At 69.0% G+C, this 230,686-nt stretch carries 193 protein-coding genes, 3 tRNA genes and 6 pseudogenes (2 of these 202 running past the window's edge); 102 read left to right on the top strand and 100 right to left on the bottom strand.

All coding sequences use genetic code 11. The annotated features are described in order from the left end of the window. The 3 genes in view from A3862_RS21505 to A3862_RS21495 are tightly spaced (at most 42 nt apart) and all read right to left on the bottom strand, a layout consistent with a single transcriptional unit that may run on beyond the window. Positions 1-323, bottom strand: the 5' portion of a protein-coding gene (locus A3862_RS21505; RefSeq protein WP_043355854.1) for a rhodanese-like domain-containing protein. 274 nt of this gene lie to the left of the window's left edge; only the first 323 of its 597 coding nucleotides appear in the window; the start codon lies at positions 321-323; its stop codon lies off the left edge, out of view. A 2-nt stretch (positions 324-325) separates the two neighbouring features. Beyond that, a complete protein-coding gene (locus A3862_RS21500) occupies positions 326-1,165 on the bottom strand; it encodes a quinoprotein dehydrogenase-associated SoxYZ-like carrier (RefSeq protein WP_051045068.1) in 840 nt (279 codons plus the stop codon). 42 nt (positions 1,166-1,207) lie between these two features. After that, on the bottom strand, positions 1,208-2,176 hold the full coding sequence (locus A3862_RS21495) for a quinoprotein relay system zinc metallohydrolase 2 (protein WP_052083604.1): 969 nt from the start codon (positions 2,174-2,176) through the stop codon (positions 1,208-1,210). A 126-nt stretch (positions 2,177-2,302) separates the two neighbouring features. Here A3862_RS21495 and A3862_RS21490 point away from each other — a divergent pair, with 126 nt between their 5' ends. After that, complete coding sequence (locus A3862_RS21490; RefSeq protein ID WP_043381993.1) at positions 2,303-2,869, top strand: TetR/AcrR family transcriptional regulator; 567 nt, start codon at positions 2,303-2,305, stop codon at positions 2,867-2,869. On the opposite strand, the gene queC is transcribed toward A3862_RS21490, so the two are convergent. From queC to A3862_RS21470, 4 genes are all read right to left on the bottom strand, one after another. Next, positions 2,856-3,575 (bottom strand): 7-cyano-7-deazaguanine synthase QueC, encoded by a 720-nt coding sequence (gene queC, locus A3862_RS21485; protein ID WP_043355856.1) that lies wholly within the window; start codon positions 3,573-3,575, stop codon positions 2,856-2,858. The two genes, A3862_RS21490 and queC, sit on opposite strands and share 14 nt — an antisense overlap. Beyond that, positions 3,565-3,921, bottom strand: coding sequence for a 6-carboxytetrahydropterin synthase QueD (gene queD, locus A3862_RS21480; protein WP_043381990.1), 357 nt, complete (start codon positions 3,919-3,921; stop codon positions 3,565-3,567). The genes queC and queD overlap by 11 nt, the downstream gene beginning before the upstream one ends. 135 nt (positions 3,922-4,056) lie before the next feature. Then, positions 4,057-5,022, bottom strand: coding sequence for a dihydrodipicolinate synthase family protein (locus tag A3862_RS21475; RefSeq protein ID WP_043355863.1), 966 nt, complete (start codon positions 5,020-5,022; stop codon positions 4,057-4,059). Between the two features lie 103 nt (positions 5,023-5,125). After that, entirely contained in the window at positions 5,126-5,803 is a 678-nt protein-coding gene (locus tag A3862_RS21470) for a GntR family transcriptional regulator (protein ID WP_043381987.1), read from the bottom strand. A gap of 117 nt (positions 5,804-5,920) precedes the next feature. On the opposite strand from A3862_RS21470, the gene A3862_RS21465 reads away from it, so the two are divergent. Then, positions 5,921-7,513, top strand: coding sequence for an ABC transporter substrate-binding protein (locus A3862_RS21465; protein WP_111473984.1), 1,593 nt, complete (start codon positions 5,921-5,923; stop codon positions 7,511-7,513). 32 nt (positions 7,514-7,545) lie between these two features. Here A3862_RS21465 and cobT read toward each other — a convergent pair whose 3' ends face one another. Then, complete coding sequence (cobT, locus tag A3862_RS21460) at positions 7,546-8,586, bottom strand: nicotinate-nucleotide--dimethylbenzimidazole phosphoribosyltransferase (protein ID WP_170861808.1); 1,041 nt, start codon at positions 8,584-8,586, stop codon at positions 7,546-7,548. Positions 8,587-8,672: 86 nt separating this feature from the next. On the opposite strand from cobT, the gene cobS reads away from it, so the two are divergent. Genes cobS through A3862_RS21445 form a run of 3 tightly spaced genes read left to right on the top strand, consistent with a single transcriptional unit; the run spans position 8,673 to position 10,450 of the window. Then, the gene (gene cobS, locus A3862_RS21455) at positions 8,673-9,497 is read left to right on the top strand and encodes an adenosylcobinamide-GDP ribazoletransferase (RefSeq protein WP_043757185.1); all 825 of its coding nucleotides are present in this window, start codon (positions 8,673-8,675) and stop codon (positions 9,495-9,497) included. 51 nt (positions 9,498-9,548) lie between these two features. Continuing rightward, positions 9,549-9,761 (top strand): DUF1289 domain-containing protein, encoded by a 213-nt coding sequence (locus tag A3862_RS21450; RefSeq protein WP_043381978.1) that lies wholly within the window; start codon positions 9,549-9,551, stop codon positions 9,759-9,761. Then, positions 9,758-10,450, top strand: coding sequence for a retropepsin-like aspartic protease family protein (locus A3862_RS21445; protein WP_043355874.1), 693 nt, complete (start codon positions 9,758-9,760; stop codon positions 10,448-10,450). Before A3862_RS21450 ends, A3862_RS21445 begins: the two co-directional genes overlap by 4 nt. Positions 10,451-10,462: 12 nt before the next feature. On the opposite strand, the gene dusA is transcribed toward A3862_RS21445, so the two are convergent. Then, complete coding sequence (gene dusA / locus A3862_RS21440) at positions 10,463-11,425, bottom strand: tRNA dihydrouridine(20/20a) synthase DusA (RefSeq protein WP_043381972.1); 963 nt, start codon at positions 11,423-11,425, stop codon at positions 10,463-10,465. A 499-nt stretch (positions 11,426-11,924) separates the two neighbouring features. Here dusA and A3862_RS21435 point away from each other — a divergent pair, with 499 nt between their 5' ends. Next, positions 11,925-13,556 carry a methyl-accepting chemotaxis protein gene (locus tag A3862_RS21435; protein ID WP_083683417.1) on the top strand — a complete coding sequence of 544 codons (1,632 nt, stop codon included), beginning with the start codon at positions 11,925-11,927 and terminating at the stop codon, positions 13,554-13,556. A gap of 57 nt (positions 13,557-13,613) precedes the next feature. On the opposite strand, the gene A3862_RS21430 is transcribed toward A3862_RS21435, so the two are convergent. Next, the gene (locus A3862_RS21430) at positions 13,614-14,489 is read right to left on the bottom strand and encodes an SDR family oxidoreductase (protein WP_043757189.1); all 876 of its coding nucleotides are present in this window, start codon (positions 14,487-14,489) and stop codon (positions 13,614-13,616) included. A 295-nt stretch (positions 14,490-14,784) separates the two neighbouring features. Between A3862_RS21430 and A3862_RS31610 the strand changes: the two genes are divergently transcribed. The 3 genes from A3862_RS31610 to A3862_RS21420 all read left to right on the top strand — a co-directional run bounded on the left by A3862_RS31610 (position 14,785) and on the right by A3862_RS21420 (position 15,774). Then, complete coding sequence (locus A3862_RS31610; RefSeq protein ID WP_158498450.1) at positions 14,785-14,955, top strand: hypothetical protein; 171 nt, start codon at positions 14,785-14,787, stop codon at positions 14,953-14,955. Between the two features lie 13 nt (positions 14,956-14,968). Beyond that, positions 14,969-15,184 carry a hypothetical protein gene (locus tag A3862_RS21425; RefSeq protein ID WP_043757194.1) on the top strand — a complete coding sequence of 72 codons (216 nt, stop codon included), beginning with the start codon at positions 14,969-14,971 and terminating at the stop codon, positions 15,182-15,184. A 164-nt stretch (positions 15,185-15,348) separates the two neighbouring features. After that, a complete protein-coding gene (locus A3862_RS21420) occupies positions 15,349-15,774 on the top strand; it encodes a GFA family protein (RefSeq protein ID WP_043757197.1) in 426 nt (141 codons plus the stop codon). Positions 15,775-15,880: 106 nt separating this feature from the next. Here A3862_RS21420 and A3862_RS21415 read toward each other — a convergent pair whose 3' ends face one another. Continuing rightward, on the bottom strand, positions 15,881-16,540 hold the full coding sequence (locus A3862_RS21415) for an urease accessory protein UreE (protein WP_043757200.1): 660 nt from the start codon (positions 16,538-16,540) through the stop codon (positions 15,881-15,883). Between the two features lie 244 nt (positions 16,541-16,784). On the opposite strand from A3862_RS21415, the gene A3862_RS21410 reads away from it, so the two are divergent. The 3 genes from A3862_RS21410 (at position 16,785) to A3862_RS21400 (ending at position 18,703) form a co-directional block, all read left to right on the top strand. Next, a complete protein-coding gene (locus A3862_RS21410) occupies positions 16,785-17,054 on the top strand; it encodes a hypothetical protein (RefSeq protein WP_043347377.1) in 270 nt (89 codons plus the stop codon). 156 nt (positions 17,055-17,210) lie between these two features. Then, on the top strand, positions 17,211-17,951 hold the full coding sequence (locus A3862_RS21405; RefSeq protein WP_111473983.1) for a TerB family tellurite resistance protein: 741 nt from the start codon (positions 17,211-17,213) through the stop codon (positions 17,949-17,951). Next, on the top strand, positions 17,948-18,703 hold the full coding sequence (locus tag A3862_RS21400) for an N-acetylmuramoyl-L-alanine amidase (RefSeq protein WP_043757206.1): 756 nt from the start codon (positions 17,948-17,950) through the stop codon (positions 18,701-18,703). The genes A3862_RS21405 and A3862_RS21400 overlap by 4 nt, the downstream gene beginning before the upstream one ends. Positions 18,704-18,720: 17 nt before the next feature. On the opposite strand, the gene A3862_RS21395 is transcribed toward A3862_RS21400, so the two are convergent. Beyond that, positions 18,721-19,755 (bottom strand): TerC family protein, encoded by a 1,035-nt coding sequence (locus A3862_RS21395; protein ID WP_043761125.1) that lies wholly within the window; start codon positions 19,753-19,755, stop codon positions 18,721-18,723. A gap of 555 nt (positions 19,756-20,310) precedes the next feature. Next, entirely contained in the window at positions 20,311-21,858 is a 1,548-nt protein-coding gene (locus tag A3862_RS21390) for an MDR family MFS transporter (RefSeq protein ID WP_043757209.1), read from the bottom strand. Positions 21,859-22,109: 251 nt separating this feature from the next. Between A3862_RS21390 and A3862_RS21385 the strand changes: the two genes are divergently transcribed. Next, on the top strand, positions 22,110-23,327 hold the full coding sequence (locus A3862_RS21385; protein ID WP_043382052.1) for a TIGR03862 family flavoprotein: 1,218 nt from the start codon (positions 22,110-22,112) through the stop codon (positions 23,325-23,327). Positions 23,328-23,337: 10 nt separating this feature from the next. On the opposite strand, the gene A3862_RS21380 is transcribed toward A3862_RS21385, so the two are convergent. Then, positions 23,338-24,228 (bottom strand): collagen-like protein, encoded by an 891-nt coding sequence (locus A3862_RS21380; RefSeq protein WP_111473982.1) that lies wholly within the window; start codon positions 24,226-24,228, stop codon positions 23,338-23,340. Between the two features lie 231 nt (positions 24,229-24,459). Here A3862_RS21380 and A3862_RS21375 point away from each other — a divergent pair, with 231 nt between their 5' ends. The 4 genes from A3862_RS21375 to A3862_RS21360 are packed head-to-tail and all read left to right on the top strand — an operon-like array spanning position 24,460 to position 30,767. After that, on the top strand, positions 24,460-25,251 hold the full coding sequence (locus A3862_RS21375) for an ImuA family protein (RefSeq protein WP_051976036.1): 792 nt from the start codon (positions 24,460-24,462) through the stop codon (positions 25,249-25,251). Next, on the top strand, positions 25,178-26,971 hold the full coding sequence (locus A3862_RS21370; RefSeq protein ID WP_043757213.1) for a Y-family DNA polymerase: 1,794 nt from the start codon (positions 25,178-25,180) through the stop codon (positions 26,969-26,971). The genes A3862_RS21375 and A3862_RS21370 overlap by 74 nt, the downstream gene beginning before the upstream one ends. Continuing rightward, the gene (locus A3862_RS21365) at positions 26,968-30,258 is read left to right on the top strand and encodes an error-prone DNA polymerase (RefSeq protein WP_043757215.1); all 3,291 of its coding nucleotides are present in this window, start codon (positions 26,968-26,970) and stop codon (positions 30,256-30,258) included. Before A3862_RS21370 ends, A3862_RS21365 begins: the two co-directional genes overlap by 4 nt. A gap of 44 nt (positions 30,259-30,302) precedes the next feature. Further along, on the top strand, positions 30,303-30,767 hold the full coding sequence (locus tag A3862_RS21360; protein ID WP_043757218.1) for a hypothetical protein: 465 nt from the start codon (positions 30,303-30,305) through the stop codon (positions 30,765-30,767). Between the two features lie 40 nt (positions 30,768-30,807). On the opposite strand, the gene fae is transcribed toward A3862_RS21360, so the two are convergent. Both fae and A3862_RS21350 read right to left on the bottom strand, forming a co-directional pair. Next, positions 30,808-31,347: a formaldehyde-activating enzyme gene (gene fae, locus A3862_RS21355; protein ID WP_020092273.1), complete on the bottom strand. Its 540-nt coding sequence runs from the start codon at positions 31,345-31,347 to the stop codon at positions 30,808-30,810. Positions 31,348-31,409: 62 nt separating this feature from the next. Further along, positions 31,410-32,651 carry an NRAMP family divalent metal transporter gene (locus A3862_RS21350; protein WP_043757220.1) on the bottom strand — a complete coding sequence of 414 codons (1,242 nt, stop codon included), beginning with the start codon at positions 32,649-32,651 and terminating at the stop codon, positions 31,410-31,412. A gap of 80 nt (positions 32,652-32,731) precedes the next feature. Between A3862_RS21350 and A3862_RS21345 the strand changes: the two genes are divergently transcribed. Then, positions 32,732-32,947: a hypothetical protein gene (locus A3862_RS21345; protein WP_043349581.1), complete on the top strand. Its 216-nt coding sequence runs from the start codon at positions 32,732-32,734 to the stop codon at positions 32,945-32,947. 18 nt (positions 32,948-32,965) lie between these two features. Here the strand turns inward: A3862_RS21345 and A3862_RS21340 are convergent, their stop codons facing one another. Then, the gene (locus A3862_RS21340; protein ID WP_043757221.1) at positions 32,966-33,412 is read right to left on the bottom strand and encodes a hypothetical protein; all 447 of its coding nucleotides are present in this window, start codon (positions 33,410-33,412) and stop codon (positions 32,966-32,968) included. A 250-nt stretch (positions 33,413-33,662) separates the two neighbouring features. Here A3862_RS21340 and lexA point away from each other — a divergent pair, with 250 nt between their 5' ends. After that, entirely contained in the window at positions 33,663-34,400 is a 738-nt protein-coding gene (gene lexA, locus A3862_RS21335) for a transcriptional repressor LexA (RefSeq protein WP_043757222.1), read from the top strand. On the opposite strand, the pseudogene A3862_RS21330 reads toward lexA, so the two are convergent. Further along, positions 34,394-35,827: pseudogene (locus A3862_RS21330) on the bottom strand (ComEC/Rec2 family competence protein); the annotation flags it as partial. The gene lexA and the pseudogene A3862_RS21330 overlap by 7 nt on opposite strands. Before the next feature lie 252 nt (positions 35,828-36,079). Here A3862_RS21330 and A3862_RS21325 point away from each other — a divergent pair. The 3 genes from A3862_RS21325 to A3862_RS21315 are packed head-to-tail and all read left to right on the top strand — an operon-like array spanning position 36,080 to position 39,469. Next, the gene (locus A3862_RS21325; RefSeq protein WP_111473981.1) at positions 36,080-36,745 is read left to right on the top strand and encodes a vWA domain-containing protein; all 666 of its coding nucleotides are present in this window, start codon (positions 36,080-36,082) and stop codon (positions 36,743-36,745) included. Continuing rightward, complete coding sequence (locus A3862_RS21320) at positions 36,742-37,536, top strand: PP2C family serine/threonine-protein phosphatase (protein WP_164706389.1); 795 nt, start codon at positions 36,742-36,744, stop codon at positions 37,534-37,536. The genes A3862_RS21325 and A3862_RS21320 overlap by 4 nt, the downstream gene beginning before the upstream one ends. Positions 37,537-37,558: 22 nt before the next feature. After that, positions 37,559-39,469, top strand: a complete 1,911-nt coding sequence (locus tag A3862_RS21315; protein ID WP_111473979.1) for a helix-hairpin-helix domain-containing protein — start codon at positions 37,559-37,561, stop codon at positions 39,467-39,469. A 7-nt stretch (positions 39,470-39,476) separates the two neighbouring features. On the opposite strand, the gene A3862_RS21310 is transcribed toward A3862_RS21315, so the two are convergent. Together A3862_RS21310 and A3862_RS21305 are read right to left on the bottom strand one after the other, a co-directional pair. Further along, the gene (locus A3862_RS21310; RefSeq protein ID WP_205782299.1) at positions 39,477-39,797 is read right to left on the bottom strand and encodes a hypothetical protein; all 321 of its coding nucleotides are present in this window, start codon (positions 39,795-39,797) and stop codon (positions 39,477-39,479) included. Between the two features lie 190 nt (positions 39,798-39,987). Beyond that, the gene (locus tag A3862_RS21305) at positions 39,988-40,749 is read right to left on the bottom strand and encodes a DNA-binding protein (RefSeq protein ID WP_164706387.1); all 762 of its coding nucleotides are present in this window, start codon (positions 40,747-40,749) and stop codon (positions 39,988-39,990) included. A 1,346-nt stretch (positions 40,750-42,095) separates the two neighbouring features. On the opposite strand from A3862_RS21305, the gene A3862_RS21300 reads away from it, so the two are divergent. Genes A3862_RS21300 through A3862_RS21285 form a run of 4 tightly spaced genes read left to right on the top strand, consistent with a single transcriptional unit; the run spans position 42,096 to position 48,380 of the window. Further along, entirely contained in the window at positions 42,096-43,136 is a 1,041-nt protein-coding gene (locus tag A3862_RS21300) for a DNA cytosine methyltransferase (RefSeq protein ID WP_111473977.1), read from the top strand. Next, positions 43,133-43,576: a very short patch repair endonuclease gene (locus A3862_RS21295; RefSeq protein ID WP_111473976.1), complete on the top strand. Its 444-nt coding sequence runs from the start codon at positions 43,133-43,135 to the stop codon at positions 43,574-43,576. Before A3862_RS21300 ends, A3862_RS21295 begins: the two co-directional genes overlap by 4 nt. Continuing rightward, the gene (locus A3862_RS21290) at positions 43,573-46,569 is read left to right on the top strand and encodes an ATP-binding protein (RefSeq protein WP_111473975.1); all 2,997 of its coding nucleotides are present in this window, start codon (positions 43,573-43,575) and stop codon (positions 46,567-46,569) included. The genes A3862_RS21295 and A3862_RS21290 overlap by 4 nt, the downstream gene beginning before the upstream one ends. Further along, complete coding sequence (locus tag A3862_RS21285) at positions 46,566-48,380, top strand: response regulator receiver domain (protein WP_111473974.1); 1,815 nt, start codon at positions 46,566-46,568, stop codon at positions 48,378-48,380. The genes A3862_RS21290 and A3862_RS21285 overlap by 4 nt, the downstream gene beginning before the upstream one ends. A 33-nt stretch (positions 48,381-48,413) precedes the next feature. Here the strand turns inward: A3862_RS21285 and A3862_RS21280 are convergent, their stop codons facing one another. Both A3862_RS21280 and A3862_RS21275 read right to left on the bottom strand, forming a co-directional pair. Next, complete coding sequence (locus A3862_RS21280) at positions 48,414-49,961, bottom strand: tyrosine-type recombinase/integrase (protein ID WP_124263008.1); 1,548 nt, start codon at positions 49,959-49,961, stop codon at positions 48,414-48,416. 105 nt (positions 49,962-50,066) lie between these two features. Then, positions 50,067-50,450 (bottom strand): hypothetical protein, encoded by a 384-nt coding sequence (locus tag A3862_RS21275; RefSeq protein ID WP_111473972.1) that lies wholly within the window; start codon positions 50,448-50,450, stop codon positions 50,067-50,069. A gap of 1,178 nt (positions 50,451-51,628) precedes the next feature. Between A3862_RS21275 and A3862_RS21270 the strand changes: the two genes are divergently transcribed. Genes A3862_RS21270 through A3862_RS21260 form a run of 3 tightly spaced genes read left to right on the top strand, consistent with a single transcriptional unit; the run spans position 51,629 to position 53,919 of the window. Beyond that, entirely contained in the window at positions 51,629-52,228 is a 600-nt protein-coding gene (locus tag A3862_RS21270; RefSeq protein ID WP_111473971.1) for a hypothetical protein, read from the top strand. Positions 52,229-52,270: 42 nt separating this feature from the next. Then, the gene (locus tag A3862_RS21265) at positions 52,271-52,678 is read left to right on the top strand and encodes a hypothetical protein (RefSeq protein ID WP_111473970.1); all 408 of its coding nucleotides are present in this window, start codon (positions 52,271-52,273) and stop codon (positions 52,676-52,678) included. Then, positions 52,675-53,919: a relaxase/mobilization nuclease domain-containing protein gene (locus tag A3862_RS21260; protein WP_111473969.1), complete on the top strand. Its 1,245-nt coding sequence runs from the start codon at positions 52,675-52,677 to the stop codon at positions 53,917-53,919. The genes A3862_RS21265 and A3862_RS21260 overlap by 4 nt, the downstream gene beginning before the upstream one ends. A gap of 120 nt (positions 53,920-54,039) precedes the next feature. Here A3862_RS21260 and A3862_RS21255 read toward each other — a convergent pair whose 3' ends face one another. From A3862_RS21255 to A3862_RS21245, 3 genes are all read right to left on the bottom strand, one after another. Then, a complete protein-coding gene (locus tag A3862_RS21255; RefSeq protein WP_111473968.1) occupies positions 54,040-54,252 on the bottom strand; it encodes a DUF3892 domain-containing protein in 213 nt (70 codons plus the stop codon). A gap of 99 nt (positions 54,253-54,351) precedes the next feature. Continuing rightward, entirely contained in the window at positions 54,352-55,356 is a 1,005-nt protein-coding gene (locus tag A3862_RS21250) for an AraC family transcriptional regulator (protein WP_164706386.1), read from the bottom strand. Positions 55,357-55,364: 8 nt separating this feature from the next. After that, a complete protein-coding gene (locus A3862_RS21245; protein WP_111473966.1) occupies positions 55,365-56,357 on the bottom strand; it encodes a helix-turn-helix domain-containing protein in 993 nt (330 codons plus the stop codon). Between the two features lie 239 nt (positions 56,358-56,596). On the opposite strand from A3862_RS21245, the gene A3862_RS21240 reads away from it, so the two are divergent. The 4 genes from A3862_RS21240 to A3862_RS21225 all read left to right on the top strand — a co-directional run bounded on the left by A3862_RS21240 (position 56,597) and on the right by A3862_RS21225 (position 60,589). Further along, positions 56,597-57,889, top strand: a complete 1,293-nt coding sequence (locus A3862_RS21240; protein ID WP_111473965.1) for a flagellin N-terminal helical domain-containing protein — start codon at positions 56,597-56,599, stop codon at positions 57,887-57,889. A 94-nt stretch (positions 57,890-57,983) separates the two neighbouring features. Then, entirely contained in the window at positions 57,984-58,790 is an 807-nt protein-coding gene (locus tag A3862_RS21235; RefSeq protein WP_124263007.1) for a hypothetical protein, read from the top strand. Positions 58,791-58,804: 14 nt separating this feature from the next. Next, complete coding sequence (locus A3862_RS21230; protein WP_111473963.1) at positions 58,805-59,305, top strand: hypothetical protein; 501 nt, start codon at positions 58,805-58,807, stop codon at positions 59,303-59,305. Between the two features lie 516 nt (positions 59,306-59,821). Further along, the gene (locus A3862_RS21225) at positions 59,822-60,589 is read left to right on the top strand and encodes a hypothetical protein (RefSeq protein ID WP_111473962.1); all 768 of its coding nucleotides are present in this window, start codon (positions 59,822-59,824) and stop codon (positions 60,587-60,589) included. A gap of 379 nt (positions 60,590-60,968) precedes the next feature. Here A3862_RS21225 and A3862_RS31175 read toward each other — a convergent pair whose 3' ends face one another. The 3 genes from A3862_RS31175 to A3862_RS31165 form a co-directional block, all read right to left on the bottom strand. Beyond that, entirely contained in the window at positions 60,969-61,481 is a 513-nt protein-coding gene (locus A3862_RS31175; protein WP_124263006.1) for a hypothetical protein, read from the bottom strand. Between the two features lie 371 nt (positions 61,482-61,852). Next, positions 61,853-62,203, bottom strand: coding sequence for a hypothetical protein (locus A3862_RS31170; RefSeq protein ID WP_124263005.1), 351 nt, complete (start codon positions 62,201-62,203; stop codon positions 61,853-61,855). Further along, complete coding sequence (locus A3862_RS31165; protein WP_124263004.1) at positions 62,203-62,688, bottom strand: hypothetical protein; 486 nt, start codon at positions 62,686-62,688, stop codon at positions 62,203-62,205. The genes A3862_RS31170 and A3862_RS31165 overlap by 1 nt, the downstream gene beginning before the upstream one ends. 360 nt (positions 62,689-63,048) lie before the next feature. On the opposite strand from A3862_RS31165, the gene A3862_RS21220 reads away from it, so the two are divergent. Both A3862_RS21220 and A3862_RS21215 read left to right on the top strand, forming a co-directional pair. Beyond that, positions 63,049-63,672: a recombinase family protein gene (locus tag A3862_RS21220; RefSeq protein ID WP_111473961.1), complete on the top strand. Its 624-nt coding sequence runs from the start codon at positions 63,049-63,051 to the stop codon at positions 63,670-63,672. Between the two features lie 256 nt (positions 63,673-63,928). Further along, positions 63,929-66,145 (top strand): hypothetical protein, encoded by a 2,217-nt coding sequence (locus A3862_RS21215; protein WP_124263003.1) that lies wholly within the window; start codon positions 63,929-63,931, stop codon positions 66,143-66,145. Positions 66,146-66,352: 207 nt separating this feature from the next. Here the strand turns inward: A3862_RS21215 and A3862_RS21210 are convergent, their stop codons facing one another. Together A3862_RS21210 and A3862_RS21205 are read right to left on the bottom strand one after the other, a co-directional pair. Next, a complete protein-coding gene (locus A3862_RS21210; protein ID WP_111473959.1) occupies positions 66,353-68,005 on the bottom strand; it encodes a recombinase family protein in 1,653 nt (550 codons plus the stop codon). A 45-nt stretch (positions 68,006-68,050) separates the two neighbouring features. Next, positions 68,051-68,917, bottom strand: a pseudogene (locus tag A3862_RS21205) (DUF4131 domain-containing protein); the annotation flags it as partial. A 192-nt stretch (positions 68,918-69,109) separates the two neighbouring features. Here A3862_RS21205 and gltX point away from each other — a divergent pair. From gltX to A3862_RS21190, 3 genes are all read left to right on the top strand, one after another. Next, positions 69,110-70,537, top strand: coding sequence for a glutamate--tRNA ligase (gltX, locus tag A3862_RS21200; RefSeq protein ID WP_043757228.1), 1,428 nt, complete (start codon positions 69,110-69,112; stop codon positions 70,535-70,537). Positions 70,538-70,767: 230 nt separating this feature from the next. Further along, positions 70,768-72,057, top strand: a complete 1,290-nt coding sequence (gltA, locus tag A3862_RS21195; protein ID WP_012319002.1) for a citrate synthase — start codon at positions 70,768-70,770, stop codon at positions 72,055-72,057. A 56-nt stretch (positions 72,058-72,113) separates the two neighbouring features. Next, the gene (locus A3862_RS21190; protein ID WP_043757231.1) at positions 72,114-73,007 is read left to right on the top strand and encodes a DNA-3-methyladenine glycosylase family protein; all 894 of its coding nucleotides are present in this window, start codon (positions 72,114-72,116) and stop codon (positions 73,005-73,007) included. A gap of 415 nt (positions 73,008-73,422) precedes the next feature. Here A3862_RS21190 and parC read toward each other — a convergent pair whose 3' ends face one another. Further along, positions 73,423-75,669 carry a DNA topoisomerase IV subunit A gene (gene parC, locus A3862_RS21185; protein WP_043381925.1) on the bottom strand — a complete coding sequence of 749 codons (2,247 nt, stop codon included), beginning with the start codon at positions 75,667-75,669 and terminating at the stop codon, positions 73,423-73,425. A 248-nt stretch (positions 75,670-75,917) separates the two neighbouring features. Next, positions 75,918-76,637, bottom strand: a complete 720-nt coding sequence (gene recO / locus A3862_RS21180; RefSeq protein WP_043757234.1) for a DNA repair protein RecO — start codon at positions 76,635-76,637, stop codon at positions 75,918-75,920. A gap of 131 nt (positions 76,638-76,768) precedes the next feature. On the opposite strand from recO, the gene A3862_RS21175 reads away from it, so the two are divergent. Next, positions 76,769-77,170 (top strand): hypothetical protein, encoded by a 402-nt coding sequence (locus tag A3862_RS21175; RefSeq protein WP_043757237.1) that lies wholly within the window; start codon positions 76,769-76,771, stop codon positions 77,168-77,170. Positions 77,171-77,189: 19 nt separating this feature from the next. Continuing rightward, positions 77,190-77,885, top strand: coding sequence for a gamma-glutamylcyclotransferase (locus tag A3862_RS21170; protein WP_043757238.1), 696 nt, complete (start codon positions 77,190-77,192; stop codon positions 77,883-77,885). 3 nt (positions 77,886-77,888) lie between these two features. Here the strand turns inward: A3862_RS21170 and A3862_RS31605 are convergent, their stop codons facing one another. Next, positions 77,889-78,032 carry a hypothetical protein gene (locus A3862_RS31605; protein WP_164706385.1) on the bottom strand — a complete coding sequence of 48 codons (144 nt, stop codon included), beginning with the start codon at positions 78,030-78,032 and terminating at the stop codon, positions 77,889-77,891. A gap of 175 nt (positions 78,033-78,207) precedes the next feature. Here A3862_RS31605 and A3862_RS21165 point away from each other — a divergent pair, with 175 nt between their 5' ends. Next, positions 78,208-78,831, top strand: coding sequence for a hypothetical protein (locus A3862_RS21165; protein ID WP_043761129.1), 624 nt, complete (start codon positions 78,208-78,210; stop codon positions 78,829-78,831). Here A3862_RS21165 and dnaE read toward each other — a convergent pair. Further along, positions 78,828-82,346, bottom strand: a complete 3,519-nt coding sequence (dnaE, locus tag A3862_RS21160; RefSeq protein ID WP_043757240.1) for a DNA polymerase III subunit alpha — start codon at positions 82,344-82,346, stop codon at positions 78,828-78,830. The genes A3862_RS21165 and dnaE overlap by 4 nt on opposite strands. Positions 82,347-82,884: 538 nt before the next feature. Here dnaE and A3862_RS21155 point away from each other — a divergent pair. After that, positions 82,885-84,153 (top strand): glycosyltransferase, encoded by a 1,269-nt coding sequence (locus A3862_RS21155; RefSeq protein ID WP_043354256.1) that lies wholly within the window; start codon positions 82,885-82,887, stop codon positions 84,151-84,153. A 183-nt stretch (positions 84,154-84,336) separates the two neighbouring features. Here A3862_RS21155 and A3862_RS21150 read toward each other — a convergent pair whose 3' ends face one another. The 22 genes from A3862_RS21150 to A3862_RS21045 all read right to left on the bottom strand — a co-directional run bounded on the left by A3862_RS21150 (position 84,337) and on the right by A3862_RS21045 (position 108,170). Then, on the bottom strand, positions 84,337-84,597 hold the full coding sequence (locus A3862_RS21150) for a hypothetical protein (RefSeq protein ID WP_043757242.1): 261 nt from the start codon (positions 84,595-84,597) through the stop codon (positions 84,337-84,339). A gap of 370 nt (positions 84,598-84,967) precedes the next feature. After that, positions 84,968-85,681, bottom strand: a complete 714-nt coding sequence (locus A3862_RS21145; protein ID WP_043354253.1) for an ABC transporter ATP-binding protein — start codon at positions 85,679-85,681, stop codon at positions 84,968-84,970. Between the two features lie 13 nt (positions 85,682-85,694). After that, complete coding sequence (locus tag A3862_RS21140) at positions 85,695-86,996, bottom strand: lipoprotein-releasing ABC transporter permease subunit (protein WP_043381918.1); 1,302 nt, start codon at positions 86,994-86,996, stop codon at positions 85,695-85,697. 9 nt (positions 86,997-87,005) lie between these two features. After that, a complete protein-coding gene (gene proS / locus A3862_RS21135; RefSeq protein WP_043381915.1) occupies positions 87,006-88,331 on the bottom strand; it encodes a proline--tRNA ligase in 1,326 nt (441 codons plus the stop codon). 657 nt (positions 88,332-88,988) lie between these two features. Then, positions 88,989-89,315, bottom strand: a complete 327-nt coding sequence (locus tag A3862_RS21130; protein WP_043381913.1) for a DUF1467 family protein — start codon at positions 89,313-89,315, stop codon at positions 88,989-88,991. A 5-nt stretch (positions 89,316-89,320) separates the two neighbouring features. Then, positions 89,321-89,725 carry a methylmalonyl-CoA epimerase gene (gene mce / locus A3862_RS21125; RefSeq protein WP_043381911.1) on the bottom strand — a complete coding sequence of 135 codons (405 nt, stop codon included), beginning with the start codon at positions 89,723-89,725 and terminating at the stop codon, positions 89,321-89,323. Positions 89,726-89,954: 229 nt separating this feature from the next. Beyond that, positions 89,955-91,628, bottom strand: coding sequence for a ribonuclease J (locus A3862_RS21120; RefSeq protein WP_043354241.1), 1,674 nt, complete (start codon positions 91,626-91,628; stop codon positions 89,955-89,957). Between the two features lie 16 nt (positions 91,629-91,644). After that, on the bottom strand, positions 91,645-92,448 hold the full coding sequence (locus A3862_RS21115) for a biotin--[acetyl-CoA-carboxylase] ligase (RefSeq protein WP_043381909.1): 804 nt from the start codon (positions 92,446-92,448) through the stop codon (positions 91,645-91,647). A gap of 7 nt (positions 92,449-92,455) precedes the next feature. Further along, positions 92,456-93,901, bottom strand: coding sequence for an NADH-quinone oxidoreductase subunit NuoN (gene nuoN, locus A3862_RS21110; RefSeq protein ID WP_043354226.1), 1,446 nt, complete (start codon positions 93,899-93,901; stop codon positions 92,456-92,458). Positions 93,902-93,911: 10 nt separating this feature from the next. Next, positions 93,912-95,432, bottom strand: a complete 1,521-nt coding sequence (locus A3862_RS21105; RefSeq protein ID WP_043354224.1) for an NADH-quinone oxidoreductase subunit M — start codon at positions 95,430-95,432, stop codon at positions 93,912-93,914. A 1-nt stretch (position 95,433) separates the two neighbouring features. Then, positions 95,434-97,542, bottom strand: a complete 2,109-nt coding sequence (gene nuoL, locus A3862_RS21100) for an NADH-quinone oxidoreductase subunit L (protein ID WP_043757252.1) — start codon at positions 97,540-97,542, stop codon at positions 95,434-95,436. A gap of 82 nt (positions 97,543-97,624) precedes the next feature. Beyond that, on the bottom strand, positions 97,625-97,930 hold the full coding sequence (gene nuoK / locus A3862_RS21095) for an NADH-quinone oxidoreductase subunit NuoK (RefSeq protein WP_043351891.1): 306 nt from the start codon (positions 97,928-97,930) through the stop codon (positions 97,625-97,627). 22 nt (positions 97,931-97,952) lie between these two features. Continuing rightward, the gene (locus tag A3862_RS21090) at positions 97,953-98,573 is read right to left on the bottom strand and encodes an NADH-quinone oxidoreductase subunit J (protein ID WP_043354219.1); all 621 of its coding nucleotides are present in this window, start codon (positions 98,571-98,573) and stop codon (positions 97,953-97,955) included. A gap of 219 nt (positions 98,574-98,792) precedes the next feature. Then, positions 98,793-99,281, bottom strand: a complete 489-nt coding sequence (nuoI, locus tag A3862_RS21085) for an NADH-quinone oxidoreductase subunit NuoI (RefSeq protein WP_043354217.1) — start codon at positions 99,279-99,281, stop codon at positions 98,793-98,795. Positions 99,282-99,309: 28 nt separating this feature from the next. After that, positions 99,310-100,332 (bottom strand): NADH-quinone oxidoreductase subunit NuoH, encoded by a 1,023-nt coding sequence (gene nuoH, locus A3862_RS21080; protein ID WP_043354215.1) that lies wholly within the window; start codon positions 100,330-100,332, stop codon positions 99,310-99,312. Between the two features lie 10 nt (positions 100,333-100,342). Then, positions 100,343-102,424, bottom strand: a complete 2,082-nt coding sequence (nuoG, locus tag A3862_RS21075; RefSeq protein ID WP_043757255.1) for an NADH-quinone oxidoreductase subunit NuoG — start codon at positions 102,422-102,424, stop codon at positions 100,343-100,345. 192 nt (positions 102,425-102,616) lie between these two features. Then, on the bottom strand, positions 102,617-103,918 hold the full coding sequence (gene nuoF, locus A3862_RS21070; protein WP_043353978.1) for an NADH-quinone oxidoreductase subunit NuoF: 1,302 nt from the start codon (positions 103,916-103,918) through the stop codon (positions 102,617-102,619). 9 nt (positions 103,919-103,927) lie between these two features. After that, complete coding sequence (nuoE, locus tag A3862_RS21065; protein ID WP_043757258.1) at positions 103,928-105,289, bottom strand: NADH-quinone oxidoreductase subunit NuoE; 1,362 nt, start codon at positions 105,287-105,289, stop codon at positions 103,928-103,930. A 9-nt stretch (positions 105,290-105,298) separates the two neighbouring features. Continuing rightward, entirely contained in the window at positions 105,299-106,489 is a 1,191-nt protein-coding gene (locus tag A3862_RS21060) for an NADH-quinone oxidoreductase subunit D (protein ID WP_043353981.1), read from the bottom strand. Between the two features lie 16 nt (positions 106,490-106,505). Continuing rightward, positions 106,506-107,153, bottom strand: coding sequence for an NADH-quinone oxidoreductase subunit C (locus A3862_RS21055; protein WP_043381896.1), 648 nt, complete (start codon positions 107,151-107,153; stop codon positions 106,506-106,508). 9 nt (positions 107,154-107,162) lie between these two features. Beyond that, a complete protein-coding gene (locus tag A3862_RS21050) occupies positions 107,163-107,762 on the bottom strand; it encodes a NuoB/complex I 20 kDa subunit family protein (RefSeq protein WP_043353985.1) in 600 nt (199 codons plus the stop codon). A 42-nt stretch (positions 107,763-107,804) separates the two neighbouring features. Beyond that, positions 107,805-108,170: an NADH-quinone oxidoreductase subunit A gene (locus A3862_RS21045; RefSeq protein ID WP_007560754.1), complete on the bottom strand. Its 366-nt coding sequence runs from the start codon at positions 108,168-108,170 to the stop codon at positions 107,805-107,807. 363 nt (positions 108,171-108,533) lie between these two features. Here A3862_RS21045 and A3862_RS21040 point away from each other — a divergent pair. Next, a tRNA-Asp gene (locus A3862_RS21040) sits at positions 108,534-108,610 on the top strand. A 97-nt stretch (positions 108,611-108,707) separates the two neighbouring features. On the opposite strand, the gene A3862_RS21035 is transcribed toward A3862_RS21040, so the two are convergent. Both A3862_RS21035 and A3862_RS21030 read right to left on the bottom strand, forming a co-directional pair. Beyond that, complete coding sequence (locus A3862_RS21035) at positions 108,708-109,619, bottom strand: EamA family transporter (protein ID WP_043757262.1); 912 nt, start codon at positions 109,617-109,619, stop codon at positions 108,708-108,710. 29 nt (positions 109,620-109,648) lie between these two features. After that, positions 109,649-109,936: a DUF1127 domain-containing protein gene (locus A3862_RS21030; RefSeq protein WP_335645384.1), complete on the bottom strand. Its 288-nt coding sequence runs from the start codon at positions 109,934-109,936 to the stop codon at positions 109,649-109,651. A 126-nt stretch (positions 109,937-110,062) separates the two neighbouring features. On the opposite strand from A3862_RS21030, the gene A3862_RS21025 reads away from it, so the two are divergent. After that, positions 110,063-111,454 (top strand): aminotransferase-like domain-containing protein, encoded by a 1,392-nt coding sequence (locus tag A3862_RS21025; RefSeq protein ID WP_043381887.1) that lies wholly within the window; start codon positions 110,063-110,065, stop codon positions 111,452-111,454. A 10-nt stretch (positions 111,455-111,464) separates the two neighbouring features. Here the strand turns inward: A3862_RS21025 and A3862_RS21020 are convergent, their stop codons facing one another. Both A3862_RS21020 and A3862_RS21015 read right to left on the bottom strand, forming a co-directional pair. Then, a complete protein-coding gene (locus tag A3862_RS21020; protein WP_043757269.1) occupies positions 111,465-112,790 on the bottom strand; it encodes a sensor histidine kinase in 1,326 nt (441 codons plus the stop codon). Next, positions 112,790-113,455, bottom strand: coding sequence for a response regulator transcription factor (locus A3862_RS21015; protein WP_043381882.1), 666 nt, complete (start codon positions 113,453-113,455; stop codon positions 112,790-112,792). The genes A3862_RS21020 and A3862_RS21015 overlap by 1 nt, the downstream gene beginning before the upstream one ends. Before the next feature lie 350 nt (positions 113,456-113,805). On the opposite strand from A3862_RS21015, the gene A3862_RS21010 reads away from it, so the two are divergent. From A3862_RS21010 to A3862_RS20990, 5 genes are all read left to right on the top strand, one after another. Next, positions 113,806-114,492, top strand: a complete 687-nt coding sequence (locus tag A3862_RS21010) for a DNA-binding protein (RefSeq protein ID WP_111473958.1) — start codon at positions 113,806-113,808, stop codon at positions 114,490-114,492. Between the two features lie 24 nt (positions 114,493-114,516). Then, complete coding sequence (locus tag A3862_RS21005; protein ID WP_236961426.1) at positions 114,517-114,894, top strand: hypothetical protein; 378 nt, start codon at positions 114,517-114,519, stop codon at positions 114,892-114,894. A 79-nt stretch (positions 114,895-114,973) separates the two neighbouring features. Continuing rightward, on the top strand, positions 114,974-116,725 hold the full coding sequence (locus tag A3862_RS21000) for an ABC transporter ATP-binding protein (protein ID WP_043757274.1): 1,752 nt from the start codon (positions 114,974-114,976) through the stop codon (positions 116,723-116,725). A gap of 76 nt (positions 116,726-116,801) precedes the next feature. Further along, entirely contained in the window at positions 116,802-117,677 is an 876-nt protein-coding gene (locus A3862_RS20995; protein WP_043757276.1) for an aldose 1-epimerase family protein, read from the top strand. A 3-nt stretch (positions 117,678-117,680) separates the two neighbouring features. Further along, a complete protein-coding gene (locus tag A3862_RS20990; RefSeq protein ID WP_043757278.1) occupies positions 117,681-118,388 on the top strand; it encodes a uroporphyrinogen-III synthase in 708 nt (235 codons plus the stop codon). On the opposite strand, the gene A3862_RS32145 is transcribed toward A3862_RS20990, so the two are convergent. Next, positions 118,385-119,119, bottom strand: coding sequence for a hypothetical protein (locus tag A3862_RS32145; protein WP_236961424.1), 735 nt, complete (start codon positions 119,117-119,119; stop codon positions 118,385-118,387). The two genes, A3862_RS20990 and A3862_RS32145, sit on opposite strands and share 4 nt — an antisense overlap. Here A3862_RS32145 and A3862_RS20985 point away from each other — a divergent pair. The 6 genes from A3862_RS20985 (at position 119,100) to A3862_RS20960 (ending at position 124,859) form a co-directional block, all read left to right on the top strand. Beyond that, positions 119,100-120,665 carry a translation initiation factor 2 gene (locus tag A3862_RS20985; RefSeq protein ID WP_236961423.1) on the top strand — a complete coding sequence of 522 codons (1,566 nt, stop codon included), beginning with the start codon at positions 119,100-119,102 and terminating at the stop codon, positions 120,663-120,665. The genes A3862_RS32145 and A3862_RS20985 overlap by 20 nt on opposite strands. Before the next feature lie 125 nt (positions 120,666-120,790). Beyond that, a complete protein-coding gene (locus A3862_RS20980; RefSeq protein WP_043381868.1) occupies positions 120,791-122,377 on the top strand; it encodes a heme biosynthesis protein HemY in 1,587 nt (528 codons plus the stop codon). Positions 122,378-122,605: 228 nt separating this feature from the next. Further along, positions 122,606-123,040, top strand: coding sequence for an NUDIX hydrolase (locus A3862_RS20975; RefSeq protein ID WP_043353036.1), 435 nt, complete (start codon positions 122,606-122,608; stop codon positions 123,038-123,040). 102 nt (positions 123,041-123,142) lie between these two features. Next, positions 123,143-123,217 (top strand) — tRNA-Thr (locus A3862_RS20970). 123 nt (positions 123,218-123,340) lie between these two features. Continuing rightward, positions 123,341-123,622 (top strand): hypothetical protein, encoded by a 282-nt coding sequence (locus A3862_RS20965; RefSeq protein WP_043353034.1) that lies wholly within the window; start codon positions 123,341-123,343, stop codon positions 123,620-123,622. A gap of 379 nt (positions 123,623-124,001) precedes the next feature. Further along, positions 124,002-124,859, top strand: a complete 858-nt coding sequence (locus tag A3862_RS20960) for a manganese catalase family protein (RefSeq protein ID WP_043353032.1) — start codon at positions 124,002-124,004, stop codon at positions 124,857-124,859. Between the two features lie 344 nt (positions 124,860-125,203). Here the strand turns inward: A3862_RS20960 and A3862_RS20955 are convergent, their stop codons facing one another. Then, on the bottom strand, positions 125,204-125,449 hold the full coding sequence (locus A3862_RS20955) for a hypothetical protein (RefSeq protein ID WP_043353031.1): 246 nt from the start codon (positions 125,447-125,449) through the stop codon (positions 125,204-125,206). Between the two features lie 298 nt (positions 125,450-125,747). Between A3862_RS20955 and A3862_RS20950 the strand changes: the two genes are divergently transcribed. After that, entirely contained in the window at positions 125,748-126,497 is a 750-nt protein-coding gene (locus A3862_RS20950; protein ID WP_051044873.1) for a sigma-70 family RNA polymerase sigma factor, read from the top strand. Positions 126,498-126,583: 86 nt separating this feature from the next. Further along, positions 126,584-126,955 (top strand): energy transducer TonB family protein, encoded by a 372-nt coding sequence (locus A3862_RS20945; protein WP_043353029.1) that lies wholly within the window; start codon positions 126,584-126,586, stop codon positions 126,953-126,955. A gap of 149 nt (positions 126,956-127,104) precedes the next feature. On the opposite strand, the gene A3862_RS20940 is transcribed toward A3862_RS20945, so the two are convergent. Then, positions 127,105-127,341, bottom strand: a complete 237-nt coding sequence (locus A3862_RS20940) for a hypothetical protein (RefSeq protein WP_043353028.1) — start codon at positions 127,339-127,341, stop codon at positions 127,105-127,107. Between the two features lie 373 nt (positions 127,342-127,714). On the opposite strand from A3862_RS20940, the gene A3862_RS20935 reads away from it, so the two are divergent. Then, positions 127,715-127,936, top strand: coding sequence for a hypothetical protein (locus A3862_RS20935; RefSeq protein WP_078946968.1), 222 nt, complete (start codon positions 127,715-127,717; stop codon positions 127,934-127,936). A gap of 202 nt (positions 127,937-128,138) precedes the next feature. Here A3862_RS20935 and A3862_RS20930 read toward each other — a convergent pair whose 3' ends face one another. Further along, the gene (locus A3862_RS20930) at positions 128,139-128,726 is read right to left on the bottom strand and encodes a TadE/TadG family type IV pilus assembly protein (RefSeq protein WP_043353026.1); all 588 of its coding nucleotides are present in this window, start codon (positions 128,724-128,726) and stop codon (positions 128,139-128,141) included. Then, complete coding sequence (locus A3862_RS20925) at positions 128,720-129,331, bottom strand: TadE/TadG family type IV pilus assembly protein (RefSeq protein WP_051044870.1); 612 nt, start codon at positions 129,329-129,331, stop codon at positions 128,720-128,722. Before A3862_RS20925 ends, A3862_RS20930 begins: the two co-directional genes overlap by 7 nt. A 479-nt stretch (positions 129,332-129,810) precedes the next feature. Here A3862_RS20925 and A3862_RS20920 point away from each other — a divergent pair, with 479 nt between their 5' ends. The 3 genes from A3862_RS20920 (at position 129,811) to A3862_RS20910 (ending at position 135,010) form a co-directional block, all read left to right on the top strand. Continuing rightward, positions 129,811-131,121 carry a TadE/TadG family type IV pilus assembly protein gene (locus A3862_RS20920; protein ID WP_053608540.1) on the top strand — a complete coding sequence of 437 codons (1,311 nt, stop codon included), beginning with the start codon at positions 129,811-129,813 and terminating at the stop codon, positions 131,119-131,121. 54 nt (positions 131,122-131,175) lie between these two features. Further along, the gene (locus tag A3862_RS20915; RefSeq protein ID WP_043381861.1) at positions 131,176-132,213 is read left to right on the top strand and encodes an HD-GYP domain-containing protein; all 1,038 of its coding nucleotides are present in this window, start codon (positions 131,176-131,178) and stop codon (positions 132,211-132,213) included. A gap of 64 nt (positions 132,214-132,277) precedes the next feature. Further along, complete coding sequence (locus A3862_RS20910; protein ID WP_111473957.1) at positions 132,278-135,010, top strand: ATP-binding protein; 2,733 nt, start codon at positions 132,278-132,280, stop codon at positions 135,008-135,010. A 407-nt stretch (positions 135,011-135,417) separates the two neighbouring features. Here A3862_RS20910 and A3862_RS20905 read toward each other — a convergent pair whose 3' ends face one another. The 3 genes from A3862_RS20905 to A3862_RS20890 form a co-directional block, all read right to left on the bottom strand. Next, positions 135,418-136,662 carry a capsule biosynthesis protein gene (locus tag A3862_RS20905; protein ID WP_043381856.1) on the bottom strand — a complete coding sequence of 415 codons (1,245 nt, stop codon included), beginning with the start codon at positions 136,660-136,662 and terminating at the stop codon, positions 135,418-135,420. A 773-nt stretch (positions 136,663-137,435) separates the two neighbouring features. Continuing rightward, a complete protein-coding gene (locus tag A3862_RS20895) occupies positions 137,436-138,683 on the bottom strand; it encodes a DUF2254 domain-containing protein (protein ID WP_111473956.1) in 1,248 nt (415 codons plus the stop codon). Positions 138,684-138,765: 82 nt separating this feature from the next. Then, positions 138,766-141,930: an efflux RND transporter permease subunit gene (locus tag A3862_RS20890; protein WP_043757287.1), complete on the bottom strand. Its 3,165-nt coding sequence runs from the start codon at positions 141,928-141,930 to the stop codon at positions 138,766-138,768. 112 nt (positions 141,931-142,042) lie between these two features. Here A3862_RS20890 and A3862_RS20885 point away from each other — a divergent pair, with 112 nt between their 5' ends. The 3 genes from A3862_RS20885 to A3862_RS20875 all read left to right on the top strand — a co-directional run bounded on the left by A3862_RS20885 (position 142,043) and on the right by A3862_RS20875 (position 146,022). Then, a complete protein-coding gene (locus A3862_RS20885) occupies positions 142,043-143,260 on the top strand; it encodes an efflux RND transporter periplasmic adaptor subunit (protein WP_043757289.1) in 1,218 nt (405 codons plus the stop codon). Continuing rightward, entirely contained in the window at positions 143,241-143,597 is a 357-nt protein-coding gene (locus tag A3862_RS20880; protein WP_236961419.1) for a hypothetical protein, read from the top strand. The genes A3862_RS20885 and A3862_RS20880 overlap by 20 nt, the downstream gene beginning before the upstream one ends. A gap of 472 nt (positions 143,598-144,069) precedes the next feature. Continuing rightward, on the top strand, positions 144,070-146,022 hold the full coding sequence (locus tag A3862_RS20875) for a YgiQ family radical SAM protein (RefSeq protein WP_043757291.1): 1,953 nt from the start codon (positions 144,070-144,072) through the stop codon (positions 146,020-146,022). Between the two features lie 540 nt (positions 146,023-146,562). Here A3862_RS20875 and A3862_RS20870 read toward each other — a convergent pair. Then, the gene (locus A3862_RS20870) at positions 146,563-146,883 is read right to left on the bottom strand and encodes a hypothetical protein (protein WP_124263002.1); all 321 of its coding nucleotides are present in this window, start codon (positions 146,881-146,883) and stop codon (positions 146,563-146,565) included. Positions 146,884-147,094: 211 nt separating this feature from the next. Here A3862_RS20870 and A3862_RS32640 point away from each other — a divergent pair. From A3862_RS32640 to A3862_RS20830, 9 genes and pseudogenes are all read left to right on the top strand, one after another. After that, positions 147,095-147,301 (top strand): annotated as a pseudogene (locus A3862_RS32640) (helix-turn-helix transcriptional regulator); the annotation flags it as partial. 75 nt (positions 147,302-147,376) lie between these two features. Beyond that, positions 147,377-147,565, top strand: coding sequence for a LuxR C-terminal-related transcriptional regulator (locus A3862_RS32635; protein ID WP_374701288.1), 189 nt, complete (start codon positions 147,377-147,379; stop codon positions 147,563-147,565). A 93-nt stretch (positions 147,566-147,658) separates the two neighbouring features. Further along, entirely contained in the window at positions 147,659-147,832 is a 174-nt protein-coding gene (locus tag A3862_RS20860; protein WP_075380195.1) for a CsbD family protein, read from the top strand. A 67-nt stretch (positions 147,833-147,899) separates the two neighbouring features. Continuing rightward, on the top strand, positions 147,900-148,406 hold the full coding sequence (locus A3862_RS20855; RefSeq protein ID WP_043346042.1) for a CsbD family protein: 507 nt from the start codon (positions 147,900-147,902) through the stop codon (positions 148,404-148,406). Between the two features lie 46 nt (positions 148,407-148,452). Further along, positions 148,453-149,376 (top strand): hypothetical protein, encoded by a 924-nt coding sequence (locus tag A3862_RS20850; protein WP_043346041.1) that lies wholly within the window; start codon positions 148,453-148,455, stop codon positions 149,374-149,376. Between the two features lie 82 nt (positions 149,377-149,458). After that, positions 149,459-149,662, top strand: coding sequence for a CsbD family protein (locus A3862_RS20845; RefSeq protein WP_043346039.1), 204 nt, complete (start codon positions 149,459-149,461; stop codon positions 149,660-149,662). A gap of 73 nt (positions 149,663-149,735) precedes the next feature. Continuing rightward, positions 149,736-150,119: a CsbD family protein gene (locus A3862_RS20840; RefSeq protein ID WP_043757297.1), complete on the top strand. Its 384-nt coding sequence runs from the start codon at positions 149,736-149,738 to the stop codon at positions 150,117-150,119. Positions 150,120-150,296: 177 nt separating this feature from the next. After that, positions 150,297-150,776: a YidB family protein gene (locus A3862_RS20835; RefSeq protein ID WP_043346035.1), complete on the top strand. Its 480-nt coding sequence runs from the start codon at positions 150,297-150,299 to the stop codon at positions 150,774-150,776. A gap of 102 nt (positions 150,777-150,878) precedes the next feature. Continuing rightward, complete coding sequence (locus A3862_RS20830; protein WP_052083608.1) at positions 150,879-152,522, top strand: LysM peptidoglycan-binding domain-containing protein; 1,644 nt, start codon at positions 150,879-150,881, stop codon at positions 152,520-152,522. A gap of 336 nt (positions 152,523-152,858) precedes the next feature. On the opposite strand, the gene A3862_RS20825 is transcribed toward A3862_RS20830, so the two are convergent. Beyond that, positions 152,859-153,128 (bottom strand): hypothetical protein, encoded by a 270-nt coding sequence (locus A3862_RS20825; protein ID WP_111474375.1) that lies wholly within the window; start codon positions 153,126-153,128, stop codon positions 152,859-152,861. A gap of 801 nt (positions 153,129-153,929) precedes the next feature. Next, on the bottom strand, positions 153,930-155,393 hold the full coding sequence (locus tag A3862_RS20820) for a methyl-accepting chemotaxis protein (RefSeq protein ID WP_053608518.1): 1,464 nt from the start codon (positions 155,391-155,393) through the stop codon (positions 153,930-153,932). A 1,204-nt stretch (positions 155,394-156,597) separates the two neighbouring features. Here A3862_RS20820 and A3862_RS20815 point away from each other — a divergent pair. The 6 genes from A3862_RS20815 to A3862_RS20790 all read left to right on the top strand — a co-directional run bounded on the left by A3862_RS20815 (position 156,598) and on the right by A3862_RS20790 (position 168,748). Next, positions 156,598-158,760: a putative bifunctional diguanylate cyclase/phosphodiesterase gene (locus tag A3862_RS20815; RefSeq protein WP_205782298.1), complete on the top strand. Its 2,163-nt coding sequence runs from the start codon at positions 156,598-156,600 to the stop codon at positions 158,758-158,760. A 724-nt stretch (positions 158,761-159,484) separates the two neighbouring features. After that, positions 159,485-161,176 (top strand): methyl-accepting chemotaxis protein, encoded by a 1,692-nt coding sequence (locus A3862_RS20810; RefSeq protein WP_053608520.1) that lies wholly within the window; start codon positions 159,485-159,487, stop codon positions 161,174-161,176. A 773-nt stretch (positions 161,177-161,949) separates the two neighbouring features. Then, a complete protein-coding gene (locus A3862_RS20805; protein WP_043757309.1) occupies positions 161,950-162,546 on the top strand; it encodes a TetR/AcrR family transcriptional regulator in 597 nt (198 codons plus the stop codon). A gap of 18 nt (positions 162,547-162,564) precedes the next feature. Beyond that, positions 162,565-164,373, top strand: coding sequence for an ABC transporter ATP-binding protein (locus A3862_RS20800; RefSeq protein WP_043757312.1), 1,809 nt, complete (start codon positions 162,565-162,567; stop codon positions 164,371-164,373). Positions 164,374-164,398: 25 nt separating this feature from the next. Then, positions 164,399-165,565, top strand: a complete 1,167-nt coding sequence (locus tag A3862_RS20795; protein WP_193376723.1) for an efflux RND transporter periplasmic adaptor subunit — start codon at positions 164,399-164,401, stop codon at positions 165,563-165,565. Positions 165,566-165,586: 21 nt separating this feature from the next. Then, positions 165,587-168,748, top strand: coding sequence for an efflux RND transporter permease subunit (locus tag A3862_RS20790; protein ID WP_043757319.1), 3,162 nt, complete (start codon positions 165,587-165,589; stop codon positions 168,746-168,748). 229 nt (positions 168,749-168,977) lie between these two features. On the opposite strand, the gene A3862_RS20785 is transcribed toward A3862_RS20790, so the two are convergent. Both A3862_RS20785 and A3862_RS20780 read right to left on the bottom strand, forming a co-directional pair. Beyond that, positions 168,978-170,774 carry a glycosyltransferase gene (locus A3862_RS20785; protein ID WP_052083610.1) on the bottom strand — a complete coding sequence of 599 codons (1,797 nt, stop codon included), beginning with the start codon at positions 170,772-170,774 and terminating at the stop codon, positions 168,978-168,980. Next, positions 170,774-172,396, bottom strand: a complete 1,623-nt coding sequence (locus A3862_RS20780; protein WP_236961417.1) for a hypothetical protein — start codon at positions 172,394-172,396, stop codon at positions 170,774-170,776. The genes A3862_RS20785 and A3862_RS20780 overlap by 1 nt, the downstream gene beginning before the upstream one ends. A 242-nt stretch (positions 172,397-172,638) precedes the next feature. On the opposite strand from A3862_RS20780, the gene A3862_RS20775 reads away from it, so the two are divergent. Together A3862_RS20775 and A3862_RS20770 are read left to right on the top strand one after the other, a co-directional pair. Continuing rightward, positions 172,639-173,634 carry a glycosyltransferase family protein gene (locus A3862_RS20775; RefSeq protein WP_043757326.1) on the top strand — a complete coding sequence of 332 codons (996 nt, stop codon included), beginning with the start codon at positions 172,639-172,641 and terminating at the stop codon, positions 173,632-173,634. 32 nt (positions 173,635-173,666) lie between these two features. Beyond that, positions 173,667-176,867 (top strand): glycosyltransferase family protein, encoded by a 3,201-nt coding sequence (locus A3862_RS20770; RefSeq protein ID WP_043757329.1) that lies wholly within the window; start codon positions 173,667-173,669, stop codon positions 176,865-176,867. A 1,427-nt stretch (positions 176,868-178,294) separates the two neighbouring features. Here A3862_RS20770 and A3862_RS31160 read toward each other — a convergent pair. The 7 genes from A3862_RS31160 to A3862_RS31150 all read right to left on the bottom strand — a co-directional run bounded on the left by A3862_RS31160 (position 178,295) and on the right by A3862_RS31150 (position 186,997). Next, positions 178,295-179,335 carry a hypothetical protein gene (locus A3862_RS31160; RefSeq protein ID WP_124263000.1) on the bottom strand — a complete coding sequence of 347 codons (1,041 nt, stop codon included), beginning with the start codon at positions 179,333-179,335 and terminating at the stop codon, positions 178,295-178,297. Positions 179,336-179,642: 307 nt separating this feature from the next. After that, a complete protein-coding gene (locus A3862_RS20755; RefSeq protein ID WP_111473953.1) occupies positions 179,643-180,263 on the bottom strand; it encodes a tyrosine-type recombinase/integrase in 621 nt (206 codons plus the stop codon). A gap of 142 nt (positions 180,264-180,405) precedes the next feature. Continuing rightward, on the bottom strand, positions 180,406-184,086 hold the full coding sequence (locus A3862_RS20750; RefSeq protein WP_164706384.1) for an SIR2 family protein: 3,681 nt from the start codon (positions 184,084-184,086) through the stop codon (positions 180,406-180,408). A gap of 358 nt (positions 184,087-184,444) precedes the next feature. Further along, positions 184,445-184,888, bottom strand: a complete 444-nt coding sequence (locus A3862_RS31155; RefSeq protein ID WP_124262999.1) for a hypothetical protein — start codon at positions 184,886-184,888, stop codon at positions 184,445-184,447. A 149-nt stretch (positions 184,889-185,037) separates the two neighbouring features. Further along, a complete protein-coding gene (locus A3862_RS20740) occupies positions 185,038-185,496 on the bottom strand; it encodes a hypothetical protein (protein ID WP_111473950.1) in 459 nt (152 codons plus the stop codon). Next, a complete protein-coding gene (locus A3862_RS20735) occupies positions 185,483-186,322 on the bottom strand; it encodes a hypothetical protein (protein ID WP_111473949.1) in 840 nt (279 codons plus the stop codon). The genes A3862_RS20740 and A3862_RS20735 overlap by 14 nt, the downstream gene beginning before the upstream one ends. Before the next feature lie 105 nt (positions 186,323-186,427). Beyond that, positions 186,428-186,997 (bottom strand): hypothetical protein, encoded by a 570-nt coding sequence (locus A3862_RS31150; RefSeq protein WP_124262998.1) that lies wholly within the window; start codon positions 186,995-186,997, stop codon positions 186,428-186,430. Positions 186,998-187,619: 622 nt separating this feature from the next. Here A3862_RS31150 and A3862_RS20725 point away from each other — a divergent pair. The 4 genes and pseudogenes from A3862_RS20725 (at position 187,620) to A3862_RS32135 (ending at position 190,738) form a co-directional block, all read left to right on the top strand. Then, the gene (locus A3862_RS20725) at positions 187,620-187,928 is read left to right on the top strand and encodes a plasmid mobilization protein (RefSeq protein ID WP_111473947.1); all 309 of its coding nucleotides are present in this window, start codon (positions 187,620-187,622) and stop codon (positions 187,926-187,928) included. Then, positions 187,925-188,341, top strand: a pseudogene (locus A3862_RS32630) (relaxase/mobilization nuclease domain-containing protein); the annotation flags it as partial. The gene A3862_RS20725 and the pseudogene A3862_RS32630, both read left to right, overlap by 4 nt. 118 nt (positions 188,342-188,459) lie before the next feature. Beyond that, positions 188,460-188,774: a hypothetical protein gene (locus A3862_RS32140; RefSeq protein WP_236961415.1), complete on the top strand. Its 315-nt coding sequence runs from the start codon at positions 188,460-188,462 to the stop codon at positions 188,772-188,774. 194 nt (positions 188,775-188,968) lie between these two features. Further along, positions 188,969-190,738, top strand: a complete 1,770-nt coding sequence (locus A3862_RS32135) for a hypothetical protein (RefSeq protein ID WP_236961413.1) — start codon at positions 188,969-188,971, stop codon at positions 190,736-190,738. A 76-nt stretch (positions 190,739-190,814) separates the two neighbouring features. On the opposite strand, the gene A3862_RS20715 is transcribed toward A3862_RS32135, so the two are convergent. Further along, complete coding sequence (locus A3862_RS20715; RefSeq protein WP_111473945.1) at positions 190,815-191,414, bottom strand: TetR/AcrR family transcriptional regulator; 600 nt, start codon at positions 191,412-191,414, stop codon at positions 190,815-190,817. 323 nt (positions 191,415-191,737) lie between these two features. Between A3862_RS20715 and A3862_RS20710 the strand changes: the two genes are divergently transcribed. The 6 genes from A3862_RS20710 to A3862_RS31135 all read left to right on the top strand — a co-directional run bounded on the left by A3862_RS20710 (position 191,738) and on the right by A3862_RS31135 (position 197,962). After that, positions 191,738-192,676 carry a hypothetical protein gene (locus A3862_RS20710; RefSeq protein ID WP_124262997.1) on the top strand — a complete coding sequence of 313 codons (939 nt, stop codon included), beginning with the start codon at positions 191,738-191,740 and terminating at the stop codon, positions 192,674-192,676. A gap of 165 nt (positions 192,677-192,841) precedes the next feature. Then, positions 192,842-194,179 (top strand): exodeoxyribonuclease VII large subunit, encoded by a 1,338-nt coding sequence (locus tag A3862_RS20705; protein ID WP_236961411.1) that lies wholly within the window; start codon positions 192,842-192,844, stop codon positions 194,177-194,179. A gap of 21 nt (positions 194,180-194,200) precedes the next feature. Continuing rightward, positions 194,201-194,392 carry a hypothetical protein gene (locus A3862_RS20700; protein ID WP_111473942.1) on the top strand — a complete coding sequence of 64 codons (192 nt, stop codon included), beginning with the start codon at positions 194,201-194,203 and terminating at the stop codon, positions 194,390-194,392. A gap of 704 nt (positions 194,393-195,096) precedes the next feature. Continuing rightward, positions 195,097-196,143, top strand: coding sequence for a hypothetical protein (locus A3862_RS31145; protein WP_124262996.1), 1,047 nt, complete (start codon positions 195,097-195,099; stop codon positions 196,141-196,143). A 290-nt stretch (positions 196,144-196,433) separates the two neighbouring features. After that, positions 196,434-197,063 (top strand): hypothetical protein, encoded by a 630-nt coding sequence (locus A3862_RS31140; protein WP_124262995.1) that lies wholly within the window; start codon positions 196,434-196,436, stop codon positions 197,061-197,063. Beyond that, positions 197,060-197,962, top strand: a complete 903-nt coding sequence (locus A3862_RS31135) for a hypothetical protein (protein ID WP_124262994.1) — start codon at positions 197,060-197,062, stop codon at positions 197,960-197,962. The genes A3862_RS31140 and A3862_RS31135 overlap by 4 nt, the downstream gene beginning before the upstream one ends. 150 nt (positions 197,963-198,112) lie before the next feature. Here the strand turns inward: A3862_RS31135 and A3862_RS20695 are convergent. Further along, a pseudogene (locus A3862_RS20695) lies at positions 198,113-198,270 on the bottom strand (IS6 family transposase); the annotation flags it as partial. A 661-nt stretch (positions 198,271-198,931) separates the two neighbouring features. On the opposite strand from A3862_RS20695, the gene A3862_RS20690 reads away from it, so the two are divergent. After that, positions 198,932-200,014, top strand: coding sequence for a YeiH family protein (locus A3862_RS20690; protein ID WP_111473941.1), 1,083 nt, complete (start codon positions 198,932-198,934; stop codon positions 200,012-200,014). A gap of 65 nt (positions 200,015-200,079) precedes the next feature. Further along, the gene (locus tag A3862_RS20685) at positions 200,080-201,159 is read left to right on the top strand and encodes a molybdopterin-dependent oxidoreductase (protein WP_111473940.1); all 1,080 of its coding nucleotides are present in this window, start codon (positions 200,080-200,082) and stop codon (positions 201,157-201,159) included. A 13-nt stretch (positions 201,160-201,172) separates the two neighbouring features. Here the strand turns inward: A3862_RS20685 and A3862_RS20680 are convergent, their stop codons facing one another. From A3862_RS20680 to A3862_RS20670, 3 genes are all read right to left on the bottom strand, one after another. Then, positions 201,173-202,057 (bottom strand): LysR family transcriptional regulator, encoded by an 885-nt coding sequence (locus A3862_RS20680; protein ID WP_111473939.1) that lies wholly within the window; start codon positions 202,055-202,057, stop codon positions 201,173-201,175. A gap of 84 nt (positions 202,058-202,141) precedes the next feature. Continuing rightward, entirely contained in the window at positions 202,142-202,939 is a 798-nt protein-coding gene (locus A3862_RS20675; RefSeq protein WP_111473938.1) for an anti-sigma factor family protein, read from the bottom strand. Beyond that, the gene (locus A3862_RS20670) at positions 202,936-203,445 is read right to left on the bottom strand and encodes an RNA polymerase sigma factor (protein WP_111473937.1); all 510 of its coding nucleotides are present in this window, start codon (positions 203,443-203,445) and stop codon (positions 202,936-202,938) included. The genes A3862_RS20675 and A3862_RS20670 overlap by 4 nt, the downstream gene beginning before the upstream one ends. A 197-nt stretch (positions 203,446-203,642) precedes the next feature. On the opposite strand from A3862_RS20670, the gene copM reads away from it, so the two are divergent. Both copM and A3862_RS20660 read left to right on the top strand, forming a co-directional pair. Further along, entirely contained in the window at positions 203,643-204,041 is a 399-nt protein-coding gene (gene copM / locus A3862_RS20665; protein WP_111473936.1) for a CopM family metallochaperone, read from the top strand. A gap of 48 nt (positions 204,042-204,089) precedes the next feature. After that, positions 204,090-205,528 (top strand): annotated as a pseudogene (locus tag A3862_RS20660) (YncE family protein). A 45-nt stretch (positions 205,529-205,573) separates the two neighbouring features. Here A3862_RS20660 and sorB read toward each other — a convergent pair. The 9 genes from sorB to A3862_RS20615 form a co-directional block, all read right to left on the bottom strand. Then, positions 205,574-205,894, bottom strand: coding sequence for a SorB family sulfite dehydrogenase c-type cytochrome subunit (sorB, locus tag A3862_RS20655; RefSeq protein WP_111473935.1), 321 nt, complete (start codon positions 205,892-205,894; stop codon positions 205,574-205,576). Positions 205,895-205,907: 13 nt separating this feature from the next. Further along, the gene (gene sorA, locus A3862_RS20650; protein WP_111473934.1) at positions 205,908-207,119 is read right to left on the bottom strand and encodes a SorA family sulfite dehydrogenase catalytic subunit; all 1,212 of its coding nucleotides are present in this window, start codon (positions 207,117-207,119) and stop codon (positions 205,908-205,910) included. Positions 207,120-207,239: 120 nt separating this feature from the next. Further along, on the bottom strand, positions 207,240-207,944 hold the full coding sequence (locus A3862_RS20645) for an anti-sigma factor family protein (protein ID WP_111473933.1): 705 nt from the start codon (positions 207,942-207,944) through the stop codon (positions 207,240-207,242). Then, complete coding sequence (locus tag A3862_RS20640) at positions 207,944-208,432, bottom strand: RNA polymerase sigma factor (protein WP_111473932.1); 489 nt, start codon at positions 208,430-208,432, stop codon at positions 207,944-207,946. Before A3862_RS20640 ends, A3862_RS20645 begins: the two co-directional genes overlap by 1 nt. Before the next feature lie 384 nt (positions 208,433-208,816). Further along, positions 208,817-211,042 (bottom strand): tyrosine-type recombinase/integrase, encoded by a 2,226-nt coding sequence (locus tag A3862_RS20635; protein ID WP_111473931.1) that lies wholly within the window; start codon positions 211,040-211,042, stop codon positions 208,817-208,819. Between the two features lie 321 nt (positions 211,043-211,363). Further along, positions 211,364-211,438: transfer RNA gene (locus A3862_RS20630), tRNA-Gln, on the bottom strand. 83 nt (positions 211,439-211,521) lie between these two features. Further along, complete coding sequence (locus A3862_RS20625; RefSeq protein WP_111473930.1) at positions 211,522-213,099, bottom strand: aldehyde dehydrogenase (NADP(+)); 1,578 nt, start codon at positions 213,097-213,099, stop codon at positions 211,522-211,524. A gap of 61 nt (positions 213,100-213,160) precedes the next feature. Next, the gene (locus tag A3862_RS20620; protein ID WP_111473929.1) at positions 213,161-214,831 is read right to left on the bottom strand and encodes a thiamine pyrophosphate-binding protein; all 1,671 of its coding nucleotides are present in this window, start codon (positions 214,829-214,831) and stop codon (positions 213,161-213,163) included. 129 nt (positions 214,832-214,960) lie between these two features. Beyond that, positions 214,961-215,662 (bottom strand): GntR family transcriptional regulator, encoded by a 702-nt coding sequence (locus tag A3862_RS20615; protein WP_043346233.1) that lies wholly within the window; start codon positions 215,660-215,662, stop codon positions 214,961-214,963. Between the two features lie 192 nt (positions 215,663-215,854). On the opposite strand from A3862_RS20615, the gene A3862_RS20610 reads away from it, so the two are divergent. From A3862_RS20610 to A3862_RS20585, 6 genes are all read left to right on the top strand, one after another. Continuing rightward, the gene (locus A3862_RS20610) at positions 215,855-216,574 is read left to right on the top strand and encodes a ribonuclease activity regulator RraA (RefSeq protein WP_043384349.1); all 720 of its coding nucleotides are present in this window, start codon (positions 215,855-215,857) and stop codon (positions 216,572-216,574) included. 81 nt (positions 216,575-216,655) lie between these two features. After that, positions 216,656-218,014, top strand: coding sequence for an MFS transporter (locus tag A3862_RS20605; protein WP_111473928.1), 1,359 nt, complete (start codon positions 216,656-216,658; stop codon positions 218,012-218,014). 16 nt (positions 218,015-218,030) lie between these two features. Beyond that, a complete protein-coding gene (araD, locus tag A3862_RS20600; protein WP_111473927.1) occupies positions 218,031-219,761 on the top strand; it encodes an L-arabinonate dehydratase in 1,731 nt (576 codons plus the stop codon). Between the two features lie 51 nt (positions 219,762-219,812). Further along, positions 219,813-220,817 (top strand): SMP-30/gluconolactonase/LRE family protein, encoded by a 1,005-nt coding sequence (locus tag A3862_RS20595; protein ID WP_236961409.1) that lies wholly within the window; start codon positions 219,813-219,815, stop codon positions 220,815-220,817. A gap of 202 nt (positions 220,818-221,019) precedes the next feature. Continuing rightward, positions 221,020-221,307, top strand: a complete 288-nt coding sequence (locus tag A3862_RS20590; RefSeq protein WP_043761143.1) for a toxin-antitoxin system TumE family protein — start codon at positions 221,020-221,022, stop codon at positions 221,305-221,307. Beyond that, positions 221,304-221,648 carry an HVO_A0114 family putative DNA-binding protein gene (locus tag A3862_RS20585; RefSeq protein ID WP_043384355.1) on the top strand — a complete coding sequence of 115 codons (345 nt, stop codon included), beginning with the start codon at positions 221,304-221,306 and terminating at the stop codon, positions 221,646-221,648. Before A3862_RS20590 ends, A3862_RS20585 begins: the two co-directional genes overlap by 4 nt. Positions 221,649-221,871: 223 nt before the next feature. Here the strand turns inward: A3862_RS20585 and metH are convergent, their stop codons facing one another. The 3 genes from metH to A3862_RS20565 all read right to left on the bottom strand — a co-directional run bounded on the left by metH (position 221,872) and on the right by A3862_RS20565 (position 227,912). Continuing rightward, positions 221,872-225,624: a methionine synthase gene (gene metH / locus A3862_RS20580; RefSeq protein ID WP_043761145.1), complete on the bottom strand. Its 3,753-nt coding sequence runs from the start codon at positions 225,622-225,624 to the stop codon at positions 221,872-221,874. Positions 225,625-225,926: 302 nt separating this feature from the next. Next, the gene (gene metF, locus A3862_RS20570; protein WP_111473926.1) at positions 225,927-226,847 is read right to left on the bottom strand and encodes a methylenetetrahydrofolate reductase [NAD(P)H]; all 921 of its coding nucleotides are present in this window, start codon (positions 226,845-226,847) and stop codon (positions 225,927-225,929) included. A gap of 57 nt (positions 226,848-226,904) precedes the next feature. Further along, positions 226,905-227,912 (bottom strand): ArsR/SmtB family transcription factor, encoded by a 1,008-nt coding sequence (locus A3862_RS20565; protein WP_043384360.1) that lies wholly within the window; start codon positions 227,910-227,912, stop codon positions 226,905-226,907. 131 nt (positions 227,913-228,043) lie between these two features. Here A3862_RS20565 and A3862_RS20560 point away from each other — a divergent pair, with 131 nt between their 5' ends. Further along, positions 228,044-228,625 carry a histidine phosphatase family protein gene (locus A3862_RS20560; protein WP_111473925.1) on the top strand — a complete coding sequence of 194 codons (582 nt, stop codon included), beginning with the start codon at positions 228,044-228,046 and terminating at the stop codon, positions 228,623-228,625. 9 nt (positions 228,626-228,634) lie between these two features. Here A3862_RS20560 and A3862_RS20555 read toward each other — a convergent pair whose 3' ends face one another. From A3862_RS20555 to A3862_RS20545, 3 genes are all read right to left on the bottom strand, one after another. Beyond that, a complete protein-coding gene (locus A3862_RS20555) occupies positions 228,635-229,531 on the bottom strand; it encodes a bestrophin family protein (protein WP_043384367.1) in 897 nt (298 codons plus the stop codon). Between the two features lie 214 nt (positions 229,532-229,745). Then, positions 229,746-230,684, bottom strand: a complete 939-nt coding sequence (locus A3862_RS20550; protein WP_053609806.1) for an ROK family protein — start codon at positions 230,682-230,684, stop codon at positions 229,746-229,748. Continuing rightward, positions 230,684-230,686 carry the 3' portion of a dicarboxylate/amino acid:cation symporter gene (locus A3862_RS20545; RefSeq protein ID WP_043354440.1) on the bottom strand. 1,371 nt of this gene lie beyond the right edge of the window, so 3 of the gene's 1,374 nt are visible here — the last part of the coding sequence; the start codon falls outside the window, past its right edge; its stop codon occupies positions 230,684-230,686. Before A3862_RS20545 ends, A3862_RS20550 begins: the two co-directional genes overlap by 1 nt.

Raw genomic sequence — 230,686 nt, 5'->3', positions numbered from 1 at the left:
GCCTCCGGCATCCAGACGGCCCCCGGAATCGAGGGATGCACCGGAAGCCACAACCGTCCCTCCGGGAAGTTCGACGGTTTGCGGTCCGGGGCAGCCACGTCGATCAGCACCGGCTTGTCGGGGCCCGCCATCAGGGCCGCGACGGCGTCGGCATCGACCACCGTCGCCCCTTTCAGGGTCTGTGGCGTGTAGCCCTTCGGCGGGCCGGCATAGAGCCCCTCCGGCTCGGGGACGTTGACCGGCGAATCGGCCGGCGCGGCGGCGAGGCAGAGGAGTGCGGCACAGGCCGCCGCGGCCCGGCCGGTCAGGAGGAGGCGCCGCATGGTCAGTTCGTCGGGCCCGGCGGGGTGAAGCTGTGCTGCCAGCGCCCGCCCTGGTTGTCGGAAGCCGCCACCTGGATCGGCTTGCCGTCCGGCTTGAAGGCGAAGTTGATCACCGGGTTCGAGGCGATGGAGATGTCGCCCGTCATGGTGAAGACCGTCCGGTCGCCCGCCGAGACGGTGAGCTTGTCGATGTAGCGCGCCGGCGTGTAGTCGCGGGTCACCTGGTTCATCTGCATGCCCGAGAAATTCGGGTGGCGGATCATCAGCGTCGCCTCCACGGGCTTGCCGGGCTGGGTCTCGGCGAACTTCATGCGCATGTCGCCCATGCCCTTCATGGCCTCCTCGTCGCTCATGCCCATCGGGGCCGAACAGCCGCCGGACGCCTTCACGAACTGCTTGGCCTCGTAGAGCTTGCCGTCCTGCGTCTCCACCACGGCGTGCATGTCGGTGTAGTTGTTGACCCGAACGCGCAGCTTCAACTCGGCCGGGTCGGCGGCCGGTCCGAACTCGAACTTGGCCGCGTAGGGCGCCGGGTTGTCGTCGATGATCAGCGAGACCGCCTTGATCTGCCCGTCGTTGGGCATGGTCAGGGTGATCGGCACCAGGGCGGCGTCGAGCGCCCGGGCGGGGGCGTCGATCTTCACGAGGCTGTCGGTCTGGGCGATCTGGCGGTCGCCGAAGATCGACTTGGCGATCTCCTGCCAGCGGGCCGCCCGCTCCTGATCGGTATCGGAGGCGCCCGCCGCCTGCGCAGCGTGGACGAGGGGGCCGGACAGGGCGGTCGCCGCCAAGGCGGCGCCGAGGGCGAGGGTGGAGAGGGTCTTTCCGATCCGGTGGGTCATGGCGTGCCTCCCGTTGTCATCCGATATGGGGATCCGAAAATCCTATTCCCACTCGAGTTCCTGATAGGCCACGGTGACGTTGCGGCCGTTGTAGGTCTCGAACAGCGCCCACTTGTCCCGCTGGTCCGCGGCGACGCGCGTCACCGCCTTCTCGATGGGGACGTCCTTGGCGATCGCAGCCCGGGTCCCGTCGCGGAGGGCGGTCAGGTAGCCGGTAAGGTCGGACAGCGCCGGGGCGAGATCCACCGCGACGGGGCCGTGGCCCGGCACCGCCCGTGAGGCGCCCATGGCCTTCAGGCGCTCGATCTCGCTCAGCCAGCCCTTGAGGCTGCCGTCGAGGGACGGGATCCGGTTCACGAACAGCAGGTCGGCGGGGAACAGCAGGCCGCTGCCGGAATCGATCATCGACAGGTCCGAGGTGGTGTGCGCCGGCCCGTGCGCCGTGAAGGTCAGGCGCCGGTCGCCGAGGTCGATCTCGGCCGTCTCGGCCACGCTCATCGTCGGGTAGACCACCGGCCCGGTCCGGTCCTCGCCCAGGAGATCGATCAGGCGCTTGCGGTAGAACTCGCCCCGGGCCGAGAGCGCCTCGGTGAGCTTGGCGTGGCCGATGAAGACCGGCTTGTCCTGGACGAACGCCCCCGCGCCGAAGACGTGGTCGGGATGGACATGGGTCAGCACGACGTGGGTGATCGGCTTCTGCGTGCGCTTGACGATCTCGGCGCGCAGCCACTGGCCGTCCGCGAGGCTGCCGCCGGATTCCGTCACCAGCACGCCGCTCTTGCCGACGAGGAAGCCGATATTGGCGATGGCGTCCGCATTGTCGGAGGTTGCGTCGGCGATCAGGCCCTTGCGCACGAACACGCCCGGGCCGACCTCCTCCATCGTGAAGCTCTCGGCGGCGCGGCCCAGCGTCGGCAGGCAGCACAGGCAGAGCCCCGCGAAGAGCGCGTGCCGCCGCGTCAGCCCGGCGCCGGCGGCAAACGTCCTCGGATGGACGGCGGATGCCGTCATGCCGAAACCTCCCGATCTTGATTGTCTACCATTAAGTAGGTAGATTGCTCCTCCGTCAAGGGGTGGGCCGGGATCGGGATCGCGGCCGGCCCCACATTCGCGTGAGCCGGAGCGACGATCGCCGCGATGAGGGATACCCGCGCCGAGCTGCTGATGCAGGCCGAGACCCTGGTGCGGGGACGCGGCTATGCCGGCTTCAGCTACGCCGACCTCGCGGCGGCGGTGGGCATCCGCAAGGCGAGCATCCACCACCACTTCCCCACCAAGATCGATCTCGGCGCCGCCCTGGTGGCGGCCTATGCGGCGCGCTACGCCGCCGCCCTGGAGGCGATCCGCCGGGACGTCCCGGACGGGCCGGGCCGGGTCGAGGCCTATGGCCGGCTCTATCTCGGCGGTGTCGAGCAGGGGCTCGGCTGCCTATGCGCGGCGCTCGCCATCGAGGGCGAGGCCCTGCCCGAGCGCCTGCGCCGGGACATTGCGGCCTTCTTTGCGGATCACCTCGCGTGGCTGGAAGCGATCCTGCGGGAGGGGCAGGCGGACGGGAGCGTCCGCGGCGGCGCGGATCCGGCGGCGCTCGCCCGCTACGTCGTCGCCACCCTGGAGGGGGCGCTGCTGATGGAGCGCCTGTTCGCGAGCCCGGCGGCCTTCCGGGGGACGCTGGCGGTCCTGGTGGACGGGCTCAGGCCGCAGTGAACCGCGCGTAGCCGTCCGCCCGGAGGCGGCAGGCCGGGCAGGTCCCGCAGCCGTAGCCCCAGGGATGCCGCTGCCCGCGCTCGCCGAGGTAGCAGGTGTGGCTCTCCTCGACGATCAGGTCGACCAACGCTCGGCCCCCCAACGTCTCGGCCAGTTCCCAGGTCTGCGCCTTGTCGAGCCACATCAGCGGCGTGTGCAGGACGAAGCGTCGCTCCATGCCGAGATTGAGCGCCACCTGCAGGGCCTTGATCGTGTCGTCGCGGCAGTCCGGGTAGCCGGAATAGTCGGTCTCGCACATCCCGCCGACCACGTGCCGGAGGCCCCGCCGGTAGGCGAGCGCCGCCGCGAAGGTCAGGAAGACGAGGTTGCGGCCGGGCACGAAGGTGTTGGGCAGGCCCGACGCCTCGTAGCCGATCGCGGCCTCCCGGGTGAGTGCCGTCTCGGACACCTGCCCGAGGGCGTCGAGGGCGAGCGTGTGGTCCGCCCCGAGGCGGGGCGCCCAGTCGGGATTGAGGTCCGTCGTGCCCGCCCGCAGGGCGGCGCGGCGGTCGAGCTCGACCCGGTGGCGCTGTCCGTAATCGAAGCCGAGGGTCTCGACATGGTCGAACCGGTCCAGCGCCCAGGCGAGGCAGGTGGCCGAATCCTGGCCGCCGGAGAACAGCACCAGCGCGGCGCGGTCCCCCGAAGGCGCGGCCTCACTCGCCATCGTACTCGGCCCAGGACATCGGGGTCTCGGCGACCCGCACCAGCGCGAGGCCCGGCAGGTCCGGCCGGAGGCGCTGCCAGATCCAGGCCGCGATGTTCTCGGCGGTCGGGTTCTCCAGCCCCTCGATCTCGTTGAGGCAATGGTGGTCGAGCCGGGCGAGCAGCGGCCCGAAGATCGACTCGATGTCGTAGAAGTCGATCACCCAGCCGGTGTGGGCATCGACCGGACCGGCCACCGTCAGCTCGACCCGGTAGGAATGCCCGTGCATCCGGTGGCAGCGGTGGGTCTCGGGCACGTTCGGCAGCCGGTGGGCCGCCTCGAAGGTGAAGGCTTGGGTGATCTTCATGGGCGGGGTTCGCGGGCTGGGACCGATCTCGCACCCGCAATAGCGCCGACGGACCGTTTCGCGCAAAGGCTGGCTGTTCCGGGGCGTGCCGCCCGCCCCCCCCCGATGGCCGAGGAGGGCCGCCCCGGTGCAGGGTCAGGCCCGGGGGCGGTCCTCCGCGGCCTCTTCCGACCACCGGGCGTACCAGGCCTTGAACAGGCGCAGCTGCGTCTCCGCGTAGTGGCGCTGGCCGGCGCTCAGCGCGTCGGTGGCGTTGAAGTGGAGGGCGTATTCCGGGTTTCCTTCCAGCACCATGAGGTGCTTGTAGTACAGGACGAGGTCCGGCCCCTCGTCGAAGCTCGACAGGATCGCCAGTGCGGCGTCGAGCTCCTCCGCCCGGCGGCGGGCCTGGACGTCGCCCGCGGCGGCCTTCTCGCACAGGGCGACGAGGTGGAGGACCTCCCGCGGCAGGACGTTGCCGATGCCCGTGATGGCGCCCCGGGCGCCGCAATTGACGTAGCCGTGCACCACCTGCGTATCCACCCCGACCATCAGGGTGATGTCGGGCGACTGGCCGGTGATGTGCTCGGCCGCGTAGGTGAGCGAGGCCGCGCCGCCGAACTCCTTGAAGCCGACGAGGTGCGGATACCGGGTGCGCAGGCGGAAGAACAGGTCCGCCCGGGTCTCGAACCCATAATAGGGGCTGTTGTAGATCACCGACGGCAGGTCGACCGCCGCCTCGAGGATGCCGGAGAAATGGGCTTCCTGCGCCGCGGCCGCGCTCCCCCGCGACAGGACCCGCGGGATGATCATCAGGCCCTGGGCGCCGGCCGCCTTGGCGTGGGCGGCGAGCGCCGCCGCCCGCTTCGGGTTCTGGGCCCCGGTCCCGACGATGACCGGGACGCCGGCCGCCAGCAGCCGCTCGACGCCCGCCATCCGCTCCTCGTCGGTGAGCAGCGGCCAGTCACCCATCGAGCCGCAATAGACCACCGCCGACATCCCCGCGGCGACGAGGTCCTTCCCCTTCCGCGCCAGGGCGTCGAGATCGGGTGTCCGGTCCGGCCGGCAGGGGGTCATCAGGGCCGGGATCGTGCCGGAGAAGATGTGTCGGTCGAAGGCCATCGCCGGCTCGTCTGCTGGGAGGAGAATCGCCCCGGCCGGCCTGTCGGGCCTCGCGGGGTGGCGCCCCTCTTCATGGCAGCGACGCGCGATTCTGGCAAGGATTTTATACAATCTCGCGCTTGGTGGGGGTCGCCGAGGCGTCGCCCAGGAAGGCCATCAGCGCGGACGCGACGTGGTCGATATGGTCGGTCAGGAGGGCGCAGGCCGCCGAGACGTGGCCGTTGCGGCAGAGCCGGACGATCTCGCGGTGCTCGCGGTCGGCCCGTTCCAGCTCGGCATTGTCCGTCGAGAGCTGCAGGCGCGTGTAGCGGTCGCACTCGGCCAGGAGGGAGCCGACGAGAGCGAGGGCGCGGGGCCGCTCGGCCCGGCTGTAGAGGAGGAGGTGCAGCTCCGTGTTGAGGGCGCCCCAGAGCGCCGTCGCGCCGTCGCGCAACGCCGCGGCGTAATCCTCCAGCAGGGCGTCGGCCCGGGCGTAATCGTCGGCGGTCAGGTTGGGCGCCGACAGGGACAGGAGGCGGGGCTCGAGGGCGCCCCGGAGTTCCAGGGCCTCGGCCGCGTCCGCCGGCGAGAGCGGCGCCACCATGGCGCCGCGATGGGGCAGGATCCGCACGAGGCCCTCGGCCTCGAGCTGGAACAGGGCTTCCCGCACCGGGATCCGGCTGGCCCCGAACTCCGCCGCGAGCCCGTCCTGGCGGAGCTGCGAGCCGGCCGGATAGCGCCCGTCGAGGATGCGTCGCCGGATCTCGGTCCCGATCGAACCCGCGATGGTCCGGTTCTTCATCGTCTCGCTCCCGGTCGCCCCCGGGAGCTCCGCAGGACCCTTGACGGCGGAGCTCCGGTGTTGAAATTGTATAAAATCAATCGGGCAACGGGCTCGATCAGGACAAGGGTGCCCGCGATGAAGCTCTCCCGTCGCCAGCTTCTGGCCGGAACCGCAGGCGCGGCCGCCGGCCTCGGCCTCCCGCACCTGGTCCGGGCCCAGCCCGGCGGCGGCAGCGTGCTGCGCTTCATCCCGTCGACGCCCCTGCCGTCCCTCGATCCGATCGTCGCCACGAGCTACGTCATCCGCAACCACGGCTATCTCGTCTACGACACGCTGTTCGCCACCGACGAGAATTTCCGGATCCAGCCGCAGATGGTCCGCGAGTGGCAGACCGCGCCCGACGGCCTGCGCTGGACCTTCCATCTCCGCGACGGTCTCACCTTCCATGACGGCTCCCCCGTCGAGGCCAAGGACTGCATCGCGTCCATCGCGCGCTGGTCCAAGCGCGACGCCTTCGGTCAGACCCTGGCGGGATTCGTGGCGGAATACGGCCAGGAGGACGCCCGGACCTTCACGATCAGCCTGAAGCAGCCCTTCCCCCTGCTCCCGGCGGCGTTGGGCAAGCTGTCCTCCAACGTGCCCTTCATCATGCCGGAGCGCATCGCCCTTCAGGACGCGTCCAAGCCGATCGCCGACGCCATGGGGTCCGGGTCCTGGCGGTTCGAGGCGCGGGAATGGATTCCCGGCCAGAACGCGATCTACACCCGCCACGCCGGCTACCGGCCCCGCGAGGAGGCGCCCTCCTGGGCGGCCGGCGGCAAGGTCGCCAAGGTCGACCGGATCGAGTGGCTGGCCATCACCGAGGCCTCGGCGGCGGTGGGCGCGATGATCCAGGGGGCGGTGGACTGGTACGAGCAGCCGGCGATCGATCTGATCCCCGTCCTGAAGGGCAAGCCCGGGATCGAGATCCGCAACGTGCCGCTCGGGCTGATCCTGCTGATGCGGTTCAACCACACGCAGCCGCCGTTCAACAATCCCGAGATCCGCCGGGCCGTGATGATGGCCATGCAGCAGGACGACTACATGCAGGCGGTGGTCGGCAGCCCAGAATACTACCGGGAGGCCAAGACCTTCTTCACGCCGGGCTCGCCGATGTCGACCGGTGCCGGCGGGGCCGCCGCCATGCAGGGGGACCTCGCCAAGGCCAAGGCGATGCTGGCCAAGGCCGGCTACAAGGGCGAGCGCGTGGTGCTGCTGGCCCCGGCCGACCAGCCGATCGCCTACAACCAGTCGCTCGTGACCCAGGATCTGCTCAAGCAGCTCGGGATGACTGTCGATCTGGTCTCCACCGACTGGGGCAGCTTCATCGCCCGCCGCGGCAACCGCGGGCCGGTCGATACCGGCGGCTGGTCGTTGTTCCACACGCTCTGGTCGGGGGCCGACGTCCTGAACCCGGCGCTCCACCCGCTGATCCGGGCCAACGGTCAGGCCGCGTGGTTCGGCTGGCCGGACGACCCGACGCTCGAGACCCTGCGCAGCGAGTGGATCGCCACGAGCGACGAGGCGCAGCAGAAGGCGCTGGCCGCCCGCATCGAGGAGCGCGCCTTCGCGGTCGTGCCCTACGCCCCTGCGGGCCTCGTGCAGCAGCCGATGGCCGTGAGTTCGAAGCTCAAGGGCATGGTGATGGCGCCCGTGCAGTTCTTCTGGAACATCGAGAAGACCGCCTGAGCCTGGAGGGTCGAAGCGCCCGCGGGGCGGTCCTAGCCCGCCCCTTTCTCGGACACACCGGCCTGCGCGAAGGTCGCCATGCCGGTGTGGCAGGCGAGCGCGCCCTTCAGCAGGCCCATCGCCATGCCGGCGCCCGAGGCCTCGCCGAGGCGCATGCCGAGCGCCAGCAGCGGCACCAGACCGAGCCGCTCCAGCACCTCCGCGTGGACGCCCTCCGCCGAGACGTGGCCGGCGAGGCAATGGTCGAGGGCGCTCGGATCGGCGGCGTGGAGCACGGCCGCGGCGGCGGTGGCCACGTAGCCGTCGATCACCACCGGGATGCGCTGGAGCCTGGCGGCCAGGATCGCCCCCGCCATGGCGGCGATCTCCCGGCCGCCGAGGCGCGCCAGGACCTGGAGCGGGTCGTCGAGATGGCCGGCATGGTGGGCGAGCGCCGCCTCCACGGCCGCGACCTTCCGGGACAGGCCGTCCCGGTCGACGCCGGTGCCGCGCCCGACCCAGTGGGCGGGATCGCCGCCGAACAGGGCGGCGTAGAGGGCGGCCGCCACGGTGGTGTTGCCGATGCCCATCTCGCCGATGCCGAGGCAGTCGGTACCGGCGGCCACCGCCTCCATGCCGAACGCCATGGTGGCCACTGTGGCGCGCTCGTCGAGGGCCGGCGCTTCCGTGATGTCGCCGGTGGGCATGTCGAGGGCGAGGTCGAACACCTTGAAGCCGAGGCCGTAGGCCGCGCAGATCTGGTTGATCGCCCCGCCCCCGGCGGCGAAATTGTCGAGCATCTGCCGGTTGACCGCGTCCGGGAAGGCCGAGACGCCGCGGCGCGTGACCCCGTGGCTGCCGGCGAAGACGCAGACCAGCGGCCGGTCGAAGCTCGGGGGCGCCTTACCCTGCCATGCCGCCAGCCACGTCACGAGGCTCTCCAGCCGCCCCAGCGAGCCCGCGGGCTTCGTCAGGGTCGCGTCCCGGGCGGCGACCGCGGCCTTCGCCTCCGCGTCGGGGCCCGGCATCGCCTTCAGCAGGTTGCGGATGTCGTCGAAGGGACCGGGTTCGGGAGCGGTCATCGGGTCGGTCATGGCGGCGATGATTTCCTGTGGGCGCCCCCGGACGGGGAGACTATAATGGACCGGCGCGCGGTGGCGGGCGGATGCGAGAGACCGCGATGAACAGGCAGACCGGCGGGGAGGCCGACTGGCCCGGGCGCGGCGCCCTCTACGACCTCGCCGGGTGCCTGCGCTTCTACTCCCGCCTGCCGGTGCCGCAACTGCCCGGCGAGCCGGACCCGCATCGCAGCCCCGACTTCACCACCCTGCCCCGGATGCTGCCGCTGGCCGGCCTGATCCTGGCCCTGCCCGCGGCCCTGGTCCTGGCCGGCGGCTGGTGGATCGGGCTCGGGCCGTTCCTGGCCGCGACGCTCGCCATCGCCATACTGGTGGTGGCCACGGGCGCCCTGCACGAGGACGGGCTCGCCGACGTCGCCGACGGGTTCGGCGGCGGCACCACCCGGGAGCGCCGCCTGGAGATCATGCGCGACAGCCGGATCGGCGCCTACGGGGGCGCGGCCCTGGTCCTGGCCCTGGCCCTGCGGATCGGCGCCCTGGCCACGCTCCTCGACCGGACCGGGTACGCCGCCGTCACCGGCCTGATCCTGGCCGCCGCCCTGTCGCGGGTCGCCGCCCTCGCCCCGATGGTGCTGCTGGAGCCGGCCCGGCCCGGCGGGCTCGCCGCCGCAGTGGGGCGCCCGGACCGGGCGAGCCTCGCCACCGCCCTCGGCCTCGGTGCGATGCTGGCCCTCGGCGCCGTGCCGCTCGGCCTGCCGTTCGGCGGCGTCGTGTCGATGATCCTGTGCGCCGGCCTCGCGGCTTTGGCCCTGACCCGGCTCGCCCGCGCCAGGATCGGGGGGCAGACCGGGGACGTGATCGGCGCCTGCCAGCAGGTCGCGGAGATCGCCGCGCTGCTGGCCCTGGTGGCGGCTTGGGCGGAGTGAGGACGCCAACGCGTCTTGACCCGGCCACGATCCCCCGCCCAAGGTTTCCCGATGCCGCCCGCGCCAAAACCCTCCTCGCCCTGCACCAAGGTCTGCGTGCTCGACGCCCCGACCGGATTGTGCTGCGGCTGCGGGCGGACCCGCGACGAGATCGCCGCCTGGGGGGCGCTGTCGGAGATGCAGCGCCGCACCGTCATGGCGGGGCTCGAAGCCCGGATGCGGGCCGCCGGCCTCACGCCTCTGGAAGCGCCGCTGCCGTCATGATCTATCTCGGCCTCGCCGCCCTCGCCCTGGTGGCCGTCGCCCTGGTCCTCAGCGACGGCAGCGACAGCGTCGGCGGCGTGATCGGGCCCGATCAGCTCGCCAACCTCGCCTGGACCGGCACGATCCTGCTCCTGGTGGTGGCCGGATTCTGGCGGCAATTCACGGCGCGGCTCGGCGCGAACCTGCAGGCGCTCCTGGCCTGGGGGCTGATCGGCCTCGCCCTCGTGATCGGCTACAGCTACCGCGACCGGATCCAGGATGTCGGCGCCCGGGTGCTCGGCGATCTCCGGCCGGGGAGTGCGACCCCGGGCGCCGACGGGTCCGTCACCGTCACCCGGCGGGCGGACGGCGATTTCCGCGTCGATGCCGAGGTGAACGGCCGGGTGCAGCCCTTCCTGTTCGACACCGGGGCGAGCAGCGTCGTGCTCACCGCCGAGAACGCCGCCGCCCTCGGCCTCACCCCCGCGCCCGCCGATTTCACCGCCCGCGTCTCCACCGCCAACGGCATCACCTACGCGGCGCCGACCCAGCTCGACTCGCTCAGCGTCGGCACGATCACCGAGCGGCGGGTCAACGCCATGGTGGCCAAGCCCGGCGCGCTCTCCGCGAACCTCCTCGGCCAGACCTTCCTGTCGCGGCTGTCCGGCTACGAGGTGCGGGGCGACCGCCTGATCCTGCGGCGTCCCTGACCGGGCCGCCGCTCAGGCCGCGCGGGCTTCTTCGGGCGCCGCGCGGGAGACCAGCGCCACCGCCTCCCGCAGGGTCGCGAGGTCCGCCTCCGGGCGCATGCCGTGGGTCGAGAGATGGCGTCGGTAGGCCCGCGCCCCCGGCCGGCCGTTGAACAGACCGAGCATGTGCCGCGTCACCGCGTGCAGCCGCTCGCCCCGGGCCAGGGTCGCTGCGATATAGGGCTCGAATGTCGCGATCGCCGCGAAAGCGTCGGGGGCCGGTGCCGGCACGCCGAAGAGGTCGGGATCGACACCGAGCAGCAGCGCCGGCTCGGTATAGGCGGCGCGGCCGACCATCACGCCGTCGACCTCGGCGAGCCGCGCCCGCGCGGCGTCCAGGTCGCGCAGGCCGCCATTGACCGCGATCGGCAGGCCGGGCAGCCGCTGCTTCAGCCGGGCCGCGCGTCCGTAATCGAGAGGCGGCACGTCCCGGTTCTCCTTGGGCGAGAGCCCCTGGAGCCAAGCCTTGCGCGCATGGACGATCAGCCCGTCGACGCCCGCCGCCATCACGGCGTCGGCCAGGGTGTCGAGCGCGGCCTCGGGATCCTGGTCGTCGACGCCGATCCGGCACTTCACCGTGACCGGCACGGAGACCGCCGCCTTCAGGGCGGCGACGCAGTCGCCCACAAGGGCCGGCTCGCGCATCAGGCAGGCGCCGAAGCGGCCCTCCTGCACCCGGTCCGAGGGGCAGCCGACATTGAGATTGACCTCGTCGTAGCCGAAATCCGCGGCGATCCGCGCGGCCTGCGCCAAGTCCGCCGGATCCGAGCCGCCGAGCTGGACCGCCACCGGGTGCTCGACATCCGCGAAGCCGAGCAGGCGCTCCCGCGGCCCGTGCAGCACTGCGCCGGTGGTCACCATCTCGGTGTAGAGCCGGGCGCGCGCCGAGAGGGACCGGTGGAAGGCCCGGCAATGCCGGTCCGTCCAGTCCATCATCGGGGCGACGGAAAACCGCCATCCCGCCAGTGCGCCGCGTTCGTCAGCCGCCGTCACGTTCCCTGATCCGTGCTGTGACCCGTATCCCGCCCGCCATGCGTCCCGCCGGAGGCCGCGCGTCCGGGGTCCGGCCGATGGCGCGGGAGGGCGCCGGATACCACGGGAGGCCGCCCGGCGAAACGCCGTGCGGTGCCGGTCAGTCCGTCGCCGGCGTCGCGGCTGGCCTTTGGCTCGGTGAGGCGCGGGCTCGGTCAGGCGCGTGGTCCGGCCGGCCAGTAAATCCCTCGGCGATCGCACCATGTCGGTGAAAACCGGGCCGCAGCATGGCTCCCATGTGCGGCCGGCATGGAATCATTCCAATGTAAAGAAGATGATGGGCCGGTGCGGTGCCGTGGAGCATTTGATTCTGTCTCGCGCAGGTGCGTATTTTACCAATTTATATTGGGAATTAACAGAAATGACTATCGGGAAAAAGGTCTTCTATATTATAGGCGGGATAATGTTGGCATTCATATCGATCGTGGGTGTGCAGGTCTCCTCCATCGGCGGAGTGATGATGGACGGCCGCAAGGCCGCCATCCGCGCCCAGGTCGAGTCGGCCCACAGCATCGTGGCGACGTTTGCCAAGCAGGCGGAGGCCGGCGCGATGACGGCCGACGAGGCGCGGCGGCGCGCTGCCGACGCGCTGCGGGCGATGCGCTACAACGGTGGCGACTACGTCTTCGTCTATAGCTCGACCCCGGGCGATATCGGCCGCAACGTCGTGCATCCCGATCCCAAGATCGAGGGCACGCGGTCCCGCGACGACGCGGCGATGAAGAAGACCTTCGTCTGGACGATGATCCGGCACGCTCAGGAGGGCGGCGGCTTCACCGAGTACCGTTGGGCCCGCCTCGGTGAGACCGAGCCCGCGCCGAAGGTCGCCTACTCGCTCGCCTACGAGCCCTGGCAATGGGTCATCAACTCCGCCCTGTACGTGGACGACATCCACGCCTTGGACCGGGCACGGATCGTCACCACCCTGCTCTGGCTGGTCCCGCTCGCCATCGGGGTCGGGGTGGTCGGGTTTCTGCTGGCACGCAGCATCACGCGCCCCCTGAGCGCGTTCACGGCCGCCCTGCGGCGGCTCGCAGGCGGCGAGATGGATGTCGCCATCCCGGGGCGCGGCCGGCGCGATGAGATCGGCCAGATGGCCGAGGCCGCCGGCGTGTTCCGGGACAGCATGATCCAGGCCCAGACTCTATCGGCCGAGCAGCGGGCCGAGCAGGAGCGGCGGCAGGAGCGCGCCCACTGGGTGGAGGCGGTGACCCGCAGCTTCGATGCCGAGGCGAGCCAGTTGCTGGCGCGGGTCGACACCGCGGCGGCCGGGATGCGGGAAGCCTGCCGGGCGATGTCGGAGACCGCCGCGGAGGCGGCGCAGCAGGCCGGCTCGGCGGCCGGGTCTGCGCAGCAGGCGGCGGCCAACGTGCAGACGGTGGCGGCCGCCACCGAGGAGCTGTCCGCCTCGATCGGGGAGATCAGCGGCCAGGTCGCCAAGTCGGCCGAGATCGCCGGTCAGGCGGTGACGGAGGCGGAGCGGACCGACCGGCAGATCCGCGGGCTCGCCGGGGCCGCGGAGAAGATCGGGGAGGTCGTGCGGATCATCTCGGCGATCGCCGAGCAGACGAACCTCCTGGCGCTCAACGCGACCATCGAGGCGGCGCGGGCCGGCGAGTCGGGGCGGGGTTTCGCGGTGGTCGCCGCCGAGGTGAAGGGGCTGGCCGGACAGACCGCGAAGGCCACCGAGGAGATCACCGCGCAGATCGCCGCGATCCAGGGCGAGACCATGGAGGCCGTCAACGCGGTGCACGCCATCGGCGGCACGGTCGACACGATGAACGCCATCGCCAGCGCGATCGCGGCGGCGGTCGAGCAGCAGCGGGTCGCCACGGGGCACATCTCGCAGAACATCGACCAGGCCGCCCAGGGCACCGATTCGGTGAGCCAGAACGTGGTCTCGGCCTCATCGGCCGCGGAGGCGACGCAACGCGTGGCCGGGGAGGTCGGCGCGGCGGCCGGCGACGTCTGCCGCAGCGCCGAGGCCCTGCGGTCCGAGGTCATGCGCTTCCTCGCCGAGATGCGGGCCGCCTGAGTGCGCGGTCGCGTCGGATGGGCACCACCGTGGCGGATGCCCGTCCGACGCGGCGCGTCAGAGCACCGGCATGGCTCCCGCCACCGTGACGAGCGCACCCGACGTGTAGCTGCTCTCCTCCGAGGCCAGCATCACGTAGGCCGAGGCGAGTTCGGCCGGTTGTCCGGGGCGGCCGAACGGCACTTGGCTGCCGAAGGATTTCACCGAATCCTGGCTCATCCCGGAGGGAATGAACGGCGTCCAGATCGGCCCGGGCAGCACGCCGTTCACGCGCACGCCCGTTTCGGCGAGCAGCTGGGCGAGGCTCAGCACCATGTTGCTCAGCGCACCCTTGGTGGCGCTGTAGGCGAGGAGCGACGGCATCGGATGCTTGGAATTCACCGAGGAGGTGAAGATCACCGAGGCGCCGGGTTTCAGATGGGCGAGGGCCGCCTTGGTCACGTAGAACGCCCCGAACACGTTGGTGCGGAAATGATCCTCGAACACGGCGTCGTCGATTCCGGCGAGGTCCGCGTTCGGCTGCTGGAACGCGCCGTTGTTGACCAGCACGTCGAGGCGCCCGAACGTCTCCACCGTGCGGGCGACGATCTGGCGCCCGTAGGCGGCGTCCTTGAGGTCGCCCGGCAGGAGCAGCGCGCGCCGTCCCGCCTTCTCGATCCACTGGGCGACCGCCTCCGCGTCGGCCTGCTCGTCCGGCAGGTAGGAGATGGCGACGTCCGCACCCTCCCGGGCGAAGGCGATGGCGACCGCGCGGCCGATGCCGGAATCGCCGCCGGTGATCAGCGCCGCCTGGCCGGTCAGCTTGCCCGAGCCCTTGTAGCTCGTCTCGCCATGGTCGGGTTCCGGCTCCATGCGCCCGGTCTTGCCGGGGAAGCTCTGGGGCTGCGCCGCGAAGGGCGGGCGGGGATACTTGTGCAGCGGATTCGTGGTCACGCGTCGTCTCCGGTGGGGGTGCCGGTCCAACCGCACGGCCTCCCGGGTGTTCCGGCGCCGCGGCGCCGCGCCCCCGTCCGGCCCCGCCCCGCCGGTGCAACACGAGTCCGTCTGCCCGCGATGGGCCGACACAGGTCAGCAACAGGCGTTCGTCAATCTCGCTCCGAGGAGGTCCCGCCATGATCGAGGTTCAGCCGGAGGATCGGGTCGCCCGCGTGATCGATCGCGTCCTGCTCTACGCAGCGATGCTCTCGCTCACCTTCGGCTTGGCCACGGGCCTGTGGGGCCTGCTGCAGTGAGCCCGCCCCGGGATGGGGACCCGGGACAGGGATCCAAGGGGCGGATCACGGTCCGGCCCGGCCGCACATCCCTGCGGCGGTCCGGACGCGACTACACCGCCGTGGCGCTGATCGGGGCGGGGCTGACGGTGCTCGTGCTCGCGCTGCTTCTGGTCGGGATCCCGTGAGCGGACGCCGGCGATGCTGCTGAACCGCGCCGTCGTCGCGGCGCTGATCGTCGCGGTCGCGGCCTTCCTGCTGTACCTCGCGGCGCTCGCCCGCGCGGCGCTGTCGCCCAACGAGTCCTATGCGGCCAGCATCGGCCTCACCCTCGACCAGTGCGTGGCCGCCCAGGACGGCCTGTCCGCCGAGGCGGCGCGCCTGTACTGCCGCAGGCCCGTGCCGAAACGCCTGTGACCGGCAGGGCTCCCGGCCTCCCAGAGGCACAGCGTGAGTTTTCCTGATACGCCGCGTGACGACTTGGCGATTGTTCGCATGGCGCCCGAAACCTAGACTTCGGGGCGCCGACCGGATCTGTCGCCGAGCCGGATCGCAGGAAATCGCACGGAAGGCCCAGCACCATGGCGGACGATGCGACGATCCGGTCCGGCCGCTGCCATTGCGGGGCCGTGCGCTTCGAGGCGGCCCTCGGCGACGATCTCGCGTCGATCCGCCGGTGCACCTGCTCCTACTGCCGCATGCGCGGCGCCGTCGTCGCCATGGCGCGGCCGGGCGGGGTGAGGATCCTGCAGGGTGCGGAGGCGCTGACGACCTACCGGTTCCATACCGGGGCGGCGCAGCATTTCTTCTGTTCCCGCTGCGGCGTCTGCACGCATCATCAGCGGCGGTCGGACCCGAACGTCCACGCGGTCAACGTGGCCTGCCTGGACGGGGTCAGCCCCTTCGACTTTCCGGAGGTCCCGGTGATGGACGGCGTCAATCACACGAACGACACCGGCCAGCCCACGCGGCGCGCCGGCACGCTGCGCTTCGTCCCGGCGGAGTGACGGCGGCGGGCCGTCCGCGTTCCGGCGCCGGCGCAGGATTCCTGACCGGTCCTGCCTGACCGCCCCGGTCCCCGAGCGCCGCTCCGGGCCGGGCCGGGCTCAAACGCTAGTGATCGTGGCCGCAGCCGCAGCCCGGACCATGCACGTGGCCGTGATCGTGGGCATGATCATGGCCGTGCTTCTGGTGCCCGTGCTCGTGATCGTGGCTGTGATCGTGGCTGTGGCCATGGTCGTGCGCGTGATCGTGATCATGCCCGTGACCGTGACCGTGATGATCATGGTCGTGATGAGCGTGGGCATGATGATCGTGCCCGTGATCGTGCCCGCAGGTGCTGTGATCGTGGGCGGCGTGCTCGGGCCGGAAGGCGCGGGAGACCGGGGTCGCGACGCAGCCCTGCCCGCGGACCAGCTCGGCCGCAGCGGGTGTCGCCGGCACGTAGAGCACGTCCGCGCCGATCTCGGCATCCACGTGGCTGCCGCCGAGCTGCCAGGCCAGGCGCAGCAGGCGGGCCGGATTCTCGGCGCGCACCTCCAAGAGATCCTCGGCGGCCGCCCGCACCGCGACGAGCCGGCCGTCGTCGAGGCGCAAGGCGTCGCCGTCCTCGAGCGCCGCCGCCTTGGTGAGCGCGACGTCGAAGCCGAGACCGCCCTCGGCGACCAGGGGTCCCGTGACGGCATCCCGGGCCGCGCGGTCGAGGGTCACCGTGTCGGCGACGCGGTCGGCGCGCACCGCGGCCCGGCGGACGATCGTGGTGGCTGTCGGCATGGGACCCTCGGACATGGTGCCGGACTGATGCCGGACGTGGTGCCGGATAGGGGGCTACGGCATCCCGGCCGGAGCACCGCCTCGGAACCGTGGCATAGGGCGAGACGGGAACCCGACGCAACTCGTCTCGCGGCCGATGGAACCTTAGCCGTATGGCCGGCATTCCTTTCCTGCTAAGCTCGACGCGATCCGCAACGATCACGGCCACCGGCCGGACCGGATTCACAAGGGAGTTCTGGGGACCATGAAGAAGCTGACGGCAGCCGCCCTCGCCACCATCGCCGCCCTCTCGCTCGCCGGCTGCAACACCCCGGAAGACCGGGCTCTGGGCGGTGCGGGCCTCGGCGCCCTGACCGGTGCGGCGATCGGTGCGGCGGCCACCGGCCGCGCGGGCGGTGCCCTGGCGGGTGCCGCGATCGGCGGCGCCGGCGGTGCCATCGTGGGCGCCTCGACCGCGCCGCGCTGCCCCTACGGCACCTATCGCGACGCCTACGGCAACGTCTACTGCCGCTAAGCGAGACTGAGCTGGGCGGGCCGGGCGCGTCCCGGCCCTTCCTCGCGGCGTGCGGAGGGTCTATCCCGTCGCTCGGCCGGGCCTGTCCCGGTGCCGGAACCCCGCCGCCCCGATGACAGAGCCGAGCCGAGGATCAGCGCCGAGACCGGGCCGCCCATGAGCCAGGCGACCAAGTCTCAGGGCGTCTGGGGGAAGCTCGGCGGTGCCGGCATCGGCCTCGCGATCGGCGGTCCGCTCGGGGCCCTGATCGGAGGGGTCGCGGGCCATTTCCTGCTGGACCGGCTCGGCGCACCCTTCGGGCGGACGCCGCGCGACGTCGTGTTCACCACCGGACTCGTGGCGCTCGCCGCCAAGATGGCGAAATCCGACGGCGTCGTGCTGCCGTCTGAGGTCGAAGCCTTCGGCCGGGTGATTCAGGTTGAACCGTCCGCGCGGGCGGGCGTGGAGCGCCTGTTCGATCTCGCCAAGAAGACCACGAACGGCTTCGAGGCCTACGCGCACCAGCTGGCGACCACCTTCGGCGACGAGCCGGCGCTGCTGGAGGACGTGCTCGACGGCCTGTTCCAGATCGCCGGCGCCGACGGGGCCCTCCACGAGGCCGAGGAGCGCTACCTGCGCGCGGTATCGGGGATCTTCGGCTTCGATGAGGTGGCGTTCCGGCGCATCGCCGCCCGGCACGTGCGGCTCCCGGACGATCCCTACGGCGTCCTCGGGCTCGACCGGGAGGCGGACGATGCCGCCGTGAAGGCGCGCCACCGCGCGCTGGTCGCCGAGCACCACCCGGATCGGGCGCTCGCCCGCGGCCTGCCGACGGAGGCGGTGGCCATCGCCACGCGGCGCCTCGCCGCGATCAACGCGGCCTACGACCGGATCGGGCAGGAGCGCGGGCTGCGGTGAGCCTCATCCCCGATACGCCCCTCGCCCGCCGCGTCGCGCCCTCGCCGAACCACGGAGCCCGGCGCGCGGGGCCGCTCGACATGCTGGTCCTGCATTACACCGGCATGGACAGCGGGGCCGCCGCGCTGGCGCGGCTGCGCGACCCGCTGAGCGAGGTCTCGGCCCACTATCTCGTGTTCGAAGATGGCGGCATCGTCCAGATGGTGCCGGAGGCCCGCCGGGCCTGGCATGCCGGCGCCGGGGCCTGGAAGGGCGAGACCGATATCAATTCCCGCTCCATCGGGATCGAGATCGTCCATCCGGGCCATGCCGGCGGCCTGCCGTCCTACCCGGACGCGCAGATCGAAGCGGTGATCGCCCTGGCCCGGGACATCATCGGCCGCTGGCCGATCCCGCCGGAGCGGGTGCTCGGCCATTCCGACATCGCACCCGAACGCAAGGAGGATCCGGGCGAGACCTTCCCCTGGAGCCGGCTCGCGGCGGCGGGGGTGGGCCATTACGTGCCCCCGGCCCGCCTCCAGGACGGCCGGTTCTTCGCGCGGGGCGATGCCGGCCAGCCCGTCGAGGCGCTGCAGGCGATGGTCGCACTCTACGGCTACGACCAGCCGGTGACCGGCCTGTTCGACGCGCGCACCCAGGCGGTGATCACCGCGTTCCAGCGTCATTTCCGTCCGGCGCGGGTGGATGGCGTAGCCGACGCCTCCACCATCACCACCCTGCGCGACCTGATCGCGGCCCTGCCGGCGGCCTGAGGACCGCCGGTCCCGCCTCAGGCGCGGTGGGCCCGGGCCTCGTGCGGAGGGACGGGATCCGCGTCCGCTTGATCCGGCGCGTCGGTCCGGGTCCGCCAGAGGCTGTAGGCGACGCCGGCCGCCAGCAGCGTCAGGGTGACCACCAGCGAGACCCATGGCGGAACCGTCACGAGCCCGAACGTGTCGGCCACCACGATCTTGGCGCCGATGAAGATCAGGATGAAGGCGAGCGCGGTCTTGAGATAAGCGAACCGGTCGACCATCGCGGCCAGGGCGAAGTAGAGGGCGCGCAGGCCCAGGATCGCGAAGATGTTGGAGGTGTAGACCACGAACGTGTCGGTGGTGATTGCGAAGATCGCCGGCACGCTGTCGACCGCGAAGATCACGTCGGCGCCGTTCACCAGCACCAGGGCGAGGGCCAGCGGCGTGAAGTACAGGGCGACCCGGCCGGTCTTCGGATCGGTCTTGCGGACCGTGAAACGCTGGCCGTGCAGCTCCGGCGTCACCCGGAAGGTGGTCTTGAACCAGCGCACGACGGCGCTGTTCTGGAAGTCGCCCTCCTCCTCGTCGCCCGAGACGAGGATCTTCAGGCCGGCATAGATCAGGAAGGCGGCGAACAGGGACAGAACCCAGTGCACCTCGTGCACCAGCGCGGCGCCCAGTCCGATCATCAGACCGCGCAGCAGCACCGCCGCCAGGATACCCCAGAGGAGGACCCGGTGCTGGGCAGCCCGGGGGACGCCGAGCGCCGTGAGGATCATGGCGATGACGAAGACGTTGTCCATCGACAGCGACTTCTCGACCACGAGTCCGGTGACGTATTCCTCGCCGGACTGGGGACCCAGATACCACCAGATCCAGCCGCCGAAGGCCAGGCCCAGCGCGAGGTAGAAGCCGGTGAGAGCCAAGCTCTCCCGGACGCCGATCTCGTGCTCCTTGTCGCGGTGGAGGAGTCCGAGGTCGAAGGCGAGCAGGCCGGCGATCAGGAGGTGGAACCCGAGCCACATCCACAATGGCTTGCCGAGCCATTCGATGGTGAGGACGTCCATCATGCGCGGGACCTGATGCTGATTCCGGAAGGAAAGCATCGGCTCCGACATCACGGGCGCTGGGAAGCGCCCGCCAGAGGGGCCCGCAGCCGATAGGGGCGAGGTAAGCGGTGATCGGGGCGAATCAAGGGCAGGGCTGGGGATGCGGGCCTGCATCCCCCGGATGGTTCCATCGGGAATGTGCCGGTGGGCGGCGCCTGGATCGGATGTGCGGCCCGGCCGGGCCGGCTCAGTCGGCTCGGCCGCTCTCGCGGTGCGTTCGGGACGGCGTGCACCCGTACTGGAGGGGTTGAGCGGACAAGCCGCGCAGATCGGCTAGGTCGTAACCCTGATCCAGGGGATCGCCGGACAGACCAATCTGCTGGCGCTCAACGCCCCCATCGAAAAGCCGCGCGTGCGGTGTGTTGACGGGGTGGACGAGGGATCCGTTTGCCGGGCGGCACGGTCCGGATCTGCGAGAGCGTCGTCGATCGCAGCGCCACGTGCCCCGAGACGGTCTTCGCTCCGCACCGGCCAAGCACACCGGCCGAGCGACGCCGCAGCCGAGGTTCCGAACCCTCAGCCCGGGTCGCCGGTAGCCGGTTCCCCGCCCATCCGCGGCGATGCGCGTTCGCGCAGGGGTCGCTCCTCCATCAGCGCCAGGAACGTGAAGGCGCCCAGCAGGCCGAGGCAGGCGGCCAGGAAGACGAAACGGAAGGTCAGGGCGAGCTGCGCCGGGTCCGCGCCGCGGATCAGGCTCTCCACGTCGTGGCCTCCTGTCCCGCTCCCTGCCCCGCCTGCGACGCCGCCGAGTACGATCGTGCCGAAAGCCGCCACGATCAGCGCCCCGCCGAGCGACCGGAAGAAGTTCATCGCGGCGGTGGCGATCCCGAGCTGGTGCGGTTCCACCGCGTTCTGGATGGCGATGGTGGAGAGGGGCAGGATTGTCCCGATGCCCATGGAGAGCAGCGCGAACAGCACCTCCATGAGCCAGAAGGGCAGCGCCCGGCCTTCCCAGGCGATGGTGGCGCAGCAGGCGAGGCTGAGGCTCATCATCGCCAGGGGCACGCGCTTGTAGTGCCGGAAATGCAGCATCGATCGGCCCGACAGCGTCGCGCCCGTGACGGTGCCGATCATCAGCGGCACCAGCGCCACGCCGGACTCGCTCGCCGAGAGCCCGATCACCCCTTCGAGGAAGATCGGCACATAGATGGTGAGGCCGATGAAGGTGCCCATGGCGAAGCAGGCGGCCAGCGTCGCGCTGTAGACCACCCGGTCCTTGAGCACCTCCGTGGGGATCAGCGGCTCTGACGCCGTGGCGAGCCGCGCCGCGAAACCGCCGGCCAGTACGGCCGCCCCGGCGAGGAGGGCGAGGATCGTGGGCGAGCCCCAGGGATAGCGCACGCCGCCCCAGCTCAGGGCCAGCAGGAGGGTGACAGACCCCGCGACCATCAGGGCGGCCCCGGGCCAGTCCAGCCGGTGCTGGCGGTCGTGGCGCGGCAGGCGCTTCAGGTTGGCGTTGGTCAGCGCGAAGGCGAGGATGCCGATCGGCAGGTTGATCCAGAAGATCAGCGACCAGTGCAGGTGCTGGGCGAAGAGGCCCCCGAGCAGCGGCCCCGCCACCGAGGCGGCCACGAACACGCCCGCGATCACCACCTGATAGCGGGCGCGCTCCTTGGGCGACATGATGTCGGCCAGGATGGTCTGGGAAAGCGCGATCAGCCCGCCACCGCCGATCCCCTGGAGGCCCCGGGCCAGCGCCAGCGTCACCATCGTGGGGGCGAGCGCGCAGGCCAGCGACCCGAGCCCGAAGGTCGCGATGGCGATCAGCAGCATGATCCGCCGGCCGTGGATGTCGCTGAGCTTGCCATAGAGCGGGGTCACCGCCGTGGAGGCCAGCAGGTAGGCGGTGACGATCCAGGGGAGGTTGGCGGCGTCCCCGAGGTCGAGCCCGATGGTCGGCATGGCGGTCGCCACGATGGTCTGGTCGAGGGCCGCGAGCAGCATCGCGGTCATCAGGCCGTAGACGATCGCGCGGATCTCGCTCTGGTTGAGGCGATCTTGAGGGGCGCCGGTCTGCGCCTGTGTCTGCGCCGGGGTTCCGGTGACGGCAGCGGGGCTGGCCACGTGTCTGAGCCTCTGATCCGAGCCGTGCCGGCCGACCATCCGGTGCGAATGGGGACAGGGCGGCGAAAGGGGATGGCGGACGGCCCGCGGCCGCGGCTCGGGCCGCCGCTATCCGCGAGGCCCGGGACCAAGAAGAGCTTCCGCTCGGCCGTATCGATCCTTAGCGCAGCGCCGGAGGGCAGCCCATGCCGTCCGGCACCGATCCGGTCTTCGCCCTTGACAGGACTGGCGGCCTGTCGCTCTCCCGGCGGATGCCGGATGACAGGGATGCAATCGCCATCGTGGGCGGCGGGCCGGCCGGGCTCGCCGCCGCCGAGGTGCTGGGAGGCGCAGGCCGCGCGGTCGCGGTCTACGAGCGCATGCCCTCGGTCGCCCGCAAGCTGCTGATCGCCGGGCGCGGCGGCCTCAACATCACCCACAGCGAGGCGCGGGCGGACTTCCTCGCCCGCTACCATCCGCATGGCTGTCTCGATGCCGCCATCGCGGCCTTCCCGCCCGACGCGCTGCGGGCGTGGTGCGCGGAACTCGGCGAGCCGACCTTCGTCGGGTCGAGCGGGCGCGTCTTCCCGCGCAGCTTCAAGGCCTCGCCCCTGCTCCGGGCATGGCTGGCGCGGCTCGACCGCCTCGGGGTCCGGATCCACACCCGCCACCGGCTCACGGCCCTGGGCGGGACGCTGCATTTCGACACCCCGGACGGGCCGCGCGCGATCCGGCCCCGCGCCACCCTGCTGGCGCTCGGCGGTGCGAGCTGGCCGCGCCTCGGCTCGGACGGGCGCTGGGTGCCCCTCCTCGAAGGGCTCGGGGTGGCGGTGGCGCCCCTGCGTCCGGCCAATGCCGGCTTCGCGGTGGCGTGGTCCGACCTGTTCCGGGAGCGGTTCTCCGGAGCACCGCTGAAGCGGGTGGCGCTCGCCTGCGAAGGCACCGTGGTGCGGGGCGAGGCCGTGATCACGCAGACCGGCATCGAGGGCGGAGCGATCTACGCCCTCTCGCGCCTCTTACGCGAAGCGATCGCGGCCGGGGGCAGCGCGCGGCTCGTCGTGGATCTCCGCCCCGACCTCACCCGGGAAGCCCTCGCCCGCCGTCTGTCCGGCGCCCGGCCGGGCGACTCGGCCGCGACCCGGCTGCGCAAAGCCGCGGGCCTCGCGCCCGTTGCGGCGGGATTGCTGCGCGAGGCGACCGGCGCCGCCCTCCCGGCGGATCCCGGGGCGCTGGCCGGGTTGATCAAGGCCGCGCCCATCACCCTCACCGCCTCCGCGCCGATCGAGCGGGCGATCTCGACGGCGGGCGGCGTCCGGCTCGACGCCCTCGACGAACGGTCGATGCTGCGGGCCCATCCCGGCCTGTTCCTGGCCGGGGAGATGCTCGACTGGGAGGCGCCGACCGGCGGCTACCTGCTCCAGGGCGCCCTCGCGGGCGGAAGGGCGGCCGCTGCCGGTATGCTCGACTGGCTGCGCGAGACCGGCGGCTGACGCGCCCGCCTCACGGCCGCGTGCAGAACCCGACGATGCCGGACGCGTCCGCGGGGCAGCTGGCGCCCTCCCCGTCATAGACCGCCACGCCACCCTTGAGGCAATGGGCCGTGACCAGCATCTCGCCGGTCCCGCAGGTGATCGTGCAGCCCCCCGGGCAATCGGATTTGCGCACGGGTCGCAAGCTGGCGGCTGTGGCCTCGCCCTTCGGGCCCGGGCCGCCCTGCGGTCCGACCGGACCCCGCGGGCCCGGAGGACCCTGCAGGCCCGCGGCCCCGGCATCGCCCTTCGGGCCCGGTGCGCCCTGCGGGCCGACCGCGCCCTGGGGGCCGGTCTCCCCTTTCGGACCGGTCTCGCCCTGAGGACCCGTATCGCCCTTGAGACCCTGCTCGCCCTTGGCTCCTTGGTCTCCCTTGGCCCCCTGATCGCCCTTGAGACCGGCCTCGCCCTTGGCCCCCGTCTCCCCGGACGGTCCTGCGACACCCTGAGGGCCGGGCGGTCCGGGCGGACCCTCCGGCGCGCAGTTCGCCACAACCGCCTCCCGCTCGTCCGGCTCCGCCTTCAGCGTCACCACGCAGGTCGAAGGCCGGTAGGGCAGCCGGAAGGTGAACCGTCCGCGCCGGTCGGCCTGGATCGAGATGTCGTCGTCCAGCACCACGATCGCCCCGGGCTTGCGCACCGAGCCCGAGATCCGGAGGTCGCCGGCCTCGATGCGCGCGTCGTAGACCATGATCGGCTGGCTCGGGGTCTGCGCGTGCCGGACCCGCGGGCGGGCCGGGCGCGATCGCCCTGCGGCGGCCGCGGCCGGATCCGGACCTGCGCCACCCGGCGGATCCGCCTGCTGGCCGAGCGCCGCCCCCGACAGGGCGAGCAGGATCGTCAGAGTGAGGGCTGAGCGCATGCGCGGTCCGGTTCGGCCGCGTCACGCACGCGGCGGCCCGACATTGGTCTCGCCCTGCGAGGGAGGTCAACCGGGGCGGCGGAACCGGCGGTGGCGGTCGATTCCACAGGCGTCCACAGCCATCCACAGGCCAAGCCGCTGCTTCCGTGCGCGATTCCGGGACGCCGTGGAAACCGTTTGTGTGCGTTCCTGTTATGTTCCTATCGTCCGGCATGACCGGAGCCGACGGAGATGGGGCTGGACCCTGCGGACGAGACCGAGGGGGCGATCGCGCGGGGCGATCCCCGGGCCCGGCTTGCGGCCCTGCGGATGCGCCTCGCGCCGCCGGCCGGCGAGCGGGACCTGCCGCCGGTCCTGCCGCCGGTCCTGCCGCTGGGCGTACCGGAGCTCGACGGGCATCTGCCGGGCGGCGGCCTCGTCCTCGGGCCGCCCCACGAGATCGCGCCGGCCGAGCCCGTGGACGGGGTCGCGGCCCTCGGCTTCGCCCTGGCGCTCTGCGCCCGCCACCTCGCTGGCCGGCCTGGTCCGGCGCTGATCGCCGCCGCGCCGGGGCAGCCCCTGCCCTACGGCCATGGCCTCGCGGGACTCGGCCTCGATCCCGCCCGGCTGCTGCTGCTGGAGGCCGGCAGCGATGCGGAGGTGTTCCGCGCGCTGGAGGCGGCCCTGCACGCCCGGGCGCTCACGGCCCTCGTCGGCCTCGTCCGGGACGGCCTGCCGCTGAAGCCGGGCCGGCGCCTGCAGCTCGCCGCGGAAGGGTCTGCTCCGCCGCTGCTGCTGATCCTGCGGCCGGCGCCTGCCGGCCTGCCCAACGGGGCCGCCACCCGCTGGCGGATCGCCGCGGCGCCCGCGGCGCGGGACCGGTTCGGCACCCTCGACAGGCCGCGCTGGCGGGCGCGGCTCGAACGCTGTCGCAACGGGCGGGGCGGCGACTGGCTTCTGGAGTGGGACCATGCCGCGCATCGTCTGCATCTGCCTGAGCCACTGGCCGGTGACGCGGCTGCGGCGGGCCGGTCTCGCGCCTGAGCGCGGCCCCCTCGCGGTGGCCGCCGAGGGCCCCGGCGGCCTGCGGCTCGTGGCCCTCGACCCGGAGGCCCGCGCCCTGGGCCTCCAGCCCGGCGAGCCCCTGGGCCGGGTCCGGGCGCGGATCGGCGTGCCGCTCCAGGTCTATCCCGCCGACCCGACCGCCGACCGGGACGCTCTGCTGCGGCTCTGCCGCTGGGCGGGCGGCTACGCGCCCCTCGTGGCGCCGTTCGGGCCGGCCGAGGCGGGGGACGGGCTCTACATCGACGTCGCCGGGGCCAGTCACCTGCGCGGCGGCGAGGCGAGTCTCGTCGACGATCTGACAGACCGTCTCGCGCGGGGACATATCCCCGCCCGGATCGCCCTTGCCGACACACCCGGGGCCGCCTTCGCGCTGGCCAGCCACGGCGGGGTCGACCGGATCGTCGTGCCGCCGGGCGGGGCGGCCGAGGCTCTGCGGGGTCTGCCCGTGGAGGCCCTGCGGCTGGATCCCGGCACGGTCTCGGGGCTGAAGCGGCTCGGCCTGCGCCGGATGGGCGAACTCGATGCCCTCCCCCGGGGGCCCCTCGCCCGTCGCTTCGGCGAGGCGTTGCTGTTGCGCCTCGATCAGGCCCTGGCACGCCGTCCCGAGCCGCTGGCGCCCCTGTCGGAGGCCGCCGAATACGCCGCCGCCCGCGGCTTCCTCGACCCGATCGGGCGGCAGTCGGACATCGTCCGGACCGCCCGCGACCTGATGGCCGAGATCGCCCCCCGTCTGGAGCGGGACGGGCTCGGTGCCTGTGCCCTGCGCCTCGCCCTGCACCGGGTCGACGGGGTGGTGCGGGCCATCGATCTCGGTCTGTCGCGCCCCGAGCGTTACCCCGAGCGGGTCGCGGCCCTGGTTTCCCTGCGCCTCGACCGGTTGGGCTCCGCCCTCGAGGCCGGGTTCGGCTTCGAGACCGTGGCGCTCGCCGTGACGGTGACCGGCGCCATGCCGGCCCGCCAGACCGATCTCGGGGCGGACGCCTCCGGCGATGGGGTCGCCGTCCTGGCCGATGCCCTGGCGCAGCGCCTCGGGCGGGCGTTGCTGCGCCTGGAGCCACGGGCGAGTCACCTGCCGGAACGGGCTGATCGGAGCGGTCCCTGGGTTGCCGGAGAGGGGCACGGATCGTCAGCGGACAAGGACATCGGCCGGACGCGCGCGCATCGCCCTCTCCCCTCTGCGGAGGAGGATGCCCCCCGAAGGGGGACGAGTCGGCACGAAGTCCCGCACGGGGGGAGCGAGGGTGCAGGGTCCGGCCGTGGCCTTCATGAAGCGCGCGATCCCTCCGGAAGCGGCTTTCCCTTCTCCCGGCCCCTTCTGAAGCAGGAGCCAACCTCCCCCGCAGAGGGGGGCGTGAGGGCGCGGGCCTTTCCCATCTCCGTCCCCTGCTCCATCCCCTGGCCCGATCACCTCCCGCCCCGCCCCCTGGTGCTGTTCCCCCGGGGCGAAGCCGCTTGCGACGTGCTCTCCGCCGTCCCGGAGGGGCCGCCCCGGCGCTTCCGCTGGCGCGCGCAGGTTCACCGCGTCGCCCATGCCGAGGGGCCGGAGCGGATTTCCGCGGAATGGTGGTGCGCGCCCGGCGCGGAGCGCGACTATTACCGCATCGAATGCGAGGCCGGTCACCGGCTCTGGCTCTACCGCGACGGGCCGCACGCCCCCGGGCAGCCGGCCGCGTGGTACGTCCACGGGCTGTTCGCGTGAGCCGCCCTGAGATCCCTTTCGCCGAACTCGCCGTCACCACGAACTTCTCGTTCCTCCACGGCGCCGCGCACCCGCAGGACTACGTCGTGCAGGCGGCGGCCTACGGCCTCTCGGCGATCGGCATCGCCGACCGCAACACCGTGGCCGGCGTGGTCCGGGCGCATGCGGCGGCGCGGGCGCTCGAAGCGGAGGGCACGAAGATCCGGATCCTGCCCGGCGTGCGCCTCGTCACCGAGGAGGGGTTCGAGGCCGTCACCTACCCGATGGACCGGGCGGCCTGGGGGCGCCTCTGCCGGCTGCTCACCCTGGGCAACCGGCGCGTCCGCAAGGGGGAATGCCGCTTCGCCTTCGCCGAGATGCTGGAGGCCGCGAAGGGGCAGATGTTCATCGCCATGCCGCCGGCCCGGCGCCTGCCGGAGGGCTTCCGGTCGCGTCTGGAGGCGCTCGCCGCCGCGGCCCCGGGCCGGACCTTCCTCGGGGCGAGCCATACGCGCCGGGGCGACGAGCGGCGCCGCCTCGGTCTGCTCGCCGAGCTGGGCGCGGCCGCCCGCGCGCCGATGGTCGCGGTCTCGGACGCGCTCTACCACCATCCCGAGCGGCGCCCGCTCCAGGACGTGGTGACGTGCATCCGCGCGGGCTGCCGGATCGGCGAGGCGGGCTACCGGCTGGAGGCCAATGCCGAGCGCCACCTGAAGCCCCCCGCCGAGATGGCGCGGCTGTTCGCCGACCACCCGGAGGCGGTGGCCCGCACCGTCGAGATCGCCGAGGCCTGCGGCTTCTGCCTGTCCCAGCTGCGCTACGAATATCCCGACGAGCCGGTGCCCCCCGGGCGCACGCCGCAGGAATACCTGGAGGAGAAGACCTTCGAGCGGGCGCACTGGCGCTACGGCGGCGATATTCCCTCCGCCGTCGCGGGGACGCTCCGCGAGGAGCTGCGGCTCATCGCCAAGATGGACTATGCCCGTTACTTCCTGACCCTGTTCGACGTGGTCGAGTTCGCCCGCGGCAAGGGGATCCTCTGCCAGGGCCGCGGCTCGGCGGCCAATTCCGCCGTGTGCTTCTGCCTGGGCATCACCGCGGTGGACCCGTCCAAGCACCGGCTGCTCTTCGCCCGCTTCATCTCGGAGAACCGGGGCGAGCCCCCCGACATCGACGTCGATTTCGAGCACGAGCGCCGCGAGGAGGTGATCCAGCACCTCTATGCCCGCTACGGCCGGGAGCGGGCCGCCCTCTGCGCCACGGTGATCCACTACCGTCCGCGCATGGCGATCCGCGAGGTCGGCAAGGTCCTCGGGCTCACCGAGGACGTGACCGCGGCGATCGCCGACACGGTCTGGGGCTCCTGGGGCACCGGGATGCCGGACCAGCATGTGCGCGAGGCCGGCCTCGATCCGGGGAACCCGGCGATCCGGCAGGCGCTGGACCTCGCCCACCAGTTGATCGGTTTCCCCCGCCACCTGTCCCAGCATGTCGGCGGCTTCGTGCTGACCCGCGGGCGCCTCGACGAGACCGTGCCGGTGGGCAACGGCGCCATGGCGGACCGCACCTTCATCGAGTGGGACAAGGACGACATCGACGCGATCGGCCTGATGAAGGTCGACGTGCTGGCGCTCGGCATGCTGACCTGCCTCAAGCGCGGCCTCGCGTTTCTGGAGAAGGACCACAATACCTTCTACGAGACGCTGGCCGACCTGCCCCAGGAGGATCCCGCCACCTACGCGATGCTGGCGAAGGCCGATTCCGTCGGCGTGTTCCAGGTCGAGAGCCGGGCGCAGATGTCGATGCTGCCGCGCCTGAAGCCCAAGGAATTCTACGACCTCGTCGTGCAGGTGGCGATCGTGCGCCCCGGTCCCATCCAGGGCGACATGGTCCATCCCTACCTGCGGCGCCGCTCCGGGATCGACCCGGTGGAGTACCCCGCCCCGCACCCGGACCACGGGCCGGCGGACGAACTGAAGGAGGTCCTGCAGAAGACCTACGGGGTGCCGCTGTTCCAGGAGCATGCCATGCAGATCGCCATCACGGCGGCGGGCTTCACCCCGGCCGAGGCCGACGGCCTGCGCCGGGCGATGGCGACCTTCCGCCATGTCGGCTCGATCGGCGGCTTCGCGGACAAGTTCGTGGGCGGCATGACCCGCCGGGGCTACCCGCAGGACTTCGCCGAGCGCTGCTTCGCGCAGATCCGCGGCTTCTCCACCTACGGATTCCCGGAGAGCCACGCGGCGAGCTTCGCGCTCCTCGTCTACGCCTCGGCCTGGATGAAGTGCCGGCACCCCGACGTCTTCCTGGCCGCGATCCTCAACGCCCAGCCCATGGGCTTCTACCAGCCGGCCCAGCTGGTGCGCGACGCCCGCGCCCACGGGGTCGAGGTGCGGGGCGTCTGCGTCAACGCCAGCGACTGGGACTGCACCCTGGAGCCGGCCGGAAATCCCGCGCTGCACGCCGTGCGGATCGGCCTGCGGGTGGTGCGCGGCCTGCCCGAGGCCGCCATGCGCCGGCTCGTGCGGCTGCGGGCCAACGGCTATGCCAGCATCGAGGGCCTGCAGGCCGCCCTCGCCCTGCCCCGCAACACCCTGGAGCGGCTGGCCGAGGCGGACGCGTTCCGCTCGCTGGGCCTCGACCGGCGCGCCGCCCTCTGGATGGTCCGCACCCTGGAGGGGACCTCGGCGCGCAAGGCCGCCAAGGCCGACCCGAGCGCGCGCCGGGCCCATCTCCTCGACGCGCCCCTGCCGCTCTTCGCCTGGCACGCCGATGACGGCCTGTTCCGGCACGAGCCGGCCGTGGACCTGCCGTCCCTGGCCCCGTCCGAGGCGGTGGCCGAGGATTATGCCGCCACCGGCCTGTCGCTGCAGGGGCACCCGGTCGCCTTCTTCCGGGGGCGGCTCGCCCGGATCGGCGCGATCCCGGCCCGGGCGCATCTCGATCCCGCCCTGCCCCAGGGGGCGCGGGTCACGGTGGCGGGCCTCGTGCTGATCCGCCAGCGGCCCGGCACCGCCAAGGGCGTGGTGTTCCTGACCCTGGAGGACGAGACCGGTATCGCCAACGTGATCGTCTGGAAGACGGTGTTCGAGGCCAACCGCCGGATCGCCATGCAGGCCCGGTTCCTCGCCGTGCGCGGCCGGATCCAGCGGGCGGACGGGGTGGTCCATCTCGTGGCCGAAGGGTTTCGCGATCTCACCGCGTCCCTGCGCGACCTGCGCGAGGCCGGGATGAAGCTGCCCCCCGAGAACACGGATTTCGGCGTGCCCCCGGATCGGCGCGTGTATCGCAGCCGGGATTTCCACTGAGGAACGCCCCTCGACAGGCCCCGCGCCGCGCGTAGAGTGCGGCCATGTCGAGCTTCGCCGTTCCGCGCCTCCTCCTCGCCGCCTGCGCGGCCCTCCCCCTCTGGGCGGAGGCCGCCCGGGCCGACAGCTGCGACGACCTCACCCGCCAGATCGCCGGCGCCATCGGCGGCAAGGTCGGCAAGCGGGCGGGCCCCAGCATCGACATCCGCATGGCCGGCCCGATCAAGTTCGACGTGACCTGCCGGGCCGAGCCGATCGTGCAGGCGACCTCGGCCGAGCCCGCCCCCTCGGCGACCTTCTTCCGCGACCTGTCGGTGGCCTCCGAGATCCTGGTCGGCGAACCGGCCGCGACCGTCGAGCCGATCATCGCCAGCGCCTACCGGACCGCGCTGTCGGAGCGGCGCAAGTCGTTCATCCAGCAGAACGGCTGGTCGGCCTCCTGCTACACCGACCCGGGCAGCACCGCGATGCGGACCCTGTGCTCGGTGGGGCGCATCCCGCCGGGGTGATGCGATATCGACCCCGGCAGGATGCGCGCGAAGGGGCCGATCAGTACTCGATCACGCCGTCCAGGGCGTAGTGCTTCACGGTCTTCCGGTTGGCGATCAGCTCGTCCACCGTCGGCTCGCCCTTGAGGGCGCGGGCGATGGCGAGCTTCGTCGCCTCGTAGTTGGTCCGGTAGAGGTCCTTCTGGTCGAGGTTGTCGTCCTCGGCGCAGCGCTGATCGAGCCAGATCATGATGATCATGCACAGCTCGTCGAGCCCGTCCTTGGGCAGGATGCCCTCGATGATGCAGTCCACGATCGCGTCGCCGGTGGCGGCCTGGACCACGCCGCCGAGGAGCTCGGCATACTCGGCCGTGTGGATCGTGACCTTGGTGGTCATCATCGTGGCAGGGCGCACGAGCTGGTTGAGGTCGCGGACCACGAACATCCGCGTGTGGCCCTGGACCTGCCCCATCATCGACGCGAAGGCCTGGCCGACCGGACCGCGCACCGAGCCGATCAGCACCTCCGGCATGGCGTCGGTGTACTGGCCCTCGGCCGCCAGCACCGTGGCCTCGCCCGTGCGGAACCAGATCTCTTGCATGTTCGAACTCCACCTGATCGGAGCCCGCGGGAGACATCATCGGAGGCCCCGCGTCAATCGCGTCAGAGCAGGCCCACCCCGTCCAGGACGCCGACCATCGCGAACGCGATCGTGATCCCCGACACCGCGTAGACCACCCCCTTGTAGACGCCCGCCACGCGCTGCCCCTCTGGCAGGGCCCGGGTGGCGAGGAGGATCAGCAGGCCGAGCGCCAGGGGCAGGAGCAGCGCGTTCATCACCTCCACGGCGATGTTGAGCGCCACGAGATCCGGCACGAGCTGCACGGCGACCGCGCCGGCCGCGACCGCGAGCGCGAAGGCGCCGTAGAAGGCCGGAGCCTCCCGGGGCGACTGCTCCAGGGAGTGCGGCCGGCCGGTCACGTCGCCGAACCCCCAGGCCAGCGCCAGGGCCACGACGTTGAGCGCCACGAAGGCCGCCGCGATGATGCCCACCCCGAACACCACCTGCCCGAGCCACGGCCCCAGGGCCGGCGTGAAGGCGCCCGCGAGATCGCCGACGGTCTCCAGCCCCTTCGCGCTGCCCTGCCCGGCCTTGCCGATCGTGGCGGCGGCGGCGACGAGGATCGCGCCCATCACGCATTGCGAGACCACCGCACCCACGAGTGTGTCGAGCCGCGAGCGCCGCGCGTGCTCCCAGCCCAGGCCCTTATCGACGATCGCCGACTGCTGGTAGAAGATCATCCACGGCATGATCACCGCGCCGATATTGGCCGCGATCAGCACCCGGAACTGGCCGTCGCCCAGCGGCATGTGCCCGAAGGAGGCGACGATCTCGGGCAGGTTCGGCCGCGCCGCGACGGCGAGCCCGACGAAGACCAGCTCGAACAGGCCGACCACGATCGCCACGACCTCGACGCGCCGGTAGCTCCCGGTGAAGACGAGCCCCAGGAGCAGGCAGGCCGGCAGGCCGAGGCTCACGAGCCGCGGCACCCCGAACAGGTCCCCGATGCCGGCGATGCCGGAGAATTCCGTGACGATGGCGCCGATGCCGGCGACCACGAGGCCGCCGTACGAGATCCAGGCCCAGGCCGGCCCGTAGCGCTCCCGGATCAGCGCGCCGTGGCCGCGTCCGGTGGCGGTCCCGAGTCGCACCGTCAGCTCCTGGACGACGTACAGGATTGGCACCAGCAGGATCTGGAGGAGCAGGAGCGAATAGCCCCAGCGCGCCCCGCTCTGGGCCGCCGTGATGAGGCTTCCGACATCCGTATCGGCCAGCATCACCACGAGTCCGGGGCCTGCGGCCTTGAGGTAAGCGGACAGGCGAGGCAGGGAAGCGCTGGGCACGGCTCGGGAACAGTCCCGCGCACGGCCGGTTCCGGCGGGCGCCTGCGGCGTTTTCCCGGGGCAGGCGGGAGGGACATGTGATGGCGGAGAGCACGGATCGGGGCTCCGGCTGGAGCCTGCAGGCGACCGCCGTGCCCGACGGGGTGCGCCTGGAACTCGCCCTGGCCGACCTCGGCGGCGCGCCGGTCACCGCCGCGATCGTTCTCGACCGGGCGGAAGCCCGGGCCTTCGCCCGCGCCCTGCTCGCCGCCGCCGGCGACGCGGCGGAACGGACCTTCCCGAAGCCGGGCGCCTGACGGCGCGCCGCCGGTCGGTCAGCGGGCGAGACCGGGATTGCGGCCCGGCAGGCGGGGGACCACGGTGCCGCGCTTCTCGATCGGCGTGTCGCAGGCGTAGGCGAACTCGGTCTTCAGCGGATCGAACACGGTCTCGCCGGTGATCCGGCAATCCTCGCGCACGGTCTCGTCGAGATAGGCCCGGGCGGCGGTGCGGAAGCGCTTCACCCGGGTGGCGTTCGGCTCCGGATCGATCCGGGCCTCGCTCAGGTTGCAGCCGGTATATTCGCGCAGGGCGTTCGAGACGATCAGCATCCGGCGCATCTGCCGGTTGTCGTAGACCTCGTAGGGCTCCTTGCAGCCGATCGTCACCACCTGGGGGGTGAGCGCCACGTAGTTCCGCGAGATGTAGGAGAACCCGGTGGTGCAGCCGGCGAGGCCGAGGGCGGCGAGGCCGAGGGGCAGCAGAGCTGCGGGTCGTCGCATCCTCGTCATCCCAAGAGGGTCCCAGCCCGCGGCCCGGATCCGCCGCCTTCCCGGCGGGGCGCCGCGGTGCATTGAAACGGCTCCGCTTGCGCCGTCAATGCGTTTCTCGACCTTGCTCCCGCGAGCGCGGAGCGACGCGCCAAGCGTAGCGGTGCCGCCCTTGCGGAACACTTGCGGAACGTTTAACCTGTTCGTGATTTGTTTCAGAGACCGTCACGGGGCGGTCTGCCAAGCCGCGAGTCCCCCTTCGATGCTCACGCGCAAGCAGCTGGACCTCCTGCGTTTCATCCAGAGCCGGATGCAGGAATGCGGCGTCCCGCCGTCCTTCGACGAGATGAAGGACGCCCTCGACCTCAAGTCGAAATCCGGCATCCACCGGCTGATCACGGCCCTGGAGGAGCGCGGCTTCCTCCGGCGCCTGCCGAATCGGGCGCGCGCCATCGAGGTGATCCGCATTCCCGAGAGCCTGAGCCAGACGGTCCCATCTTCGGCCCCATCTTCGGCCCCGGCCGAGCCGCGCCGTTTCACCCCGAGCGTGGTCGAGGGCGGCAAGTCCAAGCAGCCGCCGGCCCCGGCCAGCACGCGGATGATCGATGACGCCGGTCGTGCCATTTCGATCCCGGTGATGGGCCGGATCGCCGCCGGTACGCCGGTCTCGGCGATCCAGAACCAAAGCCATGCCATCACCCTGTCGCCGGATTTCGTGGCCGGCGGCGAGCACTACGCCCTGGAGGTGCGCGGCGACTCGATGGTCGAGGCCGGCATCCTCGACGGCGACCTCGTGGTGATCCGCAAGCAGGACACGGCCAATACCGGCGACATCATCGTGGCGCTGATCGACGACGAGGAGGCGACGCTCAAGCGTCTGCGCCGCCGCGGCTCCTCGATCGCCCTGGAGGCCGCCAACCCGGCCTACGAGACGCGCGTCCTCGGGCCCGACCGGGTCCGGATCCAGGGCCGCCTCGTCAGCCTCGTCCGCCGCTACTGAAGCGGCTCGGCCGGCGCGTCGCCGGGGGCGAAGTCCCCGCCCGACGCATCGGTTTCCGGAGGCGTTGTCGCCCCGTCGTCAGAGGCGCGGGCCTCCGCGGAGGGCGCGGTGACCAATTGTGGCGGTCCCGGCCCGTGTCCCGAGCGTGGTCGCCAGGGCACGGCGCGGCCATCGGCCCGGGCGTGATGGGCGACGAAGCTCTCGCCATCGGACCTGAGGGCGACGGCGCCCTGGGCGGCCAGGACGCGCCGGTCGATCACCAGGGGGCCGGTGCAGGTCGGTGGGGCCACGAGGCCCGTGATCAGCACCGCGGCGCGGGCGCAATCCTCCGGGAAGGCCCGCCGGTCCCGGACCAGGGCGACCGCCCGTCCGTCCGGCAGGCGCGCGGTGCATCCGAGCCGATCACAGCGGCCGCTGCCCGATCGGACGATCAGTGCCCCGGCTCCCCGTCCGTCGCCGTCCGCCTTCAGCCATTGTTCGAGGACGAAGCCGGACGGGCTGCCGAGGGCCGCGAGCCGTCCGTCCGGCCCCCGCACCGCGGCCCCCGCACCCTGCCGATCGACATAGAGGTCGTAGCGGTCGGGTCGGGCCGCGACGACGAGTCCGAGCAGGATCGGCGGCACGGCGAGCCAGCGCAGGCGGGAGGCCGGTAACGTCGCGAGCAGCAGGCCCGCGGTCAGCAGGAACAGCGCCGCGGTGCCGAAGGCCGGTACGACCACGATGGCCCGCTCGAACCCGGCGATCCAATGGGAGACGGCGAGCATGCCCCCCACCGCCTGACCCATCAGCCACCAGATCGGGCGGTCGAGGGCGAAGGGATAGGCGAGGATCCCGATCACCGCGGAGGGCATCACCACGAGGGAGACGAGCGGCAGGGTCAGGGCGTTGCCGACGAGGCCGAAGGGCTGGATCGTCTGGAAATGGTAGGTGGCGAAGGGCGCGGTCGCGACCTGCGCCACCAGGGTCGTGGCCAGGGTCCCGGTGACCGCCGAGAGGCCGCTGCCGACGAGCCGACCGAGCCGGCCCGCCCCGGGGCGCACGAACAGCCGCCCGTCGATCAGCCGTGCGCAGGCGATCAGCCCGGCCACGGCGCCGAAGGACATCTGGAAGCTCGGGCCGAGCAGGCCCTCCGGCTCCCGGGCCAGGGCGATCAGCGCCGCGAGGGCGAGGTTGCGCATCGACAGGGCGGGCCGGTCCACCAGGATCGCGCCCAGCATGATCAGGGTCATGATCAGCGAGCGTTCGGCGGCGATGTCCCAGCCCGAAAAGGCGCAGTAGGCGGTGACGCCGACCATGGCGAAGCCGGCCGCGATCTTCTTGATCGGCCAGAGGAGCGCGCAATGGGGGACCAGCGCGAGGAGCGCCCGCACCAGCCAGAACACCACGCCGGCGGCCAGCACCATGTGGAGGCCCGAGATCGACACCCTGTTGGGAAGGTTGGCCGGCGGGTAAGCGACCGCTCCGTCGACATCCGCTGGGCGCCACCGCTTCAGCCAACCGGCCTTCAGGTTGTCCGGCAGTGCTCCTGCCAGCGTGGACGTTACGCCTTGGACGGCAGAGCTAAGTGGGTGTCGGAGTTCCGCCGCGGCCGTCGCCAGTCAAGTCACCCCTTGCATGGCCGCGAGGATTGCGTACCACCTAGGATTATGCCGCTTGCTCTGTTGCGGCGGAGGATTGGCATGTCCGAGTTCGACCAAGTCCCATTCGGTGCGGAGGAGTTCGCCGACAACCCCGAGCCGCGTTGCCCATGCCTACTCCTGCTGGACACGTCTCATTCGATGCGCGGCCGGCCCATCGCTGAGCTTAACAACGGTCTCGTGGCGTTCAAGGATGAGCTGGCCGCCGACACACTGGCGATGAAGCGGGTCGAGATCGCGGTGGTGACCTTCGGGCCCGTCTCGGTCCTGAGCGAATTCCAGACGCCGGACATGTTCACCCCGCCCAACCTGGAAACGACCGGCGACACGCCGATGGGCGCGGCCATCGAACGCGGCGTCGAGATGATCCGTCGGCGCAAGGACGCATACCGGGCCAACGGCATCTCCTACTATCGCCCCTGGGTGTTCCTGTTCACCGATGGCGGGCCGACCGACAGTTACTCCCGCGCCGCGCAACTCGTTCGCGAGGGCGAGGAGACGAAGGCCTTCTCGTTCTTCGCCGTTGGCTTGGAGGGGGCGAACATGGACGTCCTCGCGAGCATCTCCAGCCGCCAGCCGCTCAAGTTGAGCGGCCTCCGCTTCCGGGAGCTCTTCTCCTGGCTTTCCTCGTCGTTGAGCGGGGTCTCACGCTCGCAGGTCGGGCAGACCGTCCCGCTGGCCGCCCCTACCGGATGGGCCGAGGTGTGAGCGACGACGGTCACCCGTGGCGCTTCGCCTTCGCTGTCTCCGAGGGAACGTCGCACGCCTCGTCGAACACACCCTGTCAGGACCAGGCCTTGTGCCGGGCGATCAACACGGCCGGAGGTGACGTGCTGATCGGGGTCGTCTGCGACGGCGCCGGGAGCGCTGCCCATGCGGAGGTCGGGGCATGGCTCGCCGCCCAGACGATGGCGGAGTTGGTCGAGCTGCATTTCGAGGAAGGCGGCAGCATGGCCGACGTGGACCTGGCATGCGGCCGAGCCTGGGTCGCCCGGGTGGCCGATACGTTGACCCGGCACGCCGCCGCGGAGGGCCGTGCGGTCAGGGATTACGCCTGTACGCTGCTGACCGCCATCGTCGGGACGACGGGGGCGGCCTTCATCCAGGTGGGCGATGGCGCCATCGTCATATCCCGAGGTGAGGAGGAGGACTGGTCCTACGTGTTCTGGCCGCAGCACGGCGAGTTCGCCAACACCACGAACTTCGTCATCTCGCACGATGCGACCGACGCGCTCGAATTCGCCTACGTGCCCGAACGCCTTCAGGAGGTATCCTTGTTCTCGGACGGCCTGGAGAACCTCGTCTTGCACCACGCGACCAGGACGGTGTTCGAACCCTTCTTCCGCCGGATGGTCGCCCCGGTGCGCAGGCTCGCCGCGCCGGGCATGGATGCGGGCCTGTCGGCGACCTTGGCCACCTACCTGGCTTCGCCGAGCGTCTGCGAGCGCACCGACGACGACAAGTCGCTGATCCTCGCGTCGCGCCTGCCGGCCGCCTGACGGGGCCGGCATGAGTAAGGGGTTGCCCCAGGTGGTCGACGACGCGGGTCGACCTGTCAGGCTCGGCGCGGTACTGGGACAGGGCGGCGAGGGCGCCGTCTACGAGGTGGTATCGCGCCCGGGGCTCGTCGCGAAGGTCTACCATAAGCCCCTGTCCGGCGAGCGCGCGGACAAGATCAAGGTCATGGGCCTCATGGGCAACGATGCCCTCGGTCGCCTGGCGGCCTGGCCCTCGGGACTCCTGATGGAGGGTGTCGGGCGCGCGCCGGTCGGCCTTCTGATGCCGCGCGTGAGCGACCGCAAAGACATCCATAACCTCTACAGCCCGAAGAGCCGCCGATCCGAGTTCCTGCGGGGGGACTGGCGGTTTCTCGTGCGCGCGGCCGCAAACACGGCCCGGGCCTTCGCGGCGGTCCACGCGGCCGGCTGCGTCATAGGCGACGTCAACCACGGCGGCGTCCTCGTCGGGCAGGATGCCACTGTCACCCTGATCGACTGCGACAGCTTCCAGGTCTCGCATGGCGGTCGGCGCTTCCTGTGCGAGGTGGGCGTCGAGACGTTCACTCCGCCGGAACTCCAGGGCCGCTCCTTCCAGGGCGTGGTGCGCGACGCCTCGCATGACGATTTCGGTCTGGCGGTGATGACGTTTCTGCTCCTCTTCATGGGGCGTCATCCGTTCGCGGGCCGGTTCTCGGGCGCCGGTGATATGCCGATCTCGCGTGCCATCGAGGAGCACCGCTTCGCGTACGGACGTCGGCGGTCCGCTTTTCAGATGACCCAACCGCCCGGCACCCCGCCGTTGTCCATCGTGGGTCCCCAGGTCGAGCTCCTTTTCGAGAGGGCGTTCGCGTCCGACGCGCGGCAGGCCGGTCGTCCGGCCGCGCGGGAGTGGATCACCGCGCTCGAAGGTCTCGAAGGCGAACTCAAGCAGTGCGGCGCCAATCCCTCGCACTGGCACCACCGCTCGACGGCATGCCCATGGTGCCCGATGGAGGGGGCCACGGGGATCGCCCTATTCCCGGTGGTCGTCCAGGGCGCCGCCGGCACGATGTTCGACATGGCCCGGCTCTGGCAGGAGGTCGAGGGCATCCGGCACCCAGGTGGCGCACCCGCCATCGAGGTCCCGATGCCCGAGCCTAGCGACGAAGCCCGGAAACTCGCCGGCCTGACGATGAAACGGCATGCCATGGCGGCGGTGGCGGCCGCGCTGGTGGCGGCGCTCGGCATCGCGCTGGGCCCGGTGATGCTCCTGGCCGCCGGCGTGATGTACCTCGTGGTGCTGGCGGCCAACGGAGGGACCGAGAAGCTTCGCCCCATCACGGAGGCCTACGACGCGGCCTCGGCGAGGTGGGAGAAGGCCGAGAAGGAATGGCTGCAGAAGGCCGGACCCGCCCTGTACGATCAGCGTAGGACCGCGTTGGTAAACCTTCGCGAGGAGTGGAACCAAGTGCCAACCCTCAGGCTGAGGAAGCTCGCCGAGTTGGACAGGGACCGCGAACGCGCCCAACGCCTCCGCTTCCTGGATGCGTTCGAGATCGAGAAGGCCAAGATCGAGGGAGTCGGCAAGGGTCGTAAGCTGACTTTGGCGTCCTATGGCATCGAGACCGCCGCGGACGTCACGCAGGGGGCCCTGACCCAGGTGCCTGGGTTCGGACCCAAGACGCAGGCTCGGATGCTCGCTTGGCGGTCATCCATAGAGAAGCGTTTCGTCTTTGATGCGACCCGGAACGTGGATGCGCGCGACATCGCTCGGGTGGAACAAGACATCCTGGCCAAGAAGACGCAGATCGAGGGGCGCATGAACGTTGGGTTGGCCGAACTGCGCCAAGCCAACGCGCAGATCCTATCGGCCCGGCAACACATGCGCCCGCAGTTGCTTGCCGTGAAGGGAGAATTCCTGCAGGCGACGGCCAACAAACAAGCCGTTTCGTAGCGAAATCCTACTTGAAGTCCCACCCCACTACGACATCGTTTTCCAGCATGATCCGCCTACTAAATCTATTCTTTCCAGTCTGGCCATACTTATAGGTGTGATTGGTCTTCGTTTTCAGGACCTTCCTGTCGATGGCCACCGGGTTGCCGAGGGCGTCCAGCAGATGCTCAACGGTCATACCCTGCCATACCATCTTGTTCATGATCCTATCGACGAGCTCCGCGTCGCCGTACTTCTCCATAAGCCTTTTACGACGTGCTTGATTCATCAAATGCCGGATCGCGAATACACCGACCGCGATCAAGACGACGATGGATATGAATTCCAATGGTTCTTCCTCCCTCGCCGTGCTTCCCTTATCCTGCCTAAGCAGTGCGGGCGCGTTATGGTCGGCCTTCGGACGGGAGGGACTATAGCCGAGCCTGGAAAAACGACGCCACCTTAAGTACGGGTTCGGCGTCAGAAAAGATCGGCGTCGGTGGCTACGCAGCAACACGAAGTCAGGGCGATGGTAGGGTTCACTTACGGGCCTCACCCTCGTCGCGAACGCTGGCAACGTCGCCTGGTAGGTCATCCTCGGGTCGCCGCCGCCGGTACAGGCTCGGGCCAGACCGCGCGAAGAGGCGCTTGTGATGGATGCGTTGTTCCATCTTCTTCCGGAGGGTTTTGATCGACCATTCCTCCGCGTGCGATCTTGCTTCCTCCACGAGGTCGGCACCGAGCCGGTCCGCGATCTGGCTGACCCGCATGGACCCATCCTCCGGCAGGATGGCATGCATATCGTGGACGACGCGGTTCCAGAATTCATCGGCCCGGACCGCCTTCAAGTGCCGCCGCTCGCCGGTCAGTTCGGCTTCAAGGTGGGCGACCTGGGCCCGCAAGCCCGACGCCGCGGCCGTGAGCGCCTCCACCTGCCCGACCAGACCGTCGGCCATGGCGAGCGCCTCTGCGCGAAGGGCCCTCTCATCGGCTAACGTTGCCTCCAGGCGTTCACGGTCTGCTTGATAGGCACGGTCGGCCTCGACCCGGGCAGCCTCCCATAGGGCCGCCGTGGCCTTGGCCAGAACCGTCGAGACAGCCCCGGGCACTCCTCCACGCTCAAGTGTCGGAGCATAGGTCCGCTCCGCCTTCCACTCCAGCAGGTACGGACCGATGTCACGGAGCGACCCTCCGCGGCCGGTCTTCCGTTTCAGGCGGGCCCGAACCGAGGGCTGCGCAACCAGGCCGCCCTCGGCCCTGATCTCGTCGGCCGCCTCGTAGACCTCGTGCCTGCCGACCACCACCCCCTCCCTCATCGCGAGGGGACGTTAAGCCGTCCGCATTAACGGGCAGATACGCTGGGGCCGCCGACTGGTAGTGGTAGCGATCCGTCATGCCGCTACCACTACCATCTAGGACGCTCTCTGCTCGGCAGGACTATGGTGATGCCGGTTAGCGGTTGGACCGGTGGCGGGATCGGCTTCAATGGACCATGCCAAGGTCGATCCGCTGTCGCCACGCGTCCGAAAGGTGGTCATGGCAGGCAGCCGGGCTGGAGCCGAGCCCCCCTGGAAGCTCCAAAAAACGTCCCGTAGGTTTCCCGAAGGTTGGCATTCACCCCTAGGGACAGGACTGCATCGGGATTGACCGGATCGAACCGGACTGCATAGATTTCAACGAGTTACGACCACACGGTTTCTTACCCATCAACAACGATCCCTAGGGCGATGGGGTTATTCCCGACGGTTTCCCGGCGGTTCGCGCAGGCCGGGGCCGCCGGTCCCGGCGGCCTCGCGCCTCCGGCGCGGCGAACCACGCCACACCCCGACCGCCCGCTCCCGCCGCCGGGCGGGACGCCGCGACCATCGCCGACGCCGAGGGCGAGCCGCGAGGGCCGGTCGGGAAGGGACTGCGAGCCCGATGCGAGGTACCGTACACCCATCCTATCCCGCCGGCCCCGGCGGGCCGTCACTGAGCCGGCCTCCGCGCCCGACGGACGCGCCGCGCACCACTCGCCGTCGCGATGTGGTCCCGGGGCGGGGTCGCCCGGTCTCGCGTCGAACCCCCTGTGGCTCCGCCCGGGCGGTCACCGTGGAACGCCTTCGGCATCCGCCGCCGGCCGACCATGTCCGGGAGTGCCGCGCGATGCATGGCGCCGCGACGGTCACGGGAACGCGCCGTGCGGCCGGGGGGCGGGACACGCCGATCCGCGCCCGGAGGCGGAGGGCCGTCCCTCGCCCGACGTCACGGCACGGCCCTTGCCGACGCGCGGCCCGATATCCTCCGGACGCCGGACCTCGGCGCCCCCCGGCGCCGCCACCCCCGCCCATCCGTCCCGCCCGCGGCCGGCACCGCCGCCCGGCGCCGGACGCCGGTCACCCGCCACCGGCTACGGGTGCGCCCGTGGGCATGCGCATCGCGGGATCCACAGGCCGGGCCCGTACCTCCGCTTGATCGCGACGGGACGCCATGTCCAGGTAGCCCCGCCCGACGTCCCATCCATCCACGGAAGGGCACGGTCGGTCGAGCCGACACGGTACCGGGCACGGCCGGGGCCCCGGCCGGACCATTTCTGCCAAGCTTACGCCGGTGGTACGTTCCCTCCATGGACGATCCGCGAATCCGGCTCCCACACCGAGGTGATGTCATGGCGGCGAACGACCGGTCGCGGCTTCGTGCCGTCGACCTCTTCTGCGGGTCGGGCGCCGTCACGACCGGGCTGTCGGGCGCGTTCGACGTCGTGGCCGCCGTCGACCATGACGCGACCGCCTGCCTGACCTATGCGGCGAACCATCCCGGCGTCCGCCTGTTCGAGCGCGACATAACCACCCTCGATCCGGCCGAGGTCCTGAAGGAGGTTCCGGACGCCGCGAACGTCGACCTGCTCATCGTCTGCGCGCCCTGCCAGCCCTTCAGCAACCAGAACCAGCGCAAGGAAGCCGATCCGCGCGCGACGTTGATCCTGCAGGCCGCGCGTTACGCCGAGGCCTTCAATCCCAAGGGTATCCTGTTCGAGAACGTGCCCGGCCTCGCGGGGGCGGCCGGGGTCTACGAGGATCTCGCGCGCGCCATGGCCGCCGTCGGGTACGTCGTCGGGAAACCGCGCAAGGTCAACGCCGCGGACCTGGGGGTTCCGCAGCGCCGCATCCGTTGCGTCATGTTCGCGGCACGGTCCGAGGACGTCGTCGCCCGCTTCGAGGGGGCGAAACCGTCGGCCGCCCGCAAGACGGTCGCCGATGCCATCCGTGACCTCGTCCCCCTCGAAAGCGGCGAAGTCGATCCGGGCGACCACCTCCATGCCGCGCGGCGACATGCCCCCATCGCCCTGCGACGCTTGCGCGCGATACCGAGGGACGGAGGCAGTCGGGCCTCCCTGCCGCCCGAGCTCCGCCTGAAGTGCCATGAGACCACCCACGGCTACCCGGACGTGTACGGGCGCATGGCCTGGAACGATGTCGCCCCCACCTTGACCACGGGCTGCACCGACGTCACCCGCGGACGCTTCGGGCATCCGGAACAGGATCGCGCCATCACCCTGCGCGAGGCTGCCTTGCTCCAGACATTCCCGCCGGGGTACGTCTTCCACGGCGCATACAAGGAAGTCGCCACGCAGATCGGCAACGCCGTGCCGGTGGCCATGGTGGCGGCGATGGTGCCCGCCCTCGTCGACGCGTTGGCGGCCGCATGAGAAGGGGGGGCGACGGCTGGGTCGCACCGACCACGACCAAGTCCGACGAGATGCGCCGCGTCCGGACGGCCGGCACCGGGCCGGAAGCCCTCCTGCGCAGCCGTCTGCACCGTTCCGGCCTGCGCTATCGCGTGACCCATCCGGTTCCCGGCAAGCCGCGCCGCTCCATCGACATCGCCTTCACCCGACGCCGCCTCGCCGTCTTCGTGGACGGGTGCTTCTGGCACGGTTGCCCGATCCACGGGGCGCTTCCACGGACCAACGCCGCCTTCTGGAAGGCCAAGATCGATGGCAACCGGGAGCGGGACCGGGATACCGACCTGGCGTTGGCGGCAGCGGGGTGGCGAGTGCTAAGGATCTGGGAACACACGGGGCCGGACGAGGCCGCAGGGATGGTCCTGTCCGCGCTCGGTGACCTCGCAAGCAGGGGCGGAGAGTGAGCCAACCCGAGTTCTGGGACGAGGCGTGGTCCGTTCCCGCGCGCACCATCGACATGCTGGGACGCCAGCAGATCGCGAACATCCCCACGGCCCTGCACGAGCTGTTCAAGAACGCGCACGACGCCGACGCCGACCGGGTCGTGGCCGACTATTTCCGCCGGCCGAACGTCTTCGTCATCAGGGACGACGGCGACGGCATGACCCCCGACCAGTTGCGCAAGGGCTGGCTGACGCTGGCGAGCTCCGTCAAGGCGGGAGCCAACGCCGCCCGCGAGCGGGCCGGAGACGAAGGCCGCGAACGACCCCGCCGCAAGATCATGGGCGAAAAGGGGATCGGGCGCCTCGCCATCGCCTCCATCGGACCGCAGGTCCTCATCCTGACCCGCCCCAGACCCGTCTCCGGAGTGACGCAACCGCTGCTCGTCAGCCTCGTCCACTGGGGCGTGAACAAGCTTCCCGACGTCGACCTGTCCCGGGTGGCGGTCCCGACGATGCGCCTCGACGGCGGCGACCTTCCCGACGCCGCCGCCATCCGGACCCTGTGCGAACGGCTCGCCGACAACGTCGATAAGATGCGCACGCCCGCGAACGGCATCGAGATCGACCTCATCCTCAAGGATATCGCAGGTTTCGACGTCGACCCCGAGGCCGACCTCGGCGCGATGGCGGGGCCGACCCTCGCCGACGGAGGCCACGGGACCCAGTTCATCATCAGGCCGACGGAGAAGACGCTCGCCTTCGACCTGCAGAAGGTCAACGACGAAGACGTGTCCCAGGTCGAGAAGTACCTGCTCGGCTTCAGCAACACCATGATGCCGGACAGGCCCCCGCCTTCCATCGTCGCCACCTTCAACGACCACCACGAGGACGGCACGGTCAAGACGCCCATCGGCACGCAGGAGTTCTTCACCCCGGACGACTTCGCCAACGCGGATCATTCCATCGAGGGCCGGTTCGACGAGCACGGTCATTTCCTTGGACGCATCTCCGTCTACGGCAGCGAGCACAAGGATCACGAGATCGCGTGGCGGAACGCGACCAACGACCCGTCCCGCTGCGGTCCGTTCCGCATCACCTTCGCGTACCTGCAGGGGGCGATGGCCGATACCCTGCTGCCACCGAAGAAGTGGCTGAGCCTGTCGGTGAAGCTCAATCGCCTCGGAGGCTTGTACGTCTACAGGGACGGCATCCGCATCCTGCCGTACGGGGGGCCGGACCAGGACTTCCTCGGGATCGAACGGCGCCGGACCAAGAGCGCCTCGGACTGGTTCTTCTCCTACCGGCGCATGTTCGGCGCGGTGGAGATCACCTACCCCGAGAACAAGGACCTGAAGGAAAAGGCCGGACGCGAGGGTTTCATCAGGGATGGGGCGTACAACGACTTCGTCAGTATCCTGTCGGGTTTTTTCGAAAAGCTCGCCTACGATTTCTTTCGGGACAGTTCGAAGCACGGTGACTGGAGCGAGACGAAGACCAGGTTGAACCGGGACGCTGCGCTCCTGGCCAAGCGGGAACGTTCAGCCAAGGCCAAGCTCGCCCGGTTCACGAAGCGGCTGGACACATTCTTCGCCCGGCTCGAAGCCGGGGAATTCACCAGGGAGGCCGAGCGTATCCGCGAGGAGGTGCGCGAACGCCTCGACAACATCACGTCCGATCCGGAGAGCGGGGGGACGGCGGTCCTCGCGATAGAGGCCGACCTCAGGCGGGCGAAGGACGCCCTCTCGGCCAAGCTCGTCCTCACCAGGCCGCAGGGCGCGGGACTATCGAAGTCCAAGGCGGCCGACTGGGACGCTTACCAGCGCAATGTCGCCCGCATACGCGACGAGCTGATCGGTCCCCTCGACAGGGAGACGGCCGGGATGATCGAGCGGGCGATCAGCGCGAAGGGGCTCAACGTCGACCGTCGACGCCGCTTGGCGAAGGCCATCGACGACAAGGGCCAACGCGTCGTGGCCCAGGCCGAACGCGTGCGCATCTCCGTCGACAAGCGTCTCGAAGAGCTTCGCACGGAGGTCACCACCAGCGTCAGGTCGGCCATCGCCGGCCTGTCGTCCAAGGTCGAGGGTACGCGCATCACCCTCTCCGGGGTCAGCACCGGCGGCCTCGACGAACGTGCGTTCGAAGGGATGCGCATCGGGTTCGAGAACGAGATCGAGGCGTCGTCCCGCGATACGCGGGAAATGCTGGAGTCCCTCGCCGGCCAGCTCGGTAACCTCATGGCAGCCGTTCGCGGCGGGGTCACCCTCGACGAGACGACGGACGCCATCGAGACTCGCTCCGAGGCTTACAGGGAGCAGCTCGACCAATACGTCGAGCTCGCCCAGCTCGGCACGGCGGTCGGCATCGTTCAGCACGAGTTCGCAAGCGCGGTGATCCGGGTTCGCGGCGCCATCGAGCAACTCGACTGGTGGGCGAAGTCGAATCCCGACCTCGAAGCGCTCGACCGCGACCTCAGGTCCGGTTTCGAGCATATCGACGCCTACCTCGACCTGTTCGCGCCCCTGAGCAAGCGCCTGTCGCGAACCGCCGTCACCATATCCGGGCGGGAAATCCGAACGTACCTCGACGAGGTGTTCGGCGACCGGATGAGGCGGCATGATATCAGGGTGGAAACGGCGCGCGATTTCGACGGCGGCACCCTGGCCGGCCAGCCGTCGGCGATCCTCGCCGCCTTCGTGAACCTCATGGACAATGCCATCCACTGGCTTTGCACGATGCCCGCAGGGGAGAGGCTGATCCGGTTCGGATGCGAGGGTGCGGGGCTGACCATCGCCAACAGCGGCCCCGGCATTGAGGCCAGGAATGCCGACCGCATCTTCGAGTTCGGCGAGACCACGAGGACAGGCGGGCGAGGCATGGGCCTTTACGTATCCCGCGAGGCATTGCGCAGGTCCGACCTGGAACTGACGCTTCTGGATGCCGGGGCCGCACGCAACCCCCGCTTCATGATCGCTCCCGCCGTTGCGGACGAAGAGACGGAGACCGACGAGTGACCGCGGGAGTTAGCCTCGACGAACTGGTGCGCTCCGGCGCCCGCAGCTTCCTCCAGACCGTCCTCGTGATCGACAACGAGTTGGTGATGGCGGCCCCTCCGGTCGAGCCGGCGCCGAGGTTGCCCCCGCGGCCGCCCGGACCCTTCGGGCGAGGCCCGGTCGCCGAGCCATCCCAGCCGGCCGCCGTCGAGCCGGAGCGAACGGCCGAAGGGCGGGTCGATACACCCGTCGCGGCGACGGCGGCGGGTCCTAGCCGTCTCAACGTGAAATCCATCATGGATGCGTTCCTGAAGAAGTCGCTGATCTGCGGCATGCACAGGCCGGAGGGCGAGGGCGACCTGGTCAGCGAAGCCATCAACGCGGCGCGGCGCTCCGATGCCGTCATCATCGACTGGCTCCTGGTGGGGAGCGATCCCGGACCGGCGAAGGATATCATCAAGGGCATCCTGGACGGGGACCGGGAGGACCATGGGCGGCTGCGCCTGATTGTCGTCTATACCTCGATGCCGGGCGTCGAGGCCGTGGCCCGGGAAGTCTCCGGGCATCTCGGCGGGACGGCCCTCAAACACGAGGGGAACGGCGTCCTGACGGGGGCGGATACCCGGATCGTCGTCCTCAACAAATCCGGGACCCCGATGGCCGCGGAGACCGTCGCGGTCCCGGACCTGCCCGAACGCATCATCGCCGAGTTCGCCCGGCTGTCCGACGGCATCCTGAGCACGTTCGCCGTGACGGCCGTGGCCGCGATCCGGCGGGCGACGCACCACGTCCTCGCGGTCTTCTCCTCGGAATTGGACGGCGCGTTCCTGGCGCATCGGTGCTCGCTCAAGACGCCCGACGACGCCACCGAGTTCGCACTGGAACTCCTGGCGGGAGAATTCAGGGGCGTGGTCACACGCAACGGCGAGGCGATGCAGGTGCTGGCCTCGGCCCCCCTGATGGAGTGGATCGACCGACGGGCCGGGGCGGACCGCCTGATCCGGACCGATGAGGTCCAGGTCCCGGTGGATGTCGTGAAGGCGTTCGCGTCCGGAGGCGAGGAAGCGGTCCTCGCCTCCGAGAAGGTCCAGGACCACGCCGTCGTGCCCGGGCGGGCCAAGCCCCGGGAGGGGCTCGGGAAAAGGAAGATATCCCCGAGGACGGTCGGCCAGCTCTTCCATGACGGCCACGCGCACTACCTGCGGTCGCACCACGGCTTCTCCCGGCTATCGCAATTCAAGAACGAGCCTTATGGCCGCCGGGCCCCCCGCGGCCGTTGGAAGCCGACGCTCTCCCTCGGAAGCCTGATCGTGGCACTCGACAAAACGGGGGCACCTGTCCCCGGAGGCTACCTCCTGTGCACCCAACCACGCTGCGATTCCATCCGCATCGGGGACGGGCGCAGTTTCCCGTTCCAAACGGGACGGGCGGTGACGGATGACGCGTTCAACCTTGTCGCCACCCTGCCCGCCCCCGGTGACGCGGAGGAACGCGTCCATCTCCTCGTCGAAATGAAGCCTTTCAACACGGTGATGGTCCGGTTCAACGCCAGCAGCGACGAACGCGTGCTGGCTGAAGCCCAAGGCCCATCCTTCGTCTTCACCGACGCTGACGGCGGCAGGTATCTCTGGTTGGGCGACCTGCGCGACCTGACCGCCCAGAGGACGGCCGGCACGGTGGCGGCGCGGTTGCACGATGTCGGCATCGACGAGTTCGAATGGCTGCGGCTCCATGCGAAGATAGTCCCGCCGAAGCCGGGCAACGGTGCCAAGGCGGCGGCGGCGCCGGCCGAGGTCAAGGGCCGAGGGGCCGACGAGGGCGGCGGGGGCTGACGCCGCCGGCAATGGTGGCTGGCGGACGACCCTTCAAGCCGGATTGCCGCCCCGACGACCGGCCGGCGCATACCCGACCCGTGCGCGCAGGCTCGCACCGTTGGCGCGGACATGGTCGCGCTTGCGCCGGAGCGCGACGGTGGGGTGGGCGCGCGGCGGGGCGCCGACCGGCGGCGCGAGCACGTCGGCCGGCGGCTTCGGTGCCGGGATGCCGAAGAAGGTGGCGGCCTTGACCCCGGCCCCCAGCGCCAGCGCATCCGCGGCGACGTCCTGGCCCTCCAGGGTCCATTGCCCGTAGATGCGCACCATCGTCTGGATGCTCATCCCGAGCACGTCGGCGGCGGCGCGCACGTCGACCCGCGCGATGCGCAGCCACGTCGCCGCCGTATGCCGGAGGGTGTGCCTGACCACGTCGGAGCCGATGCCGGCATCCGCCATGATGGTGTTCCACAGCCATATCGGGGTGGACAGGTACTCCTGGCCGTCCGGCCGGTGGATGACGTGGGCGATGCCCGCGGCCCGGTCGGCATCCCGCCACCGCGCCACGGTGGTGGCGAGCTTGGTCGAGATGCGGGAACTCGCCCGGGGCTTCCCCTGGCTCGGGTCGAGGCCGAACCCGCGCCGGTGGATGTGGCGGCCCTCGACGTCGATGCAGCCGCCGTCGGCCGAGCACTCCCACCGGAGTTCCCGCATGGCCGTTCCCCGGGTCCCGGTGTAGAGGCCGAGCACGAGCAGGCGGTAGATGATCCTCCTGACCGCGACCGTCTCGGGATCGCGCAGGACAAGCCGGGTCACGACGTCGCCCGCGGCATCGACCACGGTCTCGCGCTTCCAGTCCCCGGTCGCGGCATCCCAGATGCGTCCCCGGATCGCCCAGACGATGCGGGCGACCTCGGGCCGACGGAGCCATCGCGTGCGGCCGGGGCCCGACTTGGGCACGAACACCTCGGGATGCCACGCCAGGGCGTTCTCGTCCGCGTAGAGGTCGATGGCCTTCCTGAGCTCGAACAGATCCTCCCTGGCGCTGGCTTCCTTCGCCAGCGGCGCGTCGGGCGTTCCCGGGCGGTAGCGCGCGTCCGGCTGGCTCGTGCGCCAGTCGATGAACGCCTTGCACCGCGCGGTCGTGACGTCCTTGAAGACGTCCTCGCCGAAGAAGCTCGCGAGGGTCGCCAGCCGCGTGGCCAGCGCGGCGTACTTGGAATGCTCCGCCGGGGGCGCATCCCGGACGGGGCGCTCCGCGTCGAGGAGATGGGCCAGCGCGGCGGCCACGGGCACCATCCGCGGACCGACGATGCCCCGTTCGCGGGCACCCTTCTGGAGCTTGTACAGGTCGAGCAGCGTCTCCGCCTCCGCCCGCCGTTCCGGGGGAAGCCGGGTCGAGGTCTCGACCCGACCGTCCCGGATGTACAGGGTGACCTTGCTGGGGTCGGTCCGGGACCGCCGCTCGACGAGGTGAGGGCCCTGCGGGGCCGGCCCCCGCCTCCGGTCCATCTCGGGGATGGCCGCCGCGGTGGTCATCAACGCGGCGCGGATGTCCTCCGCGGCGCGCGCCAGGGCGCCGACTTGCATCGTCTCACGCACGATTCTAGTGTCCTGCTTCCTGAGCCCGCACGCGTGCGGGCGTTGTGGGAAGGCGGACGCGGGGCGGATCTTCCGCCAAGTTGAACGCGCCCCGTGTCCGCCGCCTTACTGCCCCGCCTTCCCCCTCGGGACCGGCGCGGCAGACCTCTCCGCGACACGCTTCGGGCGTGCGCGTTCGCGCCCGAGACGCTTGGCCTCGGCGAGCTTCAACTGGAACAGCGCCTGCGCCGACACGTCCTGTGCCGGTCCCGGCTGCCGCGGGGTCGGCACCGTTTCCTCTAGACCCATCCGGCGGACCGCCATCGGGGTGGTGAAGAACTTGCCAGCCACCTTCGTGATAGCCAGCGTGCCTTGATGTCCGGCCGTCCTCAGGGTGTTCGTGGTGATCGGGCCGTCCGGCCAGAACAGGCTGGCGGCCTCCGGTAGGGTCAGCAACTCGTCATCGGTCCACTCCTCCGGGCGGGGCCGCGCCGCGACCCTCGGTGGCATCCGGCGCCTCGGCGAGGCCGCCTCTCCCGCATGAGGGGGACTCGGTTTTGCCGGGCTGTCAACGACGGCGCCGGGGGCCGGGGTGGCCGGGGAAGCCGCCCCGTAACCCTGGACGCGACCGTCGCCGGCGCTCGTCGGGACGCCTATAGGACCGGGCACGCAATCCATGGAGGCGATGGACCCTGGGCCCTCTGAAGCCACGGGCGGCGCGGATGGAATCCCCGCCCGACCGTCGCCGGGTTCGTACCGACCGCAATCCTTCAGAACGGTCGGCAATCCTTCGCCGGGCACCTGCGGCCCGGGGTCGGACGGCGCTACCCGACCGGGAACGTCGACCGCTTGACCGGACGCCGACTGCGGCGTTTTGGCACCTTCGACCGGGGCCGCCGGCCGATTCGGTTCAGGCGCTCGCGACCCCTCCGTGATTCGGTCCGGCCCCTCGGCGCAAGCTTGGCTGACCGTCGTGCAGTCGGACCGACGCTCGACCGATCCTGCCGGCCGGGTCGCCGGCCCGCGCCAGTCGGGCATGCCCATTCTCCCTTCCATCTTGGCCGGGTCCACGGGCGGCAGCCCTGGTGACGCCGCGCGCGGCGGCATCTGGTGGTCATGCGTAGGCATGACCGCCATGGCTTGCTCACCGACTTTTCCTCTTGCCGCCGCCCTTTCCGCGGGATCGGACACGGGTCTCGCCGGCACGGGCCTGACCGTTACGGGCGCCTGTTGGCGCCTCGGAGGGCTCAGCACCGGTGTCCGGGGCGGCCGTTCGTGCAGGATGCCAAGCTTGTGGAGCAGCGCCGTCATCAGGGACATCGTCGGGCCTCGTCGCGTTTCGTACGGCGGCGATTGTCCCCGTCAGGCCCTGTTTCACCAAACAGCGCGTCCCTTCCCGGAACCGCAAGCCATAGATGTCATCCCTTTTTGTCGGAGCCCGGACCGTCTTCACCGTTTCGCGTCCCCGATTCGCGGGTGTACAGAGCGCTACTGCGCGCTTTTCCATCCTTGCCTTGAGACCGGCATGACAAATCCAGCATCGGCACTGTCGCGGAGCATTTGATCAAAATCCGCCGATAACTTTCGCGATACGTCGAAGCGGAAAAGATGTCATCCCACTAGGAATTCAGGTTCATGGTGCTTTGATCGATGCCACCTGGCCCGGAACGGGCCGTGGGCCCGTTCCGATGCTCCCGCGCTTCCTCAGACACCGCTGGCAGGATGCCGCCGCCAACCCTGGAGCCGCCGCGGGCCAGTCCCCCGTCCGGCCGTCCCCGACCGCGGAGACGCCGGGGGCAACGCCGGTCCCCTCCCTCGCCTCGGCCACGCGGGATTACGCCCGCGCCCTTGAGGCAGACACGTTCGACCGACTCGACAGCCACGAGGTTACCCGGCTCTTCCTCGGCATGGGCCCTGAGGTCTGGGCGTGGCAGCGCGCGCGGCGCCTGGCTGGGGTTTCTCCATGGAGGGCATCCCCCGCTTTCATCGAGAGCGGCGAGCGCGAGAACGCCTTCGGCCAGATGCTCCGGGACATCCCGCTCTGGGAGCGGGCCATCGCGACCCTCGCCGCGGAGCGAACCCGCGCCGCCCGTTACGGGATGCCCGAGCCCGCGCCCCTGATCGTTCCCCCGGCAGTCACGGCCGCTATCGAGGCGCAGAAGGTGGCGGCGCGCGAGCGCGCGCTTCGCCTACGCGGACGGGGTGGCGGCGACGGCGGCGGCGGGGGCCCGGAACTCGTGCCGGTGGAGCCGGGAGGAGGCGGACCAGGTCCACCTCGCAGGACCTGACGATACCCCACCGCCATTACCGACCTCCAAGGCAAGACGAGCATGCCCGACCAAGTCTACCGCGCCATCATCCCGATCAGGCCCGCGCCACCACCGGCCTCCCGCTCCCCTGCGCGGAAGCGCGGCCTCCATGTCCGCCTGGTCGTCCGGGTGAGCGGTGGCCTCAGCGCGGCCGTTAGACAGGCGGCCCACGGCGAGGGCTTGACGGCCGGGGCCTGGGTCCGGCGGCAATTGCTGGATCGGCTCGGCATGCAGTCCGATGCGGACGCGCGCAGCGGCCGGCCCGTGCGGATGCCGGAGGCGCATCAGGCCGCCATCGCGGCGGCCCTGAGGAACCTCGCCGCCGCCAGCGCCTCGGCGCAATCCGACGACCCGGCGTCGGCCATCCCCGCCATCCAGGCCGCCCGGGCGATCCTGGTCCCGCTCGCGCTCGGACGGCCCGCACCGTGATCTCAGGAGCGACGCGCGGGGCCGGGCTCGGGGACGCCCTGGCGCGCCACCTCCTGAAGGGCGAGAACCACCCGACCGTGTCCGCGCCGCGCGGCCTCGGCAGCCCCGACGTCTTCGGCCAGTTGCAAGAGTTGGTCGCGCAGTGCGCGGGTGGCCGGACCACCCGGCCGGTCTACCACGTCCATTGCAGCCCCGACCCTGGCATCGCCGACAACGCCGCCGCCCGCGCGCGCTTTTGGGCGCTCATGGAGGGCGAATTCGACCTCGCCCGCCAACCTTACTGCGGGGTCGTGCACGACAAGGACGGACGCGTCCACGAGCACCGCGTCTATGCCCTGGTCCGGCCCTCGGGGTCCGTGATCGACCTGTCCCACGACTACGCCCGCCGCGAGAAATGCGCGCGCATCGTCGAGTACGAGGCCGGGCTTGCGCCCGTGCCGTCGAAGCACGCCCGGAGCATCGCGCAAGCCCTGCGCAAGGACGGGCGACACGACGTGGCGGGATGGCTCGTCGCAGCCGGCGCCACCCGGGCGGAACGGCCCATCGCCAAGGTGACGCCCGGCGAACGCCGCGTCGAGGAGCGGACCGGCGTGCCGCTCGACGACCTGCGCCGCGCGGTCTTCTCGGCTTGGCAGGTGTCGGCGGACGGCCCCGGCTTCGTCGCCGCCCTCCAAGCCCGCGGGCTCGACTTGAGGCATGGCCGAGAGGGTCCGGTCGTCGTCGACGCGAGCGGCACGGCGCATTTGGCGACGCGGCTCGTCGGCGCGGGCTCCCGACGCCTGACGGGCGAGCGCATTCGGGCGGCGGCGGTACGGGCACGGCTCAACGGGCTGATGCTGGAAGGAGCGGGTGATGGACGGCGTGCTGATCGAGCGGCGGCTGGCCGCGATGGAAATGATTCTGCAAGGCATCCTGGCGGCGCTGGCGCCGCCGGAGGCGGATGGGGCGTCGGGCTTCGACGACCTGGTGGAGGCGATGTCCGACCTGACGGTGGCGGTGGCGGAAGTCACGGACAAGGTCGAGGTGCTGCGCTCGACCGGCTGCGGGTCTCGACCGGGGCACGCCGCGTCGTGATGCGGCGCCACCTCGCCGGTTTCGATGTGTCGCTCGACCGCTACCAAGCAGCCGCCGAGCGCGCACGCGCGGCCGCGGAGCGCCTGGACGATCTCGCCGACAACGGCCAAACGAGGGGCTTGGCCCTGTGGGGCGTCACGGACATCTGGGGCATCCCCATCCGGTGACCGTCTCCGGGACGCCCTGACCAAAACCCGCCCTGTGAGGTTCCGAAGACGACCGGGATCGCTTCGGCCGTTCGGCACCGGCACAAGTTACCGAAGGCCAATCGCGTGTCCGCCCTGGGTCTACTCGTCCCTGTTGACGTTGTCCGCCGTCGAGCTGTCCGGGTTGTCCCGTGCGTATTCACGGCCGTTGATTTTCACGACGTGGCTGTCCGGATGCTCGCCGCGCTTGATTTCCGCCACGACGTTCCGCCTCGGCACGTTCTTGCGCGTCCCGACATCGTAATGCTCGTTGCGGCCGCCCGGCCCGTCGTTGCGTCCCTTGATCTTCGACATGAACCACCTCCGGGACGACCATATAGGTGGCACGTCCTTATCGGCGAGATCGCGTCGATACTCAAAGGACCCCGCTGCGACCTGTATGCCGCCGACGACTCAGAGTTCCTTCATCCATGACAGGAGGACCGCCCCACTCTCGTGTCGGGCACCGACACGATGATCGGCATCCACGTCGCGCGGGTTCACCCCGTACCGAGCGCGGAAGCCCTTGCTGAAGCTTTTCAGGTTCTCGTAGCCGCAGGCATAGGCGACGTTCGATACCCGCGTCGCAGCGCCTCCCTCGACCCCGGAAAGCATGCGCATCGCCTTCGCGAGGCGCCGGTTGCGGACGTAGGTCATCACCCCGCCGTCGGCCTCGAAAAGTTCGTAGACCGGCGTGCGGGACAACCCGAAGCGGGCGCATATCATCTCGATGCCGAGGTCGGCCCGACCGAGGTTCGCCTCGATGAACTGACGGATCTCGATACCCATGACCGCCGGCTGGTTGTAGGCGCTGTCCTTCGAAGGCGTCAGCATCGCGTTCAACAGCGAGACGGTAGCCGTCGAGAGCAGCGACTTTTGGGCTGGGTCCGACGTATCGAGGCAGTCCTGCATGTTCCGCATGTGGTCCGACAGAAGCCGGTTCAACGGGCTTCCGGTCCGCGCGAAAGTGGAGCGGTGCAGCCTCCCGATCTCGCCGACCCGGGCGTCGAACAGCCGGCGCGGGATGCAAAGCCCGATGCCGTCGACGGACGTGGTCGAGCGCCCGAACACCGGCTGCGCCAGGTCGACGAGCACGATGGTCCCGGACGTGATCGCCTGCTCGTCGGATGCCACCTCCACGCTCGAATGTCCGGTCACGTGCTGCTGCAGGTAGACGTGGTCGACCGCGAGGGTGGCGACCTGCGACCGGGTACGCTCGACCGTCTGTGGGGAGGAATGCGTCTTGTAGAGGTGGACGCCTCCGAGCTTCCAGGCCCGGAAGCTCGCCTGCCAGGGATGCGGCGCAGACCGGTCCGGCGTCGCGGTCCAGATCGGTGAGACCGTCTCGATCCACGCCTCCCGCCGTAAGCGCTCGTCGTCCAGACGGGCGATGCCCGGGTCGATGACGTCGGGTTCCATGGACGAAGTCATAGCTCCTGTATCCAGGACATCAGGGTGTCGCCGCTCTCGCGCTGCGCGACGCCGCGCAGGCCGGTTCCGACGTCGCGGGGGTTGATGCCGTAGCGGGCGCGGAAGGCCTTGCTGAAGCTCTTCAGACTCTCGTAGCCACAGGTATATGCGACGCCCGAAACCCGTGGCGGTCCCGCCTCGGCCCCCGTCAACATCCTCATCGCCCGGGACAAGCGGCGATTGCGGATGTATGTCGCGACCCCGCCGTCGGCCTCGAAAAGCGAGTAGACAGGAGTACGGGACAGCCCGAAGCGAGCGCAGATCATGTCGACGCCGAGATCGGCCATGCCGAGGTGCGCCTCGATGAATTGCCTGATCTCGATGGCCGCTATGGTGGGTTGGTTGTAGGCGCTGTCCGTGACTGGCGTGAGCGCCGCGTTGCAGAGCGCCACCGTCGCCGTGGAGACCAAGCTCCGCTGCCACTCGTCCATGCCGTCGATGCCAGCGTGGACGCTGTTCATGTGATCGCCCAGGAGGCGAACCAGCGGCGCGTCCTCCTGCCGGAGGATGTCGAGGTGCCGGGCGGAGAGCTCGCCGACGCGGCGGTCGAGCAACCGTCTCGGAAGCGCCAGGTTGAGCCCGGACATCTCACGGGTGACCGAGCGGGCGCGCTGCGACAGGTCGAAGATGACGATACCCCCGGGGGGTATCTCCGCCTCCCCGCCGGCGGTGTCGATGCCGGTCCTGCCGGACGAGTAGAGCCGCAGCACGACGTGGTCCACGGCCTGGACGGCGATCTGCGACGGCGTCCGCTCGACCGCCTGCGCCGAGGCGCGCATGTGATTGAAGAGCGTCGTCCCGAGCTTCCACGAGCGGAAGCGGACCGTGCGCGGGACTTCCTCGTCGATCCTCGCCTCGTAGACCGAGGAGATCGCACGAACCCATGCCTCCCGCCGGACGCGCTCGTCGTCGATCTGCGAGAAGTCCGTTTCCAGCGCGTCAGATTGCATGTCGGGCCCGCTTGTCCCGGATACGCATCGAGCGTTCCAAGAGATCGGTCAAGAGCGCGCCGGAAATTTGAGGCAATTGCCCAGGGATAACGGGCTACAGGACGCCAGTAGACATATTCAGGACGCCAGTAGACATAACGTCTGTTTGCCATTCCCGAATATTTCTTCCTCTTAAACTTGCGGACACGAGGATTTAGGCGATCCGACTTGAAGCGTCGGACATCGAAGGATCACGCCTCATGTCCTCTTCCATCACCCTGTCCGCCGCCACTCGGCAGAACCTCCAATCCTTGCAGGACACCGCCGCGCTCGCCGCGACCAACCAGAACCGCCTGTCGACCGGCAAGAAGGTCAACTCGGCGCTCGACAACCCGGTGAACTACTTCACCGCCGCCAGTCTGACCGACCGCTCAACCGCACTCGGGAGCCTGCTCGACGGCATCTCCAACGGCATCCAGACGATCCAGGCGGCTTCGAAGGGCATCGACAGCATCACGAGCATCGTGAAGCAGATGCAGTCGGTGGTCGCGCAGGCCCAATCGAACGCCACGACCAACCTGCCCAAGCTCCAGGGCACCCAGGCCATGGCCACCGCGAACGAGGCCACCGCCACCGGGAAGAGCCTGCACGACACCGTGCTGGCCAAGACGCTGGCCGGCACAGCCACCCCCGCGAGCTCTTCCGCGGTCGGCGTCGTCGGCATCGACAACACCAAGGCCGACACGCTGCAACTCGCCGCGGGCAACACCGTCTACAACGTCAGCATGACCTCGGGGACGGTCAACGACCTCGTGAACAACATCAACAAGTCCGGCATCGCCACGGCGGCCATCGACAGCCTCGGCCAATTGCAGATCACCGGCACCGGCTCCGACACGCTGACGGTCGCCGCCGGCAAGCTCAACGCCACAACGGGTGCGCTCACAGCCGACACGGGCGAGCTTGCCAAGCTCACCGGCGGCGCGGCGCCTTCCGCGGCCGGCGGCACTTCGGCCCAGCGCTCGGCCCTCGTCTCTCAGTTCACGGCCCTGCGCGATCAGCTCAACCAGACGTCCAAGGACGCAGGCTACAACGGCACCAACCTGCTTACCGGCGATAACCTGACCATCGCCTTCAACGAGAAGACCGGAACCGCACAGTCCAAGCTGTCGATCCAGGGCAACGCCCTGACCACCGACAGCCTCGGCATCGGCACCTTCGTAGACTCGGCGACGACCCAAGGCGGGGCCAACGTCGGCATCCAGAACAACGCCGACCTGAACAAGGCGTCGGACGCGCTGACGAACGCGCTCGCCAGCCTGAAGTCGCTCTCGTCGAACCTCGGCTCCAACCTGTCGACGGTCCAGAACCGGCAGGACTTCACCAAGTCGATGATCGACGTGCTGACCACCGGCGCGGCGAACCTGACCAACGCCGACATGAACGAGGAGGCGGCGAACTCGCAGGCGCTGTCGACCCGTCAGTCGCTCGGCATCTCTGCCCTGTCGCTGGCCAACACCGCCAACCAGGGCATCCTCCAGCTCCTCCGCTAGCCCCGACCTTCCATGCCGCCCCGACGCACGGTCCGGCCGCCCGCCGGGCCGTGGCGCTCGGCCGCCTGCCGTTGCGGAGCCGGATCGACATTTCATGAGTCCGAGAAGAACGCTCATCTCCATGATTGCCTTGGCCGCCCTGGGTCCCTCGTGCGCCCGTGCCGGCCCGATCCAGGACCGGTGGACCGCCGAGGCCACCCAGGTGCGCGGCGGCATCACCTACCGCACCCTGGCGGACTTCACCTACGACGGGCGGGTACAAAACGGCCGCGCCTTGTGGCGGGTGCACGTCCGGTGCGAGGCACGGGACCCGGCGACGGGCAAGATCACGGTGCTGACCGGCTCTGGCGACGCGATGCTCGCCCAGGGCGCATTCGGCGGGAACGCCCCACCCGTTGGCGACATCGACGTGGTCGAGGCCGATAACGACATGCGGAACGGCACCGGCGCGCTGACCGTCCCGAACGCCGCTTGCGCATCGGGCATCCCGGTCATCCGCCAGTACGGCGTCAACGCGCCGACCCGGAAGTCATCGCCGACAGCGACGGTCGAGCCGACCGGCAGGCCGTGGATGCACAACAGCTCGGTGGTCATGGTCGACCCCTCCACCGGGATCATCGCCTACCTGGAGCCGAAGGCTTCCCTGCGCCCGAGCATCCAGCCCGGGACAGTCCTTTTCCGCGGAACCCTCAAGCCCGGCGGCCCGGCAAGCGGGACCGCCTACGCCTTCAAGGACGGTTGTCCGCCCGCGCCCTATCCGGTGCACGGCCGCTACTCCGACCGCGACTTTAGGCTCACGCTCCGCGGCGCCGGACCCGTCCGGCGCGGGTGCGAGGTCGTGGGCTACTCCGAGCGCAGCCCGCACGCCGCACTGTCCTTCTCCTACCTCCTCGACGACTGACCCGGAGCGCCACCATGGACGAGATCATCACCGGCACCGTTACCGGTATCGCCTCGACGGCGCTCGGCGACGTCGCCACCAACCCGACCGGCCGGGAGATATGGACCGGCGTCAAAATCCGGACCGCGGACGGCAAGTCCCGTTTCTTCCCGAGCATGCTGGTCGAGGCCGAGGCTTCGCTGATCATCAACGAGGCGATGGACCGCGGTGAGCCGGTCGAGTTGTGGCTGAGCGGCAAGGACATCAGGGCCTACCCTTACGGCGTCAGGACCGCCCGGGAGACGTGGTACGGCGACATCTTCGGACCCTACCTGCGGAACCAGGGGTTCAAGTGGCTGGCCCTGGGCATCCTGTTGCTGCCCCTGCTTGGGCTTGGCGTGCTCTTCATCCTGTCGGCCGTCGGCTATTTCTTCAGCGCGGCGACGTTCGGCGCCAGACGGTCGCGGCAAACGTTCGAAACCGGTCTCGGCGATGCGTCCGTTCTCGGCGACAACGGTCGGCTGCGAGCGGCCTGAGACACTGACCGGAGGCTGCCCGCTGCGGCGCCTCCGGCATTTCGATCTGTCCGAGAGGGAGCCGAGGGCTCGCTCTCGTTCCGCGCCTCCTTCATCCTGGAACGGTCGCCCGACCGACATATGCGTTCGCGGAGGACCGTGAGCCGGCCCCATACTCGGTGACAGGTCGGTCCCGCCGCTCCAAGATCAGGTTCGGCAAGCATGCACCGCGACGGAATACCTGCACCTACGTCGTGACCGGCTTGGCGAACGGCGGCAATCACGCCGTCCTGACATTCCGGATATACGGCGACACGTGATGGTGCCTGCCTCGACGGCTATGAACGGATGTCGAGCTCCCGGTCGCGAGTGCCGGGGGATCGAGCGGGCCGATTGGTCTACATCCCGCGGCATCAATGACGGAGACAAGCTCGAAGCGTCGTTTCGTTCGGCGCGGGCCATGCGCATGGTGAGAACGCGAATGATCGAGGAAACGCTCTATCATGTCGCATTCGAGGATTGGGACGGGCCAGGTCGATGCGCGAGATCGAGGACTTCACCGACGACCGGCTGAAGGCTTGGTGCATCCATTGCGGAGCCCCGGTGGCTGACGTCCCCAACAATCGCGATCATGTTCCGACGAAGTCGCTTCTGACCAAGGAGCTTCGCAAACGAGGCGCGGATTATGACCGCGGCGTCGGTGATGAGATGGATTATCTACCTCAGGTCACGGTCTGCCGTACCTGCAACTCCGGGTTCTCGCCCGACGAGAACTACCTGCTCTGCGTCCTCCATGCCGTCATGGCAGGCAGCCTCTATCCCGACCCGAAGACACATCCTGAAGCTGCCAGCATCCTGCGAAGCAACCGGAACGTCGTCCGCGCACTCAAGCAGGCGCAAGACGGCCAGTCGTCGTTATTCGACGACCATGAGCCGTTCGCCCTCTTTCCGGACGCGGACAAGGTACGGCGCGTCATCGTCAAGAATGCCCGGGGCCATGCGTACCACGACATGGGGGAGCCGCTGAGGGACGAGCCCGACGATGTCGCGTTCGTCCCGCTCATTCGCTTGAGTGCCGAGCAGCGCGAAGCCTTCGAGAAAGCCGGAACCGCCAGCCACCTCGTCGGCTGGCCGGAGGTGGGTAGCCGCCTGACAGTCCATCTCCTGGCCGAAGGACCTATGGTCGACGGCTGGATCACGGTCGAACCGGGGCGTTACCGCTATGCCATCGCCTGGGCCGAGGCTGTGACGGTGAAGACGGTCATATGGGAGTATCTAGCGACCGAGACCTGCTGGTACCGATAGACAACCGGTAACTCGTCGGCAGTTGGCCCGCTTCCGATTCGGCCTTTCTCTCCAACCGCAGGCCGCGAGGGATGGAGGCCTGTCGTACCATACGCCGCGAGGGGTTCATTCATGACTCCATCGGCATTGGGTCAGGACAACGAACGGCGATCACCAACGGAAGCGGCGCAACGGGCGCGTCGTCAGACGACGGTTGGGCGCCATCGGCGGATGCCGTTGCTATGCCGGTGGACGACCGATGCTGGCATGCAGGCAAGTCGGCGGCATCACCGATGCGACTGAGCGTCCTGTGCGCCGGGTGCGAGAAAGCCTCAGGGCGTGCCATCGTATCGGCAGTCGTGCTTCGAGAAGTCGACTTGCTGCCTATGCGCTGCAACGTCTACCTCTGCCGGGCCACGGTCACGTCGAGCGCGTCGAGCTCGCGCCTCCACCAATCCAAAGCATCCGTCAGCACGTCACGAGCGTCGTCGCCTTGCCGGAAACCCTCAAGCATCGGCCTGTAAATGCTTTCACCTATGGAGAGCACGTCGGTCACTTGCATCATCTCGCCGGTCTCGGGATGACGAAGTGTGACCGACACTGCAATGCCGACTTCTTCGGTCGGATGTGGGCCGAACCTGTACTCCTTGAGGATGTTATTACGCTCGCCTTCGATAAAATCCCGGAATATTTCGCAGTCGGGATCGGTTTTCCAGCGTTTGAAAGCCGCGCGGGAAGCTGCTTTAACCGTGGCGTCGGCGCCATCGACTTTGTCCAAAACGTGTCCGACTGCACGAACCAATGCGACGGCGGCGGCCCAGTGGATGCGCCACTTTCGATTGTCTTTCTCGTCCTCAAGCATTTGAAGAGCGATATGACAATCCGCCAGGGCTTCGCGAGCGGCTATGGTCATAGTTCGGCGGTCGGAGTTTCACGTTCGGCTTATCGCCGGTACGATGCATCAAATCGCCATCCAAGGGAATGTCGAAGCCGGGGTGGGATCCCGACTCGACCGGTGGAACATCCCGAAAGTGAGGCTGTCTCCTGCCGAGCGACGTGAACGATAGGGGATCGGTTAGCGGACGCTTCGGGCTTCGAACCCACAGCGCCCGTACTAACGACCGCTAATTCTCCCTAAAATCTGCCATTTCCAAGTTCTTTGGATTTTGGAAAAAATATACTTCAAGACTTACCGCCCGGCCTCTGACGCAAGCAAAAAGTTCGGCTGATCAAATATACTACAAACCTTCTCTAATTGGATGTTTATACGCTATAGATTTGAGGCTATTGTTTTTTAGTGCCTATAAATCTACAGGTGTAGTTATATTGAACTCGACCTGGAAACATTTTTCTCCTATTTTCCTCAGAGCGCCTGATTTCGATTGAGTATTTTGGGTTTTCTCTTAAATATTCATTCAATTTTCCATTGCAGATCTGATCAGCGTTGTGCCCTCCTCCAACCCATCCGCTTGTAAATGGTGGAAACTCCACGATTGAAGGCAAATTGTCTTTTGGAAATAAGAACTGATACGCAGCAAATAGCGATCCAATCAATGCTGCCAGAGATGTCATTAAAGAAATTAAAAATATTATTCTTTTAGATTTGTCTTCGAAATTCAAGAGATTGAACAACATCACTTTCCCCCAATTATGTGGATCACGACATGGGGAATCATCTCAAAGTGTATAATTATGAACATCAATGCTGAAGAGATTGTCACAAAAATTGAAACGACAAATAATGAATAATGCTCAATCCATGACTTCAGAGATACAATTTTGCCTTCTAAAAGTTCTGTACCATATACGGCTCCAGAAGCCGCTACAAACATTGCACCTAGGGTTGAAAGAAACAATGGAAATATTATAGCCTGCCACTGAGAAGGCATAGTCATAAAGTTTTCACCGAGCAATCTCTGATTTTCAGTAAACTCGTAATATGATGATGTGCACAGAGCGGCGGCAGCCCAGCCGAGTTGACCATCTTTGACTAACATCATAAGCTTATAATTGCCGGCGCTGCTGATTTTTACTCTTTTTGGCGTTGCCATTTGGATTAGCAATACTCCTATGACGGGCAACAATAGAGGGGCCAATATGTTTACTGCTATCCATCCCATTCTGGCTGGTTCCGGCGTCGCTCAATTTCCTCTCCTCTTATCCGGAGGAGCCTTGTCGCGCCAACTTAATTTCGTCGCCCCAGGCTTCCCTATCGGCCCGATAGCGCATCTAGTCGTTCCAACTTGTACACCTCCCTTGATTGCGAGAGTCGCAACGTCCGGTTTAGTGCCCTGCCGCTCTCAAACAGACCGGCGGAAATTCACCAGACCCGGTAATACCGGCTTGTACGCTAGAGGGTCGCCCAACGGACGCGCTTGCCCGACGGCGTTCGGGCCGGCCCGCCGGAGTGTGACAGTCGTCTCATTAGACCGGTACGCTGATCCTTTCGATTGAGGGGGTCTAACCGTACACTTTCCGGCATGACGACGATTCTCATCGGCTACGCCCGCTGCTCCACCGATAAGCAGGACCTGACGGCGCAGCGCGCCGCGCTGGAAGCGCTCGGGGTCGCCCCGGAGCGCATCTACACCGACCATGGATTGAGCGGGATGAACCGCGCGCGGCCCGGCCTCGACCAAGCGCTTGCCGCCGCCCGCACGGGCGACACGCTGGTCGTGCCGAAGCTCGACCGTCTGGCCCGCTCCGTCCCGGATGCCCGCGCCATCGCTGATGGCTTGGTCGGTCGGGGCGTCCGTCTCGCCCTCGGGGCGAGCATCTACGACCCGCACGATCCCATGGGCCGGATGTTCTTCAACATCCTGGCGACCTTCGCCGAGTTCGAAGCCGACCTCATCAGGGCCCGGACGCGGGAGGGCATGGCAATCGCCAGGGCCAAGGGCAAGCTCCGTGGCAAGCAGCCGAAGCTGTCGGCCAAGCAGCAGCGAGAGGTGAGGCGCATGCACGACGTGGGGGACCACTCCATTGGTGATCTGGCGGAACTGTTCTCGGTCTCCCGCCCGACGATATATCGGACCCTCGCCAGGAGTACCGGAATGCGCGCTGGCGAGAGCCCTGCCGAGACGGTCACCGGAACGCTGTCATAGCGCTGCAAGGCCGTCGGTTCAGGGGCCTTAGGCGGCCCGGCCTCCTGGAACGGTCGGCGTCGATTATGTCATGTGATCTTGGTTTCGGCTGGGCAAATACAGTCTCGAACGACGACGGCATCGAATAGGTTGGCGAGGTCGCTTGACGGCCCCATCGCTACGTCGTACCAGAGCAGCGTCTGCGACGCAGGCATGCGGAACCCCCAACCCCTCCAGGCTCTGTGGCGGGGGCGGCAACGCTGGACGATGGGCATGAATGCCCGGTGCCGGTACGCCTAGACAAGGTTTCAATTGGCTGTCGCCGCCTTCGACGACGTCGGGCTTGCCCGACAAGTGGAAGGGGGGAGCGCTGGGACCCACGCGGTCCTTGGCACCTCGGATCGACCCCGTAGTCGCGCCCGAGGCTCCGAAGAGCTTCGAGCCTTCGGTCGCCCAGCCAAGGACAATGCCCGTGACCAAAGCCAACGACATCCATATCCTGCCTCGCCCCGTCGAGGCGTTGCCCGAGTACGCCGCCGCGCCTGCGCGGAACAACCTCGCGGCCAAGCTGACCGAAGCCTTCGGGCACTCGGAGCGGGCGGCCCGCGCCCTTGCGAACGCAGTTGTCGATCCGTCCGCCGTCCGGAAGGGTATCGGCGACCCTGCGGCGCCCAACGCGGAGCGCATCGCGGTCCCGGGTGGAACCTTGCTGGGCATCCGGACAACCGTCTGGGCGCGCCGCGTGATGCCGGACCCGCGCAACCCTCGCACCCTCCCGTCCCGGCGCCACCCGTTCGCCGTCGATCCGGGGACTGGCGCGGAAGACTCGAAGTTCCGGCCGGTGCCGGAGCCCAAGTCCCCCGCCGACGCCTCGCTGACCGCGGCCGAACTGGCGGTCGACATCGAGAGTAGCCACCACCTCAACTGGGCTTGCCAGCACGCCGCCGGTTACGTGAAGTCCACGAACGACTGGTCGGAGTCGATCACGTACCAGGGCGTGATGGAGGCGGTCTGGCTCGTGCCGACCACCTACAACCACGAGGACGGTTGCGACCCGGTCACGGCTCTGACGACGGCGGAAGGGTCTTCCCGCATGACTGCCGTCCACGCCCTGCTGGGCCAGCGCTCCGCGGACGTGCCCTACGACGAGCCGGGTCCGAAATTCCGGGCCCGCATCAAGCGCCTGAACGAGGCCTTCGCCTCGGGTCCGACGCAGGAGGATCTCGTCGCCCTCCGTTGCGAGCGGGTACCTGCGCTGCTGATCGTCGGCTTCGAGCCGTTCGCCCGAAGCAAGACGGCTTTCCCGACGGCCCTCCGGTCCCTCGTCGCCCTCCGGCACGTCGACCCGCCCACGCCTTGGGGCGACGGGCCGGAGAACGAGGCCCTGGCGGACGAGGTGCTCGACGAGCTCGCGCGCCGTTCGCTGATCTCGGCGACTGAGGCCGCATACTATGCAGGCTCCTGCACGAAGGCGGAGGCGCGGGCGGCCCACCTGTCCGATGACCCGGCGGAGCGCGCGGCGGCCATCGTCGGGTTGTTCGCCAACCCAGACGGTCGGTTCCGCGAAGCAATCCGCGTCGCGGTCACCAGCCAGTCCTCCCGCAAACGGGTCAACCAGCGCCTGTCAAACGAGCTTGCGACGGCTTTGGTGCTCCGGGCCTTCAACGGCGACGCGACGAAGGTGGATCAGGCCCGACGCTACTTGCGCCATGCCTTCGGCAAAGCGGTTCATGGTGGCGAGTGGGCGGTGACCGGTCGCACCACCGACCAATTGGTCGATGACGCGATGGCGGAAATGCGCGCCTCCATCGCGGCGGGGACCCCGGACGAGCCTGGCCCCTCCTCGCTGGAGTTGGCGGTCCGGGCCGCCTACCCCTTGGTCGTCGATGGTCGCCTGAGCGCCGACCGCGGGACCGCCAACAACGACCAGCCGGATCGCCGGACGCCTGGTGAGGTGCTCGATGTCATGCGTCAGTCGCCCCACGGCATCCATCAGCTCGGCCAGGCGCTGCGCGACTTCGCCGCCGGCGTCTCGATCCGGGCGGTTGACGAGGACGGTCGCCCGCGTGCCCTAGAGGATGGGTCCGGTGACATGGCCGTGAACGACGTCTTCCTGCGGGGCGAGTTTCCGCCCCCCGGTAAGGCGAAGTCCCGGCGCCCGGGGGATACGCCGACTGACCGGTACGACAATGCCGTCGGGGCGCTCGCGGACGCCATGGATGCGCTGCGGACCGCGTTCGATGGTTTGGTCGCCGTGACGGGTGATGACGGTCGGCCACTCGTGGACGTCAAAGGCGTCGACCAGCGTGCCTGCTCCGCCTGGCGTGACGTCCTGACGACCGTTCAGGATGAACTGGTTGTGTGGTCCCGTACCCATAAGCGGGTCCACGGTGCGGCGAAGGCCCAGCATCGGGACCAAGCCCGCCCGGGCGACGAGGTCGAGGATGCCGATGCGGCCAGCGAGTGGGACCGGGAGGCTGAAGCGGCCGAGTGATCTGGTTGTTCAGCCTCGCCGGCACGGTCTCAGTCGGCGAGGCTCTTGACGTCAATGAACGGCGGTTCCTTTCCGGGGGCCGCCGTTTCGTTCTGGGCGTTGTGACGGCATGCGGTCGCTCCGGCCTCCATTCGAAGTCGGCCTAGCTGGTCAGGACGCCGATCAAGGCCCCGTAGGTGGGGAAACCGAACGAGATTCGTTGCGGAATCATGCTCGATTCCGCAACGGCAGGCTGGGCTCGGCCACCACGCCGCTCCTTGTCTCCCACCGCATCACCAAGCACTCGCCGGGCTTGACCTCGATGCCGCCTTCGATCCTCGCATCGTCGCCTTCCATATGGATGCGGAAGCCCATGTCCCCCACCCACGCCGTGACGCTGCCGTCGGCATGGCAACGGATCTCCGTGAGAAGATCCCGAAGTTCCTGCGCGGCGGCGGCACGGGCGGCGAACCTTTCCTTCTCCGGTAGGTCCCGGGCTCCCTCCACTGCAGCGAGAACGCCGTATCGTTCGGCTTGCGAAGACGTCGGCACCGCGGCCCTGGCCGCACGTCGCGCATCCGCCAAGGCCTCGTCCGCCTGCGCGAGTTCGGCCTGACGCTGGATCAGCCGGCCATCGAGCCGCGCGCCCTGCTCGATTGCGTCGATGAGGCGGTCGACGATGGCGGCTGCCTGATCGCGAACCCTCTCGGCCGTGGCCAACGCCTCGTTCGCCGGCGAGCCCTCCTGGGGCGGCGGGTCTTCCGCGAGGATCGCCCACGACAGGACTGCGCGCTCCAGCGGTAGGTAGCGTGGCCTGCTCTCGTTGCCACAGGTACCGTTGCGGTTGCCCGAGCAACGCAGGCAAGGCGTGCTCCGGGGACCCCTGTCGCGATAGTTCATCGGCTTGCCGCAGGCGTCGCATACGGCGAGCGCGCCGAAAAGGTTTGAAAGGACCGTCCCGCGCCTGCCGCCGACGTTCCCCTTGCCCGGTCGCGCCCGCTTGTCCGAAGCCTTGCGGGCGCTTTGCCAGAGCTCGTCCGAGATCACCTGCGGGTAATAGTCCTCAATGGGGTCGCCAACCGGGATGCGGCGCTCGATCCTGACACCGTCGACGACCCTGCGCTCGACGGTGCAGGGCTGGAAGCGGCCGATGAGGGCCTCGTTGTCGGTGAACTTGGTCACTGTCCCGCCGTGCCACTCGCGGCCATGGCCCCAGGGCTTCTTTCCATCGGCATTGAGGCGCCGGGCGATCTTGTCTCGGCCGATGCCGGCGGCGAGCTCGCGCAGCATGCGCTCTATCAGGTCGACGCGGTCCCGGTTGACGATCCAGTCGGTGCCGTCCTCGGACACCGAAAGCCAGGTCGGGCACTTGCGCGTCAACTTCTTGCTGCGGTCGGCCCGCTTGCGGACCCACGCCCCCCGCAGGGTCTGGACCTTCCGCACGCTTTCCTCGTGGGCGCGCGACATCACCGCCAGCGAGACGATGAGCTCGGTCCAGTTCTGGTTGATGCTCTCCTCGCTGTAGATCCGATCGTCCCCTAGGGTCGCGATGACGATGCCGGCCTCCAGGATGTCCATGAACACCCGGAAAGCCTTGAGGACATGGTCGCGCGATAGGCGGTCAAGGTTCTCGACGAGAAGGTAGGAGCCGCGCGCGACCTCTCCCGCCTTCACCTTGCGGAGGAACGTACCCAGCGCGCCTTTCTCGATGTTCGCTCGGTCGAACGCGGAGACGCCGAGGTCGCGGAGGGTGTCGTCGAGCTCCAGGCCATGCTTCGCGACGAACTTGTCCCGCAACTCGATCTGGCGGGTCTCGCCGTCGCCCTGGAGCTGCTTCTCCGAGGACAGGCGGATGTAGGAGTAAGCCTTGACCGGGAACATGGCCCAAACCCTGGACCTCGCCGCCTTGCCGGTCAACCTTCACCTAGACACAACGTGGTAGATTCCGGCGGCGCGCAGCGCATCGTTGGTCGCCGGGCCGATGAGGCCGCGCTTGCCGGTCACCAGGGCCGCCGCCACCGCGCCCGCCTGGCCGCCGGCGGCCTCCGCGATCCGGCGGGTGAGCCCGTTCCGGGCCGCGTCGAGCGTGGCGGCGAGCCGCAGGCGGAGGGGCAGCGGCTCGGTCGGCGCCCGGATCGTGACCGCCCCGACCAGGGAGCCCACCGCGCCGATCCCCTGGAAGTAGGCGTCTCGGGCAAAATCGTAGCCTCCGGGCCGGGCCGCCTCCGGGGGAGGCAACAACCGGGCGGTGGCGGCGACGACGTCCCCGGGAAGCGGGGTCGGCGTCTTGCGGAATGACACCCGCACCCGGGCGGGCCGCGCCTCCGGCGCAAGGCCGGCGAAGCTCTCCACCCGGATCAGCAGCCGGGCGCCGACCTCGCGCTCGTCCAGGGCCTCGACCGTTCCGATGAGGGGGCCGATGGTGGTGCGGGTGAGGACCGGGGCGGCGACCTCCGAGACCCGCCAGGCTGCCGCCGCGAAGCCGAGGAACGCGGCCGCCACCGCGAGCACCGCCGCCAGCGCCGCCGGGCGCGCGCCGAGGAGCGGGATCGGCGCCAGGGCAAGGGCGGCGGCGACAAGGGGCGCGGCCAGGCTCGGCGCGCCGTCGGTCGCCGCGAAATAGACCAGGATCCCCCCGCCGAAGGCCACCGCCAGCCAGGGGAACAGCCGGCGCTGCTCGGCGTCCCGGGCGAGGCCTTCGGCCACCCAGTGGCGGATGACCGGGAGGGCGGGCGCGCGGGGGCCGGCCAGCGCCACCGCGCCGCCCGCCAGCCTCGCGCCGATCCGCCGCATCGCCGCCGCCCCGTTCCGCGCGACCTGTCTCGGGGCCGGGCGATTCTGCGGGCGATTCTTAACGCATCCTCCGGCTCGTGCTACAGCCGGTGCTTCGTGCTACGGGCGCCCTGTCGAGCCCCTCGCCGCTCCGCCGCCCCTTCGCCGTCCGTCGCGCTCCGTCCGCGACCAGCCCCGGAACATACCGGACCGATGTCCTCAGCCGTCGTCACGCGCTTCGCCCCCTCGCCCACCGGCTACCTGCATATCGGCGGGGCCCGCACGGCGTTGTTCAACTGGCTCTACGCCCGCCACACCGGCGGCAAGATGCTGCTGCGCATCGAGGATACCGACCGGGAGCGCTCCACCAAGGGCGCGATCGACGCGATCCTCGACGGCCTGTCCTGGCTCGGCCTCGACTGGGACGGGGACGTGGTGTTCCAGTTCGCCCGGGCCGAGCGCCACCGGGCCGTGGCCGAGGAGCTGCTGGCGGCCGGCCGTGCCTACCATTGCTATGCCACCGCCGAGGAGCTGACCTCGATGCGGGAGACCGCCCGGGCCGAGGGCCGTGCCCCCCGCTACGACGGCCGCTGGCGCGACCGCGACCCGTCCGAGGCCCCCGCCGGGGTCAAGCCGGTGATCCGCCTGCGCGCGCCGACCGAGGGCGAGACCGTCGTCGAGGACGCCGTCCAGGGCCGCGTGACCTGGGCCAACAAGGACCTCGACGACCTCGTCCTGCTGCGTTCGGACGGGACGCCGACCTACATGCTGGCCGTGGTGGTCGACGACCACGACATGGGCGTCACGCAGATCATCCGCGGCGACGACCACCTCACCAACGCGGCGCGCCAGAGCCAGATCTTTTCCGCCTTGGGCTGGGACATTCCCCGGATGGCCCATATCCCGCTGATCCACGGGGCGGACGGAGCCAAGCTCTCGAAGCGCCACGGGGCGCTCGGCGTCGAGGCCTATCGCGATCTCGGCTACCTGCCGGCGGCCCTGCGCAACTACCTCGTGCGGCTCGGCTGGAGCCACGGCGACCAGGAGGTCTTCTCCACCGAGGAGATGGTCGCGGCCTTCGACCTCGGCGCGGTGGGGCGCTCCGCGGCGCGGTTCGACTTCGCCAAGCTCGCCAACCTCAACGGCCTCTACATCCGCACCAGCGCCGATGCCGATCTCGTCGCGGCGATCGAGACGATCCTGCCAAATGTCGGTCCCGGGCGCGGCCTGTCGGCGCCGCTGCAGCCCGACCTCAAGGACAAGCTCACCCAGGCCATGCCGGGCCTGAAGGAGCGGGCCAAGACGCTGATCGAGCTCCTCGACAGCGCCTATTACCTCTACGCCCAGCGGCCGCTGGCGCTGGACGACAAGGCCCGCGCCCTCCTCTCCGACGAGGGCCGCGCCCGCCTCGCCGGGGTGCGGCCGGTGCTCGAGGCGCTGCCGGACTGGAATGCGGCCTCGACCGAGGGTGCGGTTCGCCAGTACGCGGAGGACGCCGGCTGCAAGCTCGGGCAGGTGGCCCAGCCCCTGCGCGCGGCGCTGACCGGCCGCACCACCTCCCCGCCCCTGTTCGACGTGATGGCGGTGCTCGGCCGGGCGGAAACCCTTGCCCGCCTGGGCGATCAGGTGCCGCAGGTCTGAAGCCACCGGGCGTAGCCGGGGAACTGCCGGCCCCGGCTCGAATTGCGCTTGGTGGAATTTGCTTGGCGTCGGGGTCGGGTTGTCACCGACCCCGTTGCTGCTGCAGTGCCGTTTGGGTAACCCATGCCTGTGAGCACCCGCAGCATAATGCGTGTGCTCAGGCCCCCGGGACCGACTCGGGCAGCCCGAGCCCGGCATCCGCCACGTCGCCAGAGAAGGGTCCACGATCCATGAGCGCACCCAGCACCATCACCGTGGACGGCAAGTCGATCGAGCTGCCGGTGAAATCCGGCACGATCGGGCCGGACGTGATCGATATCGGCAAGCTCTACGCCCAGACCGGCGCCTTCACCTTCGACCCGGGCTTCACCTCGACGGCGTCCTGCGAATCGAAGATCACCTATATCGACGGCGACGAGGGCGTGCTGCTCTATCGCGGCTACCCGATCGAGCAGCTCGCCGAGAAGGGCGACTTCCTCGAGACCTGCTACCTGATGCTGTTCGGCGCCCTGCCGACCGCCGCCCAGCGGGCCGATTTCGAGTATCGGGTCACGCGCCACACCATGGTGCACGACCAGATGAACCGGTTCTTCACCGGCTTCCGCCGCGACGCGCACCCGATGGCCGTGATGGTCGCCTCGGTGGGCGCCCTCTCGGCCTTCTACCACGACTCGACCGACATCACGGACGAGAGCCAGCGGCTGATCGCGTCGATCCGCATGATCGCCAAGATGCCGACGCTCGCCGCGATGGCCTACAAGTACTCGATCGGCCAGCCGTTCGTGTACCCGAAGAACGACCTCGACTATACCTCGAACTTCCTGCGCATGTGCTACGCGGTGCCGTGCGAGGAATACGAGGTGAACCCGGTCTTCGCCCGGGCGCTCGACAAGATCTTCATCCTGCACGCCGACCACGAGCAGAACGCCTCGACCTCGACCGTGCGGCTCGCCGGCTCCTCGGGCGCCAACCCCTTCGCCTGCATCGCGGCCGGCATCGCCTGCCTGTGGGGCCCGGCCCATGGCGGCGCCAACGAGGCGGCGCTCAAGATGCTGATGGAGATCGGCACCCCGGAGAACGTCGGCAAGTACGTCGCCAAGGCCAAGGACAAGAACGACCCGTTCCGCCTGATGGGCTTCGGCCACCGGGTCTACAAGAACTACGACCCGCGCGCCCGGATCATGCAGAGCACCACCCATCAGGTGCTGAAGGAGCTCGGCAAGACCGACGATCCGCTGCTCCACGTCGCCATGGAGCTGGAGCAGATCGCCCTCAAGGACGAGTACTTCATCGAGAAGAAGCTCTACCCGAACATCGATTTCTACTCGGGCATCACCCTCAAGGCGATGGGCTTCCCGACCGACATGTTCACGGTGCTGTTCGCCGTGGCCCGCACGGTCGGCTGGATCGCCCAGTGGGCCGAGATGATCGAGGATCCGTCGCAGAAGATCGGCCGTCCCCGCCAGCTCTACGTCGGTCCGACCCAGCGCGACTACGTGCCGGTCGACCAGCGCGGCTGAGGCAGGACCACCTGTCCTGTGACGCGAGCGACGGGGCGGCCGAGAGGCCGCCCTTCGTGTTTGCGGGGGCGATCGAACGTCGCCTGCCCGTCCGGCCGCCCTACGACTGGGCGGCGATCCGCGCGTTCCTCGCCAAGCGGGCGATCCCGGGCGTCGAGGCGGCCGATCCCGCGGCGGCCTACGCCCGCACGATCAGCATCGCGGGGCGGCACGGGCTCCTGACGGTGGCGCCCGGCGCGGATTGCCTGCACGTCGCGCTGCGCGGTGTCGAGGCCGGGCACGCCGAGGCGGTCGCGGGGCGCCTGCGCCGCCTCTTCGACTGCGACGCCGATCCCGGCGCCATCGCGGCCTGCCTTGTCGGCGATCCGGTCCTGGCCCCGCTCGTCGCCGCGCGGCCGGGGTTGCGCCTCCCCGGGGCCTGGGACCCGTTCGAGACCGGCTGCCGGGCGATCCTCGGTCAGCAGGTCTCTGTGGCGGCCGCGATCGGGCTCGCGGGCAAGCTGGTGGCGGCGTTCGGGACGCCCCTCGCGGAGCCGATGGACGGGCTGACCCACGTCTTTCCCACGCCGGCGGATCTGGCCGAGGCGGATATCGCCCTGGCGCTCAACATGCCGCGGGCCCGCGGCGCGGCGATCCGGGCGCTGGCCGCGGCGGCTTTGGCCGATCCGGACCTGTTCGCCCCGGCGGAGTCGTTGGAGGCCGCGGTGCTCCGCTTCACGGCGATCCGCGGGATCGGTCCCTGGACGGCGCAGTACATCGCCATGCGGGCGCTCAAGCTGCCCGACGCCCTGCCGGTGGGCGATGTCGGCCTGCTGCGGGCGCTGGAGAGCCGCACCGGGCGTCCAAGCCCGGCGGCGCTCCTGGCCCGGGCCGAGGCGTGGCGCCCGTTCCGGGCCTACGCGGCGCAGCACCTCTGGGCGGCGGACGAGGCGGCTGTGAAGGCGCGGTGATAGGGGTGCTAACCCGTCGCTTCGGCGCCGCCGTCCTTGCGAGCGGAGCGAAGCAATCCAGTCGGCACCACGCTAACGTATGCCGCTGGCCCTGAGTCACTTCGCTGTGCTCGCGATGACGGAGGGGCTGGTCGACCCGGTGCCCCCATGGTCGTTGTGGGGCCATGGATGGCGCCCTACAGGGGGCGGGTGGCACGCACCACGGACCCTTTGCCCGTGACGACAGCCCAGCTCTTTCTTCTGGCGGTTCCGATCGGCGGCGTGGTGGCCCCTGGCGCGCTCTGGCTCGATCAGCGTTCGCGCTCAGACCGTCTCCGAACGAGGTGCGGGTCCCCTCTCCCGAACGGGAGAGGGAGCCTGTCGCGCCTACATGAACGGACGTGCGTATGGCCGTCCTCTTTCAGTCGGCCCCGCTTCAGCGCCCGAACCGCTCGAATTTCGGGAAGCTGCGCGCCATCATCAGCCCGACCTCGGCGCGGTGGCCGAGCCACTTCTCCAGCACCGACGCGTTGGCGAGCCGGCCCTCCGGTGAGCCGTCCTGCCAGGGCAGGCCGTCCGCCAGCTTGAACACGTGCGCGTCGAGCAGCCCGCCGCTGCGGCAGCGCTGGAGGCGCACGCCCTTGCCGCGGGCGAGTTCGGCCACCTCGGAGATCGGGAAGATCAGCAGCAGTTTTTCCGTATTGACCACCGCGACGTGGTCGCCCTCGGCCGGCACCAGCACCGCCGCGGTGGCGTCGCCGTCGAGGCCCAGAACGTTCTTGCCCTTGCGGGTGTTGGCCACCAGCGCGTCGGCGGGCGCCACGAAGCCGCGCCCGTCCGAGCCCGCGATCAGCAGCTTGGTCTCGGGCCGGTAGGGCAGCGCCGCCACGATCTCGGTGCCGTCGTCGAGGTCGGCCATCAGCCGCACCGGGTCGCCGAAGCCGCGCCCGCCCGGTAGCTTCGAGGCTTCCAGCGTGAACACCTTGCCGTTCGTGGCGAGCAGCAGGATCTTCTGGGTGGTCTCGGTGGGGAAGGCGATCTTCAGGGTGTCGTCGCCCTTGAACGCAACGCCCGAGAGGTCGGCGACGTGGCCTTTGAGCGCCCGGATCCAGCCCTTGGTGGAGACGATCACGGTGATCGGCTCGCGCTCGACCAGGGCCGCGGTGAAGTCGATGCCGCCGACATCCGGGGGGCTCGCCAGCGTCGTGCGGCGCTTGCCGAGCTTGGTCTCGGGCCCGAAGGTCTTCTTCACGGCGCGGATCTGCGCCTGGATCGTCTTCCACTGCGCCGGCTCGGAGGCGAGCAGGGCGTCGATCTCGGCCTTCTCGGCGGTGAGCGCGTCGAACTCGCGCTTCAACTCCATCTCCTCCAGCTTGCGCAAGCTGCGCAGGCGGGTGTCGAGGATGGCGTTGGCCTGGATCTCGGTCAGCTCGAAACGGGCCATCAGGGCGGCCTTCGGCTCGTCCTCCTCGCGGATGATGCGGATCACCTCGTCGAGGTCGAGATAGACGATGAGCAACCCGCCCAGGATCTCCAGGCGGCGGTCGATCTGGCCGAGGCGGTAGCGCGAGCGGCGCTGCAGGACGACGCGGCGGTGGTCGACCCATTCCCGCAGGCACTCGGCGAGCCCGATCACCTTCGGCACGAGGCCGCCGACCAGGACGTTGAGGTTGAGCGGGATCCGCGCCTCCAGCTCGGTGAGCCGGAACAGCGATTCCATCAGGATCACCGGATCCACCGTGCGCGAGCGCGGCTCCAGCACGACACGCACGTCCTCGGCGGATTCATCCCGCACGTCGGCGAGCAGCGGCAGCTTCTTCTCCTGCAGCAGCTCGGCCATCTTCTCGATCAGCCGGCCCTTCGGGATGCCGTAGGGGATCTCGGTGACGACGATGTTCCAGGTGCCGCGGCCGAGATCCTCCTTGGTCCAGCGGGCGCGGACCCGGAAGGCACCGCGGCCGGTGCGGTAGGCCTCGGCGATCGACTCGGCCGAATCCACCAGGATGCCGCCGGTCGGGAAGTCCGGCCCCTGCACGAACTTCGCGAGCTGCCCGGACGTCGCCTCGGGATGGTTGATCAGGTAGAGCGCCGCGTCGCACAGCTCGGCGGCGTTGTGCGGCGGGATCGAGGTCGCCATGCCGACCGCGATGCCCTGGCTGCCGTTGGCGAGCAGGTTCGGGAAGGCCGCCGGCAGGACGATCGGCTCCTCCTTCTCGCCGTTGTAGGACGGCCGGAAATCGACGGTGTCCTCGTCGATCCCGTCGAGCAGGAGGCGGGCGACCTCGGTGAGCCGCGCCTCGGTGTAGCGGTAGGCGGCCGGACCGTCGCCGTCGATGTTGCCGAAATTGCCCTGCCCGTCGACCAGCGGGTAGCGCTGGGCGAAGTCCTGGGAAAGCCGCACCAGGGCGTCGTAGATCGCCTGGTCGCCGTGCGGGTGGAAGTCGCCCATCACGTCGCCGACGATCTTGGCGCATTTCTTGTGCGCGGTGTTGGGGTCGAGGCGCAGCAGCCGCATCCCGTAGAGGATGCGCCGATGCACGGGCTTCAGCCCGTCGCGGGCATCCGGCAGCGCCCGGTGCATGATCGTGGACAGCGCATAGGCGAGGTAGCGCTCTTCCAGCGCGGATTTCAGCTCGACGCTCTCGATCCCGTCGCCGGACGGCGGCTCGAAGGGCTGGCCCATGACGGCTCCTGTCTCAGGGCGGGGCCGCCGACCGGCAGCGCCGCCTTTCCGGATGGTTCGTCAGTCCGGGGCACCGAAGGCGAGCCCGGAATCCAGAACCACCGACCCTGTCCGAGGAGGCGGACGAACCTTGCGGGCCGTGCGATTCTGGATTCCGGGCCCCGCTTCGCGGCCCCGAAACGACGGGATGACACAGCCTGGGTTGAGCCGCGCTCAGACCCGGGCTCGATTAGAACATAGCGCGAACATTACCCGGCCTCTCGGCCGAGCGCAACGAATCGCGCCCGCTCCTCGGACGGCGCGAGGCCCCGAGGGCCCCAGACGTGCCGGTCGAGGAAGTACCCCGTCAAGGTAAACCCTTGGGCAACGCCGTCCGGACCCGGGGATCCGCCGGCGAGCAGGAAGGTTGGAAGCGCGAGAAGACGGTCCCGATAGGGCTCGCCCGCCGAGGCGCTGACCGCTCGGCCGCTCTTCGGCGAGACGTAGGCGAGGGCGTCGTTGCCGCCGGTGGCGGCGCAGGCTGTCAGGTCCAGGCCGAAACCGAGCTCCGACAGGATGGCCAACTCGAACCGCACCATCAGGGGCGGCGCGATGGCGGGGTCGTCGAGGTGCTCGATGAGGATCCCCGCCGCCGCGTAGAGCGCCGGATGCGGGTCGCGCTCGGGGAGGAGCCGCAGCAGCGCCGCGAGGTGTCCGATGCCGTATAGGGCCAGGCTCGATCCGATCAGCCGGGAGACCTGCGACTCGAGGGGCTCCACCGCGTAGGCGCCGAGGCCCTCGTCGAGGCGCGCCCGCCAGGTCAGCCGGACCCGGTTGCCGGGCTGGAGCACCGGCTGCATCCGCCGCGAGCGTCCGCCATGGACGAGGCCGAGATGGCGTCCATGGGCCTCGGTCATCGCCTCCAGGATGACGCCGGTCTCCCCGTGCCGGCGCAGGCCGAGCACCAGGGCGTCGTCGGTCCATTGCATCGAACGTCGCGTCGTGAGGTGAAAGGGGCGCGGCGCGCGACGGGCGCGTGCCGCTCGTTCTCCTCATATAGGGACCCGCAGCCTTCGGCGCTGTCCAGCCTCAGGCAGCCTTGGCCGGATAGCGAGGGCCGATGCCGCCCCGCGCCACTCTTGCCATCATCTTCGCCCTCGCCTCCGCCGGCGCGCAGGCCGGGCCGCGCAAACCGAAGCCCGTGGTCGAGGACGTGCCCTCCCCGGCCATCCTCCAGCGGATCGCCGCCCTGGCGCTGAAGCAGGTCGCCTTCGGTTCGGTCTCGCTGCTGCCGGTGCGGTTCGAGGGCAGCCGGATCGCCGGGCCGATCGCGGATGGCGGCCGGGTGATCTACTGCGTGTCGGGCCGGATGTACGGCCGGACCTTCGGCAAGCCCGAGCGCCCGAAGGTGACGTTGCTCTACGAGGCCGACCGGCTCACGGTGCTCGACGACGACGAGGTCTGCACCGGCCATCGCACCCGGCCCTTCCCCGAACTCGACGCGCTGGGCAACAAGCCGTGAGGCCGCTGCGTTGAGGGCCATGCCCTGCGCGCCCGCCCGCACCCTCGACCTCAGCCTCGACCTGATCGCCCGCGCGCATTCCGTCCCGGTCCCCGACGACCCGAGCGCCCTCGACGTGCTGTCGGATTCGGAGTTGCGCCCGGGCCTGGAGGCGATCGTCGCCGGGCGCGAGGGCTGCGATCTCTGGGTCTTCGCCTACGGCTCGCTGATGTGGAATCCGGAATTCGAGGTCGCCGAGCGCCGGATCGGGACGGTGCGCGGCTTCCACCGCCGGTTCTGCCTGCTGCAGCGCCGGTTCCGCGGCACGCCGGAGCGGCCGGGCTTCGTCCTGGCGCTGGACCGCGGCGGCCTCTGCCGGGGCGTCGTGTTCCGCCTGCCCGGGATGGAGATCCGCGAGGCGCTGATGCCGGTCTGGCGCCGGGAGATGCGGGGCCGCGGCTACGTCGCCCGCTGGCTGCCGGTCGCCACCGAGACCGGGACCGTGTCGGCGCTGACCTTCCTGGCCAACCGCGCCAGCGACCGCTACGCCGGCCGCCTCTCGGACGCCGAAATCGCGGAAAAGATCGCCGCCGCCTGCGGGCACAAGGGACCGAGCGCCGAATACCTGTTCCGGACCGTGGACGCCTGCGAGCGCCTCGGCATCCGCGACCGCCATCTCTGGAATCTCCAGGCCCTCGTGGCCGCGCGGCTGAGGGCCTGCGCTCCGGGGGCGTGAGGTTCAGGTCCAGGCCCGCTTCATCACCACGGCGACACGTCCGCCCGCATGCTCGGCATCCGGGTTGCGCGGCTCCCGGATCCCGGGGGCGCGGCCGGTGGTGACGTAGACCAGCAGGGTGAGGGCGAGCAGGATCTTCGTGCGCATGGCGACGCTCAAGCTTGAGCGCCGGTGCATAGGATCGATCGCTTTTTAAGGAGTTGCTGCGGTGCACACGGACGGGATCGCGGCCCGGTTCCTGCGGACGTGGTGAAGGAAGGGTTGCGGGCCGGCCGCGATCGTCTATGCCGCCGGCCCGGGATGTCCACAGGTGGAGGATGAGATGCGGCTCCGGATCGGCGTAGCCCTGGCGGTCGTCGGCATCGCCGCCGTGGCTCTCCTGGCGGGGCCGCTGAGCCGCGGCGACAGGCTGTCCGACATCCTCACCGGGCGGACGCCGCTGCTCGCCGGCGGCACCCGGGCGCCCGGTGGCGGCGCGAACCTCACCGGCACCGCCGACCTGGGGACGGATCAGCGTCCGGCGACCCTTTACCTCGCCTGCGATCCGGGGGGGACCGGCCTGTCGGCGGCGCTGACGGTGCCGCGCTTCGCCGAGCTGGCGCCGCGCTTCGACTTCGCCGGGCTCGAAGGCTCCGGCAGCGCGACGCCGCTCACCGGCATCCTCGTCTCCAGTGCCGGCAGCGTGCGCTCCATGCGGATGCCCGTGCAGGGCGCGGCGACCGGGGCGGATTCGGGCTTCACCCTGACGGTGACGGGCGCCCGCCGCGGCGAGGATCCGCTGCGCGGCCTCGCCGTGGCGCTCACCCAGCCCGGCACCAAGCTCACCTGGACGCAGGCGAGCCCGCGCTCCGGCGATCCGGCCCTGACGGCGGTGTTCACGGTGGCGGAGAGCGACGCCACCGCGCTGAAGGGCGCCCTCACCGGCTGCCTGGCGGCCCCGTTCTAGCTCACCTCCACCTGCACCACCCCCGGCACGGTCCGGAGCTGGCCAGCGAGCGTCGGCGTCGCCTGGAATTTGCCGGGCAGCCGGATCTCCACCTCGCGGCTGCCGCCATCGAGCTTGAGGATCAGCGACACCTCGCTCTCGCCGCGCATCGACAGGCGCTGCTGCACGGGGGCGACGCCGCGCGGGTCGCTCAGGTGGATGCGGATCCCCTTCTGGTGGCGGGCCACCGCCTGGTCGAGGGGCTCCGCGGTGAGGATCCGGGCGCGGACATCCTCGCCCTCCAAATTCGCCTGGAGCTGCAGCACCAGCGGGCGGCCCGGCTCCAGGATGTCGCGGTACTGGCCGAGCCCCTCGGAGAAGATGATCGCCTCGAAATGCGCGGTCCGGTCCGAGAGCGTGACGATGCCCATCTTGTTGCCGGTCTTGGTGCGCCGCTCCGCCCGGTCGAGCACGGAGGCCGCCACCCGGCCGACGCTGGAGGTCCCAGCCCGCACCGCGCGGCAGAAATCGGTCCAGCTCTGCACCCGCAGCTTGTCGAGCAGGTCGCCGTACTCATCCAGCGGATGACCGGAGATGAAGAACCCGATCGCCGCGTATTCCCGCTTCAACGTGTCGGCCATCGGCCAGATCTCGTGGGGCGGGATTCGCAGGGACACGTCGTCCGCCACCACGCCGCCGAACATGTCGGTGACGCCGGCCGATTCCGCCTCCGCCGCGCTGGCGGCGAGCTTCATCATCGGCTCCACTGCCGCGAAGGCGCGCGCCCGGTCCGGCTCGATGCAGTCGAGCGCCCCGGCCTGGACGAGGCTCTCCAGGGTGCGCTTGTTGATCTGCCGCGGGTTGAGGCGGCGGGCGAGGCAGGCCAGGTCCTTGAACGGCCGGTCGCCGCGGGCCTCCACCAGCGCCCGCACCGCCTCCCGGCCGACGCCCTTGATGGCGGCGAGCGCGTAGAAGATCTTGCCGTCGCGCACCTCGAACACCTCGCCGGAGGTGTTGATCGAGGGCGGCTCCACCGTGATCTTGAGGCGCTGGGCGTCCTGGCGGAATTCAGCGAGCTTGTCGGTGTTGTCGATGTCGAGGGTCATGGCGGCGGCCAGGAACTCGACCGGGAAGTTCGCCTTGAGATAGGCGGTCTGGTAGGTCAGCAGCGCGTAGGCCGCCGCGTGGCTCTTGTTGAAGCCGTAATCGGCGAACTTCGCCAGAAGGTCGAAGATCTCGTTGGCCTTGGCCTTGGTCAGCCCGCGCTCGGTGCAGCCCTTCAGGAACCGGTCGCGCTGCGCGTCCATCTCGGCGCGGATCTTCTTGCCCATGGCGCGCCGGAGCATGTCGGCCTCGCCGAGCGAGTAGCCTGCCAGGACCTTGGCGATCTCCATCACCTGTTCCTGGTAGACGATGATGCCGAAGGTCTCCTTCAGCATCGGCTCCAGCTTCGGATCCGGGTACCAGGACGCCTCGTTTCCGGCGTCGCGGCCGAGCTTGCGCTCGCAATAGACCGGGATGTTGGCCATTGGGCCCGGGCGGTAGAGGGCCACCAGCGCGATGATGTCCTCCAGCCGGTCGGCCTGCATTTCGCAGAGCGCCTTGCGCATGCCAGCCGATTCCACCTGGAACACGCCGACCGTCTCACCCCGGCCCATCGGCCCGTAGGTGTTCGGATCGTCGAGCGGCAGCGACGCGAGGTCGATCTCGATGCCGCGCTGCTTCAGGAGATCGGTGCAGCAGCGCAGCATGGTCAGGGTTTTGAGGCCCAGGAAGTCGAACTTCACCAGCCCGGCCTGCTCGACCCACTTCATGTTGAACTGGGTCACCCGCATGCCGGTCTTCGGGTCGCGGTAGAGCGGGACCAGCTCCTCCAGCGGCCGGTCGCCGATCACCACGCCGGCCGCGTGGGTCGAGGCGTGCCGGTGCAGGCCCTCCAGCTTCTTGGCGATGTCGATGAGCCGGCCGACGATGGGCTCCTCCTCCATGGCCTGCTGGAGCTTCGGCTCGCCCTCGATCGCCTGGGCGAGCGTCACGGGGTTGGCCGGGTTCTGGGGCACCAGCTTGGTCAGCTTGTCGACCTGCCCGTAGGGCATCTCCAGCACGCGGCCGACATCGCGCAGCACGCCGCGGGCGAGCAGGGTGCCGAAGGTGATGATCTGCCCGACCTGCCCCTCGCCGTAGCGCTGCTGCACGTAGCGGATCACCCGCTCGCGGCCCTCGACGCAGAAGTCGATGTCGAAATCCGGCATCGAGACGCGCTCGGGGTTGAGGAAGCGCTCGAACAGCAGGCCGAAGCGCAGCGGGTCGAGGTCGGTGATCAGCAGCGACCACGCCACCAGCGAGCCGGCGCCGGAGCCGCGGCCCGGACCGACGGGGATGTCGTGGTCCTTGGCCCACTTGATGAAGTCCGAGACGATCAGGAAGTAGCCCGGGAACTTCATCGACACGATGACGTCGAGTTCGAAGGCGAGGCGCTTGCGGTAATCCTCCTCCGAGAAGCCCGGCGCCGTGCCGTGCTGCTTCAGGCGCAGCTCCAGCCCGGCCTCGGCCTGCCGGCGCAGCTCGGTCGGCTCGTCGGCCGAGACCGCCTGGACGCCCGTGTCCGCCGCCTCCGCCAGGGCCTCCGCCATGGGGGGCGTCTCGCCCGCCGCCACGGCGCCGAAATTCGGCAGGATCGGCTTGCGGGTGCGCGCCCGCACGGCGCAGCGCATGGCGATCTCGACGGTGGCCTGGAGCGCGTCCGGCAGGTCGCGGAACAGCGCGGCCATCTCGGCGCGGGTCTTGAAGGCGTGGCTCGGCGTCAGCCGGCGGCGGCGCTCGTCGGAGACGACGCGACCCTCCGCGATGGCCAGCAGGGCATCGTGGGCGTCGTAATCGTCGGGCTTGGCGAAGTAGGGCTCGTTGGTGGCGACGATCCCGAGGCCGTGGCGGCCGGCAAGGTCGAGAAGTGCGGTCTCGACCCGTCCCTCTTCGGGCAGGCCGTGGCGCTGCAACTCGACGTAGAGCCGGTCCTCGCCGAATGCCTCCTTGAGCCGCTGCAGGCGGCCGAGGGCCAGTTCCGGCCGCCCGGCCCGGAAGGCGGCATCGAGGGGCCCCGACAGGCCGCCGGTGAGGGCGATCAGTCCCTCCGAGGCTCCGACGAGGGCCGCGGCGTCCAGGCGCGGCGCTTCGCCGAGCGCCGTGTCGAAATAGGCGCGGCTCGCCAGCCGCAGCAGGTTGGCGTAGCCGGCCTCGTCCTGGGCCAGGAGCACGATGCCATGGTGCGTCGGCGCCTGGCGCTGGTGCGGATCAGCGGCCTCGAACGCCACCGAGAGCTGGATGCCGGCGATCGGCTGGACGCCCTCGCCGGCCGCCTTCTCGGAGAATTCGAGCGCCCCGAACAGGTTGTTGGTGTCGGTCAGCGCCAGGGCGGGCTGCCGGTCGGCGACCGCGGCCTTGATCAGGGAGCCGACCTTCAGCGCCCCTTCGAGCAGGGAATAGGACGAGTGGACGTGGAGGTGGACGAATCCGACCTCCTTGAGCTGGCGTGGCATGGCCGACCTTGTTCCGGGGTCGGCCAGCATCCCCGCTCGCCGGCTCCAAGTCGACGTGTGCCGGGCCGACGAAAGGCGATATCCACCGGTCGTGCCCCGGAAGCACCAGTTCGGGCCAGGCCTGTGGATTATCGGCCGCGCCGGGCGGATCGCCTGTGCATAACCCGCCCATCGCAGGAACCGGGGGCGCCTTGGAAAAATCCGGCTAACGAACCGGTGCCAAGGCTATCGCCCAGGCGCCGACCGCCGCGAACAACAGCCCGAACGCCATGAACTCGACCATCCCGGTCAGGACCAACCGCTTCAGCATCGACCTGCCTCCCGTGTTCCGATCCTAGTATGTTCATGTTTTGTTCCAATGGAAGGGCGTTCGGGCCACAAACCGGCGCCCGCTTATCGGTACAGTAAAAAGTGTCTTGATGCGGATCAGGCGGGCTGGCATGCCCCGCCTTCGAGACGAGCTCGTCACCGCTTGGGGGGTTCGAAGGAGTAAGCCATTCCCGCGCACCGGACGGTCGAACGGTTCGACGTCGCCCTCGTGGCCGTCGGCACGCACGGTGACGTGCTGCCGTTCATCGCGCTGGGTCACGAACTCCTGAAGCGCGGTCACGGCGTCTCGCTGGCGGCCCCGGCGCCCTTCGAGGCGATGGCCCGCCGGGCCGGACTCGCCTTCCAGCCCCTGGGTACGGTCGCGGATTACGAGGCGGTGATCCGCCAGCCGGATCTGTGGCACCCGCAGCAGGGCTTCCGCCCGATGTTCGATTACGCCCTGCAGGTGGCCGAGCCGGCCTGCCTGTGGCTCGGTGCGACCCGCGCCCGGGGGATCGACCTGCGGGTGGTCGCCTCGCCGCTGGGTTGGGGCGCCCGGCTCGCGCAGGATCTGTACGATCTCCCGACCGCGACGCTGCACGTCATGCCGTTCCTGATCGAGAGCCGGTACGATCCGCCGCGTCTGCCGGGCCTGCCGCTGCCGCGCGTCCTGCCGGCCTCCCTGCGGGCCTACGTGAATCTCGGCGTCGACAAGGTGGCGGTCGGCCCGTTCACGCTGCCGCCGCTCAACGCCCTGCGGGCCCGCCTCGGCCTCGATCCGGTCTACCGGCTGCGTCACTGGTGGAACAGCCCGACCGGCATGCTCCTCATGTTCCCCGACTGGTACGCGGAGCCGCAGGCCGACTGGCCGGGTCAGGCGGTGCAGCTCGGCTTCCCGCTGGTCGACCGGTTCGGCGACGTGGCGGCCATGCCGCCGGAGCTGGAGGCGTTCCTCGCGGCGGGCGACCCGCCGATCGTGTTCACCTACGGCTCGGCCATGCGCCAGGGGGCCGGCTTCTTTGCCACCGCGGTGCGGCTGTGCCGGCGGATGAACCGGCGCGGCGTCCTGCTCGCTCCCCAGGGCGGCCAGATCCCGAAGCCGCTTCCGGCCGGGATCATCCACCTGCCCTACGCGCCCCTGAGCGCCCTGTTGCCGCGCAGCGCGGCCCTGGTCCATCACGGGGGCGTCGGCACGGTGGCGCAGGCTTTGGCCGCGGGGATACCGCAGCTCGTGGTGCCCGTGGCTTTCGACCATTTCGACGAGGGGCGGCGGCTGAAGGACCGCGATCTCGGCGCCACCCTGAGCCGCCGCGCCTTCCGTCCCGCACGGGCGGCGCGGGTGCTGGGCCGGCTGCTCGCCGATCCCGCCGTGGCGCGGGCCTGCGCGGCGGCCCGGGCACGGATGGCGGGGAGCTCCGACGCCATCATCGACGCCTGCGACTACGTCGAGAGGCTGATGCCGACCGAGGCCGGTTCCGGCCCCTCCGTCGCTCCCTGACCGCACCGGTCGCGCGGGGCGGCCCGAACGCGAGCGGCGCCGCCCCGGGGGGGGGCGGCGCCGTCCGGTTACTGGCCGAGCAGAGTCGTGGCCGAGCCGACGAGCGTCATGAGCAGGCCGCTCACGAAGGCACCGATCATGACGTAGGAGAGAGCCTTCAGCTTCATCTGTCCTCGCGTCGGATCAGCAGCGGTAACCGCCGGCGGTCTGGCCGTACTGCTTCACCGGCCGGGTCTGCTGATCGGCGTTGCCTTCGGCGGCCGAGCTCATCGGGCAGCCCACGTAGTTGGGATTGTCATGGACACCGAGGCCGAGGGAGCCGGTCGTCTCAACCTCGTAGGGAGCGAAGCCGGTCCAGCGCGCGCCGTTCTCCGCCAGAGCGGACGAGATCGGAGCGGCACCAAGAAAAAGAGCAGTGACGGCGGCGGCGATACGGGTCTTCATGGCAGGGCTCCAGAGATCACGCAGTACAGGCCGGTTGTTCGGCTCTGTTTTATCTAGCGTGATGATAAGATAGGGAGCCGGTGTCTTCCGTGACGTGACTCGCCGCACGCGACGGGACGGATTAAAAATCGTGTGCATTTATGGAGGCGTGAAGCCAGGCATGGGCTTCGCCGACGGCGCGGGCGGGGCGAACCGCGGGGTTGAAGGACCGCCCGCATGGCGCGTTGGGGGTGACGTCCGGGCGCACGAAGTCCGCCGCCGCCTTGACCGGGAGCGATCTTGAGCCGAGCCCGTCCGCGTCGATGCGCGCGGCGCCGCGCGCGCCGATCCGCGGACACACGGGACGGTCCGTGCGGACGCGTCGCCGGACTCAGTCGAGCTGCGTGATCAGCCCGTCGCGGATGGTCACCCGCCGGTCCATCCGGGCGGCCAGCTCGAGGTTGTGGGTTGCGACCAGAGCGGCGAGGCCCGAGGCGCGGACCAGCGCCATCAGGACCGAGAAGACGTGGCCTGCCGTCCCGGGGTCGAGATTGCCGGTGGGCTCGTCGGCCAGCAGGAGGCGCGGGCCGTTGGCCACCGCCCGCGCGATGGCGACGCGCTGCTGCTCGCCGCCCGACAGCTCGGCCGGGCGGTGCGGGAGCCGTTCCTTGAGGCCCAGGAAGCTCAGGAGTTCCGTGGCGCGGGCCTTCGCCTCCGGACCCTTCAGACCGCGGATGAGCTGCGGCATCACCACGTTCTCCAGGGCGGAGAATTCCGGCAGGAGATGATGGAACTGGTAGACGAAGCCCATCTCCTCGCGCCGCAGACGGGTGCGCTCGGCATCGGCCATCGCCGCGGTGGGATGGCCGCCGATAAAGATCTCGCCCCCATCCGGCCGCTCCAGAAGGCCGGCCAGATGCAGCAGGGTCGATTTGCCGGCGCCCGACGGCGCCACCAGCGCCACCAGTTCCCCCGGCCAGATCGCGAGGTCAGCCCCGCGCAGGATCTCCAGGGCACCTTCGGCCTGGGGATAGCGCCGCTCGACGCGGGAAAAGAACAGGGCCGGGACCGGCTGGTCGCCGGTTGTCTGGCTCGACTCGCTCATCGGATGCGGCCCGTCAGCCGTAGCGGAGGGCCTGCACCGGATCGAGCCGGGCGGCGCGCCAGGAGGGATACAGCGTCGCCGCGAGCGACAGCAGCAGGGACGTGATCACCACGGCGGTGATCTCCTTCGGATTCATCTGGGCCGGGATCTCGGCGAGGAATCGCACGGTCGGATCCCAGGCGCCGGGAAACAGCACGTGCTGGATCGGCTTGATGTTCAGGGTGATCAGGACGCCCAGCGCCAGCCCGCTCAGCGTTCCGACGACGCCGATCAGGGCGCCGTTGATGAGGAACACCCGCATGATCGTGCCGGGCGTCGCCCCCATGGTCCGCAGAATCGCGATGTCGCTCGACTTGTCGCGCACCAGCAGGATCAGGCCGGAGACGATGTTGAGCGTCGCCACCACGACGATCAGGCTGAGGATCAGGAACATCACGTTCCGCTCAACCTCCAGGGCCCCGAAGAAGGTCCGGTTGCGCTGGCGCCAGTCGGTGAGCAGGATCGGGCGCTCGGCCGCCATCTCCAGGGGCTCGCGCATGTCGCCGACATGATCGGGATCGTCGACATAGATCTCGATCATGCTGACGTCGCCGTCCCTGTTGAAGAACGCCTGCGCCTCGGCCAGGGGCATGAACACGAAGGTCTGGTCGAACTCGGTCATGCCGACCTCGAACACCGCCTTGACCGTGTAGCTCTTGGTCCGCGGCGCCGTTCCGAAGGGCGTCGAAGAGCCCTTGGGCGTCACCAGCGTGATCGTATCTCCGGCCTGCAGGCCGAGGGTGTCGGCGAGCCGCCGGCCGATCAGCACGCCCGTGCCGTCGTCGAAGCCCTCCAGGGTGCCCCCGCGGATCGCCGAGGATACCGCCGCCAGGGCGTCGAGGTCGGCGGCCCGCACGCCGCGGATGATCACGCCGGAGCCGCCATATTGCGACGACGCGAAGGCCTGGCCCTCCACCAGCGGCACCGCGGCGCGCACGCCCGCGACCTTCGACAGGCGCTCCGACAGGTCGGTCCAATCGTTGAACGGCCGGTCGATCGGGGTGGCGAACAGGTGACCGTTGATGCCCACGATCTTCGAGAGCAGCTCCGCCCGGAAGCCGTTCATCACCGACAGGACGATGATCAGCGTGGCGACACCTAGCGCGATGCCCAGCACCGAGAAGAACGCCACCACCGAGACGCCGCCGCCCCGTCGGCGGGCGCGCAGGTAGCGGCCGGCGAGGATCCACTCGAACGGTGCGAACGGGGCAGTGGTGCCCGCACGGAACGATGCCGCGAAGGTCCTGACCCGGTCCAGCGCCGCTGATGCCGCCATCGGCACGCCTCAGACGCGCCGGATGCGTGCCAGCAGATCGACGATGGCGAGGCTCTCGCGCTCGCCCCCGGCACGCCGCTTCAGCTCGACCTTGCCCTCCGCCAAGCCCTTCGGCCCGACGATCACCTGCCAGGGCAGGCCGATCAGGTCCGCGGTGGCAAACTTGGCGCCGGGGCGCTCGTCGCGGTCGTCGTAGAGCACCGACAGGCCGGCGGTCTCGAGATCCGACTGGATCTGCGCGCAGGCGGCATCGGTGCCGGCATCGCCGACCTTCAGATTGATCAGGGCCACGTCGAACGGCGCGACCGAGTCCGGCCAGATGATGCCGGCCTCGTCGTGGCTCGCCTCGATGATCGCCGCTACCAGCCGGCTCGGACCGATGCCGTAGGAGCCCATATGGACCGGCCGCTCGATCCCGTCCGGCCCGGCGACCTTGGCGCCCATCGGCTCGGAATACTTGGTGCCGAAATAGAAGATGTGCCCGACCTCGATGCCGCGTGCCGCGAGGCGGCTGTCCTCCGCAACCTCCGCAAAGGCCTCCGGCTCGTGCATCTCCTCGGTGGCCGCGTAGTGCGAGGTCCAGGCATCGACGATGCCCTGGAGGGCGGCGACGTCGTCGAAATCCACGGTCTCCGGCGGGATGTCGAAGTCGAGATAGGCCTTGTCGCAGAAGACCTCGCTCTCGCCGGTCTTGGCCAGGATGATGAACTCGTGGGACAGGTCGCCGCCGATGGGGCCGGTATCGGCGCGCATCGGGATCGCCTTGAGGCCGAGCCCGGCGAAGGTGCGCAGGTAGGCGACGAACATCCGGTTGTAGGCGTGGCGGGCGCCGGCCTGGTCGAAATCGAACGAGTAGGCGTCCTTCATCAGGAACTCGCGGGAGCGCATCGTGCCGAAGCGCGGCCGCACCTCGTCGCGGAACTTCCACGAGATCTGGTAGAGGTTCTTGGGCAGGTCCTTGTAGGAGCGCACGCTCGCCCGGAAGATCTCGGTGACCATCTCCTCGGCGGTGGGGCCGTAGAGCATCTCGCGCTCGTGCCGGTCCTTCAGGCGCAGCATCTCCTTGCCGTAGGCGTCGTAGCGGCCGGATTCCCGCCACAGCTCGGCGGATTGCACCGTCGGCATCAGGATCTCGATGGCGCCGGAACGGTCCTGCTCCCGCCGGATCACCGCGCAGACCCGCTCCAGCACCCGCAGGCCGAGCGGCAGCCACGCGTAGATGCCGGCCGACTCCTGACGCACCAGGCCGGCGCGCAGCATCAGCCGATGCGAGACGATCTCGGCTTCCTTGGGCGTCTCGCGCAAGGTCGGCATGAAATAGCGGGAGAGACGCATGTCGTCAGAGTCTTGGAAGAGGATCGGCCGGGAGGAGCCGCGGCGCGCCGGCACACAACACGCCGGAGACACAAATTACAAGCACTGCGCGACCACGGCGGGGCGTAATCGCGGCGAACCGGAGGCGGCGGCCCGGCCGCGGTTGGGCCGCTGCCTAGGCGGAAAGCGGTATGCCCATTTGCCGGCAAGAAAGCGCAGATTTTTCTCGCAGACCCGGTGACAACACGAATTGTTGTTCCTATAAGCGTCCGGCGATGTTTGCGACGCCCGGAAGAGGTGGCGCAAGGTCCGAGTCTCGGGAGGAAAAGCGACCGCTCCGCAGCCAATGCGTGGGATATTCAAAGGTCGAGCCATTGAAGCTTGAAAGCAAGGCCTCGGGCCTTGCTTTTTTTATTCTTGGCGGCGGGGTGCGTTGCTCCGTCCACCGGGCGCTTGTCGAGGGACAGCGCTGAAGGCCGCCGGAGGCGACCCGTTCAGCACCGAGAGCCGGGCGGGTCCCGACCCTTCGACCCCCGGGAGACAAATGGTCGCCGTCAGACCGCTGCGTGCGGCGGGCCTATCCCTCCGATGACGTCCCGCACGCATTGCCCGGAGGCGTGAGCCCGGGCATGGGCCTGTCTTACCGCGAGCTCGGAGAAACCCCCGGCCTGAGCCGTCCTACAGCCCGGCCAGGGGGAACACCGCCAGGGCGATCAGGAAAGCGGCCCCTGCGACCAGCGTCGTCCAGATGGCCTTCTCGCGCAGCCGCGGCGCCGCCGGAGCGCCGGGATCCTGGCCCGGGACCACGTGGGTGGGCCGCGTCTCGGGCTGGTTGCGCAGGGGCAGGACCGCGAAGAGCAGCGTCCACCAGACCACGAAGTAAAGGGCGATCGCGCCGCCCACCGTCAGCTTGAACAGGCTCACCGCCGCGGCCACGAAGGCGGCGATCAGCACGGTGATCACCGCCAGGGTCACCGGCGTCGAGCGGGCCAGGCTGTGCATCATCCGGCTCACACCTGCTCCAGCTCGACCAGGGTTCCCAGGAAGTCCTTGGGGTGAAGGAACAGGACCGGCTTGCCGTGGGCTCCGATCCGCGGCTCGCCGGTGCCGAGGACCCGGGCGCCCTGGGCCTTGAGCTTGTCGCGGGCGGCCAGGATGTCGTCGACCTCGTAGCAGACGTGGTGGATTCCACCGCCCGGGTTGCGGGCCACGAAGGCTTCGATCGGCGAGCCCTCCCCGAGGGGGGACATCAGCTCGATCTTGCTGTTCGGCAACTCGACGAACACGACCGTGACACCGTGCTCCGGCTGCGGGAGCGGCGGGGTGATCGTGGCGCCGAGCGTGTCGCGATAGACCGCGCAGGCGGCGTCGAGATCCTGTACGGCGATGGCCACGTGATTGAGACGGCCGATCATGTTGCTTCCTCCCCGTTCGCGTACCGATCGGCAGGCCGCTGCTTCCAGGCGCACCCTCATCCTCGGGCCTGCGCGAGCCGCCGCGAAGGCGCCCGCCAAGGAACGCCCCGAGGAACGCGCCAAGGATCGCGCGTCCCGCTGGAGGGCGCCCCTGAGACCCCCTGTGCAGGGGTCTCAGGATGAGGGTCTGGACCGGACCTGCCGTGGTCCGTTCGTCTGTCGTCGTAGCTTAAACTTCGACCACCTGCACGTGGCAGGCGGGCTTCTTGCCCCAGACCTCGTTGACCGCGGTGCGCACCGCCCGGTCGACCGTCTTCTCGACGCTCTCCGAGTCCTTGAGCTTGCCCCGCGACATCCCCGACAGGGTGCGGGAGACCGCATCCACGACCGTTTCGATCAACGGCTCGCCGGACCGGCCGCGGTTCGGCAGGCCGATGATGTCCACCGCCGGCTCGCCGAGAACCACGCCGTCCTCGTCGATGGCGATCGCCACCGAGACCAGGCCGGCCTGCATGAGCTTGCGCCGTTCCGGGATCGCCCGGTCCTTCTCGTCGATCAAGACGTCGCCGTCCTTGAACAGCCGGCCGGCCTTCACGTGGTCGACCACCGCCGGCGTGCCGGGGCTCAGGCGGATCAGGCTGCCGTTGCGGGCCTTGACCACGTTCTGCACGCCCTGCGCCCTGGCGAAGCGGGCATGCTCGTCGAGGTGCAGGGCCTCGCCGTGGACCGGGATCGCCGTGCCGGGACGGGTCCACTTGTACATCTCGACCATCTCGTCCCGGCGCGGGTGGCCGGAGACGTGGACGAGGTCGGTGCGGTCGGTGATCACCTCGACGCCCTGCTCGATCAGGTCGTTGATGATCGATCCGACATCGCGCTCGTTGCCGGGAATGGCGCGCGAGGAGAAGATCACCTGATCACCGGCGGTGAGGCTGATATCCGGATGGTCCCGGCGGGAGACCCGGGCCAACGCGGCCCGCGGCTCGCCCTGCGATCCGGTGAGCAGGGCCACGACCCGCTCCCGCGGCAGGCTCTTCCAGGAATCAGCGCGGCGGAATTCCGGCAGGCCATCCAGGTAGCCGCATTCGCGGGCCACATCGATCACCCGGTCCATGGCGCGGCCGACTGCGATGACCTCGCGGCCGCAGGCGACGGCGGCTTCGGCGACCGCGCGGATGCGGGCGACGTTCGACGCGAAGGTGGTCACCGCGACCCGGTGGGGGGCGTCCGCGATCAGCGTCTTGAGGGTCTCGGCCACGGTCTTCTCGCTGGGCGAGAAGCCCTCGCGCACGACGTTGGTCGAGTCGCAGACGATGGCGAGGATACCCTCGTCGCCGAGCGCCGTGAACGCCTCCGGCGAGGTGACCGAGCCGGCCACCGGGGTCGGGTCGATCTTCCAGTCGCCGGTGTGGAGCACGAGGCCCGCGGCGGTGCGGATCGCGATGGCGTTCGATTCCGGGATCGAGTGCGAGACCGGCACATACTCGAGCTCGAACGGTCCGACGGTCACACGCCGGCCGGGCTTGACCTCACGCAGCTCGACCTTCGGGGCGCCGGGCTCGGAGAGGCGCCGGGTCTCCAGCAGGTTCTTGGCGAAACGGGTCGCGTAGACCGGGACCTTGAGCCGGGGCCACAGCTCCGAGATCGCCCCGATATGGTCCTCGTGCGCGTGGGTGATGAAGATCCCCAGCAGGTCCTTGCGCCGCTCCTCGATGAAGGAGAGGTCGGGGAACATCAGGTCCACCCCCGGCATCTGCTCTTCGCCGGCGAAGCCCATGCCGCAATCGACCATGATCCATTTCCGGCCCTTCTCCGGGCCGAACCCGTAGAGCGCCGCATTCATTCCGATCTCGCCCACGCCGCCGAGCGGCAGGAAGACCAGCTCCTCCTGTCCCATTGCCATCTGTCGTCGTCCAAACTCAGGCCGCCGTCGCGGCCGTTCCGAAATGCACCTCGCCCGCCGTCACGGTATGCCGATTCCCATCGGGGGCGAGGATCACGAGCCGCCCCCCCTCGTCGATCGTCTCGAACACGCCCCGCAGGATGTGCCCGCCGCTGCGCACCGCGATCTCGGTTCCGAGACCCGCGGCCCGCGCGAGCCAAGCCGCGCGCAGGTCAGCGAAATTCCGTCCCCGGTCCCAGGCGCGCGCCTGCGCGGCCATCCGGTCCGAGAGATGTTCCAGTAGCGCCTCGGCGCCCCCGGCGTAACCCGCCGCCGCCAAGCTCATTGCGGCGAGCCCGTCCGGGGCCGCCGCGACGTTGACGCCGAAGCCGATCACCGCGGTGCGCCGGCCGCCCGGCAGCGTCTCGGCCTCCAGAAGCAGGCCGGCGAGCTTGGCGCCACCGAGCAGGACGTCGTTCGGCCACTTGAGCTGCAGAGATCGGGCGGCGCTGCCGGATCCGGTATCCGGCAGGGTGCCGCAGGTCGCCTCCAGCGCCTCGATCAGCGCGAGGCCGGCCACGAAGCCGAGTTCGGCGAGGTGGTCTGGCGCTACCCCGGCGATGGGCCACAGCACGCTCGCCGCGAGGTTGCCCGGCAGCGAGGCCCAGCTGTTGCCGCGACGGCCGCGGCCCGCCTCCTGACGGTGGGTCACCACCCAGAGGGGGCCGGTCTCGCCCGCGCGCGCCTGAGCCATCGCCTCCGTGTTGGTGGAGCCGAGGGTCTCGTGGACATGCAGGCGATGGCCCTCGGCGCGCGCCGCGGACCCCAGTCGGTAGGGCAAGGCTGTCCTAGAACAGAGACCGGGCGGCCCGGCCTGCGGCGCCGACCAGCGGCCCGGGCAGGAGGAAGAACAGCACCACCACGACGCTCGAGAGGGCGAGCACCACGCGCAGGCCCGGCGCCATCGTCTCGTAGGGCTCCCGGGGCTCATCGAAATACATGATCTTGACCAGCCGCAGGTAGTAGTAGGCGCCGACGACGCTGGTGACGACGCCGATCACCGCCAGAGTGACAAGGCCCGCCTTGATCGCGGCGGCGAAGACGTAGAACTTCGCGAAGAACCCGGCCAGCGGCGGGATGCCGGCCAGCGAGAACATCATCGCGGCGAGGCAGAAGGCCAGCCACGGATGCGTCCGCGACAGACCGGACAGATCGTCGATCTTCTCGAACATCACCTCCCTGCGCCGGAGCGACAGGATGATCGCGAAGGTGCCGAGGGTCATCGCGAGGTAGATGATCATGTAGATGACGAGCCCGCTGATCCCCTCCTCCGAGCCGGAGGCGAGCCCGATCAGCGCGTAGCCGATATTGGCGATCGACGAGTAGGCCATCAGGCGCTTGATCGAAGTCTGGCCGATGGCCGCGAAGGAGCCGAGCGCCATCGACGCGATCGAGACGAAGATGAAGATCTGCTGCCAGATCGCCGTCACGTCCGGCATGGCGCCGATGAAGACCCGCACGGTCATCGCCACGGCGGCCATCTTGGGCGCCGAGGCGAAGAAGGCCGTCACCGGGGTCGGCGAGCCCTCGTAGACGTCGGGCGTCCACATGTGGAACGGCACGGCCGCCAGCTTGAAGCACACGCCGGCCGCCAGGAACACGATACCCAGCACGATGCCGAAGCCGGCATTCTCGGTGAGCGCCGAGACGATGCCGGGGAACGAGACGGTGCCGGTGAAGCCGTAGACCAGCGAGGCACCGTAGAGCAGCATGCCGGAGGAGAGCGCGCCGAGCACGAAGTACTTGAGGCCGGCCTCGGTGGACTTGACGTCGTCCCGGTGGAAGGCGGCGATCACGTAGGCGGCGAGCGACTGAAGCTCGAGGCCGAGATACAGCGCGATCAGGTCGTTGGCCGAGACCATCACCATCATGCCGATGGTGCAGAGCACGATCAGCACGGGGAACTCGAACCGGTCGATGCGCTCGCGCTTGAAGAAGTCGTGCGCCAGCAGGATCGTCGCCGAGGAGCCGAGCAGCACCAGCGACTTCATCACCTTGGAGAAGGCATCCGACACGAACGCGCCCGACAGGGTGGTCACCCGACCTTGGGCCGGCTGGGAGATCACCACCGACAGGGCGACGAGGAGCAGGACCAGGGCGCCGATGCTCACGGTCTCGGCGGAGCGTTCGCCGCGCCAGGCGCCGTAGAGGATCAGGACCATGACGCCGACGCCGAGGATCAGCTCGGGCAGGAGCGGCGCCAGGGAGGGCAGGACGGAGTGGACGGTTGTCATGGTGTCCGCCTCAGCGCGGGATCGGCAGCGCCGCGGCGGCCGTCTGGGTGTTCGAGAGGGCGGCCTTCATGCTCGCCATCAGCGCATCCGTGGAGGGCGCGAACACGTCGAGCACGGGAGCCGGGTGCACCCCATAGTAGATCGTCAGCACCACCAGCGGCGCCAGGATGATCTTTTCGCGGGTATCCAGATCCAGGATGCCCTGGAGGTTGGGCTTCTCCAGCTTGCCGTAGACCACCCGGGCGTAGAGCCACAGGGCATAGGCCGCCGACAGGATGATGCCGAAGGTCGAGAAGAAGGCCACATTCGGGTTCGCCTTGAAGGCGCCGAGCATCGCCAGGAACTCGCCCACGAAGCCGGAGGTGCCGGGCAGGCCGACATTGGCCATGGTGAAGATCAGCATGGCCACCGCGTAGAGCGGCATCCGCTTCACGAGGCCGCCATAGGCGGCGATCTCACGGGTGTGCATCCGGTCGTAGACCACACCGACGCAGAGGAAGAGCGCCCCCGACACGATGCCGTGCGAGATCATCAGGAACAGCGCGCCCTGGATGCCCTGCTCGTTCAGGGTGAACAGGCCGAGCGTCACGAAGCCCATATGGGCCACCGACGAGTAGGCGATCAGCTTCTTGATGTCGGTCTGCATCATCGCGGTGAGCGACGTGAAGATGATCGCGATCACCGACAGGGCGAAGACGAAGGGCGCGAAGTCGTGGCTCGCCACCGGCAGCATCGGGAGGGAGATCCGGATGAAGCCGTAGCCGCCCATCTTCAGGAGGATGCCGGCCAGGATCACCGAGCCGGCCGTGGGCGCCTCCACGTGGGCGTCGGGCAGCCAGGTATGGACCGGCCACATCGGCATCTTCACCGCGAAGGAGGCGAAGAAGGCGAGCCACAGCCATGTCTGCATCTGCACCGGGAAGCGGTACTGCAGCAGGGTCGGGATGTCGGTCGTGCCGGCCTGCCAGTACATCGCCATCACGGCCAGCAGCATCAGCACCGAGCCGAGCAGGGTGTAGAGGAAGAACTTGAAGCTCGCGTAGATCCGGCGCGCGCCGCCCCAGATGCCGATGATCAGGAACATCGGGATCAGGCCGGCCTCGAAGAACAGGTAGAACAGCAGCAGGTCGAGAGAGGCGAACACGCCGATCATCGTCGTCTCGAGGACGAGGAAGGCGACGAAGTACTCCTTCACCCGGAAGTGGATCGAGTGCCACGACGCGCCGATGCAGAACGGCATCAGGAAGGTGGTCAGCAGGATCAGCGGCATCGAGAAGCCGTCGACGCCGAGCTTGAACCGGATCGTCTCGGTGAGCCACGCGTGGCTCTCCACCAGCTGGAAGCTCGACGAGGCGGCGTCGTAGCGGTTCCAGGCCACCAGGGAGAGCAGGAAGGTGACGATTGTCGTCGCGAGGGCGGCCCAGCGGCTGTTGCGCGCGACCGATTCCTCGTCGCCGTTCAGCGTCAGGATGAAGGCCGCGCCGCAGAGCGGGACGATCAGCAGGCCGGAGAGGATGCCGAGGCCGAGCATGTCAGTGAGCCCCCTTGGGCAGGCCGGACATCAGGTACCAGCTGATCAGGCCGGCGACGCCGATGAGCATCACGAAGGCGTAGTGGTAGACATAGCCGGTCTGGAGCCGGACCACGCCGCGGGTCACGTCCACGACGCGCGCCGCGATGCCGTTCGGCCCGAGGCCGTCGATGATCCGACCGTCGCCCTGCTTCCAGAGGAACAGGCCGAAATCCTTGGCCGGGCGGACGAAGATCCGGTCGTAGATCTCGTCGAAGTACCACTTGTTGAGCAGGAACCGGTACAGCGACGGCTGCTGCGCGGCGAGCTCGCCGGGCAGCTCCGGCCGGCGGATGTACATCCAGTAGGCCAGGACGAAGCCGAGGATCAGCATGATCAACGGGGAGTAGGAGACCAGCGCCGGAACCTCGTGGATCTCGTGCATGATGTGGTTGTTCGGCCCGTGCGCCAGGGCGTGGCCCCAGAACGCGTCCATCCCCTCGCCGATGAAGCGGTCGTGGAAGATGATCCCGGCGAACAGCGCGCCGAAGGCGAGGATCGCCAGCGGGATCGTCATCACCAGCGGGCTCTCGTGGGGCGTGTGGTCACCGTGGTGGCCGTGCCCGTGATGGTCGTCGGCGACGAGGTCGCTCCTGTGGGCCGGCTCGATGTCGTGGCCGTGATCGTCGTGGGCCGCGCCCTCGGTGTGACCGGGCAGGCCGTCGGCCTCGTGCGCCAGGGTGGAATGCGCCACCGCGGGAGCGTCGTGATGGTCGTGCGCGGCATGCGCACCCCAGCGGGCCGGTCCCTCGAAGGTCATGAAGAACAGGCGCCAGGAGTAGAACGAGGTGAAGAACGCCGCCACCACAACGCACAGGAAGGCGAGCGTGTGGCCCGGCCGGGTCGAGGCGTAGGCGGCCTCGATGATCGCGTCCTTCGAGTAGTAGCCGGCCGTGTAGGGGAAGCCGATCAGCGCGAGGGAGCCGATCGCCATCATGGCGCTGGTATAGGGAATGTAACGGCGCAGGCCGCCCATGTTCCGCATGTCCTGCTCGTGGTGCATCGCGTGGATGACCGAGCCGGCCCCGAGGAACAGCAGCGCCTTGAAGAAGGCGTGGGTGAACAGGTGGAACACGCCGGCCGAATAGGCGCCGACGCCGAGCGCCACGAACATGTAGCCGAGCTGCGAGCAGGTCGAGTAGGCGATCACCCGCTTGATGTCGTTCTGCACGAGGCCGATCGTCGCCGCGAAGAACGCCGTGATGCCGCCGATCACCGTCACGACGATGAGCGCGTTCGGCGCTTCCTCGAAGAGCGGCGACAGGCGGGCGACCATGAAGACGCCGGCGGTGACCATGGTGGCGGCATGGATCAGCGCCGAGACCGGGGTCGGGCCCTCCATGGCGTCGGGCAGCCACGTGTGGAGCAGGAACTGCGCCGACTTGCCCATGGCGCCCATGAACAGGAGCAGGCAGGCGAGCGTCAGGGCGTTCCAGTCGTAGCCGAGGAAGTGGAAGGAGAGCGTCTTGATCGCGTCGACCTTGTCGAAAATCGCGTCGAACGCCACCGAGCCGGTGAGGACGAAGGTCAGGAAGATGCCCAGCGAGAAGCCGAAATCGCCCACGCGGTTGACGATGAACGCCTTCATGGCGGCGGCGTTGGCCGAGGGCTTCTCGTACCAGAAGCCGATCAGCAGGTAGGAGGCGAGGCCCACGCCCTCCCAGCCGAAGAACATCTGCACGAGGTTGTCGGCCGTCACCAGCATCAGCATGGCGAAGGTGAACAGCGACAGGTAGGCGAAGAAGCGCGGCCGGTGCGGGTCCTCCTCCATGTAGCCCACGGAGTAAAGGTGCACGAGGGTCGAGACGGTGGTGACCACCACCAGCATCACCCGCGTCAGGGTGTCGATCTTGAAGGCCCAGTCGACCTGGAGGTCGCCGGCCGCGAACCAGGAGGCGACCTGCACGCGCTCGGCCGGACCGCCGTCGATGAACACGCCCCAGGCGATCAGCGCCGTGAAGGCGAGGAAGGACGTGGTGATGTACTCACAGGCCCGCGCCCCGATGTACCGGCCGAACAGGCCGGCGATCAGGAAGCCGATGAGCGGGAAGAAGACGATCGCGTGATACATCGCTCTCTTGCAGTCCGTCCTCCGGGCCGACCGCGGGGCGGCGGCGTCCGGATGTCACTCGGGGCGCGCGAAGAAGAAGGCCCTAGCCCTTCATCATGCTGACGTCTTCCACCGCGATCGACCCGCGATTGCGGAAGAACACCACGAGGATGGCGAGGCCGATCGCCGATTCGGCGGCCGCCACGGTCAGCACGAACAGGGCGAAGACCTGTCCGGTGATGTCGTTGAGCTGCGTCGAGAAGGCGACGAGGTTGATGTTGACCGAGAGCAGGATCAGCTCGATCGACATCAGGATGACGATGATGTTCTTGCGGTTGATGAAGATGCCGAGCACGCCGAGCGTGAATAGGATCGCCGCGACGGTGAGGTAGTGGCTCAGGCCGATCATCGTTCGAAACCTCCGGCGGACATCAGACCTCGACACCCTGGCGCGACGGGACCTTGCGGGTCTCCACAGCCATGGCCTGGGTGCGGGCGTTCTGGACCGCGATGTCCTGGCGCTTCACGCCCGGCCGGTCGCGGAGCGTCAGCACGATGGCGCCGATCATCGCCACCAGCAGGATCAGGCCGGCGAGCTGAAAGAAGTAGGCGTAGTCGGTGTACAGCACCCGGCCGAGCGCCTGGGCGTTGGTGAGGTTCTCGGCCGACGCGACGTTGCCGAGGGGCGCCTGGACGAGGCCCGGATCGATGCTCCAGGAGCCCACCACCAGCAACAGCTCAACGAGGAAGATCGCCCCGATCAGGCCGCCGATCGGCAGGTATTGCTGGAAGCCCTGGCGCAGCTCGGCGAAATCGACGTCGAGCATCATCACCACGAACAGGAACAGCACCGCCACCGCGCCCACGTAGACGACCACGAGGATCATCGCGAGGAACTCGGCGCCCATCAGGACGAACAGCCCGGCGGCGTTCACGAAGGCGAGGATCAGGAACAGCACCGAGGCTACGGGATTGCGCGAGGCGATCACCATGAAGCCCGACGCGACCGTGACGCTCGCGAACAGGTAGAAGAAGGCGGCTGCTGCGGTCATGCGCTGATCGGGATCGGCCGCCGGAGCGGCCCCTTCTGCCGTGCGTTGAAACGGTCCGCAGCGGGCGGCCCGTCTATAGAACCCGGTCGGCGGGGGCACAACAGCGCCTCCGTCATGTCTCGCGCATCGTCATGGACAACGGGACCGGGACGTTGCGCCATCCCCTTGCGCCTCACCGCCTTCTTCCGAAAGCAGGTGGCCGCCTTTCGGGACGATGCGTCAGCGATACGGTGCGTCCATCGCGATGTTGCGGGCGATCTCGCGTTCCCAACGGTCACCGTTCAGCAGGAGCTTCTGCTTGTCGTAGAGCAGTTCCTCACGGGTCTCGACCGAGAACTCGAAATTCGGCCCCTCGACGATCGCATCCACCGGGCAGGCCTCCTGGCACATGCCGCAATAGATGCACTTCACCATGTCGATGTCGTAGCGCGTCGTGCGGCGGGTGCCGTCGTTCCGGCGGGGGCCCGCCTCGATGGTGATGGCCTGCGCCGGGCAGATCGCCTCGCAGAGCTTGCAGGCGATGCAGCGCTCCTCGCCGTTGGGATAGCGGCGCAGGGCATGCTCACCCCGGAAGCGCGGGCCGCGATGGCCCATCTCGAAGGGGTAGTTGATCGTGGCCTTCGGCTTGAAGAAGTAGCGCATGCCGAGGACCATCCCCGACACGAACTCTTTCAGCAGAAGGCTCTTGGCGACCTGATCGAGCTTCATGCCCGGATCTCCGATTCGACGGGTGGGCTCAGGCGCCCGGCGCGAGGCCGGTCAGCTTGAGCACGAAGGCGACGACGACGACCGAGACCAGCGAGATCGGCAGGAAGACCTTCCAGCCGAGGCGCATGAGCTGATCGTAGCGGTAGCGGGGGACGATGGATTTCACCATCGCGAACAGAAAGAACAGGAAGCTCGCCTTCAGGACGAACCAGATCACCCCGGGAACCCAGGTGAAGGGCGCGAAGGGGATCGGCGAGAGCCAGCCGCCCAGGAACAGGATGGTTCCGAGCGCGCACATGCTCATGATGGCGACGTACTCGCCCAGCATGAACAGGAGGTACGGGGTCGAGGAATACTCGACCATGTAGCCGGCCACGAGTTCCGATTCGGCCTCCGGCAGGTCGAAGGGCGGGCGGTTCGTCTCGGCGAGCGCCGAGATGAAGAACACCACGAACATCGGGAACAGCCACAGCCAGTACCAGCCGAAGATCCCGAGGCTCGTGTCCTGCGCCATCACGATGCGGGAGAGGTTGAGCGAGCCGGCGCAGAGCAGCACGCAGATGATCACGAAGCCGAGGGAGACCTCGTAGGAGATCATCTGCGCCGCCGAGCGGAGCGCCCCGAGGAAGGCGTATTTCGAGTTCGACGCCCAGCCGCCCATGATGACGCCGTAGACCCCGAGCGACGAGATCGCGAAGATGTAGGTGATGCCGACATTGATGTCGGCGATCGCCCAGCCGTCGGCGAGCGGAATCACCGCCCAGCTCGACAGGGCGAGCATCGCGAAGACCAGCGGCGCCAGCAGGTAGATCGCCTTGTTGGCCCCGGCCGGGATCACCGGCTCCTTGAGCACGAACTTGATCAGGTCGGCGAAGGACTGGAACAGGCCGAAGGGTCCGACCACGTTCGGCCCGCGCCGAAGCTGCACCGCCGCCCAGATCTTCCGGTCGGCGAGCAGCGCGTAGGCGATGAAGACGAGGAGCGCCGAGAGCAGCACGAAGCTCTTCAGCACGATCAGGAGCACGGTCCCGAGGATTTCGAGCGACGTCATCGGTGGGCTCCTACTCGGCCGCCGCGAGGGGCTGTGCCTCTGCGGCGCGCTCCCGGGCAAGGCGCGAGCACTCGGCGAGGATCCGCGAGGCGCGGGCGATCGGGTTGGTGAGGTAGAAGTCGGTCACGGGCGAAGCGAAGGCCGGCCCGCCGGTCGCGCTGCCGAGACGGATCAGCTTCTCCGCCGCCTCCACGACGTCGCCCGGCTCCACGGCGCCGATCGCCGCGAAATGCGGGTGGGCGGCATAGAGCGCTTGGCGGAGCGCGGTGAGCGAATCGAAGGGCAGGCGCTTGCCGAGGACGTCCGACAGGGCGCGCAGGATCGCCCAGTCCTCGCGGGCGTCGCCCGGCGGGAACGCGGCGCGGTTGCCCATCTGGACCCGGCCTTCCGTGTTCACCCAGGTCGCCGACTTCTCGCTGTAGGCGGCCCCCGGCAGGATCACGTCGGCGCGGGAGGCGCCGCGGTCGCCATGGCTGCCCTGGTAGATCACGAAGGCGCCCGGGGCGACGTCGCGCTCGTCGGCGCCGAGGTTGAACAGGACGTCCAGCGCGCCCGGCTCCAGCATCTGCGCGAAGGTCAGGCCGCCCTCCCCCGGCACGAAGCCGAGATCGAGCGCGCCGACGCGGGCCGCGGCCGTGTGCAGCACGCCGAAGCCGTTCCACTCGGCCGAGATCGCGCCGATCGACTTCGCCAGCGACGCCGCCGCGGCCAGGACGCCCGGCTCGGCATGGGCGCCGACGAGGACGAGCGGCGCCTTGGCTTCCTTGAGGACGTCGAGGAAGCTGTGCTCGCCGCGGGCGAGCGCCGCCAACGAGTCGGGGCTGGCGCCGATATAATGGCTCGGATAGGTCAGATCGACCGGCTCCCCGATCACGCCCACCGCCAGCGGCGCCATGCGCCAGCGCTTGCGGATGCGGACATTGAGCAGCGAGGCCTCGGTGCGCGGGTTGGCGCCGACGATCAGGATCGCGTCCGCCGCCTCGATGCCCGGAATGGTCGGGTTGAAGATGTAGGAGGCGCGGCCGAGCGCCGGGTCGAGCCCGGCATCGGTCTGGCGGCAATCGAGGTTCGGCGTGCCGAGGCTCTTGATCAGCTCGCGGAGCGCGAACATCTCCTCGACGCCCGCGAGATCGCCGACCACGGCGCCGATGCGCTTCGGATCCGCGCCCTTCACCTTGGCGGCGATGGCCTGGAACGCCTCACCCCAGGAGGCGGGCCGCAGCCGGCCGTTCTCGCGCAGGTACGGCCGGTCGAGGCGCTGCATCCGCAGCCCGTCGATGTGGTAGCGGGTCTTGTCGGAGATCCACTCCTCGTTGATCTCCTCGCTGATCCGCGGCTCGATCTGCATGACCTCGCGGCCGCGGGTGTCGATGCGGATCGCCGAGCCGACCGCGTCCATCACGTCGACCGACTCGGTCTTGTTCAGCTCCCACGGCCGGACGTTGTAGCTCTGCGGCCGGTGCACGAGCGCGCCGACCGGGCAGAGATCGGCGACGTTGCCCTGAAGCTCCGAGGCCATCGACTGCTCGAGGTAGCTCGTGATCTCCATGTCCTCGCCGCGGCCGATGGCGCCGAGGTCGGGCACGCCCGCCACCTCGGCGAGGAAGCGCACGCAGCGGGTGCAGTGGATGCAGCGGTTCATCGCGGTCCGCACCAGCGGGCCGATATGCTTCTCCTCGACCGCCCGCTTGTTCTCCGTGTAGCGGGTCGAATCGACCCCGTAGGCCATGGCCTGGTCCTGCAGGTCGCAATGGCCGCCCTGGTCGCAGATCGGGCAGTCGAGGGGGTGGTTGATGAGGAGGAACTCCATCACCCCCTCGCGGGCCTTCTTGGTCCCCTGCGAGCGGGTCAGCACCTCCGGCGGCTCGCCGTTCGGGCCGGGGCGGCAATCCTTCACCGCGTAGGCGCAGGAGGCCACGGGCTTGGGCGCGCCCTTCAGCTCGACGAGGCACATGCGGCAATTGCCGGCGATCGACAGGCGCTCGTGGAAGCAGAAGCGCGGGATCTCGGCCCCCGCGGCCTCGCAGGCCTGGAGCAGCGTGTAATCGGCGGGGACGTCAACCTCGGTGCCGTCGACGAGGATTTTTGTCATCGGATCGTCTCGTAAACTGGCCCAAACGCACGAGGCCGGATCCCACCCGCACCCTCATCCTGAGGTGCGAGGCGCAGCCGAGCCTCGAAGGAGATGTCCAGCCCGCCTCGCGATCTCGGGAGGCCTCCCGCGAGGCCCGCCGACGCGGGCATCTCAGGCTGAGGCTGTGGGTTGGACACCGGCATAGCGCCTTTACTCCGCAGCCATCGGCACAGGCTCGCTGTGCGGGTTCGCGGTGTAGCGGTCGATGCGCTTCTCGATCTCGGGGCGGAAGTGCCGGATCAGGCCCTGGATCGGCCAGGCCGCCGCGTCGCCCAGCGCGCAGATCGTGTGACCCTCGATCTGCTTGGTCACCTCGAACAGCATGTCGATCTCGCGCTTCTGGGCGCGGCCCTCGGTCATGCGCTGCATCACCCGCCACATCCAGCCCGTGCCCTCCCGGCACGGCGTGCACTGGCCGCAGGATTCGTGCTTGTAGAAGTACGAGATCCGGGTGATCGCCGCGACGATGTCGGTGGACTTGTCGAGCACGATCACCGCTGCCGTGCCCAGGCCGGAGCCGAGGTTGCGCAGGGTGTCGAAATCCATCTTCGCGTCGATGATTTGTTCCGCGGGAACAAGGGGGACTGAGGAACCGCCCGGGATGGAACACAAAAGATTGTCCCAGCCGCCGCGCATGCCGCCGCAATGACGGTCGATCAGCTCCCGGAAGGTGATGCCCAGCTCCTCCTCGACGTTGCACGGCTTGTTGACGTGCCCGGAGACGCAGAAGAGCTTGGTGCCGGTGTTGTTCTTGCCGCCCAGGCCCGCGAACCACGCGCCGCCCCGGCGCAGGATCGTGCCGGCGACCGCGATCGACTCGACGTTGTTCACCGTCGTGGGGCAGCCGTAGAGGCCCATATTGGCCGGGAACGGCGGCTTCAGCCGCGGCATCCCCTTCTTGCCCTCCAGGCTCTCGATGAGCGCGGTCTCCTCGCCGCAGATATAGGCGCCGGCGCCGTGGTGGACGTAGATGTCGAACGGGTAGTCGTGCACGTTCGACTGGCCGACGAGGCGGGCCGCGTAGGCCTCGTCCACGGCCTTCTGGAGGGCGTGCTTCTCGGCGACGTACTCGCCGCGGATGTAGACGTAGCAGGCATGCGCGTTCATCGCGAAGCAGGCCAGCATGCAGCCTTCGATCAGGAGATGCGGGTCGTGCCGCATGATCTCCCGGTCCTTGCAGGTGCCCGGCTCCGACTCGTCGGCGTTGACCACGAGGTAGTGCGGGCGCCCGTCGGACTTCTTGGGCATGAACGACCATTTGAGGCCGGTGGGGAAGCCCGCGCCGCCGCGGCCGCGCAGGCCCGAGGCCTTCATCTCCTCGATGATCCAGTCGCGGCCCTGTTCCAGCAGGAACTTGGTCCCGTCCCAGGCGCCACGCTTCTTGGCGGCGTCCAGGCCCGGCGAGTGGAGCCCGTAGAGGTTGGTGAAGATGCGATCCTGATCCGACAGCATGTCAGGTCCTCACTGAGCCGGCGCCGACAGGGCCTTGGCCTGCCCCACCCAGTTCTCCCGGTCGATGCGACCCGGGAACGCGAGGTAGGTGCCGACCCAGGTGATCTCGTCGCGGGACCACGCGGCGATCTGGTCGAAATGGTAGATGCCGAGCCCGTTCAGGCGCTGGCTGTTGCCCGGGCCGACGCCCGTGATGCGCGTCAGATCGTCCGGCTTCCCGGCGCGGGCGGCGTCGAGGCCCGGCGGGCGCTTGCCCACGGCGTCGGCCTTCTGCTCCGGGCTCGCATCCTTCGGCAGGGCCGCGAGGGCGCCGGCGATGCGGGCTTCCTCGGCCTCGGCCGCGACTTCGCCCGCGCTGGCGCCCGACGCTTCCGGCTGCTGCGGGACGGCGTCGCGCGCCGGCACGTCCTGATGGCCCTGGTCGCCGGCGGCGGGCTCGCCCTCGGCGACACGCTTGGCCGGCGAATCGAGCACGTCCGCGTCGCCCGGCCGGGCGGAGCCGTGCTTCGCGGTGGACCGGCCGCGCTCGGCCGCGTCGGCGCGATCCTCCGCCTTGACCGGCGTCTCGCCGTTGGCGGCGCGCTGGGCCGGCGCGTCGGAGGCCGGACGCTCGATCGGCCGGCCGGCATCGGGCCGCGCCGGCTTCGGGTTCTCGGCTGCCTGCTGCGTTCCGGAGGCCGCCTCGCCGGTCTGGGCGGCCGGCGTCTCGACCTTTCCGGCCTCCTCGAAGCGCTTGCGCCACGCGCCGACGCGCGAGCCGTCGAACAGGGTCGGGTCGGTGAGCGTGTTCACGGCGCCCTGGGGCTCGGACGAGACGCGCCCGGTCTGCGAGCCGACCTTCACGGGCCGTCCGGCGGCGAGGTCGTCCATCAGCTGGCCGAGGGATTCGGGCGTCAGGTCCTCGTAGTAGTCCTGGTTGATCTGCACCATCGGCGCGTTGCAGCAGGCGCCCAGGCACTCGACCTCGAGCCACGAGAAGGTGCCGTCCGCCGAGACGTGGCCGGGGGGGCCGAGCCGGGCCTGCAGCATCTCCTTGAGACCCCGCGCACCGCAGGAATCGCACGGCACCGTGCCGCAGACCTGGATCCAGAAGCGACCCACGGGCTCGAGGGCGAACATCGTGTAGAAGGTGGCCACCTCCAGCACGCGGATGTTCGGCATGCCGAGCTCGGCCGCCACCGCCTCGATGGCCGCCCGCGGCAGCCAGCCGCCGTTCTGCTCCTGCGCCCGCCACAGGAGCGAGATCACCGCGGAGGCCTGACGGCCTTCCGGGTACTTGGCGATCTGGGTCTTGGCCCACTCGGCGTTCTCGGGGGAAAACGCGAAGCTCTCGGGCTGCTCCGAGGCGGGGGCGAGTCTGCGGTTTGCCATCGCTCTAACTTACCGATCCACTTCACCGAACACGATGTCGAGCGTGCCGAGCACGCAGGACACGTCGGCTAAGAGGTGCCCGCGGCACATCCAGTCCATCGCCTGAAGATGCGCGAAGCCCGGCGCGCGGATCTTGCAGCGATACGGCTTGTTGGTTCCATCCGACACGAGATAGACGCCGAACTCGCCCTTCGGCGCTTCCACGGCGGCGTAGACCTCGCCCTCGGGCACGTGGAAGCCCTCGGTGTAGAGCTTGAAGTGGTGGATGAGCGCCTCCATCGAGCGCTTCATCTCCCGACGCGGCGGCGGGGCGAACTTGCCATCAACCGAGGCGATCGGCCCCTGGCCGGCGGGCTCGCGCAGCTTGGCGACGCATTGCTTCATGATGCGCACGGACTGGCGCATCTCCTCCATGCGGATCACCTGGCGATCGTAGGTGTCGCCGTTCTTTCCGACGGGGATGTCGAACTCCATCTCCTCGTAGCACTCGTAGGGCTGCGCCTTGCGCAGGTCCCAGGGAATCCCTGAGCCGCGCACCATCACGCCCGAGAAGCCCCACTCCATCGCCTCGTCCACCGACACGATGCCGATATCGACGTTGCGCTGCTTGAAGATGCGGTTGGCCATGACGAGGTCGTCGAGATCCTGGACGACCTGCAGGAACGGGTCGCAGAACGCGTCGATGTCGTCGATCAGCTTCGGCGGCAGGTCCTGATGGACGCCGCCGGGCCGGAAGTAGTTGGCGTGGAGCCGGGCGCCGGAGGCCCGCTCGTAGAAGATCATCAGCTTCTCGCGCTCCTCGAAGCCCCAGAGCGGGGGCGTGAGGGCGCCGACATCCATCGCCTGCGTGGTGACGTTGAGGAGGTGCGACAGCAGGCGGCCGATCTCGCAGAACAGCACGCGGATCAGCTGCGCGCGGCGCGGCACCTCGATCCCGGCGAGCCTCTCGATCGCCAGGCAGAAGGCGTGCTCCTGGTTCATCGGCGACACGTAATCGAGCCGGTCGAAATAGGGCGTCGCCTGCAGGTAGGTCTTGTACTCGATGAGCTTCTCGGTGCCGCGGTGGAGCAGCCCGATATGCGGATCGACCCGCTCGACCACCTCGCCGTCGAGTTCCAGCACGAGGCGCAGCACGCCGTGCGCGGCCGGGTGCTGCGGGCCGAAGTTGATCGCGAAGTTGCGGATGTTGTGTTCGGTCACGGGCGGTCTCCGCGGCTCATGCCGACGTCTTCTCGTCGCCCGGCAGCACGTAGTCGGTGCCTTCCCACGGGGACAAGAAGTCGAAGTTCCGGAATTCCTGCGTCAGCTGGACCGGCTCGTAGACCACCCGCGCCTGGTCCTGGTCGTAGCGGACCTCGACGAAGCCGGTCAGCGGGAAGTCCTTGCGCAGGGGGTGCCCCTCGAAGCCGTAATCGGTGAGCAGGCGGCGCAGGTCGGGATGGCCCGAGAACAGGATCCCGTAGAGGTCGTAGGTCTCGCGCTCGTACCAGTTGGCGGCGGGGAACACCTCGATCACCGACGGGACGGGGGTCACCTCGTCGGTCTGCACCTTCACCCGGATTCGCAGGTTATGGCGCAGGGAGAGCAGGTGATAGACCACGTCGAAGCGCTTCTCGCGCTGCGGGTAGTCCACGCCGCAAATGTCGATGAAGTTGCGGAAGGCGCAGGCCGGATCGTCGCGCAGGTAGGTCAGCGCGTAGACGATGTCGGAGGCCTGGACCACCAGCGTCAGCTCGCCGAACGCGATGGTGTGGGATACCACCGCGGGCCCGAGGGCGCCGGTGACCCGCTCGGCCAAGGCGGCGACGGCGTCGGCGCCGTAGGCCGGCTGGGTGTGGGGCAGGATCGAGATGCCGTTCGTCATGGCCGCTCCTCAGCGCTCGATCGTGCCGGTCCGGCGGATCTTCTTCTGCAGCAGCAGCACGCCGTAGAGCAGCGCCTCGGCGGTGGGCGGGCAGCCGGGCACGTAGATGTCCACCGGCACCACCCGGTCGCAGCCGCGCACCACCGAATAGGAATAGTGGTAGTAGCCGCCGCCGTTGGCGCAGGAACCCATGGAGATGACGTAGCGGGGCTCCGGCATCTGGTCGTAGACCTTACGCAGCGCCGGGGCCATCTTGTTGGTCAGCGTGCCGGCGACGATCATCACGTCGGACTGGCGGGGCGAGCCGCGGGGCGCGAAGCCGAACCGCTCGCAATCGTAGCGCGGCATCGACATCTGCATCATCTCGACCGCGCAGCAGGCGAGGCCGAAGGTCATCCACATCAGCGAGCCGGTGCGGGCCCAGTTGATCAGCTCGTCCGTGGTGGTCAGCAGGAAGCCCCGATCGGCCAACTCGTCGCTGATCGACAGGAAGGTCGGATCGTCCGCGCCGATCGGACGGCCGGTGTTGGGATCGATGATCCCCTTAGGCTGGGGCGCGATCGCGGGGGCGCGGGACAGGGCGCGGTTCGTGTCGGTGATCAGGGCCATCGGCGACTCAGGAATGCAATGCGGGCGGCGAGCGGCGGGGCATCAATCCCATTCGAGGGCGCCCTTGCGCCACTCGTAGACGAAGCCGACGGTCAACACGCCCAGGAAGACGATCATCGACCAGAAGCCGAACCAGCCCAGATCCCCGAAGGTGATCGCCCAGGGGAAGAGGAACGCGACCTCGAGGTCGAAGATGATGAACAGGATGGCGACAAGGTAGAAGCGCACGTCGAACTTCATGCGGGCGTCGTCGAACGCGTTGAAGCCGCACTCGTAGGCCGAAAGCTTCTCGGGATCGGGGCTCTTGAAGGCGACCAGGAAGGGGACGACCAGCAGCGCGGTGGCGATGAACAGCGCCACGCCGATGAACACGATGAGCGGCAGGTAATCCGCCAACAATCCGGTCATGCCAGGGCCTCGCGAGAGGAGTGAAACCGCGGTGCGACGCCGACCCGGATACGCCCGTGGAATTGTTCTTATGCCAGGATGCGCGCGGCCGGAGGCTTAGTCGAGCCGCCGGCCCGTGACAATGGCTTGTCGCGTCGCACAAAGCGCGCTGTCAGCCGTCTTGTCAGTCATGTCCAAGATGGGCTTGCGCGGCGCTGGCGCAACACGGCGGACGCGCGCAGGCCCCGAGTCGGGGTGCCTCGCCGCGTTCCTGAGGCGACGCGCATGCGAATCCGCGCCGGATGCGCTTGACAGGGCCCGAAGCGCCCCATAAACCCCGCCCCGTCGCCGGGCAAAACGCCCCCTCCGAAGCGACCACGCCGTGCGGGCGTAGCTCAGTTGGTTAGAGTGCCGGCCTGTCACGCCGGAGGTCGCGGGTTCGAGCCCCGTCGCCCGCGCCACGTCCCTTCTTCAACATTTGTCGGTCCGATCTCGCATGAGCGACGACGCTTGCCATGAGCGGCAGGTCTGCGCGGCGCATGCAGCGCGACTTTGACGTCAGGGCTGCGGAGCATCCGCCGCGGGGCCGAGGACGTCCCGGCCCGAGGACCGGACGGCGGACCGGCCGCCCCTGAGACTCAACGCGATCCCGATCAGGATGAGGCTGCCACCGACCAGGATGTCGGCGCTCAGCGGCTCGCCCAGGACGAGATGTGTGCTCAGGATGCCGGCCACCGGCACCAGCAGGGCGAAGGGCGTCACCGCGGCCGCCGGGTAGCGGGTCAGGAGCCCGTTCCAGAGGCCGAACGCGAGGAGCGTCGTCGGGTAGGCCTGGAACGCGACCGATCCGACCGCCGTCCAATTCGGATGTGCCAGTGCCGCCAGGGCGCCCGGTCCCTCGATGATCAGCGACAGGATCAGCAGCGGCGGCGTGGTGGCGAGGCTGCCCCAGACCATCAGCGCCAGCATGTCGACCCGGCCGATCCGCTTCACGATGACGTTCGCGCAGGCCCAGGACAGGGCCGCGCCGACGACCAGGAGCAATGGGCCCGGCGGGGCGCCCCCGCTCCGCTCGAGCGCCACCGCGGCGACGCCGAGGAGCGCGATCCCGCCCCCCACCACCTGAAGGCCGCGCGGGCGCTCCTTCTGCACCGCCCAGGCGAGCGCCACGGTGAGCGGCACCTGGACCTGGATCAGCAGCGACGACAGCCCGGCCGGCATCCCGAAGCGGATGGCGGTCATGAGCAGCCCGAACTGGCCGACCCCGAGGGCGAGCCCGAATCCGGCCACCAGGGCCATGGGGGCCCGGGGCGGCCGGATCACCAGCGCCGCCGGCAGGGCCGCGAAGCCGAAGCGCAGGGCACACAGCATCAGCGGCGGCACCGTCTCGAGGCCGGCCTTGATGGCCACGAAGGCCAGCCCGAGGATCGTGACCACCAGGATTGCGGCGAGCCCGTCGCGCAGCGTCATGGGCGGATCCTACGCCGCACGCGGCCGCGTCACCACCGCCGCGCCGCCCCCCGTGCCTGGCGGCGCTCGTCGCGGCGGCCGATCAGCCGATGGATCGCGTCGCCGGTGCCCGGAACGCAGGCATCCGCCACGTCCTGGCGCGTCAACCCGATATCCTTCAGCTCCCGGTCCGACAGGGTCGACAGGCGCTGGAGCACGCGGCGGTTCATGGCCGCCCGCGACAGGCCGGCGCGGATCTCGGCGGCGAGGGCGAGGACGGTTCCGGCCATCCGGGCGAGCCGCCCGGTCCGGGCCTCGAGGGTGGCGGTTTCGGTCATGCACGGGTTCATGGATCCCCTCCTCCATCGTTCTGGGGCGGGGCGATCCTGGCGCCGCGGGGCTGGCGGCGACAGGAACACTTCGGTACGGTTCCGAAGAATTGTCCGGACGAAAGAGCAGTACGGATGGCGGTCGCAGTCAGAAGTCCCGGGACGCGCGTCGAGGCCGTGGTCGGCGAGATCCGGGAACGGATCGCGGCGCGGCGGCTGGTTCCGGGCGTGCGGATCCCGTCGGTGCGGGCCTTTGCGGAGACGATGGGCGTCTCGAAATCCACGGTCGTGGAAGCCTACGAGCGCCTCGCCGCCGAGGGCGCCGTGGTGGCGCGGCCGGGCTCTGGCTTCTACGTCGCCGGCAAGACGCGGCCGCTCTCGCTCCAGGCGATGGGGCCGCGGCTCGACCGGATCGTCGACCCGCTCTGGATCACCCGGCAGGCGCAGCAGGCCGGCTCGGATCAGCTGAAGCCCGGGGCCGGCTGGTTGCCCGATTCCTGGATGCCCCACGAGGCGATCCGCCGGGGCCTGCGCCGGGTGGCCCGGGCCGACCTCGCCGAGATGACCAATTACGACCGGCCCCTGGGCTACGCGCCCCTGCGCCACCAGATCGCCCGCAAGATCGGCGAGAAGGGCGTCGGCGCCGAGCCGGACCAGATCGTGCTGGTCGAATCGGCCACGCAGGCGCTGGACCTCGTCTGCCGCTTCCTGCTCCAGCCCGGCGACACCGTGCTGGTGGACGATCCCTGCTATTTCAACTTCCTGGCGCTGCTGCGCGCACAGCGCGTCGCAGTGGTCGGCGTGCCGATCACGCCGGAGGGGCCGGACCTGCGGGCGCTCGCGACCCTGCTGGAGCAGCACCGGCCGCGCTTCTACCTGACCAACGCCGCCCTCCAGAACCCGACGGGGGCGAGCCTCGCGCCCACCGTGGCGCACCGCCTGCTGAAGCTGTGCGAGGCGCACGACACGCTGATCGTGGAGGACGAGATCTTCGGCGACCTCGAACCCGAGGCGGCCCCGCGGCTCGCGGGCTTCGACGGGCTGGAGCGGGTGATCCAGATCGGCAGCTTCTCCAAGACCCTGTCGGCGGCGGCGCGCTGCGGCTGGATCGCGCTCCGGGCCGACTGGGTCGAGCCGCTGGTCGACCTCAAGCTGGCCCTCAGCCTCGGCAACGGACACATCACGGCCGCGCTGGTGCATGCGCTCATCACCGAGGGCGCCTACCGGCGGCACCTCGCCGAGACCCGCCGCCGGCTCGCCGGCGCGATGGTGCAGGCCGCCGCGGAGCTGCGCGCCTGCGGCCTGGAGACCTGGGCGCAGCCCCGGGGCGGCTTCTTCCTGTGGATGCGCCTGCCGGACGGGCGCGACGGGGCCGATGTCGCCCGCCGGGCGCTCGCCCGCGGCATGGTGCTGGCGCCGGGAACCTCGTTCAGCCTGTCGGATGCCTGGAACGGCTACATGCGCTTCAACGTCGCCCATTGCGCCGATCCGCGGATCCGCCCGATCCTGCGGGAGGCGCTGGGCTGAGCGTTCCCGGTCAGGCCGGGAGAACCAGGTCCGCCCGCAGGCCGCCGAGTTCGGACCGTCCGAGGCTCAGGCCGCCGCCGTAGAGTTCGGCGAGTTCCAGGGTGATCGGCAGCCCGAAGCCGTGGCCCGGCACGCCCTCGTCGAGGCGGCGGCCCCGCGCCATGACGGCGGAGGCCGCCGCCGGGTCGAGGCCGGGCCCGTCATCCTCCACCGACAGGGACACACCGCCGTCGCGCGCCGTCGCGGAGACCCGCACGCGGCTCCGGCACCAGCGGCAGGCATTGTCCACGAGGTTGCCGAGCATCTCGTCGAGATCCTGGCCCTCGCAGGGGACCGACAGGGCCTCCGGGACGTCGAGGTCGATCGCCACGCCCTTCTCGGCATAGATGCGCGTGAGCGCAGCCCGCAGGTCCGACAGCCGGGGCGCCAGGGCCGTGCGGCCCCGGGCCGATCCCGCCAGGGCCGCGGCCCGGGCGCGCCGGAGGTGGTGCCGCACCCGCCGGTCCATGTCGTCCACCTGCCGGCGCAGGGCCCCGTCCGGGTCGCGGGCAGGCTCCGCGAGCGCCATCGACAGGGTGGCGAGCGGCGTCTTGAGGGCGTGGGCGAGGTTGGCGACGTGGCCGCGGGCGCGTTCGAGGTTCTGCGCGTTCTGATCGAGGAGGGCGTTGAGTTCCGCCACCACCGGCGCGATCTCGGCGGGCTGGTCCGCCGGCACGCGCTCGCGCCGCCCCGCCCGGACCGATGCGAGGTCCGCGCGCAGGCGCGTCAGCGGCGCGAGGCCGAGGCGCACCTGGACTGCCAGACCGGCGAGCAGGCACAGGCCGAGGATGCCCAGCGCCACGGCGAGGCTGGTCAGCGCCTCGCGCAGCGGCCCGCGCAGTTCTCCCTCCGGCGCCGCCGCCACGATCGTCGCGGACTCGGGCCCTGGCATGACCAGCACCCGGGCGATGAGGGGCTCGCCGTGCGGCCCCGTGCCGGATGCCGGATGCGGCCGGCCCGGATCGTCGTCCGGACCGGGGTCGGACAGGCGGATGTCGCCGCCCCGCAGGGAGCCGGAGCGGATCGTCTCGGGTCCCCGGCGCACCTCCCAGGCCCAGCCGGGGCCGGGCCGGTCGAAGGGTGGTGCGTCGAGCGTCTGCGGGAGGATCCCGGCCTCGAGCCCCGCGCGCAGGGCCACGATCTGCGCGTCGAGGCGGCCGTCGAGCTGCCCGCGAACGAACCGGTGCAGGATGACCCCGATGGCGAGGCCCGCCACCACCAGGGCGGCCAGCACCAGCACCAGGGCCGCGGTCAGCAGGCGTGTGCGGAGCGAGCGCCGCTGCGTCGCCTCCGCCATCAGGCGGGCTCCGCGTGCAGGCGGTAGCCGTGGCCGCGCACGCTCTCGATCCGGGCCGGCGCGATCTTCCGGCGCAGCCGCGTGATGATCACCTCGACGGAGTTCGAGTCCACGTCCGCGTCGCCCTCGTAGACCCGCTCGATCAGGTGCAGGCGCGGCACCACGGTCTCGCGGTTCAGCATCAGGCAGGAGAGGACCCGCCATTCCAGGCCGGTGAGCTTGAGCGGCAGGCCCTCGTGCTCGAAGGCGCCGAGCCCCGGATCGAAGCTCAGGGGGCCGCAGGTGATCCGGCTCGCCCCGCCGCCCTGGGACCGGCGGACAAGGGCGCGCAGGCGGATCACCAGCTCCTCCACCCGGACCGGCTTGACGAGGTAATCGTCCGCCCCCGCCTTGAAGGCCGCGACCTTGTCGCTCCAGCCGTCCCGGGCGGTGAGCACGAGCACCGGCAGGGTCCGCCCGGCCCCGCGCCAGGCCCGCAGGACCGAGACGCCGTCGCCCTTCGGCAGGCCGAGATCGAGCACGACGGCATCGTAGCCCTCGGTCTCGCCGAGATGCTGGGCGTCCTCGCCGGTGGCGGCGTGGTCGAGCACGAAATTCTCGGCGCGCAGGACCTTGGCGACCTCCGCCGCGAGGGCCGCGTCGTCCTCCACCAGCAGGATCTTCACGCGTCTGATCTCCCCGTCTGGCCCCCGATGGCCGGTTTCGACCGCCGCCGGAGCGATGCGCCGGGCATCCGGCTGATTTCACCCGCGGCCGCGGCCGCGAACCCTGCCGCCGCCAGGACTTAGGGCCGTTGTCTCACCTGGGCCGCCGGGACGGCCACGCGGGCGCCGAGCTGCCGGCCCGCATCAGCACCCGCTGCCAAGCCTTTGAACGCGCACGGGTTCCACACGAAGCGCTCTAGGGCGGCGCGTTTAACCGGGCCTGAACCGCGCGGTTCAGACCGGATTGCCGGCGGCGCCCTACGAAGGGGCATCGGATCGAGCGGATCCGGACCCTTTCAGAGGATGAGATCATGAGCGACGACAAGACCATCGACGGGACCGCGCGGGAGATCCGCGAGCCCGAAGCCGCCGCGCCGGCGTCGAAGGCGATCCCGCGACGGACCTGGGTGGTCGGCGCGGTGGCGCTGCCGCTGGCGCTCGGCGCCGTCGGCCTGTCCCTGGCGCAGGGAACGCCGTTCCAGCCGACGCCGGTCGCGCCGGTGGCGATCCAGGCCCTGGCCCCCTCGGGCGCGACGGCCATCAAGGGCGAGGTCGCGGAGATCTTCGGCAACAAGTTCGTGGTGCAGGACGGGACCGGGCGCGCGCTCGTGGAGACGGGTCGCGAGGGCGAGGACGGCGGCCTCGTCGCCAAGGGCGAGACCGTGACGGTGCAGGGCCGTTTCGAGACCGGCTTCCTGCATGCCCGGATCCTGACCCACGGGGACGGGCGCACGCTGCTGCTCGGGCCGGCGGGCGGTCCGCCGACGGGGAGCCTGGACTGGGCCAAGGACCGGCTCGGTCTCGGGCCGAAGCTCGACACCACCGCCCTGACCGCATCGGTCCAGGCGGCGGGCTACAGCGACGTGCGGGTCACGGGCCGCGGTCCGCGTCATCTGGAGGTGGCCGCCAAGGACCGGGACGGGCGCGAGCAGCAGCTCCATGTCGGCTTCGACGGTCAGGTGCGCAAGCGGCCGGCGCCGGGCCTCCCGCCGCTGTGAGGTCCGCCGCGGCGGGCGGGACGCATGCAACCCTTCCTCTCCTGCCGCGTCCTCCTGTCTCTCGACCGGCAGGAGGTGCGCGCCATGGAACCGATGAAGCCGATGGAACCGATGAAGCCTATGGAACCCATGAAGCCCATGGAACCGATGAAGGGCATGAAGCCCTGGTGGCCGAAGGATCTCGGCGAGCCCGCGACCAGCGGCGCGCAGAACGGGATGAAATATGCCTTCTTCCCCGACAAGCGCCGCCTGCTGATCGACCGCGACGGGCAGGTCTCGACCTACGACAGCGGCGACCACCGGATCGGCGGCGTCGCGCAGGCGGACGGGACCGCCAAGACCCTGACCTTCACCAGCCAGGACGGCGACGTGGATCTCGGCGCCCTCAAGAAGCTCGGCTGAGCCCCGGCGTGGACAGGCCGGGACGGCGCGCTTAAGCCCGGCCGACCATGCGAGCCGTCCCGCTGACACCCGCGACGCCATGCGCGCGCTGATCGACCTCGTCCGGGCCATGCGGGCCGCCGACCGGCGGCGCCTCGCCCTGATCGCTCTCGGGCTCGCGGCGGCGGCGCTGCTGGAGGTCGTGGGCGTCGCCGCGGTGATCCCGTTCCTGACGCTGGTCGGGGATCCGTCGGCGGCGACCCGGGTCCCCTATCTGGCCCAGGCCCGGAGCGTCCTCGGCCTGACCGACGAGCGCAGCTTCCTGCTGGTCACCGGCGGCGCGGCGCTTACGGCGATCCTCGTCACCGCGCTGGTGAATGCCGGGCTGACCTACGCGCAGCTCCGGTTCACCCATCTGGCCGGCTACGGCTTCAGCCGGCGGCTGCTGTTCCGCTACCTCGACCGGGAGCGGCTGTTCTTCGCGAAAGCCAACAGCGCCGAGCTTGCCAAGAACGTGCTGTCGGAGACCGACCGGCTGGTGATCGGCGCGCTGACGCCCGCCACGGTGCTCGCCTCGCGGGCGAGTTCGGCGCTCGCGGTGATCGCCTTCCTGCTGGCCTACGCGCCGCAGCTCGCGCTGATCCTCGGGGGCGGCTTCGGCGGACTCTATGTCGGGATCTTCCTCGTGATGCGCGCCCGGCTCGCCCGGCTGGGCAGCCGCACCGTCGCCGACAACGAGGCCCGCTTCCGGATCGTGCAGGAGACCTTCGGGGCGCTCACCGAGCTGAAGCTCTACGGGCGCGCGGAGGCGTTCGCCTCTCGGTTCGACGCCCCGGCCCGGGCCTACGCCCTCGCCACCGCGGCGAGCCAGCTCACCGGCCAGATGCCGCGCTTCGTCATCGAGGCCCTGGCTTTCGGCGGGGTGATCGTGGTGGTGCTGTTCGCGCTCGCCCAGGGGCTCGACGTCGCCGGGATCCTGCCGCTCCTCGGCCTGTTCGCCTTTGCGGGCTACCGCATGCTGCCGGCCTTCCAGAACATCTTCACCTCGGTGGCGCTGATGCGCTTCACCCTGCCGGCGGTGCGGGTGATCGTCGACGAGCTCGCCGACGAGCGGGAGCCCCCGCCCCGCACCGCGGACAGGCTGCCCTTCGCCCGGGCGATCCGGCTCGAGGGTCTCGGCTTCGATTACGGCACCGGGCGTCCGGCCCTCGCCGGGATCGACCTGACGATCCCGGTCAACACCACGGTCGGCCTCGCCGGGCGGACCGGCTCGGGCAAGTCGACGCTCGCCGGACTGATCCTCGGCGTCCTGAGCCCGACCGCCGGGCGGATCACCGTGGACGGCCGCCCCCTCGATGCCGGGACCCTGCCCGCTTGGCAGAATCGGATCGGCTACGTCCCGCAGGAGGTGTTCCTGGTGGACGGCACCGTGGCGGAGAACATCGCCCTGGGCCTCGACGCGCCGGACCTCGCCGCCGTCGAGCGGGCGGCGCGGCTCGCCGGCGCCCACGACTTCGTCGCCGCCCTGCCCCACGGCTACGCGGAGCGGGTCGGCGAGCGCGGGGCCCGGCTGTCCGGCGGCCAGCGCCAGCGCATCGGCATCGCCCGGGCGCTCTACCACGACCCGGACGTCATCGTGTTCGACGAGGCGACCTCCGCCCTCGACGACGAGACGCAGGGCGCCGTGATGCGGGCACTCCGCGCCCTGTCGGGCCGGCGGACGCTGATCCTGATCGCCCACCGGCTGTCGACCCTGGAGGGCGCCGACGCGGTCCACGTCCTGGAGGCGGGCCGGATCGTCGCTTCCGGGCCGCCCGAGGCGGTCCTGCCGGGGCTCGGCACGGCGGCGTGAGCCGGCCCTTGCTGGCCCCTTGCGTCCGGCCCCGCCTCCGTTACCTCGGCTCTCCGAGGCAGACCGGGAGAGCACCGTGACCACGCGCATCGAGCTGACCGCACCGGACGGCACAACCGCGACCCTCGCGACCCACGGGGCCGAGCCGGTCTCCTGGCGGGTCGGCGGGACCGAGTATCTCTGGAGCGGCGATCCCGAGCACTGGAACCGGCACGCCCCCTGGCTCTTCCCGGTCGTCGGCGCCTCGGCGGGCGGGCACGTGACGGTCGGGTCGGAGCGCTACCCGATGGCCCAGCACGGCTTCGCCCGCGACCTGCCCTTCGCGGTGGTGGACCGGAGCGCCGACGCGGTGACCCTGCGCCTGACCGACGGCCCCGAGACGCGGGCGCATTATCCCTTCGCGTTCCGCCTCGATATCACCGCGCGGGTCCGTCCGGCGGGTCTCGACCTCGACGTGACCGTCGCCAATCCCGGCGACGTCCCCCTGCCCTACGCCCTCGGCTTCCACCCGGCCTTCCCGTGGCCCTTCGCGGGGGGCACCCGCGCCCGGGACGGCGGCTACGCGGTGGCCTTCGAGCAGGCGGAGCGGCCCTTCGCGCCCCAGGTCGGCCCAGGCGGCCTGCTGCTGCGCGACGAGCAGCCGATCCCCCTCGCCGGGGACACGCTGCCCCTCGATCCGGCCCTCTTCACCGAGGCCTTCGTGTTCCGGAACGCCCGCAGCCGCTGGATGCGCTTCACCGGCCCCGGACGGGCGATCCGCATGGAGATGGCGGATTTTCCCCATCTGGCGGTCTGGACCAAGCCCACCGCGCCGTTCCTGTCGCTGGAATGCTGGACCGGCTACGCCGACTGGTCGGATTTCGCGGGCGACCTCGCCGAGCGCGATTCGCAGCGTCTGCTCGCCCCCGGCGGCACCGCGCATCACGGCGTCCGCCTCACGCTGGACACCTAGCCCGTGCGCGTCTGGGTGGCACGGCCCGAGCCGGGGGCGACACGGACCGGAGCGGCCCTGGCGGCGCAGGGCCACGCGCCGCTCGTCGCGCCCGTTCTGGCGGTGCGGCCGACCGCGGCGGCACCGCCCGCGGGACCCTTCGCCGCCCTGCTCCTGACCAGCGCCAACGCGGTGCCGGCGATCCGGGACGCGCCGCCCCTGCGCGGTCTCCCGGTCTTCGCCGTCGGTGCGCGGACGGCTGCGCTGGCACGCGCGGCCGGCCTCGGTCCCGTGCGCGAGGGGCCGGGCGATGCCGCCGGCCTCGCCGCCCTGGTGGCGGATGCCCTGGCGCCCGGCGAATCCCTTCTCCACGCGACCGGGGCCGAGCGAAAGCCGGAGCCGGCGGCAACGCTGATGGCCGCGGGGTTCCGGATCACCACCTTCGTCGCCTACCGGGCCGAGGCGCTGCGGACGCTCCCGCAGGCGGTGGGCCTCGAGCTCGCCGCGGGACGCCTCGAAGCCGCCCTTCACTATTCCCGGCGCAGCGCCGCCGTCGCCCTCGCCCTCGCGGATGGATCGGGTCATGGCGGAGCTTTCCGCCGCCTGGGGCATTACTGCCTATCGTCGGATGTCGCGGCCCCCCTGGAAGCCGCCGGTGTTCCGGTCCATTTCGTCGCGACACGCCCGCGCGAAGCGGATCTGCTCGACGCCCTGGCGCCGCCACCGGGTTAGCCGTGCGGTGACAGGGAGGCCGGGCCGCCGTATCTCGCCCTCGCGCCCGGCGCCGCCGCGGTGCTAGGGGGGCGCGGCGACGCCGAAGAGTTGGAGGACTTGCCCGTGACGCCACCACCCAGCGACGCCGACAAGCCCGGTCCCGGCGGTCGGAAGCCGGACGCCGCGCCCGGCAAGCCCGGATCGTCCACGCCGCCCGGGGGCGCGTCCCGGTCGCCCGCGACATCGGCGTCCACCGCCTCGGCGTCGGCCTCGACATCCTCGGCGTCCACCGCCGCCGGTGCGAAGCCGAGTGCCCCGGGTCCGGCCGAGACCGTGAAGGGACCGCAGGGATCCCCGCTCGGAACACCGCCCAAGCCGGCGACCGAGCCCGTCGTGTCCGCCAAGCCCGGTACGAGCGACGCCCGCCCCGACGGCGGCAAGCCGGGGCCCGGTACCGACGGCCTGAAGCCGTCGTCCGGCCCGGCCGCCCAGCCGCCCGGCGCCAAGCCCGATGCGCTCAAGGCCGGGTCCGACAGGTTCGAGACGAAGCCGGGCACGACCACCTCGTCGTCGGCAACGGCATCGTCGTCGACGGCCTCCGCCACCGCGTCGGCGGCCACCGGGGCGACGGCCGATCCGAAGGCCGCCCAGCCCGGCACCGGCCCCCAGGGCGGTCCCCGTCCGGGCGGTCCCGCTTCGGGTGCCGCGGGTCCGGCGGCCGCCAGTGCGGTGACGGCCGGTCCGATCATCGACCTCAAGGCCAAGCGCATCTCCGATCCGCCGTCGGCCGGCAAGGATGCGGCCAAGGACGCCTCCAAGGATGCCCCGAGGGATGGCAAGGAGGCGCCGAAGGGGCCGATCCCCGCGGCGGCCTCCGTCGATCCGGCCAGACCTGCGGCTGGATCGTCTGCCCGGGCGCGGGCCGGGTTCGGATCGATCGCCGCTGCCGGGCTGCTCGGCGGCGTGATCGGCGCCGGCCTGCTGTTCGGTGCCGAGAAGGCCGGGATCGGTCCCGATCCGCGCCTGAACGCCCTGGATCAACGGCTTTCCAGCCAGATCGCGTCCCTTGACAAGCGCCTTGACGGGCTGGCCCCGCGCGATGCGCTGGCGGCCCTCGACAAGCGCGTCGCCACCGCGGAATCGAGCGCCAAGCAGGCCCTGGACAAGGCCGGCGCGGCGCCGGCGGCCGCGACGGACGGCCAGGCCTCCGGTGCGGCGCCGGCCGTGCCGCCGGATCTCGTCGCTCGCCTCGACAACCTCGACCAGCGCGTCGCCGCGCTTCAGGAGGAGCCCGGCCAGGAGCCGGGCCGGGACCAGTCGGCGGGCGCGAAGCTCGGCGTGGTCCAGGACAACGCGAAGCAGATCGCCGATCTCGAGACCCGCCTGAAGGCGGTGGAAGACGCTGGCGGCGACAAGGGGGCGGCCGAGGACGCGTCCCGGAAGATCGCGGCGCTGCAGGGCGAGGTGGAGCAGAAGACCAAGGCGAATGCCGAGGCCGACGCGGCGCTCGGTCAACGCCTCGACGCGCTGCAACAGGCCCTCGACGCGCGGGTGAAGGCGGCCACGGAGGCGGTCCAGGCCGCCGCTCAGGCGAGCCGCACCGCCGCTGAGGCGGGACAGACCCAGGCCGCCGAGTCCGCAAAGGCGGTGGATCGGCGTCTGCAGGAGCAGGCCGATCAGATCGCAGCGCTGGACAAGAGCGTGGCGCAGCGCGCCGAGGCTAGCACCGTCCAGGCGGCTCTCCGGGTCGTGGTCGCCGATCGCGTGGCGGCCGCCCTGGAATCCGGCACGGCCTATGCGGAGCCGCTGGCGACCCTGCGCAAGCTCGATCCGGGCACCGAAGCGCAGGCCAAGGCCCTCGCCCCCTTCGCCGAGGGCGGCGCGCCCTCGGCGGCGGATCTCGCCGACACGTTCCGGCCGATCGCCGAGCGGATCGCGGCCAAGCGGCAGGCGCAGCGGGCCAAGAGCGCCGCGGAGACCGGGGATTTCCGCTCCAAGCTCCTCAGCATGGCCGACGGTCTCGTGCAGATCCGCAAGGCCGACGCGCCCGCCCCCGAGGCTTCCGACGCTCCGGAGGGCAAGGTCCAGGCGGCCCTCGACCGCGGCGACCTCACGGCGGCCTCGGCGGCCTTCGCGGCGCTCCCGGCCGAGGCCCAGGAGCCGGCCGGCGATTTCGGTGCCAAGCTGAAGGCCCGGGCCGAGGCCGAGCAGGCCGTGCGCACCCTCCTCGACAGCGCCTTCAAGGCCCTGCCGGTCGGCGCCGCCCAACCGGCCCAGGCCGCCCCCGGGCGCTAGTCCGGTGACGGACCCGATCCGCGCCCTGCGCGGCCGCACCCTCTCCGAGCGGACGCGCAGGCGCCCCGCTCCTCCCGCCCCCCGCGACGGCCGCCAGCCGGCCGCCGACAGGAGACACTGACCCCATGTGGCGCGCCCTCGCCTTCCTGGCCCTGCTCGCACTCGCCGCCTTCGGAGCGGTCTGGATCGCCGACAGGCCCGGTACCGTCACCGTCGTCTGGAACGGCTACCAGATCGGCACCAGCCTCGCGGTCGCCCTCGTCGGGGTGATCGCGGCGGCGATCGTCCTGGGCGTGCTCTGGGCGATCGTGCGCGGCGTCATCGGCCTGCCGGAGGCCCTGGTCCGCGGCTCCGCCGAGCGGCGCCGCGCCAAGGGCCTCTCCGCCCTCTCCCGCGGCATGGTGGCGGTGGGCTCGGGCGATCCCCTGGCGGCCCGCCGCTTCGCGGGCGACGCCGAGCGGCTCCTCGGCACCGAGCCGCTGACCCTGCTGCTCAAGGCCCAGGCCGCGCAGATCTCCGGCGACCGGGACGCCGCCGAAAGCGCCTTCCAGCGCATGGTCGACGATCCCGAGACCCGGGTCCTGGGCCTGCGCGGCCTGTTCGTGGAGGCCCGGCGCCGGGAGGACGAGACGGCCGCCCGCGCCTACGCCACCGAGGCTGCCCGCCTCGCGCCGAGCGTCACCTGGGCCAACGAGGCCCTGCTCGAGGCGCAGAGCGCCGACGGCGACTGGGCCGCCGCCCTGGAGACCATCGAGCGCCGCTCGTCCCTCGGCCTGATCGACAAGGCCACCGCCCGGCGGCAGCGGGCCGTGCTGCTGACCGCGATCGCCGGCGAGCGCGAGGCCGGCGAGCCGGAACTCGCCGCGGAGCGCATCCTGCAGGCGGTCAAGCTCGCCCCCGATCTCGTCCCGGCGGCCTGCATCGCCGGACGCCTCCTCGCCCGCCGCGGCGACGTCAAGAAGGCGGCCCGGATCGTCGAGGCGGCCTGGAAGGCCAATCCCCATCCCGACCTCGCCAAGGTCTATCTCGGGCTGCGGCCCGGCGATTCGGTCCGCGACCGTCTCGCCCGCGCCGAGGTCCTGGCGAAGCTGTCCGTCTGGGATCCGGAATCCCGGCTCGCCCTGGGGCAGGCCGCCCTCGACGCGCGGGATTACAAGCGGGCCCGCGAGGCCGTGAAGCCCCTGCTCACCGACCGGCCGACCGCCCGCGCCTGCCTGATGATGGCGGCCATCGAGGAGGCCGAACACGGCGCCGCCTCCGGCCAGGCCCGCGAGTGGCTGGCCCGGGCCGCCCGCGCCCCGCGCGACCGCGTCTGGATCGCCGATGGCATCGCCACCGAAACCTGGGCGCCGGTCTCGCCGGTGACCGGACGCCTCGACGCCTTCACGTGGCGCGAGCCGCCGAACACTCTGGCCGCCGCACCCGCGGTGGAGCCGGAAGCGGAGTCGGCCGCCCCGGCCCTCGTCCCGGCCGCGACGCGCCCCTCTGCGCCCGTCCCCGGATCGGTCGCCCCGTCGGCTTCTGCACTGTCTTCTGCATCGGCCTCTGCAGCGGTCGCCACCGGACCGGGAACGCCGGTGCCTGTACCCACCGTCCTGCCGGCGAAGGCAGCCAGCGCGAAGACCGCCGGCGCCGATCCGGTCTCGGCCGGGATGGCGGCCGCAGCGCTGCCGCCGGGATCGGCGGATCGCGCCGTTCGTCGGATGGGATGACCGGCCGCGCCAAGCGCCGATCATCCCCGCAGATCATGACAGGACCGGCGCGACTTCACGGAGAGGTCGCGCCGTTCGTCTACTGGCAGTTGAATGTGCCGGCTCGCCCTATAGCGTGTGCTCAGAGCCGTCGACCGAGGGTCCGATCATCCGCCAGACTGCACAGAGCCCGCACGCGGCGTCGATGACGCCGGGTCGGGGCAGCCTTCCGCCTCGCGCGGTGCGACCATGACCCTCAACGACGATGACGGGGAGCCGCGTCGGCAGGTGGGAGCCTTGCCGTTCCGGCGCGGGCGGGATGGCCAGCCCAAGATCCTGCTGGTGACGTCGCGGGAAAGCCGTCGGTGGGTCATCCCGAAAGGGTGGCCGATGAAGGGGCGCAAGCCGTTCGAGGCGGCCGCGCGGGAGGCCTACGAGGAGGCGGGCCTGCGCGGTGCGGTCGGCAAGCGTCCGATCGGCTTCTACCTCTACCAGAAGCGCCTGAGGAACCTCGACACCGTCCTGTGCCAAGTGAAGGTCTTTCCCCTCGAGGTGCGCAAGCAGCTCAAGGACTTTCCCGAGGCGCGTCAACGGGACCTGCGCTGGTTCACACCGGTGGAAGCCGCCGAGGCGGTCTCCGAGCCGGGCCTCGCGGCCCTGATCCGGGCCGCATCGCGCACGTAAAATGCGCGGAAGCGCAACACGGCGTTGCCAACGCGGCGGCGATCCGTTATGGCCCCACTCGGCCGGACGGACACGCCCCCCGCGGGGGCGCCCCGGTCACCTGCTGCGGTAGCTCAGTGGTAGAGCACTTCATTGGTAATGAAGAGGTCGAGAGTTCAATCCTCTCTCGCAGCACCAGAAACCTTCTCGATCTGATCACCGGTCCGGCTGACGCTGCGGGTTCCTCGACGGGTCCCGGCGCAGACTGAGGATCGCAGCGGCTGCCCTGCCGACATCATCCGCGGAAGGGGACGTGCGGACGTGAACTCGACAGCCCTGTTCACCATGCTGGGCCTCGTCTTCGGCTGGGCGGTCCTGGCCGGCGCGGCCCTGATCACCGGCCGGCTCGCCACCTTCGCGTTTCTGATCCTGACGCTGATCGCTCTCTACCTGTATGTGCCGTGGGTCCGGCTGCGCGCCAGCGGGATCGAAGGCTCCAGCCGGCCGGTGCGCTTCTGGACGAACGTCGCCATGCTGGGGGTCAGCCTCGCCGCCTGCCTCGCCTTCGCGATCATGCTCGCCCGCCGAGCCGGGCTCCTCTGAGCTCCGGGACGTCGGTGCGGCATCCTCGTGAGGCCGCACGGGCCGCGACTGCCGGACCGGGGACGCTTGCACGGTGCCCGGCCGGAGGCGCCTGCCAAGCGCCCTGAACCGGGGTTGGTCTCCCTTAACATACGTTATGTAATACGAGATGTTCTGGCGCGGGAATGATCGAGATTGACCGTGCCAATAGCCTGATCGAGCTTAAGAAAATAGCTTTGACCAAATATTGTTCGTTATAAATAGATCGAGGAATCGAACCGTCGTTCTGACGCGGGGTTGGACAGGGTGAGAGGCTCGATGCTCCCACGGGGGTGCCGAGCCGACGGCCGATCGTGCGGTGGGCTTGAGCACGCCGTGCCTCTCGCGAGGGACAGATACCATGTACTATCACGACAAGCGTCTTCAGTATCCGGTCAAGGTCGACAGCCCCGACCCGATCTATGCCCGCATGCTCCAGCAGGCGATCGGCGGAATCGAAGGTGAGATCCGGGTCTGTATGCAGTACTTCTTCCAGGCCTGGGGCAATCGTGCTCCGACCACGAAGTACCGGGACATGCTGCTCGCCACCGCGACCGAGGAACTCGGCCATATCGAGATGCTCGCGACGGCGGTCGCGCTGAATCTTGAGAACGCGCCGACCAAGGTGCAGGAGGCCGGGGCGGCCGACGCGATCGTGGGGGCCATCATGGGCGGTGAGAACCCGCGCCACATCGCCGAGGGCATGCTGCACAAGACATTGCTGTCCACCGGCATGGCCGCCTTCCCGGGCAATTCCGACGGCCTGCCCTTCGACATGAGCCACGTCTACGCCAGCGGCAACATTGCGGCCGACATGTACTGCAACGTCGCCGCCGAGAGCACCGGCCGCGTCCTCGCAGTGCGGCTATACAACGCCACGACCGACGCCGGCATGCGGGACATGTGGAGCTTCCTCATCGCCCGCGACACCATGCACCAGCAGCAATGGCTGGCGGTGATCGAGGAACTCGGCGGCCACGCGGGCACCCTGCCGATCCCGAACTCCTTCCCGCAGGAGAAGGAGAACCAGAAGTTCAACTACGCCTTCTTCGGGACGTCGGCGGACGGTTCGCCGCCGCCGGCCGGCCGCTGGACGCAGGGCCCCTCCCTCGACGGCAAGGGCACGTTCAGCGTCGTCCAGAACCAGCCGATGGGCGAGGAGCCGGTGCTCGGCCCGGCGCGGCCCGACAGCGGCGCCGAGTCCCAGCAGATCGGCTGATCGACCGGACGCTCCGATCCGCGCGCCCTCCGGTCGAGGCGTTTTCCTCGGAGGGATCCGCGCCCTGCGGTCCATCGGTCGGGGCGCGGGGCGGACCACGCGGCACAGTCGGCGAGGGTCGCGGCCGGTCGGCACGGCCGCGACGAGATCCGGCGGATCCGGGCGGCGGCCGGGCCCCCCGAGGGGCACCTCCCGATCGTCGGCCCGCATGGCACCGAGGGGGGCACTGCGGGCTTGCGCGTGGTGGCGCGCGATCCGGGTCGGGCGTCGGCGGCCCGCGATGCCTGAGACCGGAGCGGCGTTCGGATCTGCGGTCCGGGCGTCTCCCGTTGGCCGGCGGTGGCTCAGTGCCGGGTCCGCGTCCCGACGGCCGTGTCCGGGCCGCTGCGCGCCGCGAAGCGGGCGAGCCGGCCGCGGCTCGGCTCCTCGAGGCCACCGGCATGCGCAAAGGTCGTCAGGGCGATGCCGACGAGAAAGCGGGCCTCAGCGGCCGTCACGGCGCGACCGCTCAAGGTGCTGGCCGCGCCTCGTACGGCGCTGACGGCTTCTTGGAAGGCGGGATCCATCTCGAGATCCGAGAGTCTGGTCATGGAGTCGATCCTTGTGTTCAACCCGCCGCGCCTGACCCCGTGTCGAAGACGACATGCGGAGCGGCGCGGTCTCGGACGGCGTCGCCACAGATTCGGCGCCGGGGCGTAGCGTTTTTCAGCGCGTCCAATGCCATCGAGACCCTCCTCGTTCCGGGGCGTTTCTCGTGTCCGCCGCGCCGACCGGCATGTTTCTGTCCATATATATTCGTATTGGCTGATCTATGTTGCGGCGAGTGTGACATATTCCGGGATTAATATCCGAAATCATGTTTTCATCCTGTTCAGGTGATCGGCTATCATGCTCGGAGTCTTGCTGGACGCTGATACAATCGACCCACCGGCGCCCCGGCTCCCCGACAGCGTGCAATCTCATCTCGGCCATCTGCTGGCGGCGACTTACGCGCAGGACGCCGTTGAGCCGACGATCGCGGAGCGCTTCGCCGAACTGCTGAGGTTGCTGGACGGTGCCTTCGGCGAGGCGCAAGACGGCCGTGAGAAGGAATTCCAGGCCTCGCTCCTGGGCATGGTGCCGAACCTGCAGCGCTTCGCGCGCTCGCTGCTGCGCAACCACGTCGGTGCCGACGACCTGTTGCAGAACACGCTTCTGCGGGCTTGGCGCTCGCGCGCCAGCTTCGTACCGGGCACCAACCTGGAAGCGTGGCTGTTCACGATCATGCGCAACGCGTTCTACAACGAGCACCGGAGGCACGGGCGCGAGGTGCAGGACGAGGATGGAGCGCAGGCGGAGCGGATGGTCTCGCTGCCCGAGCAGGGCGGCCATCTCGACCTGAGCGACGTCCAGGCGGCCCTCGGTCGTCTCACGCCGCCGATGCGGCAAGCGCTCGTGCTCGTGGCGATCGAGAACCTGACCTACGAGGAGACCGCCGCGATCATGCGGTGCCGGATCGGCACGGTGAAGAGCCGGGTCTGGCGGGCCCGGACGCAACTCGCGCAGATGCTGGGCTATACCGGCCTCGAGATCGGTAGCGACGACGTCATGCTGGCCGCCGCCGGCCCGAAAGGCTGGAAAACCGCCGCCGTCGCGTGACGGCGACACGGGATCGGGGTCGCAAGCGGCCCGTTCGGGGCGTAGGGTCGCCCCTCGATCCTGGGCTCAGGGAGCCACCGTTTCCCATGTCGCCGCGCGTCCTGATGTCCGGTGCTGTTGTGTTCGGTCTGGCTCTGGCGAGCGGAGCGCAGGCGACTCCAGGACCCGCGGTGCGGGCCTGGCTCTCGGACCTCGTCACGCGGATCGATGCCGCCGACCGCGCTCAGAGGGGATCGGGTACGGCTCGGGGCGGCGGAACCGTGCTGGTCCACGTCCAGATCGGTCCGGACGGGGCGGTGCAGAGCGCGGAGATCGAGCAGAGTTCGGGCTCGCCGAAACTCGATCAGCGCGCGCTCCGCGCCCTGCAGGGGATCAGCCCGACCTCCGCCCCGCCGCCCGCTCTCCTGAGCGGGGACGGGATCGTCGATCTCAGCATCCCGGTGGAACTCGGCCACTGAGCTCTGGCGGCCGGTGGCGGCGCCCGGAGAACGGGTTGCGCATCGCGGCTTCGTCTTCGATCGCCCCGCCGGCCTGTCTGCGCCACTGCGTCAACCTGGCGTCGACATCGCCACGATGATTGCAGCCCGCGGGCCGACGATCCGTTCGGTCAAGAATCTTCGCCGAAATCCGCCCCGAGATAGGCGCCGACAAGATACCCGGCCTGATGGGCGGTGAGATAGGCGAACAGCAATAGGATCTTCTCGGCGTCGAGATGCGTCCATACGAAGGCCCACAGGCCCAGCCACCCGATGCTGACCAGCATCGAGCTGGCTATCAGAACCGCTGCCCGATACCGCCAGCCCTCCCATACGCCCACCGCGAAGAGCAGGGCAGCAACCAGCAACGGGCCGTCTCCTTCCGCGCGAAAAGATAAACTTTTACGCGTTAAGTCTCTGTGGGTTCACAAACATTCAATGGGCTGACCGACCTTCGGGTGTGCGGTTTAATATTGTATGAACTCGGTCCGTCCTTCCGGTCGGCCGATCCTTGGCGATGCATCGGCCGGCTCCCAGAGCGCGGTCTCCTCGAGCCGACCGGTCGATGAGGCGCAGGCGGCAAGGTCCGCCTGCCTAGTCGCTCGGAAACGGAATCGGCACGGCAAACATTGATCGCATCGATATGCGGTATCGATTGCATCTGTTTGGATCATGTTGCTCTGCAACGTAAATACCCCCTCGAAGCCGGGCACGACCCGGACAACGAGAGGACTTCGCATCATGACCGTTCGCACCATCGTTCTCGCCGCCCTCGCCGCCGTTCCGATGATCGGCACCGCCCTGGCCGACGAGACCATCGCGCTGACTCCCCCGCTCTACCGTGAGCAGGCGCGTCCCACCGCCGCGGTTCGTCCGGCCTCGGAGCTGACCACGACGCCGCGTCTTGTCCCGGCGAGCCCGGCCTCGCGGCGGGTCGTCGCCACCGCGGTCTCGACCCGCTGAGGCGGGCGATGGCCGCGATCCGGCGCCACCGGGTCCATCCGGTGGCGCCGGCCGCGTCGCCGGATCGCCCGCGCCGCGCTTGGAAGACCGCCGCCGTGCCCGCGCACCCCGTCCTGCGTGCCGCAGGCGCCATCCTCCATCGCCGACCGGATTGCCGCGGAGGATTGGCCTCCGCTTGACGGGCCTGCCACCGTCCGCCCGTTCAGGCCGGGCAGGGCTTGCCGCCGGGCAGAACCACCTCGCTCTGTCCGTTGTAGATCTCGCCCCCGCGCACCGGCCAGACCTTTCTGGACCGGAAGGTCCACCGGGTCAGCTTCGAGAGCACCGGGAAGATCGGATTATAGATCATCGTCACCTCCGACACGACGAAGCGATCGCCGTTTCGGGTCATCCCCGGGGGCGGTGGGCCGAGGGAGGTGCCGGCCGCGTAGGCCTGCCCATTGGATTCGGCACTCGAGCAGACCTTGGTCGTCGCCGAGCTGCCGTCGCTGTAGGTGCCCGCGGCCGTCAGCACGATGCTCGCGCCGCTCACGTCGTAGGGGTTGGAGATCGCGCTGGTCGCGGCGAAGACCGGTTTCAGGTCGGCGTAGCTGCCGCGGGCGATCAGATCCGCCATCGTGGCCGACGCGTTGTCGAGCCGCTTCCCGATCATGAAGGCGCGGGGCAACTCGATTGACCCCATCAGGATCAGCAGCAGGATCGGCGCGATCACGCTGAACTCGATCGCGCTGACGCCGTCCCGGCTGCCGATCAGGCCGGTCAGGCCCGCGCGGGGACGGAGGCTCAGCACGGTTTGGGCTCGTAATCCTCGGCCCGGAAGATCTCGGTGGTGACGAGCAGCTGCGACTTGTCGGACATGATCCGCCCGGTGAAGTCCAGCATCTGGAAGAGGCGCATCACCGGCACGGCGACCCGGACCGTCACCGTATCGCCGCCCTGCGGGCATTCGAACCGGGTGCCGAAGCCCGTCGTCCACGTCTTCGTGGTCTTGTCGAACGGCTCCGCCGGCTGCGATGCCGAGAACGAAGCCGTCCGCGACACGTCGAGGCGCAGATCGGCGCAGGGGAACAGCGCCGACGGGCCGGCACAGACGAGCTTGCGCAAGCGCTGGCTTGGATCGCTGCCGTCGGCGCCGTCCTGAAAGGCGCCCGTGCGCAGCTGGCGCACGCTGCGGTCGACGGCGATATCGAGGGTCTGCTGCTCGATGGCGACGACGCCGGATTCCGCCACGACGCCCAGAAGTGCCAGGAACGGCGCCGCCAGGAGCGCGAACTCCACCGCCGAGGCGCCGCCGCGGTGGCCGCGCAGCCGTCGGATCCCTCCGTCGGTGCCAGCCCGGCCGCCCGGCTCGCGTGTGCGCCAGACAGTCGCGACGCGCCGCAAGATGCCCATCATGACAAACGAACTCTGCAGGTCCTGTGCCTGCTGCCGTCCCAGCTCAACGGCCGGACGAAGCTAGATGTAAGATCGGCTCGTTTAGAAAACGTTCAAACATGAGTAGAATTTGCCACCTTATCGAGGTTCGGCGGCGACGAGTCTGTGGAGGACTGTCTTTTCGCGCTTTAGTTGTATATAATTCGATTATACACTCTTCTGCTTGTATCGCGGCCCTGTGTTCCGGGGCGAGCGGTCTTCGATCTGCAAGGGGTCCGACGATTTTCACAGCCAAGCGTGGCCGGACGGGCGGCGCTGGCATTTTGGCGTTCCAACGCGACGGATTCTTAGGAGCTCGGCGCTAGCCAGGTCGGGTCGGCGGTTGGTGCCGTCGCGATGGCCGCACCGATCCCGCCCGGGGAGAACTGCCCATTTTACCCTTCTGGAGAGCGCTCCGCATCGGCTCGCGCGCCCTGGCGGACCGGTCCGGCTCGGTGGCCCTGACCTTCGGTCTGAGCGCCGTGGTGCTGCTCGGCCTGACCGGCGGCGGCATCGACTATGCCCGCCTCGCCTCCCGGCGCAGCCAGCTCCAGAACGCGGCCGATGCCGGCGTTCTGGCGGCGGGCAATTACCTCAAGCTGGCTGTCGCGACCTCGGCGGCGGCCAAGAGTATCGTGGTCGACACGATCCAGGCCCAGGCGGCGCCCCGCACCGAGAGCCCGTATGCGCTCCAGGTCGACGTGGCGGACGACAGGACCAGCGTCGCCGTGACGGTCGACGAGACCGTCAAGCTCGCCTTCGGCGGCTTCGTCGGCGTGCCGATGGTCAAGGTCGCGGTGCGCTCGAAGGCGCGCGTCGTCGGCAAGATGCGCCTGTGCCTGCTCACGCTGGATCCGCTCGCCGACGGGGCCTTCGAACTGGAGAAGAGCGCCGAGGTCACGGCCCAGGACTGTTCGCTCTACAGCAACTCGCTGAGCCCTCGCGGCATGGTCGGCAAGGACAACGCCTATGCCCGGGCGCAGACCATCTGCACCGCGGGCGGCTTCGACGGCGCCCGCGCGAATTTTGCCCCGCCGCCGCAGACGAGCTGTCCGCCCATCCAGGATCCCCTGAAGGATCGGGCGCCACCGCCGATCGGCGCCTGCACGGCGATCCCGGCCTCGGCCAACAGCAAGCGCGACACCAGCGGCAATCTCGTCGATCAGAGCGTGACCCTCGATCCGGGCACCTATTGCGGCGGCCTGCACATCACCAAGAGCGCCTCCGTCGCGTTGCGCGCCGGCACCTATGTGATGAAGGACGGGCCGCTCATCGTCGACAAGGATGCCGCCATGACCGGCATCGACGTCGCCTTCTACTTCACCGGCAACAAGGGCGGCCTCGTCTTCGACAAGAAGACCACGGTCAGTCTGTCGGCGCCCACCACAGGTCCCATGGCCGGCCTGCTGATGATGGAGGAGCGGGTGGTCAGCGATCCGGTCGACCCCACCCAGGCCGTTCTCGGGGATCTGTTGAGCCCGATCGCGCCGACGCCGCCGCCGCTGGCCGCGACCAAGCCGATGCGGACTTACCGGATCATCAGCGACAATGCGCGGACCATGTTGGGCACGCTCTACCTGCCGGCGGGCCGCGTGGTGATCGACGCGAGCAAACCCGTTGCCGACCAATCGGCCTACACGGTGATCGTGGCCCAGCAGGTCAATCTCTACGAGGGGCCGAATCTCTATCTGAACGCGAATTACGACGCGACGAGCGTGCCGGTGCCCAAGGGGGTCGGCCCCCTCTCGGGCAAGCTGCTGCTCTCGCAATAGCGGAGGCCACGATGCCGATCCTCCGCTGCCGGCCATTCGTCTGGGAGTGACGCGGTGCTCGCGCTGATCATCGACGATTCCGAGATGAACAACCTGCTGGTCATGCAGGCGCTCAAGCCCGTGGCCGGCTGCGAGCCGGTCGCCTTCACCTGCCCCAGGGCGGCGCTCGACTTCCTGCGGGCGCATGTCGACAGGATCGGGGTCGTCGTCACCGACTACGACATGCCCGGCCTGACCGGCCTCGACGTCATCGCGGCGGCGCGGGCGGTCCCGGGCTTCGCGCACGTGCCGATCGTCATGGTGACGAGTCTCGACCAGCGCAGCCTGCGCCATCAGGCCCTGCGCGCCGGCGCGACGGATTTCCTCGGCAAGCCCTGCGATCCCGTCGAGATCCAGGCGCGCATCACCAACCTGATGACGATCAGCGCGGCCCACCGGCAGGAGCAGGACCGGGCCGCGGTGCTCGCCCGCGAGGTCGCGGCGGCGGTCGCGGTCATCGAGGCGCGGGAGCGCGAGATCATCGCCCTGCTGATGCGCGCCGCCGAGCACCGGGACACCGATACCGGCGATCACATCGCCCGGGTGGCCGGCTACGTGGGCATCATCGCCGCCAATCTCGGCTTTGATCCGGCGGAGATCCGGATCCTGAAGCTCGCCTCCACCATGCACGATGTCGGCAAGATCGGCGTTCCCGACGCGATCCTGCTCAAGCCGGGGCCGCTCACGGTCGAGGAGCGCGCCGAGATGGAGAAGCACGCCGAGCGCGGCCGGCGCATCCTGGAGGGCAGCACCTCCGACGTCGTGCGCCTCGCCGCCGAGATCGCCGAGAGCCACCACGAGCGCTGGGACGGAACCGGCTATCCCAAGCGCCTGCGCGGCGAGGCGATCCCGATCTCCGGTCGCATCGTGGCGGTGGCGGACGTGTTCGACGCCCTGGTGACCGAGCGGCCCTACAAGGCGGCCTGGCCCCTCGAGCGCGCACGGGCCTTCCTGGCGGACCAGGCAGGCCGCCACTTCGATCCGCGCTGCGTGGAGGCCTTCCTGGCGGGCTGGGAGATGGTGACGCGGACCTGCATCCGCGCCGCCGCCTGATCCCGCCTCTTCCGCCGCCCCCGTCCCGCGACCGGGCCCTCCGGGCCGCCTGAAGGAGAAGAGCGTGCATCTCGCGTGGCTCAGGCCGAGACGTTCCCTGGCCGGCCGGCTGGCGCTGGCGGTGACCGGCGCCGTCACGGCGGCCCTCGTCCTGGCGGCGGCCCTGTCGGTCTGGCGCGAGGTCGACCGCTACGCCGCCGACAAGCAAGCGGCGCTGGAGGCCGTCGCCCAGGTCTTCGCCCACGGGGGCGCCCGGGCCACGGCCGCCAACGACGAGGCCGCGGCCGCCGCCTCCCTCCGGGCGATCGGCAACGTGCCGTCCATCGTCTACGGGGCGATCGAGCGACCGGACGGGTCCGTCCTCGCCGAGCAGGGGATCGGCCTGCGGCTGACGCAGGACGCAGCCCTGGACGGGGCGGATCTCTCGCTCCTTCATCTGTTCGCCACCCAGAGTCTCCGGGCGACCGCGCCGATCCTCGAGAACGGGCGCCCCGTCGGTCGGGTCGTCCTGATCGGCGAGACCGACGACATCCGCGACCACGTCTGGGCCGCCGGCCAGAACGCCGCCCTGGCGGCCCTGCTGGCCGTCGCGATCGGGATCGGCGTGTCGTTCTACCTGCAGCGCAGCGTCACGCGGCCCCTGGGGGCCCTCACCCGGACCATGGAGGCGGTCCGCCTGCGCCACGATTACACGCAGCGCGCCCCCGTGGAGAGCGACGACGAGGTCGGCGCGCTGGCGCGCACCCTCAATGACCTGCTCTCCGCGGTCAACGAGCGCGACCACCGCCTCGCCGCCCACAGCGCCCACCTGGAGGCGGAGGTCCAGGCCCGGACAGCCGATCTGAGGGAGGCCAAGCAGGCCGCCGACGCCGCCAACGCCGCCAAGTCGACCTTCCTGGCCACGATGAGCCACGAGATCCGGACGCCGATGAACGGCGTCCTGGTCATGGCCGAACTGCTGGCGAGTGCCGACCTGCCGGTGCGCCAGCGCCGCTACGCCGAAGTCATCGCCCGGTCCGGCCGGTCGCTCCTGGCGATCATCAACGACATCCTCGACTTCGCGAAGGTCGAGGCGGGCAAGCTCGATCTCGAACACGTGCCGGTGTGCCCCGCCGAGATCGCCGATACCGTGGTGACGCTCTTCGCCGAGCGGGCCCGCGCGGCCGGGCTCGACCTCGCGGCCGACATCGCGCCGGAGGTGCCGCAGGCGATCCTCGGCGACCCGGTCCGCCTGGGTCAGGTGGTGAGCAATTTCGTGTCGAACGCGCTGAAGTTCACCGAGGCCGGGCACGTCTCCGTCCGGATGGCGCTCGATGCCGGGGACGGATGCCTCGTCATTGCCGTCGCCGATACCGGGATCGGCATCCCCCAGGACAAGCTGGCCACGATCTTCTCGGCCTTCTCGCAGGCCGATCAATCCACGACCCGCCGTTTCGGCGGGACCGGCCTCGGGCTCTCGATCGCCCAGCAGATCATCGCCGCGATGGGCGGCACCGTGGCGGTGGAGAGCCGCGTCGGCGCGGGCTCGACCTTCTCGGCGCGCATTCCCGTGACCGTCGCCGAACCCGCCCGGCCGATCCTGCGCCACGGCACGGTGCCGGCCGCGATCGTGCTGGACACCGCCGGTCCCGCGACCCGGGTTGCCCTCGCCGCCAGCCTGAGCGCGGCCGGCTTCGCGCCGGTCGCGGCGGACCGTGGCGCCGCCCCCGCCCACTGGGTCCTCGACGCGGCCGCCCTCGTGGCGGCGGGTCGCCGGCCGGATCGGGCCGGGCGCGTGCTCGTCCTGGTGGGGGCGGGCGACAATGCGGCCGATCAGGCTCTCCGGTCCGGCCTCGCCGACGCGGTGCTGCGCTGGCCCGTGATCCAGGCGGAGTGGCGGCCCCTCCTGGCGGCGCTGGCCGCGGGCGATCCCTTCACCGCGTCCGCGGCGGTCGCCGTCGCGACCGATCTGATGCCGCAGTTCTCGGGCGCGCGGGTGCTCGTCGCCGACGACAGCGCGGTCAACCGCGAGGTCGCCCTTGAGGCCCTGGCCCGTTGCGGCGTGACCGATGTCGTGACCGTCGAGGACGGGGCCGCGGCCGTGGCGGCGGCCGGGGCGCAGCGTTTCGATCTGATCCTGATGGACGGCAGCATGCCGGTCCTGGATGGCTTCGCGGCCGCCCGGACGATCCGGCAGCGCGAGGCGGCCACGGACCGGCGCACCCCGATCGTCGCGCTCACGGCCCACGTCCTCGGCGAGGCTGCGGAAGCCGCAGAGGCCGCCGGCATGAACGGAACGCTCCTGAAGCCCTTCACCCTGCGGCAGCTCGCCGATCTCCTGCAGGCGCATGTCCCGTCCCTCCGGGACGCGGCACGGGAGGCTGCGGCGGGATCGGAAGAGGCCCGGGCCGCCTTGCCGACCGGAGCATCACCCGGAGCAGCACCCCAAGCATCGCCAGACGGCGATCTGCTCGACGCCGAGGTGCTGGACGGGCTCCTCGGCCTCGGAGACGGTGCCTTCCTGGACCGCGTCCTCGATCTGTACCGGGCGCAAGGCCCTGTCGCGCTCGCCACCCTCCGATCGGCCCTCGCCGTCTCGGATCAGCCTGCCATCGCCAGGGCGGCCCACAGCCTCAAGTCGATGAGTGCGAATATCGGCGCCCGCGCCCTCGTCGCGCGGTTGCGCGCCATCGAGGATGCCGCCCGGAACGCAGCCTGCGCCGAGCCGCAAGAGGCCTGCGACGGGCTGGAGACCCTTCTCGCCGTGACGATCCGCGACCTTGAGGGGCGGACGCGCGCCCAGGCGGTGGCCGCCTGAGATCGACACCGGATCGGCGATATCCTGCGCCGATGGGCCGGAGCAGCGGGGCCCGCTCCGCCCGGGACATCCGCCCCTCAGTCGATCCGCGCATCCGCCGGCCCGTTGGAGCCGGCGCTTGGGGGATGTCACGGTCGCCCGCCGCCGCGCGCCCGCGGGGCAGTGGCGCCAATGCCCCTGAGGAATGCCTCGTGATTTCGCAGACCTGCCCTGCGTTCCCGGGGCTGGTATGCCAGATACGAGCCTCGTAAAGCTGCGCTTCCTCCCAAGCACTCCCTCAGCCCGCCCGGTTCGCCGCGGCGGGCCTTTTCGTCGGTGCGACGCGGGATACCGCCGCCGGCTGCACGGCAGGTTCCGGTGCGATCGGCTCGTCCACCGTCACGGACGAGAACCGATCCGGGCCCCCGTCAGCTCGTGATCATCCGGCGGGTGAACATCGCGGCCGCGAACAGCACGGCGGCGCCGGCCGTGACGAGGCTCGTCATCAGGATCCGTCTCGGCTCCGTGGAAGAGCCGGCCTTGACGGGTTCGACGATCGGCACGAGGGCCACGACCTGTTGCTGGGCCACGATCCGGGCCCGGTCATAGGCCAGTTGCACGTCGCGGTGGTATTTCTCGGCGTTCTCGCGCTCGTGCTCGAGGTCTTCGAACCGCGTGAGCGCGTCCGAGAGGCGCCGCTTCTCCGTCGGTGCTGTGCCGGCCAGCTGCTGCCGAACCTTGGCGATGTTGGCATCGAGATCGGCAATCTGCTGCTTCAGGTCGATGATGCTGCGGGATTGCGGGCCGAGATCCCGCTGGAGCACGGCGAGCTGGATGGCGAGCTTGGTGCGCGAGTCCCGCAGCTCCGACATCGCCTTGATGGTGGCGGTATTCGACTTGACGACGTCGAGCACGCCCTCGCGGTTGCGCAGATCGTTCAATGCGGCGTTGGCCTGCGCCTCCCGCTCCTCGGCGAGCTTCAGGACACGCGCGCTGACGTCCAGCGCGTCCTGGCGGGACCTCATGCTCAGGTCGTTCAACATCCGCTCGGTATCCGCCATCACGGCCTTCGTGATGGCAAGCGACTCGTCGGGGTCGAAGGCCTCGACTGTCAGCGACATGATGCCGGACGCCGATTCGACGTCGACGTCGACGCGGCGCTTCCAGTACTTCAGGAACTTCTCGACCGGCTTTTCCGGGCTGAACCGCGAGAACATGTCGATGCTGTCGCGACCGAACCAGTCGCGGATCGGAAGCTCCGCCGCGACGGCTTCGACCAGCGGCCGGCTGTGGATGTATTCCTGTGCGATGAGCGTTTCCTGGGCGACCGTCGCCTTGATCACGCCGGCATTCGTGCCGACCGTGTCCGGCGTCGCCTTGTCGGCCGTCCCGACGGTCGGCCGGATCGCGAACTGTGCCTCGGTCACGAAGCGGTCGGAGGCGATCAGGCCGTAGAAGATCGCGCCGCCCAGGGTCGGCAGGACGAAGCAGACGACGAAGAGGAGCGGTAGCCAGGGATCGCTTTTGACGTGACTCTGGTACGAGCGCACGCCCTTCTTGGTGTCGGGAAGGCCCGGCAGGCGTGCGAACTGCCGCAGCGAGTGCGCGATCACCTTGTTCCGGTCGATGCCTTTCGAAGGCCTGCCCCCCGCCTTCTCGACCTGCGTGTTCATCGTTGCTTCTCGAAACTCGGGCTGCCGCGGGCGCGATCGGCCCGCGAGGCTGTGATGCCGCTCGCGCAGCCCGTCGCACAGCGAGGCGGCGAAAGCATGTCAGCCGAAAGACACCGGAACGAGAACCCGACAGAGGGGCCGGTCCCGAACGCCGTGCCGCCATCGGCGGCGTGCGGCAACCGACGATGGACCGCACATCCGACCGCCGGTGCGGTTCGGAACCCCGAGACGTCCTCCGAGGGAGCGTTCGATCTACCGCCTGTATTCCGGCGAGAGATGATCGAGCGGGTTGGTGCGTGCGTCCTTGTTCCGGCCGGATACGGTCCCGGTATTTCCCCCGCGCATGACGTCCGTCGATGAAGAGAGGGCGCTCGGGGGTGAGACAGGGCCGCTCGGTCGATCGGCAGGGGAAGGGCTGCCCGGCGTGGTGCTGACCCCGGGGGGAGCGTGGCCGGCGTCGGCTGATCGATCCGGCTCGCCGCCGATTGGGCGAGCACCGGTCCAGAGAGCGCGATCAGCGCGCAGGCCCCCATGGCCGCGCGGCGCACGGCAGTCCGTGCGGAGCCGACAGGGAGAGCGTGCATCAGGATCATCAATCCAGTCATCCTCGAAAGCCGGTCGCTCCGCGTCCGGTAAGCCAATGGATCAGTGCATCGGCAGTTCCGAACCGGCGATGACCGGTGCCGCGCCGAGGCTTCTCCGGCGCGTCGCCTCGGCGGCACCCTGCGCGCATGAGGCGAACGGCGGTCGAGACGGCCGAGCCCGCTTGGGCATCAGCGCAGGGTCAGGGCCTCCACGGCGGCCTTCTCGGACGGGACCAGCAGGGCGAAGCCCGCATGCTCCGTGACCAGGATCGAGGCGCGCGCGGCTGCGGCGGAGAAGCACTCCGGTGACATGCTTCGCAGGGCCGCCAGGCCCTTCTGCAGCCGCACGCCGACCTGCACGATCCCGCCGCCCTCACGGGCCAGCGGATGGAAGAAATCCGCAATCAGGTCATCGGTCGACAGGGCCGGGACCCGGATGCGCGGATGCTCGGGTTCGCGCGGCGGCCGGTCCGGGTCCGGTATCCACTCCGAGAGCACGCGCAAACCTGCACCGATCACCGCGATCGCGGTCCCGTAATCGGCGGCCGTCGGCGGAAGCGCCTTCGATCCGATCTCCGCGAGGACGGACAGGCCGAAGCGCGGATCCTGTTCCCAGGCACGATCGTCGGCGATCAGGAAGGCCCGGCGGACGGCCGCCAGGGCGGCGGCCTCCATCTCCGGGTCGACGAAGGCGAGGGGCGTGGCGGCGTGGACGAAGGCGCCGGGGAGCACGGCCACGTCCAGCATCGCGTCGCGGCCACCGAGGGCCCGCGTCAGCACCGCCAGGTCGACATGCTGGATGTAGCCGATCCGATCCGCGAGGACCGGCCGCGCGTGGCGGTGCGCCGGATCCGGGGGGATGCCACCGAGATGCGGTTGGTCGCGCCGGCAGCGCAGCGCCTGGGCCGCCGCCTGCTCGACCAGCCGGATCGTCTCGCCGACCCGGCCGAAGCGCGTGAGCTGCTGCATCCAACGCAGGAGGGTGACGACGATCAGGCCGATGACCACCACCGTCGCGCCCAGCATGACGAGGCGCCCGCCCGGCCCGTAGAGGCGGGTCGACAAGGCCACGATCCCCACAACCGAGAACAGGAACGCCCCGAGGAAGGTGGCGAGCGCGTCGTGTGCCCGCCGGTCCTCGCTCCAGAGGATCGTGGCGCGCGGCGTCACGCCCGACGAGGCGGCCCCCAGGGCGTTCACCAGCACGGTCAGCGAGAAGGTCGTCACCGTCAGCATCGAGGAGGCCAGGATGCTCAGGACGTTGCCGACGGCGTCGGCACCGACGCTGAGGGCGAAGTTCTCCTCGACGTGAAACTGGAAGCGCCACGCCACCAGGGCCGCCAGGACGCCCCCGACGCAGTAGAGCGCGGCGCGGACCCAGGCCTGGCGGAGGGTTCGGGACAGGATCAGCCGCCAGCGCGGCATGACGGTCTTCATGCGCGCTTCGGCCCCCTCCCGCCGCCGATCCCGATGTCCGCGCCGATGTCCGCGCCACCGACCCTGCGACGGACCAACGCCGCTACTCGGCCGGCAGTGCCGCGTCTCCGGCCCCGGACGGCTCGGGCGCGGCCGGATCGCGGCGCCCAAACAGCCGCTCGAAGGCGACGTAGAAGGTCGGCGTGATGAACAGGGTGATGAAGGTCGCCACGACGAGGCCGCCGATCACCACGGTCCCCATGGAGACGCGCGCATGCGCCCCGGCGCCGCTGGCGATGGCCAGCGGGATCGAGCCGGTGATGAAGGCGAAGGAGGTCATGAGGATCGGGCGCATGCGCAGGCGCGCCGCGTCCTGGGCCGCCTTCAGCACGTCCTCGCCCTGCCGGCGCAGATCCTCCGCGAAGGACACGAGCAGGATCGAGTTCTTGGCGGCCAGGCCCACGAGCAGCAGGAGCCCGATCTGGCCGAAGATGTCGAGTTCGAGCCCCCGCACCGCCAGGAAGCCGACGGCGCCGAAGATCGCGATCGGCGTCGCGAGCAGGATCACGAAGGGCAGGCGCAGCGACTCGTACTGGCCCGCCAGCAGCAGGAAGATCATCAGGACCCCGAGGCCGAAGATCAGCGGCGCGTAGCCGCCCGCGACCTTCTCCTGATAGGCGACGTCGGTCCATTCCACCGCGTAGTCGGCCGGCAGGCGGCTCTTGGCGAGCGCCTCGACTTCCTTGAGCACCGTGCCGGAACTCGCGGTGGAGGCCACCTCGATCGCCACCTCGATGGCCGGGTAGGTGTTGTAGGACAGGACGGCGGTGGGGCCGGTGGTGAACTCCGCCCGCACCAGGGAGCCGATCCGCACCGGCTCGCCCCGGCTGTTCAGGACCGGCAGGGCCTCCAGATCCTGGATCGTGCGCCGGCCCGCGGCCTCGCTCTGCACGTAGACCTGGTAGACGAAGCCGAAGCGGTTGAAGAGGTTGACGAAGCTCGATCCGACATAGGTCCCGAGCGCGTCGAACAGGTTCTGGAGGGGCACGCCGAGCTGCTCGGCCTTGGCCCGGTCGATCTCCAGGCGGATCTGCGGGACGCCGTAGCTCGTCGTCGGGAGCGCCTGGGCGATGTTGGGGCTCTTCTCCATTTCGTCGATGAAGCGCTGCGCCGCCGCGGCGAGCTTGAGGCCCCCGGTGCCGCTGCGGTCCTGGATCTCCAGGGTCAGGCCGCTGCGCGTGCCGAGGCCGGGCAGCGGCGACGGGTTGACCACCCGCACCGTCCCGTCCGGATCGTGCCGGAACTGCTTCTGCACGCGGGCGATGATGGCGTCGGCCGAGGCCGTCCGCTCGCCCCAGGGCTTCAGGACCGGGATCTGGAACCCGTAGAACGGCGCCACCGCGTCGGCGAGGATGCTGCGCCCGACGACGCCGATCGTGTGATCGACCTCCGGCATGTCCCGCAGGCTCTTGCCGAGTCGCTCGACCATGCGGTCGGTGCGCGCCACGGCGGCGCCCTTGGGCAGGGCGACGTCGGCGAAGAAGTAGCCCTGATCCTCGTTCGGGACGAAGCCGGTCGGGCGCTGCATCACGAGGAGCACGGTGAGCGCCGCGAAGGCCGCGAAGGCGAGGCCGACGAGCACCAGATGGCGGCTGAGCCGCCCGATCATCGCGGTGAGGAGGCCCGCGGCCCGCTCCAGCGTCCGGTTGAACCAGCGCAGCGGCGCCTTCCACCGGCTCTGCCGGGCCTGCGCCCCCTCCGGCCGGTGCCTCAGGATCAGGCCGCAGAGCGCCGGCGTCAGGGTCAGCGAGACGACGGCCGAGATCATCACCGAGATCGCGATGGTCAGGGCGAACTGGTTGTAGAGCTGGCCGGTCAGGCCCGGGATGAAGGCCACCGGCACGAACAGGGCGGCCAGGACCAGGGTGGTGGCGATCACCGGGCCGGCGACCTCGTTCACCGCCTCCCGGGCGGCCGGCCGCGGCTCCATCCCCTCGTCCATCAGCCGCTCGGTGTTCTCGACCACGATGATCGCGTCGTCGACCACGAGGCCCACCGCCAGCACCATGCCGAGCAGGCTCAGGGTGTTGAAGGAGAAGCCGAGCAGCGCCATCGGGCCGAAGGTCCCGACCAGCGCCACCGGCACGGCGATGGAGGGGATCAGCGTCGCCCGCCAGTTCTGCAGGAACAGGTAGGTGACGATGACGACGAGGAGGAGCGCCTCGAACAGGGTGTGGACCACCTCGCGGATCGCCTCGCGGACGAACTCGGTGCGGTCGAGGGCGATCTTGTACTTGAGCCCGGGCGGGAACCGCCGGGCCAGCTCTTCCATGGTGGCCTTCACCCCGTCCATCACATGGACCGCGTTGGCGCCGGGCGTCTGGTAGAGGCCGAGCGTCGCCGAGGGCTGCCCGTCGAAGCCGGAGCGCACGCCGTACTGCTCCGAACCCAACTCCACCCGCGCCACGTCCCGGACCCGGACCACGGAGCCGTCGGGGTTGGCCCGCAGCAGGATGTTGGCGAATTCCTGGGGCTGGCTCAGCCGCCCCTGAGTCACGACCTGCAGCTCGAAGGCGGTGGGCTGCCCATCGGTCGGCGGCTTGCCGAGGGATCCGGTGGTGATCTGCTCATTCTGTTGGCTCACCGCGCGGATCACCGCATCGGGGCTGATCGCCAGGGCCTCCATCTTCACCGGATCGAGCCAGATGCGCATGGCGTAGCGCTTCTGGGAGAAGTTCTGGATCCGGCCCATGCCGTCGACCCGGCGCAGGGGTTTGATCACCTGCGTCTCGGCCCAGTTGGCCAGGAACAGCTCGTCGTAGGGCGAGCCCGGATCGGCGTAGAGCACGATGTTGCCGAGCCGCTGGCGGGAGCTCTTCTGGATCTCCAGGCCCTGCGCGCGCACCGAGGCCGGAAGCTTCGACTCGGCCCGGTTGGCGCGGGTCAGGACCTCTGCGGCGGCGGCGTCGAGATCGGAGCCGATCTCGAAGGTCGCGTCGAGGTTGACGCTGCCGTCGGTGTTGCTGGTCGACGCGATGTACAGGAGGTGCTGGGCGCCGTTGATCTCCTGCTCCAGGGGCGTCGTGACGGCGTCGTAGGCCTGCTGTGCGCTCGCGCCCGGATAGGTCGCCTGGATGTTGATGATCGGCGGCGCGATCTCGGGAAACTGCGCGATCGGCAGGGTCAGGCCCGCCACCGCGCCGATCAGGGTGATCAGAACCGAGATGACGGCCGCGAGGACCGGCCGATCGACGAAGCGGGCGAACATCGGACCTCGACGGTGGTCGGTGGCCGCGAGGACCGGGCGTGCAACGCGAGCGCGTTTGGCGTGTTCCCTGTCCGGTTCGGCGCCGAGCGCGCCGCAGCGGGGAGCAGGCGGCGTGCGGGCGGGGATTCGGTACGGCTTACTCGGATGTGGCGCCGCGCTGGTCCTGGCGGCGGGCGGCTGGTTCGCGATGGGCCGACCGGACCCGTCCGTGCTGATGGCGGCCCTGCCCTGGTCGGACCGGCCGCCCGAGACCGCTGAGGCCGAACCGCCGATCGCCGTGACGGTGACGACGGCGCGGACGCAGGCGGTGCCGATCAGCTTCACCTATACGGGGACGATCATCGCGCAGCAGGACGCGGCCCTGCGGGCCCGGGTGACCGGCAACGTCACCGATCGCCCCTTCGAGCCGGGTGGCCACGTGAAGAAGGGGCAGGTGCTCTTCCGGATCGACCCGCGTCCGTTCCAGGTGGCGCTCGCCCAGGCGCAGGCCCAGGAGGCGCAGGCCAAGGCGCAGCTCCAGTTCGCGCAGGCCGAGGTGAGCCGGACCGACACGCTGGCCGACAAGGGCTACGCCTCCGAGCAGCGCCTCCAGCAGCTTCAGTCGAACGCCGCCTCCGCCGCCGCCCAGGTCCAGGGGGCCGAGGCCGCGATCGCGCGGCAGAACCTCAACCTCGACTACGCGGTGGTGAACGCCCCCTTCGACGGGCGGGCGAGCCTGTCGATCGTCAACCCCGGCGACCTCGTCATCGAGAACCAGACGCAGCTGGTCACGGTGGTGCAGCTCGACCCGATCGACGTGCAGATGGCGCTCTCCTCCGAGGATTCCGAGGCGCTGCGCGAGGCGATGCAGAAGGGCCCCGTGACCGTGGAGGTGCTGGACGAGGCCGGCAAAGCCATGCGCGACGCGAAGGTCTATCAGCTCGACAACCGATTTGACCCCCGCACCGCCCGTCGCCTCGTGCGCGCCCTATTGCCGAACACCGACGAGCGCTTCCTGCCGGGTCAGTTCATCCGTGCCCGGGTGAAGACCGGCACCGAGGAGAAGCTTCTGGTCCCCACGATCGCGTTGTCGGCCAGACTCGCTCAGCAGATCGTCTACGTGGTCGACGATCAGGGTGTCGTACGCCAGAAGCCCGTGACGACGGGCGACAGCTTCGGCGAGGACACCGCGATCCTGGCCGGGCTCAAGGCCGGCGAGCGGGTGGTGACCGACCACCTTCAGGACATGCGGCAGGACCTCAAGGTTGAGATCCGGTCCGCGGAGGCCGACGGCCCGTCCAAGCCTCCGGCGACGAAGACGGGGGGCCGGGATGCGGACGATCGGGGCTGACCGCGCCATGCGAGCCATCTTCTCGCTCGGGCTGATCCTGGCGCTCCTGCAAGCATCGGCCGCGCAATCGGCCGCCCAATCGGCCTCGACGGCGGCGCCGGCGGGCTGCCGTGTCGATCATGCGCGGTACGCGGCCCTCAAGACAGGCATGACCTATCGGCAGGTGCGGGCACGCCTGGGTTGCGATGGCCGTCGCATTTCGCACCTGACGATCGGCCGGGTCCGGCGCGCGACCTATTCCTGGCCCGGACGGGGCACGTATGGGGCCAATCTCACGCTCACGTTCCGCAACGAAAGGCTCACGGACAAGGCGCAGCTCGGCCTGCGCGTGCCCTGAGCGATCCGCTCGGCCCGAGAGCGGCCTTCCCGCCGGGCCTGAGGGGCAAGACGGGCCTCGGAGCCGACCGGGTGATGACCACACGCCGGAGGCGTTCGAGCGCCGCCCCCGACGGTCCTGGCCCGTGTCGGGCGCGGCCGCGCCGACGGCAGGGGGCATCACGGTCGGGAGGGATCGCGTCCTTTCCCGGGAGAGCCCCAGGTTCCGGTCCCGCTTCAGGCGCGGTCTCGGCGAGGGGCGTCGTCGCCCACGCATGGCCGGATCGGCGGGTGACCTTGGCCGCGGCGGTGCCGGCGGCCTCTTGGCGTTTGATGCAGGGGCGACGGCCGCCTTCCCTCTGGCGGTTCGTTGAGCTCGCGGCCTCGGCGGCCTATGCATAGACCCCATGGAACTCCACGCGCCCGCCAACCGACCCTTGGCACCCATCGTCTGCCAACCGCCGCCCGCCGGAAAGGCGGCGCCGTTCCTGCCGATGAGCCGCGCCGAGATGGCGGCGCTCGGATGGGACGCCTGCGACATCGTGCTGGTGACGGGCGATGCCTATGTGGATCACCCCAGCTTCGGCATGGCCATCATCGGCCGGCTGCTCGAAGCGCAGGGGTTCAAGGTCGGCATCATCGCCCAGCCGGACTGGCAGTCGGCTGAGCCGTTCAAGGTTCTGGGCAAGCCGAAGCTGTTCTTCGGCGTCACCGGCGGCAATCTCGACTCGATGGTGAACCGCTACACCGCGGACCGCCGGCTGCGCCACGACGACGCCTATACGGCCGGCGGCGAAGGCGGCCGGCGGCCGGACCGCTCGACCATCGTCTACACGCAGCGCTGCCGCGAGGCCTACAAGGACGTGCCGATCGTGCTCGGCGGTATCGAGGCGTCGCTGCGCCGCATCGCCCATTACGATTACTGGTCCGACAAGGTGCGCCGCTCGATCCTCGCGGACGCGAAGGCCGATCTGCTCATCTACGGCAATGCCGAGCGCGCCGTCGTCGAGGTGGCGAACCGTCTCGCGGCCGGCGAGGCGCCGCAGGAACTCGACGCCGTCCGGGGCGTCGCCCTGTTCCGCCGCGTGCCCGAGCATTACACCGAGCTGCCCGCCGACGATCTCGATTCGACCGACGAGGCCGCCGCCCGCCGCCCCGGCGAGACCGTGATCCGGCTCCCCGCCTACGAGCAGGTCAAGGACGACAAGGAGGCCTATGCCCGCGCCTCGCGGGTGCTGCACCGGGAGGCCAACCCCGGCAACGCCCGCCCGCTCGTCCAGCGCCACGGCGACCGCGACCTGTGGCTGAACCCGCCGCCGATCCCGCTCTCCAGCGAGGAGATGGATGCGGTCTACGACCTGCCCTACGCCCGCGCCCCCCATCCGTCCTACGGCGACGCGAAGATCCCCGCCTGGGACATGATCAAGTTCTCGGTGACGATCATGCGCGGCTGCTTCGGCGGCTGCACCTTCTGCTCCATCACCGAGCACGAGGGCCGCGTCATCCAGAACCGCTCGGAGGGCTCGATCCTGCGCGAGATCGAGAAGATCCGCGACAAGACGCCGGGCTTCACGGGGGTGATCTCGGATGTCGGCGGGCCGACGGCGAACATGTACCGGATGGCGTGCAAGGACCCGAAGATCGAGGCGGCGTGCCGGCTGCCGTCCTGCGTCTTTCCGGATATCTGCCCGAACCTGAACACCTCGCACGACGACCTGATCCGGCTCTACCGCAAGGTCCGGGAGGTGAAGGGCGTCAAGAAGGTCATGGTCGCCTCCGGCGTGCGCTACGACCTCGCCGTCCGGAGCCCCGAATACGTCAAGGAGCTCGTGACCCATCACGTCGGCGGCCGTCTCAAGATCGCGCCCGAGCACACCGAGCGCGGCCCCCTCGACCTGATGATGAAGCCGGGCATCGGCACGTATGACCGCTTCAAGGAGATGTTCGACGCCGCCGCCAAGCAGGCCGGCAAGAAATACTACCTGATCCCGTATTTCATCGCGGCGCATCCGGGCACGACCGACGAGGACATGATGCACCTCGCCCTCTGGCTCAAGAAGAACGACTATCGCGCCGATCAGGTCCAGACGTTCCTGCCCTCGCCGATGGCCACCGCCACGACCATGTATCACACCGAGATCAACCCGTTGCAGGGCGTGCGGCGCGGCGGCAGCGAGCCGGTCGACGCGATCAAGGGGATGCGGCAGCGCCGGCTGCACAAGGCGTTCCTGCGCTACCACGATCCCGAGAACTGGCCCCTGCTGCGCGAGGCGCTGCGGGCGATGGGTCGCGCGGATCTCATCGGGCCGAGGCCGGACCAGCTCGTTCCGCTCTCGCAGCCGCCGGGAACGGGCGCCGGTGCGGGCAAGGCGGGTGGCCAGCCGCGCCCCATGCGCCATCCGGGTGCGCCGCGTTTCACCACGAAGGGCGTGCCGGTGAGGAAGTGATGGCCGCGCGCGGCTGATCGACGGATGTTCCGAGAGCTGCGTTCGACCGAGGCTGCATCCACATGGATCGAGCGCGGACATCCATGGATGTCGGGCGCGGACCAATGGCCACGGCTTGCGCGTGTTCGGAATCGGATGGCTTTGCGCGGTCGCGCGTGGCGACGCGGGCGCCTTCGATCCGAGGGACACGAAGGACGCCGTCAACCTGCGCTTCGGGGTCGTGGACCCTGATGCAGGATTGCGGGCCGGGAAGGCGCGAGGGCCAAGTCCGACGCGAGCGCCTTCATCCTGAGTATCCCGGCCCCGCTGGAGACGGAAAACGAGGGCCAGCTCCCCCGGCCAGTTCGAGCCGGTCGCGCACCCCTGGACGTCCTGCAGGGTGAGCCGGTGCTGCTGGTCGGCGAGGCTCGACAATCCTGCCGCGTGCGAACCGTCCGGGTCGGGAACCTCCCGCCGGTGCCTGATCCGGTCGTCGCGGTGCCTGTTGCGCAGGATCGTGAAAAGCCACGCCTTCGAGGCAGCGCCGGGCCGCTAGCTGGTTCAATGCTCCAGGGCCTTGAGCAACGTGTACTGCACGAGGTCGTCGCTCTCGGTGGCGTCGCGGTTCAGCGACAGCGCAGACCGACGCAGATGCGGCACCCCCGCGACAAGTTCGGCCGCGAAGCCGTGGCCCGACGGCGTCTCGGCCGTGTCCAGCGCCTCCAAGAGGCGCCGGAAAGAGGCCGCCAACGGGAATTTCTCATCGGGCAGCGCGACGTCTAAGTAGTAATTCCGCAGACCTCGCCGGATTTCGTCGCGCGCAGGCGAGATCACGGCACCGTGTACGGCGGGCGAGCGAAACTGTTCGGCGACATGGGGCACGCGAGTGGGCTCGCCGTCGTCTTGAGGGCGGCGCCCAGGACCATCCGGCGGTCCCGCAGGCGCGATGAGCATCAATCTTGAGTCGCAGATCCCCGCGTCAATGATACGTGCGTACCGGGATAATAACATAAATTTTGGAACCTGCTTGTGCGCAACCCGTTTGTGCCCGGCTGCCGGAGGGGCAGTGAGCGCGGGACGGGGTTGGGAAGCGGTGACGGCGGACGTCGACAGGCATGAACTCCGGCCCATCATCGCCGGCCTGAGTGAGGGCGAGATCCTGGTCCAGCCCGACTGGGCCAGCGCGTGGTGTGCCAACGCGGCCGCCCCGGCGATGCAGGGTGCCGAGAGCCTGAACGAGCTCGGGCCGACCATGGACGCGTACCGGGACCGGTTCTGCCTGCGCGACCGCAGCGACCGTGGCGCCATCGAGAATCTCGCCAACCTGCGAAGGCGGGAGGTCGGTCGGGCGAAGATATCCGCCGTCAACCTGACGGTGCGCGAGCGCCAGATCCTGAACCTCGTCTGCGCGGGCCGGAATAACGCGGCCAACGCCCGCACGCTCAACCTCTCACGCAATCACGACGCCGCGATCCACCGCAAGATCGGCGTCCGCAAAGGGTCGGAGGCGGTCGTCTGGGGTCGAGGAAACGGATTTCCGATACAAGTCTCTGGAGCAAAATGATTACCGTACTGGTATAATTTGCTCATTGAACACGGAGACGGGACGATCATCTCATCGTCGGTGCAGGGTTTTCTCGAACACGACGGAGCACCCATGGCCGAAGATAGGAGTTCCACTTCCGCCGAGCACCTCAAGGGCTCAGTCAAAGAAGCCCTCGGCAAGCTCACCGGCGACATCCGGGTCGAGGCCGAGGGGCGACGGCAGAAGCGCGAGGCCCGCGCCGCCAAGTCCGTCGGGATCCAGCCCGCCAAGCCGGGTAGGGACTGACGCGAATTCGACCGGCGCCCCGACGCGGAGGCGCCGACCCACACCACCATCACGCAAGGAGAACCACATGGTTGACACGGATCGGATCACGGGCGCCGCCAAGGAAATCGGCGGCAAGGTGCAGGGCGCGGTGGGCGATCTGACCGGCTCGCGGCGGGACTCGGTCGAGGGGCGCGCCCGCGAGGCGGCCGGCCAGGCCGAGAACCTCTACGGCCAGGCCAAGGACACCGTGCGTGACGCGGCCGAGCACGTCGCCGACACCGCCCGCGATATCGGCGGCCGAATTCGCGAGACCGTGGGCGGCCTCGTCGGCTCCGACGACGTCGAGGATCGGGCGCGCCGCGCGCAGGGCGCCGCCGAGGACCACTTCGACCGGGCCCGTCGCTCCGTGCGCCGCGCCGCCGACGACGCCTCCGATTACGCGGAAGACGCTTACGAGCGCGGCGCTCGCGCCCTGCGCCATGGCCAGGGCGGTGTGAGCGGCCAGGTCGCCGAGTACCCCCTCGCCTCCCTGCTGATCGCCGGCGCCGTCGGCTTCGGCCTCGGCCTGCTCGTCTCGGGCACCCGCGACTGAGCCGCCGACCCACGACTTCGAACGACCCAAGACCCGGAGTGAAAGAGTGACCATCCAGACGACCGCTTCCCCCCTCGCCACGACAGCCACGCAGGCCGACACGCGTGCCGTGCTGCTCAACCAAGTGTCCTGGGGGGCCATCTTCGCCGGCGCCGTCACCGCCCTGGTGACCCAGGTCATCGTGAACCTCGTCGGCGTCGGGGTGGGCCTGGCCTCCGTCGGCACCACCGCCGCCGACAACCCGTCGGCCTCCACCGTCTCGATGGGCGCCGGCATCTGGTTCGTGGCCTCGGGCATCGTCGCCTCGCTGGCCGGCGGCCTGATCGCGGGCCGGCTCTCGGGCAAGCCCCTGCCGGGCGCGGCCGCCCTGCACGGTCTCGTGTCCTGGGCGGTGACGACGCTGGTCGTGCTCTACCTGCTGACCTCGGCCGCCAGCGGCCTGGTCGGCGGCACGCTGAGCACCGTCTCGGGGGCGCTCGGCGGCGCGGGCAACCTCGTGGGCGGCACCGTGCAGACGGCGGCCCAGGCGGCGGCGCCGTCGCTGTCGAAGATCTCGAACCCGCTGGACGGCATCGAGGACAAGGTCCGCCAGCAGGCCGCCGGCCAGGACCCGCAGGCGGCTCGTGATGCCGCGGTGGCGGCGGTGCGCGCCGTGCTGACCGGTGACCCCGCCCAGAAGGAGCAGGCCAAGAACCGCGCCGCCGACGCGCTGGCCAAGGCCCAGGGGATCTCGCCCGACCAGGCCAAGGCGCAGATCGACGACTACCAGAAGCAGTACGAGCAGGCCGTCACCACCGCCAAGCAGAAGGCTGAGGCCGCTGCCGTCACGGCGAAGTCCGCCGCCACCCAGGGCGCGTTCTACGCCGCCATCGCCCTGATCCTCGGCGCGCTGGCGGCCTTCTTCGGCGGTCGCCTCGGCGCCCCGAAGCCGGCGACGCTCCTCTCCTCCTACGACGCCCGCCGCGTCTGAACCCCTTCACCGGCCCCCGCCGACGGGCGGGGGTCTTCACCGGCCGGAGCATCCGGCCTCACTCGCGAAGCAGGAGCGCACGATGAGCAGCACCACCGACAAGCTCAAGGGTTTGGCCAACGAGGCCGTCGGCAACGTCAAGCAGGGCGTCGGCAACGTGACCGGCAACGACAAGCTCGTGGCCGAGGGCAAGGCGCAGGAGCTGAAGGGCGAGGCGCAGAAGACCGTGGGCGACGTCAAGGACGGCGCCAAGAACCTCGCCGACAAGGTCACCGGCAAGCACTGATCGCGACTCCAGCGGCGCCGGTACGGCCGGCGCCGCCCGAGAGAGCCGTGTCCGATGAGCAGAGGAGTGAACCATGAACCGCGACCAGATTCGTGGCGCGTCCCGTCACCTCCAGGGTCGCGCCCAGACCGCCGTCGGAGGCCTGACCGGTGATCCGGTCCGCCAAGTGCGCGGCGCCGCCAATCAAGTGGCCGGCGGCGCACAATACGCCTACGGCCGCGCCCGCGACCGGGCCGAGGACCTCGCCGAGGACGGCCATCACCTCGCTCACGAGGTCTGGGAGCGCGCCGACGACCTCATCGAGGACGGCCGCCATGTCGCCCAGGAGGCCCGCCGCCGGGTGCAGACCAATGGCCGCCGCGCGATCCGCTATGCCGATGCCAACCGCACCACGACGCTGCTCGCCTTCGTCGGCGTGGCCTTCGCGCTCGGCTGGCTCGCTCGTTCCTCGCGCTGACACCGCGCCAACCTGGAGATCCCGATGATCCGCAAGCTTCTGACCGCCTTCCTGCTGCCGCGCGTAATCGCCTTCGTCACGCGCCGCGTCACCGGCCGGGCGACCACGCCGCCACGTCGCGGCTACTGACCGCCAAGCCCGGCGATTTCTGCCGATCCATCACGGAAAGGACGCGACATGAGCAAGGGATACCCCTCGATGACCGCCCTGCTGGGCCTGCTCGCGGTGGCGGGCTACCAGAACAGGGACAAGATCGCGGAGTGGCTCGGCACCCCCGCCCGGGATGCCCATGGGTCGGTCGTGCCGCCGGTGGCGCGGACCTCCCCGGCGACCGGGTCCGCGGCTCCCTCCAACCTCGAGCGCGTGCTCGGCGGGGTCGGCTCGGCCGGGGTCGGCGGCCTGCTGGCCAGCGGGTTGGCCGAGCTCGTCGAGCACTTCACCAAGGGTGGCCACGGCGAGACCGCGAAGTCCTGGGTCAATCAGGGCGCCAACCGCGACATCGCCGAGCCGGACCTTGAGCGCGCCATCGGCCCGCTGACCCTGGAGCACCTCACCCAGCAGACCGGCCTGAGCCGCTCGGAGATCCTTTCGCGCCTGTCGCGCGAACTGCCGTCCGCCATCGACCGCTACGCGACGGACGGCCGCCGCTTCGCCTGACAGCGAGACCCGAACGTCCCGGTCGTACCATGGGGCGGCCGGGCAGCCGACCAGGGCCGGCATCAGGCGGCAGCTTGCACGATGCGGGGGAACCGTCACGCCATGATCACCGCCCTGCGTCGCATCCTCATCACGGCGCTCATCGCCGCGCTTGCCGGCCTCGGTGTGGTCGTGGCCCTGCTCGGCCGGCGCCCGCGGACACGCCTCATGCAACGGACCGCGGTCCCGGTCCCGGTTGCGGCTCCCGTGCCGGCCCCCCGCACGACCGGCGGCAGGCGGGGGCTGTCTATCGGGCTCGTGTGCCTGTTGATCCTGACGGGGCTGGCCGGGCTCGTCTACGAGCGCCATGACGCGACCTTCGGGGTCGTGTCTCGCGCGCCGGACGGCGCGGGCCAGACGCTCGCCGCCCTGCCGCCGTCCGACACCGGGACCGCCCGCACGCCGAGCCAAGCGGACGAGAGGACGACCCAGTCGGCGCGGACGCGCGAAGAGCCCGGCCCACCGGCCAACCGTCCGCCTTCGCGCCCGTCGGCATCGGCCGCGCCGGGGTTCGACGTCGTGCGCGTCGAACCGAACGGCGACGCCGTGATCGCCGGACGGGCGGCGCCGAACGCGTCCGTCGAGGTGCTCGTCGATGGCCAACCCGTGGCGCGCGCGCAGGCCGATGCCGGAGGGCACTTCACCCTCACGCCACCGCCCCTCCCGGCCGGGAGCAGCGAGATCGGGCTGCGTTCGACGGATGCGAAGGGCGACACGCAACGGTCGTCGACCCGCGTCGCGGTGGTGGTCGCGCCGGCCCGGGATGCCAAACCCCTCGTCGCTCTGTCGTCGCCCGACGCGCCGACCCGGATCCTGTCCCGGCCGGACGGCCCGGCCCCGGGTAACCCGGCTCCCACGACGGTGCCGGGTCCGCCGAACGCCGGGCGAGACGAGCCGGGCGCCGATGCCGGCATCCCGACGACGGGTATCGGGACCGGCGCGCGCCGAGCAGGCGGGGCGACGTCGCCGACCGATCCCACACCCCGAGGGGCTCGCCCGGCCGAGAAGCCCGTCGCCGACGCGACGACGGCATCGCCCAAGGTCGTCAGCATCGATGCCCAGGACGGAGGCAAGCTCTTCGTCACCGGACGGGCAGCCCCCGGGGCCAGCCTGCGGCTCTACCTGAACGATTCGCCGGTCGCCCCGGCAACGGTGGGCCGCGACGGCACCGTGACATTCACCATCGGCCAGGGCGTGAAGCCCGGCCACTACACGGTCCGGCTCGATCTGGTCGATCCCGTGACGGGCAAGGTCCGGGATCGGGCAGAGGTGCCGTTCACGGCGCCCGGTGCCGGCCACGACGAGGGGGTGGAATACGCGGCGACCCAACAGGGCGGAGCTCCGCAGATCACCGTGCCAAACCCGTCGGAGCGAGGGCCCCCCGGAGATGCCGCGGCGCCGCGCGCGAATCCGGCGGACCCGGCGCGACCCACCGGCACCGGCAGCTTGGCGGCTGACGTTCCGTCCGGGGCCATGGCGGGCTCCGCCGCGGTCTACGTCCCCCGGATCGAGACAGCCCGCATCGTGCGTGGCGACAATCTTTGGACGATCAGCCGCCGGACCTACGGCGAGGGCGAGCGCTACACGCTGATCTTCGACGCCAACCAAGACCAGGTCCGCGATCCGGACCTCATCTATCCCGGACAGGTCCTCGTGCTCCCGGACAAGTACGTCGTCGACGCCGGCCAGACCGGCAAGCGCGATTGACTGGGTCATCTCCCATGCTGCGAAGATTGGTTTCGCCGCGTGGGCGGGGTTGTCTGGGTTAGTCTTGGCGGCGGGTCAACCTCGGTTCGGGACGGCTATGACGCCGCCAGGCCGGTCCGATACAGCGACCAACCGGACCTGTGCGACGTGACAGGGCCGGATGGCATGGCCAAGCGCTGCCGAGCACTCCGTGCCGGCCCCTGGCGCCTCCCTGTCGGCTTGGACGGTCCGGGCGCGTGCGAAGGACGCATCTTGTCGATGCTCCAGCCGCCTGCGTGTCGCAGTGCAGGGCCGCGCCCGTGCGGCGCCGCGCGCTGACGCGGCGCCGACTCCGGTTCAGTAGCTGACGTAGCCGCCGGTGCCCTGAGAGGGGCGCACCGGGCCACCGGTATTCACGGACGGGGCTGTCCGCTGGCGCTCGGCCTGACGGTTGGCCAAGGCGCGGCCGGCGGCGCAGCCACCGACGGCGCCGAGGACGCCGTGCCCGGCATAGTGGCCTGCGATGCCGCCGACGATGGCACCCTTGATGCAGCCCTTCGCCTCGGCCGCCTGACCGGCGGCCAGAAGGGCACTCGCCGCCACAGCGGCCACAGCGAGACGCTTCATCATGATAATCTTCCCTCCGCGGCATCTCCGTGGCCGCAGCGACGATTTAGGTATTCAGAGCGCGTCATAAAGATGCCGTGGTGCAAATTTCCATGAATTTCACCACTTGAATTTCCGAGGCATACTACAGAATGACGATCCGTTCGCGTCGATGCTCCGCGATGACGAAAATGAACATTGCTTGAACGGAAGCGAGCCGTCGATGGAAGAGAGGGTTGCCCCTGTCCTGGGCGTTCGCCGCGTCAGGTCTTCGTGACGCGACCGGCCTGGCCTGCCGACGTGGGCCGGCCGCCGGACCTGATCCTCCGGCGGCTCCTGACGACCTGACGGAGGACGACGGAGATCTGGTCGGCCGAGCAGGGGGTGTGCCGGAGCTCGAAGCCGTTCGCGCCCTCCCCCGCGTTGGCCGCCATACCGCAGGGCCACGGCGCGGAAGCGCTGCCGACCGGTCTCGTCCGAGCGCCCGAGATCACGCAGAGAACCGTTCTCGACGCACCGCCGGATGGTTCCGCGCTCCGTCAGGCTGAAGCTTTCGCGTTTCAGGCGTGCATCGCGTTCGCTGTCGTGCCCCGCCGCGAAATCCTTCGTGGCTGCCAGTGCCTGCAGGCGTGCGAAGGCGCCGAATTCCCGCTCACGTTCCTCCAAGAGCGAAAACCCGTCGCCGATCGAGCGCCATGCGCCCTTCCCGTAAGCAGCCCTTCGTCCGCCGTCCGGCAATTTCGGCTCGAGGTGGGAGCCGACTTCAACTTGTCGTCTCGAAACAAACAGCGCGAGACATCGGACACCATCAGTGAGCGCAGATCAGGCGGCCTTCACGCCTGCCAGGAAGCGCGAGACTTCCTGCGTCAGGTTCTCCGCATGATGTGCAAGCTCCCGGGCCGCACCGAGCACCTGAGTTGCCGCGGCGCTCGTCTGGCCTGCACCCTCGCGCACGTTGGTCATGGCCGCCGTCACGAGGCTCGTCCCCTGCGCGGCATGAGCCACATTCCGCGCGATCTCCTGCGTCGTGGCGCCCTGCTGCTCCATTGCTGCTGCGATCCCAATGGATGTGTCTGAGATCTCGCCGATGACGCGTTCCAGGTCCTGGATGTCCAAGACCGCTTGATGCGTCACGGCTTGAATCTCGGCGACCTGCTCACCGATCTCACCGGTTGCCTTCGTGGTCTGACCAGCCAAGTGCTTTACCTCCGCGGCGACGACGGCGAAGCCTTTCCCAGCCTCGCCAGCGCGTGCCGCCTCGATCGTGGCGTTGAGCGCCAGCAGATTGGTCTGCGACGCGATGTTGGAGATTACCGACACGACTGAGCTGATGCGCTCGGCGCTGACGGTAAGCTTCTGAACTGTAAGGTCCGTTTGCTTCGCCTTGTCGACGCCCTGATAGGCGACACCGGCTGAATGGCCGACCTGCTGGACGATCTCCTGCACGGACGCGGACATCTCCTCGCTGGCTGCGGCGACTGTTTGGACGTTGACCGACGTCTGGAGCGCCGAGCCGGCGGCGGCCACAGTCTGCTCTGTGGTTTCGGCAGCCGTAACCGCCATAGCGTTCGCGGTGGCCTCCATTTCGGTGGCCGCGCCTGCCAGCCCCTGAACAAGGGCGGAGACGTTGTGCTCGAACTCCGTCATCATCACGGCCAGCACGCTCACCCGGCGCAACTTGAGTTCGTTCTCGACAGCCTGCGCCTCAGCAAGTTTCCGGGTGAGTTCAGCGTTGCGCGTGGCTTCCGCCGTGGCATGCTCGGATGCCGTCATCGCCTTCGCCAATTGATTGACCGCCAGCATGAGCGCGCCGGCCTCGACAAGAAGGATCACGGCATGGATGACGACGCGGGTGTAATCAGCGCCGTCCGGAAATACGGCTGCCGGATAGAGCACGTTCAGAGCGAGATGATGGATAGCGACCACACCCGTGGCTGCAAGGATGGCGCTCCAGCAACACCAGCCGGCCACGACGGCGAGAGCAGCGAAGAACAGCATGTGCATGTCGATTTGCAGATGCGTTCCTGCCGTGCCGAACACCACCAAGCCAACGAGCGACATGGCTGCAGCGGAAGAGAGCTGGCGTGTGATCGCCGCTGGGCCATTGACGCGTGCGACCAGTCCGACAACGACGATCAGTGCGCCTCCAAAAGCAGCCGCAGCAGCAAGATTGGCGTCCGTGGCCCAGGCCGTGAGGACGGCCACGATATAGAGCAGGCCCAGCCCCCCAAGCATCACAGGCATGAAGGCGTGGCGCAGCGCCGCGAGGTTACTGACAGGCGTCATAGCTGGTGAGTTCCAATCGTGGATGATGACGCAGAGGCCTTGGGCAAGCAGCCGCTCACCGCGGTAGCTGCAACGACAAGGGTCGCGCCCTCTCGGTAGAGCGCCCACACAAGATTCGGTGGGGCAGAGCTGAGGATCAGGATGTGCCCGCGCGGCGACATCCACAGAATCCGAACGTCGACACCAGCGATCGCCGCAGGCGTCAGTTCATCAGGGCTGAGGCGTAAGACCGCGACAGGCTCATCGTGCCGCGGGCTGAGCGACAGGGTGGCAGGGCCGAGCCCACAGAGAAGGATGAAGCCGCCGACGAGGATGCTGTTTGCGCCTCTCGGTCGAATGGGTCGTCCGGGCGGGTCAAAAATCGGCCGAGCCTGCGTCATTCTCTTTCATGTATGGGTCGTAGAGATTCTTTCGCCCCTATCGCCCCAAAATCTTATATAAAGCCTTTATAAAACTATATTCTTGGACCTCTTGGGTGTTTACCAAGTCTACTACAAGTAGTGTGGTTCAAATTTCCGTGATCGGGTTGGGTCAAACAGGCCTGTCGACTCTCTCCGTTGCTTCTTTGGTATTTCGGAAGTCAGCCTCAGTCTCGATCGAGCACAGTCGGGATCGGGCTGTCCGTAATCTGATCTTCTGATCATCGGGGCAGGCTTTTAGTGGGCGAGCGGCAACATCCGCTTCGATGCCTTCGCGCTCAGAACCGGACCGGCAGAAATCACCCTGAGCGGCCCTCCCGTGTCCGACCCAACCCGGCCGCCCCGACGGTTCCCTGTCGTTTCCGCAAGCAGACGCCCCGCTAGACCACCGACAACTCCGGCAGACTGATGGAGGAAGGGCTACGAAACGGCGTGCGGATTCTATCCTCTCGGGAGGTATCCGATGCACCGTGGAGCGAGGTTTCGGCGGCTCGCAAGCGCCGATTGCCATCGTCGAAATGATTCACTGAAGGGGTCATGACCTAACATGCATTGGATCATTCGCCAGCTTGTTGAATCAAAATTGACCTATTTCTGAAAAATTCAAGCTTTATACCGATTGATGCAAAAGTCCTGGAGGCAATTCTGCGACCGCTACAGCGTCGGCGACACTCGCGGCGCTGCCTACCTTAGGTATTTTTTTAACAATTTTAAATTAGAAACAGACGAACACACACTCGGAAACCATTATGAGGCCACCTGTCCTCATCGAAGAAGACGACCGCGTGGCAGCACTCGCCGCGTATGATCTCGTCGATACGGTGCCGGCACCTGCCTTCACGCAGATCGTCAGCTTGGCCACCCGCCTGTTCGACGTCCCTACCGCCTTTGTTTCACTGGTCGACCGCAGCCGGCAGATCTTTCACGCCAAGGTCGGCCTTGACCTGTGTGAGACGGACCGGGAGGTCGCGTTCTGCTCCCATACCATCGCGCAGCGCGACACTCTCGTTGTCCTCGATGCCACCCTCGACCCACGCTTTTGCGACAATCCGCTGGTTGTTGGACCGCCATATATTCGCTTCTACGCCGGGATCCCGCTCGTCGCACCGTCGGGCCACGCCGTCGGCACATTGTGTCTCGTCGATACGCGGCCACATCACGGCTTCTCCGCCGCGGATCAGACGATCCTGCGGAATCTGGCGGACCTCGCCCTCGACCGCATGGAACTGCGACGGCTGCAGGTTGCCGAGCGGGCAAGTCACGCGCGCTTCCTCCAGATTGCATCCACCTCGCCGAACGGCATCGTCTGCGCGGACGCTGCGGGCCATATCACCTTCTGGAACGATGCCGCCGAAGGCTTGTTCGGCTACTGCGCCACCGAGGCGGTCGGGCAATCGATCGATCTGGTCGTGCCCGAGCGCATGCGCAGGGGCCATGACGGCGGTCTGCACCGGATCGCCGCCGGCGGTGAACCCCGTCTCCTCGGCAAGACCGTCGAGTTGCCCGCGCGGCACCGCGACGGGACGGAATTCCCGATCGAGCTGTCGCTGTCGCGCTGGGAGGAGCAGGGACAACCCGCTTTCGGCGCGATCATCCGCGACATTCGCGAGCGGCGCGCCAACGAGGAGCGCCTGTTCCGCCTCGCCCATCTGGATCCCCTGACCGAACTGCCCAACCGGGCCGTGCTGCGCGAGCGGTTGACCGAGATCGTCACGGCCATGCGGGCCGTCTCCGTGCTGATGTTCGACCTCGACGGCTTCAAGGAGATCAACGACAGCCACGGGCATGCCACGGGCGACGCCGCCCTCAAGGCGATGGCTGCACGCTTGCTGGCCTGCGTGCGCCCCATCGATACGGTCTCCCGGCTGGGCGGTGACGAGTTCGTGCTCATCATGCCTGACATCGGGGATCCTCTGCGTGCGGCCGCGGTCGCCGAAGCGATCATCACGGCGGTCGCGGAGCCGTTCGAGCACGCGGGGCAGACCCTCCGGGTCGGTACGAGCGTCGGCATCGCCCTCGCGCCGGCCCATGGCGAGAATGCCGACGATCTCCTCTCCTGTGCGGATCTTGCTTTGTACCAAGCCAAGAGCGAGGGGCGACATTGCTACAGGTTGTTCGCCCCCATGCTCCGAGAGCGGGCCCAGCGCACGCGTACGCTGCGGGACGAGCTCGGCCGTGCCGTGGAGAATGACGAATTCGTGCTGTTCTATCAGCCGCAGGTCCGCATGCGGGACGGAGCATTGACCGGCGCCGAGGCGCTGATCCGCTGGCAGCATCCCGAGCGCGGCCTCCTCGCGCCCGGGGCGTTTCTGGACGTGTTGGACAAGAGTCGCTACGCCGCACAAGTCGGTGACTGGGTGCTGCGCACCGCTTGCCGACAGGCCGTGGCGTGGCGCGCAGCGGGCGCCGCACGCTTCCGGATCGGCGTGAACCTATGCAGTGCCCAGGTGCAGCGCGGGGACCTCGCCGAGACGGTTCAAGTCGCTCTGGCCGAAAGCGGACTGCAGGCAGACGGTCTCGAACTGGAAATTACAGAGAACATCGTGCTGCGCCACGACGCGCAACTGGTCGTCGCGCTGCGCAACCTCCGCGAGGTCGGGGTCGGCATCGCCTTCGACGATTACGGCACCGGCTACGCCTCCCTCAGCCTGCTGAAGCGCTTCCCGCTGACACGCTTAAAAATCGACCGCTCATTCGTCACGGGAAAGCTGGCATCGCATCAGGACATGACGATCGTGCGGGCGATCCTGCAGCTTGGCCACGGCTTCAGGCTGGACGTGATCGCCGAAGGAATCGAGACCGAGGCGGAGTACACGCGCCTGCGGACGAAGGGCTGCCAAGAGGGGCAGGGTTACCTATTCGGCAAGCCGATGCCGGCTGACATCTTTGCCAATCGGTTCGGGCTGAGGATCAGGGAAGACATGCCGGCCGCATTGACTGCCCGTTGATGCCTTGCGTCGCGCAGGCCTCACCCGGCAGGGATGCTGCGCTCCACACCATCGCTGACGGCGCGCAGGCGTCGGAAGAAACGAGGTCGGCGGCAGGCCATCCTGTCGGCAGACTCGGTGCTGTCGCGCCGGTCCAAGTCTGTCGGTGACGCGGTTGCACGCTTCCGTGCAACCGCCCGCGCTGCCGTTCGGCCGACGCGATAAACCGCGCACGTCTGAAGGGCGTCCGCTTACGCCCCAGACAGAACGGGGAGCGGATCGTCCCGAACCCATCCTGAGAGGCCCTCCCGCTTCCGGCCCAGTGGAGGCATTCAAGCTGCCGGTCAGGCACTCCTCAAGCGGACGCTTGATGCCGGCACATGACCGACTGCTTCGACGCTAAGGTGCAGCTTCATCCCCTAGACGCGCACGAGCGCCGATCGGATGACGGTTGCGCGTCGATTCGCGGCTCCACGGGTAACAACTTCTGATGGATCTAATAAGATCTGAGTGCAGGACATTGACGGGGTCAATCACCATTGGTTGATCGCCGAAGAAGCAACCTATAGCCGGTTCGAATATAAATATTAAGGCTCTCCCGGCGAAGAGCAGGTTGCTTGGTGGGCTGCCTGTGAGGGCGGGAAGCCGATCCAGGCTCCCCCATCTTGCCCGTGTGGCCGCGTCACCGCCTCCACTCCGGCAGGCGCTGGGCGGCCGTGCGGGGTGCCCCGTCCAGGACCGGATCATGCGCCTTCACCTGACAGTCAAAGCGTCACTCCTCGCCGCCTTCGGCCTCCTCGCGCTCCTGTGCGCCGGCCAAGCCGTTCTCACGACTCTGACGCTCTCGGGCATCCGGGCCAACGTCACGGGCGTCGCCACGAACTGGCTCCCCTCCGTCGTGGCGATCACCAACATCCGCGCCGCGGCCGCGGACGTGCGCATCAAGCAGTTGCGGACTCTGACCCTGTCCGGCAGCCCCGAGCAGCGGGCCGAGAACGCGCGGCAGATCGATGAGGCCGTCGTGGCGCTCGCGGCCGCCCGGACGACCTACGAGCCCCTGATCTCGTCCGCCGAGGAGCGGGCTCTCTACGACGCGTTCGGCGCCACCTGGGAGCGCTACCAGACCGTCGGCCGCGAGGCGGCGCGCCTGGCGGAGGCGGGCCAGAGCGCCGACGGTGCCCGGCTCATGGCCGACCCGGCCAACATCGACCTCTACAACGCCGCGCGCGACACCCTGGTCAAGGATGTCGCCCTGAACGAGCGCGGCGCGCGCGCGGATGCGGACAGCGCCATGGCGGCGACGGATTCCGCGACCGTGACGGCTTATCTCTCGATTGTGCTGAGCGTGCTGGCGGCCTGCGGCGCGACCGCCTTCGTGCTGCTGCGCGTGTCCCGCCCGATCCAGGCGATGACCGGCACGATGACGATCCTCGCCGCGGGCGACACGAGCGGCGCGGTGCCCCACCGCGCGCGCCGCGACGAGATCGGCGCGATGGCGGCGGCCGTTCAGGTGTTCAAGGACAACCTGATCCGCACGCGCCGGCTCGAAGAGGAGACCGCGCAGGCGCGCCTGGCCGCCGAAGAGCAGCGCAAGGCCGGCATGCGGCAGATGGCCGACGGCTTCGAGGCCGCGGTCGGCGGGATCATCGGCACGGTGTCGTCCTCCGCGACCGAGCTGCAGGCGACCGCGCAGGCGATGACCGCCACGGCCACCGAGACCGCCAGCCAGTCGACGACCGTGGCGGCGGCGGCCGAGGAGGCCGCCTCCAACGTCAGCACGGTGGCGGCGGCGGCCGAGGAACTCGGCTCGTCGGTGCAGGAGATCGCCCGCCAAGTGCAGGGGTCGGCCAGCCTCGCCCATCTCGCGGTGAGCGAGGCCGATCAGACCGGCCTGCGCGTGCAGGAACTCAGCGCCGCCGTCTCCCGCATCGGCGACGTCGTCGGCCTGATCTCGAACATCGCCGGCCAGACCAATCTTCTCGCCCTCAACGCCACCATCGAGGCGGCGCGGGCCGGGGCTGCGGGTAAGGGCTTCGCGGTGGTCGCCTCCGAGGTGAAGGCGCTGGCCGAGCAGACTGCCAGGGCCACGCACGAGATCTCGGGGCAGATCGCCCAGATCCAGGCTTCGACCGGCCAGGCGGTCACGTCGATCGCGGGCATCACCGGGCGGATCCGCGAGATCAGCGGCGTCGCCACCTCGATCGCCGCCGCCGTCGAGGAGCAGGGTGCGGCGACCCAGGAGATCGTGCGCAACGTTGCGCAGGCCTCGACCGGCACCAACGAGGTGACGGGCAACATCGCCGGCGTAGCGCAGGCGTCGGAGGAGACGGGGGCGGCGGCCTCGCAGGTCCTGTCGGCGGCCTCGGAGCTGTCGCGGCAATCCGAGTATCTCGGCGCCGAGGTCAGCCGCTTCCTCGCAACCGTGCGTGCCGCCTGAGACGAGCCTCTCGTCGCGAGCACGTAAGAGGCCGACCGAATCCCTGAACGTCCGCTTCCGCCTCATCTTCGAGCGGAAGCGGACGGGCAGAAAACCACCTCAAGCCGTCCTCTCGCTCCCGACCCAACCCGACCCGGCCGCTTGGATCATTATGTTTTAGTTTCGAAAGCGGACACGGACGCCGAAGAGCAGCGCGGACCAGGACGCGCTACGTGGAGATCGGGTCCCGCTCGCGAAGCGTCGATCTTTTGGTGCACCTGCTCCCTATCGGTAACACGCACGGCCGGGTTTTTGAGCTTCCGCTGTAGGCTTGCCTTGGTGTGCCCTTCAAACGGCCGGTCAGCCTGCCAGCGCCGCCGTGTCATCCCTGTGATGGACTGCGTCAGCATCCCGTCCCCCCCTCACGAGGACTGCTGCTGCAACAGCGAGCGACAGGCCAGAACCGACAGGCGACACAACCCCAGGAGGCAGTTGACTGCGTCCTCTGGCTCATCTGCTCCGGTAACTACCGCGCAGCTTGGCCGGAAACCTGACGCGCCAAAAAATGGCCGATCCGAGCCACTCGGCGGCTTCCGGACGCCAGAAGATACCGGCTGGATGCAGTCGGGTGGGCTTTAAAAACTCCTCGTCACGTCACGCAGTGCGAACATCGGCAGGCTCGCTCGCCGAGGGGGAAGCCTTGGGAAGCACTGGATGGAGCACTCGACTTGAAAGATACCGTTGGGTAGGTATCTTTGAGGCGGCGCCGATTTGCCGTGCGTCAAGGAGGGGGCATGGCGACCGCCTACAACCGCAAGAAGCAGCCAGAGCTCGTCCGGCGGACGCTCCTCGATTGCGCCGCCAAGCTCGCGCTGGAACAGGGCTTGGCCGCCGTCACGGTGCAGGCGGTCAGCCACGCCGCCGGCGTGACCAAAGGGGCGCTGTTCCACCACTTCCCAAGCAAGCAGGCGCTGGTCGAGGGCGTCGTCGCCGACCTCATCGCGCAGCTTGACGCAGATATCGACGCCGCCATGGCGAAGGATCCTCGTCCGTACGGGCGGTACACGCGGGCTTACGTCGACATCACCCTGCACGACCCGATGATCACCGAGGGCGGCCAGTGGGCTGCCCTACACATCTCGATTCTCGCCGAGCCCACCTTGCGCCGGATGGTGTCGGACTGGTTCGCGGAGCGCCTGCACCGTCACCGGGACACCGACGGGGATGCCGACCTGGAGTTCGTCCGGCTCGCCGCCGACGGCGCATGGATCGCCTACCTCGTGCGCGAGAAGCCGACCGACCCGGTGCCGGAACTCGGCGCGCTCCGCGCACGGCTCATCGCGATGACCCTGGCCGAACCGAAGCCAGCCTCGGGCGGGGACAGGGGCTGAGCGATGGGATCGACTTCGATGCACGGATTCGCTCCCGCCCACGGGGCGGACGGGCCGGATGACCTGACGGGATACGACGACCTGGCCGCCCGGCACGTTTCCGCTGGGCGAGTCCTCGGCCTGTTCCGCCCCTACGCGGGCCGGATCGCCCTCGTCCTCGGGCTGATCGCGCTCGCGACGGCGGCGGGGCTCGCCGCCCCGTTCCTGCTCCGGGAGATCATCGACGTCGCGCTGCCGCGGGGCGACGTGCGCCTGCTCGGGCTGCTCGCGGGGAGCCTCGTCGGCCTCGCCGCGCTGGCAGCGGGCATCGGCGTGCTCCAAGCCCTCGTCACCGCGAAGGTCGGGCAGACGCTGATGCATGACCTCCGGGTCCGCGTGTACGCCCACCTCCAGTCGCTGCCGCTCGGCTTCTTCACGGCGACCCGGGGCGGGGACATCCAGGCGCGCATCGCGAGCGACATCGGCGCCCTCCAGGCGCTGGTCACGCACACCGCGGGCGAAGCGACGCGCAACGCCAGCGCGGTCGCGATGACCGCGGTCGCCATGCTCTTGCTGGAGTGGCGGCTTGCCCTGTTCTCGTTCCTGGTTCTGCCGTTGGCGACCTGGATCAGCAACCGCGTCGGTCGGATGCGCGAGGAGACCACCTACGCGCAGCAGGAGCGGATCGCCGAGATGACCGCGGCGGTGCAGGAGTCCCTGTCGGTCTCGGGCATCGTCCTCGCCCGCACGATGGGGCGCTCGCCGCACCTGGCGCAGCGTTTCGCGCGGGCCTCGCGCGAGGTGGCGACCCTGGAGGTCCGCTCGCACACCGCGGGCCAGTGGCAGTGGTCGGTCATCGATCTCGTTCTGCAGGCCCTGCCGGCCCTGACCCTGTTCCTCGGCGGCTGGATGATGAACGCCGGGACGGCCATGACGGTCGGCACGCTCGTCGCCATGATCGCGCTGCAGGAGCAGATGCTGTTCCCGCTGGAGGAGGTGCTGCGCACGGGCGTCGAGGTCCGGAAGACGCGGGCGCTGTTCGCGCGCATCTTCGAGTACCTCGACAAGCCGGCCGGGATCACCGAGCGGCCCGATCCCGTCATCCTCGAACCCGCGCAGGTCACCGGCCACGTGCGCCTCGACGGCGTGACGTTTTCCTACGACCGGTCGGGACCCGCCACGCTCCGCGGCGTCACGGTGGACATCCCTGCCGGCTCGCACACCGCCATCGTCGGCGCGACCGGCTCGGGCAAGTCGACCCTCGGCCATCTCCTGGCACGCCTCTACGACGTCGACGCGGGCGCCGTGCTCTATGACGGCGTCGACGTGCGCGACCTGAGCGCGCGTTCGCTCTCCGACATCCTCGGTGTGGTGACGCAGGACCCGTTCCTCCTCCATGCCAGCGTCGCGGAGAACCTGCTGTTCGCCCGGCCCGAGGCGACGGTGGCCGAGATGGTCGAGGCGGCGCGCATCGCCCAACTGCACGACCTGATCGCGGCGCTCCCCGACGGGTACGACACCGCCGTGGGCGAGCGGGGTCACCGCTTCTCGGGCGGCGAGAGGCAGCGCCTCTCGCTGGCCCGGACGATCCTGCGCGACCCGCGCGTGCTGCTGCTCGACGAGGCGACGAGCGCCCTCGATACGGCGACGGAACGGGCGATGGTCGAGGCCCTCGCCCGCCCGGCCAAGCCCCGTACGACCATCACCATCGCCCACCGCCTCTCGACCGTGCGCCGCGCCGACCAGATCGTCGTGCTCGACCGGGGGACGGTGGTCGAGTGCGGGACGCACGAAGCCCTGCTCGCCCGCGACGGCGCCTACGCGCGCCTCGTGCGCAAGGCGGCCTGACGGACCCGACCCACGGACGGATTCCATGTCTCCGAGCACACACATGCGGCGGATGCCGGCCCTCGCCCTCGCGGTCGCCCTCATCCTGCAAGGCTGCAAGCCGGCTGCGGACGGCCAGGCGGCAGGCGGTTCCGGAATCGCGGGTCCGCCCCCCGATGTCTCGACCGTCACGGCCGAGGCGGCGACGGTGCCGCGCACCCTCGACCTGCCGGGGCGCCTGGCCTCGACGCGGGTCGCCGAGGTCAGGGCTCAGGTCGCCGGCATCATCCAGGAGCGCGCCTTCGAGGAAGGCAGCCTCGTCAGGAAGGGCGACGTCCTGTTCCGCATCGACCCCGCCGTGTACCGGGCCGAGGTCGATGCCAAGTCCGCCGCCCTCGACCGGGCCGAGGCCACGCGGGTGCAGGCACTGCGGCAATCGGAGCGCACCGAGACGCTGCTGGAGCGCCAGGCGGCCAGCACCGCCCAGCACGACATCACCACCGCCGCCCTGCGGCAGGCCGAGGCCGACGTCGCGAGCGCGAAGGCGCAACTCGCTCGGGCCCGGATCGACCTCGACTACGCGACCGTCCGCGCGCCCATCGCCGGCCGCATCGGCCGGGCCATGGTCACGGAGGGCGCCCTCGTGGGCCAGGGCGAAGCGACGAAGCTCGCGCTGATCCAGCAGGTCGACCCGATCTTCGCCGACTTCAACGCTTCCGCCGCCGACGCCGGGCGGCTCGCCGGCCTCGGTCCGGGACAGGGGGAGACGAAGGTACGCCTGGTCCTGCCGGACGGCTCGCTCCACCCCGACGCCGGGCGTCTGCTGTTCACGGATGTGAGCGTCGACCCCGGCACCGGGCAGGTCTCGCTGCGGGCCAGCTTCCCCAACCCGAAGGTCGCCCTACTGCCGGGCACCTACGTCCGCGTCCGCGTCGCGCAGGGGGAATTGCCGGGCGCGGTCATCGTCCCGGCCCAGGCCATCCAGCGTAGCAGCGCCGGCGTCGCGCAGGTCTACGTCGTCGGTGAGGACAGGACGGCCGCCCTGCGCCCCGTCAGGGCGGGGGCGCTGACGGACTCCGGCTGGATCGTCGAGGAGGGCCTCAGGGCCGGGGACACCGTCGTGGTCGAGGGCTTTCAGAGGCTGCAGCCCGGCATGGCGGTGAACCCCATGCCTTGGCAGACCGCCCGGACGGCCGCCGCCACCAAGCCCTGACGTCGCCGGGATCGAACCGACATGAGCCGCTTCTTCATCTCGCGCCCGATCTTCGCCTGGGCGATCTCCATCTTCATCATGCTGGTGGGCGCGATCTCCATCGCCTCCCTGCCGGTCTCGCAATACCCGGACGTGGCCCCGGTCACGATCCAGGTGACCGCGACCTACCCGGGCGCCCCGCCCGAGCGGCTCTACGACGGCGTCACCCGCATCATCGAGGAGGAGCTCAACGGCATCCCGGGGCTGATGTATTTCGAGAGCACCAGCGACACCTCCGGCATGGCGCAGATCACGGCCTCCTTCGCGCCGGGCTCGGACCCGTCGAAGGCCACCGTGGCGGTGCAGAACCGCATCAAGCGCATCGAGGCGCGCCTGCCCCGGGCGGTGACCCAGCAGGGCGTCACCGTCGAGGAGGCCAGCACCAGCTTCCTCCAGTTCGTCACCGTCTCCTCCAAGGACGGCTCCCTCAGCGAGACCGACCTCGGCGACATCGCCGCCCGCCGCCTGCTCGGCGAGTTGCGGCGGGTGCCGGGCGTCGGCCGCGCCACCCTGTTCTCCTCCGAGAAGGCGCTGCGGATCTGGATCGACCCGGTCAAGCTCGTCGGGTTCGGGATGACGCCAAGTGACGTGACGGCCGCCGTCGGCGCGCAGAACGCGCAGGTCGCCTCCGGCATCGTTGGCGCGCAGCCGGCGACGCCGGATCAGCGCATCGCCGCCAACGTGCTGGTGAAGGGGCAACTCACCACGCCCGCCGAGTTCGGGGAGATCGTGCTGCGCGCCAACGCCGACGGCTCGCTCGTGCGCCTGCGCGACGTGGCCGAGGTCGAACTCGGCGGCCAGTCCTACGCGATGCAGACCCGCCTCGACGGGCGACCCGCCGCCGGCATCGGCATCCAGCTCGCCCCGGGCGCCAACGCGCTCGCCGCCGCCACCGGCGTGCGGGCGAAGCTCGCCCAGCTGCAGCGGACCCTGCCGGCAAACGTGCGGGTGACGGTGCCCTACGACACCACGCCGTTTGTCGAGGCGTCGATCAGGAAGGTACTGGTGACGCTCGCCGAGGCGATGGCGCTCGTCTTCGCCGTGATGTTCCTGTTCCTGCAGAACGTCCGCTACACGCTCATCCCGACCATCGTCGTGCCGGTGGCGTTGCTCGGCACCTGCGGCGTGCTGCTCGTCGCCGGTTTCTCGATCAACGTGCTGACCATGTTCGGCATGGTGCTGGCCATCGGCATCCTCGTCGACGACGCCATCGTCGTGGTCGAGAACGTCGAGCGCATCATGGCCGAGGAGGGACTGCCGCCGCGGGAGGCGACCCGGAAAGCCATGGGCCAGATCACCGGCGCCATCGTCGGCATCACCGCGGTTCTGATCGCCGTCTTCGTGCCGCTCGCCTTCTTCCCGGGCTCGGTCGGGGTCATCTACCGGCAGTTCGCCGTGAGCATGGCGACCTCCATCGCCTTCTCGGCCTTCCTGGCCCTGTCCCTGACACCCGCCCTCTGCGCCACGCTGCTGAAGCCCGTCGAGAAGGGTCACGGCCACGACAAGCGCGGCTTCTTCGGCTGGTTCGACCGCCGCTTCCGCTCCGGCACGGAAGCCTATCGGTCGGGTGTGGCTAGCGTGCTGCGCCGGCCCGTGCGGGCGCTGCTCGTCTACGCCCTCCTCGTCGCCGCCCTCGGTTGGGGCTACCTGCGCATGCCGGGAAGCTTCCTGCCCATCGAGGACCAGGGCTACGTCATCGTCGACGCGCAGACGCCGCCGGAATCGGCCACCGGCCGCACCCTCGACGTGGCCAAGCGGATCGAGGAGCACTTCGCCAAAGAGCCCGGCATCGACAGCCAGACGCTACTTCTCGGATTCGGCTTCTCGGGCCAGGGACAGAACGCGGCCCTCAACTTCGTCGGACTGAAGCCCTGGGGCGAGCGCGGGTCGGACGACGGCGCCGACGCCATCACGGCCCGCGCCAATGCCGCCCTCGGCGGCCTGCCCGACGCCATCGCCATGTCGCTGTCGCCGCCGGCCATCGACTCGCTGGGCAATTCCAGCGGCTTCGCCTTCCGCCTCCAGGACAAGGGCCAGCAGGGTCATGCGGCGCTGGCGGCCGCGCGCGACCAGTTGCTGAAGGCGGCGAGCCGGAGCCCGATCCTGCAGGGCGTCTATGTCGAGGGCCTGCCGACCGCACCGCAGATCGAGCTCATCCTCGACCGGCAGAAGGCGAATGCGCTCGGCGTGACCTTCGCCGACATCAACGACGCGCTCTCGACGAGCCTCGGCTCGGCCTACGTCAACGACTTCCCGAACCAGGCGCGGATGCAGCGGGTCATCGTCCAGGCCGAGGCGTCCCGGCGCATGAAGGCGGAGGACCTGCTCGACCTGAACGTCCGCAACGCCAAGGGGCAGATGGTGCCGCTGCAATCCTTCGCCCGGGTGGAGTGGACGATGGGACCGTCGCAGGTCGTGGGCTTCAACGGCTACCCGAGCATCAAGATCTCCGGCAGTGCCGCGCCGGGCTACGCCAGTGGCGACGCGATGGCCGAGATGGAACGCCTCGCCGGGCAACTCCCGCCGGGGTTCGACTTCGCCTGGACCGGGCAGTCGCTGCAGGAGAAGCTATCGGGGTCGCAGGCCATCTACCTGCTCGCTCTGGCCCTGGTCTGCGTCTTCCTCTGCCTCGCCGCACTCTACGAGAGCTGGTCGATCCCCCTCGCCGTGCTGCTCGTGGTACCGACCGGCGTGGTCGGTGCGGTCTTCGCGATGCTCATGCGCGACATGCCGAACGACGTCTACTTCAAGGTCGGCCTGATCACGGTGATCGGCCTGACCGCGAAGAACGCGATCCTCATCATCGAGGTGGCCAAGGATCTCGTGGCGAAAGGCGTATCGGTGAAGGAGGCGGCGCTGGAGGCGTGCCAGCTGCGCTTCCGCCCCATCGTGATGACCTCGTTTGCCTTCATTCTCGGCGTCGTGCCGCTCGCCGTCGCGACCGGGGCCAGCATGAACAGCCAGCGAGCTATCGGGACGGGCGTGCTCGGCGGCATGGTCACGGCGACCGTGCTGGCGGTCTTCGTCACGCCGCTCTTCTACGTCCTGATCGGGCGAGCATTCGGATCTCGGGCAGCCGGCCGACGGCAGGTCGATCCCGCCCGGCCGGTCGCACCCGGGCGGCGCGGCATCCCCGTGCCCTGAGGATGATCAATCGGGATCGGGCCCCCACTCAATGAGGCGCTGTCCGGCACCGTGACCTCCACCCATCGTGACGTCTGCTTCGCGGCCGTGATTTGGACGACTAGAGTTTCCGGTATGGGCGCAAGCCAAACGACAGGTCTTGCGCGCACCGGCGATCCGGCATGGCCTAGTCTGGCCGAAAACCGACCGCCCACTGCAGGGGAGGTCGGCCAGAACAGCGGACAGGATGTTACCGGCTTCTGCTGGCCGTGGCATGCGGTGCGGACCTTGCCAGCATTGCCAGCACCTGCGCCGCTCCCTCCTCGGGCGTGATGCGTGAGGTGTCGAGCAGCGGCACGTTCAACTCGTCCGCGAGCGCCCGGTAGCCGACGATTCGGGCCTCGGTCATGTGCTGGGACGGGTTGGGAGTGCCGCGCGCGACCATCCGGGCGATGGTGGTGGGTCGATCGGCCCAGCACATGACGGTGAACGGGCGCGGGTCCCAGCCGGGACGGAAGGCGGGCGACAAGAGCTGCGAGGCCGTGAACCAGTGCCGATCGAAGACGACGGGCCCCGGCGGTGCGTTGGCAATCGCCGTCGCAACCGCGGCATGAGCCACGTCGTCGGCGAGGGCGTGCTGACCGGTCCGGGCGAGGTGGACCATGATGGCGCCGACCTGACCGCCGAACGGGTGCAGCACGGTCGCGCCGATAGCCTCGGCGACGTGCCGCGCGATGCTTGACTTGCCGGAGCCGTCCAATCCGTCCACGGCGAGCGCGATCCGCGAGGCCTGAGCGGCTTTCTGCTGTGCCCGCGTGAGGTTCGATGGGTAGATCCGCCCTTCTCGCCGGCCGTGCTCTAGGTAGTGCAAGCGCCCCTGCCAGGGATGCTCGAACAGCGCCGCGAGGTCCGGATGCAGTTGGATGTAGCCCAGCGCATCGAAATCATCCGGCAACGGGCCTTCGGCGGTCGCAAGGTCTGAGAGGCGCTGCACGGTCTCGCGGGTGGGCGTCTCGGGCGGCCGGGCTGCGGCGGCCCGCTGCGCGCGCGAGGACACGGCGTCTGCGATGGCGCGAAGGAGTCCATCGGCGTAGGTGTCCCAGTCCAGCGCCCGGATGCGCGCGCGACCCGCCTCCGCGCGGACCGCTGCCCCAGCCGGATCGGCGACGATCCGGTCCGCCGCCTCCGCGATGGCCGCCCCGAGTGCCTCGTCGGAACCGTCCGGAACCACTTGGGCGGTCACGGCGTCCTTGGCGAAGGCCAGCGTGCCGTGCACGGTCGTGACGAGCGGCGTGCCGCAGGCCATGGCTTCCGCGGCCGGGTTGCACCAGCCGGCATGCGCTTCGGCACTACAGAAGGCGTCGAGCCCGTGGTACCACGCCGGCAGGTCGGCCTCGCGCAGCGGCCCGTGCACGTTGAGGCGGCCCGAGGCGACCAGATCGGCACGCGCGCCCACGAGCCCCCAGTCCGGCCGTCCGAACCAGTGCAACGCCCATGCATCGCCGAGCCTGTCGAGGGCGGCGAGCTGGGCCGCGGGGCGCTTGTTGGCGATGCCTCCGAGCCTGTGGCGGACACCTCGCGCAGGTCTCAGGACAGGCGGCGCGAACAGGCCCGCATCGACCGCACCGATGAGACGGCGCCACGGATGCCCCAAGGCGTCGAGATCCGCATCACCCCAGTGGTCGTTGTTCGCCACGATGAGATCCGGCGCGAAGGTCCGCGTGACGCGCGCATAGGCATCCCGCCGCACCGGACCGTTGAGGAGATGTTGCACGCGCACGCCGAAATGAGGGGCCCTCAGATCCGCGAAGCGCGCGATCGTGGCATCCGGAAAGCCGCCTCCCGGCACCATGACGGCGTCCCAATGTTCACGGGCCGCGTCCTCGAGGTGCAGGACACGGAGCTGTGTCTCGAAGCCGTCCTCGCCTGAGCCCAGGGCCAGGAAGGCCAGGTCGTGCCCGCGGCGGACAAGGACGCGCCCGACCCGCTCGAAGCGCAAAAGGCCGCCGGTCAGCGCAAGGTGATCGCAGGCCACGAGCAGCCGCATCAGGTCGGTCTTCCAAGCAGGCGCCGGAGGCGTAATGGCAGGCGGCCGACGCGGCCGGATGGCGCGAGACGAGCGGCAAGCGTCGCCTCAAGCTGGTCGCGCGCGCGATGAAGCTCGGCCGCGTAGGCGATCACGCGGTCGGTGCGGCGGACGCTCTCCAGTCCGGCCGCCTCGTGCGCTGCGGCGTCGAGCGCACGCGCTGCGCGCAAGGCATCGTTCTCCTCACGCAAGCGCGCGATCTCCGCGGCGGCGTCATCGATCGCCCTGGGCGAACCCGCCTGGACTGCGCGGGCCTCCGCCGAGCCGCCGGCGGGAAGGCGCGTCGCCGCGGCCCAGCCGAGGCCGCGCTCCGTCGCATGGCCGCTGACGATCGACTGAAAGCGGCTCTCCCGGGCGAGACGGTCGGCAAGCTGCGCGTCATCCAGGGCGAGCCCGAGCCGCGGCAGCAAGGCCTGAAGGGCGTCCAGCAGCGTCAGTCCGGACGATCCGGATCGCCCCCAGTCCGGCACGTCGATCAGAGCGTTGACGAGGCCGCGCACGGCGAGGTGCCCCTGATCCAGAGGGGCGCCGAGGTCCCATTCCAAGTCGATGAAGGTGTTGATGGGCCCCGCAACAAGATTTTTCGGGATCGCGTCGAGGGCTGATCCCGGCAGGATCGTCTCGGGCTTCAGCGCTGCGCCGGCCACGAAGCTGCGCGACACGGCCTCGAGCCAGGTCCCGGCCCAGGCAGCCACTGCGTCCAGGCACCACCCGTCCCGTGCCAGTTGCGCGTCGAGCGCTGACGACCAGAGCGGCCCCGGAACGTAGGCTTCCGACGGCAGGAGGTTCACCACCCCGTCGACGTGCGGGGAAAGGTCGGGATACCGACGCGTCCGGCGCACGTGGATCTGCGACCCCGCTGCCACGAAGGTCACCAGCCGCTCGAATTCCGGACGCCGGCGCAGTCCGATATGGATCGCTAGACGATCATCCTGCGGCAGCGGTTCCTCTGAGGCAGCGACCAGAAAGGCGGGCGCGAGGTCGGCGGCAAGCCCCTCATCGACCACCTGTCTCCAGGCGCGCCGCAGCGAAAACAGCGCCTCGTCGCCGGAACCGGGCTCCGGCCCGGCCGCACCGATGGCAAGCGCTCCGGGATCGAAGCCGCTCTGCCGAGCCAGACCCCGCTCGGCGACGAGGCTCACGGGCTGCGCCCGGTCCGGAAACGGAAACCACCACGCCTGATGGATCAGGCCACAGGTCTGGAGCGACCGTCGAAGACCAACCCGCGTCGGCAATCGGAGACCGTTCGGCCCGGACGATCCCTCGAGACTCGGAAAGCCGCCCCGTCCAGGCGCCTCGGCGCCATGAGCGAACCCGTTCAGCGACAGGGCATTGTCGATCGCCAGAATCAATCGCCCCCCCGGCCGCAGCCGCGCGCGGGCCCATGTGATGGACGCCTCGAGCCTGCGCCCTGCGCCGACAGCGTGATGTGGCAGGAAATCGAGCAGCAAGACCGCGTCGAAACGTACCGAGGCCGATAGATCGTTTCCGTCCGCTGTGGTGACCACGGACACGCCAGGCGCACAGCCTGCTCTGGCATAGGCGTGCGGCTTCGAGCCCAGCACCAGCAGGCTGCCGGTCAACCACGAGGAGAATGGGCGCATCATGTCCGCGCCCCGCCCGTCCGGCAGAACAGATGGGCATATTGCCAAATTATCCCGCCGCATGTTTCCTGAATGCCAATACCAATTGTTCCAAATTTTCCCTGCCGCACTTTGGTTGAGCGGAATCTAAGTCCGAAATGGACATGTGACGGTTTCGTGTCTACTTATAATAAGCGTTAAGCTACAAGCAAAACCGGCCTGTCCCGTCGAGGTCAATAGGGATGAATTTCGTCAGCGCCATCTCGTTGGCCGGCCCGCGCGTGCTGGTGACGAGCACCTTCCCTGATACGCTCAACAGAAATCCTGGAATCCGAAGCGACCTCGCGGAGGGCTTTGCCGAACTCCTCGGCGTCGAGCGAGTCGTCCAATCGCCACTGGAACTGGCGGTATCCGTGATCAGAGCGTCCCGCCCGGATGTGGTGGTGGCGGTCGGAAGTCTCGTGCCTGATCTGTCGGACCTGCGTGAACTTCGCAGGGCCGCGGATGCTGTCGGTGCGGTCCTCATATTCTGGCTGACGGACGACCCGTACGAATTCGACTATGCCTTCAAGGCTGACCTCTACGCCGACATCGTCGTGAGCAACGATTCCTGGGCGGCACAGCACTATCGGCACCCCGACATCCATCACCTCCCTCTGGCCGCAGCCCCCAACCGCCATTTCAGGCCCATTTGCCCGGTGGCCGAACGGGAGACGGTCATGTTCTTCTGCGGCGTCGCCTATCCGAACCGCATCGCCCTGATGCGTCAGATCGACGACTTCCTATCCCGCCACGTCGTCGAGATCCTGGGTGCCGGATGGCCGGACACACTCCGTTGCGCGGTGAATCGCCGACTGACACCCGCGCAGATGGCGGACTATGCCGCCGCGGCCCGGCTGACGCTCAACATCGGCCGAGACCTCGACGTGGCCAATCGCCGATTGTCGCTCCCGCAGGCGACGCCGGGACCGCGGACCTTCGAAGTCGCCCTGTCGGGCTCCACGCAGGCCTTCTTCGTCACGGGCCTGGAGATCTGCGAGCATTTCGAGCCGGACACGGAGATTCTGCTGGTTGATGGCGCAGGCGACATCGCGCGTGCCATCGAGCGGTCGCTCGATGAGCCCGAGGCGATTGAGACGATTGCGCGTCGCGCGCAGGCGCGCGCGCTCCGCGAGCACACATACCGGCATCGCGCGGCGCGTCTGCTCGATTTCAGCCGCCTGACGGTTCCGGCCTGAGCCCGTCGCCGCGTACACAGACGAACGTTAACATGTCCGACCTGTCGATCCTGTTGCTCGATACTGAGCCGCGGACGCATAATCGCTATCTCGTGCTTGCCATCGCGGACGCGCTCCGCCGTCATCCTGCCGTTAGACGCGTCCATGTCGCCGGACATGCGGACGCTTTGATCACCTTCGCCGAGCAGGGGTTCGACACGCTGGTCGCTTTTGGGGGCGCCCGAGCGCATGCGCACGTCGTCGGCCGGCTCGCAGGCCTCGCCCGAACCAGCGTGCTCTGGACCACAGAAGACCCGTACGAGCTTGAGGCGAACGTGCGCGGCGCGAAGACTTTCGATCTTGTCTTCACCAATGACCGGGCCAGCGTTCCGGCCTATGGCGGGCGGGCACGACACCTCCCGCTGGCCGCCTCGTCGATCTTTCACGATCTGGCAGTGCTCGATGACGACACGCGCTACCGCTACGACCTCCTTTTCATCGGAACGGCGTGGCCGAACCGGGTCGCAACGCTGAACGCACTCTCGGCGAGACTGCCGCGGGACGTGAAATTCAAACTGGCCCTGCCGTGGAACGAGCACATCGGACAGCCCGCACTCGAGGATGAGACCCTCGTCACCGACTGGCGGTGCGGGAATCGCGACTTCGCTCTGCTGGCCAACCGCAGCCGGGTCGTGCTGACCCTGCCGCGAAGCTTCTCATCCGCGCGCGCCGATCAGGCGACCGGCTCAACGCCGCCGCCGCGGCTATTCGAGACAGCCCTCGCTGGCGGCTATCAGGTCGTGGTTTCGCCCGAACCGGAGACAGCCGAATATTATGCGCCCGGCTCTGAGATTGCACTCTGCAGCGACGAAGCTGCGGCCATCGAGGCGATTGAGGCGGCCCTGACTTCGCCTGAGCGCCGCATCGAACGCGCGCGTGCCGCTCAGGCGCGGACCCAGGCCGAGCACCTTTATGATCACCGTGTCGCGACCATCCTGGATGCCGTAGTGGAAGACCGGCGGACGCAGACGCTACGGCCCCTCCACGGGACGACGCCCGTCCGCACGGTCCTGATGCTCACCCACAACCGAATGGGATATCGCCCCGGCGGCGGTGTCGAAGTCTACCAGGAACTGCTGACCGAACTCGGGGAGCCCTATCGGATCCTGTTCCTGTTTCCCGTGGTCGACGATGGATGCTGGTCGCTGCGGCTCGAAGGCCCCGGGATCGCGGAATCGTACGCCTGCGGCGCCGTCACGCCACCGCTCTCGACGGATCCGTTCGTCGAGGGATTGTTCCAGCGAATCCTGTTCGAGCATCAGATCGACCTCGTCCACATCCATCACCTGATGCATGTCCCGCTGTCGCTGCCTCTCATCGCGCGGGCCTGCGGCGTTCCCACCGTCTACCACCTGCACGATCATTTCCTGATCTGCGAGCGCTGGCTGCTTCTCGATCATGCTGGCCGCTTCTGCGACGTGGTCAACCGTGGCGCGGATCAGTGCGACGCCTGCCTGGTGGCGGCAAACAACTACCCGCCCGGCTCAAAGGCCCGGCGCGACGGCATGATGACCTTGGTGACCGAGGCAATCGATGCCTTCGTCACGAGTACCCCTGAGACGGCGCGCTACCTCCAGCGCTTCTTCCCCGGCCTCCCCGCGGAGCGGCTCTGCGAGATCGCAATGGTGGCACCGAGTGCCCCAGTCCCAAGCGTGGGGTCCGGTCTGAAGCGAAAGCGCGACACCGATCGGCTGACCGTAGCGATCCTGGGCAATTTCGCGGCCCACAAAGGCGGCCTGCAGGCGATCAACCTGATCCGGAGTTGTGAGGCTTATCCGATCCACTTCAAGGTGATCGGCAGGATCGAGGACCAGTACCGCGATTTGATCGCGACCTTCCGGCCGGATCAGGTCAGCGTCACGGGTTCCTACGAGCAGCATGCCATCGGAGGTCTGATGGCCGGGTGCGATGTCTCGTTGCATCTCTCGACGTGGCCGGAAACGTTCGTGATCGCGCTGACCGAGGCGTGGCAGGCCGGCCTCGTCCCGATCGTCACCGATATCGGTGCCTTGGCCGAGCGCGTTCAGGATGGCGTCGACGGGTACAAGGTGTCGCCAGACGATCCCGGCTCCGTCCGCAACCGCCTCATCGGGCTCCACTACGATCGTGCCCGCTTGGCCCGGATGCAGGCAGCCATCGCACAGAAGTCCTTCCCCTCCGTGGACGACCATCTCGAAACGGTCCGCGCGCTCTATGATCGCCTGATCGCGGCACGGCCCGTTCGCCACAACAGGATTCCCAGCCACTTGCGGAACGGGTTCGACCTGCGGCTTGAGAGCCTCGGCTTCCGAACGAACGCGCCGTCGTGGACCAGCGCCGCGATCCAGTGGGACGAGGCGGCCCACCCCGCGGCCACGCCGCTCGCTGCCGTCGCGAGCACGCACGTTCGGCCGATGCCGGACCTGCCCGATGCGTTCCGCCGTCTGCCTCTTAGGCCGATCAGACGCAGCGAATGCGGCTGGAGCCTCGACGTGATGCGCGCCGACGATCGCCTGAACAGAAGTCTGGATCTCTCGCCGGTGGCGCAAGGGTCCATTTTCCTGCGCGGATGGTTGCACATCTCCGGACCCGCGCCCAAGGCGCTCTACCTGCGGCTGACTGGAAGATGCGGAACATCGTGGGTCACCCTGCAGAGCGATCTCCGGCCGGACGTCGCCAAATGGTACGGAGAACCGGCCGCCGCGACATCCGGTTTCACCGGACAGATCGAGGTGGCGGGAATGGCATTCGGGCACTACGCGCTCGCCCTTATCCAAGTCGCCGATCATCAATTGCGGGTCTTGGATGACATCGCATCGGTATTCATCGCGCCCGACACAGAGGCTCTGGCGCGCTTTGTTCCTGAACCCCGCAAGCTCCTCAATGGGCTGCCGCAGAACATCACGCTGCGCCACAGCCTACCGGAAGATATGGATGCGACGACGATTTCGCCCGGTCAGCTCTGGGCTGCGGAGGTGGAGTTTTCGGACGCGTCTCCCAGACTTCCGAAGGAATTATTCGCCGTCCTTCGGACATCAGCCGGCGAAGCATGGCGCGCGCCGGTTCTCAGGATCGATAAGCGGACCGTGCGCATCGTCGCGTCTATTCCCAACATCGATCCAAGTACTTGCACGGTTCTGCTCGCTGAGCCGCACAGCAGGAATCTACGGATACTCGCGACCTTGTTCCAAACTCGGATCGCTGCTCCCTCGTGATGAGGGCCGCGACGCGACACAACGCGTCGTTTTCGAAAGCATGTCCGTTTGAAGCCTACCATTTCTGCGAGGTCGCGCTGACACGACTGGACGGCCCTGACTGTCCGATCGAGCCATACTGACGGGCCTTGTGCAAGATCATCTGCCCTACGTGTGAACGACACACGTCCGGATAGATCTCGGCGGCCCAGGGCCTGTCGTGGCGCTGGACAGCTTGATTGTCTGTTCTGGAGAAGATGCCAAAGCGGCCTGATTGGCTGGATCGGGCGCAACACTGCCAGTGTCGCGGCGGACCATACGTCCGCTTCCGGGGTCCGCGCGTGAACGGCCGCGTTGGGTCGAACGCAGCCACGCGACGCAAAAGCCGATCAGGTCAGTCCCCAGACTGTTAGAACGTGCGGGTGGATGTTCTGACGTGGCCTGGCGCCTCGAGGTGCAGGGGCCTTCTGGATGGGCCTGGCTGTAGCGAAGTGCTGTCCTCGACCCGTCCGCGGCTGGCGGCGGAGCGCCACAACTCCGAATCCGACAAGGTGAGGTCGCCAATCTGCCGGCGTTCCAGTTCCTCGCCGATCGGCGCGAGGACGGCGCGGCGGCCCGGAGCGCATCGACCGCCTCCCTGATCGGGCGGGCGTCGTTGTGAATCATCCCTAGTCCGGGAAGCCCCTGATCAGGGCGGTCATCACCATCGTGCGGCGCAAGCCGGGGATGGTTGCCTTGTCCGCGAGCAGTGTCTTTGCCTGTGGGTGAGTCTCGATTGCCTTGGCCATATCGACGGTGTGACCCGACTTGAAGGCGAGGGCTTCGCGGTCTCGTCCTTAAGGTCGGCTTCGGTGGCCTGCTTGATCTCCTCGTCCGTCACCTCGGACTTACGGCACAGGTCACCGGCGCCGGGAATCGCTCGGCCATTCGGGTTTGTGCCGACCCTTGTGCGCCGGAAAAACACCTTCTGTTTCGGGGGGGCGGTTATGTCCCGGTCCCGAAGGTGCTGTTTTGCTTGGAAAAATTGGCTGGGGCGCCAGGATTCTCACCTAGCACGAACACAGCCATACCCGAGGCAAGTAATTGATTGCACACGCGCTTCAGCTGAGTGCGCACAGGCAGTTGATACGATCCTGCGCACAGTGCCAAGGGCGCATTCCGTTGCTCCACAAAAGATCGCAGCGAGCCGAGATTCTAAGGAATGGACCCTCGCTTTAGGCCTCGGCCATAGACCAGTCTTCGTCGGCAAAGCGCCATGAGCGGACATCAGCTGACCGCCCGGTAGCGGACATTCAGTTTCAGGTGACCGTCCGTCCGGTGTCGACCCAACTTGGACCTTGCCTCGCATAAGCGCTTAGGTCCGGAGTTGGCGGAAGCAGAAGGACGACGACTGGGTTCGGTGGTTCGTTCTGAAGCGGCTGTTGCTAGCCTCAGAATCCGTCGATCAGCTAATATCGATGCATGCGAAACGTGGCCCCATTACCCGCATGATTGAGAGTGGTTTGCACACAGCGCTCGACATAGGCCTGATCCATCGACCATCTCGTCAGCATCCCATCGGTGAGTTCTACAAAGTCGTCGGTCGGCCGCTCGTCTGGATGGAATCGCACGAACTCAACGAGGCTTGCCGTCGGTTCGTGAACGAACATGTCGACGGTCCACGCTGCATGCGCGATCTCAAAGGGTGGCGGTTCAGGTCTAGCGCCGATCGGCGAGGCCACGACATAAGTCCGCTCGCCAGGATTGAATGCGCTCAGGTAGAGGTCGTCACCATGATAACGGATAAAAAACGACCGGCCTGAATTAAAATATTTGCCGGCAGCGTCAATTCGCCAAGCCCTAAGTAGGATACGGTCGATCTTCCGGAAGCCGTCGGGCTCTGGATAAACAACTTCAAAACCGCCGCCCCATGAAGCCTCCAGACCACCACCGGTAATCCACTGTGTTTGGATAGCCCTTGCTGCAAATCTGAGCGCTGCCGCACGCGCCATGAGCCCGTCGAAATCTCCCTCGGGCATGACATCGGTATGAGCGGTTAGATAATCGAAGAAAGCCGGTCCGCCCGAACCCAATAGGTAGACGCGCTTACCATCGATCTCGAAGCCGCGGGTACGAATACCGAGCGGATGAACCTTCCCGTTTCCAATAATCAACGCAACCATTTCGCTGTCTGCGGCACAGCTGTTTAGAACCTCCCAAATCGGCGTTGGATCGTCGATTGCTTCGAAGGCGCTGGGAAGCAGCCGATCTAGTTCGCGGAGGACGTGCTCAGCATTTGGTTGCGATCCGGCCCAAGCCAATAAAAAGTATGGACGCACAATAACGAGCTTCTGCGCCAGCGATACGGCGAATAAGCCGTCATCTCCTGGCTGCACCGCCTCTTCCGGCCGTGTTGGTAGATCGGCCGGGGCAGGCAATCTCCACGAAAGCAGCAGATCGCCGATAAACGCCGGCATGCCGCCCAGGCTGATGCCAGCAACCAGGGTCATGCGGAGCCGACGATCTGCGAACTGAGCTTAGCAATTCGGACGCGGAGCGACTGAGCCGAATCACATCTGAGAGCCATTCGCATAATCACCCTGATAGCACTCACGCTCAGCTGATAACCGGCGATACGCCGGGCCGCTCTAGCTTGGGTGTGTGTTGAAAGGAGGGCGGGCATCGCGGCTCGACTGTTTAGTGACCGCCTTGGGACGAGCAGCAGACCTCCCGGCCAGGATCAGCGAACTTCGACTTTCCACCCTTTTCGGACGAACGAGGTGGGTGCGACGGCCGCAGGGGCCGCCGTGGTGAGTGTCAGATGTCGGTCTGCTCAGACATCTCCAGCGCATCGTCTGGCTCGATGCCGAGGTAGCGTACCGCGCTCTCGAGCTTGGTATGACCGAGCAGCAGCTGGCAGGCTCGTAGGTTGCCGGTCCGCCGGTAGATCAGCGCGACTTTAGTCCTCCGCAGACTGTGCGTGCCGTACCCTGCTGGGTCGAGGCCAATCAGCGCCACCCACTCGTCGACGAGCCGGCCATACTGGCGCGTCGTGAGGTGCTCGCCCGGGCGGCTTCGGCTGGGGAACAGCCAATCGCCGGCCCGCAGCCCTCGTAGCTTCAGCCAGGCCGCAAGCGTCTCGCGGGTGGTCTCGGTTAGCTCAAAGGGTACGGGTCGGCCGGTTTTCTGCTGGATGATAGTGGTGCGCAGGCGGACGCCATCGCCAAGGTAGACGTCAGCCACGCGCAGGCGGACGAGATCGCAGCCACGCAGTTTTCTGTCGATGGCGGTGTTGAACAGCTCGAGGTCGCGAGTGCGGCCTTCGTGCTGCAGGCGGGTACGGATCGCCCAGATGTGCTTCGGCTTGAACGGCGGCTTCGGCCCGATGAAGCGGCCGATGTTCCACGGTTGGCGGGTGGTGTCGCTATTTGACGGCATGATCGGACTCCGTTTGAGGAGCCGTCAGCATCGCACCCCGAACGCGACCCGACCGCGCCACAGCTGCGTGCCACTACCGGACCTTGTCCTACGGCTAGGCATCAGACCTTCGGTCCGGCGTCCAATCCAGACACGTCGTTCGCTACCTCAGCTCCAGGCGCCGGCGAAGCTCGGAAAGCCTTGGATCCGCTGCCGTTTCAGGAGCTTGGGCCAGCGCTTCGAGCGAATGCTCGACCCGGTAGGGCCACAGCGACGCATCCTCGCCGAGGACTGCCCAAAGCAAGTCGAGAAGCGGGCCTGGGTGGTCGTGCGCCGGCGTTCTCTCGTCGGTTCGGTTCCCCGTATCCAAGCGCAGTGCCGCATCCCGCATCGGAACCAGCCTCGGCAGGATGGACGCAACGACCCTCGGCATGAGATCGCCGCTCACGAGCGCGAAGTTCGCCAACTGCCTGGACATCGCGGGCGTACGCAGGGCCCGCTGCTTCGGCCAAACTCGCTCGAAGAAGGGCCCCACCTTATCGCGCCAGGGCGCCTCAGGCTCCGTACACCATCGCTCAAGTTGCCATAAGAGCCGTCGGCGGAATTCATTGCTGGCATGGATAAGGGTCTCGCGCAGCTCATCGTCCAGGACGAGAGGCGTGCCGTCGTCGTCGGTGCTGCCCCAACCGGCGAGCAGGAAACCCGCGACGATCGTGGTCCTGTCCTCCCGATCGCTGCTGCCGTCGCGGATGGCGCGTTCCAACAAAGCTTTCTTGACCAGTCCGTAGAGCGGACGCGGCGGCAAACGAGCGGCCCAGAGCAGACCCTCCCAGAGGGCGTCGCCATCCGGGCCGTCGTCGTCCACGAGCCGAAGCATCCACCCCTCGGTCCAATTCCGATCGATGGTGAAGAGCCAGGTGACTTGATATCCGAGCATGACCAGCGCGTGCCGGCGCAAGTCACCGGGTAGCGTCAGGAGATCGTCGAGCAGAGTTGTCCAATGGGACGGGAAGCCCGCGCCAGCTTTCAGCTCTTTCGTCGCGGGATCCTTCATCGCTAAGCCGAACAGCTTGCCGACTGGGGCATTCAGCGCCTCCATCGCCCAGGACCGATGCAGCCTGCGCCGACCATCCCCGTCTTCCGGGCGGAGGGCGGCCATCAAGGCCCGCCACAGACCGGGTAGAGCATCCGCCACATCTTCGAAGAAGCGCTCCCCTACCGCCTCCATCCATACGGAAACCGGGTAAGCGATCTCGTGGAGCCCTGATGGCGGCAGGGTACACAAACGTGCCGCGATCGAGCGGACCAGGCGGGGCGGGTCCGAGGGCCGGTTCTCAGTCCCCAGGAAGGCGGACCAGGCCCATCTGGGTGCCTCGCTGGAGCGGGCGGCATGGGCAAGGGCGGCGAGAGCTCGGACGGGCTTCGAAGCGGCAAGGCCTCTGAACGGATCGCGCTCGGTCCGCTCCGCGAAGTTTGTTTCCCGAAGCTCCGCCGATCGGCACAGAATGTCGCCGATGGGAACCCCGTCGAGAGGATCCGGCCGTGTGTCGCTTTCAATGGAGAACACCTGCGGCGCATTCGAGTCGGCCGCCCTGTCTCCCGCCTGCGTCGTCCACTGTGGCGCGGCGAGCCGTTGCGCGTCCATCGCCGCGCCCACGTCGAAGTTGAACGTCACCCCCTGGGTGGACAGCCAATGCAGCCGATTCAGCCGGTCGTACGCCGCCAGCTCGACTTCCCTGCCTGGCACGGCGGTGTCCCACGGGTAGGAGCCCCGTAGGAGACGCTCCTCCATGACGCTTCGGTCGTCGTCCGAAAGGTCCCGCCAGCGGTCGCGCAGGGCATAGAGGAGGTCGCGCTCGTGAGTGGAACCCCAGAACACTCGATCCGGCAGCGATCTAAAGACGGCGCCCGCCGCCCCTCCGTCCAGCAGGCCCGCGCCCGCTGCCCAGATGCGGAGCCGCGCGAAGACGTATTCGTCGCGGGTCGGCCAGGAACGAAACTGCTCCCTCGCCGCCTCAGGATCGACGGCCGCCAGACGGGCCATCAGTCTCTGAAAGCGCACGACAGGGCCCGTGATGCCGTAGCTGTCGTCCGAGGGATCGGGGCCACCATCCGGCCCGCGGCTGGTCTGCATATGCAGGCGATCCGTCCCGGAGATCTCCTCCTCGAGAGCTATGGATAGATCGAGATTGCCCCGAAAGCACGAGACCGCGTACGCAAGCCATGTGTCGGGAACATCGATGCCCTCGTGCGGGTGCGGATAGTCGACGTCGACGTGGATGACGTTTTCGGTCCGATCCTCAGAATCCCAGGCCATTGGGTGCGGGAGGCCGTAGGCCGCCTGCGCCGTAGGCCGCGGACGATAGAGGGCGGCAAGCTCCCGTACCAGCGAAGCGTTCCACCCTTCCTGTTTCGCCCGGCGTTCGATGTCGTACTTCAGCATCATCGGATCGGGCCTTCGATCGGCCCAAGCAGCGATCAGCATGCGCCAACCGCGCAGGATGGGCGGGGGAAAGCGCCCTCCGTCGTGCAGCAGGGCGTTCTCGATATTTTCCAGCACCGCCGGATGCAGCCCCGGCTGTTGCGCTGCCCACCACAGGGCAACGGGCTGGTGCGCCACTTGTCGGAGCCACACCCCGATCCCCTGTAGCCGGGGCGGCAGGTCGGCACCGAACCCGCCCGTTCGCCCTGAGAGCAAAAGGACCGAGCTTCGCGCACCTCGCTCGCGGTCGAGGGTGTTCGATCGGAGGAGGTCGATGGCGTCCGCAGGCACCGGCCGTTCGCGCCGGAAGCTTTCCGGGTCCGGTGGCGCCGGCGGAGGATCGTCATCGAGGCCGAGCGCATCGAAAGGGTCGAAGGGCGGCTCGCCGTCATCGGCCGGGATGCTTCCGCCCGGGCGCGCGTAACGCTGCGAAGGATCGGCGACGAGAAGCCATTCCGCGTTCAGTGGCTTTGCCGCCGAGACGACGCGACGTACGCCTTCGGCGGTCGAAAGAATGTGAGCGACCTGCCCACGCTCATGAGGCAGTAGCCCTTTGGGGCCGGAAGCCGCCCTGGCGAACGTCGCTTCGTGCCATCCCCGTCCATCGCGGGCGCGTGCTGCCCAGGCCCCCAGCGTTTCCCAAAGGCCTCCGAAGTCGTCAAATGGGATCGCCTGGACGCCTCGGTGCTCCCAGAGCGCCACGGCGGAACGCTCGTCGCCATGCTGAAGCGCGTAGAGCCGGTTGCGGGTGCCGGCTCTCAGATTGAGCCCTTCCAGGAGGTACTGCACCGGCGGGTCATCGGCGGTGTAGCCGACGAATAGGATCTGAAACCGCGACAGCAGCGCTTGGATGAACCGCGTCGCCCAACCCAGCGAGAGATAGGCTCGCCCGAAATCGGCGCTGGAGACGACGAACTCGTCGTCCTGAGCCGTCCGGTAGCCCTCGTCCACGCGGCCATGCAAGTGGACGACGCCCCGGAAATCGCGGTCGCTACGCGGATCCGGCAAGTTCGGTGGCCCGGAGCTGGGCAGGGTCGGATCGCACGACTCGAACAGGAGGTCGAAATTCGTCGTCACGAGGCGGGTTGTGCCGCGGGCGGTCGCAAGGTCAAGCAGTGCGCGATGGGCGCCAAGGCCGGCATCGGGGCGTGGGCGGATAGCTTCTGACACGGCCGCACGTACGTCGGAAACTTCGAATTCGCGCTCGAGAAGGCCGAATACCCGGTCGGTCGCCACGAGGCCTCCCACGCCCGGCATGGGAGCCAGGGCGAGCGCCTGTTCGAGCAGGAGGCGAGCTCTGCTGTCCTTCGCGGCGCCGAGAAGGCGGATCACTTCGCGTCCGAGCCCGGCGAAGCTCGGCAACCCCGCCTCTTGCTGGCTTACCCCGGCGCCGCAGAAGAGGATGACATCGCCAGCATCCCGCGCGACGAGTAGCTCGTTGGGGATGGAAGGGCCGTTTGCCGTAAATCGCATGGGTTCGAGACATAACGCAGCGGCGATGCTCTTGCAGCTTGCTCGAAGCAAACACGTCGCTTTCGGCCAGACCCGGGCATTCGAGGCTAACCGAGTCGCCAGCAAGCAGACCTTCCGGATGGCAGAAAAGGGTCATTTTAGGCCTTAACCTGGGCCGTGCTGGACGTCCGCGATACGCGCGCAGTAGGCTTAATGTCGGGATCCCGCTGTTTCGATCTTCGCCGTATCCGCGGTGGATTGGGCGGTTTTATTCTAGCAGGAAGGCTTTGAGCAGATCGTAACGCGCGAACCCTTCAGGCCAAGCCATATGTGCGACCAGCGAGGCATACATCGCCATCAGTGCTTCGCGCTCTTCCGGGTGTCCTTCGAACCGCTGCCAAGCGTCAGTGAGCGCGACCTCGTAGCGTAACGTTTGACGGCTGAGCGTATCCGCCTCGGCGCCGCCAAGTCCCATCTCGATCAGCGTCCAGCGCTGCCTTACCCTGGACCACACCTGCTCCAGGCATTGCTCGGCGCAACTGTACGTGCCTTGAACGGAAGCGCGATCGAGGGCTGCCTGAGATCGTGCGAAGATCCCTGCGATATCGGCGGTCTCGACTAACGCAGGCGGTGGTGCATCGACCGTGACAGCACAATCATATTGTCTAGGTTCCTGGTTTCCGACGGGTACGACGGCTTCCAAATGAGTCACAGCAGCGCAATCGTCGGTATCGACCCTGCGCGTATCGTTTGACCGGGGCATTCCGCACCTGCTCTAAGACGGTTGATCGGCGTCGCAGGAGAGGCGCTTGTTGAAACTTGGCGCCTCTCCCTTGCAATTGATCGCTTCGCATTACTCGCTCAGTGCTTGGTGGCGCTGCCGATGACGTCCACGCGGTTCGAGACAAGCCGCAAATTATGAGCGGTCCAAGCGTTCGATGCGAGACAGGCAAACACGAGAACAACACACGCCCAGATCAGATAGGAATCTCGAGTCGTTTGCTTGGCGTAGAGCTTCGCCTGCTGGTCGTTAGCCTGGACGAGGACTTCTTTTACGGCAGAAACCTCCTCGGCAAGCTTGTGGCTCGCCACCAAGCCCCGCCCTGCCACGAAAATTTGCATGACATATTCGTCGTCCACGGTAGTGTTGAGCGCGGTAGCGATGCTCTCGACCAGCCGGCGTTCGTTCGGTCGGAGACCTCGGCCGAAGACAATCTGGAAGTATCGATCGAGATTGCGAAATCTCTCCCCTTGAAGCTTTTCTTCCAGATCTGGATCCCGGCCCTGGGCCTGGAGCATGAACTTCTTAAACGGCGTCATGCGCGATCGCCTCCAGCCACATGTTGTGGAAGTTGCGGCGAAGGCGCCGCGCCTCGACGCGGATGCGCATTGGCGTCGCGGTGGCGAGGACATCCCAGGGCACGTTGTGAACGCGCAGCGCCTCGGTGATCCGTTCTCCGATCGGCTCGATCTCGGTGATGCGGATGCCCGGCAACGCCTGCAACTGCCGATAGATCTCCGATGACTCAAGGTACTCGAAATTCAAGCCGGTGTGCGTGTTTTTGGCGAGAACCGGGCGATCGCAGTCGCGCAGCAGGGGCAGGAGGCTAGGTAGAACTTTGAGCGGTGTCGGGTCGACCGGACCGACGATCACGGCTACGATGAGCCGGATTTTGTTTTCGCGGCATTCCTCGACGATGATCTCAGCGCAGCGTTGCGTCGTATCGGTGTCGCCTGCCGGGAAGTCGACGACGACGAACCGCTCTGGCGCCTCGCCAATTACGGCCAACATGTCCTGGCACGCCGTGAGATCGATGCGGCCTGTATGATCTTCCGCGCGCAAGCGATGTTGGATCGGTCGGATTCCAGCACGGCTCGGTTCGCGCTGACCGCCCGGCCCCTCTTGCGTGAAGGCTCGGTAGAAGTGTCCATTTGCCGGATCGGCGTCGATCGTCAGAAGTGGGCCAAGCGAAGCTAGAAAATCCGCCATCTGCATGGCGCAGTTCGTTTTGCCGACGCCACCCTTGCCGCCGAGTACGATGATCAGTGCACGCTCGGCCGTCGAGTCGAGTAATTTGGTGCGCAATTCTTCGATTTTCTCTGGCGTGTAGAGTGGGGATGGGCCGTCGTAGAGTTGCTTTGTCATTGTCATGTTCCTTGTGATGCGGGCGTAAGCAAGGGGGCACGCGCGCGGTGACGCGCTGCCTTGAAGCCGCTTGATTGGTGATCGGAGGTCGGCGTCGTGTCGGGCTCAGCCCGGAGCGCGACGATCGGCTGCGGCGGTCAGCCAGGCTTTCCCGATCTTCGGTGTTGCCGCGCCGACAGACTTCGGCGGCGCCGGATCCTGATCGTTCGTTTCCACGAGTACTGGATCGTTGTCGACTTGGATGTTGGCCGTCGGTGTTTCGGGTGCGACGAGGCTGACAACATCATTGTCACCTTTGTCGATATCCCGTGTCGTATCCTGTGGTGGTGACGTCGTGCGGTTGGTCGCTGCCGCCAGCGTGGGCAACGGCTTCCTCGAAGCCTTCTTGGGTTGCGTTCTCGAAGCGATGCCATTGCCGGCGTGCTTGAGCCGCGACAGGTACGACGACAACACCTCGGGTGAGTACTTGACGCCGTTGTACGACATTGCGTCGGCGATCTCATCGAGGCTGAAGCCTGCTGCCCGAAGGGACGTCACCGTCGCTGCCATCCGCTCCACCAGGGCTTGCCGCGTCCATGTTTTGCGTGGTGCCGGTCCGGTGGCCTGAAGGCGAGCAAGCTGCGCCTCCACCTGCGCCGCATGCGTTTCGTCGATCGGTATTTTGTCTCGCGTCATGGTTTCCACATCCTGTTGTTGCCGACGATTCCGTCGCCGGCGCCGGGGCGGCGTTAACCCTATGTTCGCTGCCCTGAAACAGGCTGATCAGTTGTAGCGATTCACACAAGAGCATTTCCAAAAAAAAATATTCCATCGAAAAGCAGTGAATCGCTAGACAGGTTCGAATTACTCGATATCCCTGCTTCTGGCGGCGCGGCGCTTGGCGATTCACAGCCACACGCGGATGCCGTTGTTATGAGGCATCCCGGATGCGCTTAAAAGCTGACCATATGATCATGAGATGATCTGGATTTTTGCCGTCGGTGGTGCAGTGCGGCGGCAGTGCCAGAAAAGCATCCTCCGCGGTGCCGGGAACAACGCAGGAAAAGGTCAACCAAAATGACAGGACAAAATGCAGATCGTTCGGCAGGGGAGATTGCGGCTGGACGCCGTATTTCCCGGAAGGAACGACGGGGCAGGATGCCCCTCGCTATCCGCGCCGCCGGCCAAGCCGGGCGCAGCTAGCGAGGAGACGCAGCCATTCGGCGCTCGCGCTTCTCACACCCGCTCACCTGTCGGGGCGAGCCCCCGACCCCCCATCCCAGAACCTCCTCGAAGACAGCCCGAAAGGCCCCCAGACGTGCCCGGCCAACGCGGAACCGAGACGCGCATCCTGACGAAGCAGGTCAACATCCGGCTCACGCCGGAGGAGCACGAACGGCTGCAGGCCGAAGCCGTAGCCGCCGGCATCACGCTCGCCGAGCTGACGCGACGACGGCTGCTCGGGCTTCACATCACCGCCCGTGTCGATGCCGATCTGATCCGCGAGCTGCGGCGGCTGGGAGGGCTCGCCAAGATCGCCATCCGCACGCTGCACATGGCCGAGACCGGGCGCCTCGTACTCCGGGATATTCGCTCCGCCATCGCGCATCTGGCCGTGCCGTCATGATCGGCAAACGCATGCCAAAGCGCCGCGATGACGCGTCGGTCGTCCGGCAGGTAACACAGCTCGCCGCCTATATCGACCGCGACGCCAACGCCGAGGAACGCGGCGACGTCATGGCTCGCGGTCAGCTCAACTTGATTACCGACGTCCGCTCGGACCAGGTCGCCGAGCTGGTCGCCACCGCGATGGGGGCACCCACCGCCCGCAGCCCGCTCGAGCATCTCGTGCTGTCGTGGCGGGCGGGCGAACAGCCTACGGTCCGCCAGATCGAACAAGCGCTCGCGATCCTGCTGGAGGAGACCGGCCTGCGCGGCCATCAGGTTCTCTGGACCCAGCATCTCGGCGCGTCCGGGAACGCGCATGTCCACGCGCTGATCTCGCGTGTCGCGCCCGACGCGAACAAGCCGACGCGGGTCGCCTTCTTTCACCGAGCTATCGGGCGCGCCGTCGCCCGGATCGAGCACGTCCAGGGCTGGCAACGAGAGCCCGGCGCGCACCACGAGGTCTTCGAGGACCGCAGCATAGGAGAGCAACATGTCGACCGGTACAGGACCGAAGGGCGGACCGCCCCCGGACTACGCCCATATCGCGGCCTACGAGGCGCACGGGGCCCACAGCAACACGATCAAGCTCTTGGAGATCATCCGAGAGGGGAGCGACGAGGCCGATCCGATCGGGACGATCATCGATGGCCAGGACCGGGCGTCGAGCCGGCTCAAGCAGATCATGGAGCTGTTGCAGGCAATGTCGGTAGAACAACAGAGACAGGCGGGCGACCTCACGGTGCTGCGCCAGCAGGTCGGCGAGATCCATCCCGTTCTCGCGCGGGCAAGGCTCACTCCCGATTAGCCCGCGCCCTCGCAGCCATCAGACTGCGCCGGGCAGCGGCGTCCGAGTCTAATGCCTGGCCGCGGATCCCATCCCTGCAAGAGGGATCTCGGCTCGAACTCCCCGAGGAGACTGCAGCGGCTCGGGATGACCGATCGACTACCCCGGCCGACACGGTCGCGGCCCTCACAGCCCGACGTTTGGCCGAGATGCGCATGCGTCTCGCCCATCGCGCGCAGGGGACGGAATTGGTGCCCGCCAGAAGCATCGGGCCGGGCGACGCGTTGCCTGCCGGCGCCGCACGAGCCGAGATCTACCGCGGTGAAGAAAGCGCCGCGCGGTGGGTGATTGAGGTGGTCGGCCCTATCGCGACGAAGGCGTCGTCGTGGGCCGACTTGCACGCGGCACTCGATGAGCACCGGATCATCTACGAGGCGAGAGGATCAGGCGCGGTCATCGTTGTGGACGGGATCACGGTGAAGGCCTCGACGTGCCGGGCGGCCAGCCGAACCCGCCTGGAGAAGCGCCTGGGCGCATTTCAGCCGAGATCGGAGGGCGTCGGTCATCAGCCCAGCCGTGACAACCAGAGCGCCGATGCAGTCTCGCATTCACTGCGACCGGCTCCCGGTACCGACCCGGCCCTCTTCGGCCTCGCAAGGCGCCAGGAAATGGCGGCGAGTTCTGCGCGGAGTGCTTACGATGCCGCCTATCTGATGCTCAACCTCGCCCCACTGCTGAAGAGTGCTGTTGTTGGGCCGGCTCCTCGCGCCGCCCCGAGCGCGCGCAGTCTCGCGATGAGCGCAGGTCAGCCGTTGCCGCGCTTGGCACCGATCCGCCAGCCGAGCCACGGCGCGAACTTGATTGGACTTCTCGGGCTGTACCATGCGGCTCTTCAAGCCGACCTCTACCGGGTCGTGGCCGAGCGGCGCTCGCCGCGGGTTCGTGGAAAAGGCGACGAGGTTCTCGCTCAGGATCCCGACCGGTTGATGCAACTGACGCCGCGTCCGATGGCCGAGATCGCGATGGGCTGGAAAGCGATGGAGCGAGCGGGCGGGCCCGGGGCAACAGTCCATCTCAGCCCGATCTCCACAAACCGGCACCATGTGGTGCTCTCCGGCCTCGCTAAATCGCAAGTCGACGACTTGGTCGCCTCCGGTTTTGCACCAGCCCTCGTCCTCGACAAAAGCGACGGGAGCCACGAAGTCGTACTGACGACGCCGAACGAGGGTAGGCCCTACGAACTGGCAGCCCTGGCCAAGGTGAGCGAGGATCTCCGCTTCAGCCTCGGGGTCGCCCGTTGCCCCTACGGCCTGCGGATCGACGATCCCGATCACCCGGATACCGCTGTCCCGAACGCGGACGGGAGCACTCGCCGTGTCTATGCGCAGATTCTCACCGCGACCGGAGTGATTTGCCAGAAGCTCGGCCAGCGGCTCGCGCTCTGGATCGGCATGTTCGCCCGACGTTACGGTCTCGGGGCGGCCTCACAACTCGGTCGCGGTTCGCGATCGGACAGCGCGGAGCAGCACGCCGACGCCCCGGTCTACTGGGCGCACCGGGCAGACCTTCTCGCACGCTGGCAGGGGCGCTGGCCCGATCCCTCCCGGATCGACACCCTGATCGCCCGCCGTTTACGCGGTACCGGGCACGGCGAGCAGGCGGTGGCTGAGTTGATCACCGCCTGCGCTCCGACGGTGCCGAGGATCGGTCGTCATGTCTGGCCCGGATACGGCCGTCGCGCGGCAGCCCACGCCTTCCGCGGTGACGCAGAGGACAGCTGCTGGGCATTCGACCGCGCTTCTCCGGAGATGTGCCTGGAAGTGGAGAAAGCCGCCCGAAAACGCGAGAAGACCATCAAACCGAAGTCAATCCTGGTGCCGGCCCTAGCGGTCGTGCTGCCTCCGCCAGTCCGAGCCTCTGGCAAGGCAAAGGCGAACGAGAAGCGCGGGACTAAACGCGGTAACGGGAACGGCAACGAGAGGTAGACGGAGCAAGGCGGCATCCGCCATCCGGAACCGACGCGTCTCGAAACTCCCGGAAAGATGAGCGGACGCTCATCAATCAGATCGTGTCCTCAAACGGCGCGATCGCCGCCTTCGTCCCGCCCAGAAGATCGTCGCAGCCGGCGCCAGACTGAGCTCGCAGGGCCATGCCATAGAGGATGGTAAAGCAGAGCTCGGCCAAAGCGGCCTTCTGCATCGGCCGGAGATGCTCGTCATCCACTGCGCGGGACAGACGGTCCTCGATCGCGCGCTCGATCCGCCGCCGGTACTCCGCGATCAGCAAGCCAACCTCGTCATCGTCCGTCCTGAGGTTCACCGAGCTGGTCAGGATCAGACAGCCCCGCGCCGGGGACCAGTGAGTGTAAAGCTGGGCAGCTTCCGCAAATAGGGTCTGGAACGCCTCGATGGGTTCGTCTGCGTCGAGAGACGCCAATACGGGTTGGAGATAGCTTTCCCAGTACGAGCCGAGCGCGGCTTCGAACAGCTTCTGCTTTGATTTGAACGCTGAGCGGAAGCTCTGGGGATGGGCGATGCCCATGGCGGCCTGCAGAGCGCTGAGCGGGGTGGCGCTATATCCGCGTTCCCAGAACAGCATCATCGACTGATGCAGGGCCTGCTTTCGATCGAAGCTCCAAGGGCGTCCGCGGGCCATCGGCATTCTACTATTTTATGAGCGATCGCTCATTCAATAAGCCGTCGCCGAGCGTCGGCACGTGAAAAAATGAGCGATCGCTCAGTTAATCGGTCGCCGATCGACATCCGGCGACCTCCGGACATCACGAGAGAGGAACAGATGACGCGCTCCCGGGCCTCTGCGGCCGCGGGAGCGGAGGGATGGGGTCAAGCGGAACGGAGCAGGCGAAGGCCCTTCGCCCCAAAAGCCCAAGGAGGACGGGGACGGCAGAACGCGGCGCTCGGACAGCGCTCGCGGGACGGTCGGTGAGGCGCCTTCGCCCCTTCCCCTGATGATGGACACCACAAATGACAGATACAGATCATGACGCGCTCGCTGACGCGAACGAGCCCGGCTGCCCGCACGAGCCGTCGGGCTTGAAGGTGCGCGCACGGGTCGAGTGCCCGCGCCGGCGCACAGACGGCCTCGTCTTCGAACTCCAACCCGTCGATCCCGACCGTACCGGACGGCTTCACGCCTTCCTCTCCGGCGACCTCATCCGCCAGATCCAGGACGCGACCGGCATCCTGCTCGATCCCAGTGCCATCTTCGGCGAACACGAGCTGACGGTCACCGTCACGGCCGAGCCGCTGGGCAACCTCACCGCGGAGGTCGCCGGCTTCGTGCGGGACGCCTTCCTGACGGGATGGGCCGAGCAGGACGCTGCGGTCCGGGATGGCCTGGAAGCTGACTATCTGTGGGTTCGGCAGCACGACCTGCCGATCCCACGTCGGCTCCGGCGGGTGTTCCTGATCGAGCCGGATGACGGCGCACCGCATCCGCTCGTCGATGCCCTCGCCCATTGGTGGGATCAGGGCGCCATCGAGCTGATCCGACATCCCGTCGCGTTCGAGAAGCTGGGCTCGGTTGCTGCGCTCCGGCACGCGTTCGATTGCGCCATCGATCAGTACGAGTGGGGCTCGTTGGATGTGGTGGTCGTGGATCCTGGCTCCGGGATCGCGTTCCGCGAACTCTCGGAGGATGGGCTGATGCGTCAGGTCGCCGTCCTGCCGGTGCCGGTGATCACGCGCCGCGCTTCGTCGCCGACGCTGCTCGACGGCTTGGCCCACCGGTGTTTCGATCACCCGGACGAGATCCTGACCTTCCTGGCCGGCATCCTCCGGCAGGAGCTGCGGCTGGCCGACCGGGCGCGGCTCAATGCGATCGCCGAGCTGATCGAGGCAATCCCCAAGCCCAAGCGCAAGGCGAAGTCGCCGCGCGGCAAGCAGGGGCCGCTGTTCGACTGACGCCACCCTCGACGGTCCGGCCGCCCGCATGCTGGCCGCCGGATCACCGCCCCCATCCCGAGCTAAGCGAAAGACACCATGCGACACCACAGATTCTTCCATACGACCCGGGGGGGACCTGACCCCTCCGCTCCCCCGGGGGATGTCCATCCTCCCCCCATCCCGTTGGACGATGCACAGTCGGCCAGGCCTACCAACGAGATCCGCGAGCTGCGCGATCTGCTCGGCTGGCTGCGGCAGCGCCTGCGCGGCGAGCACACGGTCCGGGCCACCGTCCTGACCATCGAGCCCCTCGGGTCCGACGGACACCAGTTGCTGCTCGGCGAGGCAGTTCCAAGCGGTAGCCTCGAGCCGCCCCGGCTCAAGGTTCGGCTCGCCGCAGCCGACCTCGCCGCTTGCCAGGATGCGATCGGCGACGCCCTCGATCCGGCGGCCTTAATCAACAGGACCGTCGTGCTCCGGCTACAAACCAGCCTGCGTCAGCGCTACGGGCGCGGGGCTGGGGTTCAGGCCAGGGTCATCGCCGTGATCTCGGTCGGCGCGGTGCCGGTCGAGGGCGAGATCGAGCGCGAGCGGACGCTGCAGCGCCTGAGGCGCGAGGGGCGCCGCTTAGGCCCGGGGACCTGGGAGGAGCCCGAGGATCCGCGCCACATCGCGCTGATCGCCGCCGAGTTCGGCGATGCCTTTCGAGACGTCGAGCATGTCCTGCGTCCGTTGGAGGACAGCGGCCTGATCCGGCTCCACCGGATCTGCGCGATGTTCGAGGGACCGTCGGCGGAGCGTTCGTTGGGCGAGGCGTTCGCTCGAGCGGACGAGTTGCACCGCGAGCACGGCCTGTCGGCAACCCTGGTCTGCCGGGGCGGCGGTCCGGTCGAGGGGTTCCAGGCCCTCAACGCCTACGCGACGGTGCGCGCGGCCACCGAGGCTCCGAACGTCATCGCCGGGCTTGGCCATGCCGGGACGCCGCTCACCGCCCTGGATGTGGTCGCGGCGCGATCGGAGCCGACCCCGACAGCCGCGGCGATACTGGTGCGCCGGCTTGTCGAGGCCACCGGCGTACGAGCCGAGCGCGCGCTCGCGACGTTCGACGCCGCCCTCGCGGACGATCTGGAGGCGGCTGGGCGCATCTCCCTGGCGGGGGCCTTGCAGGGCTTCGCCGCGAGCCTGGGCGATCTCGCGGAACTCGCCGATCGGCGGCTGCGGCAGCTGAATCGGGGCGTGGAGCGCAGCCTGCTGACTGGCCTCGCTGCAGCGTCGGACATGGCAACCGGCGCGACGGCCGAGATCAAGCCATATGCCGCTCCCATCGAGGTGCTCGGCTTCGGCGATGGGGATGACGACGACCCGGCCCGGGAGCCGGGTTGGGCGCTGGTGACGGCGGCCGACACCGGCCTCGTCATCGAGCGCTATCGCGAGCTCAAGTCCCACATGCCGCTGTTCCTGCACTTCCGCGACGGGACAGTCTTCGTCCGGGTCGTGCCGACCTTCGTCACATACAACTGATCTGCGACCAGGAGATTGACCATGTCCAAGACCCGCTCACCCGAGACGCCAAGCTTCCTGACTGCCGTTCGGCGCATCGAGGCGCTGACCCAGGAAATCCAAAAGGATGGATTGGCCGCCTTCGAGAAGGCCGAGGCCGCTTATGTCGAGGTGCAAGAGTTGCGCGCCGTGCTGAACGCCCGGATCGCTGACCTACGCCGCCGGTCGGCATAGCTTGAGGATCCGGGTCACCGCCGATGTCATCGCATCGGCGGTGGCGCCTGAGGGAACACATCCGCGACGCCGGTCGCCTAAGCCGCCTCGGGAAAGGCATGGGTACCGATCCAAACCCCGAAAGGGCCTCTATACCTCTACCGTAAACCAAGCTGTAGCTGTAATTGGATTAGCCTCCTGGAGTCGCCAGGCCGTACATGCTCTCTCCAGAGCAGATGATGACGGTCGTAAGCCGCCGTTCAGTTTAGAAACGAGCTATCACAGAAGCGGACGGTCTGATTGCGACCTAACCCAGCCGTCGCGACCATTGTCGGCGTTCCCCAAAAGCGGTCGTTTGTCAGCGGTACGGCTACTTTGGTTCGGGGTGGCGAGCGGAGGTTGTGGCTTGCCCCTCGAATGCGGAGTTTTCCAGGTTCTGATCAGAAGCTTGCGCTAGGCGCATTTGTTATGTTGCACGAGCTGCGACATAAATAATAAGTTGAGGCAGAGGCGGCGAGGAGGGACATCCAGTGCGCTCAAGGGGCGGCAGTGTCGGGTTGGGCTTCCTGATATTAGCATTTTCACTCTACTTTGTACGTCCCGTTTACATCTATGCAACCAGCGGCCCAAGCCCTGAGTATCGTAGATGTCTACTAGAAGGTAAGCCCGGCGATCCTAGGAAACTCGTTCGTGACGGGACATCCGGCGTCGTTAAGATAATTCAGATGACTGATCTTGGAGAATTTGAAGACAGGTGCCAAGTCACCGATGCTTTTTACGAGCTAAACTGGGACAGGGATGTCGAGCCTAATAATGACTTCAACGTTGCTGTTAAGCCTGGGTCAAGGGAGATGGCCCGGCCGAAGTTTGTAGTGCTGTACATTCACGGTTGGCATCATGGCGCGGATCCAAACGCGGGGGATTTATTTGAATTCAAGAAGCTTATCTCTGGTCTTGCGGAGGTCAATCCGGAAAGGCAGGTAACAGGGCTTTACGTTAGCTGGAACGCTAATAGCAACATCCCACTCTGGCACTATTTGGATTTCTGGCAGAAAGGGAGTGTTGCTGACCGGATCGCTGCCTCAGGAAACGTCACAAGCTTCATAAGCGCAGCAAGTGAAATCATTGCCAGAAGTAAGCCTGGAGGCCGCTTCATAACAATTGGCCACAGCTTCGGCGCACGCATACTGATGGCATCCACAGCACAGAGTGCCTTAGTGGCAACGCAAAAGGCTCATCCCGGCCGGCCTGGAGGCATATACAAGCAAATAGAAAGCATTTCCCAAACGGCAATTTTCCTCAACCCTGCGTTTGAGGCCGTCTACTTCACACCGCTTGCAAGCTTTAATCGTTTGGAGGAGAAGTTCGCGCCTCAACAGAAGCCAGTTCTGCTCACGATCGCCACTAACAACGACTGGTCAACCAGATACGCTTTTCCGCTCGGCCAATGGTTAGCTTGGAAGACGGCGGGCAAAGAGGTCAGCACACTGGGCAACTACGCTGATTTTGAGACCCATAAGCTTACAAGGGGCAGCTCATCATCCTGCGAAGGAATATATCGGGTCGCAGCGCTCACCGAGAGTTTCCATAAGGATGATGTATGCCTCCGACGGACGCAGGGCTTCGCCCACAACCCGTTCATGGTGGTGCGCACGAATGCCGAAATTTTGTCAGGCCATAACGGCATTTGGGATCCAAAGTTTTCGCAGTGGTTGTTCAGCTACATTGAGGAACTCGGCAAGCAGTTGCCGCCTAAGGATAAGTCTGAGTAGGCTGCAAGCCCTAAAGTACCGGCGCCGGCTTGCTGTGACTTCGGGTTGGTATTGGCCCAAGTCACGTTCCCGTGAGCTGGCATCGCCATTGTCCGATGAGGGTCAACAGCAACCTGAGCGATGTGCCTTTCATCCAATTATTTTACAAACAAGCGCGGCCACATCCAGCAAGGGAATGAAAAATACGACGGGTCAAAACCAACCTGATCAATGAAATCTGAAAGAGACGCATCTCGATGTTGGCGCACAAATAATGTCTCCGGCATTAATTCATAATTTGAGGCTAAAGCATGCAAATTAACTGGTGCATCAAAGGAATTAGAGGCGGGCCGAGCTTTGGAGATACCGAGGCTCTTTCTGTAATGAATGACACTGGAATCCAAAGTAACTGGCTACGTGTGAACGCGAGTATGCCAGTCAACCGAGCTAACATTGCGGCTCAACAAGCCCTTAATCTTATGGCTCTCGACAGCCACGTAAATGACTACGGCGCGGTTGGTGCTACCAGCCCATATATATCTCTCAGTGCGGGATGCCGAGAATTCATTGGGTCATCTGTTCCAACCGCAACTTACCCTGCTTATCGCACTGCACTGGAATTTGCTACTGATTGGGGCAGCACGTTTGGCTACCTTTATCGCTGCTGGGTTATTACTGCGCCGCAAATAGCAGCTGACGTTATGGGGATTGCTGACGAGGTTCGTGATCTCAACATATTTGCAGATTTTTATCAATTTCATTATGAGGGCGAAATAGCTGCAAAGATTGTTGTTCCAACCAATCAAATTCAGTGGGTCCAGAAGGTGGAGTCAAACCTTCTGCCTGCAAGTTGGTCGGATGGACATGGATCGCGCGCTCGAAAAAATTCAAACTTTCGTCAGCCTCAGACTATATCAAATTTGATTTCAGAGCTCAAATGATGCGGTTGCCTGGAACAGAAAATTGGGATCCTGTCCAAGTAAGACGGGTCATTGAGTTCGAGCGCAATGTTGCTAGAGCTCTACCTACTCTCATTGCATCCATGGCACCAGCCAGTGATTATGCGGAGCCTGAATTTGATACAAATATTGCACCAAATGACAGACAATTCGCTTTGGTTAGAGCTGCTGAGCTGGCTTTTGTGACTGATCAAATTGAGCTCGGCCTGGAGATTTGTGTTGAATTGCTTCAGTTTCGCTATGGTCTGCCAAAAACAGTCATGCAGGCTGTACAATGGGCGTCGATTGGGTCTGCCCTTGGTCGAGTGAAAGTCCGTCTTGATGCGTCCGGTGCTCAGATATCCACCAACGTTAACTTAGAATCTCGCGATTTTATCGACCTTTTTAAAATCCCATGGCCTGAAACGGCGTCACAAACGGTCTCTCTCGCGCGACGCTTGATACCAGCAGCAAGCGCATCTGGGGAGGCTAACGAGCAGATCCGACTTATGCCTTCGCAAGTTGAAGGAAGAGGCCATGCAGCGGTCGCGATGATTGAACTCACCGATGAATTTGCAGCAGCGTTGATCATTGATGGTCAGATGACACGCAATGAACAATCAATACGGGGCCTCGATAGGGCGCCGACAAAGGCGGAATTGAATAGGCTTCAAAATAGTCTATTCGAAACGTTTGAGGCATCGTATCTTAAAAGAATAAATATGATGCGCCGGACACCGATGTGGAACAATCTCCGAGTACGAGGAAACCTGATAGATTGGAGTCTATTATTGTTTTGGATATCTCGTTTACGCCATAAAAATAGGGCAAGAGCAACTGGGCCACGGATAAATGAGCTTGTATTTGTCCGGGATTTAGCAAGAAAGCTCGCAAAGTTATAATTTTATCTTTGATAAATCGGACCGCTAGTTTGACTGGAACTTTTTTGGGGAAGCAACATCTACCATCATAAGTTCACTCTTGCTTCGATTTTTTCGGCATACGGGACGTGCGCAGCCGCTCTTCGATCATGGGGCATAGGCCAGAACTCAGCGATTCGGGGTGCGGTGATCGATCTCGACGCCCTGTTCTAGGAACAGCTCCTCGATGTCACGGAAGCTAGGCGGGATAGCACGCCCTCGTAGGGCCGCCCCTTCAAGTCGCCCTTGGAACGCTGTTTGAGCTTGGCAGCGATGGCAGACAGAATCATGGACGGTCTCCGCACCGGAAGGCGCCGTGCAGGCTGTAGGGTCAATGCGGAGTAAGCGCCGGTGCGATCGCATTTACGACGCGCCCCTATGCTGCCCGTCCCTCAACATGCATCACAATGGCCACTTCCGCTTCGAGGGCATAGCTGAGCAGCGTCGGAAATCCGACGGGATACCCGACATTGAATCTGCTAGGACCGATGTTCGAGTTGAGTCGTGAGCGGTCCCCGCGTTCACGTCCGCTCTGATGCATACGCTGCCCGGAGCAGACTAGCGGAAAACCACCCAACCCAGCCATTCCGGAACGCTTGGCGCGGGACCGGAACTGGCCGGAAGCAGTCCGTCTGCTCTGATAAGGTAATTTCAGAAAATCGGACGTCTCTCCAACAGCGCCTGCCCGGCCTATTGGCGACTGGCCGGGCAATATAAGTTCGTCTTGACGCTTCGCTCGTCGACGTTGGAAACTCGATAATCACGATCTGCAGAGCTGCCGCGAACTCTCTCACTGGATCGATGTCGCCGTCTCCGTGCGGATGACCGAGGTTCGCCGATCGCTCCCGAGTCATCCGATAATTCGATCAAAACGTTCGATACGTTCCGTTGGAATGAACGATTGGCCGCGGCCATGATCGTGGCAAATCCAGCTCACGATGTATCCGCACCATGTCCGCAACAACCTTCTTCACGTCGCGCAAGCGTGCCCTGGGCCCCGTCCTGCCCGGCCTGATCCTGTGCCTCGCGGTGACAGGCGCCGCCCTCGCTCTGGAGGTGATCGAGGCGCATCTTTTTGGCCGGGCTTGGCTGGAGGCACTCGTCCTCGCCATCGTGTTGGGCACGGCCGTCCGCACAGCCTGGAGCCCGGGGCCGCGCTTCGTTCGCGGTATCGCGTTCGGCGCCAAGACCGTCTTGGAGATCGCCGTCGTCCTGCTCGGCGCCTCGCTGAGCCTGGGTACGCTGCTTGCGGCGGGGCCCGGACTGCTCATCGGCATCGCAGGGGTGGTGACTCTCGCCATTGCCGGAAGCTACGGCATTGGCCGGGCGCTCGGGCTGGCCCCGCGCCTCGCCATCCTCGTCGCCTGCGGTAACTCGATCTGTGGGAACTCGGCGATCGCGGCGGCGGCCCCGGTGATCGGCGCGGATGGCGACGACGTCGCCTCGTCCATCGCGTTCACCGCCGTGCTCGGAGTCCTCGTCGTGCTCGGCCTGCCGCTGCTCGTGCCGCTGCTCGGGCTCTCGCCGATGCAGTACGGCGTGCTCGCGGGACTCACGGTCTATGCCGTACCGCAGGTGTTGGCTGCTACGGCTCCGGTGGCGGCTCTCAGCGTCCAGGTCGGAACCCTGGTCAAGCTGGTCCGCGTGCTGATGCTCGGGCCGGTGGTCCTGGCTCTCTCGCTGGGCGCGAGCCGGCTGCGGCGAGAGGCGGACTCGGCCGCATCGTCCCCGACGGAAGGGGAGCGCCCCGCCTCGAGCCGGATGCCGCTGCACCGGCTGGTGCCGTGGTTCATCCTCGCCTTCCTGACGCTGGCAGGTCTCCGCTCGGCGGGGCTCCTTCCCGAAGCGGCTGTGCACCCCATGGCCGCGACGGCGAACGCGCTGACCATCGTATCGATGGCGGCCCTCGGCCTCGGGGTCGACGTGCGCAGCGTCGTCAAGGCGGGACCCCGCGTCACCCTGGCGGTCGTCGCCTCGCTGGCCGCCCTGACGGCCGTGAGCCTCGGGCTGATCCGCCTGCTCGGCATCGCCTGACGGCAGCCCGCCACTGGCCGCGTCACAGCGCGTTGGACCCCAATCGTCTTCGAGAGGAACACCCGATGTCGAGCTTGGCTGAGCGCATGGCGCGCCTGATCGTTCATGGGGAGCACCCCTACAACGCCGAGCCGCCGCTATCCCGCCTGCGGGCTAGTTACCGGACCCCCGCGGGTGACTTCTACGTGCGCTCCCACGGCGACCTGCCGGAGATCGACGCTGCCACATGGCGCCTGTCCGTCGACGGCGAGGGTCTCGGCCCCCTCGATCTGTCACTGGCCGATCTGCGGGCGCTTTTTCCCGAGGCGACCGTCACGGCCACGATGCAGTGCGCCGGCAACCGCCGTGCCGATATGCGGGCCGTCGCCCCGGTCTCGGGCGATCCCTGGGACGCTGGCGCCATCGGGACGGCGGACTGGACGGGCGTCCGCCTCGGCGACGTCCTGCGAGCGGCAGGGGTGACGCCGGAAGCGGATCTCCACGTGGCCTTCGAAAGCCACGACGTGGTCGAGGGCCGGCCCTACGGCGTCTCCATTCCCCTCGCCAAGGCGCTCGCCGACGAGACGCTGCTGGCCTTTGCGATGAACGGGGCACCGCTGCTGCCCGAGCACGGCTTCCCGGCCCGTGCCGTCGTGCCGGGCTTCGCGGGGGTGCGCAGCCCGAAATGGCTGCGGCGCATCACGGTGCAGGACCATCCGTCGGACAACCCGATGCAAGCCGACGACTACAAGCTGTTCCCGCCGGACGTGACGGCCGAGACCGCCGATCCTGCCGAAGGCCACACCATCGAGACGATGCCGCTCAACGCGGCGATCTGCGAGCCCCCGCGCGGGGCTCGGCTCGGAGCGGGGGAGACCCCCGTCCGTGGGTACGCGATCGCTGGAGACCGGGCGGTCGTGCGGGTCGATGTCTCGGGCGACGGCGGGCGCTCCTGGCGCCAGGCCACGCTGGAACACGAGGCCGGCGCGCCCTTCGCCTGGACGTTCTGGGAGATCGTGCTGGACCTTCCACCCGGCGAACACGAACTCGCGGTGCGCGCCTGGGACTCGGCCGGGCAGACCCAGCCGGCGCTGCCGGACCACACGTGGAACTTCAAGGGCTACCTCAGCGCCTCGTGGCACCGTGTGCGGGTCGAGGTCGCCTGAGTCGCGCAGCCGGTCACGGGGCGGCGTGAATTAGGGCGAGCAGTGTGTCGGCGGCGCGACTGCGGTAACGCTCCTTGTGGCGCAGGACCTGGAAGGTCCGCGTCGGCAGGGCGAGGGGCACGGCGACGAGTGCGCCGGTTCGCAGCGAGGGCCCGACGACCGCTTCAGAGAGCACGCTCGCGCCGGCCCCCGCGACGACGGCGGCGAGGACGGCCTCGTTCGACGGCAGTTCCAGGGCGACGGCGAGGGTATCCGGCGCGATGCCCAAAGCAACGAGCGCCGCCTCGAAGGCGGAGCGCGTGCCCGATCCGGGCTCCCGCAGCACCCAGGAGGCCGAAGCGAGGTCGGCTGGTTCCGGCCGTGCGCATCCGGCCAGGGGGTGGCCGGCCGAGACCACGAGCACCAGCCGGTCCTTGGCGATCGGCGTGCTCCCCAGGCTGGCGTCGTCGATCGCGCCTTCCACGAAAGCGAGTTCCGCCGTCCCCGCCCGCACCGCTTCGGCCGCCTCCGCAGTGTTCCCGATGCCGAGACGCAGGACGATGTCCGGGTAGGCCGCCCGGAAGGCGACGAGATGCAGGGGGAGCCAGTGGCTGGCGATGGTCTGGCTCGCCTGGATGGTCAATGTGCCGCGCCGCAGGTCGCTAAGGTCCGCCAGCACCAGTTCGGCCGCCTGGGCGCGGGCGAGCACGGCGCGAGCTTCACCGAGAAAGACGCTTCCTGCTTCGGTCAGTTCGATGCCACGGCCGACTCTGTGGAACAGCTTGACGGCGTGCCGGGTCTCCAGCGCGTTGATGGCGGCACTAACCGCCGACTGGACGAGATTCAACGCATCGGCCGCCCGCGTGACATGCTGGCGCTCGGCCACCTCCACGAAGATCCGCAACTGGTCGAGGGTCATGGCGTCTCGGGCTCAGAAGGGCCTGGGCTGACGAGGGGAGGTAAGGCGGAACCGTCGCGTCTCTATGCACACTGGACGCGCGCGTCACCGCGCGCCTTCGCGTTGGCCCGAGACCTGCGCATCGACCGCCTGGGCGACCCGGAGCAGCCGCGCTTCGTCCGTGCGGGCGGTCACCACGTAGGACATGCCCGCGTCGATCCACGAGAAGGCCGCCACGTCGTCCGCGCGGGCATAGCGAAACACGCCGCGCCCACCGGTCGGCCCGGCCCGGCTGTAGAGGGTCAAACGGGTTCCCCGGTCGTCATCGTACATCAGCATGGCCGCCGGCTCGTCTCCGGCGGGGAGCAGGCGGCCGCCCATCAGCCGGAAACCCTGCGTCCGCAGGTCCGGCACGGTGACAGGCCGCCCCAGTCGCGCGGTGAGCCACTGCACGAGGTCCGACGAGCCGTCGGCGCGAACCTCGACCGGATGGGCGGCCTCGACCACGTAGGTGCGGAAGGCGGAGACGGCCGCCTGGGTCATCGGTTCGGCGGGCGCGCCTGGACCCGGCACGGCGCCGCGCCCGACCCACCCGGATGCGCCGCCGAGGGCGAGCAGGAGCGCCGCCGCCGCCGCGTTCGTCCACCAGTGCGAGATGCGCATCCGGTGCGGGGTCGCAAGGTTGGCGATGCGCAAGCGGGCAGGGATCGGCTCCTCCGCCACGGGCGCGAGCCGCGCCCGCAGGCGGTCCCGCACCTCCCGATCGGCGGCGACCCGCGCAGCCGCCTCCGGATGCGCGGCGAGCCACGCCTCGACGCTAGCGCGGCGGCCCGGATCGAGCCGTCCATCCACGAAGGCGTGCAGATCGTCCTCGCCGATGGGACGCGGGTCGGACGCGGTCATTTCACCCTCCGCAGATGCCCGGTGACGATCGTGGGGGCCAGATCGAGAAAGGTTCGCATCCGGCCCCGTGCCCGGCTGAGGCGCGACATCACCGTGCCGACGGGGACCGCGAGCACGGCGGCGACCTCGGCATAGGACATGTCCTCGACCGCGACGAGGAGCAGGACGGATCGCTGTTCCTCCGGCAGTGCGGCGATCCCATTGAGCACGTCCCGCGCGCCCAAGGCCGCTTCGGGATCGGTCCCCGCGTCGGCGATCGTGTCCAGCGCCTCCACGCCGACCTCGATGCCCCGGCGGCGGCGGACGCCTTCGAGGTAGCGGTTGCGCAGGATCGCGAACAGCCATGCGCGCAGGTCGCCCTCGCGGCGCTGCGGCCATGCGCGGATCGCCCGTTCCAGCGTGTCCTGGACGAGGTCGTCGGCCGCCTCGCGCTGACGCAGCAGCGCGGTCGCATAGCGGCGGAGGGCCGGTATCTGCGGTTCGATCAGGACGGCGAGGTCGTCCAAGGCGGTCTCCGGATCGGGTCGATGGCAGTGCTCACGCCACCACCCAGACGAGAGATGCCGGAAGCGCCCGATTTATTCCGGGATTCGACCTCGAATTCCGATCACGCATCCGTGATCGGTTCACGACGATGCGTCGGGGAATATCCCGGCCCCGCCTGCATCTCTCCCCGCGTGACCTCGACCCTGTGGGAGACATCATGCGCGGAGCACCGACGGCGATCCTCATCACCCTGCTCATGGCCGGAGGCGTCCTGAGTGGCGGCATGATGATGCGCGCCGGGCATGCGGAGACCGCTCCCGGCGGCTTCGATGCGATGATGGCCCAATCGATGGCGCAGATGCACGCGGATATGGCGGTGGCGCCGTCCGGCGACCCCGACCGGGACTTCGCCGCGATGATGATCCCACACCATCAGGGCGCGATCGAGATGGCGAAGGCCGAACTCGCCTATGGCCGCGATCCGGTCCTGCGCCGGCTCGCGCAGGGCATCATCGTCGAGCAGGCGCAGGAGATCGAGGTCATGCGCCGCGCCCTGGCCGAGCGGCCGGTCGCGCAAGCCACGCCGCAGCGGATGCCGGCCCATCACCATCACTGAGCGGATCGCCGCTCACCTTCCCACTTGTCAGCGCGAAGAGACCTCACGATGCGACACGTCATTCCGGCGGCCCTGCTGCTCGCCTTCCTCGGCGGAACCGCCCTCGCGGGTCAGGCGCCCGGGCCCGCCTCGGCGCCGGACGTGCCGGTCGGCCCCCGCGACCGGTTCTATACCTCGGACCAGTTCTCCAACACGGTCTCGGTGATCGATCCCGCCGCCAACAAGCTCCTCGGTGTGATCCGCCTCGGCGACACGACGCCCGCCAACCTGAGCCCGCTCTATCGCGGCCAGCTTCTCGTCCATGGGATGGGCTTCTCTCCCGACCGCAAGACCCTGCTCGCCGTCTCGATCGGCTCGAATTCGGTCAGCTTCATCGACACCGCCACCAACACGGTGCGCCACACGACCTATGTCGGCCGTTCGCCGCACGAGGCGTTCTTCACGCCGGACGGTCGCGAAGTCTGGGTGAGCGTGCGGGGCGAGGACTACGTCGCGATCCTCGATGCGGGGACCGGCAAGGAGACGGGCCGGATCACGGTGCCGAACGGGCCGGGCATGACGATCTTCTCGCCCGACGGGCGTTACGGCTACGTCTGCTCCAGCTTCAGCCCGAGACGGTCGCCATCGACGTGAAGAGCCGCGAGATCGTCGGGCGGATCAAGCAGGAGAGCCCGTTCTGCCCCGACATCGCGGCGACGCCCGATGGCAAGCAGGTGTGGTTTACCCTCAAGGACGTCGGCCGCGTCCAGGTGTTCGAGGCCACGCCGCCCTTCAAGGCGCTCAAGACCATCGAGACGGGCCCGATCACCAACCACGTCAACATCGTGCGCACGAAGGCCGGGCAGTTCGCCTACGTGACGATCGGCGGCCTGAACCATGTGAAGGTGTTCCGCACCGACGACTTCTCGCAGGTCGCGACCATTCCCACCGGCGCGCTCCCCCACGGTCTCTGGCCCTCGGGCGATGGAACGCGGATCTATGTCGGCCTGGAGAACGCCGATGCAGTCGCGGTGATCGACACGGGCAGCAACGCGGTCATCGCCACGATCCCGATCGGCCAGGGGCCGCAGGGCGTCGCCTACGTTCCCGAGGCGGTGCCGGAGGGGGCCGGCGCGCCGAACCTCCAGCCGCTCGGCGCGGCGGGCCAATCGAGCACGCTCACGCTCGCCGGGTCGGACGGTAAGGCCGCCACGCAAGTCACGCTGTTCGATCAGGGCGTGTTGCAGACCTTGCAAGCAGCGGTGACCGGCCTCACGCCGAAGAAGCCCTATGTCCTGGCCCTTTCGGCCGATCCGAAGGGCGCAGGGCCCCTGGAGCCTCTCGCGGCCTTCATGACGAACCCGGCGGGTGCGGCCATCGTCAACGCCATCGGCCCGATCCGGCAGGTCACGCAGAACGCGAACGAGGCCGCGCGGCGCAGCCTCATCATCGTCGAGGGCAAGCCCGGCGAGACCGGCGCGACAGTCCAGACGCAGGCGCTCAAGTGACGGATGGGGGCGGTCGTCGGGCCGCCCCCCCCCCCGTGGCACGCCTCAGTACGTGTCGGTGAGGTAGGCGGCGATGGCCTTGGCCTGCCCCTCGTCGATCGGCGCGTGGTAGACCTTGACCATCTTGGTCACCTCGGACTCCCAAAAGGCCGCGCCTTTGCCCGGCGGTTGCATGGCGATGTAGTCCACCGAATGGCAGACGAGGCAGTTCGCCTGGGCCGCCTCGAAGCCCTCCGCGTGCGTGCCGGCCTTCGGCGCCCGTAGGGTCGCGGTCGGCTCCGGTACCTCGTAGGATTTCGGCGCGGCGAGGGCTGTGCCGGCCGCGAGGGCGAGGGCCGCCGTCAGGGCGAGGGTGATGCGGGTCATTCTCGACACTCCCTCAGGCCGCGCGCACGCGAGTGGTTTCGACCACGTTGCGCAGGTACCCGGCCGGGTTCCAGCGCGGCTCCATCGGCTGGCTCACCCCGTCGTTGCCCGTGGCCCGTACCCGGATCGCGTGCGCGCCCGGCGACAGGTCCACGCCGAGGGTCCAAGGCCGGAAGGCGTAGGGGCCAAGATCCTGCCCGAGTTGCGCCTCCGTCCAGGTCTTGCCGTCATCGGTCGAGACCGCCACCGACTTGATCCCGGAGCCCCCGTCGAAGGCGATACCGCGCAAGGGCGTGCGCCCGGCCTTCACGTCCGCCCCGTCGGCCAGGTTGGTGAGGAAGGAGCGCACGGTGAACCGGTTGATCGGCACAGTCTTGTCCGCCGCCTTGCCGGGTTGCGTGCAGGCGCAGTCGTTGTCGGGGATGCGATAGGCCTTTTGCATCCAGAAGCCGTCGAAGGGCTTGTCGAGCACGCTGATGCTCTCCAGGTGCTTGACCCAATAGGTGCCGTAGAAGCCCGGCACGACGAGGCGCAGCGGATAGCCGTTGAGCCAGGGCAGGTCCTGCCCGTTCATGCCCCAGGCGAGCATCACCTGCCCGTCGCGAGCGTGGTCGAGCTTCAATGACTTGGCGAAGTCCGGCGTTTCCGGGATCACCGGTCCGTCGAGGCCGGTGAAGGCGACCTCGACGGCGCCCGCCTTCACCCCGGCCTTGTCGAGCACCGCCTTGAGCGGCACGCCGGTCCAGCGGGCGCAACCCATGGCACCGTTGGCGAGCTGCCCCCCGGCCATGCGCGGTTCGAAGAAGCCGCGAGAGTTGCCCGAGCATTGGTTGACCGCGACGATCTCCGTCGTCGGCATGGCCTTCAAGTCGGCGAGCGAGAGCGAGATCTCCCTCTCGACATGCCCCTTGATCGCGACCCGGTAGGTCTCGGGATCGATTTCGGTCGGGATGTCGGCGAGGTGGTAGCGGACGAAGAACGCGTCGTTGGGCGTGATCGCGCCCTCGTCGAATACCGAGAACGGAGTCTCAAGCTGCGGCGGGCGCGCGGTCATCTGGAGCAGAGGGCGCTTGCCCGGATAGGCCACCAGGGGCCGTTCGCCGTTGCCGAAGGGCAGCGCGGCCGTGTTTCCCGCGAGCGCCCGCAGCGGAGCGAAGCTGCCGCCGCCGAATCCCGCCAGGGCCGTGAGGCCCGCGCGCCTGATGAGATCCCGTCTATCGAGCATCCGAAAGTCCTCCCCGTCCGCGCGTGGCTCCGGTGACCGGGCCCGAGCTGTGCGGAGGAGGAGACGCACGTCGCCCCCGGTCTATTCGCGGCGGATCGAAATAAATTCCGTTCTCGCCACTCACCCGGCGCAGGGGCGCTCCAGGAGGCCGGTGGCGCGGTCCAGGGCGATGCGCAGGCGGTCGGTCATGTCCGGCGCAGTAAGCAGCACGGCCGCCTCGGCCAGCAGGGCGAACCGCTCGGTCGGCACCGTCTCGGACAGGAGGACGTAGTGGCGCCCCTCGCTGTCCCAGCGGGCCAGACGCAGGTCGCGGCTGCCTTCCGCGATTGCGAGGCCGGCCTGGGCAGGCGCCGGTCCGCTCCAGAGGGCCAGCCGACAGCCATGGCGCCCCTCGTACCCGGCGAGGCGACCGGCTGGACCGTCGTCCGGGGACAGGTAAACCAAGCGGAAGCCTGCCGCCCCGAGATCGAGGGGGAAGCCAGGGAAGCCGCCCGCGAGCCGCACGTCATTCGCGGGCGAGCCCGCCGCGCTCCAGGCGGCGAAGGCGGCGCGCGCGGGGTCGGCCGGGGGCCGGGACGCCATCACCAGCCACCCGGCGCCGACGAGGACGGCCAAGGCCGCGGCGCAGGCCCATCCGAGGGAGGCGCGGGCGATCGGGGCGCGCCGGGGCCGCACGACCGCTGCCTTCACGCCCCGCTTCAGCTGGGTCAAGGTCGCGACCCGCGCGGCCAGGACCGGGTCCCGGGCCAGCGACTCCGCGACCTCGTGCCGGCTCTGCGCATCAAGCTCCCCATCGACATAGGCATTGAGGGTCTCCCAGCGCATCACGACACCTCACTCCCCTCCGATGGCCCGGCGATCCGGTGCAGCATGATCCTCCTCGCCCTGTGCAGCCGGCTCATGACCGTGCCGATGGGAATACCGAGCCGTTCGGCGGTCTCCTGGTAGCTCAAGCCTTCGACGTCCACGCAGGTCACGACAGATCGGCAGGGTGTATCGAGGGCGGTAAAGGCTTGGCGCACGGCGATGGCCTCGATCAGGCGGTCGTCGAACCCCTCGTCGGGCCAATCGAGGAGATCGTCCTCGTTGCGGATGCGGGAACGGCGGATCCGGTCGATCCAGGCGTGGCGCACGATCTGGAACAGGTAGGCGCGGGCCGCCCGTGGCTCACGGGGAGTCGTCCGCGTGGAGAGCGCCTTGAGAGCGCTCTGTTGCATCAAGTCGCGTGCGGCGTCGGGCTCGCGCGTTAGGGTCAACGCGTAGCGATACAGGCGCGGCCATGCGTCGACGAGGTGCTGACCGATGGACCGCATTCTGAGGTGTTATCCTCCCCGCACTCCATAGCACAACGATACATAGCACACCGACTCGCAACGTTCGTCGGTGACCGTGGATGGCCGAAGGCCTCACGTCACAGCAGTGCTGATCGAAGCGTTGCTGCTGCCAAACAATTGATGCCAAGCTTGCGTGTCTGCTTTCAGGCATCGTGAGGATGCGGTTGTATGACCGGGATGGGCGCAAAGCGGAAGGTCCGGTTTTCGGCCGTAACCTGAGGGTCCGCAACTGGGGCATCTGGGACCTGTGATCCGAACTGCGCCGATGTCAGCCTTTGAGATATTGAATGGCCGAGATGGACGACAAAACGGCACCTCAACTTGAGCGAGTTGGTCACTGAAGCTGACATGCCGCGTGGGTCATCAAGGCACGTGAATCGGCTTCGAGTTTCGCCGCGGACAAGCTTCCGTATGCGGGGAGGGCCGTCCAGGTTCTTTCGCGTTGCCCTTGCGCACGGAGTGAGGAGACGATGATGGGAGGGATTGGCGGCGCGATCGCCGTACCCTTGTCAATGTTTGCATTTCCAACGCGCTGAGCTTGAGCGATGACCCAATGAGCGTCCAGTCACACGCCCGAAGTCCACGCGTGACTTCGGGAATGGCGGCAATGGCCGTTCGCAGATCTTCAGGGTTGAGGGTCTTCTTGTAGTTCCGTGAGTTCACGGTGGCGCCCTCATGGCCCATCATCGACTCGCGGATCGGATCGAGCACCAGCCGCCGGATCATCTCCGTATTGCCGAAATGCCGGAAGGAATGGAACGTCTTGCGCTCCTCACGGGCCGAGGGCACGGCTTCGTCCAGAACGACCGTCCAGCGCTTGTCGAACAGGTTCGACAAAGGCGTGTTCTCGCCAAACTGCGCGATCTCCGCGAAGATCAGATCGCTTCGTGCACCGGATCTGCCCCGCACGTAATCCAGGAAGCCGAGGCGGATCAGCTCTGGATGGAGCGGCAGCGTCCGACGCGAAACCGCGTTCTTAAGGCGCCGTCTGCGTGTCGGCCGGATCTTGAGCACTGCCTGCTCTAGGTCGATGTCACCGAGCTCGAGGTAGACCAACTCGGACAGGCGCGCGCAGGTGTAGTAGCCCAGGAGCGGCAGCCAGTAGACGGCTGCGAAGATCTGCTGCCCCCGTGCGACCCGCAGCATCTCCGCTTCCGAGGCCGTCGACGTCCAGACGGGGTGCGCGAACAGGGCCTTCACCTCGTCGACCTCGAAGGCCGGTCGCTTCTCGCCGTCGCGCTCCGGGTCGATCAGGCGGAAGTCGCCCAGGAGCTCGACCTGCCCAATCGGACGTTGCTTGGCCCGACAGTACTTCGCGATCGTCGAGAGCTGCGTGATATGCCGGTTCACGGTCGCGGGGCTGAGCCCGACTTTCTCTGTCTGCCCCGCGGCCCGCATCGTTCGGCCGCGCTCGACCAAGTCCGCGATCGACAGTGCCGCATCACGTGAACTCTTGCCGTAGGACTTCGGCAGGTTCGAGAGGTTCTGGATATAGGCAGCGAGATGGGCATGCCGGATCTGCCGCAGGTCATCCGTGCCGGCGATGTCGCCCAGCATTGCCGCGACCGCCCGATGCTGCCGTTGGGTCTTCTCGTCCCAGGTGGCGCCCTTGTGCGTAATGAGTTCGTCGACCATCTCGGTCAGCGAGTTCGTGACCGGACCAGAACCGGCTTCGCTGCCCTCATGCGCATCGTCCAGGCCTCGCTGGTCGAGGGCTGGAGCGCAATCAGTGTCGGCTGGACCGCGATCCGCTCCGTCAAGCTCCGCAGATCCAGACGATGCCCTTGACGCCTCTTCTGGCGCGGCGGCCTCCGTTTTTGGAGGGTACGACGCAGGAGCCGTCGCCGTGGGTGGATGGTTCCGGTCGGCTATGGGGCCTTGCTCTGGTGCCGGCTGGTCGACGGGCTCGGATTTGAGAGTGGCCGGATCTGTATAACTGCTTTCTGACAGCGGCGGTGTTGTGGAGGCCTGGACCTCGAAGTCGCCCCACTCGAAGCTGTCAGCGCCGTCGAAGTCGGATGTGGCCCAGCCCAGCGTGTCACGCGGCATCTCACCCCTGGCACGCATCGCCGAGAGGTTGGCCCAGGCCTCCCGTGGATCCGCACGCGCCTCGGCGTAGGTTGAGGCGAACTCGCGTGAAACATGGCTGGAGAGCGCCGCGAGGCCACGGAGGCAGCGATTGAGGCCAGCCTCCGTCAAAGGCTCGTTCATGCTGGTCAGCATCGTCTGTAGATAAGAGCGCGGTGGCGTGAGCCGACCGGTCTCGTCCGGGCGACCGAGATCGCGCAGGTAACCGTTCTCGATGCGCCGTCGGATGGCTCCGCGCTCCGTCAGGCTGAAGCCTTCCCGCTTCAGGCGGGCATCGAGTTCGCTGTCGTACCCCGCTTCGAAGCCTTCCTCAGCCGCTAGTGCCTGAAGGCGTCCGAAGATCCGATACTCCCGTTCCCGTTTCACCATGAGCGAGGACCAGTCGCCGATGAGAGGCGCGCGCGGTGGATTGAGGTCACGCTGCAAGCGTGCGATCCGCGCGCTTCGCTCCCGATCGACGAAGGCGCGGAGGTGGTCGCGGATTTGAGTCGCTGTTTGCATGGCGGGGTCATCCCGGACGCGGAGGCTTTCCGCGTTGAGCCCCCAGCCAAGTGTGCGAGCACCTGCCGGGTCGGTAGTGCCTAGGCTCAGAGCGACCGTGGTGGGCTTCCCCCTAAACGGGGCACCAGAGGGTCGTGTCCGCTCATCGCAACGGAATCGCCTTCGCCACCAGTATACCGCCCCGCGGCGGAACACGTTAGAACAAATCGTCAACGGCCTGCCCCTGTGGACAAGCGCGTGCAACAGCTCTGCGTACAATCGGTATGGCCGCCGAAGCGGCCAAGAGCCGAATGCAAGCAGATCAATGACTTAGCGGAGGCTTGGCTGGGGCGCCAGGATTCGAACCTGGGAATGGCGGTACCAAAAACCGCTGCCTTACCACTTGGCGACGCCCCAAGGTGAGCGGAGGCTGTCTAGACGCCGCGCCCGCCCCTGGCAAGCGGTGGATCGCGGCCGTCTAACCCCCCGCCCGCAGCGGCTTACCGGCGCTCGGGGACGCCGTCGATCCGGCGGGGCAGGCCCAGCGGATTGGCGGCCTGAAGCGCTGCCGGCAACAGCGCGTCGGGAACGTCCTGGTAGCTCACCGGCCGCAGGAACCGGTCGATGGCGAGGCTGCCCACCGAAGTCGTGCGCCCGTCCGAGGTCGCCGGATAGGGGCCGCCATGCACCATCGCGTGCGCCACCTCGACCCCGGTCCCGAAGCCGTTGACCAGGATGCGGCCGACGCGGCGCTCCAGGAGCGGCAGCAGGTCCCGCGCCGCCGCGTGATCCTCCGGCGCGAGGTGCAGCGCCGCCGTGAGCTGGCCTTCCAGATGCTCCAGCACCGCCCGCATCGCCGCGAGATCCGCGCAGCGCACCACGAGGCCCGAGGCCCCGAACATCTCCTCCTGCAGCGCGGGATCCGCCAGGAACACGTCCGAGTCCGTGGCGAACAGGCTGGCCCGGCCCTGGGTCACCCTGCCCTCCGCACCCTCGGCGATGCGGGTGACGGCGGCGTGCCCGGCCATCCGCGCGACGGCCTCCCGGTAGGCGCGCTGGATGCCGGGCGTCAGCATGGTCGCGGCGGGGCTGTCGCGCAGGGCCGCGCCGGCCGCTTCCAGGAAGGCGTCGAGGCCCGGGCCGGGCAGCGCCAGGATCAGGCCCGGATTGGTGCAGAACTGTCCGGCACCCAGCGTCAGCGACGCCGCGAAGGCTTGGCCGATCTCGGCGCCCCGCGCGGCCAGCGCGCCCGGGAACAGCAGCACCGGATTGATGCTGCTCATCTCGGCATAGACCGGGATCGGCACCGGGCGGGCGGCCGCGATCGCCATCAGGGCCGTGCCGCCCCGACGGGAGCCCGTGAAGCCCACGGCGGCAATCCGGGGATCGGCCACCAGCCCCTGCCCGATCGACTGGCCGGCATCGAACAGCAGCGAGAAGGTCCCCTCGGGCAGGCCGCAGGACGCCACCGCCTTCTGGATGGCGCGGCCGACCAGTTCCGAGGTGCCGGGATGGGCCGGGTGCGCCTTGACCACCACCGGGCAGCCCGCCGCCAGGGCCGAGGCGGTGTCGCCGCCCGCCACCGAGAAGGCGAGCGGAAAGTTCGAGGCGCCGAATACCGCCACCGGGCCGACGGCGATCCGGCGCAGGCGCAGGTCCGGCCGGGGCAGCGGCTTGCGGTCCGGCAGGGCCGGATCGATCCGCACTGCGACGGAACTGCCCTCGCGGACCACGTCAGCGAACAGGCGCAGCTGGCCCACCGTCCGGGCGCGCTCGCCCTCGATCCGCGGCCGGGGCAACCCCGTCTCTTCCATGCAGCGGGTGACGAGGGCGTCGCCGGTCTCCAGGATGTTGGCGGCGATCGCCTCCAGGAAGCCGGCCCGCGTCTCCGGATCGGTCTCCCGGTAGGTGTCGAAGGCGGCCTCCGCCAGGGCGCAGGCCCGGTCGAGATCGCCGAGGCTCGCGCCGGGGAAATCCGGCTCCAGGGATTCGCCGGTGGCCGCCGCGACGGCCCGGACGGCCGCCTCGGTGCCGCGCCGTGCCTCGGCGCCGATCAGGTTCTCGCCGCGCAGGGTCATGAGCTGCTCCTCTTCGTAGGGGTGCGGGCGGGCCGCACCGGGACGGACGCGTGACGGGCGGTCAGCCCCGCTGCGCCGCCAGGGCCTTCTCGCGGATGGCCGCGAGGGTCATGGTCGGGGTGAGCGCCTCGGGATCGACGCGGCAATGGATCATCGCCGGCAGGCCGGAGGCGAGGCTGCGCTCGAAGGCGGGCGCGAAGTCCGCGGTGCATTCCACGCGCTCGCCATGGCCGCCGCAGGCGCGGGCGAGCGCCGCGAAGTCGGGGTTGCGCAGCTCGGTCGCCGAGACGCGGCCGGGATATTCGCGTTCCTGGTGCATCCGGATCGTGCCGTACATGCCGTTGTCGAGCACGACCACCACGACGGCGATCCCGTACTGCACGGCGGTGGCGAATTCCTGAACGGTCATCATCACGTCGCCGTCGCCCGCGAGCGCCACGACGATCCGCTCCGGGCGGCTGCGCTTCGCCATCACGGCGGCGGGCAGGCCGTAGCCCATGGAGCCCGAGGTCGGCGCGAGCTGCGTGCCGAAGCCGCGGAACCGGTAGTAGCGGTGGACCCAGGTGGCGAAATTGCCGGCGCCGTTGCAGATCACCGCGTCCCGCGGCAGCCGCTCCCGCAGCCACGTGATCGCTTCCCCGTACTGGAACGCGCCGGGCTTCGGCTCCGGCGTCTCGGACCACGCGCGGTAGGCGGCATGGGCCTCGGCGGCGCGACCGCTCCCGGTCGGCGTGAAATCCGGCAGGGCGGCGCAGAAGGTCTCGGGCGCCGCCTCGATCGCCAGCACCGGCTGATAGACCCGCCCGAGCTCCGCCGCGTCGGCATGGACGTGGACCAGGGGCAACCCGGGATTGGGGATGCCGAGGAGGCCGTAGGATTGCGCCGGCATCTCGGACAGGCGTCCGCCCACCATCAGCAGCAGGTCGGCCTCCCGGATCCGGGCCAGCAGCGCCGGGTTCGGCCCGATCCCGAGCTCGCCCGCGAAGTTCGGATGGTCGGCGGGAAAGAGCTGCGCCCGCCGGAACGAGACCGCCACCGGCAGGTCGTGGCGCGCGGCCCAGGCGGCCAGGGTGGCGACGGCGCCCTGCGTCCAGCGGGAGCCGCCGAGCAGCACCATCGGCCGCTGCGCCTCCGCCAGCATCGCCCGCAGACGCTCCACATCGTCCCCGGACGGGGCCGGGGCGGCCGGGACGACGCGCGGCGCGTCGGACACCGCCACGACGTCGTCGAGCATGTCTTCCGGCAGGGCCACCACGACGGGACCGGGACGGCCCTGCATCGCCACCCGGAACGCCCGGGCGAGGATCTCCGGAATGCGCGCCGCGTCGTCGATCTCCACCGTCCATTTGGCGAGCCCGCCGAACATCTGCCGGTAATCGACCTCCTGGAAGGCCTCGCGGTCCCGCATCCGCCGGGCGATCTGGCCGACGAACAGGATCATCGGCGTTGAATCCTGGCGGGCGATGTGCACGCCCGCGGAGGCGTTGGTGGCGCCCGGCCCCCGGGTGACGAAGCAGATGCCGGGGCGGCCGGTGAGCTTGCCCGCGGCCTCGGCCATGATCGCCGCGCCGCCCTCCTGCCGGCAGACCAGCACGTCGATGCCGCTGTCGCGCAGGGCGTCGAGCACCGCGAGGTAGCTCTCCCCGGGGACGCAGGTCACGCGCTCGACGCTCTGGGCGCGGAGCTGGTCGACGAGCACCTGCGCGCCGGTGCGTGGGGGCAATCCGCTCAAGCCGTTCCTCCCTGGCCCTCGGGCCGCATCCGGGGCGTTCCGCCGGGATCGGCCATCGTTCCGCCCGCCGCTGGGATGCCGCTGATATCCCAGTTTCAGGATAGGGGCGGGTTCGGGGCGGTCAACCTGTCAGACCAGGGGCCGCCGGTCGAGGGCCCGGCGGGTCATCCGGTCGAGAAAGTCGAACAGCGTTCCGATCCCGGCCAGGGCCGCCGCTTCGTCCCGCGCCGCGATGCCGGACAGGATCGCCCCGTGGATCCCGGCGCAATCCAGGAAGCTGGCGGTGGGCTCGTAGGTGTACCAGAACCGACGGGACTGGGCGTGGAGCGCCGCCATGGTGCCGGTGAGCGTCGCGTTGTAGGCCGCGCCGACGAGGGCCTCGTGCAGGCCGCGCTTGGTCCGGAAATAGGCCTCCCGATCGCGGGCCTCGGCGGCGCTGCGCAATCCGGCTGCCCGGTCCAGCAAGTGTGCCATGTCCTCCGCCGTGCCGCGCGCGATGACGCAGCGGGCCACGGTCTCGTCGAGGGGCCGCCGCACCTCCAGCAATTCGAGATGCTTGATGACGTCCACCTGGGTGACGAGAACGCCACGCCGCGGATGGACCTCCACGAACCCGATCGTCTTGAGCCGTGCCAGAGCCTCGCGGACCGGCGTCCGGCCGAGGCCCAGCTCCGCGCCGAGTTCGCCCTCCGAGACCATGGCGCCCGGGGCGAGACGGCGGCTGATGATCATCTGCTCGATGGCGTCATAGGCGGTCTCGGCGAGGGAGCGCGGCCTGCGCCCATCCTCCGGCGGCACCTGTCCGCCGCCCGCAAATCCCAATCCGGCCAAGGGCTTCCCCGTCGATGTCGGATCCTGTCTGTCGCAACCCGTGCCGGTTGACAATGGCGCCGCGCACCGTGCTACTCAAGATCTGGGATATCAGTCCGCGTTCAGCGCGGGCGGGAGCCAAGGCCGGCGCAAGCGACATGTGATTGTCACCGTTCGCGGGTGCCGAGACCGAGGCCCAGGGAGGAGGAGCGGATGTCCGGGATGTCCCCTGAGACGCGCGCCAAGCTGAAGACCGTCAGCACGGCGACGCTGATGACCGCCCTCTACAAGCGCGGCTTCCGCAACCAGATGATCCAGGGCGTGCTACCCCTGAAGGCCGGCGGCCCGACGATGGTCGGCGAGGCCTACACCCTGCGCTACATCCCGGCCCGGGAGGACCTGAACCCCATCACGGTGTTCCGGGATCGCGCGCATCCGCAGCGCAAGGCCGTGGAGGAGTGCCCGCCCGGCGCCGTGATGGTGATCGACAGCCGCAAGGACGCCCGGGCGGCCTCCGCCGGCTCGATCCTGGCCACCCGGCTGATGGTGCGCGGCTGCGCCGGGCTCGTCACCGACGGCGGATTTCGCGATGCCGACGAGATCGCCCGGCTGGAGATGCCGAGCTATCACGCGCGCCCGTCGGCGCCGACGAACCTCACCCTCCATCAGGCGATCGACATCAACGTGCCGATCGGCTGCGGCGACGCGCCCGTCTTCCCCGGGGACGTGATCGTCGGCGACGGCGACGGGGTGGCGGTGATCCCGGCCCATCTCGCCGACGCCGTCGCCGACGAGGCCGTCGAGATGACCGCCTACGAGGACTTCGTCACCGAGGAGGTTCGCAAGGGCCGCACAATCCTCGGCCTCTACCCTGCCACCGACGAACAGAGCCTCGCCGATTTCGCCGCCTGGCGGAAGCGGACCGGCCGCTGAGCGTGCCGGACCGGCCCGCTCCAGCCCGGCCCGCGATCGGCAACGGGCCGGAACGCGTCGGATTCGACTCGGGGGGACGCCATGGCGGCGGGGTTGCGCGGGGGCGCTGCGGCGCCGGAGATCGAGCGGCGGACGGTCGCCAAGGTGTCGTGGCGACTCCTGCCGCTGATCGTCCTGATCTACTTCGTCGCCTACATGGACCGGACGAATGTGGGCTTCGCCGCGTTCGGCCTGAAGCGGGACTTCGGGTTCTCCGCCACGCTCTACGGCTGGGCTGCCGGCATCTTCTTCCTCGGTTACGTCCTCTTCGAGATTCCGAGCAACGTCCTTCTGGAGCGCGCCGGGGCGCGGCTCTGGATCGCCCGGATCATGGTCACCTGGGGACTGGTGGCGGGCAGCATGGTCCTCATCACCGGCCCGGTGAGCTTTCTGGCCCTGCGTTTCCTGCTGGGCGTGGCCGAGGCCGGCTTCTTCCCCGGCGTGATCCTCTACTTCACCTTCTGGTTCCCGAAGCGGTACCGGGCCCGCGTGGTCGCCGCCCTGTTCCTGGCGGTACCGGGCTCGAATGCCCTCACGGCGGTGATCTCGGGGGCGCTGCTCCAGCTCGACGGCGTGCTGGGCCTGCACGGCTGGCAGTGGCTGTTCCTCCTGGAGGCCGCGCCCTCGATCCTGCTGGCCGTCGCGGTTCTGGCGCTGATGACGGACCGGCCCGAACAGGCAGCGTGGCTCGCGGCCGAGGAGCGGCGCTGGCTGAGGGACGAACTCGCGGCGGAGCGTGCGGGCACGCTCAGGGCTCACGGGCATCTCACCCTCAAACAGGCCCTCACCGACCGGCGGGTGCTCGCCCTCGGGGCGATCTACTTCACCATCGGCACCGCCACCTACGGCATCACCTTCTTCATGCCGCCGATCCTGAAGAGCCTGCATCTCACCGACTGGGAGACGGGGGTCGCCACGGCGGTACCCTACGTCGTGGGGACCCTGGGCATGGTCGCCTGGAGCTGGTCGTCGGACCGGCGCAACGAGCGGCGATGGCACTTCGTGATCGCCGCGCTGGTCGCCGCCCTCGGCCTCGTCGCCTCCGGCCCCCTGCTCGGCAGCCTCTGGGCGCTGACGGCGATGTCGGTGGCGACGATCGGGCTCTACGGCAGCAAGCCCGCCTTCTGGGCGATGCCGGGGGAGTTCCTGTCCGGGCCCGCGGCGGCCGGGGGGATCGCCCTGATCAACGCGATCGGCAATCTCGGCGGCTTCGTCGGTCCCTACGTCCTGGGCTGGCTCAAGGATTACACCGGCAGCTACGAGGCGGGACTTTATTTCCTGGCCGCTTGCGCGCTCGCCTCGGCGGCGATCACGGTTGTCTCTGTCCGGTCAGGCCGGGCGGAGGCGGACCCGCGCGATGGGACCGGCGGCGCGTTCCGCCCCGCCGGCCCGAGCCCGTGAGACCGGAGACAGAGCGATGACCGCGCGCAAGAAGGACCTGGGCGACCTGCGCAGCCAGCGCTGGTTCGGCGCCACCGACCTGCGCAGCTTCGGCCATCGCTCGCGCATGCTACAGATGGGCTATGAGCGGGCGGATTTCAGCAACAAGCCCATCGTCGGCATCATCAACACCTGGAGCGACATCAATCCCTGCCACCTGCATTTCCGCGAGCGCGTGGAGCAGGTGAAGCGCGGCGTCTGGCAGGCGGGGGGCTTCCCGATCGAATTGCCGGCGCTGTCGCTGTCCGAGAATTTCGTCAAGCCGACCACGATGCTCTACCGCAACCTCCTGGCCATGGAGGTGGAGGAGCTGCTGCGCCAGCACCCGGTGGACGGGGCGGTGCTGATGGGCGGCTGCGACAAGACCACGCCCGGCACCGTGATGGGCGGCATCTCCATGAACCTGCCGATGATCTTCCTCCCGGCGGGGCCGATGATGCGCGGGCATTTCGGGGGCAAGATCCTCGGTTCCGGCTCGGATGTCTGGAAGTACTGGGCCGAGAAGGAGGCCGGCACCATCACCACGCAGGAGTGGAACGACATGGAGGCGGGCATCGCCCGCTCCGCCGGCACCTGCATGACCATGGGCACCGCCTCGACCATGACGGCGATCACCGAGGCGCTGGGCCTGTCCCTGCCGGGCGCGGCCTCGATCCCGGCGGCCGACGCCGACCATCCCCGCATGGCGAGCGCCTGCGGCCGGCGCATCGTGGACATGATCTGGGAGGACCTGAAGCCCTCCGACATCCTCGACCGGCGCTCCATCGACAACGCGCTCGTCGTCCACAACGCGCTGGCCGGCTCCACCAACGCGATGATCCACCTCGTGGCCATGGCGGGCCGGGCCGGCATCCCGGTGAAGCTCACCGCGTTCGACGAGGTCGCCCAGAAAGTCCCGGTGATCGCCAACCTCCGGCCCTCGGGGCAGTGGCTGATGGAGGATTTCCACATCGCGGGCGGAATCCGGGCGCTGATGGCGCGGCTCTCCCCCCTCCTCCACCTCGACGCTCGCTCGGTCACCGGCGGCACGATCGGCGACGGGCTCGCCGGCGCGAAGGTCTTCAACGACGACGTGATCCGCCCCCTCGACAAGCCCATCGTGTCGATGGGCGGGACCGCGATCCTCTACGGCAACCTCGCGCCGGACGGCTGCGTGATCAAGCCGCCCGCCGCCGACCCGCGGCTCCTGCAGCATACCGGCCCCGCGCTGGTCTTCGACAGCTACGACGCGATGAGCGCGGCGGTGAACGACCTCGACCTCGACGTCACCCCCGACCACGTCATGATCCTGCGCAATGCCGGCCCGATCGGCGGGCCCGGCATGCCGGAATGGGGCATGCTGCCGATCCCCAAGGTCCTGCTCCGCCAGGGCGTGCGCGACATGGTCCGCATCTCGGACGCGCGGATGAGCGGGACGAGCTACGGCGCCTGCATCCTGCACGTGGCGCCGGAATCGGCCGCGGGCGGCCCGCTCGCCGCCGTGCGCGACGGCGACCTGATCAGCGTGGACGTGGCCGCCCGCCGGATCCACCTGCACCTGGACGATGCCGAGATTGCCGCGCGGGTGAAGGCCTTCGTGCCGCCCGACCGGGCCTATCCCCGGGGCTACAACCGCCTGTTCGCCCAGCACGTGCGGCAGGCCCACGAGGGCTGCGACTTCGACTTTCTGGAGGGCGCCGGGGGGATCCCGGAACCCGAGATTCACTGACCGGCCCGAGCCGTCGGCAACAGGCGGCGGGCCCGATCACAGGGAGGACACATGGTGATGATCGCACGCAGGGGCCTGCTCGCCGGAGCGGCCCTGCTCGGCACCGCGCGGGCGGCCGGGGCCGGCTGGGAGCCGTCGCAGCGGGTGCCGGACCCGGCCGTCGAGATCCTCGATCCGGCCTTCGCCAAGTACCGCCTCGCCTCGGCGACGGTGGAGCGGGTCGCCACGGGCTTCCGCTGGGCCGAGGGGCCGGTCTGGTTCGGCGACCGGGGCGCGCTGCTGTTCAGCGACGTGGTCAACGACCGGATCATGAAGTGGGAGGAGGCGTCGGGTTCGCTCTCGGAATTCCGCAGGCCGTCGAACTACGCCAACGGCAACACCCGCGACCGGCAGGGGCGGCTGATCACCTGCCAGCACAGGACCCGCAGCGTCACCCGGACCGAGCATGACGGGACCATCACCACGCTGATGGACCGGTTCGACGGCAAGCCGCTGAATTCGCCCAACGACGTGGTCTGCCATGCCGACGGCGCGGTCTGGTTCACCGATCCCGCCTTCGGGCCGAACCCCCACGAGGCGATGGCGGCCCCGGAATTGCCGGGCAACGTCTACCGGATCGATCCGGCGACCGGGCAGGCCAGCGTCGTGGTCGAGGGTGTGGCCGGGCCGAACGGCCTGTGCTTCGCGCCGGACGGAACGAAGCTGTACCTGATCGAGGCCCGGGCCAAGCCCAACCGCCTGATCCGCGTCTACGACGTGGTCGAGAACGGCACGAAGACCGCCAACGGCCGCGTGTTCTACGACGCCGGCACCGGCACGCCGGACGGCTTCCGCGCCGATGTCGACGGCAATCTCTGGTGCGGCTGGGGGATGAGCGAGGCCGAGGACGGGGTCATCGTGCTCTCACCGCAGGGCAAGCTGATCGGCCGGATTCGCCTGCCCGAGCGCTGCGCCAACCTGTGCTTCGGCGGCCTGAACCGCAACCTGCTGCTGATGACGGCGACGCACTCGGTCTACGCGCTCTACGTGAATACCCGGGGCGCTGGGACCTGCTGAGGCCGCATCATACGGCGAACCGCTCCGCGATGACTTGCGGGGCGGATCCCGGGTTCCATTTCCGTTTTCGTTGCACGCGGCCCGGTGAGGGCCAGCGGAATCTCAGGCGGGACCCAGAGGCGGCAGGCACGCTCTCGACTCGACTCCCCGACGTGTGTTGGTTCTCTTGCCAACAGCCGTCGCCACCGGCATTTTCGCTGACGTGAAGGCCGAACTCCTGCTCAAGGAGCGAATCGCAATCATCCCTGGGCGGTCGTTCGCAGAGCTGGTGGTCTGGCGCGTGCCGACGCCTGTCCGCGAGAGCAGCCACGCCTTCAAGTACCGGCTCGCCCTCGTCGTCGATGGTGCATGCGTGCTTCGCTATGACAACGAAGCCGGCAAGGGCGACCACAGGCACGTCGGCGAGGCGGAGATCGCCTATCGCTTTACCACCCCCGAGGCCCTGCTGGCCGATTTCTGGGCCGATGTCGAATCCTGGAGGGAGTCATGAGAACCGTGACCATCGGCGTCTCTTCGGTCGAGGAGGCTAGTGCCCGCGTACTGGCGGCCTTCCGGGGCGAGAAGCGCGGCGCGTTCATCTCTTTCCCCAGCGTCGAGGGCTTGTGGACCGTCCTGACGCCCCGTCGCTGGGCGCTGATCCGAGCGCTCGCGGGCCAGGAGCCCATGTCGCTGCGCGCCGTGGCGCGGTTGCTGGACCGGGACGTGAAGAACATCCACGCCGACGTGCACGCGCTCCTGAATGCCGGCATCCTGGATCGTACGGACGACGAGCGCATCGTCTTTCCCTACGACGCCGTGCACGTCGACTTCACGATCGGGAAGGCGGCCTGAGGACTCTTCCATCCCAGGCTCGCATTCGGCTGGCGGCGCAGGCGCCCGGGACAGGGGTTCCGTTTCATCCGAAACGCCGCTTCCCCGGACAGGATGCGCTGTTCACACATCTCCGGTGGACATTGCCGCTGATCAGGGAGCGCGGGTCCCTCTCCCGTTCGGGAGAGGGACCCGCGCTCCGACCTAAGACCGTATGGCCTCGTGGTGCGTCGAGCCCCCGCCCCTACTCCGCCGCCTGCGCCAAGTACCGCGCCGGATCGTAGTTCAGGATCGGCCCGAGCCAGCGCTCGACCTCGCGGACATCCATGCCCTTGCGGACGGCGTAATCCTCGACCTGATCCCGCTCCACCTTGGCGACGCCGAAATAGTGCGCCTCCGGGTGGGCGATGTAGATCCCCGACACCGACGAGCCCGGCCACATGGCGTAGGATTCGGTGAGCTTCACGCCGATCCGGCTCTCGGCCCGCAGCAGGTCGAACAGGGTCGTCTTCTCGGTGTGGTCGGGCTGGGCCGGGTAGCCGGGAGCCGGGCGGATGCCGTCGTATTTCTCCAGCACCAGCTCCTCGGGGGCGTAGGCCTCCTCCGTCGCGTAGCCCCAGAACTCCTTGCGCACCCGCTCGTGCATCCGCTCGGCGAAGGCCTCGGCGATGCGGTCGGCGAGCGCCTTGACCAGGATCGCCCGGTAATCGTCGTTGGCCCGCTCGAAGCGCTCGGCGATCCGCACTTCCTCCAGGCCGGCCGTCACCACGAAGCCACCGACATAGTCGGCGATGCCGGTCTCGGAAGGCGCCACGAAGTCCGACAGGCAGGTGTTGGCGCGCCCGTCGCGCTTCGAGAGCTGCTGGCGCAGGCCGTGGAAGGTGGCGAGCCGCTCCGACCGGCTCTCGCCGGTGTAGAGCGCGATGTCGTCGCCGACGCTGTTGGCCGGCCAGAAGCCGATCACCGCCTTCGGGTTGAACCAGCGCTCCTCAACGATCTGCTTCAGCATCGCCTGCGCGTCCTCGTAGAGGGCGCGGGCGGCCGGTCCCTGCTCGGGATCGTCCAGGATCGCCGGAAAGCGGCCCTTGAACTCGTAGGTCTGCAGGAACGGCGTCCAGTCGATGTAGGGCACGAGGTCGGCGACCTCGTAGGAGCCGTAGACCCGGGTGCCGGTGAAGGTCGGCTTGGCCGGCTTGTAGCCCGACCAGTCGACCTTGAAGGCGTTGGCCCGCGCCTTGGCCAGCGGCAGCCGCTGCTTGTCGACCTCCGAGCGCTTATGGGCGTCGGCGACCTTGGCGTACTCGGCCCGGACCTTCTCGATCGTGGGCCCACGGGTCTCCTTGGAGATCAGGCTCGACACCACGCCGACCGCCCGGCTCGCGTCGGTGACGTAGACGGCCTGCCCCTTGGCGTAGGCCGGGTGGATCTTCACCGCCGTGTGGACGCGGCTCGTGGTGGCGCCGCCGATCAGCAGCGGCACGTCCATGCCCTCGCGCTCCATCTCGCCCGCCACGTGGACCATCTCGTCGAGCGACGGGGTGATCAGGCCGGACAGGCCGACGATGTCGACCTGCTCGCGCTTGGCGGTCTCCAGGATCTTGGCGGCCGGCACCATCACGCCGAGATCGATGATCTCGTAGTTGTTGCAGGCCAGCACGACGCCGACGATGTTCTTGCCGATGTCGTGGACGTCGCCCTTCACGGTGGCCATCAGCACCTTGCCGGCGGCCTGGCGCTTGCCGTCGCCGCCATTGGCGAGCTTCTCGGCCTCCATGTAGGGCTCGAGATAGGCCACCGCCTGCTTCATCACCCGGGCGGATTTCACCACCTGCGGCAGGAACATCTTGCCCGCGCCGAACAGGTCGCCGACCACGTTCATGCCGGCCATCAGCGGGCCCTCGATGACGTGGAGCGGCCGCTCCACGCCCTGGCGGGCCTCCTCGGTGTCGGCCAGGATGTACTCGGTGATGCCGTTGACCAGGGCGTGCTCGATGCGCTTCCCGACCGGCGCCTCGCGCCAGGTCAGGTCGGCGGTCTTGGCCTGGGCCGAGGCGCCGGTCTTGAACCGCTCGGCGGCCTCCAGCAGGCGCTCGGTGGAATCGTCGCGCCGGTTGAGGACCACGTCCTCGCAGAGCTCGCGGAGCTCCGCCGGGATCTCGTCGTAGACGGCGAGCTGGCCGGCATTGACGATGCCCATGTCCATGCCCGCCTGGATGCAGTGGAACAGGAACACCGCGTGCATCGCCTCGCGCACCGGCTCGTTGCCGCGGAACGCGAAGGACAGGTTCGAGACGCCGCCCGAGATGTGGGCGTGCGGCAGGGTCTCGCGGATCGTGCGGGTCGCCTCGATGAAGGCGACGCCGTAGCCGTTATGCTCCTCGATGCCGGTGGCGACCGCGAAGATGTTCGGGTCGAAGATGATGTCTTCGGGCGGGAAGCCGACCTGCTCGGTCAGGATCCGGTAGGCCTTGGTGCAGATCTCGACCTTGCGCTCGTAGGAATCCGCCTGCCCCTGCTCGTCGAAGGCCATCACCACCACGGCGGCGCCGTAGGAGCGGCAGACCTTGGCGGCCTCGATGAACTTCTCCTCGCCCTCCTTCATGGAGATCGAGTTCACGATCGGCTTGCCCTGGATGCACTTGAGCCCCGCCTCGATCACCTCGAACTTCGAGGAATCGACCATCACGGGCACCCGGGCGATGTCGGGCTCGGCGGCGACGAGGTTGAGGAACTCGACCATCGCCTTCTGGGAGTCGAGCAGGCCCTCGTCCATGTTGACGTCGATCACCTGGGCGCCGGCCGCCACCTGATCGCGGGCGACGTCGAGCGCCGCCGCGTAGTCGCCGTTGGTGATGAGCTTGCGGAACTTGGCCGAGCCGGTGACGTTCGTGCGCTCGCCGACGTTCACGAAGGGGATTTCCGGCGTGAGCACGAAGGGCTCGAGGCCCGACAGCCGCATCAGGCGGGGGATCTCGGGGATCGGCCGCGGCGCCTTGCCGGCGACGGCCTCCGCGATGGCGCGGATATGGTCCGGGGTGGTGCCGCAGCAGCCGCCGACCATGTTGACGAGGCCGGATTCGGCGAACTCGCCGACGAGCTTGCCCATGGCCTCCGGGCTCTCGTCGTAGAGGCCGAACTCGTTGGGCAGGCCGGCATTCGGATAGGCGCAGACCAGCGTGTCGCAGATCCGCGACAGCTCGGCGATGTGGCCGCGCATCTCGCGGGCGCCCAGCGCGCAATTGAGGCCGAAGGTCAGCGGATCGGAATGGCGCAGGGCGTGCCAGAAGGCCGCCGGGGTCTGACCCGACAGGGTGCGGCCCGAGAGATCCGTGATCGTGCCGGAGATCTGGATCGGCAGCCGGATGCCGGTCTCGTCGAAGACCTGCCACGCCGCCGCCACCGCGGCCTTGGCGTTGAGCGTGTCGAAGATGGTCTCGATCAGGATCAGCTCGGCGCCCCCGTCGATCAGGCCGCGGACCTGCTCCACGTAGGCCTGCTTGACCTGATCGAAGGTGACGGCCCGGAAGCCCGGGTTGTTCACGTCCGGCGAGATCGACAGGGTGCGGTTCGTCGGGCCGATGGCGCCGGCCACGAAGCGGCGGCGGCCGTCCGTCTCCTCGGCGAGCCTGGCGGCCTCGCGGGCGAGACGCGCGCCCTCCCGGTTCAACTCGTGGATGATCGACTCCATGCCGTAATCGGCCTGGGCGATGGTGGTGCCCGAGAAGGTGTTGGTCTCGCAGACGTCGGCGCCGGCCAGGAAGTAGTCGAGGTGGATCTGCCGGATCGCGTCGGGCTGGGTCAGGATCAGGAGGTCGTTGTTGCCCTTCTGATCGTGGCCGTGATCCTTGAACCGGTCGCCGCGAAAATCCTCTTCCGAGAACTTCAGCCGCTGGATCACGGTGCCCATCGCACCGTCGAGGACGAGGATCTTCTCCGCCGCGCGCTGGCGCAGCGCCTGTGCGATCGCGGTACCGTCGACGGGGGCAAAATCGGTCATCATGCGTCCTGTCAGATCACCTCGTCCCGAGGTGCCGGAGCGAAGCGGAGGCCTCGCAGGAGGCCTCCAGATATCTCGGTGTTCCCTGGAGCCCGCCTTCGAGGCCGCTCGCGCGGCACCTCAGGAGGGTGAAAACCTTCATTCTACCAGACGCTTCCGTACCATGGGCGCGGAGGCGTCCCCGTCTCTGCGAGCGGAGCGAAGCCGTCCAGCAGCGCCACGCTCACGGATGTCGCGCTGTCCTGGGTCGCTTCGCTGCGCTCGCGAGGACGGATCGGGGGTGTCGAGCGCGGCCTCGGGAATTAAGCCGCCGCCTTGGCGGCCGCCAGCTTCGGCGCCTGGGCGCGCAGGCCGAGCAGGTGGCAGATCGCGTAGACCAGATCCGAGCGGTTCATCGAGTAGAAATGGAAGTCGTTGACGCCCTCGTCCACGAGGTCGAGCACCTGCTCGGCCGCCACCGCGGCGGCGACGAGGCGGCGGGTCTCCACGTCGTCTTCCAGGCCCTCGAACCTTGCGGCCAGCCAGTAGGGCACCGAGGCGCCGGTGCGGCGGGCGAAGTTCGCCGCCTGCTTGAAGTTCTGCACCGGCAGGATGCCCGGGAGGATCGGAATCGTGATCCCCGCGGCCCGGACCTTCTCCAGGTAGCGCAGGAAGACCTCGTTCTCGAAGAAGAACTGGGTGATCGCCTGATCGGCGCCGGCATCGACCTTGGCCTTCAGGGCCTCGATGTCCGCGTCGAGCGAGGCCGCCTCCGGGTGCTTCTCGGGATAGGCCGAGACCGAGACCTTGAAGTCGCCGATCCGCTTGATCCCCTCGACCAGCTCGGCGGTCGACGCGTAGCCGCCCGGATGCGGCCGGTAGGCGTGGCCGACGCCCTCCGCCGGGTCGCCGCGGAGCGCCACGATGTGGCGCACGCCCGCATCCCAGTAGGACTGGACCACCGCGTCGATCTCCTCCCGGGTGGCGTCCACGCAGGTGAGGTGCGCGGCCGGCTTCAGGCCGGTCTCGCGGACCATCCGGGCCACCGTGTTGTGGGTGCGCTCCCGGGTGGAGCCGCCGGCCCCGTAGGTCACCGAGACGAAGCTCGGCTGAAGCGGCGCCAGACGCTCGATCGAGCCCCAGAGGATCTTCTCCATCTCCTCGGTCTTCGGCGGGAAGAACTCGATCGAGACGCGGATCGGGTGGTAGCCGTCGCGGCTGGCGCGGTGGGTGGAGCGGCGCATCGGGGTCTCGTCCTCTATGTCGATCGGTTCAGACGAAGTCTGCGAAGGTTCTGGATGTCAGGCGACGGCGCGCCGGGGCTGTTCAGTCTCGTCGGCCAGACCGTCCTGGGCCAGCCAGAGGGTGACGGTGAGCTGACCCGACTCGCGCGGCGCCAGATCGCGCGTGCCGACCGTGGCGAGACCGGCCTCCGCGAGCCAGCCGGAGACCTGCTCGGCGGAGAAGCCGAGGCGTCGGTGGGCTTGGCCCGTGCGCAGGAATTCCAGCTCGTGCGGCGCGAAATCCACCACCAGCAGACGGCCGCCCGGCGCCACCAGCCGCGCGGCGCCGCGGAGCGCCCGGGCCGGGTCGTCGAGATAATGCAGCACCTGATGGACCACCACGAGGTCGAAGCTCGACCGGGCGAAGGGCGGCGCGTGGATGTCGCCCTGCCGCAGATCCACCCGCGACAGACCCTGGCGCTCCAGGTTGGCCCGGGCGACGGACAGCATGGCATGGCTCGAATCGAGCCCGGTGGCGCGGCTGGCCCGGGGAGCCAGCAGGCCGAGCATGCGGCCCGTCCCGGTGCCGAGATCGATCAAACTGCCGATCGGCCGGTCGCCCAGGGCGTCCAGCACCGCCGCCTCCACGATCGCCTCCGGCACGTGCAGGGAGCGCAGCTCGTCCCATTTGGGCGCCAGCCGGGCGAAGAAGGTCTCGGCCGCCTCGGCCCGCTGCACCCGCACGGCATCGAGACGGGCGCGGTCCTCCGACAGGGGCGGTGCGGTCCGGTCGAGACCGGACAGCAGCGGATCCGCCAGGCCGGCGCGGGCGTCGGACAGCCGGAAGAACGCCCAGGCCCCTTCGCGGTGACGCTCGACAAGCCCGGCTTCCACCAGAAGCTTGAGATGCCGCGAGATCCGCGGCTGCGACTGGCCGAGGATGTCGGTCAGGTCGGACACCGACAGTTCCCCCTCGGCGAGCAGCGCCAGGATGCGCAGGCGCGTCTCCTCGGCGGCCGCACGCAGGACGCCCAGGGCTTCCGGAAAGGGGATCGATCCCGCCTCTTGCCTGCGTTCAATAGACATAAAGATATGTTTATGTGCGTTTCGCGGTGGGCGCAAGCACGAACTTGCGGGGGCTTGCCGGGTGGATGAGACCGAAGCGCGGCGGCCGCGTTGATGGCAGGGCCGCCGAGGGCGGGCCCGGGGAGGCGTGCATGTCCGAGAGCCCGTTCCCGCAGATCACGCTGGTCCGCCACGGCGAGACCGCCTGGAGCCGATCCGGCCAGCATACCGGGCGCAGCGACATTCCCCTGACCCCGGAGGGCGAGGAAGCGGCGCGCGCCCTCGCCTCGCGCCTCGCGGCCCGCTCCTACGCGGAGGTCTGGTCGAGCCCGTCGAGCCGGGCGGCCACGACCTGCGCGCTGGCGGGCTTCGGTGACCGGCGCGTGATCGATCCGGATCTCGCGGAGTGGGATTACGGCGCCTACGAGGGCCGGACCACGCAGGCGATCCTGGCCGAGCGGCCGGATTGGCGCCTGTTCCGCGACGGCTGCCCCGGCGGCGAGACGGCGGAGGCGGTCGGCGTTCGGGCGGACCGGATCATCGCCCGGGCCCGCGCCCGTGATGCCGACCTCGTCGTGTTCTCCAGCGCGCATGTCCTGCGGGTGCTCGCCGCGCGCTGGATCGGGCTGCCGCCGCAGGGAGGGGCGCTTCTCGTCCTCGGCACAGCGAGCGTCTCGGTGCTCGGCTACGAACACGACCGCACCGAGCCGGTGCTGCGCGCCTGGAACGGCTAGGCGCCGACGCTAGCGCAGCCAATACCCATCCGGCGCGAGCGCGTCCGGCATCGGCTCGCCGAGGGCGTGGTGCACGATCCGGTCGACGGCGCGGACCATGGCGTCGAGGGGCAGGTCGTTCGGCTCGGTGCCGAACGGTTCCTCGAGCTCGTCCCCGAGGGCGTCGAGGCCGAAGAACGTGTAGGCCACGAGCGCCACCACGACGGGCGTCGCCCAGCCCAGGGAGCCCGTGAGGCCCACCGGCAGGAGCAGGCAGTAGAGCCACGCGGTCCGGTACACCAAGAGGGTGTAGGCGAAGGGCAGCGGCGTGTTGGCGAGGCGCTCGCAGGCGGTGTGCACGCCCGACAGCGCCTCGATCCGGGCTTCGAGGATGCCGAACTGGATGTCGCTGAGTCCGCCCGCGCGCATCAGCGCGGCCAGGTCCCGGGTGATGGCGCCAAGAATCGAGTCGGTGGGATTCGGGCCCGACAGGTCCGATCCGGGGCTCATCCGGCCCACCGCGGCGGCCTCGTCGAGGGCGCGCAGGCGGGCATGAAGCCCGTGGGCGAAGGCCGAGAGGCGTCGGAGCTGGCGCGCCGCCTCCCGCTCCGGCAGCAGGGCCGGGAGGATGCGGGCGAGGTTGCGCACCTCGCCGATCAGGTTGCCCCAGTGCTTCCGGGCTTCCCACCAACGCTCGTAGCAGGCGTTGTTGCGGAAGCTCAGGAAGATCGAGAGGGCGAGGCCGACCACCGTGAACGGGGTGACCCCCGCGGTGACCGGGAACAGTTCGGGCCATCGCGATTCCGCCCAGACCACCGCGCAGGACACCGCGACGATCCCGGCGAGCTTCGGCGCCACCCGCGGCAGGATCGAGCCGCGCAGGGTGAACAGCAGGGTCAGCAGGTTGGGCCGGGTGCGGACGATCATCGGGGCTTCGGGTCTGGGGGGCTTCTTAGCCCTGCCCTGCCCCCCGCGCGCCGGCAAGGAACGTGTTGGTGAAAAGGGGCGCCGGCCGCCCAGCCCGGCGGGGCGGACCGTGCGAGCTGGCCCGGCTGACGGCGCATCCGAGACCCGTCGCGCGGGCCGCGGGCGGCCGATCGTGCAAGGGGCGGCCGATCATGCAAGGGGGGCCTGGCCCGGATCAGGCGCCCTCTGCCTCCCACAGCCACGCCGCGCCGCGCACGCCCGATGCGTCGCCGTGCAGGCTCGCCCGCACGGGGGTGTCGAAGGTGTCCGAGAAGACATGGGGGGCGATCGCGGCCGGCAGGCCGGCGATCAGCTCCGGGATCCGCGACAGGCCGCCGCCGATCACGATCACATCCGGGTCCAGCAGGTTCACCACCTGGGCGGCCGCGCGCCCGAGCCGCTCGAGATGCGCGGCCAGCGTCTCCTGCGCCGCCGGACTGCCGGTCCGGCCCTCGGCGACGACGGCCTCCGCGGTGAGGTTCCCGCCGTGCCGCCGGGCGTGGTCCGCCGCCAGCCCGGGCCCGGACAGCCAGGTCTCGACGCAGCCCCGGCGGCCGCAATAGCAGGCGGGACCCGGTCGCTCGTCGTCGCGGGGGGCCGGCAGGGGACCGTGGCCCCATTCGCCCGCGATGCCGTTGCGGCCCGTGAGCACCCGCCCGTCGAGGGCGATGCCGGAGCCGACGCCGGTGCCCAGGATCACGGCCCAGACCACACGGGCCCCGGCGCCGGCGCCGTCGATCGCCTCCGACACAGCCAGGCAATTGGCGTCGTTCTCGATCCGCAGAGGCCGCTCCAGCCGCTGCTCGAGATCGGCCGCGAACGGGTGTCCGTTGAGCCAGTGCGAGTTGGCGTTGCGCACGAGGCCCGTCGCCGGAGACAGGCTCCCCGGCATGCCGATGCCGACGCTGCAGGGCATGCCGGCTTCGGCTTCGAGACGCAGGACCAGATCGGCCACGGCCTCGACGGTTTCCCCATAGGCGCCGCGCGGGGCGGCCACCCGGGCCTCGGCCAGGGTCGAGCCATCCCGGCCCAGGACGATCCCGGCGATCTTCGTGCCGCCGAGATCGATGCCGAGGCGCGGGCGCCCTCCGGATCCTGCCGCGGGCGACCCCATCA

The organism is Methylobacterium sp. XJLW (assembly GCF_003254375.1).
GTDB lineage: Bacteria > Pseudomonadota > Alphaproteobacteria > Rhizobiales > Beijerinckiaceae > Methylobacterium > Methylobacterium fujisawaense.
The sequence above is the reverse complement of the archived record's forward strand: the minus strand, read 5'-3'. Positions and strand labels throughout refer to the sequence as shown.

What these genes read in the sequence shown, in the direction of transcription:
- A3862_RS21150 (WP_043757242.1), bottom strand. Translation starts at nt 84,597, where the DNA reads ATGAAGACCCGTATCGCCGCCGCCGTCACTGCTCTTTTTCTTGGTGCC.
- A3862_RS21020 (WP_043757269.1), bottom strand. Translation starts at nt 112,790, where the DNA reads ATGGCGGAGGCGACGCAGCGGCGCTCGCTCCGCACACGCCTGCTGACC.
- A3862_RS20555 (WP_043384367.1), bottom strand. Translation starts at nt 229,531, where the DNA reads ATGATCGTCCGCACCCGGCCCAACCTGCTGACCCTGCTGTTCACCCTG.
- A3862_RS20875 (WP_043757291.1), top strand. Translation starts at nt 144,070, where the DNA reads ATGAGCCGCGCCGAGATGGCGGCGCTCGGATGGGACGCCTGCGACATC.
- A3862_RS20880 (WP_236961419.1), top strand. Translation starts at nt 143,241, where the DNA reads ATGCGGACGATCGGGGCTGACCGCGCCATGCGAGCCATCTTCTCGCTC.
- nuoL (WP_043757252.1), bottom strand. Translation starts at nt 97,542, where the DNA reads ATGTATCACGCGATCGTCTTCTTCCCGCTCATCGGCTTCCTGATCGCC.
- A3862_RS20790 (WP_043757319.1), top strand. Translation starts at nt 165,587, where the DNA reads ATGAGCCGCTTCTTCATCTCGCGCCCGATCTTCGCCTGGGCGATCTCC.
- A3862_RS20835 (WP_043346035.1), top strand. Translation starts at nt 150,297, where the DNA reads ATGAGCAAGGGATACCCCTCGATGACCGCCCTGCTGGGCCTGCTCGCG.
- A3862_RS21360 (WP_043757218.1), top strand. Translation starts at nt 30,303, where the DNA reads ATGTCGAGCTTCGCCGTTCCGCGCCTCCTCCTCGCCGCCTGCGCGGCC.
- A3862_RS20640 (WP_111473932.1), bottom strand. Translation starts at nt 208,432, where the DNA reads ATGCGGTCCATCGGTCAGCACCTCGTCGACGCATGGCCGCGCCTGTAT.
- nuoI (WP_043354217.1), bottom strand. Translation starts at nt 99,281, where the DNA reads ATGAAGCTCGATCAGGTCGCCAAGAGCCTTCTGCTGAAAGAGTTCGTG.
- A3862_RS20890 (WP_043757287.1), bottom strand. Translation starts at nt 141,930, where the DNA reads ATGTTCGCCCGCTTCGTCGATCGGCCGGTCCTCGCGGCCGTCATCTCG.
- A3862_RS21375 (WP_051976036.1), top strand. Translation starts at nt 24,460, where the DNA reads ATGGGGCTGGACCCTGCGGACGAGACCGAGGGGGCGATCGCGCGGGGC.
- fae (WP_020092273.1), bottom strand. Translation starts at nt 31,347, where the DNA reads ATGCAAGAGATCTGGTTCCGCACGGGCGAGGCCACGGTGCTGGCGGCC.
- A3862_RS20960 (WP_043353032.1), top strand. Translation starts at nt 124,002, where the DNA reads ATGTACTATCACGACAAGCGTCTTCAGTATCCGGTCAAGGTCGACAGC.
- A3862_RS20680 (WP_111473939.1), bottom strand. Translation starts at nt 202,057, where the DNA reads ATGACCCTCGACCAGTTGCGGATCTTCGTGGAGGTGGCCGAGCGCCAG.
- A3862_RS21340 (WP_043757221.1), bottom strand. Translation starts at nt 33,412, where the DNA reads ATGCGACGACCCGCAGCTCTGCTGCCCCTCGGCCTCGCCGCCCTCGGC.
- A3862_RS21130 (WP_043381913.1), bottom strand. Translation starts at nt 89,315, where the DNA reads ATGATGCACAGCCTGGCCCGCTCGACGCCGGTGACCCTGGCGGTGATC.
- nuoE (WP_043757258.1), bottom strand. Translation starts at nt 105,289, where the DNA reads ATGGCAAACCGCAGACTCGCCCCCGCCTCGGAGCAGCCCGAGAGCTTC.
- A3862_RS20775 (WP_043757326.1), top strand. Translation starts at nt 172,639, where the DNA reads ATGAATTTCGTCAGCGCCATCTCGTTGGCCGGCCCGCGCGTGCTGGTG.
- A3862_RS21105 (WP_043354224.1), bottom strand. Translation starts at nt 95,432, where the DNA reads ATGCTCGGCCTCGGCATCCTCTCCGGCCTGCTGATCGTCCCGCTCTGC.
- A3862_RS21245 (WP_111473966.1), bottom strand. Translation starts at nt 56,357, where the DNA reads ATGCAATCTGACGCGCTGGAAACGGACTTCTCGCAGATCGACGACGAG.
- A3862_RS20735 (WP_111473949.1), bottom strand. Translation starts at nt 186,322, where the DNA reads ATGACAAAGCAACTCTACGACGGCCCATCCCCACTCTACACGCCAGAG.
- A3862_RS32140 (WP_236961415.1), top strand. Translation starts at nt 188,460, where the DNA reads ATGTCGACCGGTACAGGACCGAAGGGCGGACCGCCCCCGGACTACGCC.
- A3862_RS21395 (WP_043761125.1), bottom strand. Translation starts at nt 19,755, where the DNA reads ATGATGGACGTCCTCACCATCGAATGGCTCGGCAAGCCATTGTGGATG.
- A3862_RS20840 (WP_043757297.1), top strand. Translation starts at nt 149,736, where the DNA reads ATGAACCGCGACCAGATTCGTGGCGCGTCCCGTCACCTCCAGGGTCGC.
- A3862_RS32135 (WP_236961413.1), top strand. Translation starts at nt 188,969, where the DNA reads ATGCGTCTCGCCCATCGCGCGCAGGGGACGGAATTGGTGCCCGCCAGA.
- A3862_RS21175 (WP_043757237.1), top strand. Translation starts at nt 76,769, where the DNA reads ATGCCGCCCCGCGCCACTCTTGCCATCATCTTCGCCCTCGCCTCCGCC.
- A3862_RS21120 (WP_043354241.1), bottom strand. Translation starts at nt 91,628, where the DNA reads ATGGCAATGGGACAGGAGGAGCTGGTCTTCCTGCCGCTCGGCGGCGTG.
- A3862_RS21470 (WP_043381987.1), bottom strand. Translation starts at nt 5,803, where the DNA reads ATGAAGAACCGGACCATCGCGGGTTCGATCGGGACCGAGATCCGGCGA.
- lexA (WP_043757222.1), top strand. Translation starts at nt 33,663, where the DNA reads ATGCTCACGCGCAAGCAGCTGGACCTCCTGCGTTTCATCCAGAGCCGG.
- A3862_RS20860 (WP_075380195.1), top strand. Translation starts at nt 147,659, where the DNA reads ATGGCCGAAGATAGGAGTTCCACTTCCGCCGAGCACCTCAAGGGCTCA.
- A3862_RS20950 (WP_051044873.1), top strand. Translation starts at nt 125,748, where the DNA reads ATGCTCGGAGTCTTGCTGGACGCTGATACAATCGACCCACCGGCGCCC.
- recO (WP_043757234.1), bottom strand. Translation starts at nt 76,637, where the DNA reads ATGCAATGGACCGACGACGCCCTGGTGCTCGGCCTGCGCCGGCACGGG.
- A3862_RS20925 (WP_051044870.1), bottom strand. Translation starts at nt 129,331, where the DNA reads ATGATGGGCATCTTGCGGCGCGTCGCGACTGTCTGGCGCACACGCGAG.
- A3862_RS20595 (WP_236961409.1), top strand. Translation starts at nt 219,813, where the DNA reads ATGGTGATGATCGCACGCAGGGGCCTGCTCGCCGGAGCGGCCCTGCTC.
- A3862_RS21055 (WP_043381896.1), bottom strand. Translation starts at nt 107,153, where the DNA reads ATGACGAACGGCATCTCGATCCTGCCCCACACCCAGCCGGCCTACGGC.
- A3862_RS31605 (WP_164706385.1), bottom strand. Translation starts at nt 78,032, where the DNA reads ATGCGCACGAAGATCCTGCTCGCCCTCACCCTGCTGGTCTACGTCACC.
- A3862_RS20755 (WP_111473953.1), bottom strand. Translation starts at nt 180,263, where the DNA reads ATGCCGTCAAATAGCGACACCACCCGCCAACCGTGGAACATCGGCCGC.
- A3862_RS21220 (WP_111473961.1), top strand. Translation starts at nt 63,049, where the DNA reads ATGACGACGATTCTCATCGGCTACGCCCGCTGCTCCACCGATAAGCAG.
- A3862_RS31160 (WP_124263000.1), bottom strand. Translation starts at nt 179,335, where the DNA reads ATGACCCTGGTTGCTGGCATCAGCCTGGGCGGCATGCCGGCGTTTATC.
- A3862_RS20980 (WP_043381868.1), top strand. Translation starts at nt 120,791, where the DNA reads ATGTGGCGCGCCCTCGCCTTCCTGGCCCTGCTCGCACTCGCCGCCTTC.
- A3862_RS21275 (WP_111473972.1), bottom strand. Translation starts at nt 50,450, where the DNA reads ATGCCACCGAGGGTCGCGGCGCGGCCCCGCCCGGAGGAGTGGACCGAT.
- A3862_RS32145 (WP_236961424.1), bottom strand. Translation starts at nt 119,119, where the DNA reads ATGATCGGACCGGCCGTCACCGCACTGGCGGCCGCCGGACCCGCGGCA.
- A3862_RS21325 (WP_111473981.1), top strand. Translation starts at nt 36,080, where the DNA reads ATGTCCGAGTTCGACCAAGTCCCATTCGGTGCGGAGGAGTTCGCCGAC.
- dnaE (WP_043757240.1), bottom strand. Translation starts at nt 82,346, where the DNA reads ATGCCACGCCAGCTCAAGGAGGTCGGATTCGTCCACCTCCACGTCCAC.
- gltA (WP_012319002.1), top strand. Translation starts at nt 70,768, where the DNA reads ATGAGCGCACCCAGCACCATCACCGTGGACGGCAAGTCGATCGAGCTG.
- A3862_RS20845 (WP_043346039.1), top strand. Translation starts at nt 149,459, where the DNA reads ATGAGCAGCACCACCGACAAGCTCAAGGGTTTGGCCAACGAGGCCGTC.
- parC (WP_043381925.1), bottom strand. Translation starts at nt 75,669, where the DNA reads ATGGGCCAGCCCTTCGAGCCGCCGTCCGGCGACGGGATCGAGAGCGTC.
- sorA (WP_111473934.1), bottom strand. Translation starts at nt 207,119, where the DNA reads ATGCTCGATAGACGGGATCTCATCAGGCGCGCGGGCCTCACGGCCCTG.
- A3862_RS20635 (WP_111473931.1), bottom strand. Translation starts at nt 211,042, where the DNA reads ATGCAAACAGCGACTCAAATCCGCGACCACCTCCGCGCCTTCGTCGAT.
- A3862_RS21090 (WP_043354219.1), bottom strand. Translation starts at nt 98,573, where the DNA reads ATGACCGCAGCAGCCGCCTTCTTCTACCTGTTCGCGAGCGTCACGGTC.
- A3862_RS21500 (WP_051045068.1), bottom strand. Translation starts at nt 1,165, where the DNA reads ATGACCCACCGGATCGGAAAGACCCTCTCCACCCTCGCCCTCGGCGCC.
- A3862_RS21210 (WP_111473959.1), bottom strand. Translation starts at nt 68,005, where the DNA reads ATGTTCCCGGTCAAGGCTTACTCCTACATCCGCCTGTCCTCGGAGAAG.
- A3862_RS20795 (WP_193376723.1), top strand. Translation starts at nt 164,399, where the DNA reads ATGTCTCCGAGCACACACATGCGGCGGATGCCGGCCCTCGCCCTCGCG.
- A3862_RS21170 (WP_043757238.1), top strand. Translation starts at nt 77,190, where the DNA reads ATGCCCTGCGCGCCCGCCCGCACCCTCGACCTCAGCCTCGACCTGATC.
- A3862_RS20935 (WP_078946968.1), top strand. Translation starts at nt 127,715, where the DNA reads ATGACCGTTCGCACCATCGTTCTCGCCGCCCTCGCCGCCGTTCCGATG.
- A3862_RS20700 (WP_111473942.1), top strand. Translation starts at nt 194,201, where the DNA reads ATGTCCAAGACCCGCTCACCCGAGACGCCAAGCTTCCTGACTGCCGTT.
- A3862_RS31170 (WP_124263005.1), bottom strand. Translation starts at nt 62,203, where the DNA reads ATGTTGTTCAATCTCTTGAATTTCGAAGACAAATCTAAAAGAATAATA.
- A3862_RS21475 (WP_043355863.1), bottom strand. Translation starts at nt 5,022, where the DNA reads ATGGCCTTCGACCGACACATCTTCTCCGGCACGATCCCGGCCCTGATG.
- A3862_RS20710 (WP_124262997.1), top strand. Translation starts at nt 191,738, where the DNA reads ATGACAGATACAGATCATGACGCGCTCGCTGACGCGAACGAGCCCGGC.
- araD (WP_111473927.1), top strand. Translation starts at nt 218,031, where the DNA reads ATGACCGCGCGCAAGAAGGACCTGGGCGACCTGCGCAGCCAGCGCTGG.
- A3862_RS20825 (WP_111474375.1), bottom strand. Translation starts at nt 153,128, where the DNA reads ATGAAGCGTCTCGCTGTGGCCGCTGTGGCGGCGAGTGCCCTTCTGGCC.
- nuoG (WP_043757255.1), bottom strand. Translation starts at nt 102,424, where the DNA reads ATGACAAAAATCCTCGTCGACGGCACCGAGGTTGACGTCCCCGCCGAT.
- A3862_RS20820 (WP_053608518.1), bottom strand. Translation starts at nt 155,393, where the DNA reads ATGACGCCTGTCAGTAACCTCGCGGCGCTGCGCCACGCCTTCATGCCT.
- A3862_RS21420 (WP_043757197.1), top strand. Translation starts at nt 15,349, where the DNA reads ATGGCGGACGATGCGACGATCCGGTCCGGCCGCTGCCATTGCGGGGCC.
- A3862_RS21140 (WP_043381918.1), bottom strand. Translation starts at nt 86,996, where the DNA reads ATGGCGGCATCAGCGGCGCTGGACCGGGTCAGGACCTTCGCGGCATCG.
- A3862_RS20830 (WP_052083608.1), top strand. Translation starts at nt 150,879, where the DNA reads ATGATCACCGCCCTGCGTCGCATCCTCATCACGGCGCTCATCGCCGCG.
- A3862_RS20605 (WP_111473928.1), top strand. Translation starts at nt 216,656, where the DNA reads ATGGCGGCGGGGTTGCGCGGGGGCGCTGCGGCGCCGGAGATCGAGCGG.
- metH (WP_043761145.1), bottom strand. Translation starts at nt 225,624, where the DNA reads ATGACCGATTTTGCCCCCGTCGACGGTACCGCGATCGCACAGGCGCTG.
- A3862_RS21435 (WP_083683417.1), top strand. Translation starts at nt 11,925, where the DNA reads ATGTTGGCATTCATATCGATCGTGGGTGTGCAGGTCTCCTCCATCGGC.
- A3862_RS20715 (WP_111473945.1), bottom strand. Translation starts at nt 191,414, where the DNA reads ATGCCGATGGCCCGCGGACGCCCTTGGAGCTTCGATCGAAAGCAGGCC.
- A3862_RS20550 (WP_053609806.1), bottom strand. Translation starts at nt 230,684, where the DNA reads ATGGGGTCGCCCGCGGCAGGATCCGGAGGGCGCCCGCGCCTCGGCATC.
- A3862_RS21490 (WP_043381993.1), top strand. Translation starts at nt 2,303, where the DNA reads ATGAGGGATACCCGCGCCGAGCTGCTGATGCAGGCCGAGACCCTGGTG.
- A3862_RS21445 (WP_043355874.1), top strand. Translation starts at nt 9,758, where the DNA reads ATGATCTATCTCGGCCTCGCCGCCCTCGCCCTGGTGGCCGTCGCCCTG.
- A3862_RS21250 (WP_164706386.1), bottom strand. Translation starts at nt 55,356, where the DNA reads ATGGAACCCGACGTCATCGACCCGGGCATCGCCCGTCTGGACGACGAG.
- copM (WP_111473936.1), top strand. Translation starts at nt 203,643, where the DNA reads ATGCGCGGAGCACCGACGGCGATCCTCATCACCCTGCTCATGGCCGGA.
- nuoK (WP_043351891.1), bottom strand. Translation starts at nt 97,930, where the DNA reads ATGATCGGCCTGAGCCACTACCTCACCGTCGCGGCGATCCTATTCACG.
- proS (WP_043381915.1), bottom strand. Translation starts at nt 88,331, where the DNA reads ATGCGTCTCTCCCGCTATTTCATGCCGACCTTGCGCGAGACGCCCAAG.
- queC (WP_043355856.1), bottom strand. Translation starts at nt 3,575, where the DNA reads ATGGCGAGTGAGGCCGCGCCTTCGGGGGACCGCGCCGCGCTGGTGCTG.
- A3862_RS21025 (WP_043381887.1), top strand. Translation starts at nt 110,063, where the DNA reads ATGGCGGTCGCAGTCAGAAGTCCCGGGACGCGCGTCGAGGCCGTGGTC.
- A3862_RS20805 (WP_043757309.1), top strand. Translation starts at nt 161,950, where the DNA reads ATGGCGACCGCCTACAACCGCAAGAAGCAGCCAGAGCTCGTCCGGCGG.
- A3862_RS21465 (WP_111473984.1), top strand. Translation starts at nt 5,921, where the DNA reads ATGAAGCTCTCCCGTCGCCAGCTTCTGGCCGGAACCGCAGGCGCGGCC.
- gltX (WP_043757228.1), top strand. Translation starts at nt 69,110, where the DNA reads ATGTCCTCAGCCGTCGTCACGCGCTTCGCCCCCTCGCCCACCGGCTAC.
- A3862_RS20810 (WP_053608520.1), top strand. Translation starts at nt 159,485, where the DNA reads ATGCGCCTTCACCTGACAGTCAAAGCGTCACTCCTCGCCGCCTTCGGC.
- A3862_RS20690 (WP_111473941.1), top strand. Translation starts at nt 198,932, where the DNA reads ATGTCCGCAACAACCTTCTTCACGTCGCGCAAGCGTGCCCTGGGCCCC.
- A3862_RS21265 (WP_111473970.1), top strand. Translation starts at nt 52,271, where the DNA reads ATGCCCGACCAAGTCTACCGCGCCATCATCCCGATCAGGCCCGCGCCA.
- A3862_RS21215 (WP_124263003.1), top strand. Translation starts at nt 63,929, where the DNA reads ATGCCCGGTGCCGGTACGCCTAGACAAGGTTTCAATTGGCTGTCGCCG.
- A3862_RS21425 (WP_043757194.1), top strand. Translation starts at nt 14,969, where the DNA reads ATGCTGCTGAACCGCGCCGTCGTCGCGGCGCTGATCGTCGCGGTCGCG.
- A3862_RS20685 (WP_111473940.1), top strand. Translation starts at nt 200,080, where the DNA reads ATGTCGAGCTTGGCTGAGCGCATGGCGCGCCTGATCGTTCATGGGGAG.
- A3862_RS21300 (WP_111473977.1), top strand. Translation starts at nt 42,096, where the DNA reads ATGGCGGCGAACGACCGGTCGCGGCTTCGTGCCGTCGACCTCTTCTGC.
- A3862_RS21295 (WP_111473976.1), top strand. Translation starts at nt 43,133, where the DNA reads ATGAGAAGGGGGGGCGACGGCTGGGTCGCACCGACCACGACCAAGTCC.
- A3862_RS21270 (WP_111473971.1), top strand. Translation starts at nt 51,629, where the DNA reads ATGCTCCCGCGCTTCCTCAGACACCGCTGGCAGGATGCCGCCGCCAAC.
- nuoH (WP_043354215.1), bottom strand. Translation starts at nt 100,332, where the DNA reads ATGACGTCGCTCGAAATCCTCGGGACCGTGCTCCTGATCGTGCTGAAG.
- A3862_RS31140 (WP_124262995.1), top strand. Translation starts at nt 196,434, where the DNA reads ATGCAAATTAACTGGTGCATCAAAGGAATTAGAGGCGGGCCGAGCTTT.
- A3862_RS21050 (WP_043353985.1), bottom strand. Translation starts at nt 107,762, where the DNA reads ATGGCCCTGATCACCGACACGAACCGCGCCCTGTCCCGCGCCCCCGCG.
- A3862_RS21405 (WP_111473983.1), top strand. Translation starts at nt 17,211, where the DNA reads ATGAGCCAGGCGACCAAGTCTCAGGGCGTCTGGGGGAAGCTCGGCGGT.
- A3862_RS20800 (WP_043757312.1), top strand. Translation starts at nt 162,565, where the DNA reads ATGCACGGATTCGCTCCCGCCCACGGGGCGGACGGGCCGGATGACCTG.
- A3862_RS20565 (WP_043384360.1), bottom strand. Translation starts at nt 227,912, where the DNA reads ATGTCTATTGAACGCAGGCAAGAGGCGGGATCGATCCCCTTTCCGGAA.
- A3862_RS21370 (WP_043757213.1), top strand. Translation starts at nt 25,178, where the DNA reads ATGCCGCGCATCGTCTGCATCTGCCTGAGCCACTGGCCGGTGACGCGG.
- A3862_RS20675 (WP_111473938.1), bottom strand. Translation starts at nt 202,939, where the DNA reads ATGACCGCGTCCGACCCGCGTCCCATCGGCGAGGACGATCTGCACGCC.
- A3862_RS20955 (WP_043353031.1), bottom strand. Translation starts at nt 125,449, where the DNA reads ATGACCAGACTCTCGGATCTCGAGATGGATCCCGCCTTCCAAGAAGCC.
- nuoN (WP_043354226.1), bottom strand. Translation starts at nt 93,901, where the DNA reads ATGACAACCGTCCACTCCGTCCTGCCCTCCCTGGCGCCGCTCCTGCCC.
- A3862_RS21000 (WP_043757274.1), top strand. Translation starts at nt 114,974, where the DNA reads ATGCGCGCGCTGATCGACCTCGTCCGGGCCATGCGGGCCGCCGACCGG.
- A3862_RS21225 (WP_111473962.1), top strand. Translation starts at nt 59,822, where the DNA reads ATGCGCGAGATCGAGGACTTCACCGACGACCGGCTGAAGGCTTGGTGC.
- sorB (WP_111473935.1), bottom strand. Translation starts at nt 205,894, where the DNA reads ATGACCCGCATCACCCTCGCCCTGACGGCGGCCCTCGCCCTCGCGGCC.
- A3862_RS20770 (WP_043757329.1), top strand. Translation starts at nt 173,667, where the DNA reads ATGTCCGACCTGTCGATCCTGTTGCTCGATACTGAGCCGCGGACGCAT.
- A3862_RS21415 (WP_043757200.1), bottom strand. Translation starts at nt 16,540, where the DNA reads ATGCCGACAGCCACCACGATCGTCCGCCGGGCCGCGGTGCGCGCCGAC.
- A3862_RS21145 (WP_043354253.1), bottom strand. Translation starts at nt 85,681, where the DNA reads ATGAGCGAGTCGAGCCAGACAACCGGCGACCAGCCGGTCCCGGCCCTG.
- A3862_RS31175 (WP_124263006.1), bottom strand. Translation starts at nt 61,481, where the DNA reads ATGACCATAGCCGCTCGCGAAGCCCTGGCGGATTGTCATATCGCTCTT.
- A3862_RS20945 (WP_043353029.1), top strand. Translation starts at nt 126,584, where the DNA reads ATGTCGCCGCGCGTCCTGATGTCCGGTGCTGTTGTGTTCGGTCTGGCT.
- queD (WP_043381990.1), bottom strand. Translation starts at nt 3,921, where the DNA reads ATGAAGATCACCCAAGCCTTCACCTTCGAGGCGGCCCACCGGCTGCCG.
- A3862_RS21010 (WP_111473958.1), top strand. Translation starts at nt 113,806, where the DNA reads ATGAGCGACGACAAGACCATCGACGGGACCGCGCGGGAGATCCGCGAG.
- A3862_RS21235 (WP_124263007.1), top strand. Translation starts at nt 57,984, where the DNA reads ATGAGTCCGAGAAGAACGCTCATCTCCATGATTGCCTTGGCCGCCCTG.
- A3862_RS20975 (WP_043353036.1), top strand. Translation starts at nt 122,606, where the DNA reads ATGACCCTCAACGACGATGACGGGGAGCCGCGTCGGCAGGTGGGAGCC.
- A3862_RS21450 (WP_043381978.1), top strand. Translation starts at nt 9,549, where the DNA reads ATGCCGCCCGCGCCAAAACCCTCCTCGCCCTGCACCAAGGTCTGCGTG.
- metF (WP_111473926.1), bottom strand. Translation starts at nt 226,847, where the DNA reads ATGCGCCGCTCCACCCACCGCGCCAGCCGCGACGGCTACCACCCGATC.
- A3862_RS31165 (WP_124263004.1), bottom strand. Translation starts at nt 62,688, where the DNA reads ATGGGATGGATAGCAGTAAACATATTGGCCCCTCTATTGTTGCCCGTC.
- A3862_RS21005 (WP_236961426.1), top strand. Translation starts at nt 114,517, where the DNA reads ATGCAACCCTTCCTCTCCTGCCGCGTCCTCCTGTCTCTCGACCGGCAG.
- A3862_RS21165 (WP_043761129.1), top strand. Translation starts at nt 78,208, where the DNA reads ATGCGGCTCCGGATCGGCGTAGCCCTGGCGGTCGTCGGCATCGCCGCC.
- A3862_RS20855 (WP_043346042.1), top strand. Translation starts at nt 147,900, where the DNA reads ATGGTTGACACGGATCGGATCACGGGCGCCGCCAAGGAAATCGGCGGC.
- A3862_RS20585 (WP_043384355.1), top strand. Translation starts at nt 221,304, where the DNA reads ATGAGAACCGTGACCATCGGCGTCTCTTCGGTCGAGGAGGCTAGTGCC.
- A3862_RS20610 (WP_043384349.1), top strand. Translation starts at nt 215,855, where the DNA reads ATGTCCGGGATGTCCCCTGAGACGCGCGCCAAGCTGAAGACCGTCAGC.
- A3862_RS21345 (WP_043349581.1), top strand. Translation starts at nt 32,732, where the DNA reads ATGGCGGAGAGCACGGATCGGGGCTCCGGCTGGAGCCTGCAGGCGACC.
- A3862_RS20895 (WP_111473956.1), bottom strand. Translation starts at nt 138,683, where the DNA reads ATGAAGACCGTCATGCCGCGCTGGCGGCTGATCCTGTCCCGAACCCTC.
- A3862_RS20785 (WP_052083610.1), bottom strand. Translation starts at nt 170,774, where the DNA reads ATGCGGCTGCTCGTGGCCTGCGATCACCTTGCGCTGACCGGCGGCCTT.
- mce (WP_043381911.1), bottom strand. Translation starts at nt 89,725, where the DNA reads ATGATCGGCCGTCTCAATCACGTGGCCATCGCCGTACAGGATCTCGAC.
- A3862_RS21385 (WP_043382052.1), top strand. Translation starts at nt 22,110, where the DNA reads ATGCCGGATGACAGGGATGCAATCGCCATCGTGGGCGGCGGGCCGGCC.
- A3862_RS21030 (WP_335645384.1), bottom strand. Translation starts at nt 109,936, where the DNA reads ATGACCGAAACCGCCACCCTCGAGGCCCGGACCGGGCGGCTCGCCCGG.
- A3862_RS21380 (WP_111473982.1), bottom strand. Translation starts at nt 24,228, where the DNA reads ATGCGCTCAGCCCTCACTCTGACGATCCTGCTCGCCCTGTCGGGGGCG.
- A3862_RS21230 (WP_111473963.1), top strand. Translation starts at nt 58,805, where the DNA reads ATGGACGAGATCATCACCGGCACCGTTACCGGTATCGCCTCGACGGCG.
- A3862_RS20905 (WP_043381856.1), bottom strand. Translation starts at nt 136,662, where the DNA reads ATGAACACGCAGGTCGAGAAGGCGGGGGGCAGGCCTTCGAAAGGCATC.
- A3862_RS21240 (WP_111473965.1), top strand. Translation starts at nt 56,597, where the DNA reads ATGTCCTCTTCCATCACCCTGTCCGCCGCCACTCGGCAGAACCTCCAA.
- A3862_RS31135 (WP_124262994.1), top strand. Translation starts at nt 197,060, where the DNA reads ATGATGCGGTTGCCTGGAACAGAAAATTGGGATCCTGTCCAAGTAAGA.
- A3862_RS20625 (WP_111473930.1), bottom strand. Translation starts at nt 213,099, where the DNA reads ATGACCCTGCGCGGCGAGAACCTGATCGGCGCCGAGGCACGGCGCGGC.
- A3862_RS21495 (WP_052083604.1), bottom strand. Translation starts at nt 2,176, where the DNA reads ATGACGGCATCCGCCGTCCATCCGAGGACGTTTGCCGCCGGCGCCGGG.
- A3862_RS21045 (WP_007560754.1), bottom strand. Translation starts at nt 108,170, where the DNA reads ATGACCGGATTGTTGGCGGATTACCTGCCGCTCATCGTGTTCATCGGC.
- cobS (WP_043757185.1), top strand. Translation starts at nt 8,673, where the DNA reads ATGAACAGGCAGACCGGCGGGGAGGCCGACTGGCCCGGGCGCGGCGCC.
- A3862_RS31145 (WP_124262996.1), top strand. Translation starts at nt 195,097, where the DNA reads ATGACTGATCTTGGAGAATTTGAAGACAGGTGCCAAGTCACCGATGCT.
- A3862_RS20740 (WP_111473950.1), bottom strand. Translation starts at nt 185,496, where the DNA reads ATGACGCCGTTTAAGAAGTTCATGCTCCAGGCCCAGGGCCGGGATCCA.
- cobT (WP_170861808.1), bottom strand. Translation starts at nt 8,586, where the DNA reads ATGACCGACCCGATGACCGCTCCCGAACCCGGTCCCTTCGACGACATC.
- A3862_RS21410 (WP_043347377.1), top strand. Translation starts at nt 16,785, where the DNA reads ATGAAGAAGCTGACGGCAGCCGCCCTCGCCACCATCGCCGCCCTCTCG.
- A3862_RS20645 (WP_111473933.1), bottom strand. Translation starts at nt 207,944, where the DNA reads ATGCGCTGGGAGACCCTCAATGCCTATGTCGATGGGGAGCTTGATGCG.
- A3862_RS21035 (WP_043757262.1), bottom strand. Translation starts at nt 109,619, where the DNA reads ATGACGCTGCGCGACGGGCTCGCCGCAATCCTGGTGGTCACGATCCTC.
- A3862_RS20560 (WP_111473925.1), top strand. Translation starts at nt 228,044, where the DNA reads ATGTCCGAGAGCCCGTTCCCGCAGATCACGCTGGTCCGCCACGGCGAG.
- dusA (WP_043381972.1), bottom strand. Translation starts at nt 11,425, where the DNA reads ATGATGGACTGGACGGACCGGCATTGCCGGGCCTTCCACCGGTCCCTC.
- A3862_RS31150 (WP_124262998.1), bottom strand. Translation starts at nt 186,997, where the DNA reads ATGACGCGAGACAAAATACCGATCGACGAAACGCATGCGGCGCAGGTG.
- A3862_RS21255 (WP_111473968.1), bottom strand. Translation starts at nt 54,252, where the DNA reads ATGTCGAAGATCAAGGGACGCAACGACGGGCCGGGCGGCCGCAACGAG.
- nuoF (WP_043353978.1), bottom strand. Translation starts at nt 103,918, where the DNA reads ATGCTGTCGGATCAGGATCGCATCTTCACCAACCTCTACGGGCTCCAC.